Origin of the sequence: Nonomuraea sp. N2-4H (assembly GCF_045291505.1) — a bacterium.
In the GTDB taxonomy this organism is placed as follows: Bacteria; Actinomycetota; Actinomycetes; order Streptosporangiales; family Streptosporangiaceae; genus Nonomuraea; species Nonomuraea fastidiosa.
In genome coordinates this window covers 795,472-1,024,560 of the sequence record NZ_CP147987.1, presented here as the reverse complement: position 1 = coordinate 1,024,560, position 229,089 = coordinate 795,472, and the positions used below count along the sequence as shown (strand labels likewise).

206 protein-coding genes, 3 tRNA genes and 4 pseudogenes (2 of these 213 cut by a window edge) are annotated in these 229,089 nt (G+C 71.1%); 93 read left to right on the top strand and 120 right to left on the bottom strand.

The annotated features are described in order from the left end of the window. Positions 1-172 carry the 3' end of a MarR family transcriptional regulator gene (locus tag WBK31_RS04720; RefSeq protein WP_364066799.1) on the top strand. It extends 260 nt beyond the left edge of the window, so only the last 172 of its 432 coding nucleotides appear in the window; the start codon falls outside the window, past its left edge; its stop codon occupies positions 170-172. A gap of 176 nt (positions 173-348) precedes the next feature. On the opposite strand, the gene ppgK is transcribed toward WBK31_RS04720, so the two are convergent. Next, on the bottom strand, positions 349-1,071 hold the full coding sequence (gene ppgK / locus WBK31_RS04715) for a polyphosphate--glucose phosphotransferase (RefSeq protein ID WP_378784565.1): 723 nt from the start codon (positions 1,069-1,071) through the stop codon (positions 349-351). Between the two features lie 218 nt (positions 1,072-1,289). On the opposite strand from ppgK, the gene WBK31_RS04710 reads away from it, so the two are divergent. Further along, positions 1,290-2,312, top strand: coding sequence for a TIGR03118 family protein (locus tag WBK31_RS04710; protein ID WP_406674370.1), 1,023 nt, complete (start codon positions 1,290-1,292; stop codon positions 2,310-2,312). Positions 2,313-2,589: 277 nt separating this feature from the next. Here the strand turns inward: WBK31_RS04710 and WBK31_RS04705 are convergent, their stop codons facing one another. Further along, positions 2,590-3,168 (bottom strand): HAD-IA family hydrolase, encoded by a 579-nt coding sequence (locus tag WBK31_RS04705; protein WP_364066805.1) that lies wholly within the window; start codon positions 3,166-3,168, stop codon positions 2,590-2,592. A 109-nt stretch (positions 3,169-3,277) separates the two neighbouring features. Between WBK31_RS04705 and WBK31_RS04700 the strand changes: the two genes are divergently transcribed. Beyond that, on the top strand, positions 3,278-4,096 hold the full coding sequence (locus WBK31_RS04700) for a DUF4253 domain-containing protein (protein ID WP_364066807.1): 819 nt from the start codon (positions 3,278-3,280) through the stop codon (positions 4,094-4,096). Positions 4,097-4,189: 93 nt separating this feature from the next. On the opposite strand, the gene WBK31_RS04695 is transcribed toward WBK31_RS04700, so the two are convergent. Together WBK31_RS04695 and WBK31_RS04690 are read right to left on the bottom strand one after the other, a co-directional pair. After that, positions 4,190-5,014 carry an SAM-dependent methyltransferase gene (locus WBK31_RS04695; protein WP_364066809.1) on the bottom strand — a complete coding sequence of 275 codons (825 nt, stop codon included), beginning with the start codon at positions 5,012-5,014 and terminating at the stop codon, positions 4,190-4,192. A 518-nt stretch (positions 5,015-5,532) separates the two neighbouring features. After that, positions 5,533-6,795 (bottom strand): Scr1 family TA system antitoxin-like transcriptional regulator, encoded by a 1,263-nt coding sequence (locus tag WBK31_RS04690; RefSeq protein ID WP_364066811.1) that lies wholly within the window; start codon positions 6,793-6,795, stop codon positions 5,533-5,535. Positions 6,796-7,020: 225 nt separating this feature from the next. Here WBK31_RS04690 and WBK31_RS04685 point away from each other — a divergent pair, with 225 nt between their 5' ends. From WBK31_RS04685 to WBK31_RS04660, 6 genes are all read left to right on the top strand, one after another. After that, the gene (locus WBK31_RS04685; RefSeq protein ID WP_364066813.1) at positions 7,021-7,758 is read left to right on the top strand and encodes a hypothetical protein; all 738 of its coding nucleotides are present in this window, start codon (positions 7,021-7,023) and stop codon (positions 7,756-7,758) included. An 829-nt stretch (positions 7,759-8,587) separates the two neighbouring features. Then, the gene (locus WBK31_RS04680) at positions 8,588-8,794 is read left to right on the top strand and encodes a hypothetical protein (protein ID WP_364066815.1); all 207 of its coding nucleotides are present in this window, start codon (positions 8,588-8,590) and stop codon (positions 8,792-8,794) included. A 56-nt stretch (positions 8,795-8,850) separates the two neighbouring features. Continuing rightward, the gene (locus WBK31_RS04675; protein ID WP_378784572.1) at positions 8,851-9,597 is read left to right on the top strand and encodes a hypothetical protein; all 747 of its coding nucleotides are present in this window, start codon (positions 8,851-8,853) and stop codon (positions 9,595-9,597) included. Further along, complete coding sequence (locus WBK31_RS04670; protein WP_406674369.1) at positions 9,594-10,190, top strand: FAD-dependent oxidoreductase; 597 nt, start codon at positions 9,594-9,596, stop codon at positions 10,188-10,190. The genes WBK31_RS04675 and WBK31_RS04670 overlap by 4 nt, the downstream gene beginning before the upstream one ends. 14 nt (positions 10,191-10,204) lie before the next feature. Next, positions 10,205-10,801, top strand: a complete 597-nt coding sequence (locus WBK31_RS04665; RefSeq protein ID WP_406674368.1) for an FAD-dependent oxidoreductase — start codon at positions 10,205-10,207, stop codon at positions 10,799-10,801. Between the two features lie 48 nt (positions 10,802-10,849). After that, positions 10,850-12,907 carry a hypothetical protein gene (locus WBK31_RS04660; RefSeq protein ID WP_406674367.1) on the top strand — a complete coding sequence of 686 codons (2,058 nt, stop codon included), beginning with the start codon at positions 10,850-10,852 and terminating at the stop codon, positions 12,905-12,907. A 58-nt stretch (positions 12,908-12,965) separates the two neighbouring features. Here WBK31_RS04660 and WBK31_RS04655 read toward each other — a convergent pair whose 3' ends face one another. Continuing rightward, positions 12,966-14,888, bottom strand: a complete 1,923-nt coding sequence (locus WBK31_RS04655) for a Xaa-Pro dipeptidyl-peptidase (protein WP_364066823.1) — start codon at positions 14,886-14,888, stop codon at positions 12,966-12,968. Positions 14,889-14,960: 72 nt separating this feature from the next. Between WBK31_RS04655 and WBK31_RS04650 the strand changes: the two genes are divergently transcribed. Next, positions 14,961-16,118, top strand: coding sequence for an ADP-ribosylglycohydrolase family protein (locus WBK31_RS04650; protein ID WP_378784575.1), 1,158 nt, complete (start codon positions 14,961-14,963; stop codon positions 16,116-16,118). A gap of 62 nt (positions 16,119-16,180) precedes the next feature. Next, on the top strand, positions 16,181-16,840 hold the full coding sequence (locus tag WBK31_RS04645; RefSeq protein ID WP_364066827.1) for an FCD domain-containing protein: 660 nt from the start codon (positions 16,181-16,183) through the stop codon (positions 16,838-16,840). A 179-nt stretch (positions 16,841-17,019) separates the two neighbouring features. Here the strand turns inward: WBK31_RS04645 and WBK31_RS04640 are convergent, their stop codons facing one another. Further along, entirely contained in the window at positions 17,020-17,772 is a 753-nt protein-coding gene (locus tag WBK31_RS04640) for a hypothetical protein (protein WP_364066829.1), read from the bottom strand. A gap of 500 nt (positions 17,773-18,272) precedes the next feature. Between WBK31_RS04640 and WBK31_RS04635 the strand changes: the two genes are divergently transcribed. Then, positions 18,273-18,518, top strand: coding sequence for a hypothetical protein (locus WBK31_RS04635; protein WP_378784578.1), 246 nt, complete (start codon positions 18,273-18,275; stop codon positions 18,516-18,518). A 413-nt stretch (positions 18,519-18,931) separates the two neighbouring features. On the opposite strand, the gene WBK31_RS04630 is transcribed toward WBK31_RS04635, so the two are convergent. From WBK31_RS04630 to WBK31_RS04605, 6 genes are all read right to left on the bottom strand, one after another. Then, complete coding sequence (locus WBK31_RS04630; protein WP_364066832.1) at positions 18,932-19,459, bottom strand: nuclear transport factor 2 family protein; 528 nt, start codon at positions 19,457-19,459, stop codon at positions 18,932-18,934. Positions 19,460-19,761: 302 nt separating this feature from the next. Continuing rightward, positions 19,762-20,172: a nitrite reductase small subunit NirD gene (nirD, locus tag WBK31_RS04625; protein ID WP_378784581.1), complete on the bottom strand. Its 411-nt coding sequence runs from the start codon at positions 20,170-20,172 to the stop codon at positions 19,762-19,764. Further along, positions 20,169-22,592, bottom strand: a complete 2,424-nt coding sequence (nirB, locus tag WBK31_RS04620) for a nitrite reductase large subunit NirB (RefSeq protein WP_406674366.1) — start codon at positions 22,590-22,592, stop codon at positions 20,169-20,171. Before nirB ends, nirD begins: the two co-directional genes overlap by 4 nt. Further along, positions 22,589-23,983 carry an FAD-dependent oxidoreductase gene (locus WBK31_RS04615; protein ID WP_378784583.1) on the bottom strand — a complete coding sequence of 465 codons (1,395 nt, stop codon included), beginning with the start codon at positions 23,981-23,983 and terminating at the stop codon, positions 22,589-22,591. The genes nirB and WBK31_RS04615 overlap by 4 nt, the downstream gene beginning before the upstream one ends. Then, positions 23,980-26,007: a molybdopterin-dependent oxidoreductase gene (locus WBK31_RS04610; protein ID WP_364066840.1), complete on the bottom strand. Its 2,028-nt coding sequence runs from the start codon at positions 26,005-26,007 to the stop codon at positions 23,980-23,982. The genes WBK31_RS04615 and WBK31_RS04610 overlap by 4 nt, the downstream gene beginning before the upstream one ends. Further along, complete coding sequence (locus tag WBK31_RS04605; RefSeq protein WP_364066842.1) at positions 25,994-27,304, bottom strand: MFS transporter; 1,311 nt, start codon at positions 27,302-27,304, stop codon at positions 25,994-25,996. The genes WBK31_RS04610 and WBK31_RS04605 overlap by 14 nt, the downstream gene beginning before the upstream one ends. A gap of 201 nt (positions 27,305-27,505) precedes the next feature. Between WBK31_RS04605 and WBK31_RS04600 the strand changes: the two genes are divergently transcribed. Beyond that, complete coding sequence (locus tag WBK31_RS04600) at positions 27,506-27,796, top strand: hypothetical protein (protein WP_364066844.1); 291 nt, start codon at positions 27,506-27,508, stop codon at positions 27,794-27,796. 65 nt (positions 27,797-27,861) lie between these two features. On the opposite strand, the gene WBK31_RS04595 is transcribed toward WBK31_RS04600, so the two are convergent. Further along, on the bottom strand, positions 27,862-28,347 hold the full coding sequence (locus WBK31_RS04595) for a GNAT family N-acetyltransferase (RefSeq protein ID WP_364066846.1): 486 nt from the start codon (positions 28,345-28,347) through the stop codon (positions 27,862-27,864). 120 nt (positions 28,348-28,467) lie between these two features. Between WBK31_RS04595 and WBK31_RS04590 the strand changes: the two genes are divergently transcribed. Continuing rightward, on the top strand, positions 28,468-29,445 hold the full coding sequence (locus tag WBK31_RS04590) for an aldo/keto reductase (RefSeq protein WP_364066848.1): 978 nt from the start codon (positions 28,468-28,470) through the stop codon (positions 29,443-29,445). A 780-nt stretch (positions 29,446-30,225) separates the two neighbouring features. Here WBK31_RS04590 and WBK31_RS04585 read toward each other — a convergent pair. After that, on the bottom strand, positions 30,226-30,957 hold the full coding sequence (locus WBK31_RS04585) for a hypothetical protein (RefSeq protein ID WP_364066850.1): 732 nt from the start codon (positions 30,955-30,957) through the stop codon (positions 30,226-30,228). A gap of 294 nt (positions 30,958-31,251) precedes the next feature. Between WBK31_RS04585 and WBK31_RS04580 the strand changes: the two genes are divergently transcribed. The 3 genes from WBK31_RS04580 (at position 31,252) to WBK31_RS04570 (ending at position 33,955) form a co-directional block, all read left to right on the top strand. After that, complete coding sequence (locus tag WBK31_RS04580) at positions 31,252-31,548, top strand: hypothetical protein (RefSeq protein ID WP_364066852.1); 297 nt, start codon at positions 31,252-31,254, stop codon at positions 31,546-31,548. A gap of 390 nt (positions 31,549-31,938) precedes the next feature. Further along, positions 31,939-33,228, top strand: a complete 1,290-nt coding sequence (locus WBK31_RS04575; RefSeq protein WP_406675446.1) for a glycoside hydrolase family 28 protein — start codon at positions 31,939-31,941, stop codon at positions 33,226-33,228. 64 nt (positions 33,229-33,292) lie between these two features. Further along, complete coding sequence (locus tag WBK31_RS04570) at positions 33,293-33,955, top strand: maltokinase N-terminal cap-like domain-containing protein (RefSeq protein ID WP_378784588.1); 663 nt, start codon at positions 33,293-33,295, stop codon at positions 33,953-33,955. An 80-nt stretch (positions 33,956-34,035) separates the two neighbouring features. On the opposite strand, the gene WBK31_RS04565 is transcribed toward WBK31_RS04570, so the two are convergent. Further along, positions 34,036-34,455 (bottom strand): DUF5997 family protein, encoded by a 420-nt coding sequence (locus WBK31_RS04565; protein WP_364066858.1) that lies wholly within the window; start codon positions 34,453-34,455, stop codon positions 34,036-34,038. A 54-nt stretch (positions 34,456-34,509) separates the two neighbouring features. Between WBK31_RS04565 and WBK31_RS04560 the strand changes: the two genes are divergently transcribed. Further along, complete coding sequence (locus WBK31_RS04560; RefSeq protein ID WP_364066860.1) at positions 34,510-35,223, top strand: LysR substrate-binding domain-containing protein; 714 nt, start codon at positions 34,510-34,512, stop codon at positions 35,221-35,223. Between the two features lie 263 nt (positions 35,224-35,486). On the opposite strand, the gene WBK31_RS04555 is transcribed toward WBK31_RS04560, so the two are convergent. After that, positions 35,487-35,942, bottom strand: a complete 456-nt coding sequence (locus tag WBK31_RS04555; RefSeq protein WP_364066862.1) for an NUDIX hydrolase — start codon at positions 35,940-35,942, stop codon at positions 35,487-35,489. An 82-nt stretch (positions 35,943-36,024) separates the two neighbouring features. Here WBK31_RS04555 and WBK31_RS04550 point away from each other — a divergent pair, with 82 nt between their 5' ends. Continuing rightward, positions 36,025-36,552 (top strand): GNAT family N-acetyltransferase, encoded by a 528-nt coding sequence (locus WBK31_RS04550; protein ID WP_364066864.1) that lies wholly within the window; start codon positions 36,025-36,027, stop codon positions 36,550-36,552. A 3-nt stretch (positions 36,553-36,555) separates the two neighbouring features. On the opposite strand, the gene WBK31_RS04545 is transcribed toward WBK31_RS04550, so the two are convergent. The 9 genes from WBK31_RS04545 to WBK31_RS04505 all read right to left on the bottom strand — a co-directional run bounded on the left by WBK31_RS04545 (position 36,556) and on the right by WBK31_RS04505 (position 42,962). Further along, complete coding sequence (locus WBK31_RS04545) at positions 36,556-38,148, bottom strand: TROVE domain-containing protein (protein WP_378784592.1); 1,593 nt, start codon at positions 38,146-38,148, stop codon at positions 36,556-36,558. Between the two features lie 550 nt (positions 38,149-38,698). Beyond that, positions 38,699-39,352, bottom strand: coding sequence for a polysaccharide deacetylase family protein (locus WBK31_RS04540; RefSeq protein WP_378784594.1), 654 nt, complete (start codon positions 39,350-39,352; stop codon positions 38,699-38,701). A gap of 341 nt (positions 39,353-39,693) precedes the next feature. After that, positions 39,694-39,765, bottom strand: a tRNA-Val gene (locus tag WBK31_RS04535). A gap of 17 nt (positions 39,766-39,782) precedes the next feature. Next, the gene (locus tag WBK31_RS04530; RefSeq protein ID WP_364066870.1) at positions 39,783-40,724 is read right to left on the bottom strand and encodes an ROK family protein; all 942 of its coding nucleotides are present in this window, start codon (positions 40,722-40,724) and stop codon (positions 39,783-39,785) included. Between the two features lie 244 nt (positions 40,725-40,968). After that, positions 40,969-41,220 (bottom strand): hypothetical protein, encoded by a 252-nt coding sequence (locus WBK31_RS04525; protein WP_364066871.1) that lies wholly within the window; start codon positions 41,218-41,220, stop codon positions 40,969-40,971. A 102-nt stretch (positions 41,221-41,322) separates the two neighbouring features. Beyond that, positions 41,323-41,778 carry a peroxiredoxin gene (locus WBK31_RS04520; RefSeq protein WP_406674365.1) on the bottom strand — a complete coding sequence of 152 codons (456 nt, stop codon included), beginning with the start codon at positions 41,776-41,778 and terminating at the stop codon, positions 41,323-41,325. 35 nt (positions 41,779-41,813) lie between these two features. Beyond that, positions 41,814-42,245 carry a DUF3052 domain-containing protein gene (locus tag WBK31_RS04515; protein ID WP_364066875.1) on the bottom strand — a complete coding sequence of 144 codons (432 nt, stop codon included), beginning with the start codon at positions 42,243-42,245 and terminating at the stop codon, positions 41,814-41,816. Positions 42,246-42,362: 117 nt separating this feature from the next. Next, the gene (locus tag WBK31_RS04510) at positions 42,363-42,770 is read right to left on the bottom strand and encodes a secondary thiamine-phosphate synthase enzyme YjbQ (protein ID WP_378784598.1); all 408 of its coding nucleotides are present in this window, start codon (positions 42,768-42,770) and stop codon (positions 42,363-42,365) included. Between the two features lie 9 nt (positions 42,771-42,779). After that, complete coding sequence (locus tag WBK31_RS04505; protein ID WP_364066879.1) at positions 42,780-42,962, bottom strand: DUF1918 domain-containing protein; 183 nt, start codon at positions 42,960-42,962, stop codon at positions 42,780-42,782. A 1,396-nt stretch (positions 42,963-44,358) separates the two neighbouring features. Here WBK31_RS04505 and aceE point away from each other — a divergent pair. The 3 genes from aceE to WBK31_RS04490 all read left to right on the top strand — a co-directional run bounded on the left by aceE (position 44,359) and on the right by WBK31_RS04490 (position 49,564). Then, complete coding sequence (gene aceE, locus WBK31_RS04500; RefSeq protein WP_364066881.1) at positions 44,359-47,106, top strand: pyruvate dehydrogenase (acetyl-transferring), homodimeric type; 2,748 nt, start codon at positions 44,359-44,361, stop codon at positions 47,104-47,106. A gap of 189 nt (positions 47,107-47,295) precedes the next feature. Then, complete coding sequence (locus WBK31_RS04495; RefSeq protein ID WP_378784601.1) at positions 47,296-48,816, top strand: alpha/beta hydrolase; 1,521 nt, start codon at positions 47,296-47,298, stop codon at positions 48,814-48,816. Positions 48,817-48,826: 10 nt separating this feature from the next. Continuing rightward, the gene (locus WBK31_RS04490) at positions 48,827-49,564 is read left to right on the top strand and encodes a maleylpyruvate isomerase family mycothiol-dependent enzyme (protein ID WP_364066885.1); all 738 of its coding nucleotides are present in this window, start codon (positions 48,827-48,829) and stop codon (positions 49,562-49,564) included. 460 nt (positions 49,565-50,024) lie between these two features. On the opposite strand, the gene WBK31_RS04485 is transcribed toward WBK31_RS04490, so the two are convergent. The 3 genes from WBK31_RS04485 to WBK31_RS04475 all read right to left on the bottom strand — a co-directional run bounded on the left by WBK31_RS04485 (position 50,025) and on the right by WBK31_RS04475 (position 52,079). Then, positions 50,025-50,279 carry a helix-turn-helix transcriptional regulator gene (locus tag WBK31_RS04485; protein WP_406674364.1) on the bottom strand — a complete coding sequence of 85 codons (255 nt, stop codon included), beginning with the start codon at positions 50,277-50,279 and terminating at the stop codon, positions 50,025-50,027. Beyond that, positions 50,240-50,752, bottom strand: a complete 513-nt coding sequence (locus tag WBK31_RS04480) for a helix-turn-helix transcriptional regulator (protein WP_406674363.1) — start codon at positions 50,750-50,752, stop codon at positions 50,240-50,242. The genes WBK31_RS04485 and WBK31_RS04480 overlap by 40 nt, the downstream gene beginning before the upstream one ends. A 304-nt stretch (positions 50,753-51,056) precedes the next feature. After that, entirely contained in the window at positions 51,057-52,079 is a 1,023-nt protein-coding gene (locus tag WBK31_RS04475) for a PHP domain-containing protein (protein WP_364066889.1), read from the bottom strand. A 129-nt stretch (positions 52,080-52,208) separates the two neighbouring features. On the opposite strand from WBK31_RS04475, the gene WBK31_RS04470 reads away from it, so the two are divergent. The 9 genes from WBK31_RS04470 (at position 52,209) to WBK31_RS04430 (ending at position 60,619) form a co-directional block, all read left to right on the top strand. Beyond that, positions 52,209-52,778, top strand: coding sequence for a hypothetical protein (locus WBK31_RS04470; RefSeq protein ID WP_364066891.1), 570 nt, complete (start codon positions 52,209-52,211; stop codon positions 52,776-52,778). Between the two features lie 3 nt (positions 52,779-52,781). Next, complete coding sequence (locus WBK31_RS04465) at positions 52,782-53,927, top strand: glutathionylspermidine synthase family protein (RefSeq protein ID WP_364066893.1); 1,146 nt, start codon at positions 52,782-52,784, stop codon at positions 53,925-53,927. A 39-nt stretch (positions 53,928-53,966) separates the two neighbouring features. Further along, positions 53,967-54,398: a DUF350 domain-containing protein gene (locus tag WBK31_RS04460; protein WP_364066895.1), complete on the top strand. Its 432-nt coding sequence runs from the start codon at positions 53,967-53,969 to the stop codon at positions 54,396-54,398. A gap of 115 nt (positions 54,399-54,513) precedes the next feature. Beyond that, positions 54,514-55,638, top strand: a complete 1,125-nt coding sequence (locus tag WBK31_RS04455) for a helix-turn-helix domain-containing protein (protein ID WP_364067197.1) — start codon at positions 54,514-54,516, stop codon at positions 55,636-55,638. Between the two features lie 103 nt (positions 55,639-55,741). Next, positions 55,742-56,638 carry an ACP S-malonyltransferase gene (locus WBK31_RS04450; RefSeq protein WP_364066897.1) on the top strand — a complete coding sequence of 299 codons (897 nt, stop codon included), beginning with the start codon at positions 55,742-55,744 and terminating at the stop codon, positions 56,636-56,638. Further along, on the top strand, positions 56,635-57,591 hold the full coding sequence (locus WBK31_RS04445; protein ID WP_364066899.1) for a beta-ketoacyl-ACP synthase III: 957 nt from the start codon (positions 56,635-56,637) through the stop codon (positions 57,589-57,591). Before WBK31_RS04450 ends, WBK31_RS04445 begins: the two co-directional genes overlap by 4 nt. 77 nt (positions 57,592-57,668) lie before the next feature. After that, positions 57,669-57,908 carry an acyl carrier protein gene (locus tag WBK31_RS04440; RefSeq protein ID WP_364066901.1) on the top strand — a complete coding sequence of 80 codons (240 nt, stop codon included), beginning with the start codon at positions 57,669-57,671 and terminating at the stop codon, positions 57,906-57,908. A gap of 53 nt (positions 57,909-57,961) precedes the next feature. Next, positions 57,962-59,194, top strand: a complete 1,233-nt coding sequence (gene fabF / locus WBK31_RS04435; protein WP_364066903.1) for a beta-ketoacyl-ACP synthase II — start codon at positions 57,962-57,964, stop codon at positions 59,192-59,194. Next, entirely contained in the window at positions 59,195-60,619 is a 1,425-nt protein-coding gene (locus tag WBK31_RS04430; RefSeq protein ID WP_364066905.1) for a carboxyl transferase domain-containing protein, read from the top strand. A 231-nt stretch (positions 60,620-60,850) separates the two neighbouring features. Here WBK31_RS04430 and WBK31_RS04425 read toward each other — a convergent pair whose 3' ends face one another. Next, positions 60,851-61,345 (bottom strand): DUF3145 domain-containing protein, encoded by a 495-nt coding sequence (locus WBK31_RS04425; protein ID WP_364066907.1) that lies wholly within the window; start codon positions 61,343-61,345, stop codon positions 60,851-60,853. A gap of 174 nt (positions 61,346-61,519) precedes the next feature. Between WBK31_RS04425 and WBK31_RS04420 the strand changes: the two genes are divergently transcribed. The 4 genes from WBK31_RS04420 to WBK31_RS04405 all read left to right on the top strand — a co-directional run bounded on the left by WBK31_RS04420 (position 61,520) and on the right by WBK31_RS04405 (position 66,262). Further along, positions 61,520-62,548: a S8/S53 family peptidase gene (locus WBK31_RS04420; protein ID WP_364066909.1), complete on the top strand. Its 1,029-nt coding sequence runs from the start codon at positions 61,520-61,522 to the stop codon at positions 62,546-62,548. A 72-nt stretch (positions 62,549-62,620) separates the two neighbouring features. Beyond that, complete coding sequence (locus tag WBK31_RS04415) at positions 62,621-63,157, top strand: sigma-70 family RNA polymerase sigma factor (protein WP_364066910.1); 537 nt, start codon at positions 62,621-62,623, stop codon at positions 63,155-63,157. Beyond that, the gene (locus WBK31_RS04410; protein ID WP_364066912.1) at positions 63,154-63,600 is read left to right on the top strand and encodes a hypothetical protein; all 447 of its coding nucleotides are present in this window, start codon (positions 63,154-63,156) and stop codon (positions 63,598-63,600) included. The genes WBK31_RS04415 and WBK31_RS04410 overlap by 4 nt, the downstream gene beginning before the upstream one ends. A gap of 127 nt (positions 63,601-63,727) precedes the next feature. After that, the gene (locus tag WBK31_RS04405) at positions 63,728-66,262 is read left to right on the top strand and encodes a CHAT domain-containing protein (protein ID WP_406674362.1); all 2,535 of its coding nucleotides are present in this window, start codon (positions 63,728-63,730) and stop codon (positions 66,260-66,262) included. Positions 66,263-66,364: 102 nt separating this feature from the next. Here the strand turns inward: WBK31_RS04405 and WBK31_RS04400 are convergent, their stop codons facing one another. The 4 genes from WBK31_RS04400 to WBK31_RS04385 form a co-directional block, all read right to left on the bottom strand. After that, entirely contained in the window at positions 66,365-67,189 is an 825-nt protein-coding gene (locus WBK31_RS04400; RefSeq protein WP_364066916.1) for a sulfurtransferase, read from the bottom strand. Continuing rightward, positions 67,186-68,301 carry a nucleotide pyrophosphatase/phosphodiesterase family protein gene (locus WBK31_RS04395; RefSeq protein ID WP_364066918.1) on the bottom strand — a complete coding sequence of 372 codons (1,116 nt, stop codon included), beginning with the start codon at positions 68,299-68,301 and terminating at the stop codon, positions 67,186-67,188. The genes WBK31_RS04400 and WBK31_RS04395 overlap by 4 nt, the downstream gene beginning before the upstream one ends. A gap of 899 nt (positions 68,302-69,200) precedes the next feature. Beyond that, complete coding sequence (locus tag WBK31_RS04390; protein ID WP_364066920.1) at positions 69,201-69,791, bottom strand: DUF5998 family protein; 591 nt, start codon at positions 69,789-69,791, stop codon at positions 69,201-69,203. A gap of 144 nt (positions 69,792-69,935) precedes the next feature. Further along, complete coding sequence (locus tag WBK31_RS04385) at positions 69,936-72,584, bottom strand: GNAT family N-acetyltransferase (RefSeq protein WP_364066922.1); 2,649 nt, start codon at positions 72,582-72,584, stop codon at positions 69,936-69,938. A 182-nt stretch (positions 72,585-72,766) separates the two neighbouring features. Between WBK31_RS04385 and WBK31_RS04380 the strand changes: the two genes are divergently transcribed. Then, complete coding sequence (locus tag WBK31_RS04380; RefSeq protein WP_364066923.1) at positions 72,767-73,660, top strand: sugar kinase; 894 nt, start codon at positions 72,767-72,769, stop codon at positions 73,658-73,660. A gap of 139 nt (positions 73,661-73,799) precedes the next feature. Here the strand turns inward: WBK31_RS04380 and WBK31_RS04375 are convergent, their stop codons facing one another. Together WBK31_RS04375 and WBK31_RS04370 are read right to left on the bottom strand one after the other, a co-directional pair. After that, on the bottom strand, positions 73,800-75,914 hold the full coding sequence (locus WBK31_RS04375) for a RecQ family ATP-dependent DNA helicase (protein ID WP_406674361.1): 2,115 nt from the start codon (positions 75,912-75,914) through the stop codon (positions 73,800-73,802). Between the two features lie 59 nt (positions 75,915-75,973). Then, positions 75,974-76,168: a hypothetical protein gene (locus WBK31_RS04370; protein ID WP_364066927.1), complete on the bottom strand. Its 195-nt coding sequence runs from the start codon at positions 76,166-76,168 to the stop codon at positions 75,974-75,976. Positions 76,169-76,600: 432 nt separating this feature from the next. Between WBK31_RS04370 and WBK31_RS04365 the strand changes: the two are divergent. Both WBK31_RS04365 and WBK31_RS04360 read left to right on the top strand, forming a co-directional pair. Then, positions 76,601-79,116, top strand: a pseudogene (locus tag WBK31_RS04365) (DNA topoisomerase (ATP-hydrolyzing) subunit A). A gap of 218 nt (positions 79,117-79,334) precedes the next feature. After that, positions 79,335-79,541: a hypothetical protein gene (locus WBK31_RS04360; RefSeq protein WP_378784615.1), complete on the top strand. Its 207-nt coding sequence runs from the start codon at positions 79,335-79,337 to the stop codon at positions 79,539-79,541. 138 nt (positions 79,542-79,679) lie between these two features. On the opposite strand, the gene WBK31_RS04355 is transcribed toward WBK31_RS04360, so the two are convergent. Then, complete coding sequence (locus WBK31_RS04355; RefSeq protein ID WP_364066932.1) at positions 79,680-80,063, bottom strand: VOC family protein; 384 nt, start codon at positions 80,061-80,063, stop codon at positions 79,680-79,682. A gap of 35 nt (positions 80,064-80,098) precedes the next feature. Here WBK31_RS04355 and WBK31_RS04350 point away from each other — a divergent pair, with 35 nt between their 5' ends. Continuing rightward, entirely contained in the window at positions 80,099-80,662 is a 564-nt protein-coding gene (locus WBK31_RS04350; protein ID WP_364066934.1) for a thioredoxin family protein, read from the top strand. Positions 80,663-81,007: 345 nt separating this feature from the next. On the opposite strand, the gene WBK31_RS04345 is transcribed toward WBK31_RS04350, so the two are convergent. Beyond that, on the bottom strand, positions 81,008-81,247 hold the full coding sequence (locus tag WBK31_RS04345) for a hypothetical protein (protein ID WP_378784618.1): 240 nt from the start codon (positions 81,245-81,247) through the stop codon (positions 81,008-81,010). 138 nt (positions 81,248-81,385) lie between these two features. Here WBK31_RS04345 and WBK31_RS04340 point away from each other — a divergent pair, with 138 nt between their 5' ends. After that, positions 81,386-81,880, top strand: a complete 495-nt coding sequence (locus WBK31_RS04340; RefSeq protein WP_364066937.1) for a carbonic anhydrase — start codon at positions 81,386-81,388, stop codon at positions 81,878-81,880. An 830-nt stretch (positions 81,881-82,710) separates the two neighbouring features. Here WBK31_RS04340 and WBK31_RS04335 read toward each other — a convergent pair. Continuing rightward, positions 82,711-84,777, bottom strand: a complete 2,067-nt coding sequence (locus WBK31_RS04335; protein WP_406674360.1) for a type IIA DNA topoisomerase subunit B — start codon at positions 84,775-84,777, stop codon at positions 82,711-82,713. A 247-nt stretch (positions 84,778-85,024) separates the two neighbouring features. Between WBK31_RS04335 and WBK31_RS04330 the strand changes: the two genes are divergently transcribed. Then, positions 85,025-85,255, top strand: a complete 231-nt coding sequence (locus WBK31_RS04330) for a hypothetical protein (protein ID WP_364066941.1) — start codon at positions 85,025-85,027, stop codon at positions 85,253-85,255. A gap of 356 nt (positions 85,256-85,611) precedes the next feature. Here WBK31_RS04330 and WBK31_RS04325 read toward each other — a convergent pair whose 3' ends face one another. The 9 genes and pseudogenes from WBK31_RS04325 to WBK31_RS04285 all read right to left on the bottom strand — a co-directional run bounded on the left by WBK31_RS04325 (position 85,612) and on the right by WBK31_RS04285 (position 96,132). Beyond that, positions 85,612-86,832 (bottom strand): FAD-dependent monooxygenase, encoded by a 1,221-nt coding sequence (locus WBK31_RS04325; protein ID WP_364066943.1) that lies wholly within the window; start codon positions 86,830-86,832, stop codon positions 85,612-85,614. Beyond that, positions 86,829-88,229: an MFS transporter gene (locus WBK31_RS04320; RefSeq protein WP_378784621.1), complete on the bottom strand. Its 1,401-nt coding sequence runs from the start codon at positions 88,227-88,229 to the stop codon at positions 86,829-86,831. The genes WBK31_RS04325 and WBK31_RS04320 overlap by 4 nt, the downstream gene beginning before the upstream one ends. After that, positions 88,226-89,050 (bottom strand): YoaK family protein, encoded by an 825-nt coding sequence (locus WBK31_RS04315; RefSeq protein ID WP_406674359.1) that lies wholly within the window; start codon positions 89,048-89,050, stop codon positions 88,226-88,228. The genes WBK31_RS04320 and WBK31_RS04315 overlap by 4 nt, the downstream gene beginning before the upstream one ends. Continuing rightward, positions 89,047-90,785, bottom strand: a pseudogene (locus WBK31_RS04310) (gamma-glutamyltransferase family protein). The gene WBK31_RS04315 and the pseudogene WBK31_RS04310 overlap by 4 nt, the downstream one beginning before the upstream one ends. A gap of 234 nt (positions 90,786-91,019) precedes the next feature. After that, a complete protein-coding gene (locus tag WBK31_RS04305; RefSeq protein ID WP_364066950.1) occupies positions 91,020-92,132 on the bottom strand; it encodes a DUF3500 domain-containing protein in 1,113 nt (370 codons plus the stop codon). Between the two features lie 48 nt (positions 92,133-92,180). Continuing rightward, positions 92,181-92,984 carry an alpha/beta hydrolase gene (locus tag WBK31_RS04300; RefSeq protein ID WP_364066952.1) on the bottom strand — a complete coding sequence of 268 codons (804 nt, stop codon included), beginning with the start codon at positions 92,982-92,984 and terminating at the stop codon, positions 92,181-92,183. 220 nt (positions 92,985-93,204) lie between these two features. Further along, positions 93,205-93,879 (bottom strand): response regulator transcription factor, encoded by a 675-nt coding sequence (locus WBK31_RS04295; RefSeq protein WP_364066954.1) that lies wholly within the window; start codon positions 93,877-93,879, stop codon positions 93,205-93,207. Next, on the bottom strand, positions 93,876-95,120 hold the full coding sequence (locus WBK31_RS04290; RefSeq protein WP_364066956.1) for a sensor histidine kinase: 1,245 nt from the start codon (positions 95,118-95,120) through the stop codon (positions 93,876-93,878). Before WBK31_RS04290 ends, WBK31_RS04295 begins: the two co-directional genes overlap by 4 nt. Before the next feature lie 310 nt (positions 95,121-95,430). Continuing rightward, a complete protein-coding gene (locus WBK31_RS04285) occupies positions 95,431-96,132 on the bottom strand; it encodes a GNAT family N-acetyltransferase (RefSeq protein ID WP_406674358.1) in 702 nt (233 codons plus the stop codon). 105 nt (positions 96,133-96,237) lie between these two features. On the opposite strand from WBK31_RS04285, the gene WBK31_RS04280 reads away from it, so the two are divergent. Next, complete coding sequence (locus tag WBK31_RS04280; protein WP_364066958.1) at positions 96,238-96,978, top strand: peroxide stress protein YaaA; 741 nt, start codon at positions 96,238-96,240, stop codon at positions 96,976-96,978. 378 nt (positions 96,979-97,356) lie between these two features. Here the strand turns inward: WBK31_RS04280 and WBK31_RS04275 are convergent, their stop codons facing one another. The 3 genes from WBK31_RS04275 to WBK31_RS04265 all read right to left on the bottom strand — a co-directional run bounded on the left by WBK31_RS04275 (position 97,357) and on the right by WBK31_RS04265 (position 102,184). Continuing rightward, the gene (locus tag WBK31_RS04275) at positions 97,357-99,024 is read right to left on the bottom strand and encodes an RNA polymerase sigma factor (protein WP_406674357.1); all 1,668 of its coding nucleotides are present in this window, start codon (positions 99,022-99,024) and stop codon (positions 97,357-97,359) included. A gap of 242 nt (positions 99,025-99,266) precedes the next feature. Then, positions 99,267-101,360: a SpoIIE family protein phosphatase gene (locus WBK31_RS04270; protein WP_364066961.1), complete on the bottom strand. Its 2,094-nt coding sequence runs from the start codon at positions 101,358-101,360 to the stop codon at positions 99,267-99,269. 254 nt (positions 101,361-101,614) lie between these two features. Next, positions 101,615-102,184 carry an HhH-GPD-type base excision DNA repair protein gene (locus tag WBK31_RS04265; RefSeq protein ID WP_364066963.1) on the bottom strand — a complete coding sequence of 190 codons (570 nt, stop codon included), beginning with the start codon at positions 102,182-102,184 and terminating at the stop codon, positions 101,615-101,617. Between the two features lie 154 nt (positions 102,185-102,338). Between WBK31_RS04265 and WBK31_RS04260 the strand changes: the two genes are divergently transcribed. From WBK31_RS04260 to WBK31_RS04235, 6 genes are all read left to right on the top strand, one after another. After that, positions 102,339-102,563 carry a hypothetical protein gene (locus WBK31_RS04260; protein ID WP_364066965.1) on the top strand — a complete coding sequence of 75 codons (225 nt, stop codon included), beginning with the start codon at positions 102,339-102,341 and terminating at the stop codon, positions 102,561-102,563. Between the two features lie 209 nt (positions 102,564-102,772). Further along, entirely contained in the window at positions 102,773-104,263 is a 1,491-nt protein-coding gene (locus WBK31_RS04255; protein WP_406674356.1) for a hypothetical protein, read from the top strand. A gap of 11 nt (positions 104,264-104,274) precedes the next feature. Next, a complete protein-coding gene (locus WBK31_RS04250; RefSeq protein ID WP_364066966.1) occupies positions 104,275-105,039 on the top strand; it encodes a thioesterase family protein in 765 nt (254 codons plus the stop codon). Between the two features lie 83 nt (positions 105,040-105,122). Continuing rightward, positions 105,123-105,878 carry a 5-oxoprolinase subunit PxpA gene (locus WBK31_RS04245; RefSeq protein ID WP_364067200.1) on the top strand — a complete coding sequence of 252 codons (756 nt, stop codon included), beginning with the start codon at positions 105,123-105,125 and terminating at the stop codon, positions 105,876-105,878. Further along, the gene (locus WBK31_RS04240; RefSeq protein ID WP_364066968.1) at positions 105,875-106,492 is read left to right on the top strand and encodes an allophanate hydrolase subunit 1; all 618 of its coding nucleotides are present in this window, start codon (positions 105,875-105,877) and stop codon (positions 106,490-106,492) included. The genes WBK31_RS04245 and WBK31_RS04240 overlap by 4 nt, the downstream gene beginning before the upstream one ends. Further along, positions 106,489-107,355 carry a biotin-dependent carboxyltransferase family protein gene (locus tag WBK31_RS04235; protein WP_364066969.1) on the top strand — a complete coding sequence of 289 codons (867 nt, stop codon included), beginning with the start codon at positions 106,489-106,491 and terminating at the stop codon, positions 107,353-107,355. Before WBK31_RS04240 ends, WBK31_RS04235 begins: the two co-directional genes overlap by 4 nt. Here WBK31_RS04235 and WBK31_RS04230 read toward each other — a convergent pair. After that, on the bottom strand, positions 107,345-108,175 hold the full coding sequence (locus WBK31_RS04230) for a PhzF family phenazine biosynthesis protein (RefSeq protein ID WP_406674355.1): 831 nt from the start codon (positions 108,173-108,175) through the stop codon (positions 107,345-107,347). The two genes, WBK31_RS04235 and WBK31_RS04230, sit on opposite strands and share 11 nt — an antisense overlap. Before the next feature lie 60 nt (positions 108,176-108,235). On the opposite strand from WBK31_RS04230, the gene sthA reads away from it, so the two are divergent. Further along, the gene (gene sthA, locus WBK31_RS04225; protein WP_364066973.1) at positions 108,236-109,645 is read left to right on the top strand and encodes a Si-specific NAD(P)(+) transhydrogenase; all 1,410 of its coding nucleotides are present in this window, start codon (positions 108,236-108,238) and stop codon (positions 109,643-109,645) included. Positions 109,646-109,652: 7 nt separating this feature from the next. Here the strand turns inward: sthA and WBK31_RS04220 are convergent, their stop codons facing one another. From WBK31_RS04220 to WBK31_RS04205, 4 genes are read right to left on the bottom strand one after another with little or no spacing between them, the layout of a single operon-like run. Beyond that, positions 109,653-110,225: an OmpA family protein gene (locus tag WBK31_RS04220; protein ID WP_364066975.1), complete on the bottom strand. Its 573-nt coding sequence runs from the start codon at positions 110,223-110,225 to the stop codon at positions 109,653-109,655. Continuing rightward, a complete protein-coding gene (locus WBK31_RS04215) occupies positions 110,209-110,823 on the bottom strand; it encodes a hypothetical protein (RefSeq protein ID WP_378784632.1) in 615 nt (204 codons plus the stop codon). The genes WBK31_RS04220 and WBK31_RS04215 overlap by 17 nt, the downstream gene beginning before the upstream one ends. Before the next feature lie 49 nt (positions 110,824-110,872). Next, positions 110,873-111,667: a DoxX family protein gene (locus WBK31_RS04210; RefSeq protein WP_406674354.1), complete on the bottom strand. Its 795-nt coding sequence runs from the start codon at positions 111,665-111,667 to the stop codon at positions 110,873-110,875. A 35-nt stretch (positions 111,668-111,702) separates the two neighbouring features. Beyond that, entirely contained in the window at positions 111,703-113,232 is a 1,530-nt protein-coding gene (locus WBK31_RS04205) for an MFS transporter (protein WP_364066981.1), read from the bottom strand. Positions 113,233-113,543: 311 nt separating this feature from the next. Between WBK31_RS04205 and WBK31_RS04200 the strand changes: the two genes are divergently transcribed. From WBK31_RS04200 to WBK31_RS04170, 7 genes are all read left to right on the top strand, one after another. Continuing rightward, positions 113,544-115,205, top strand: a complete 1,662-nt coding sequence (locus tag WBK31_RS04200) for a hypothetical protein (protein WP_364066983.1) — start codon at positions 113,544-113,546, stop codon at positions 115,203-115,205. A 15-nt stretch (positions 115,206-115,220) separates the two neighbouring features. Beyond that, entirely contained in the window at positions 115,221-116,117 is an 897-nt protein-coding gene (locus tag WBK31_RS04195) for a haloalkane dehalogenase (protein ID WP_406674353.1), read from the top strand. 64 nt (positions 116,118-116,181) lie between these two features. Continuing rightward, complete coding sequence (locus WBK31_RS04190; protein ID WP_406674352.1) at positions 116,182-118,533, top strand: AAA family ATPase; 2,352 nt, start codon at positions 116,182-116,184, stop codon at positions 118,531-118,533. Between the two features lie 126 nt (positions 118,534-118,659). Further along, positions 118,660-119,646, top strand: coding sequence for an ABC transporter permease (locus WBK31_RS04185; RefSeq protein ID WP_364066988.1), 987 nt, complete (start codon positions 118,660-118,662; stop codon positions 119,644-119,646). After that, positions 119,643-120,554: an ABC transporter permease gene (locus WBK31_RS04180; RefSeq protein ID WP_364066989.1), complete on the top strand. Its 912-nt coding sequence runs from the start codon at positions 119,643-119,645 to the stop codon at positions 120,552-120,554. Before WBK31_RS04185 ends, WBK31_RS04180 begins: the two co-directional genes overlap by 4 nt. After that, a complete protein-coding gene (locus tag WBK31_RS04175; protein ID WP_364066991.1) occupies positions 120,551-122,581 on the top strand; it encodes an ABC transporter ATP-binding protein in 2,031 nt (676 codons plus the stop codon). Before WBK31_RS04180 ends, WBK31_RS04175 begins: the two co-directional genes overlap by 4 nt. Before the next feature lie 30 nt (positions 122,582-122,611). After that, complete coding sequence (locus tag WBK31_RS04170) at positions 122,612-124,306, top strand: ABC transporter family substrate-binding protein (protein ID WP_406674351.1); 1,695 nt, start codon at positions 122,612-122,614, stop codon at positions 124,304-124,306. A gap of 235 nt (positions 124,307-124,541) precedes the next feature. Here WBK31_RS04170 and WBK31_RS04165 read toward each other — a convergent pair whose 3' ends face one another. After that, complete coding sequence (locus tag WBK31_RS04165; RefSeq protein ID WP_364066995.1) at positions 124,542-124,793, bottom strand: hypothetical protein; 252 nt, start codon at positions 124,791-124,793, stop codon at positions 124,542-124,544. A gap of 195 nt (positions 124,794-124,988) precedes the next feature. On the opposite strand from WBK31_RS04165, the gene WBK31_RS04160 reads away from it, so the two are divergent. After that, positions 124,989-125,438, top strand: coding sequence for a hypothetical protein (locus WBK31_RS04160; RefSeq protein WP_364066997.1), 450 nt, complete (start codon positions 124,989-124,991; stop codon positions 125,436-125,438). Between the two features lie 458 nt (positions 125,439-125,896). Continuing rightward, positions 125,897-126,067 (top strand): hypothetical protein, encoded by a 171-nt coding sequence (locus tag WBK31_RS04155; RefSeq protein ID WP_364066999.1) that lies wholly within the window; start codon positions 125,897-125,899, stop codon positions 126,065-126,067. 149 nt (positions 126,068-126,216) lie between these two features. Here WBK31_RS04155 and WBK31_RS04150 read toward each other — a convergent pair whose 3' ends face one another. Next, positions 126,217-126,837 carry a pyridoxamine 5'-phosphate oxidase family protein gene (locus WBK31_RS04150; RefSeq protein WP_364067001.1) on the bottom strand — a complete coding sequence of 207 codons (621 nt, stop codon included), beginning with the start codon at positions 126,835-126,837 and terminating at the stop codon, positions 126,217-126,219. Next, a complete protein-coding gene (locus WBK31_RS04145) occupies positions 126,806-127,399 on the bottom strand; it encodes a winged helix-turn-helix transcriptional regulator (protein ID WP_406674350.1) in 594 nt (197 codons plus the stop codon). The genes WBK31_RS04150 and WBK31_RS04145 overlap by 32 nt, the downstream gene beginning before the upstream one ends. Positions 127,400-127,445: 46 nt before the next feature. On the opposite strand from WBK31_RS04145, the gene WBK31_RS04140 reads away from it, so the two are divergent. Next, positions 127,446-128,786: an MFS transporter gene (locus WBK31_RS04140; protein ID WP_406674349.1), complete on the top strand. Its 1,341-nt coding sequence runs from the start codon at positions 127,446-127,448 to the stop codon at positions 128,784-128,786. A gap of 100 nt (positions 128,787-128,886) precedes the next feature. Here the strand turns inward: WBK31_RS04140 and WBK31_RS04135 are convergent, their stop codons facing one another. Both WBK31_RS04135 and WBK31_RS04130 read right to left on the bottom strand, forming a co-directional pair. Then, positions 128,887-129,972, bottom strand: a complete 1,086-nt coding sequence (locus tag WBK31_RS04135) for a PrsW family intramembrane metalloprotease (protein ID WP_364067007.1) — start codon at positions 129,970-129,972, stop codon at positions 128,887-128,889. Positions 129,973-130,031: 59 nt separating this feature from the next. After that, the gene (locus tag WBK31_RS04130) at positions 130,032-131,243 is read right to left on the bottom strand and encodes an amidohydrolase (protein ID WP_364067009.1); all 1,212 of its coding nucleotides are present in this window, start codon (positions 131,241-131,243) and stop codon (positions 130,032-130,034) included. A 37-nt stretch (positions 131,244-131,280) separates the two neighbouring features. On the opposite strand from WBK31_RS04130, the gene WBK31_RS04125 reads away from it, so the two are divergent. From WBK31_RS04125 to WBK31_RS04115, 3 genes are all read left to right on the top strand, one after another. Continuing rightward, positions 131,281-131,682 carry an ester cyclase gene (locus WBK31_RS04125; RefSeq protein ID WP_364067011.1) on the top strand — a complete coding sequence of 134 codons (402 nt, stop codon included), beginning with the start codon at positions 131,281-131,283 and terminating at the stop codon, positions 131,680-131,682. A gap of 82 nt (positions 131,683-131,764) precedes the next feature. Beyond that, positions 131,765-132,199 (top strand): TIGR03618 family F420-dependent PPOX class oxidoreductase, encoded by a 435-nt coding sequence (locus WBK31_RS04120; protein ID WP_364067013.1) that lies wholly within the window; start codon positions 131,765-131,767, stop codon positions 132,197-132,199. A 498-nt stretch (positions 132,200-132,697) separates the two neighbouring features. Beyond that, positions 132,698-133,552, top strand: a complete 855-nt coding sequence (locus WBK31_RS04115) for a glycerophosphodiester phosphodiesterase (RefSeq protein ID WP_406674348.1) — start codon at positions 132,698-132,700, stop codon at positions 133,550-133,552. Positions 133,553-133,648: 96 nt separating this feature from the next. Here the strand turns inward: WBK31_RS04115 and WBK31_RS04110 are convergent, their stop codons facing one another. The 3 genes from WBK31_RS04110 to WBK31_RS04100 form a co-directional block, all read right to left on the bottom strand. Next, entirely contained in the window at positions 133,649-136,492 is a 2,844-nt protein-coding gene (locus tag WBK31_RS04110) for a vitamin B12-dependent ribonucleotide reductase (protein WP_364067016.1), read from the bottom strand. Further along, complete coding sequence (gene nrdR, locus WBK31_RS04105; protein WP_043614619.1) at positions 136,489-136,944, bottom strand: transcriptional regulator NrdR; 456 nt, start codon at positions 136,942-136,944, stop codon at positions 136,489-136,491. Before nrdR ends, WBK31_RS04110 begins: the two co-directional genes overlap by 4 nt. Before the next feature lie 874 nt (positions 136,945-137,818). Continuing rightward, a complete protein-coding gene (locus WBK31_RS04100) occupies positions 137,819-138,103 on the bottom strand; it encodes a LysM peptidoglycan-binding domain-containing protein (RefSeq protein ID WP_378784647.1) in 285 nt (94 codons plus the stop codon). Positions 138,104-140,540: 2,437 nt separating this feature from the next. On the opposite strand from WBK31_RS04100, the gene lexA reads away from it, so the two are divergent. Beyond that, a complete protein-coding gene (gene lexA / locus WBK31_RS04095) occupies positions 140,541-141,248 on the top strand; it encodes a transcriptional repressor LexA (RefSeq protein ID WP_364067022.1) in 708 nt (235 codons plus the stop codon). Between the two features lie 923 nt (positions 141,249-142,171). Here lexA and WBK31_RS04090 read toward each other — a convergent pair. Further along, positions 142,172-143,557, bottom strand: coding sequence for a family 43 glycosylhydrolase (locus WBK31_RS04090; RefSeq protein WP_406674347.1), 1,386 nt, complete (start codon positions 143,555-143,557; stop codon positions 142,172-142,174). Between the two features lie 184 nt (positions 143,558-143,741). Continuing rightward, positions 143,742-144,590, bottom strand: coding sequence for an aminoglycoside adenylyltransferase domain-containing protein (locus tag WBK31_RS04085; protein WP_364067026.1), 849 nt, complete (start codon positions 144,588-144,590; stop codon positions 143,742-143,744). A 101-nt stretch (positions 144,591-144,691) separates the two neighbouring features. Here WBK31_RS04085 and WBK31_RS04080 point away from each other — a divergent pair, with 101 nt between their 5' ends. Beyond that, positions 144,692-145,765 carry a MalY/PatB family protein gene (locus tag WBK31_RS04080; RefSeq protein WP_406674346.1) on the top strand — a complete coding sequence of 358 codons (1,074 nt, stop codon included), beginning with the start codon at positions 144,692-144,694 and terminating at the stop codon, positions 145,763-145,765. 160 nt (positions 145,766-145,925) lie between these two features. Here WBK31_RS04080 and WBK31_RS04075 read toward each other — a convergent pair whose 3' ends face one another. After that, positions 145,926-147,311, bottom strand: coding sequence for a PDZ domain-containing protein (locus WBK31_RS04075; protein WP_406674345.1), 1,386 nt, complete (start codon positions 147,309-147,311; stop codon positions 145,926-145,928). A 431-nt stretch (positions 147,312-147,742) separates the two neighbouring features. Between WBK31_RS04075 and WBK31_RS04070 the strand changes: the two genes are divergently transcribed. From WBK31_RS04070 to WBK31_RS04045, 6 genes are all read left to right on the top strand, one after another. Beyond that, on the top strand, positions 147,743-147,928 hold the full coding sequence (locus WBK31_RS04070) for a hypothetical protein (protein ID WP_406674344.1): 186 nt from the start codon (positions 147,743-147,745) through the stop codon (positions 147,926-147,928). After that, positions 147,925-148,404, top strand: a complete 480-nt coding sequence (locus WBK31_RS04065) for a hypothetical protein (RefSeq protein ID WP_406674343.1) — start codon at positions 147,925-147,927, stop codon at positions 148,402-148,404. Before WBK31_RS04070 ends, WBK31_RS04065 begins: the two co-directional genes overlap by 4 nt. A 46-nt stretch (positions 148,405-148,450) precedes the next feature. After that, positions 148,451-148,603, top strand: coding sequence for a hypothetical protein (locus WBK31_RS04060; protein WP_406674342.1), 153 nt, complete (start codon positions 148,451-148,453; stop codon positions 148,601-148,603). 39 nt (positions 148,604-148,642) lie between these two features. After that, positions 148,643-148,837: a hypothetical protein gene (locus WBK31_RS04055; protein ID WP_406674341.1), complete on the top strand. Its 195-nt coding sequence runs from the start codon at positions 148,643-148,645 to the stop codon at positions 148,835-148,837. 398 nt (positions 148,838-149,235) lie between these two features. After that, on the top strand, positions 149,236-149,664 hold the full coding sequence (locus tag WBK31_RS04050) for a hypothetical protein (protein ID WP_364067030.1): 429 nt from the start codon (positions 149,236-149,238) through the stop codon (positions 149,662-149,664). Between the two features lie 49 nt (positions 149,665-149,713). Continuing rightward, positions 149,714-150,682, top strand: coding sequence for a TIGR03557 family F420-dependent LLM class oxidoreductase (locus WBK31_RS04045; protein WP_378784651.1), 969 nt, complete (start codon positions 149,714-149,716; stop codon positions 150,680-150,682). Between the two features lies 1 nt (position 150,683). On the opposite strand, the gene leuS is transcribed toward WBK31_RS04045, so the two are convergent. Next, positions 150,684-153,155, bottom strand: a complete 2,472-nt coding sequence (leuS, locus tag WBK31_RS04040; protein ID WP_364067202.1) for a leucine--tRNA ligase — start codon at positions 153,153-153,155, stop codon at positions 150,684-150,686. A 446-nt stretch (positions 153,156-153,601) separates the two neighbouring features. On the opposite strand from leuS, the gene WBK31_RS04035 reads away from it, so the two are divergent. After that, the gene (locus WBK31_RS04035) at positions 153,602-153,949 is read left to right on the top strand and encodes a hypothetical protein (RefSeq protein WP_378784653.1); all 348 of its coding nucleotides are present in this window, start codon (positions 153,602-153,604) and stop codon (positions 153,947-153,949) included. Between the two features lie 218 nt (positions 153,950-154,167). Then, entirely contained in the window at positions 154,168-155,493 is a 1,326-nt protein-coding gene (locus tag WBK31_RS04030) for a hypothetical protein (protein WP_378784654.1), read from the top strand. 12 nt (positions 155,494-155,505) lie between these two features. Here WBK31_RS04030 and WBK31_RS04025 read toward each other — a convergent pair whose 3' ends face one another. The 3 genes from WBK31_RS04025 to WBK31_RS04015 all read right to left on the bottom strand — a co-directional run bounded on the left by WBK31_RS04025 (position 155,506) and on the right by WBK31_RS04015 (position 159,378). After that, a complete protein-coding gene (locus tag WBK31_RS04025) occupies positions 155,506-156,747 on the bottom strand; it encodes a cytochrome P450 (RefSeq protein WP_364067034.1) in 1,242 nt (413 codons plus the stop codon). A 107-nt stretch (positions 156,748-156,854) separates the two neighbouring features. Continuing rightward, positions 156,855-157,694 carry an alpha/beta hydrolase gene (locus WBK31_RS04020; RefSeq protein WP_364067035.1) on the bottom strand — a complete coding sequence of 280 codons (840 nt, stop codon included), beginning with the start codon at positions 157,692-157,694 and terminating at the stop codon, positions 156,855-156,857. 136 nt (positions 157,695-157,830) lie between these two features. Beyond that, the gene (locus WBK31_RS04015) at positions 157,831-159,378 is read right to left on the bottom strand and encodes a GMC family oxidoreductase (RefSeq protein WP_406674340.1); all 1,548 of its coding nucleotides are present in this window, start codon (positions 159,376-159,378) and stop codon (positions 157,831-157,833) included. Positions 159,379-159,526: 148 nt separating this feature from the next. Between WBK31_RS04015 and WBK31_RS04010 the strand changes: the two genes are divergently transcribed. The 5 genes from WBK31_RS04010 (at position 159,527) to WBK31_RS03990 (ending at position 164,185) form a co-directional block, all read left to right on the top strand. Further along, positions 159,527-161,071: a long-chain fatty acid--CoA ligase gene (locus WBK31_RS04010; RefSeq protein WP_364067037.1), complete on the top strand. Its 1,545-nt coding sequence runs from the start codon at positions 159,527-159,529 to the stop codon at positions 161,069-161,071. A gap of 93 nt (positions 161,072-161,164) precedes the next feature. After that, positions 161,165-161,440 carry a hypothetical protein gene (locus tag WBK31_RS04005; RefSeq protein ID WP_364067039.1) on the top strand — a complete coding sequence of 92 codons (276 nt, stop codon included), beginning with the start codon at positions 161,165-161,167 and terminating at the stop codon, positions 161,438-161,440. A 59-nt stretch (positions 161,441-161,499) separates the two neighbouring features. Then, entirely contained in the window at positions 161,500-162,453 is a 954-nt protein-coding gene (locus WBK31_RS04000) for a phosphotransferase (protein ID WP_364067040.1), read from the top strand. 151 nt (positions 162,454-162,604) lie between these two features. Continuing rightward, positions 162,605-163,882, top strand: coding sequence for a PHB depolymerase family esterase (locus WBK31_RS03995; RefSeq protein ID WP_378784658.1), 1,278 nt, complete (start codon positions 162,605-162,607; stop codon positions 163,880-163,882). Between the two features lie 135 nt (positions 163,883-164,017). Further along, complete coding sequence (locus tag WBK31_RS03990; protein ID WP_364067042.1) at positions 164,018-164,185, top strand: hypothetical protein; 168 nt, start codon at positions 164,018-164,020, stop codon at positions 164,183-164,185. Positions 164,186-164,314: 129 nt separating this feature from the next. Here WBK31_RS03990 and WBK31_RS03985 read toward each other — a convergent pair whose 3' ends face one another. The 4 genes from WBK31_RS03985 to WBK31_RS03970 form a co-directional block, all read right to left on the bottom strand. Beyond that, positions 164,315-165,574, bottom strand: coding sequence for a cyclopropane-fatty-acyl-phospholipid synthase family protein (locus WBK31_RS03985; RefSeq protein ID WP_364067043.1), 1,260 nt, complete (start codon positions 165,572-165,574; stop codon positions 164,315-164,317). A 4-nt stretch (positions 165,575-165,578) separates the two neighbouring features. Then, positions 165,579-166,928, bottom strand: a complete 1,350-nt coding sequence (locus WBK31_RS03980; protein WP_364067204.1) for an FAD-binding oxidoreductase — start codon at positions 166,926-166,928, stop codon at positions 165,579-165,581. Between the two features lie 192 nt (positions 166,929-167,120). Further along, positions 167,121-168,104 carry a 2-hydroxyacid dehydrogenase gene (locus tag WBK31_RS03975; RefSeq protein WP_378784659.1) on the bottom strand — a complete coding sequence of 328 codons (984 nt, stop codon included), beginning with the start codon at positions 168,102-168,104 and terminating at the stop codon, positions 167,121-167,123. After that, entirely contained in the window at positions 168,101-169,639 is a 1,539-nt protein-coding gene (locus WBK31_RS03970) for a serine/threonine-protein kinase (RefSeq protein WP_364067046.1), read from the bottom strand. The genes WBK31_RS03975 and WBK31_RS03970 overlap by 4 nt, the downstream gene beginning before the upstream one ends. Before the next feature lie 190 nt (positions 169,640-169,829). On the opposite strand from WBK31_RS03970, the gene WBK31_RS03965 reads away from it, so the two are divergent. After that, the gene (locus WBK31_RS03965) at positions 169,830-170,960 is read left to right on the top strand and encodes a CaiB/BaiF CoA-transferase family protein (RefSeq protein ID WP_364067047.1); all 1,131 of its coding nucleotides are present in this window, start codon (positions 169,830-169,832) and stop codon (positions 170,958-170,960) included. Between the two features lie 7 nt (positions 170,961-170,967). On the opposite strand, the gene WBK31_RS03960 is transcribed toward WBK31_RS03965, so the two are convergent. Together WBK31_RS03960 and WBK31_RS03955 are read right to left on the bottom strand one after the other, a co-directional pair. Further along, positions 170,968-171,096: a hypothetical protein gene (locus WBK31_RS03960; protein WP_406674339.1), complete on the bottom strand. Its 129-nt coding sequence runs from the start codon at positions 171,094-171,096 to the stop codon at positions 170,968-170,970. Between the two features lie 82 nt (positions 171,097-171,178). After that, positions 171,179-171,631, bottom strand: a complete 453-nt coding sequence (locus WBK31_RS03955; protein WP_364067050.1) for an effector binding domain-containing protein — start codon at positions 171,629-171,631, stop codon at positions 171,179-171,181. Positions 171,632-171,727: 96 nt separating this feature from the next. Between WBK31_RS03955 and WBK31_RS03950 the strand changes: the two genes are divergently transcribed. The 3 genes from WBK31_RS03950 to WBK31_RS03940 all read left to right on the top strand — a co-directional run bounded on the left by WBK31_RS03950 (position 171,728) and on the right by WBK31_RS03940 (position 176,324). After that, positions 171,728-173,164 (top strand): GuaB1 family IMP dehydrogenase-related protein, encoded by a 1,437-nt coding sequence (locus WBK31_RS03950; protein ID WP_406674338.1) that lies wholly within the window; start codon positions 171,728-171,730, stop codon positions 173,162-173,164. 88 nt (positions 173,165-173,252) lie between these two features. Further along, the gene (locus WBK31_RS03945; protein ID WP_364067052.1) at positions 173,253-173,627 is read left to right on the top strand and encodes an FKBP-type peptidyl-prolyl cis-trans isomerase; all 375 of its coding nucleotides are present in this window, start codon (positions 173,253-173,255) and stop codon (positions 173,625-173,627) included. Between the two features lie 1,173 nt (positions 173,628-174,800). Further along, positions 174,801-176,324 (top strand): ATP-dependent DNA ligase, encoded by a 1,524-nt coding sequence (locus WBK31_RS03940; protein WP_364067053.1) that lies wholly within the window; start codon positions 174,801-174,803, stop codon positions 176,322-176,324. 952 nt (positions 176,325-177,276) lie between these two features. On the opposite strand, the gene WBK31_RS03935 is transcribed toward WBK31_RS03940, so the two are convergent. After that, positions 177,277-177,696: a hypothetical protein gene (locus tag WBK31_RS03935; RefSeq protein WP_406675579.1), complete on the bottom strand. Its 420-nt coding sequence runs from the start codon at positions 177,694-177,696 to the stop codon at positions 177,277-177,279. Here WBK31_RS03935 and WBK31_RS03930 point away from each other — a divergent pair. Beyond that, on the top strand, positions 177,683-177,970 hold the full coding sequence (locus WBK31_RS03930) for a septal ring lytic transglycosylase RlpA family protein (protein WP_406675445.1): 288 nt from the start codon (positions 177,683-177,685) through the stop codon (positions 177,968-177,970). The two genes, WBK31_RS03935 and WBK31_RS03930, sit on opposite strands and share 14 nt — an antisense overlap. A gap of 490 nt (positions 177,971-178,460) precedes the next feature. On the opposite strand, the gene WBK31_RS03925 is transcribed toward WBK31_RS03930, so the two are convergent. Then, a complete protein-coding gene (locus WBK31_RS03925) occupies positions 178,461-179,057 on the bottom strand; it encodes a DUF1707 and DUF4870 domain-containing protein (RefSeq protein WP_364067056.1) in 597 nt (198 codons plus the stop codon). 134 nt (positions 179,058-179,191) lie between these two features. Between WBK31_RS03925 and WBK31_RS03920 the strand changes: the two genes are divergently transcribed. Next, on the top strand, positions 179,192-179,536 hold the full coding sequence (locus tag WBK31_RS03920; RefSeq protein ID WP_364067057.1) for a hypothetical protein: 345 nt from the start codon (positions 179,192-179,194) through the stop codon (positions 179,534-179,536). Between the two features lie 1,129 nt (positions 179,537-180,665). On the opposite strand, the gene WBK31_RS03915 is transcribed toward WBK31_RS03920, so the two are convergent. Then, positions 180,666-181,685 carry a DUF4192 domain-containing protein gene (locus WBK31_RS03915; RefSeq protein WP_406675444.1) on the bottom strand — a complete coding sequence of 340 codons (1,020 nt, stop codon included), beginning with the start codon at positions 181,683-181,685 and terminating at the stop codon, positions 180,666-180,668. A gap of 171 nt (positions 181,686-181,856) precedes the next feature. Here WBK31_RS03915 and WBK31_RS03910 point away from each other — a divergent pair, with 171 nt between their 5' ends. After that, the gene (locus tag WBK31_RS03910; protein WP_406674337.1) at positions 181,857-182,390 is read left to right on the top strand and encodes a hypothetical protein; all 534 of its coding nucleotides are present in this window, start codon (positions 181,857-181,859) and stop codon (positions 182,388-182,390) included. A gap of 280 nt (positions 182,391-182,670) precedes the next feature. Here WBK31_RS03910 and WBK31_RS03905 read toward each other — a convergent pair whose 3' ends face one another. From WBK31_RS03905 to WBK31_RS03875, 7 genes are all read right to left on the bottom strand, one after another. Continuing rightward, a complete protein-coding gene (locus WBK31_RS03905) occupies positions 182,671-183,405 on the bottom strand; it encodes an EI24 domain-containing protein (protein ID WP_364067059.1) in 735 nt (244 codons plus the stop codon). 10 nt (positions 183,406-183,415) lie between these two features. Next, positions 183,416-183,997: a nucleoside triphosphate pyrophosphatase gene (locus tag WBK31_RS03900; RefSeq protein WP_364067061.1), complete on the bottom strand. Its 582-nt coding sequence runs from the start codon at positions 183,995-183,997 to the stop codon at positions 183,416-183,418. Positions 183,998-184,990: 993 nt separating this feature from the next. Beyond that, a complete protein-coding gene (locus WBK31_RS03895; protein ID WP_364067062.1) occupies positions 184,991-185,650 on the bottom strand; it encodes a DUF937 domain-containing protein in 660 nt (219 codons plus the stop codon). A 130-nt stretch (positions 185,651-185,780) separates the two neighbouring features. After that, positions 185,781-187,940, bottom strand: coding sequence for an ATP-dependent zinc metalloprotease FtsH (gene ftsH / locus WBK31_RS03890; protein WP_406674336.1), 2,160 nt, complete (start codon positions 187,938-187,940; stop codon positions 185,781-185,783). A gap of 19 nt (positions 187,941-187,959) precedes the next feature. Further along, complete coding sequence (locus tag WBK31_RS03885; RefSeq protein ID WP_406674335.1) at positions 187,960-188,727, bottom strand: hypothetical protein; 768 nt, start codon at positions 188,725-188,727, stop codon at positions 187,960-187,962. 230 nt (positions 188,728-188,957) lie between these two features. Then, the gene (locus WBK31_RS03880; protein ID WP_364067066.1) at positions 188,958-189,617 is read right to left on the bottom strand and encodes a peptidyl-tRNA hydrolase; all 660 of its coding nucleotides are present in this window, start codon (positions 189,615-189,617) and stop codon (positions 188,958-188,960) included. Continuing rightward, positions 189,614-190,882: an MFS transporter gene (locus tag WBK31_RS03875; RefSeq protein WP_406674334.1), complete on the bottom strand. Its 1,269-nt coding sequence runs from the start codon at positions 190,880-190,882 to the stop codon at positions 189,614-189,616. The genes WBK31_RS03880 and WBK31_RS03875 overlap by 4 nt, the downstream gene beginning before the upstream one ends. A gap of 71 nt (positions 190,883-190,953) precedes the next feature. Here WBK31_RS03875 and WBK31_RS03870 point away from each other — a divergent pair, with 71 nt between their 5' ends. Then, positions 190,954-191,940 (top strand): GlxA family transcriptional regulator, encoded by a 987-nt coding sequence (locus WBK31_RS03870; protein ID WP_406674333.1) that lies wholly within the window; start codon positions 190,954-190,956, stop codon positions 191,938-191,940. Between the two features lie 44 nt (positions 191,941-191,984). Here WBK31_RS03870 and WBK31_RS03865 read toward each other — a convergent pair. The 21 genes and pseudogenes from WBK31_RS03865 to WBK31_RS03765 all read right to left on the bottom strand — a co-directional run bounded on the left by WBK31_RS03865 (position 191,985) and on the right by WBK31_RS03765 (position 214,687). Further along, positions 191,985-192,057, bottom strand: a tRNA-Ala gene (locus WBK31_RS03865). After that, positions 192,036-193,631 (bottom strand): von Willebrand factor type A domain-containing protein, encoded by a 1,596-nt coding sequence (locus tag WBK31_RS03860; protein ID WP_406674332.1) that lies wholly within the window; start codon positions 193,629-193,631, stop codon positions 192,036-192,038. Before WBK31_RS03860 ends, WBK31_RS03865 begins: the two co-directional genes overlap by 22 nt. Before the next feature lie 207 nt (positions 193,632-193,838). Continuing rightward, positions 193,839-194,384, bottom strand: coding sequence for a TIGR03086 family metal-binding protein (locus WBK31_RS03855; RefSeq protein WP_364067071.1), 546 nt, complete (start codon positions 194,382-194,384; stop codon positions 193,839-193,841). A gap of 6 nt (positions 194,385-194,390) precedes the next feature. Beyond that, positions 194,391-194,894 (bottom strand): isoprenylcysteine carboxylmethyltransferase family protein, encoded by a 504-nt coding sequence (locus tag WBK31_RS03850; RefSeq protein ID WP_364067072.1) that lies wholly within the window; start codon positions 194,892-194,894, stop codon positions 194,391-194,393. Beyond that, on the bottom strand, positions 194,891-195,910 hold the full coding sequence (locus WBK31_RS03845; protein WP_406674331.1) for a type III polyketide synthase: 1,020 nt from the start codon (positions 195,908-195,910) through the stop codon (positions 194,891-194,893). The genes WBK31_RS03850 and WBK31_RS03845 overlap by 4 nt, the downstream gene beginning before the upstream one ends. Positions 195,911-196,023: 113 nt before the next feature. Then, positions 196,024-197,109, bottom strand: coding sequence for a methyltransferase (locus WBK31_RS03840; protein ID WP_364067075.1), 1,086 nt, complete (start codon positions 197,107-197,109; stop codon positions 196,024-196,026). Between the two features lie 101 nt (positions 197,110-197,210). Continuing rightward, positions 197,211-197,603, bottom strand: coding sequence for a DUF3224 domain-containing protein (locus tag WBK31_RS03835; RefSeq protein WP_364067076.1), 393 nt, complete (start codon positions 197,601-197,603; stop codon positions 197,211-197,213). A gap of 44 nt (positions 197,604-197,647) precedes the next feature. Further along, positions 197,648-198,430 carry an LLM class flavin-dependent oxidoreductase gene (locus tag WBK31_RS03830; RefSeq protein ID WP_364067077.1) on the bottom strand — a complete coding sequence of 261 codons (783 nt, stop codon included), beginning with the start codon at positions 198,428-198,430 and terminating at the stop codon, positions 197,648-197,650. 91 nt (positions 198,431-198,521) lie between these two features. Continuing rightward, positions 198,522-199,730, bottom strand: a complete 1,209-nt coding sequence (locus tag WBK31_RS03825; RefSeq protein ID WP_378784673.1) for an FAD-binding protein — start codon at positions 199,728-199,730, stop codon at positions 198,522-198,524. A 97-nt stretch (positions 199,731-199,827) separates the two neighbouring features. Then, positions 199,828-201,288: an L-arabinose isomerase gene (araA, locus tag WBK31_RS03820; protein ID WP_364067081.1), complete on the bottom strand. Its 1,461-nt coding sequence runs from the start codon at positions 201,286-201,288 to the stop codon at positions 199,828-199,830. Further along, positions 201,285-201,956: an L-ribulose-5-phosphate 4-epimerase gene (locus tag WBK31_RS03815; protein WP_364067083.1), complete on the bottom strand. Its 672-nt coding sequence runs from the start codon at positions 201,954-201,956 to the stop codon at positions 201,285-201,287. The genes araA and WBK31_RS03815 overlap by 4 nt, the downstream gene beginning before the upstream one ends. Beyond that, positions 201,953-203,601, bottom strand: a pseudogene (gene araB / locus WBK31_RS03810) (ribulokinase). The gene WBK31_RS03815 and the pseudogene araB overlap by 4 nt, the downstream one beginning before the upstream one ends. A 25-nt stretch (positions 203,602-203,626) precedes the next feature. Then, on the bottom strand, positions 203,627-204,640 hold the full coding sequence (locus WBK31_RS03805) for a LacI family DNA-binding transcriptional regulator (protein WP_378784674.1): 1,014 nt from the start codon (positions 204,638-204,640) through the stop codon (positions 203,627-203,629). 75 nt (positions 204,641-204,715) lie between these two features. Continuing rightward, positions 204,716-205,984, bottom strand: coding sequence for a multiple monosaccharide ABC transporter permease (mmsB, locus tag WBK31_RS03800; RefSeq protein WP_406674330.1), 1,269 nt, complete (start codon positions 205,982-205,984; stop codon positions 204,716-204,718). A gap of 5 nt (positions 205,985-205,989) precedes the next feature. Continuing rightward, positions 205,990-207,519: a multiple monosaccharide ABC transporter ATP-binding protein gene (gene mmsA, locus WBK31_RS03795; protein ID WP_364067091.1), complete on the bottom strand. Its 1,530-nt coding sequence runs from the start codon at positions 207,517-207,519 to the stop codon at positions 205,990-205,992. 67 nt (positions 207,520-207,586) lie between these two features. Then, positions 207,587-208,696, bottom strand: a complete 1,110-nt coding sequence (gene chvE, locus WBK31_RS03790) for a multiple monosaccharide ABC transporter substrate-binding protein (RefSeq protein ID WP_364067092.1) — start codon at positions 208,694-208,696, stop codon at positions 207,587-207,589. Between the two features lie 272 nt (positions 208,697-208,968). Beyond that, on the bottom strand, positions 208,969-209,955 hold the full coding sequence (yjfF, locus tag WBK31_RS03785) for a galactofuranose ABC transporter, permease protein YjfF (RefSeq protein WP_378790133.1): 987 nt from the start codon (positions 209,953-209,955) through the stop codon (positions 208,969-208,971). A 5-nt stretch (positions 209,956-209,960) separates the two neighbouring features. Then, positions 209,961-211,001: an ABC transporter permease gene (locus tag WBK31_RS03780; RefSeq protein WP_364067096.1), complete on the bottom strand. Its 1,041-nt coding sequence runs from the start codon at positions 210,999-211,001 to the stop codon at positions 209,961-209,963. Further along, positions 210,998-212,509: a sugar ABC transporter ATP-binding protein gene (locus WBK31_RS03775; protein ID WP_364067098.1), complete on the bottom strand. Its 1,512-nt coding sequence runs from the start codon at positions 212,507-212,509 to the stop codon at positions 210,998-211,000. The genes WBK31_RS03780 and WBK31_RS03775 overlap by 4 nt, the downstream gene beginning before the upstream one ends. 98 nt (positions 212,510-212,607) lie before the next feature. Continuing rightward, positions 212,608-213,603, bottom strand: a complete 996-nt coding sequence (locus tag WBK31_RS03770; RefSeq protein WP_378784676.1) for an ABC transporter substrate-binding protein — start codon at positions 213,601-213,603, stop codon at positions 212,608-212,610. Between the two features lie 76 nt (positions 213,604-213,679). Beyond that, positions 213,680-214,687, bottom strand: coding sequence for a LacI family DNA-binding transcriptional regulator (locus WBK31_RS03765; RefSeq protein WP_406675443.1), 1,008 nt, complete (start codon positions 214,685-214,687; stop codon positions 213,680-213,682). 229 nt (positions 214,688-214,916) lie between these two features. Here WBK31_RS03765 and WBK31_RS03760 point away from each other — a divergent pair, with 229 nt between their 5' ends. After that, positions 214,917-218,321, top strand: coding sequence for an alpha-L-arabinofuranosidase C-terminal domain-containing protein (locus WBK31_RS03760; RefSeq protein WP_406674329.1), 3,405 nt, complete (start codon positions 214,917-214,919; stop codon positions 218,319-218,321). A gap of 39 nt (positions 218,322-218,360) precedes the next feature. Here WBK31_RS03760 and WBK31_RS03755 read toward each other — a convergent pair whose 3' ends face one another. After that, positions 218,361-219,119 carry a metallophosphoesterase gene (locus tag WBK31_RS03755; protein ID WP_406674328.1) on the bottom strand — a complete coding sequence of 253 codons (759 nt, stop codon included), beginning with the start codon at positions 219,117-219,119 and terminating at the stop codon, positions 218,361-218,363. Between the two features lie 159 nt (positions 219,120-219,278). Between WBK31_RS03755 and WBK31_RS03750 the strand changes: the two genes are divergently transcribed. Next, positions 219,279-219,482, top strand: coding sequence for a DUF4236 domain-containing protein (locus WBK31_RS03750; RefSeq protein WP_378784679.1), 204 nt, complete (start codon positions 219,279-219,281; stop codon positions 219,480-219,482). Between the two features lie 92 nt (positions 219,483-219,574). Here the strand turns inward: WBK31_RS03750 and WBK31_RS03745 are convergent, their stop codons facing one another. Continuing rightward, positions 219,575-220,228 (bottom strand): hypothetical protein, encoded by a 654-nt coding sequence (locus tag WBK31_RS03745; RefSeq protein WP_406674327.1) that lies wholly within the window; start codon positions 220,226-220,228, stop codon positions 219,575-219,577. A 1-nt stretch (position 220,229) separates the two neighbouring features. Between WBK31_RS03745 and WBK31_RS03740 the strand changes: the two genes are divergently transcribed. Both WBK31_RS03740 and WBK31_RS03735 read left to right on the top strand, forming a co-directional pair. Beyond that, positions 220,230-220,478: a VOC family protein gene (locus tag WBK31_RS03740; RefSeq protein WP_364067110.1), complete on the top strand. Its 249-nt coding sequence runs from the start codon at positions 220,230-220,232 to the stop codon at positions 220,476-220,478. Then, a complete protein-coding gene (locus tag WBK31_RS03735; protein ID WP_364067112.1) occupies positions 220,442-220,630 on the top strand; it encodes a hypothetical protein in 189 nt (62 codons plus the stop codon). The genes WBK31_RS03740 and WBK31_RS03735 overlap by 37 nt, the downstream gene beginning before the upstream one ends. Before the next feature lie 51 nt (positions 220,631-220,681). On the opposite strand, the gene WBK31_RS03730 is transcribed toward WBK31_RS03735, so the two are convergent. Continuing rightward, positions 220,682-220,754: transfer RNA gene (locus WBK31_RS03730), tRNA-Ala, on the bottom strand. A gap of 74 nt (positions 220,755-220,828) precedes the next feature. Between WBK31_RS03730 and WBK31_RS03725 the strand changes: the two genes are divergently transcribed. Further along, positions 220,829-221,722: an RNA polymerase sigma-70 factor gene (locus tag WBK31_RS03725; protein ID WP_378784681.1), complete on the top strand. Its 894-nt coding sequence runs from the start codon at positions 220,829-220,831 to the stop codon at positions 221,720-221,722. Positions 221,723-221,942: 220 nt separating this feature from the next. Here WBK31_RS03725 and WBK31_RS03720 read toward each other — a convergent pair whose 3' ends face one another. From WBK31_RS03720 to WBK31_RS03680, 9 genes and pseudogenes are all read right to left on the bottom strand, one after another. Continuing rightward, positions 221,943-222,476: a Clp protease N-terminal domain-containing protein gene (locus WBK31_RS03720; protein ID WP_406674326.1), complete on the bottom strand. Its 534-nt coding sequence runs from the start codon at positions 222,474-222,476 to the stop codon at positions 221,943-221,945. After that, a complete protein-coding gene (locus WBK31_RS03715; protein ID WP_364067118.1) occupies positions 222,473-222,700 on the bottom strand; it encodes a helix-turn-helix domain-containing protein in 228 nt (75 codons plus the stop codon). Before WBK31_RS03715 ends, WBK31_RS03720 begins: the two co-directional genes overlap by 4 nt. A 32-nt stretch (positions 222,701-222,732) precedes the next feature. Beyond that, complete coding sequence (locus WBK31_RS03710; RefSeq protein ID WP_364067120.1) at positions 222,733-223,563, bottom strand: metal-dependent hydrolase; 831 nt, start codon at positions 223,561-223,563, stop codon at positions 222,733-222,735. Then, positions 223,560-224,795 (bottom strand): MFS transporter, encoded by a 1,236-nt coding sequence (locus tag WBK31_RS03705; RefSeq protein WP_364067122.1) that lies wholly within the window; start codon positions 224,793-224,795, stop codon positions 223,560-223,562. Before WBK31_RS03705 ends, WBK31_RS03710 begins: the two co-directional genes overlap by 4 nt. A gap of 276 nt (positions 224,796-225,071) precedes the next feature. Beyond that, positions 225,072-225,677, bottom strand: coding sequence for an SRPBCC family protein (locus WBK31_RS03700; protein WP_406674325.1), 606 nt, complete (start codon positions 225,675-225,677; stop codon positions 225,072-225,074). A gap of 31 nt (positions 225,678-225,708) precedes the next feature. Beyond that, the gene (locus tag WBK31_RS03695) at positions 225,709-226,086 is read right to left on the bottom strand and encodes a hypothetical protein (RefSeq protein WP_364067125.1); all 378 of its coding nucleotides are present in this window, start codon (positions 226,084-226,086) and stop codon (positions 225,709-225,711) included. Beyond that, positions 226,083-226,445 carry a hypothetical protein gene (locus WBK31_RS03690; protein WP_406674324.1) on the bottom strand — a complete coding sequence of 121 codons (363 nt, stop codon included), beginning with the start codon at positions 226,443-226,445 and terminating at the stop codon, positions 226,083-226,085. Before WBK31_RS03690 ends, WBK31_RS03695 begins: the two co-directional genes overlap by 4 nt. A 106-nt stretch (positions 226,446-226,551) precedes the next feature. Next, positions 226,552-226,857, bottom strand: coding sequence for a TetR/AcrR family transcriptional regulator C-terminal domain-containing protein (locus WBK31_RS03685; RefSeq protein WP_406674323.1), 306 nt, complete (start codon positions 226,855-226,857; stop codon positions 226,552-226,554). Positions 226,858-226,903: 46 nt separating this feature from the next. Next, positions 226,904-227,074 (bottom strand): annotated as a pseudogene (locus WBK31_RS03680) (TetR/AcrR family transcriptional regulator C-terminal domain-containing protein); the annotation flags it as partial. On the opposite strand from WBK31_RS03680, the gene WBK31_RS03675 reads away from it, so the two are divergent. Beyond that, positions 227,045-227,878, top strand: a complete 834-nt coding sequence (locus WBK31_RS03675; protein WP_406674322.1) for a hypothetical protein — start codon at positions 227,045-227,047, stop codon at positions 227,876-227,878. The pseudogene WBK31_RS03680 and the gene WBK31_RS03675 sit on opposite strands and share 30 nt — an antisense overlap. After that, on the top strand, positions 227,848-228,342 hold the full coding sequence (locus tag WBK31_RS03670; protein WP_364067131.1) for a DUF523 domain-containing protein: 495 nt from the start codon (positions 227,848-227,850) through the stop codon (positions 228,340-228,342). The genes WBK31_RS03675 and WBK31_RS03670 overlap by 31 nt, the downstream gene beginning before the upstream one ends. Here the strand turns inward: WBK31_RS03670 and WBK31_RS03665 are convergent, their stop codons facing one another. Further along, positions 228,343-228,738 (bottom strand): hypothetical protein, encoded by a 396-nt coding sequence (locus WBK31_RS03665; protein ID WP_364067132.1) that lies wholly within the window; start codon positions 228,736-228,738, stop codon positions 228,343-228,345. A gap of 246 nt (positions 228,739-228,984) precedes the next feature. Here WBK31_RS03665 and WBK31_RS03660 point away from each other — a divergent pair, with 246 nt between their 5' ends. Then, on the top strand, positions 228,985-229,089 hold the 5' portion of the coding sequence (locus WBK31_RS03660; protein ID WP_406674321.1) for a Dyp-type peroxidase. It continues 1,266 nt past the right edge of the window; 105 of the gene's 1,371 nt are visible here — the first part of the coding sequence; its start codon is at positions 228,985-228,987; its stop codon lies off the right edge, out of view.

Genomic DNA, 229,089 nt, shown 5'->3' with positions numbered 1-229,089 from the left:
GTCGGGCCGGGCGCTGCCCGCCCGGCTCACCGAGGAGGGGCGGCGGCGCCTGGATGCGGCCAGGGCCGATGTGACGGCCGTCGAGCAGCGGATGAACTCCCCCATGACCCCGGAGGAGGCGGAGGCGCTGGCGCGCCGCCTCGCCACCATGGCCGAGGCCCTCGGAGGCTGACGCCGCCGGCGTGAAGTGAAAGGCCCGGCGCGCGCGACGGGCCTGCTCGCGGTGACCGGCTCGGGCACCACGTCCGTGAAAGACCTCGGCGCGCGACGGGCCTGCAGCGGCCGTCACGCGTCCGGGGGCTTGCGGCGGCTATGCGCGGCCGTCGCGCGGCCGGACGCTTGCGGCGGCTATGCGCGTCCGGCGGCGGCGTGGGCGGCGCCGATGATGCCGGCCTGGTTCTGCAGACCGGCGGGCACGATGGGCGTGTCGAGCTTCACGTGCGGCAGGAACTTCTCGGCCTTCCTGCTCACACCGCCGCCGATGATGATCAGCGAGGGCGAGAACAGCATCTCGACGTGCCGCAGGTACTCCTCCACCCGCCCCGCCCACTTCTCCCAGCTCAGGTCGTGCTCCTCGCGCACCCTGGCGGAGGCGCGGTGCTCGGCGTCCTTGCCGCGCAGCTCCAGGTGCCCCAGCTCGGTGTTGGGCACGAGCACCCCGTCGGTGAACAGCGCGCTGCCGATGCCGGTGCCGAACGTGAGCACCAGCACCGTCCCCTGCCGCCCGCGCCCCTCGCCGAAGCGCATCTCGGCCAGGCCCGCCGCGTCGGCGTCGTTGAGCACGGTCGCGCCGCCGAACAGCCGGGCCGCGTCCACGCCGATCCACGAGCGGTCGATGTTGGCCGCCGAGCGCACCACACCGCCCACGACGACGCCGGGAAAGGTCACGCCGACGGGACCGTTCCAGTCGAAATGTTCTTTGATCGCGCTCACCACTCCGGCCACCGGGTCCGGCCCCGACGGCTCAGGCGTGGCAATGCGCAGCCGCTCCTCCACCAATTCACCGGTCTCCGTGTCGACCGGCGCGCCCTTGATGCCGGAACCGCCGATGTCGATGCCCAAGACTTTCATGCTTTTCCTCTCCCCCTCAGGACGGCTGAGAACTCCATTTCCGGTCCGGCTGAACCCGCTACCCGCCGCCCACGTATCTCGCGTCACAAGCGCTCATTAGGAGGCACCGGATGCGGCCACGCATCATCACACTCTGCGCTGTTGCGGTCGTTCTGGGAGCGACTCTCACCACTCCCGCACACGCCACCACCAGGACGCGTTTCGACGTCATCAACCTTGTGTCGGACGTCAAGGGCAAAGCCCCTGTCACCGACCCCAAGGTCGTCAACCCGTGGGGCCTGGCCATGGGCAAGACTCTGTGGGTCTCGAACACCGGGACCAGCACCGCCACCGTCTACTCCGGCACCGGCAAGAAGGAGAAGACGGAGGTGGCGATCCCGGGCGGAGCCCCGACCGGCCAGGTGTTCAATCCCGGCAACGGCTTCACCGTCAAGGGCAAGCCGGCCACGTTCATCTTCTCCAGCCCGAGCGGCGCCATCACCGGCTGGAACGCGGAGGTCGACCCGGCCAACGCGATCATCGCGGCCTTCACCCGCGGCGCCGACTACAAGGGGCTGGAGCTCGTCCAGACCGAGGACGAGGCGTTCCTGCTGGCTGCCGACTTCGCCAGTGGCCGCATCCACGCCTTCGACCAGGACTTCCGGCGCGTCAAGCTGGCCCGCTGGCAGTTCAGGGACTCGGCGCTGCCCAAGGGCTACAAGGCCTACAACGTGGCGGTGGTCAACGGCAACATCTGGGTCGCCTACGCCCTGCGCGACCCGAAGACCGGCAAGCCGGTCTTCGGCGACGGCAAGGGCTTCGTCAGCCGGTTCAACGCCAACGGGCGGCTCACCGGGCGCATCTCCCGGGCCGGGCTCAACGCCCCCTGGGGTCTGACCGCCGCGCCCAAGGGCTGGGGCGAGTACGCGGGCGCGCTGCTCGTCGGCAACTTCGGCGACGGCACCGTGCACGCGTACAAGCGGGGCCGTCACCTCGGCGCGCTGCGCGACTCCGCGGGCAAGCCGATCGTGCTGCCCGGTCTGTGGGACCTGGAGCCCGGCACCGCGGCGACCGGCGGCGAGAAGGCCCTGTGGTTCTCCGCCGGCATCGACGGCACCAAGCACGGCCTGATCGGCGTGATCGCGCCGAAGGGCACGAAGGTCAGCTCGAACGGGGCGGCCGCTGCGCCGAAGCCGTCGGGCCAGAAGACGAGCGCCCCAGCCACCCGGCCCCCCTCCCAGAATCCCTACGGCGGGTACTGACCGGCGCTCAGCCGCCGTTCCTCCAGCCCGGCGAGGAGCGCAGCCCGCCCGCAGGGGCGGGGGACGGCGGCCGGAAGGTCTCCGGCGCGGACGGCGCGAGCCGCGCCGGAGACGCCCGCTCGCTCCTGGCGCCCGATCGCGCGGCGCCCCACCCCACTCATCCCGGCCCGGTTCAATCCGGCGCCGCTCATCCCCGCCCGATGCAACCCGGCCCGATTCAGGCCGGCCCGATTCAGGCCTGCCCGATTCAGGCCGGCCCGGTTCGACCCGGCCCGGTTCAACCCAGCACTGCGGCGAGATCGTCGAACGTGCGGTAGTGGACGCCGGTCATGCCGAGCGCCCTGGCCGCCTCGACGTTCTGCAGCCGGTCGTCCACGAACAGGCAGCGCTCCGGCGCGGCACCCGCCTGCTCGGCGGCGATCTCGTAGATGCGCCGGTCGGGCTTGGCCACGCCGACCCTGGCGCTGCTGACCACGGCGTCGGCGAAGTACGTGAGCCCGAGCATGTCGATGTGCGACTCCAGGGTGTCCATGGCGTTGGTCACGATGACCACGGGCACGTGCGCCTGCACCCGGGCGAGCAGCTCCTTGACCTGCTCGTCCACCCAGAACCTGATCTCGATGAACTCGGCCACCGCCTGCCGGGCGCGCTCGTCGCCGCCCAGGGCCACCGCGATCGACTCGGCCCATTCGGCCTCGGTGCGCCGGCCGAGCGTGGCCGGCATGATCAGCTCGGGGTCGAAGGCCGTCTTGATGAGCGGCAGGCCGTAACGGGCCTCGATCTCGGCCTGGGCAGCGTGGTCGAAGTGGCGCAGCACGCCGTCGAAGTCGGTGAGAACCGCGTCGAAGGGGATCACAGCCCACCATTCTGCCCGGTGCGCGCAACCCCTGCCCCCGCCGCAGGTGCCGAGACGACCGGCCGCACTACCATCTCCGAGACAGCATTCGGTATCGGAACGGTAGGGCATGAGCGATCATCAGCTGCCACGCGAGCTGTGCCAGCTGTTCGCCGACGGCGGCAGGGGGAGGAGACTGCCCATCACGCTGCCTCCCGGCGACGTCGTCTGGCCGGACCCCGGCTACACCGGGCAGGGCAAGGCACCGCGACCGGCGTTCTGGATGAGCGATGACCATGCGACCGGCGCCGACTGGGCGCTGCTGCGCGAATGGCACCCGCACAGTGGTCTGTGGCCGCTGCTGCTGGACGAGTCGGCGCAGCCATGGGGGGTCGGGCAGGTCGTGCCGGACGATCCCCGCCAGATCGACCACTTCACCGCCGAGGGCTTCATGGCCGAGGTGTGGGAGGAGTGGGTGGCGCAGATGCCGCCTGAGGCGCTGTCGGAGTTAGAGCCGTTCGGCGCGATCTGTCCGGGTCCCGCACCGCCCGGCAAGCTGCGGGCCGATCCCGAGGCGGTGGCCGAGTGGCTGGCCGGCGAGCTCGCGGCCAAGGGGATGCCGCTGGGGCTGGTCGCGGCCGGCAGGGGCGCCGACGCGCTGGCCGTCATGGGCTGGCAGGGGGCGCTGCACCACAACGAGTGGATGGTGCCGATGGCCGCGGTCGTGCGGAGCTGGGAGGACCGCTTCGGGGCGCGCGTGGTGAGCGTCGGGTTCAACACGCTCGACCTGAGCGTGGCGGCGCCGCCGGTCGATCCCGATCACGCGCTGCACGTGGCGGCCGAGCACTGGACGTTCTGTCCTGACAACGTGGTGCAGGGGCCGGGCGACCTGCAGGGGTACGCCGAGCAGATCATCGGGGGACACGCCTGGTCGTTCTGGTGGGACTGAGCCCACCGGACCGGGCCGGGCCGGGCCGACCGGGCCCCGCTCGAAGGGGCCGTTCGCGCGGGGGCCGGTTCTTGTCCGGCCCCGCCGTCCGCGTCATGGGATGTGCGCGACGGCCCCGTACGTGCCGGACGCGCCGGGATCGCAGTCCTCCAGGGCGTCGGGCCGCCAGTCCGGGACCCACACCAGCCCCGGCTCGACCAGGTTCAGACCCTCGAGCAGCGCCTTGACCTCTTCCCGGGTGCGTACGGCGTGCCCCGGCAGCGTCATCGCCAGCAGGTCGTGGATGGCCGGCAGCAGCTCGGCGGGTATGGCGTCGAACGTGGTCTGCACCAGCGTCAGGTAGCTCTGCTCGGGGGCCACCTGGCGGATACGTTTGATCACGTAGTGGAAGTACTCGTCGTCGTTGAGGCTGTAGGCCGACAGCAGCAGCACGGCCATGGGCCGGTCCCAGTCGAGGAACGTCTGCAGCACGGGGTCGTCGAGCACCTCGTCGATCTCGCTCAGGTCGCCTTCGACGACGCGGACGCAATCGGTGATGGGCTCGATGGTGGCGCGCGCGCCGGCCAGCACCATCGGGTCGTTCTCGACGTAGACCACGCGAGGCACGGACGCGGCCAGCCCCCTGCGCGCGACGTCGTGCAACTGCCGGCCCGGCGGCAGGCCGCTGGGCACCCCGCTGCCGACGATCACGAACTGGTCCACTCCCTGGAGCGCCAGGTGGTGGACCACCCGGGTCAGGAACCGCAGCACGGCACGGGCGGCCGTGGTGGTGACGGGTGCGGCCTGGTCGTAGCGCCGCACGACGTCACGATCGGCCGAGAAATGGTTCTTCCCGCCGGCCGCGGCGTCGAGAATCCGGGTGACTCTCGCTTGGGTCAGCTCCAGCTTCGCCAGATTTCGGATGGCACGCTGACGCATTGAGTGTTGCCCCTTTCCCCTCGCCCACAATCTCGGAGAAAGTTGTCCTTACGGACCCCACTCGATGACCCAAGCCTTATGATCCCCCGCAGACCGGGAAAAACAACCGGAAAAACTATTGGTTTTGGGTATATGTCAGTTACCCCATCCCCGGCATAAACGATCTCGCAGGCGGGAAGCGGCCCCGCATCAACGACCTCACAGGGCGGGAGTGCGGCCCCGCATCAACGACCTCACGGGGCAGGAGTGCGGTCCTGCGTCAACGACCTCACGGGGCAGGCGCGCGGTCCCGGCACAACGATCTCACGGGACGGGGTACGGCCCCGCATCAACGATCTCGTGGGGCAGGCGCGCGACGCGGCACGAACGATCTCGCAAGGCGGTTACTCCGCCCAACCAGGGCGATCTCGGCAGGGTGGCGCGCGGCCCGGTATTCGACGATTCAACCGGCAGGAAGCGACCTTTCCGGCAGGCGGAAAGCGGCGCGGCGTGAAAGATCTAGTGCGGCGGTAAGCCGCTCATTTCCCGAGCGAACGCGAAAGCCTTTCGCGATGCTGGTTGAGCACCTCGAACGTCTCGTCCCGGGTGGTCGTCGTCACCGACAGCTTGGTGAACGCCTGGTGGTACACCTCCACCGAGGCCGCGTCGCTGATCAGCGTGTCGGACTCGATGCCGTGGACGCAGGCGATGTCGGGCTCGTACGCCTCGGCGAAGCGCCAGATCGTGAACGGCCCGGTGCGCGGCACGTACACGGGATCGTCCATCGGCACCACGTGCAGCGAGACGTTGGGCCGCTTGGCATGCTCAAGGAGCATGTCGAGCTGGCGCAGCTGGACGTGCCGCCCGACGATCGAGCGGGTCAGCACGCTCTCGTCGATCACGGCCCACAGCACCAGCCCGTTGTCGCGGGGCAGCGCCTCCTGGCGGGCCATGACGAGGGCCACGGCCTCGTCGACGGTCTGCTGGCCGTAGGTGGCGGGGCCGGCCACGGTGATGGCGGCCCGCGCGTACTCCTCGGTCTGCAGCAGCGGCGGGACGAACTGGGTGTGGTAGCTGCGGATCACGGTGGCGCGCTGTTCGAGCGCGTAGCCGGTGGCCAGCCAGACCGGCACCGTCTGGGCGTCGTACCAGGCGGCCTCGCGTTCACCCCTGGCCAGGCTCAGGACGTACTCGCGGATGGGCGGCGCGGTGACGCCGTAAAGGGTAAGCAGGCGCTCGACCGTGATGGGCGCGGGCGCGATGCGGCCCTCCTCGATGGCGGGGATCGCCGCGGCGCCCTTGCCGAGCGCGGTCTCGACCTGCTCGGCCGAGAGCCCGGCGGACACGCGCAGGCCGTGCAGCCGCTTGCCGAGCGCCCGGCGCTGCGGGTCGCTCAGCGGCGCGACCGCGTCGGGGATGTCGGCGGTGCGCTCGCGCTCGGGCTCCTCCGGCAGGCCCTCGGCCTTGCGCGCCAGCTCGACCACGCCGCGCAGCACTTCGAGCGAGCTCTCCGACAGCCCGGACGCGGCCAGCCCGAGTGAGGCGGCCCGCAGTTGCAGGTCTTCGACCGAGCCCGATTCGAGGTAGTCGTCACCGACCAGCCAGCCCACGCTCACTTGCAGGCACGAGGCCAGCGCCCTGAGCACCTGGAGCGTCGGGTTGGTCTGCTTGCCGGTGCGCAGCTGGCTGATGTAGGCGCGCGTGATCGGGATGCCGGCCTCCGTCAGGGCGGCGGCGACCTGCGCGCCGGTGTAACCGCGCTTGGTCAGCGCGAGATCGAGCCGCTCGGCGAAGTTCGCCACGGCGCACCTCCTACCGCCCGTGAACTTTTCCAGCGTAAGGGACGCGGGGCCCGGTGTCCCCTGCCATGCGGGCAAGCTCTGCCACGCGAAGGGGTATCAACTTATTCGCAAACTGTGAGTTGACATATCCCACCATATAAGCGGACTATCAGGAGTGCGTGGTAACTGTGGCTTAACAGCCTACGGGTTCTGGAGAGTTCCCCGGGTAAGGAGGTGGCACCGGACATGACCATGGAGCACCGGGATGGTTCCCGGTTCCTGGAGGATCCGGTCTCCGCCGGGCAGGAACAGGCGGTGCGCCGCATCTGCGCCCGCGTGGCCGGGCATGAGGCGGGCGACGAGGTTCATGTCGCCGAGCTGCCTCTGGGCGGCCTCCAGGTCTGGCTGGACAGCCCCCGTCACCGCTGGCGCTACTACCACCGGATGGCCCGCGAGCTGCGGCTGGCCGGCTGGCACACGGAGACGGGACCGGAACGGCTGCTGTTGCTCGGGTGGAGTGCGGTCTGCCTGAGCCACCGCGTCAGGATGCTGGGCGCGGCCCTCAAGGGACGGCTGGCCGACTTCGACAAGACGGCGTTCACCGCCGTCATGCTCGCCACCCGGCTGTGCCACGACGGGCACCCTGCGCGGGACGTGCCCGCCGAGGTCGAGGCCCGCTGCGCCGACGCGCTGCGCTGGCCCGCCAGGCTGGCCGACCTCGAAGGGCTCGAACGCCGGTCGTCGCTGGAGCCGATGCGGCTGAGGCTGGCGCAGGTGGCCGGTCTCGAGGCCAAGGTGGCCCGGCGCTGCGGCGAGCACCTCGTCCTGGCCTCGAAGGTCGCGCGTACGGTCGCCGGTGGTGCGGGACCGGTGCGTACGCGGACGGCCGGGCCCCGCTTGGTGGCACACGGTGCCGGGCTGACGGAGCGCATGGTCTGCGTCAGCGTCCCGAACGTGGCCGCGAGAGCGGTGACGGCCCGATGACGACCACACGAGGCACGGGCGCGACCGCGGTCATCACGGCCGCACCCCGGCCAGGACAGCGGGGAGGGCGGCCCCGTTCGGATGGCTTCCGTCCTGACGGGTTCCGTGGCGACGGCCGGCGTCCTCACGGGTCCCGTCCCGACATCGGCGCCGCGGCGCGGTTCTCCGCCTCGCTCGCGCCGTACACCGGCGCTCACTCGACCGGCCGGCCGCCTTCGGGCGGCGCGCCGGTGCGCACGAGCGCAGGCGCCGGAATGCCGGCGCTGCCATCAGGCGACGGGAGGGTGCGGGCCGCGCGCGGCCTGCCAAGCCCGTACGCCGACAGTGCGGGAACGGTGGCAGCGCACCCAGCGCCGGCCCCGGCGCTTCCCCGCCCCTCCGGCACCGTGCGGCACGTGCCCGACTCAGTCGGCGCGGTGCTGTTGGCCAGCGCGGTAGCGGCTGGCGTGCTGGCCAACTCGAGGGGTAGCGCCTGGGGCCGGCTTCATCTTCGCGGCATCGGCGGGTCGATCGGCAGGGCGGGCGCCACAGAGCCGATCGACCGGCCGTCCCGGCGGGCGGCAGTGCCAGGGCACGGGCCCTCGGCCGTCCCGCCGGCCGCCGTTCTGCTCGCCGCCACGGCGCTGGTGCGGGTCGCCGTGGCGGCGGGACGTGAGACCGGACGACGATCTCAGCGCGCGGCGGAGGAGGGGCCGGCGGTCCCGCGCCGGCTCCTCGCCGCACGGCGCGCCGCCTCCGGCCGGGTACGCGGCACGCGGCCGCGCCCGCCCGCAGGCCCCCGACCTCGCCCGCAACCGATCAGGACCCCCGCTATAGATCAGGAGCGCCCATGCTCACCGACGAAACGCGCAGGTCACAACCGCACGAAGTGCACCCGCGGGGCGTGAGGCCCGGCCCGCCGCCACCCCACGGCGACGAGGACAGGGCGGGCCCGCCTCCGCAGGCGCGCACCGTGCACCGGCTGCGCCGCATCCGGCAGGTGTCCGTCGAGGCCATCACCGAGATCGACCAGGCGCTCCGGCACCGAGCCTCGTGACCGTTTCTCGCCTTCCCGCACAGGAGGAAGACCATGCGCACCGTCCGGGGCACGCTGTGAGCCGCGGCAGGATCGGCGTGATCGTCGCGCCGGAGAACCCCTCCGCCGAGCCGGAACTCACCCGGCTGTTCGGCTCGCGTGCCGACATGTACGTCACCCGCCTCCCCATCAGCCCGCTGCCCGCGCTGACCGACCGCCTGGAGAGCTACAACGCCGCGCTGCCCGCGATGGCGCGCGCCTTCGGCGGCCTGCGGCTGGACGCGCTGGTCATGGCCTGCACGGAGCCCCGCTACCTGCTGGGCCCCGACGAGGACCGCGCCCAGTGCATGGAGCTGACGGCGGCGACGAAGCTGCCGGTCGCCTCGGCGACGATGGCCACCCGCGAAGCGCTCGACCATCTCGGCGTGAGCGAGATCGTGCTGGTCTCGCCGTACGAGCCGTGGGTGACCGAACTCGCCGAACGGTTCTGGAAGACGGCCGGCGTCACCGTCACGCAGGTCGTGCAGATCCGCGCGAGCGACGGCTACTCCTCGTACGCGGTCACCCCCGAGGAGCTGATCGCCCAGGTCGAGTCGGCCGAGCCGCCGGAGGACGCGGCGCTGCTGTTCACCGGCACCGGCCTGCCGACCCTGCCCGTGCTCGGGCCGCTGACCACCGGCAACGAGCGCAGGCTGCTCACCACCAACCTCTGCGTGGCCTGGTGGTCGCTGTCCAGGGCGTTCGGGCGGCAGGTGACGTTCAGCCCCCTCCCCCACCGCAGGACGGTCGTGCGGAGGGTGGCGCACACGGGAGGCAGGGCATGAACGGCGTCATCGTCGCCGGAGCCGGGCCGGCGGGACTGACCGCCGCGCTCTCCCTGGCCAGGGCCGGCATCCCGGTCACCGTGCTGGAGCGGGAGACCGAGCTGCCCAGGCAGCCGCGCGCCTGCACCTTCCACCCCGCCACCCTCGACCTGCTCGCCGACCTCGGCGTGGCCGCCAGGCTGGTCGCCGGCGGCCGGGTGGTGGACCGGGTGCAGTGGCGCGACAGGTCGGGGCTCGTGCTGGCCGAGATGGGCATGAACCGGCTCGACGGCCTGACCAAGCACCCCTTCAGGATTCACGCCGACCAGAGCGCGCTGACGCCGCTGCTGCTGGAGGCGCTCAACGTCTACCCCGGCGTGGACGTGCGCTTCGGCACGCAGGTGGACGGCATCGCCGAGGGCGGCACGGGCATCCGGGTCCGCGTCGGCCACACCTGGACGCGGGCCCGGTACATGATCGCCGCCGACGGCGCGCACAGCACCGTGCGGGCGTCGTCGGCCTGCCGTTCCCCCGCAACACCTGCACGGCCCAGGCGCTGCGGGTCTTCACCGACGCGCCGCTCGACCGGCTGCTGCCGAGCCTGGCGCCGCTGACGTACGTACGCGACGTGCAGCAGTCGTGCACGCTGCTCGCGCTGCCCGACCACTGGCGGATCATCTTCAAGCTGCCGTGCGAGGCGCACGAGCCACTGTCGCCGTCGAACCTGTCGCTGCTGGTCCGCCGGTCTCTGCCGGGCGCCACCGAGCCCATCAGGGTGACGGGGGCCGACAGGTTCCAGCTCTCGCGCGGGGTGCTGACCTCGTACCGGTGCGGACGGGTGCTGTTCGTGGGCGACGCGGCGCACTCGACCTCCACCATCGGCGGGCTCAACATGAACGCGGGCATCCACGACGCCGCCGAGGCCGCCAAGGTGATCGCGGCGGTGATCGGCGGGTACGCCCCCGCGGCCGCGCTGGAGGCGTGGGCGTGGCGGCGGCGCTCGGTGCTCATGCACCGGGTGATCCCGCGCGGCGAGACACGGCCCGCCGGCGTGCGGGAACGTGACAGCGCCAGGCTCGAAGCGGCCATGGCCGGGCTGCGGGCCATCGCCGGCGACCCCGATGCCACCCGCGCCTACCTGGCCCAGGCGTCGCTGCTCGACCCGGTGCCGCATCCCGTGAAGCCGATCCAGAACGCCGTGCCCAAAGCCGTGGGGAGGGCCTGACGCTTGACCGCCACCCGCCCGCGTACCGAATGGAGGAGGTGACACCGGATGTGGCGAACCCTGCCGGACGACGCACGCCAGGCCATCCGTGACCTGTGCGACAAGCACGGCGCCCGCCTTTACGACTACTGCCGCACCGAGCTCGCCGCAGGCGACGCCGAGCAGGCCGTGGCCGGCGCCGCGATCACGGCGCACCTGTACGCGGACCGCGTGGTGGATCCCGCCCTGCGCCGCCCCTGGCTGTACGCGGTGGCCCGCGCGCACCGGGCGTTCGTGGCGACACCGGCGAGCATCGGCTCCTGGTCGCGCCCCGGCCGCATGTCGGAGCTGCTGCCCGAGGCCCTGCTGTCGCTGGAGCGGCCGCAGCGTGAGCTGCTCGACCTCTCGGTACGGCACGGCCTGTCCGACGCCGAGCTGGCCGTGATCTTCGAGCTGCCCGCCGCCGAGGTGCACGGCATCGTCGCCAGGGCCGCATCCGGCCTGGAGGAGTGGTTCGCCGCGATCATCGCGGCCCGCTCCCGCGACGGCTGCCCCGACCTGGCCGCCCGGATGGAGGCGTGGGTCGCCGCGCCCGGCCGCCGGGCCAGGGCCAGGATCGGCCGGCACATCCATTCCTGCGCGTCCTGCCGGGCCGCGCCCAGGACGATGACGGCGGCCGCGCTGCTGCGCCGCCTGCCCATCGCCACATTGCCCGGCACGCTTCCCAACCGGCTGGCGTCCGCGCAGCCGTTGCCCGGCGAGGGACCTCTCTGGCGGGCTGACGGCTTCCCGGTGCAGGCACGCACACTGGTGGAGACGTCGTCGCAGTCTCCGCCGGTCGCCGACGCCATGCCGTCCGCCCGGGTCGCCGGCCCCACGACGGCGACCCCGGGAGAGCCCTGGTCGGCGGCGGGCGCGGCCGCCGCCGACCAGGAGCCCCCGACCATCCCCGCGGCGCGGCTGCCGCTGGAGGGCATCACGAAGCCGCCCGCGCCACGTCAGCCGATGCCGATGCCGCTGGCCGCCCCCACGTACGCCGAGTACGACACGGACACCGGCGCAGGCACCGGCGCTGATATCGGAACCGGCCGCGATGCCGTCGATCAGGCCCCCGGGGAGCCCATCGCGGCGCCGTCGGTGCGCGGGCGGCATCCGTTCACGCCGCCGAGCCGCGCCAGGCCCTTCCGGGGCGGCGTGAACGGCGACAAGCTCGTCTACAGCACCGCGCTCAAGGGCGAGAGCAACGGCGTGCGCCACGAGGCCCCGGTCATCCGGTACGGCGGAATCACGGTGGCGAACTTCGTCCAGCCGCCCGGCGGGGACGGCGGGCAGTGGCAGCAGTACTGGCGCGAGCCGCCCGACGACGACCCCGAGCAGGGCGCCCCGATCAGGACTGTGGTCAGGCTGGCGCTGATCTCCGGCGTGGGCCTGCTGGCCGCCGGGCTGATCTGGGCACTCATGAACGGCCAGGCGGGGCAGCCGGCGCTCAGCAAGGCCGCCGCCCAGTCCAGCGCGACGCCCGGCTCCGCCGGCGGCGGCGGGCGGCTCCGAGAGCAAGGCCGCGACCAGCCCGCAGCCGGAGGCCGGGAGCAGCGCGCGGCCCAGGAGCCGGCGCGCGAGGCGCCAGGCTCCGATACGACGGGACGTGAGGCGGCGGGCAGGGAGTCGAAGGCCGATGAGGCCAGGCCAGAGGCGACCGGGCGAGATGTGCAGGGCCGGGAGCCGTCCGGTGCGGGTGCCGATGAGGCCGCCGGATCGGGCATCAAGGCCGTGCCCAGGAAGAGCGCCCTGCCGAAGCCCGCGGCCCCGGTGGCCGAGCTGTCGCCGTCGTCGGCGTGGCTGGGCGAGCGGCGTACGGGATCGTTCGCGCTGGCGTGCACCGGCGACTGCGAGATCGTCTCCGCGACCGGCAGCGACGGCATCACCGTCTCGGGCACCCGCTTCCGGGTCCCCGACCGGCTGGAGCGCTGCGACGCCTGGCCTGACGTACGGCGCGGGAAGATCACCGTCAAGTGGGCGGGCACCGCGACCGGCGACGGCGAGACCACGGGCGGCACCACCACCGCCGGCGGCACGCTCACCCTGAACGTCGCCTGGACGCCCTCCCCCGACGCGAGCTGCGGATAGCAGCCGGGCAGGAGCCGGGTAGGAGGCCCGGTGCGGGCCCCCTACCCGAGAGGGATCTTTAGAAGAAGTGGAACCCCGGCTCGGGTTCCGGCAGCGCCGGCTCGGCCGGGCCGCGGAACGTCGTCGCGTCCTTCGGCACGTCGGCCAGCGGGGTCCCGAGCACGAACGGCACGCTGACGCTGCTGTTGCGCAGGTCGATGGTGACGTTGGCGCCGGTGGCCTGCTCACCGGTGTAGGTGGAGTCGGTGCCGGCCACGATCAGGCCGATGCGGTGGCCCTTCTTGAACGTGTAGTCCTGCGGCAGCGTCAGCCACTTGACCGTGCCGTACGTGCCCACGGGCAGCGGCTTGGCCTCGCTGAGCGAGTCGCGGTTCTGCACGTCGATCCAGCCGCGGGCGACGATCTCCAGCGGGCGGGTGGCCACGTTCGTGACGACCTTGCGGTAGCAGGCGTCGTCCTCAGCGGTGCTCTCGCCGTAGCAGTCCTCCTCGGTGAGCGTGGTGATGCCCTGGTTGTTGCGCCAGTCGACGCGGGTGTCGGTGCCGAAGTCCACCAGCAGCGCGGTCAGGTTGGCCGCCGGCTTGTCCAGCTTCACCCGCAGGTCGGCGGTCGGCGTGCCGGACAGGCGCAGGTTCAGCGGGAGCGGGCCCGTGGTGAACGCGACCCGGCCGGGCTTGTCCGTGCCCACGTCGGCCACCATGTCGTTCTCGCTCATACGCACGTCGGTGAAGGAGGCGGTGCTGTTGCGCTTGGCGGGCCTCAGCCCGAGCGTGCCGTCGGCCGACGGGCGCAGCGGCACCTTGAGCGCGAGCGGAGCCGGCCAGTCGCGCTGGGTGATCCACTTCGCCGGGGCCACCTCGACGTCCGCGCGGGGCTCGTTCATGATCCCGTTGCGCACGCCGAGCAGCCAGTGGTCGAACCAGCGGTGCAGCGTGTCCACCCACAGGCCCCTGCGGCCCTCGAAGTCGAACGGGTCCACGTGCTGGGTCTGGCCGACCCAGATCTTGCGCGGCACGTTGCGGTCGGCCAGCGCCTTCCACCAGACGGAGAAGTTGTCGGGCTTGACGTTGAGGTCGTTGACGGTGTGGACGACGAAGACGCTCGCCTTGACCTTGGAGGCGTCGCCGAGCAGGCCCTTGATGTAGTCGCGCTCGGCCCAGAACCGGTTGTAGTCTCCGGTGTCGTCGCCGTCCTCGGCGTCCATCCTGTCGCGCACGTGCGCGCACTTCTCCGCCGGGTCGGTGTCGATGTAGCCGGCGAGCCAGGAGGCGTAGTCGTAGTTGTAGATGACGCCGTTCGAGCGCTGGTACTTGTACCAGGAGCTGATCGCCGAGATCGGGACGATGGTCTTCAGGCCGTCCACGCCGGTCGCGGCGACGGCGTTGGCGAGGGTGCCGTCGTACGACTTGCCGATCATGGCGGCCTTGCCGGTCGTCCAGTCGGCCACGGCCGGGGTGCCGTCGGCCCGGTACGCCTTGGCGCGGCCGTTCAGCCAGTCGATGACCGCCTTGCCGCCCAGCACGTCGGCCTTGCCACCGATGTCGGGGCAGCCGTCGGACTTGGTGGTGCCGAGCATGTCGACGTTGAGGACGGCGTAGCCGCGCGGGACGAAGTAGTTGTCGTAGAACAGCGGGAATTTCACGACATTTCCGGCGGCGTCGTACACCTTCCGCTCGCCCTCATTGCCGCGACCCGAGTTGTCGTAGTACGGGCTCTCATCGATGATCACCGGCACCTTGAGCGCCGGGCCGGACTCCTTGGGCCGGATGATGTCCACCCTGACCCTGTCGAGCGCGCCGTCGGAGTCGCTGTCGACGGTGGACTCGACATATACGTGCTCGCGGATCGCGTCCGCGTACGAGAAGACCGGCTGGGTGCGGCCGTCCTTGACGGTGATGGCCGGACCGGTCGCGGCCTGGGCCGGGGTCGCGATCGCGAGGGTGAGGGCGACCGCGAAGAGGGCTGGGCGTAATTGTGACACGCGTGACCTCCGGGACGTTGGTGAACAAGCGCCACCGTCTCAGACGGTCAGGAAGGTGGCAAGATCCGACGTATGGATGTTCTGGATCGGGTGCTGGGCTGTCTCCTGGGCGGTGCGATCGGTGACGCGCTTGGAGCGCCGATCGAGTTCGACTCGCTGCGGGACATCCGCAGGGCTCACGGCGCCGCCGGCATCGGCGGGTACGTCGAGGGCCTGCGGGGCACGACCGGGCTGATCACCGACGACACCCAGATGACGCTCTTCACCGTCGAGGGCCTCCTGACCGCCCGCGCCTCCACATCCGCGGCTCACGGTAACGAAGCGGCGACCAAAGCGCCCGCCGACGCGCGGGGCGTGCGCACGGACACCGGCCCCGTGGACGGGCGCCCGGTGGACGAGAATCCGGTGGACGTGGGCCGGGTGAACAGCGACACGGTGGAGGCGGTGCGGCGGGCGTACCTGCGGTGGCTGGACACCCAGGACTACCGGACCCCGCCCCCTGCCTCGCTGCCGCACCACACGGGTTCGCTGCGCGAGGAGGGCTGGCTGTACTCCAGGCGCGCCCCCGGCAACGCCTGCCTGTCCGGCCTGCACCGGCCCTTCCCGGGACCGGCCCCGTGGGGCGAGCCCGGTCCGGTGAACCGCGACTCCAAGGGCTGCGGCACCGTGATGCGCTCCGCCCCGTTCGGCCTGATCGCACCGCCCGAGGGCGGGGAGCGGGCGGTCAGGGAGGCGTTCGAGCTCTCGGCGGCCTGCGCGCAGATCACCCACGGCCATCCCACCGGCTACCTGGCCGCCGGCGCGTTCGCCGCGATCATCGCGCACCTCATGGCGGGCGAGGCGCTCGAACCCGCCGTACGCCGCACCCTCGGCCTGCTGGCCGGCTACCCGAAGCACGAGGAGACCTCCGCCGCGCTCCAGGCCGCCCTCGACCTGGCCGCGACCGGCACGCCCGGCCCTGAGGCGGTCGAGTCGCTCGGCGGCGCCTGGGTGGCCGAGGAGGCCCTGGCCATCGGCGTCTACTGCGCCCTCGCCGAGCCCGACGTGGAGCGTGCCCTGCTGCTGTCGGTCAACCACTCCGGCGACAGCGACTCGACCGGCTCGGTGTGCGGCAACATCGTCGGCGCGCTGCGCGGGCGCGAGGCACTGCCCGCCGCCTGGCTGCGCCCGCTCGAAGGCCGCGAGACCATCGAACGGCTGGCCGCCGAACTCGCCCGGCCCCAGGGGTGATCGTCCAACCGCCCCTTCCGGCATCTAGGGTGGATGGCGTCAGCCGTTTGAGGAGAACGTGGATGCGTAACGTCGCTCGGACCTCACTCGTGGACGCCGCCATCGCCGAGCTTCGCCGGGAGATCGCCGAAGGGGTGTGGCCGGTCGGCACCAAGATCCCGTCGGAGAGCCGGCTCGCGGAGAGCCTCGGCATGAGCAGGCTGTCCGTACGCGAGGCGGTACGCGTCCTGGCCCACGCCGGGCTGCTGCACACCCGGCAGGGCGACGGCACGTACGTCACCGCCACCGACGAGTCCGAGGTCGCCCTGCGGCGCCGGCTCGACAAGGCGGCGGCGATGGACATCATCGACGTACGGCGCGGCCTCGACCTCGTCGCCGCCCGGCTGGCGGCGCAGCGGCGCACCGACGACGACCTGGCCGCGATGCGTGCGGCCCTGGCCCGCCGAGACGCCGCCGCCGAGGCGAGCGACCTCGACGCGTTCGCCGACGCCGACGTGGACTTCCACGTCAGCGTGGCGATGGCCGCCCACAACGCGCTGCTCGGCGACCTTTACCGCAGCATGAGCGAGGCGCTGCACGACAGCGTCAGGGACCAGGAGGAGGCGGCCTTCGAGCCGGACCCCTGGCACGCCGATCTGCTGGAGGCCATCGAAAACCGCGACTGCGCCAAGGCCGTCGCCGTCTCGATCGCTCTCCTGGACAAGCAGGAACAAGACCTTTGAGGCTCACCGCACGCCGCTGACCGCCGCGGGTGCGGCCGTCACGGTGAAGCGGGAGCGTCAGCTTGGGCACCCCCTCACGGCCAGGGCATCCCGCGCGAATGCGGCCGTCACGGGAAGGCGCGGATGACCGGGCCTGGGCACCGCCCTCACGGCCAGGGCATCCGGCACGGGTGCGGCCGTTACGGGAAGGCGAGGGTGTCCGCTGAGGGGTCCGTCGGCGGGTCCGGCTCCTGCCGCCGTCGCCGTGCCGCCAGCCGGAGCGCCGCCACCGCGAGCCCGGCGCCGGCAACGGCGGCGATCAGCAGGGCGTAGGCGGGCACCCCGGCCTCCGGGGCCGCACTCCGCCCGCCCGCCACACTCGCCGAGCCGGCATCGGCCGCTGTCCCGTTCGTGTCCGCCGTGCCATCCTCGCCCGCCGTGCTGTCACCGGTGGTCGCGTCCGTCACCGGAGGCGTGGTGCCCTGGGCCTGGGCGCCGGGTGCCGGGCTCTTGGCGGGGGCCGCGACCCGATCGAGCGCGGCGGCAGGGGCGGGGACGTAGACCGGGACCTCGCCGGGTTCGACCTCCGGAGGCCGGATCGCTCCCCAGCGCTCCTCGGTACGCCGGCCCGACACCATCTGGGCGGGCACCGGCGCGACGCGCAAGTCACCGGGCACCTTGAGCACCCCCACCTCGTACGGAGGGAACCACCCCTGCAGCGCCTCCACCTTCCACTCCCCCCGCGGCACCGCCACCGACGTCGCGTAGTGCCCGGCCTCGGGCAGGGGCGTCCCCGGGAAGGTCACGCTGCGGCCGTCCGCCCGGGTAAGCCGCAGCCCGACCGGCTCCAGCTCCCCCTCGAACGGGTGGGTGCCGTGCTGCAGCACCCAGAACCCCACCGCGTACGTGTGCCCGCTCTCGAACCGGGTCGGCACGGGATCGAGCAACGTCACCGCCCATCCACCATTCGCCTTCGCGCGCACACCGGCCGCCTCAGAAGCGCCCGCCGCCCCCGCACGAACGCCCACCACCGCAGAAGCCCCCGCCGCCCCCGCACGAACGCCCACCACCGCAGAGGCCCCCGCCGCCCCCGCACGCAGGCCCACCGCCTCAGCAGCGGACGCCACTGCGGACCTCGTCTCAGAAGCGGACGCCGGTAATGCCGCCCCGGAATCAAGGGCCGGTAGCAGGGCCGCCGCGAGCGCCAGCGCGGCCGGTGCGATCATCGTTCTCCGCATGAGAACCACCTCCGGTCCCCATACACCGCAGGCCCGGCAGAGGTTCCCGGTACCCGGAACGATCGGCGGGCCGATTTCTCGATCGGCGGGCCCATTTCTCGATCGGCGGGCCGTTTTCCCTTCGGAGCAGGCGCGAAAATCCCCTCCAGGCGCGCACAATGGGAGGCGAGAAAGGCGAGGGCGAGAATTCGGCGAGGAGCGAGGAGGCTTGCGCCGTGTCCGCCTCGGGACGCGAATATCTATCCGCGATGCTCGACCTGCTCGTCTACGAGAACGTGCTGGTGGCGTGGAAGCCCCTGCCGCTGAACGGATACATGATCGTTTCGCATGAGGGCGAGGAGATCAGCCTGACCGCGCAGCAGGCCGACATGTGGACTCGCGGGGCCTTCGCCGTCTACCTCGCGCTGGTGGACCAGCGGCGTATCAGCCCCCGCATCCCCGGCCGATCCTCGCGTACCTAGCGCCGGACCTGCGAACCCAGCGCCGGGCTCGGCGCCGCCGACGCGCGGCTCCGGCGATGCCCCTTGTGCGATGCCCGCGGCTCTGGCAGCGTCCCCGTCGCGATACCGGCTCTGGCAGCGTCCCCGTCGCGATACCGGCTCTGGCAGCGTCCCCGTCGCGATACCGGCTCCAGCAGCGCCGCCCCCTTCGCGATACACGCGGCCCTGGCAGCGCCCGGCTCGGCCACGTTCGCGGGCCGGTCAGGGCGGCGGCAGGCCCTCTGCGACCCGCCGCCTCCCCCGCTTCCACACCATGACAGCGCCTTGTACAGCGCCTTGACGACGCCCTGCGGCGAGCGCCTGAACGCCGCGAGGCGGTTTCCTCGCGGCGCGCTCGTCAATCCCCCGATCAGGGCGTCACGGATCGGATCTCGTCAGCCCTTGTTGTTCATGAACTGCGAGATCTTCCACTCCTCGCCTTCCCGCGTGAGCACGAACAGCTCGCGCATGTTGTCGTTGCCCTGCTTGCTCGTCGCCCGGACGATGGCGTCGTCCGCGCCGGCGGTGCGGGTCTCGTCGATGGTGTGGGTGGCCTGCTTCATGCCGTTGCCGCCCTGGAGCTGCTTCTCGAACAGCGACTTGATAGCCTCGCTGCCCTCCGCCGTGGGCTGCCCGGCGAGCAGGACCACCGCGTCGTCGGCGAAGGTGTCGGTGACCTGGTCCACGTCGCCCGACTTGAGCGCGTCGAAGAAGCCCTGGACGGCCGTCTCCGCCTGCCCGCCGCCCGCGGTGTCGCCCGGCGAGGCCGAGTCCTCAGGAGAGGTGTCGGCACCTGGGGATTCCATCTCGGTGGGGCTCGCGGCCCCCTTCATGGCCTGGGTGTTGGCGGCGCAGCCCGCAACCATGAGGGCGGGGACGATCGCGGCCAGCAGGAGTGCCCTGCGCTGAAAAATCTTGCTCATGGCCGCTTAGATGCCCCCGCCGCTCAACGGCGAATGCGGGGTTTAGCCACTTCGCACGGCACCTTTACCGGGTGCGGGTATTTCAGACGGTAGCGGTTAACGGGTTCGGGAGAGACAGGTCAGAGGTTCTTTCGTTGCCGTCCTGATACCAGCGGGCCGGGGTGCGCCGATAGCGTGCCTACAGTGCCGCGAATCATGGCGAACCCCGAACCCCTCCCGCAGCGCGAGGACGCCGAACGCTGCGAAAGCGTCGAGTCAGGACGGCGGTGCGTGCTCCCGGTGGCGCATCGCAGCCCCCACGTCTATCCACCGGCCGACGCCGGCACCCTGGAGGCGGACAGCGAGACCGGCGCGTAGCCGGGCATCGCCGGCGCCTCGTGGCCGGGCGCCTCCAGGGTGACCTCGACGACGCCCGCCGCGTTCACGCGTACCGGATAGGTCGGCACCGAGACGCTCTCGTCGTCCAGGCACCGCCCGGTCACCAGCGAGAACACCTGCTTGTGCAGCGGTGAGGCGACCGTCGGCTCGCCCTTCCTGGTGCCGACGATGCCGCGCGAGAGCACGTACGCGCCGCTGAACGGGTCGAGGTTGCCGAGCGCGTGGAGCTCGCCGTCGAAGGTGCGGAAGACCGCGACCTGGACGCCGTCCACGAGGGCGCAGACGCCGGTCTCCGGGAGCAGGGAGTCGTAAGCGCAGATCTCGGTCCAGCTCATCGGGACATCACCGGCTTGATCTGGCCGCGCTCGCTGGCGAACACGATGGACGGGTCGGGAACGCCGGGGGCGTTGACGAAGCTGACGAACCTCTTCAGCTTCTCGGGGTCCTCCAGGGTGGCGGCCCATTCGTCGGCGTACGTGGCGATGTGGTGCTCCATCTGCGCGTCGAGATCGGCGCAGATGCCGAGCGAGTCTTCCATGATCACCTCGCGTAGGTAGTCGAGCCCGCCGTCCAGAGACTCGATCCAGGCGGCGGTGCGCTGCAGCCGGTCGGCGGTGCGGATGTAGAACATCAGGAACCGGTCGATGGTCCTGATCAGCTCGTCGGTGCTGAGGTCTTTGGCGAGCAGGTCGGCGTGGCGGGGCTTGAAGCCGCCGTTGCCGCCGACGTACAGGTTCCAGCCCTGCTCGGTGGCGATGACGCCGAAGTCCTTCGAGCGGGCCTCGGCGCACTCGCGGGCACAGCCGGAGACGGCCGACTTGATCTTGTGGGGCGAGCGCAGGCCGCGGTAGCGCAGCTCCAGCGCGATGGCCATGCCCACGGAGTCCTGCACGCCGTAGCGGCACCAGGTGGAGCCGACACAGGACTTCACCGTACGCAGGGCCTTGCCGTAGGCGTGGCCCGACTCGAACCCGGCGTCCACGAGCCGCCGCCAGATCTCGGGAAGCTGCTCGATGCGGGCGCCGAACAGGTCGATACGCTGCCCACCGGTGATCTTGGTGTAGAGGCCGAAGTCGCGGGCCACCTCGCCGATCACGATGAGCTTCTCGGGCGTGATCTCGCCGCCGGGGATGCGCGGGACGACCGAGTACGTGCCGTTCTTCTGGATGTTGGCGAGGAAGGCGTCGTTGGTGTCCTGCAGGGCGGCCCGCTCGCCCTCCAGCACGTGCCCGTTGTGCAGGGAGGCGAGAATGGAGGCCACGGCGGGCTTGCAGATGTCGCAGCCCCTGCCCTGGCCGTGCTGGGCGATCAGCTCGGAGAAGGTGGTGATGCCGCGCACCCGTACGATGTCGAACAGCTCGGCCCGCGAGTACGCGAAGTGCTCGCACAGCGCCTTGCTGACCTCGACGCCCGACTTCTCCAGCAGCTGCTTGAGCATCGGCACGCAGCTTCCGCAGGTGGTGCCGGCCCGGGTGCACGCCTTGATGGCGGGCACCTCGGTGGCGCCGTCGGCGATGGCGGTGCGGATGTCGCCCGCGCACACGTTGTTGCAGGAGCAGACCTGCGCCTCGTCGGGCAGGTCGAGCGCCGCGCCGGCCCCGGCGAAGAGCAGGTCGGACGGCGATGCGGGCAGCTCCTTGCCGACGAAGGGCCGCAGCGCCGTGTACGGCCCGCCGTCGCCCACGCAGATGCCGCCGAGCAGGGTGCGGGCGTCGTCGCTGATGAACAGCTTCTTGTAGACGCCGGCCACCGGGTCCATATAGGTGACGTCGAGCGCGCCGTCCATGGCGCCGAACTGGGCGACCTCGACGCCGAGCAGCTTGAGTTTCGTGGACATGTCGGCGCCCTCGAACGTGGCCGAGCCGCCCATGATGCGGTCGGCGGCCACCTCGGCCATCGTGTTGCAGGGCCCGACGAGGCCGTAGATCATGCCGCCGGCCAGCGCGCACTCGCCGACGGCGTAGATGGCGGGGTCGGAGGTGCGCATGCCGGAGTCGACCACGATGCCGCCGCGCGGCCCGACCTCCAGCCCGGCCTGCCTGGCGAGCTCGTCGCGCGGCCTGATGCCCGCGGAGAAGACCACGACCTGCGCGTCGATGACGGTGCCGTCGGGCTTGCGCAGGCCGCTCACCTCGCCGTCGTCGTGCACGATCTCCTGGACGCCCGCGCCGGTGTGCACGGTCAGCCCGAGCCCTTCGATGTGCGACTTGAGCACCGAGCCGCCGCCCTCGTCGACCTGGCGCGGCATCAGCCAGGGGCTCATCTCCACGATGTGGGTCTTGAGGCCGAGCCCGCGCAGCGCGTCGGCGGCCTCAAGGCCGAGCAGCCCGCCGCCGACGACCACACCCTGCTCGGCGTCCTTGGCGGCGGCCCTGATGGCGTCGAGGTCCTCGATGGTGCGGTAGACGAAGGCGTGCTCGGCGCCGGGCACCGGCGGCACGAACGGGATCGAGCCGGTGGCCAGCACGAGCACGTCGTACGGCTCGGTCCCGCCGTCGGCCAGCGTCACCCGCCTGGCCTCGCGGTCGATGCCGGTGACCCGGGTGTTCAGCCGGGTGACGACGCCGTCCGGCACCGCGTAGGTGAGGTCGTCCGCCGACGTGCCGGACAGGTAGGAGGTGAGGTGGACGCGGTCGTAGGCCGGTCGCGGCTCCTCCCCGATGACGGTCACGCTGCCGTGGAAGCCCTTGCTCGTGAGCGTCTCGACGAGCCGGTGGGCGGTCGGGCCGTACCCGACGACGACGATCCTGTTCACACTGAGATCCCTTCCTGCTCGCACAGCCAGCCGACGATGCCCTCCACGGCGTCGCGGCAGGTTCCGCATCCGGTGGTGGCCCTGGTGGCGGCCGCCACTCCGTCCACGTCGCGGGCGCCCGCCTCCCAGCACGCCCTGATCTGGCCCTTGGTCACGTTGTTGCAGCGGCAGACGGTCGCCGCGTCCGGCATCAGCGTCGGGCTGTCGGCCACGGGCGCCGCGGCCAGCCCGGGGAACAGCAGCCCGGCCCGGTCGCCCGGCACCGGCCCGCCGCGGTCGAAGAGCTGGGTGAGGGTGCCGACGGCGTCGCTCTCGCCCAGCAGGATCGCGCCGACCAGCCGGCCGTCCTTGATGACGAGCTTGCGGTAGGTGCCGCGGGCGCGGTGGCTGAAGCGCACCACCTCGGCCTGCTCCTCGCCGAGCTGGGTCTCGCCCATCGCGGCCAGCTCGACGCTCTTGGCCTTGAGCCTGGTGACCAGGCGGGAGCCCCGGTAGAGCGCCTTGCCGCCGGTGATGACCTCGGCGGCCACCGTGGCCTGCTCCCAGGCGGGCGCGACCAGGCCGTACACGGTGCCGTCGTGCTCGGCGCACTCGCCGATCGCGAAGATCGACGGGTCGTCGGTGCGCAGCTCGTCGTCCACGACGATGCCGCGCCGCACCTCCAGCCCGGCGTCCGCGGCGAGCCCGGTCACCGGCCGCACGCCGCAGGCCAGCACGACCAGATCGGCGGGGATCAGCTCGCCGTCGTCGAGGCGGACGCCGTCCGCCTCGACCGCGGAGGCGCTGACGCCGGTGCGGATGCCGACGCCGAGCCCGGTCAGTGTCTCGCCGAGCACCTGGCCCGCCTCCACGTCGAGCTGGCGTTCCATGAGGTGGCCCGCCAGGTGCAGCAGCGTGACCGGCAGGCCGCGCCCGGCCAGGCCGCGGGCGGCCTCGATGCCGAGCAGCCCGCCGCCGATCACGACGGCCGCGCGGGCCTGCTCGGCCGCCCGCATGATGCGCTCGCAGTCGTCGAGCGTGCGGAAGGGGACGGCCCGCTCCACGCCGGGGATCGGCGGCACGATCGCGTCGCTGCCGGTCGCGAGGGCCAGCAGGTCGTACGGCTCACGCCGCCCGCCGCGGGTGACGACGTGCCGGGTCTCCCTGTCGATGTGGGCGACCGGGTCGCCGAAGACGGCCTCGACGCCGTGGGCCTCGTACCAGCCCGGGTCGACGAGGCGGACCTGATCGGGCCTGGCGCTGCCGGCCAGGACGTTGGACAGCAGGATCCGGTTGTACGGGCGCCGCTCCTCGGCACCGAACACGGTGATCTTCATGTGCGGGTCACGCGTGCGTACCTCGCTGACCAGGCGTGACCCGGCCATCCCGTTGCCCACGACGACGAGCCTCATGAATCCCTCTCCACCCTGACGGCGCAGACCTTGAACTCCGGCATCCGCGACACCGGGTCCAGGGCCGGGTTGGTCAGCCTGTTGGCGCCCTCCCAGTGGAAGGGCATGAACACGGTGTCGCGCCTGATGGCGTCGCTGATCCTGGCCACGGCCTTGCTCTCGCCCCTTCTGCTGCTGACGCGCACGACGTCACCGGCCGCGATGTCGAGCTGCTCGGCCAGGTCGGGGTGCAGCTCGACGTACGGCTCGGGTGCGGCCTCGACGAGCGGCGCGATCCTGCGGGTCTGCGCGCCGCTCTGGTAGTGGGACAGCACCCGGCCGGTGCTCAGGTAGACGGGGTAGTCGTCGTCGATCTCCTCGGCGGCGGCCCGGTGCTGGACGGGCACGAACCTGGCCCGGCCGTCGGGGTGCGCGAAGCGGTCGAGGAACGGGCGGGGCGTGCCCGGGTGCTCCTCCGACGGGCACGGCCAGAACACGCCGGTCTCGTTCGCGATGCGCTCGTAGGTGATGCCGGAGTAGTCGGCGGGCCCGCCGGCGCTGGCGCGGCGCAGCTCGTCGAACACCTTGGCGGGCTCGGTCTCGAAGGTGTGGCCGAGCCGCGCGGCCAGCGCGGCGATGACGTCGAGGTCGCTGCGCACCCCCGGAGGCGGGGTCAGCGCCCTGCGGCGCAGCAGCACCCGGCCCTCCAGGTTGGTCATCGTGCCCGTCTCCTCGGCCCACTGCGTGACCGGGAAGACCACGTCGGCCAGCGCGGCGGTCTCCGACATGACGAAGTCGCAGGTCACCAGCAGCTCCAGCGAGCCGATGCGCTCGGCGACGTGCTCGGCGGCGGGCGCCGAGATGACCGGGTTCGACCCGAACAGCAGCAGCGCCCTGGGTCCTTCGGGGGTGCCGAGCGCGTCGAGCAGCTCGTACGCCGACCGCCCCGGCCCCGGGATGTCGTCGGGCGAGATCCCCCAGACGCCCGCCACGTGCGCGCGGGCGGCCGGGTCGTCGATCTTGCGGTAGCCGGGGAGCTGGTCGGCCTTCTGGCCGTGCTCCCTGCCGCCCTGGCCGTTGCCCTGCCCGGTCACGCAGCCGTAGCCGGAGCCCTCCGTGCCGGGCAGGCCGAGCGCGAGCGCCAGGTTGATGAACGCGGTGACGGTGTCGGTGCCCTTGGCGTGCTGCTCGGCGCCGCGTCCGGTCAGGATGTACGCCCGCTCCGCCGCCGCGAGCGCCCTGACCGCCTGGCGCATCTTGTGCACCGGCACGCCGGTGATCCGCTCGACCCGCTCCGGCCACCAGGAGGCGAGCGCGGTGCGCACCTCGTCGAAACCGGTGGTGCGGGCGGCCACGTACTCCTCGTCCACGAGCCCGTCGCCGATCGCGATGTGCAGCAGGCCGAGCGCGAGCGCCAGGTCGGTGCCGGGGGTGGGCTGCAGGTGCAGCCAGGCGAGGCGGGCGGTCGGCGAGCGGCGCGGGTCGACGACGATGAGGCGGGGCCCGCTCAGGTGGCGGACGAACGGCGGCATGGTCTCGGCCACGTTCGCCCCGGCCAGCATGACGACGTCGGCCTCGGCCAGGTCGGTGATCGGGAACGGCATGCCCCGGTCCATGCCGAACGCCCTGATGGACGCGGCGGCGGCCGACGACATGCAGAAGCGGCCGTTGTAGTCGACCTGGCTGGTGCCGAGCGCGACCCTGGCGAATTTGCCCAGCGAGTACGCCTTCTCGTTGGTCAGCCCGCCGCCGCCGAACACGGCCACGGCGTCGGGGCCGTGTTCGGCGCGTATGGCGGACAGCCGCTCGGCCACGTAGTCCAGCGCGACGTCCCACTCCACGGGCTCGCCGTGCAGGAGCGGGGTGGTGAGGCGCTCGCCGTTGGTGAGCAGCTCGCCGGCGGTCCACCCTTTCTGGCACAGCGAGCCGGGGGCGTTGGCCGGGATGTCCGTGCGCGGAGTGATGGCCGGCCCAGGCCCGATCTTCATGCCGCACTGCAGCGCGCAGTACGGACAGTGCGTCGCGGTCACGTCAGACCCTGGCATGCGCGAGGCTCGCCACCATGTTGACGCCGACCTTGCGGGTGTAGCACCACCAGGTCAGGGCGAAGCAGGATGCGTAGAACAGGCCGAAGGCGAGGAAGGCGGCGGCGGGGCTGCCCGAGGCGGCGAACGACATCCCGAACGCCCGGTTGATGAGGAACCCGCCGAGCGCGCCGACCGCCGAGATGATGCCGATGGCGGCGCTGGCCTGGCGCTTGCCGTGCAGCAGGGCCTCCTCGCCGGGTCCGCGCTCGGCCACGGCCTTGGCCTGGAAGATCGCCGGGATCATCCGGTACGTGGAGCCGTTGCCGATGCCGGAGGTGACGAACAGCAGCTGGAAGGCGAGGAAGAACAGCCAGAACGAGCCGCCCGCGCCGGCCAGCCACACCAGCAGCACGCCGCCGCCCATCGCGGCGAAGTTCCACAAGGTGACCGGGGCGCCGCCGAGCCTGTCGGCGAGCCAGCCGCCGACCGGCCTGACCAGCGAGCCGAGCAGCGGGCCGACGAAGGCGACCGCCGCGTACGGCGCGTCGGGGAAGAGGCTCTGGCTGAGCAGCGGGAAGGCCGTCGAGTAGCCGATGAACGAGCCGAACGTGCCGATGTAGAGGAACGACATCACCCAGGTCTGCGCCTTGCCCGCCACCGCGAGCTGCTCACGCGGGTTCGCCTTGGCGCTGGTGAGGTTGTCCATGAAGAAGTACGCGCAGATCGAGGCCGCCACGATGAACGGCACCCAGAACCATCCGGCGGCGGCCAGCCCCAGCGAGCCGATGACCAGCGGCATGACGAGCTGCACCGAGCTGACGCCGATGTTGCCGCCCGCCGCGTTCAGCCCGAGCGCGATGCCCTGCTTGCTGCGCGGATAGAAGTAGGTGATGTTGGCCATGCTGGAGGCGAAGTTCCCGCCGCCGAACCCGGCCAGCGCCGCGATCACCAGGAACAGCCAGTACGGCGTCCCCGGGTTGTTGACCGCCACGCCCAGCAGCACCGCCGGGATGAGCAGCAGCAGCGCGCTCGCCACGGTGAAGTTGCGCCCGCCGAACCTGGCGGGACCGAACGTGTAGGGCACCCGCAGCACGGAGCCGATCAAGTTGGGCAGCGCGACCAGCCAGAAAAGCTGGTCGGTGGAGAACTCGTACGACCCGAGCTTGGTCGCCACGATGCTCCACAACGTCCATACGGTGAAGCCGAGATGCTCGGCCGCGATCGAGAAGATCAGGTTACGCCGGGCCACCCGCCGGCCAGTGCTCTCCCAGAAGGCTGGGTCATCGGGGTGCCACTCGGCGATCCAGCGCGCCATCGACCTCTCCTACGCTCGGCGTCCGGGGATGCCCAAGGTAGGAAGGGCTCATTACGCACGATGACCCTGCGTGGCTGTGCGTTCGTTACGTGTGATTCACCTCGGTAACAAGCACCGCACAACCGTCACCCTCGAAACATGGCGTTAATGATCGGTTATCGGCCCCCTGCTGGGGTAACAGCTCTCAGACAAGGGGGAATCATGATCAAACAGCTGCACAAGATGGGCGTGAAGTCCGGCCACATGTACACGTGCGGCCTGGCGTCGATCGCGCTGGCCTTCGCCAGCTGGGCGGTATCGACGAAGGCCGAGAAGGCCGGGCTCGACCGGGCCGACAGGTGGGGGATCTTCGTAGGCGAGTGGGCGCCGACGTTCTTCGCGATCGGCGTCGCGCTGCGGATAGAGGAGACCCACCGCGAGCTCGAGGAGCCCGAGATGGGCATGTTCGATCAGTCCGAGAGCACGCGGAGCAGGACGCACGCCGGCGTCTGATCCGCATTTGTGTCACGCAGGTCACGTCACTGTGCGTGACCTGCGTGGCCGCGTTCACGGCGGGATCACGGTCGGGCGGCCGCCTCGCCGGCCAGGCGGAGCAGCGGCTCGTCGGTCAGCCGGTAGCGGTACCACTCGCTCTGGTTGACCGCGCCCAGCTTCTCGTAGAAGGCGATGGACGGCTCGTTCCAGTCGAGGACCGCCCACTCCAGGCGGGCGTAGCCGCGCTCGGCGCAGATCCTGGCCAGCTCGCGCATCAGCGCCTTGCCGTGGCCGCCGCCCCGGTACTGCGGGCGGACGTACAGGTCCTCCATGTAGATGCCGTGCACGCCGCGCCAGGTGGAGTAGGTCAGGAACCACAGCGTGAACCCCACCACCTCGCCGTCCTGCTCGGCGATGTGCGCGAAGGCCGCGGGGTGGTCGCAGAAGAGGGTGTCGCGGAGCTGCTCCTCGGTCACGCGCACCTCGTGTGCGGCCTTCTCGTACTCGGCGAGCTCGCGGATCATGCTGACGATCTCGGGCACGTCAGCGGGTGTGGCGGGACGAATCATGGCAGTTAGGGTACGTGCCGCGCTCCCCCGCCTCGCGCGCTCCCCTGGCCCCGGCGTGCGCTGAGGGTCCTGGCATCCGGGACACTGGTGCCTGGTCACGTTCGAGAAAGGCAGACACCCATGGAACAGCGCGTGTTGGGACGTACCGGACGCCAGGTCGGTGTGGTCGGCCTCGGAGCCTGGCAGCTCGGCGCCGACTGGGGCCAGGTGACGGAGTCCGACGCGATCGCCACGCTCGAAGCGGCGGTGGACGCGGGCGTCACCTTCATCGACACCGCCGACGTCTACGGCGACGGCCGCAGCGAGCAGATCGTCGGCCGCTTCGCCAAGGAGCACCCGGGCCTGACGGTGGCCACCAAGATGGGCCGCCGGGTGGAGCAGATCCCCGAGAACTACGTGATGGAGAACTTCCGCGCCTGGAACGAGCGCTCCCGCAAGAACCTCGGCGTGGACACCATCGACCTGGTGCAGCTCCACTGCCCGCCGACGCCGGTCTACTCGACGGACGCGGTGTTCGACGCGCTGGACACGCTGGTGGCGGAGAAGAAGATCGCCGCGTACGGCGTGAGCGTGGAGACCTGCGAGGAGGCGCTGACCGCGATCGCCAGGCCCGGCGTGGCGACCGTGCAGATCATCCTGAACGCCTTCCGCCTCAAGCCGCTCGAACAGGTCCTGCCCGCCGCCCGCGCCGCCGGGGTCGGCATCATCGCCCGCGTGCCGCTGGCCAGCGGCCTGCTGTCGGGCAAGTACGACGAGAACACCACGTTCGCGCCCGACGACCACCGCACGTTCAACCGGCATGGGGAGGCGTTCGACGTCGGTGAGACGTTCTCGGGCGTGGACTTCGCCACCGGCCTTGAGGCGGTGCGCCGCCTGGCGCCGCTGGTGCCGCCGGGGGCGACGATGGCGCAGTTCGCGCTGCGCTGGATCCTCGACCAGGAGGGGGTCTCGGTGGTGATCCCGGGCGCCCGCAACCCCGAGCAGGCCAGGGCCAACGCCGCCGCCGACGCCCTGCCCCCGCTCGACGAGGCGGCGCTCGCGACGGTCCGCGACGTCTACGACGAGCTCATCCGCCCGCAGGTCCACCACCGTTGGTAGCGCGCGCTGGGAAGGCTCTGGTCCGGCGCGCCGGGCGAGGGCGCCTGCCGGCGACCCGCGTCCCACCCGGAGCGGCCGAGGTGCCGTCAAGCGGCGGCAGGTCTGGTGGCCTCGCCGGTCACCGCCACCCATCTCGCCGTCCGGGCGGGACTTCCCGCCGGGTAGCAGGCCCCGGCCGGGTCTCTTTCCACCATCGTCCCGCGGCCGCGCCCCGGCAAGGGCCCTAGAGCAGTTTTTCCACGTTGTACGGGCGGTCCGGGGCGTCCGGGGCGTCGGGGGCGCTGACGGGGCGGCGGCTCGGGCGCCCACCACGAGCGCATCCATGTCCTGGATCTGGCCGCCGGCAGGCTGCGCCGCCGCTGATCACACGGCGTGTGAAGAACCTGCGAAAAGGCGGTGGCCCCCCGGTCTACCCATACCGGGGGGCCTGAGTGATGCCGCCATATTCGGCGCCGGAGTCTTTCAAGAGAACGGATCAGTCGTTATGACGTGCGCTCTACCATTGAGCCACCGGGGCAGGAAAGAGCCCCGAACCGGAGTCGAACCGGCATCTCACCATCACAGCCCGTCCTCGGTCACTTCGGCGTCCGGCGGCGAATGCTGAATCTGGAGCGAGAATCTGAGTCTCAGGCGGTTGCCTCTACCATTTGGGCCACCTGGGGCATGTGCCCCCGGGGAGGACTCGAACCCCCAACTCACCGCCGTTCAGCTTCAGCCCTCAGCCTCAGCTTGCGCTCCTGGCGCACCCTCGCCCGAAGGCGAGGGGGTCTAGGGGAGGGTTCACCTGAACAGGTAGGCGAACACCTTGTCTCCGATCTTACGGTCGACGACCTCCGTGCCGTTCGCCTCCTCGCGCGCGTACTTCACCGCGTCCTGCAGCTTCTGTACGCGGGCCAGCAGCTCGTTCACCCGCCGCTGCGGCATCGCGCCGGAGAAGGCGATCTTCGTCCAGTAGCCCACGACGACGTCCTCGTTGTAGACCTGCACCTGCGCCGGGTGCTTGTCGGTCGCCTCGGCGAGCACGTGGTTGCGCGGCACCTTCTTCGTCCTGGTGGTCTTGACGGGTTCGGTGCGCCAGGTGTCGGTGGCCTCGTCGCGCGTCCAGGTCTCGGCCGGGTCGAGGGTGGGCAGCTTGGAGACGAACGCGTAGACCTCGCTGAGCTGCTTCTCCAGGAAGAGCAGGTACGTCACCGGCACGTCCTCGAGCAGCACCTCGCCGTCGACCACCACGTCGGCCTTGGCCTCGCAGTTGGCCCAGTCCTTGGTGGCGGTCACGTCGAAGAGCCGGGTGAGCGCCGTACCGACGTCCTTGAGCACTTCCTCGGCCTGCACCTGCACGCGCGTCGACTCGGGCGGCAGCTGCTCGCCTTCATCGTCGATCGGCTGGTACGTGCGAGAGAGACCGGACAGCAGGGGCGCCTTCTGGATCCGGTTGTAGGCGTCCGTCACCTTGCGCTGGACGTCCGACTTCACACCCTTCTCGACGGCGAGGATCTGATTGAGCTTGGTCACGGATCACACCCTAGAGGTGCAGCGAGTCGCCCTCATCCGATTTTTCGCCATATGAGGGACACAACGGGACCCCGAGACATGGGCGCGGGGCCCCTCCGGGGGCGGGAGGGGCCCCGACGTCTGCGACGTTTGGCGCTCCAGGCGGCCCCCACTGGAGCGATGCCAGGTTAGTAGCTCGATGTCCGTTTTGTATAGATATGCGGACACTTTCCTTATGATCCATGTCGTTGACTTCCTGTAGTCAATCGATTACTACTCGTTGGGTAACTGATGGCATCAGGAAGGACACGTTCCGTGCGCAAGACTCTTACCACCCTCGCCGTCGCGTGCTGCGCCCTCGGCGCGGCCGCCGCTCCCGCCCAGGCCATGGCGCCCGCCGGTAACGCGCCGTCCTGCGTGGTCGTCTGGCAGACCACCGGCACCATCACCAAGACCGGCTACGCCCGCAACGACTGCAGCAGGACCCTGCGCCTGAAGATCGTGTGGGCCCACGGCACCGACGGCAGCTGCCACACGGTCCGTCCCGGCGGCACCATCTGGTCGAAGGTGCCCCGCGGCGTCCGCAACTTCGACGGCGCCAGCACCTGCTGAGCCCGCTCCGCGCCGCGACCGCCCATGCCTGGGCGGTCGCGGCGCCCTGCCGCACAGCCCTGCGGCGCCGCCCTTGACAGCCCTGCGCGCCGCCGTGGCCCCTGCGGCCGTCCCGCGCGCGGCCCCTGCACGAATACTGCAACCGTTTGCACCGCGTTTCCAGCACGAACAGCCGCCTGACCCCTAGATCACCGCAACGGGTCGGCATATGCTCCGGGCCACCCCGAGCGTGACAGGGAGAGTTGCCGTGCTGAGCCGCCGTGCCGCCATGCGTGCCCTGGCGATGTCCGCCGCCGTTCCGATTCTCACCCCCGAGCCGCCCTCGCCCGCGAGTCCTCCGCCGGCGCGTCGACCGCGCACCCGGAAGCACCCTGGGCCCGTGCCAACCGCATCGCCGCCCGCGTCCGCCCGCCGGTCTTCCCGCACCGCCGCTTCGACATCACCCGCTTCGGCGCGCGCGGCGACGGCACGACCGACTGCACCGCCGCCATCCGCGCCGCGATCAGGGCCTGCCACGAGGCGGGCGGCGGCCATGTGGACGTGCCGGGAGGCCGCTACCTCACCGGCCCCATCCACCTGCTCGACCGGGTGGACCTGCACGTCAAGGAGGGTGCGACGCTGCTGTTCAGCACCGACCCGAAGGCGTACCTGCCGCTGGTGCTGACCCGGTTCGAGGGCGTCGAGCTGTTCAACTACTCGCCGCTCATCTACGCCTACGGCCGCAGCGACATCGCGGTGACCGGCTCAGGCACGCTGGACGGTCAGGCCGGCAACGACCACTGGTGGCCGTGGAAGGGGCAGCGCGACCACGGCTGGGACCCGGGCGAACCCGAGCAGTCAGCAGCGCGCGCCGCGCTGTTCGCCCAGGCCGAGGGGGGTGTGCCGGTGGCCCGGCGCCGCTACGGTGAGGGCGGCTATCTGCGGCCGTCCTTCATCGAGCCGTACCGGTGCCGCAACGTGCTCATCGAGGGCGTCACCATCGTCAACTCGCCCATGTGGGAGATCCACCCGACGCTGTCGGAGAACGTCCTCGTCCAGAACGTCACCGTCGTCTCTCACGGCCCCAACAACGACGGCTGCAACCCCGAGTCGAGCCGCATGGTGGTGATCCGCGGCTGCACGTTCGACACGGGCGACGACTGCATCGCGATCAAGTCGGGCCGCAACGCCGACGGCCGCCGGGTCAACGTGCCGAGCGAGCACATCCTGGTCGAGAAGTGCACCATGCGCGACGGGCACGGCGGCATGACGATCGGCAGCGAGATGTCCGGCGGCGTGCGCGAGGTGTTCATCAGGGACTGCGCGATGTCCAGCCCCAACCTCGACATCGCGCTGCGGTTCAAGACGAACTCCGTGCGCGGCGGCTTCATCGAGGGCTTCCACGCCAGGGACCTGGAGATCGGCCAGGTCGGCGGCTCGGTGATCGACGTGAACTTCTTCTACGAGGAGGGGCCCGGGCACGGGTTCAACCCGTCCGTACGCGGGATCGACGTCAGGGACGTCACCGTGGGGACCGCCGAACGCGCGCTCAACCTGCGCGGCTACCCGGACGCGCCCATCCGCGACGTCACGCTCACCGACGTGGACTTCGGCACCACCGCCACCCCGAACGTCATCGAGAACGTCGAGAACCTCGTGCTCAAGAACGTCATCGCCAACGGCGAGCCCATGACGGTCTGACACCGGGGATGCATCCGTACAATCCGGGAGGTCCGTGTCCGCTCGACGAGAGGGATCTCCCGGTATGGCCGTCATCCACCGCACGACGATGAAGCCGACCAAGCTGGAGCTGCTCACGCCCTGGCTGCCCACCCGGCCGTGGTACCGCGGCGGCCCGGCTCGGCCCGAGCTGGTCAGGGCGGGCGGTTTCCGGCTCGACGACCCCGAGGGAGAGGTCGGCATCGAGTTCATGGTGCTCAACGATGTGTCGGGCGGTGCGGCGACGACGTACCTGGTGCCGCTGACGTATCGGGGAGCCGCGCTGGACGGCGCCGAGCACGCGCTGCTCGGTACCGCCGAGCACGGGGTGCTGGGACGGCGCTGGATCTACGACGGCTGCCACGACCCCGTCCTGATCACCCAGCTCACCGCGTTCGTGGCGGGACGCGTCCAGGCCCAGGCCCAGAACGTCAGCGACACCCCCGACCCCACGGTCACCCGCGCCTACACCGCCCCCGCGGCGCAGGGGACGGCGGCGCGCGGCACCGCCGACAGTGCCGATGACGCCGATGACGCCGAGGGCACAACGCTGCCCGGCCCGCCCGGCACGACCCTGCGCCTGCACCGGGTCCTTCAGGTCGCCGCGCCGCTCCCGAAGGACGCGATCGGGCACGTCTCCGGCGTCTGGGACGACCCGGACGGCACCCAGGTGCGCGGCATCTTCGTCACCGTCCACCCGCACACCTGAGCCGCCGGGACTCACGGCCTCAAGCGAGAAGCGCGGCCTGAAGACGGCGGGAGTGGGGGCGGGAGCGCTGGGGCGGCAGGCTAACGCTGCCGCCTTTCCCGCTTCTCCTGATAGTCCTGCTTGTCCTGCTTCTGCTGCTTGAGGCGGGCGGCTTCCTTGCGGGCCTCGGCGTAGACGGAGCGCTCGCGTTCCAGCCACTCCGGCTGCTCCGCCTTGATCTGCTCGATCTCGGCGGTGGTGAGCGGCTCGGTGATGCCGGCCCTGGCCAGGCCCGAGATGGAGACGCCGAGCTTGGCGGCCACGACCTGCTTGGGGTGCGGGCCGTTGCGGCGCAGCTCGGTGAGCCAGGCGGGCGGCTCTTTCTGCATCGCGTTGAGCTCGTCCCTGGAGACGACGCCCGCGCGGAACTCGGCAGGGGTCGCCGAGAAGAGCACGCCCAGCTTCTTGGCCGCCGTCTCGGGCTTCATCGTCTGGATGCTCTTCGGTTTGGACGAGGTCATGTCGCCAAGCGTAGCCAGTCGGGGCGGGTTCGCTGACATCGGTACGCTGTGGCGGTGACCGATGGTGAGACGTTCCGGCTGGCGTACGCGCCCGGCGTGACCCCCGCGAAGTGGGCCAGGGTGTGGACCGAGCGGCAGCCCGACGTGCCGATCACCCTGGTCATGGCGCCCACCCCCGAGGTGCTGTCGCTGTTGCGCGAGGGCGGGGCCGACGCCGGGTTCGTCCGGCTGCCGATCGACCGCGACGGGCTCAACGTCATCCCCCTCTACATCGAGACGACGGTGGTCGTGGTGCCCAAGGACCATGTGGTGACCGCCGCCGACGAGGTGACGCTGGCCGACCTGGCCGACGAGGAGATCTTCCACCCGCTCGACGACGCCCTGGAGTGGACGGAACGTCCCGGCCTGCCCGCCTTCACCCGCCCGGACACCACGGCCGAGACCATCCCGCTGGTGGCCTCCGGCGCGGGGCTCGTGCTCGTCCCCCAGTCACTGGCCCGGCTCTACCACCGCAAGGACCTCACGTACCGGCCGGTGACGGACGCGCCGCAGTCGCAGATCGGGCTCGCCTGGCTCGCCGACGCCACCACGGACCTGATGGAAGATTTCATCGGCATCGTCCGCGGCCGGACCGTCAACAGCCACCGCGGCCGCACCCCCGCCGCCACCGCACCGGCGGAGAAGCCCCGCACATCCAGAAAGCCCGCGCAGAAGAGCACCGCCCGCCGCACCTCTCCCCCACGCAACCGCCGGGGCCGGCGCCGCTAACTCCCGCCGTACGGGACGGCGACGATCTGATGGGGGTCCTCGTAGATCACCCTGCCCGGATCGTCCCTCTGACCCGCACGCACTCCACCCCGTGCCTGGCGAGGATCGCGAGATAACCGGGCACCCGCTCGAGTGAGTGCGTGGCCTCCCGCTTGAACCAGGCCATGGCCTGCAGGTTCAGCTCGCAATCGTAGACGCGGGGATCGACGTCATTCGGGTCGATCAGGTGCGCGTGGAACCACGCGTGGGTCTCCTGCCGCCATCTAGACCGGCCTGCCGTGTTCGAGATAGGCGGTTTCGCCGCGCTCGTACGCGGTGACGGCGGCCTTGAGCCGGAGGGCGAGCCGCTCGATCAGCAGCTCGTCCAGCTCCTCGACGGGGTGGAACGCGTACGCGCTCAGCTCGCCGTCCGCGAACGTGATCCGCCCGAGCAGCTCGTCGCTCAGCACCCCGCCGTCGAACACGAACAGCACCTTGTCGCCGTCCCTGGAGTCCGGCGCCCAGTCGGCCACGAGAAGGCGCCCGATGGCCGGCTGGATGCCCAGCTCCTCCCGTACCTCACGGACGCACGCCTCGTGCGGGGTCTCCCCCGGCTCGACGTACCCGCCCGGAATGTCCAGAGAGGACTTGTACGTAGGCGTGACCAGCAGCAACCGGCCGACGTCGTCGAAGAACAGCGCTCCAGCGGCAGCGTGAGCCTGGGCCCTCTGATCATCCACAACACGACCTTACGGCCCGATGCGGCCCGCCTCCCGGAGGTGAGACTTGGCGTCGCGCCCTGTCGCGGGCACCATGGTCGCCATGCCGAAGCTGATCGACCCGGACCCCGCGTTGCTGCCGTCCTTCCGGGACGCGGTGGCGGAGTTCCGCGCCGACCGCGCCTTTCCCGTGCCGTGGTTCGTCGAGGACGTCGATCCGCAGGCCCTGACGAGCCCGGCGGCCTTCCAGGCGTACGTCACGCGGGTGCTCAACGAGCGCTCCCAGGAGGGGGTGCGGCCGGGCTTCGTACCGATGACCACCCTCTGGTGGGCCGAGGGCGACCGGTTCCTCGGCCGCCTGGCCATCCGCCACCGCCTGACCCCCGCCCTGGAGGAGCAGGGCGGGCACATCGGCTACGACGTCCGCCCCAGCGCCCGCCGCCAGGGCCACGCGACGGCCATGCTGGCCGCCGCGCTGCCGATCGCCCGCTCGCTGGGCATCGACCGGGCCCTGATCATGTGCGACCTGACCAACGTCGCCTCACGCCGGGTCATCGAGGCCAACGGCGGGCGGCTCATCGGCATCACCGAACGCAAGCGCCGCTACTGGGTCCCGACCACGAGCCCGTGAGGCTCAGAACGGCCAGTCGGCGCTCTTCCCGGCCTCCAGCAGCGGGATCAGCCTGAACGCGACGTCGGAGAAGCCGCCGAACTCGTGCCGGTCAGCCCGCCCTGTCGCCATCGCGGCGGTCTTGTAGCCGAGCACGTTGAAGCCGTACATCGGGACGTCGCCCGGCGCCGAGTCCATGACGCCGTCGCTCGCAAACCCGATCATGGCCTGCATGTCCGACAGGATGACGACGCGATCATGCCCCCGGTACGTCGCCCGCACCGCATCGGCGATGCGCGTTCCATGACCGACCTCGCCGATCCGCTCGCAGAACGCCTGCACCTCCTCCAGTACCGAGCCGCCCGGCCGGACCCGGTGCTTGAAGACGCCGTCGGCGAAGCCGTACAGGTCCACCTGGTCGCCCCGGGCGGCGAGGACGGCGCCGAACAGCGCCGCCGTCTGCACCGGCAAGACCGTAGAACGCGCCGATATCCGAAGCCACGTCATGGACCCGGACGTGTCGACGAGGACGAGCGTCCTGCCAGGGAACGACGGCATGCACGAGGTCGCGAGGGCGAGCGCCCGCTCCAGCGCAGGCCGCCACCGGGACGACGCCGCCACGTAAGCGGAGTAGAACCGGAGCGGGAGCTGCCGCGAACTGGCCACCTCGTCCGGGTCCGCGAGCTTGGCCATGACCTTCTCGGCCGCGGCGTCGCCGACGCCCGCCTGGTCGAAGTTGCGCAGGTTCCGCAGCAGGGCCATGTACCCCATGCTCGGGATGACGGCCTCCCACGCCGCGGCGTCCATGGGCCCCTGGAGCCATCCGGCGAGCGCCTCCCAGGTCATGCCCGCCCCGGCGAGCCTCGCCGCCACCTCTTCGGGATCGTCGCCGGTGAGCACGGCGCGCCGCTCGGCGACCGGCAGCGCCATCAGGTGCGCGCGCCGGCGCAGCACCGACAGCCGCTCGGGGATGCCGTTACGGCGTCTGTGGCGCCGGTCGAGCGCGTACTTGAAGAGGTCGCCCTGCCACGGCTTGTCCGGGTGCGGGGACGGGTGGACGAGGTCGATGACGTCGCCGAAGCGGTAGCCCTTGGAGGCGGTGTCGTACTTGAGCAAGCTCCGCTCGTTGTAGAGACGACGGATGGCGTCGGCGATGCCGCGCTTGACCGGTTTCGGGATGGATCGTCCGTACCTGGACGTCCAGTAGGCGAGCGCCTCGCCCGGCTCGTCGGCGCGCTGGAGCACGCCGTCGACGAGCTGCCGGTTCAGTCCGTGCAGCCCCGCGTCGAGCCGCGCCCTGACCGCTTCGAGCGCGGCGACGACCGGAGCGGAACGCATGTTCGCCTCGGTACGCAGCCACGGCAGGAACCTGGCCAGCCACTCGCCGTCCTCGACCGCCACCTGGTGAACGAGCCTCCGGAACCGCCGGTCGCGCTTCCTGGGCCGTTCGTACATGGTGGGCTCGCCGACCATGTGAGTGACCGCGAGGAGGAAGAGCTCGCTCTTGGCGTCGCGTACGTAGCCGGGAGCGCCCTCGTACGTGCGCACGGACGGCGTCCGCTCCGTGACGACCGGAGACGTCGCGGCCGTGCGCGCGGCGTGGTTGAACTTCGCCATGAGACGACGGATCCTCCTCGGACTTAGACCGGGAGGGATCCGTTCAGGAGAACGTGCCCGAGATCCAAGCAGCGAAGGGCTATAAGCCAGGATCCGCCGGCCGAGCCGACGAGACCCGGGTCAGGGAACCGGATTTCTCCGGCACCTTAACGAAGCATTCCTCGCCTTCGCACCGGGCACGTTCTCCGGCATCTTATCCCTCCCGAGAAACTGACGGCGGCGGCTTCATACAGCGAAACCGCATCGATCGTCGCACCGGGAAGGTGCTGTTCAATTGGGGGACGCAAAGACGGAAAGCTGCCGCTGAAGCGGTTTGAAGGTATCTTCGAAGCGCTTTCCGCCTTATGCCACCGTCAGATTAGCGAACGCCCTTCACGAGCGCTTCTCATTTTCGCCGGTGCCTCGCGCCGCGACGCCGGCAGCGCCACCGGTGGTCGCGGCACTGGCGGGAGCAACGCGGAACGTACCGGACGACATGAGTTCCGGACCGGGCGGCGGTACCGGGTTCGAAGCAGCGGCCTAACGCAATGAGACAAGGGCAGGACCCATGTCAACGATCTCGCAAGGCGAGCAGCTCTGAGACCGTGACGAATCGGTATCCGTCCTCACGAAGGCCGGTGATCAGGCCCTTGATGGCTTCGCGAGTGTTCCGCCCGCCGGCGTACCAGGGGTGGAGCAAGATGATCGATCCTGGCTTCGTCTCCTTGCGCACAGCCGTGACGATCTCGGTGGCGGTCGGAGTCTTACCCGAATCCGGCTCCACATCCCACATCACCGTGCGCCTCTGGTTGCCGGCCAGATACAGCGGTAGCACCAGCAATTTCTTGCCGGTCGGCGGGCGGAACAGAATCTCGCCGCGCTGCCCGGCCCTCCGGATGGCCGCATCGGTGCGTTCGATTTCACTCGCCACCGTGGCGGGGGAAACGAAGACCATTCGCCGATGGTTGTAGGTGTGATTGGCGAGCTGGTGGCCTGCGGCGACCAGCGCCCGCGCGTCCTGCGGCCGGGCCTCGACCTGAGAGCCGACGACGAAGAACGTCGCGCGAACGCGCTGCTCGGCGAGGACGTCGATGATCTCGGGGGTGTGCTCGTCAGGGCCGTCGTCGAAGGTCAGGGCGACGACCTTCTCACCGGTCGCCACGCGGTCGGTCAGGTCTCCCGCAAGTTGGAAGGTCCGGGCGTTCATCAGCTCGTACAGGCCCATCGACCCGAGGAGGAGGATGGCGAGAAGGGCCGTGAGAAGCTTGAGCCACCTTCTCCGGACGGTCGTTCGGGCTGCGTTCATGGACGATCATGGAACCAGAAGGCAGGGGAAGTCCGGTAACCGCCCGCTTTCTCCCCTCCGGGGGCACCTCACGCCTGGCGGACCACTCCGCCACAGCCGTCACCGAGACGGTCCACCCCGGCACCGGATCCGGCCCATGATCACGCATGGAGCCGCGAGATGCGATGAACGCGAAGATCACCGGCGACGCCGGAGCCTGATGGCACGCTCATGGCACGAAGCCCCGTTTCCTTAAGTGGAGACGGGGCTGATGTCGCAGGTGGGCGGTACTGGGTTCGAACCAGTGACCCCTCGCTTGTAAGGCGAGTGCTCTACCGCTGAGCTAACCGCCCCTGATCGGCACTACACCTTACGACACCAACGGGCCCGATCGCACATCCACCACCCACCCGGGTCCCAGCTCGGGGCGGCCGGCGGCGCGCCAGCCGAGGAGGGCGGCGCCGAGCATGCCCGCGTCGACGCCGAGCGCGGCGGGTACGAGCGGGGGCGCCTCGCGGAAGGCCAGGCGCTTGACCAGGCGCGTGCGTACGGGATCGAACAGGGCGGGACCGGCCTCGGCGAGACCGCCGCCCAGGATGATGAGGGACGGGTCCAGCAGCAGCGTGTACGTGGCCAGCGCCAGCGACAGCGCTTCCACGGCCTCGTCCCAGACCTCGATGGCGATGGGGTCGTCGGAGGAGACCACCTGCTCGGCCTTGACGCCCTCGACGCCGGCCCGCTGGCTGTAGCGGCGTCCGACGGAGGCCGCCGACGCGTACGTCTCCAGGCAGCCGAACTGCCCGCACGCGCACTGCTCGCCGTCGGGGAAGACGGGGGTGTGGCCGATCTCGCCCGCCCAGCCGGCGGCGCCGCCGTACGCCTCGCCGCGGATGATCGAGGCGCCGGCGATGCCCGTGCCGATGGGAAGGAAGAGGAAGTCCGACACGCCGCGGCCCGCGCCGAGGATGCTCTCCGCCAGGCCCCCGGTGCGGACGTCGTGCCCGAGCATGACCGGGATGTCCAGGGTGGTGAAGTCCGTGGCGGGGACGTCGCGCCACCCGAGGTTCGTCGCGTACACGGCGGTGTCCTCGGTCACCAGCCCGGGTACCGCCAGCCCGACGCCGGCGGGGATGCCGTCGCCCGAGGCGGCCAGGTGGCTGATGAAGTCGGAGATCGCGGCCACGACCGCCTCCGGTCCCTCGCTCCGAGGGGTGGGGCGCCGCTCGCTCAGCAGCACCGCGCCGGACTCGCTGACCAGGCCGCCCTTCATGGACGTGCCACCGACGTCAAGCGCGACGACGAACGAACTCATTGCGGACACGGAAGGAGACGATAGCGCAGCTCAGCAAATGTCTGGAAAGGGTGTCCGGCCCCAGAGACAAGATCGGCGAGATCGGCAGGTGAACGGGGATGCCGATCAGCACTTCGCCAGGCCCTGCCTCCTCGGCTCAACCGCACGTACGTGCCCACGAGGCCCCAAAGCATCACAGAGCCCCGCAAACCGCTGTGAGGAGCGAGGGAGCCGAACGGGCGCCCCGGGGACCGTACAGGGCCCTTCAGGCCCGCCCGAGGACGCGGTTGAGCGCGGCCTCCACCTCAGCCGACAGCCCGGGCGGCGCGGCGACGGCGGCCGGGTCGATCGGGCCCGCGGACGAGCGGGCCATCCACACGGCCCCGCAGCCCCTGCACTCGACCTCGCCCAGCCGGCAGAACAGCGCCGTGGACCCGCACGTCGCGCAGGAGTCGAGGTCGAGGTCGTGCAGCCGCTGACAGTCCGGGCAGATGAGCACCTGGGAATCGTTGCGCACCCCGCGCTGCCACGGGCTCACTCCGCGCACCGGGTCCGTCTGCCGGGCCCCGCACCGGAAGCAGGGCATCGTATCCTCCGAAGTCGGCGATGTCCTTGAACGTCAAGTGATGTCGGCGAGTGCCTTGACATAGTCGGCGATGTCACGCGCCTCGGAGATCGGATTGACCACCGACCACCGGATCACGCCCTCGCCGTCGAGGATGAAGGTCCCCCGGCGGGCGACGCCCTTCTCTTCATCGAACACACCGTACGCCTGAGCGACCTGTCCATGTGGCCAGAAATCAGAGAGCAGGGGGAACGCGTAGCCCTCGCGATCAGCCCACGCGCGGAGTGCGAAGACCGAGTCCACGGACACGGTCAGCAACCGCGCGCCCTCGATGGGCTGATCGCGCAGAGCGGACAGCTCGCTGCCGCATATCCCGCTGAACGCCAGCGGGTAGAAGACCAGCACGACCTTCTCGCCCCGGAACTGTCGCAGGCTCACCGGGGTGCCGTGCTGGTCCTGTAGCTCGAAATCAGGAGCTCGGGCGCCGACCTCGGCAGGATGTGCGTTCACAGGTCCATCCTGCCGTACGGCAGGCGCTGCGGCCCCTATCGGCGGCTGCCCTTCGGCGGGACGAGCCTGGTCCCGGACCAGTCGGCCGCGGCGGAGATGCTGCTGGTCTGCGAGAGACCCGCGGTGGCGGCATCCTCCCCGATGTCGCTCGGCTCCACGTGGCCTTCGCGCCCGGCCTTGGGAGTCAGCAGCCAGATCTGGCCGCCGTCGGCGAGTGCTCGCATGGCGTTGGTCAGAGCGTCGAAGAGGTCGCCGTCACCGTCACGCCACCACAGCAGCACCACGTCGACGACTTCATCAGCGTCCTCATCCAGCAGCTCGTTGCCGGTCAGGTCTTCGATGGATTCGCGAAGCTCGTCGTCGACGTCCTCGTCCCAACCGATCTCCTGCACCACCTGACCCGGCTTGAGGCCGAGCCGTTCGGCCAGGCCGCGCTCGCCCTGCGCCTGACCCGCGGTCGCGCTCACGTTTATCCCTCCTGCTTGAGTGGCCCCGCTTATGCGGTTTATCGCTTCGGCACAGTCCACACGCTGTGACCCTCAGTCGTCAACGGTCGCCACGGGTACGGCCCTAGTCGGCCGGAATCAATCAGACAAAAACGACAGGCGAACCTGGCGTTGCGGGTTGTCGACGTTCAAGTCGATCAAGGCGACCGACTGCCACGTGCCGAGCGCCATTCGCCCGCCCAGCACGGGGATCGTGGCGTACGGCGGGATCAACGCGGGCATGACGTGCGACCGGCCGTGACCTCGCGAGCCGTGGGCATGGCGCCAGCGATCATCGGCGGGCAGCAGATCACGCAGAGCGGCCAGCAGGTCGTCGTCGCTGCCCGAACCCAGCTCGAGCAGTGCGACCCCGGCCGTTGCGTGCGGCACGAACACGTGCAGCAACCCGTCGCCGCCCTGAGCCCGCACGAAATCGGCGCATTGGGCCGTGATGTCGTGCACCGCCTCCCGGGAACCGGTGGCCACAGCGATGATTTCAGATCTCACGCGGGAATCTTACTGATGCAGCACCACGGCATCGGGCCCCGGAAAGACGATCCCGGTGTGGCCGTCGTCGAAGGCCACGATGTACGGGGGCGCCCCGTCCGGCCCCCGGACCTCCGTGATCACGCCGCTCCTGTCCCTTTCACCAACGGTATTGCCATGTACCAGGAGGCGGTCGCCAACCGTCGCATTCATACCTCTCACATTGGTACGCGGAATGCCGGATGAAAAGCGAGATTCCTAAGTTTTGCCGCTTCTGGAGGGCGACGGAAAATCATGACCGAATTGTTACGGAGAAGGGGCGGATGCGTTGGGCCCGCTCGCCGCCGGCGGTGCCCCGCCTGGGTACCGCCGGCCCACACCTTCGAGCACTTCCAGGCCCGGCAGGTTACGCTCCCGGCCGTTTTCAGATCCCGTCGGCGCCAGGTCCGGCCGGTGCCAGGTCCGGTGCCGGGCCAGCTCGATGCCGGGCCGGATTCGTGCCGGGCAGGCTCGATGCCGGGCTTCGAATCCCGCCAGGCCGAATGCCGCCAGACTCGGATAGCCCCGTGTTCAGCCGGTCCCGAGCGCGGCCCCAAGCGACCAGGCCCGCCCCACCGATCACCCGCCGAGGGGGACGCATCACCGACGCATGCCGCCGCCGGCCCCTTGGCAGGAGCGAGGCGACTTGTAAGGAGACCTTCTTATTAAGGAGGCATGCTGAGGAGCGGCGCGGCAAGATGGCGGCGAAGGCGATCGAAGTGACGGCGGAGAGCCCTCGGCCCCTTCAGCGAACCGCGGAGCGCCTCCCCTTAGTAGGCGGAGGCGGAGCGTCTCCCTCGGTAGGCGCGGAGCGTCTCCCCCTTAGTAGCGTCTCCCTTAGTAGCGTCTCCCTTAGTAGCGTCTCCCTTAGTAGCGTCTCCCTTAGTAGCGTCTCCCTTAGTAGCGTCTCCCTTAGTAGTACGCGTACAGCACCTGTAGTAGTACGCGTAGAGCACCCGGCCGCGCCGGCACCGCGTCCGAGACGGCGCCGGGCGTTGCACCAAGAGCCCACGAGCACCCTCGATCGCCCGACCGGGCCGAGGAACGGCCGAGGAACAGGAGTCTGAGGCACGGGACGACGAGCGCGCTCTGTCCGTTATGGACGAATTTGTGGCGCTCCGTTCCCTAAGGTGTCCCCATACCGATAGGTGCCCCCATACCGAGGGGTTCGCCGCGCGAAAGCCAGGGGCGGATTCGTGGCATAGGGGCCGGTCGGGGGTTGTCGTCTTAAAGCCATCCTGGAGCGCCCCGGCGAGCAGGGCGGATAGACTCGCCCGCTCACGCGTGAGAAGCCTCCCCTAGGGGGAGGCTAAGACTACGGAGGAGACATCGCGCAAGCAGCCAGGATTCGAGCGAAATTTCGTGAGTTTTCTGGTCTTGTTAAATTGCTTGCGACATGTAACCTTTGGTGGCGATTCGTCCTACCATCGGTGGTCTAGGCCATCAGGGGCTGCCCTGCCAGCAGGGACACTCTGGTTACTTGCTAGTAGAGATGCGTTTTCTCCGGCTAGCGACCAGGATGGAAGGCGACCCAGACCAGACATCAGTCCATCTCGGAAGGCGAGACCCAGTGGCTTCCGGACGCCAGCGATTCTCGATCATCAGCGACGGCCTACCCAGCCAGCTGCCTGATGTCGATCCCAGCGAGACCAACGAGTGGCTCGAGTCTCTCGACAGCGTCGTCAAGACCGAAGGCCGCACCAGAGCCCGCTATCTCATGCTGCGCATGCTGGAGCGGGCCCGCGAGCACCAGGTCGGCGTGCCGGGCCTGCGCAGCACCGACTACATCAACACGATCCCGCCGGAGCGTGAGCCCTGGTTCCCGGGTGACGAGCACATCGAGCGCCGCATCCGCGCCTACATCCGCTGGAACGCGGCCGTCATGGTGTCCAGGGCCAACGCCCGCACCAACGTCGGCGGCCACATCGCCACGTACGCATCCGCCGCGTCCCTCTATGAGGTGGGCTTCAACCACTTCTTCCGCGGCAAGGACCACGGCGAGTCCGGCGACCAGGTCTTCTTCCAGGGTCACGCGGCCCCGGGCATCTACGCGCGCGCCTTCCTCGAGGGCCGGCTCAACGAGGCCCAGCTCGACGCGTTCCGCCAGGAGCTGTCGCACGGCTTCCACGGGCTGCCTTCCTACCCGCACCCGCGGCTGATGCCCGATTTCTGGGAGTTCCCCACGGTCTCCATGGGTCTTGGCCCGATCGCGGCGATCTACCAGGCGCGGTTCAACCGCTACCTGCTCAACCGCCAGATCAAGGACACCAGCCGCAGCCACGTCTGGGCCTTCCTCGGCGACGGCGAGATGGACGAGCCCGAGTCGCTGGGCGCGATCGGCCTGGCGGCACGCGAGGAGCTCGACAACCTCACGTTCGTGATCAACTGCAACCTGCAGCGGCTGGACGGCCCGGTACGCGGCAACGGCAAGATCATCCAGGAGCTGGAGGCGTTCTTCCGCGGCGCCGGCTGGAACGTGATCAAGGTCGTGTGGGGCCGCGACTGGGACCCGCTGCTCGCGGCCGACGTGGACGGCGTGCTGGTCAACCAGATGAACACCACGCCCGACGGCCAGTTCCAGACGTACTCCGTCGAGTCGGGCGCCTACATCCGCGAGCACTTCTTCGGCTCCGACCCGCGCCTGCGCAAGATGGTCGAGCACCTGTCCGACGACGACATCCGCAAGCTGTCGCGCGGCGGCCACGACTACCGCAAGGTCTACGCCGCGTTCAAGGCGGCCCGCGAGCACGTCGGCCAGCCGACGGTGATCCTCGCCCAGACCATCAAGGGCTGGACGCTGGGCAAGGACTTCGAGGCGCGCAACGCCACCCACCAGATGAAGAAGCTCACCAAGGCCGAGCTGAAGGAGTTCAGGGACCGGCTCTACCTGCCGATCCCCGACTCGGCCCTGGAGGCCGACCTGCCGCCGTACTTCCACCCGGGCGAGAACGACCCCGAGATCCAGTACATGAAGGAGCGCCGCGCGGCGCTCGGCGGCGTGCTGCCCAAGCGGGTGGTCCGCGCCAAGCCGGTCAAGCTGCCCGGCGACGACGTCTACTCCACCTTCCAGAAGGGCTCGGGCAAGCAGCAGGTCGCCACCACGATGGCGTTCGTCCGGCTGCTGAAGGACCTCATGCGCGACAAGGAGATCGGCCACCGGTTCGTGCCGATCATCCCCGACGAGGCCCGCACGTTCGGCATGGACGCCATGTTCCCGACGGCCAAGATCTACTCGCCGCACGGGCAGACGTACGAGGCGGTCGACCGTGAGCTGCTGCTGTCGTACAAGGAGGCCGTGCAGGGCCAGATCCTGCACGAGGGCATCAGCGAGTCGGGCTCGATGGCCTCGGCGATCGCGGCCGGCACCTCCTACGCCACGCACGGCGAGCACATGATCCCGGTCTACATCTTCTATTCGATGTTCGGCTGGCAGCGCACCGGCGACATGATGTGGCAGATGGGCGACCAGATGGGCCGCGGCTTCCTGCTGGGCGCCACCGCAGGCCGCACCACGCTCAACGGCGAGGGCCTGCAGCACGAGGACGGCCACTCGCCACTGCTCGCCTCGACCAACCCGGCGGCCGTCATCTACGACCCGTCATGGGCGTTCGAGCTGGCCCACATCGTCAAGGACGGCCTCAGGAGGATGTACGGCGACCAGCCGGAGGACATCTTCTACTACCTGACCGTCTACAACGAGCCCTACCTGCAGCCGGCCCAGCCGCCGGGCATCGACGTGCAGGGCCTGCTCAAGGGCCTGTACAAGTTCGCCGACGGCCCGCAGACCGAGGGGCCCAAGGCCAACATCCTGGCCTCCGGCGTGGCCGGCCCGTGGGCGATGGAGGCGCAGCGGCTGCTCGCCGAGGACTGGGGCGTGTCGGCCGCGGTGTGGTCGGCGACGTCGTGGTCGGAGCTGCGCCGCGAGGCGCTCAAGTGCGACGAGCACAACCTGCTCAACCCCGACGCCGAGCGCCGCGTCCCCTACGTCACGCAGGCGCTGTCGGAGGCGCAGGGCCCGTTCGTGGGCGTCAGCGACTACATGAAGGCCGTGCCGGACCAGATCGCGCAGTGGGTGCCGGGTGACTGGACCTCGCTGGGCACCGACGGGTTCGGCCTGTCCGACACGCGCTCGGCGCTGCGCCGCCACTTCCACGTCGACGCCGCCTCGATCACGCTGGCCGTGCTGAACAGCCTGGTCAAGCGGGGCGAGCTCGACGGCGAGGTGCTGCGCGAGGCCATCGCCCGCTACCACCTCAAGAACGGCGTCACCGAGGCGGGCGGCGCGGAGAGCAACGACACCCAGTCGATGGGCGTCTGAGCCATCCGTCGTCCGGCGCTCCCGTGGGAAATGATTCGCGGGAGCGCCGTCATATTCTGCCGTCCGCCCCGTCGCGCTGGTGAGGCGGCACGTTCAGGAGGGGTGCGTGCCGCTTCACCGGCCATTGGTGCAGGTTGCCGTATTGTGGGCACTACTTCCCCCTGAAGAGATGTGAGGGGAAGTTTCGTCATGCGTCGCGTTATCGCCGCCGCCCTGGTCCTGGCGGCCGCAGGTTGCTCCACCGCACCGGCCCAGCCGGCCTCCGAGACCCGTGACGGGTCCAGCCCCGCGCCCGCCGCCGGGTCCGGCTCGATCGCCTGGGGTCCGTGCACCGACATCAAGCGTCCCGACGGCGAGCCTCCGGCCGCCCAGGACAAGTCCGTACGGTGCGGCAAGCTCGCGGTGCCCCTCGACTACGCCAAGCCCGACGGCGAGAAGATCGAGCTGGCGCTGATCAAACTGCCCGCCACGGGCAAGAAGAAGCTGGGCTCGATGGTGTTCAACTTCGGCGGGCCTGGGGCGTCCGGCGTGGACACGCTCGACCAGGCCGCCAAGGCGCTCACCACGCTGCGCGCCCACTACGACCTGGTCAGCTTCGACCCGCGCGGCGTCGAGCGCAGCTCGGGCGTGCGCTGCGGCGACGGCGCCGAGATGGACAGGTTCACCTCGCTCGACACGCTTCCCGCGAACGAGGAGACGCGCCGGGAGGCCGACGCGGTCAACAAGGAGTTCGCCTCCCTCTGCCAGCAGCACTCCGGCAAGATCCTGCCCCATATCGGCACCGTGAACGCCGCCCGCGACATGGACCGCATCCGCGAGGCCGTGGGCGACGCCAAGCTCAACTACGTGGGCATGTCGTACGGCACCCAGCTCGGCGGCGTCTACGCCACGCTGTTCCCGAAGAACGTCGGCCGCATGGTGCTGGACGCGCCGCTCGACCCGACGGTCACCTTCGAGCAGCGCACGATCGCCCAGACGCGCGGTTTCCAGAAGGCGTACGAGAGCTTCCTGAAGGCGTGCGTGGCCGAGGGCAACTGCGAGGTCGGCAAGACCCAGGCCGAGGCCGACGCCAACGTCACCCGGCTGATGAACCAGCTCACCACCAAGCCGCTGCAGGTGGGCGGCCGCGCGCTCACCCAGGGCCTGGCCGCCACCGGCGTGGCCGCCGCGCTCTACTCGGAGCTGACCTGGCCGTTCCTGGAGCGGGCGCTGGGCGAGGCGCTCAAGGGGCGGGGCGACGCGCTGCTCTACCTCGCCGACTCCTACACCGGGCGCGATCCGAACGGCAACTACTCCACGCAGATGACCAGCTTCCCCGCCATCACCTGCGTCGACACCGCCGAACGTCCCGACGAGGCGACGCTGCGGCGCACCGAGGCGGCGGCGCTGAAGATCTCGCCGCTGTTCGGCAGCGAGGGCTCGGGCGGGCTGTGCTCGGTCTGGCCGGCCAAGGGCAGCGACGAGGCACGGCACGTGGACGCCACCGGCTCCGCGCCCATCCTGGTGGTGGGCGGCAAGGGCGACCCGGCCACGCCGTACGAGTGGGCGCCCAAGCTGACGGCCCAGCTCAAGACCGCGACGCTGGTGACGTACGAGGGTGAGGGGCACGGGGCGTACCTGTCGGGCAGCAAGTGCGTCCAGGGCCTGGTGGACGCGTACCTGATCGAAGGCAAGATGCCGCAGAAGGGAACGACGTGCCCGGCCGCCTAATGTAGGCACGGTGACTGATTACCTCGCTCGAATCGAGGCCGAGACGGCCAGGCTGGCGACGCTGGCGGACGACCTGACGGTCCCGGTGCCGACCTGCCCGGGCTGGACGGTCGGCGACGTGGTCACCCACGTCGGGCAGATGCACCGCTGGGCGGTGCACGTGCTGCGCAACCAGGTGCAAGAGCGGATCTGGTCGTTTCAGGTGCCCACCGGACTGCCGGAGGGCGCCCACGGCGACGCGGCGTGGCTGACGGCGGGAGCCGCCGAGATGCTGGAGACGCTGCGCGCCACCGACCCGTCGACGACCGTGTGGACGTGGGGCCCGGACAAGCGGGCCTCGTGGTGGCCGCGCCGGATGTTCTTCGAGCTGCTGGTGCACCGGGCGGACGTCGAGATCGCGCTCGGCGTCGAGCCGGAGTTCCCGGCGGAGACCGCGATCGACGGCATCGAGGAGCTCCTGCACAACCTGCCGGAGGCCCGCTGGGTCACCAAACCGCTGGCCGAGCTCGACGTGGAGGGGGCCACGATCCACCTCCACGCGAGCGACGCCGACGGCGAGTGGACCATCACGCAGGGCCCCGCCGGGAAGATCACGTGGGAGCGCGGGCACGCCAAGGGCGACGTGGCCCTGCGGGGCCCGGTCCGCGACCTGCTGCTCGTGCTCTACAACCGCCGCTCCCCCGGCGCGGTCACCGTGCACGGCGACCGCGACCTGCTCGACCGCTGGCTGTCGGCCGCCTCCTTGTAAGACGACCGCCGCCGAACGGCCGCCCAGGGACGGCCGCAGCGGCGGCGGCCTGCCCTTGAGCGATCGCCCAGGGCCGCCCACTTCCGAAGCCCGCGCGGGAAGGGGGGACGTCAGGGAACGCCGGCGCAAGGAGGCCGGCACCGGGTACGCCGGGGGACGCTCGGGAACGCTCGGGGACGCCGGGGGACGCTGGGGGCGCCGGCGCAGGGCCCTGGACGCGCCGCCGCTCGGCGATCGGCGGCGTGTCCAGGGCGATGGGTGACCCGCCCCGTGCCGCGGGGCGGCCCGCTCGCCGTGCCGGGATCTCGCGGGGAAGGCGCTCTCTCCGACCGGCGAGCGGATGATCACCTGAGATGAAGGTTCATGGACGCCGTCGTCTCCTCGGGGGTGCGGACAGATCCACGATGACCGGCGAAGGCGACAACCCTATGTCGGTGTTTTCGAAAGAATTATCGGATTGTCAGTCGAGTACGGTGCCGTGGACGACCATCTCTGGCACATCGGTGGCGAAACCCTCCAAAGGCCGGTCGGGACAGCGCTCGGCGGTGACGGTGGCGGACGCGATGCGGTCGAGGCGGAAGACGCGTACGTCGTCGCGCAGCCGGCACCACCCCACGAGGTACCAGAACCCGCCGCGCCCGCCCAGGAACACCCCAGGCTCGACGTCGCGCGTGGTCAGCGCACCCTTCGCGTCGGCGTATTCGAGCCTGAGCACCCGGCGGCGCAGCAGCGCCTCCTCGATGGCCCTGGAGATGCCCTCGCCGCCCAGCGGCCGGATCTCCTCCCCGGCTCGGACTGCGGCCTGGCGAGCAGCACGCGGCGGGCCAGCTCTCTGGCCAGCTCGCCCTCGGGGCCCGGCATGGCGGCCACCACCTTGCGTAACGCGCTACGGGCCTGGCGGCCGAACGGCTGGTCGCCCGCCTTGCTGAGCGCCACCGCGATGGCGACGGCCTCGGCGGGCGTGAAGTTGAGCGGGGGAAGCGACACCTTCCTGTCGATGGCGTAGCCGCCCTTGCGGCCTGGCTCGGCGTAGATCGGCACGCCCGACTCCTGCAGCGCGGTGATGTCGCGCTCGATCGTGCGTACGCTCACCTCGAACCGCTCGGCCAGCTCGCGGGCCGAGCGGCAGCGGGGCGCGATGGCGCGCAGCTCTTCGACGAGCGCGTAGAGCCGGTCGGTACGGTTCACAGCCGGAACGCTACGCGCCGCCACCGACAATCGCGGGCCTCGCGGCGGCCCCGCGACACCCAGGTAACCCCGCCGCCAGGGAAGTCTCACGCCTCCGCCGGCGGCCGAGCGGAGCGCGGCACCTCACGCGAGTGCAGGTGCGCCTCGCCCGGCTTTCCACCACGTGACGATCGGCGATTCTTCCGCTCACGGGCGCGTCCACTCCAGCGGGCAGGGCCGGCAGGCGGACGCGCGCGGCACGGCAGGCGGACGCGCGCGGCACGGCAGGAGGTCCGTCAGGCGCGGTGACCAGGGGGCGGGCGTGTCAGGCGCGCGTCCACTCCAGCAGCCGGTCGAGCGGCCAGGTGTTGACGATGCGGTCCGCTTCGATCCCGCACCTGGCGGCCCGCTCGCACCCGAAGCGCTGCCAGTCGAGCTGCCCCGGCGCGTGCGCGTCGGAGTCGATCGCGAACAGGCAGCCCATCTCGTACGCCAGCCGCAACAGCCGCTTGGGCGGATCGAGCCGGTCGGGCCGCGAGTTGATCTCGACGGCCACCCCGAACTGACGGCACGCCTCGAAGACCAGCTCGGCCTCGAACTCCGACTCGGGCCGCTTGGCCCCGCGCTTGCCGCCCGCCTGCACGATGCGCCCGGTGCAGTGGCCGAGCACGTCCACACGGGGGTCGGCGATGGCGGTGACCATGCGGCGGGTCATGTCCTCGGATCCCATGCGCAGCTTGGAGTGCACGCCGGCGACCACCACGTCCAGCCGGTCGAGCAGCTCGGGCTCCTGGTCGAGCGAGCCGTCGGGGTTCACGTCCACCTCGATGCCGGTCAGGATCCTGAACGGCGCGAGCCGCTCGTTCAGCGCGGCCACCTCGTCGAGCTGCCGCTCCAGCCGCCCGGCCGTCAGCCCCCGGGCCACGGTCAGGCGCGGCGAGTGGTCGGTCAGCGCCCAGTAGTCGTGCCCGAGCGCCATGGCCGCCCGCGCCATCTCCTCGATCGGCGAACCGCCGTCCGACCAGTCGGAGTGGCTGTGCAGATCGCCCTTGAGCGCCGCCCGCAGCCGCGCGGTCTCCTCGTCGAGCTGGACGTCTACGGTCGCCCGCATTCGCCGCAAATAGGTCGGAACCTGACCTTTAACACTTTCGTTGACCACAAGAGCGGTGACCTTCCCGATCCCGGGGAGATCACCGAGCCCGCCGTCGCGGGTGAGACGGGCGAGCTCTTGCGGGGACAGCTCGTCGATCACCGCGGCGGCGCGGCGAAAGGCACGCACGCGGTACGGGGGCTCACCCGCGCGCTCGAGGAGAAAGGCGATCTCGCGCAGGGCCTCGACGGGATCCATGCGTCCAGTCCTACCCCAGTAGGGCGGCGACCGGGAGCACCAACCCTGAACAGGGCAAATCTGCCAGGGGCCATTGATCGGGGGTAAGGGCCGCCGCTAGTGTGATCGGCTCAGGAAAGCAGGAGTTTCATGCCACAGCCGTCCAAGGCGTCCAAGCAACCGCCACGCAAATCGTCCAAAGTCATCCCACTGACCGTCCTCGGCGTCGTGTCGGTGATGGTCGTGGGTTACTGCGCGGCGGTCGACGACGACGAGCAGGTCACGGCCGACTGCGTCCTGCTGGACGGCGACCTGCCACCCGGCTACGGCGACTTCCCCGCGACACCGACCGCCTCCCCGTCCGCTTCCCTCTCGGCAAGCGACAGCGCCTCCCCGACCCCGACCCCGACTTCAACTCCGACACAGACCCCGACGGACAGCCCGAGCCCGCTCACGGCCACCCCCGGCAGCACGCCGGCTGGCGACGGCTACGTGGTGGTGGACGACTCCTACTGCGACGACGACGGCACCTCGACCCGCCACCACTATTACGGCGGCTCCCACGGCGCGTACGTCTGGTACTACGGCGGCCGCCGGGTCGGCAACCGGGTCATGGACGGCACCACGCTCAAGCCGTCCAACGTGACCATCAGCAGCAGGAGCGGCAAGTCGATCCAGCGAGGCGGCTTCGGCGGCCGCGGCTGGGGCTCCGGGGGCTGAGCGATGCGCCGCGAGCACTCCCCTCCCAGGGACGGCTGGGAGAAGATCATCGAAGGCCACGGCCTGGCCTACCACCGCGCCGCCCACCCGGCCGGGCTGAGCCGCCCGTACTGGGACGAGTCCGTGCACTACGTCTTCTCCATGGACGAGGTCGAAGAGCTGGAGAGCCAGGTCGAGGAGCTGCACCGGATGTGCCTCCAGGCCGCCGACCACGTGGTCGCCACCGGCCGCTTCGCCGACTTCGCCATCCCCGAGTGGGCCTGGGAGGCGGTGGCCCGCTCGTGGGAGCGCCGCGACGACCACCTGTACGCCCGCTTCGACCTGCGCTACGACGGCACCGGCCCGGCCAAGCTGCTGGAGTACAACGCCGACACGCCCACGTCGCTGGTGGAGTCGTCGGTGGTGCAGTGGTTCTGGCTGCAGGACGTCTTCCCCGGCGGCGACCAGTGGAACTCGGTGCACGAGCGGCTCATCGACCGCTGGCGCGAGCTGCGCCTGCCGCCCGGCCCCACCCACTTCGCCTTCACCAACGCCGACGAGACCGGCGAGGAGGCCATGACCGTGGCCTACCTGCAGGAGACGGCCGAGCAGGCGGGCATCGAGACCGTGGCCATCGCCATGGAGGACATCGGCTGGGACCCGCTCAACCGCTGCTTCGTGGACGTCGAGGGGCGCGTGATGCGCTCGACGTTCAAGCTGTACCCGTGGGAGTGGATGCTGGCCGACGAGTTCGGGCGGCACGCCGTACGCTACGGCACGTGGGTCGAGCCGCTGTGGAAGGCGTTGCTGTCCAACAAGGCGCTGCTGGCCGTGCTGTGGGAGCTCAACCCCGGCCATCCCAACCTGCTGCCCGCCTACCTCGACGGGCCGCGCGAGCTGACCTCGTTCATCTCCAAGCCGCTGCTCGGCAGGGAAGGCGCGTCGATGCGCATCGTGACCCCGGGCGGCGTCCGGGAGACGCCCGGCATGTACGGCCGCGAAGGCTACGTGCATCAGGCCTTCGAGCCGCTGCCGGAGTTCGAAGGGCAGCGGCCGGTGCTGGGCGCCTGGGTGGTCGCCGACGAGGCGGCCGGGCTCGGCATCAGGGAGACGACCGGTTACATCACCGACGACACCTCCTCCTTCGTCCCGCACCGCATCGCTGACTGACCTGTCCCGACCCGTGTCCTTCATTCGAATGGAACTGCAGTGACCCTCCTTGAGACCCTCGCCCGTGGCTCGGGCATCATCGCCGCGTACGCCGCCGTCGGCGTCATCCTGATGATCGTCGGCTTCTACGTGATCGACCTGGCCACGCCGGGCAAGCTCAGCCAGGTCATCCGCTCCGAGCGCAACCCCAACGCCACCCTGCTCGCCACCTCCGCCATGATCGCGATCGGCCTCATCGTGGCCGCCTCCATCTGGGCGGCGGGCGGCAGGCTGTCGGAGGGCCTGGCGAGCACGGCGGTGTACGGCCTGGTCGGCATCGTGGTCCAGACGCTGGCGATGCTGCTGTTCGACAAGATCGTCGGCATCTCCGTCCGCGAGCTCATCAAGGAGCAGGAGCTGCAGCCCGGCGCCCGGCTGCTCGCGACCACGCACGTCGCGATCGGCCTGATCACCGCCGTCGCGGTCATCTGAACCGCCCTCCCGGTACGGCGCTGACCGCCGTTCCGGACATCCGGGGGGACCTGGCACTCTAGGAGGCGTGACAGACCGGACCCGGGAGGACACCACACGAAGGCTCGAGCGCGCCATGGGCGCGCTCGGCACCGCGGCGATGGCGCGCATGGACGAGCAACTGCCGTGGTTCCGCGCGCTCAGCGCGGAGGACCGCTCGTGGGTGGGACTGGTGGCCCAGGCCGGCATCGCGGCGTTCGTCGAATGGTTCCAGCACGCCGGCGAGAACCGTCCCACACCCAGCATCGAGTTCTTCGGTACGGCGCCGCGCGAGCTCAAGCGCTCCATCTCGCTCCAGCAGACCGTCGACGTCGTCAGGGTCGTCGTCGAGGTCGTCGAGGCGCGCACCCACGAGCTGGCCGCACCCGGCGGCGAGGACCAGCTCCAGCAGGCGATGCTGCGCTACACCCGCGACGTCGCCTTCGCCGCCGCCCAGGTCTACGCGCGCGAGGCCGAGGCCAGGGGCTCGTGGGACGCCCGGCTCGAAGCGCTGATCGTCGACGCGCTCGTGCGCGGCGAGGTGGACGACGGCCTGCACTCCTGGGCCGCCGCGCTCGGCTGGACCTCCTCCCCCGTGGTGGTCATCGCCGGCAACGCGCCCGACGACGACCCGCGCGCGGTCATCGACGGGCTGCGCGAAAAGGGCAGGCGCATCGGCATGGACCTGCTGGCCGGAGTCCAGGCCGACCGGCTGATCGTGATCGTGGGCGGCGCGAGCAACGCCAACGACGCCGCCAAGCAGGTCGTGTCCAGGTTCGGGGTGGGCCCCATCGTCATCGGCCCCGAGGTGCCCGACCTGCACGCCGCCGCCAGGTCGGCCAGGGCGGCGCTGGCCGGGCTCAAGGCGTCCTGCGGCTGGCCCGACGCGCCCCGGCCGGTGCACGCCGAAGACCTGCTGGCCGAACGGGCGCTCGACGGCGACGCCGACGCCAGGCAGCAGCTCATCGAGAACGTCTATCTGCCGCTGGCCGGCACGCCGCTGCTCGACACGCTGGCGACGTACCTGGAGCAGGGCACCTCGCTGGAGGCGACGGCGCGGCTGTTGTTCGTGCACCCCAACACCGTGCGCTACCGCCTCAAGAAGATCACCGAGCTGACCGGCTACCAGCCGACCGAGGGCCGCTCGGCGTTCACTCTGCAGGTGGGTCTCATCCTCGGCAGGCTGTCCGAAAACGCCGAAACATGGCGATCGCTAACGTAATGCCGCCGAAACTCCCACTGTAGGGAACCTACAAATCACCCCGGACAAAGTTCGTGCGGATCTCTATCCGCGTGTCGAAGTCCTACAGGGCAAGGTGGTTTTTGTGCTTGTACTCGTCGCCCCGGGCCAAGGTGCCCAGACACCGGGCTTCCTGACTCCCTGGCTCGAGCTGCCCGGCCTCGCCGACCGGCTCGGCGCCTGGTCCGAAGTCGTAGAGCTCGACCTGATCGCTTACGGCACCACCGCTGGAGCCGACGAGATCCGCGACACCGCCGTGGCTCAGCCGCTCCTCGTCGCCGCCGCGCTGGCCGCCGCCGAGGCGCTCGGCGCGAGCCCCGACGTGCTGGCCGGCCACAGCGTCGGCGAGTTCGCCGCCGCCGCGCTCGCCGGGGTGCTCACCCCCGAGCAGGCGCTGGGCCTCGTCCGCGAGCGCGCCAGGGCCATGGCCAGGGCGGCCGCCGTCACCGAGACCGGCATGACCGCGGTGCTCGGCGGCGTCGAGGCCGACGTGCTCGCGGCCATCGAAAAGCACGGCCTGACCCCCGCCAACATCAACGGCGCCGGCCAGATCGTGGCGGGCGGCACGCTCGAGCAGCTCGCCGCGTTCAAGGAGGACGCGCCGGCCCGCGCCCGCCTCATTCCGCTGAAGGTGGCGGGAGCGTTCCACACCCACCACATGGCACCGGCGGTCGAGAGCCTGCGCGCCGCGGCCGAGGCCGTCGAGCCCGCCGACCCCAAGGTCACGCTGCTGTCCAACGCCGACGGCCAGGCCGTCGCGAGCGGCGCCGAGTTCCTGCGGAAGCTGGTCAAGCAGGTGAGCAGCCCTGTCAGGTGGGACTCCTGCATGGAGACCATGGCCGCGCTCGGCGTGACCGACATGATCGAGCTGCTGCCCGGCGGCACGCTGACCGGCCTGGCCAAGCGCGGGCTGCGCGGCGTGCGCACCGTGGCGCTGAAGACCCCCGACGACCTCGACGCGGCCAGGGAGCTGATCCCATGAAGATCCCCGACATCGTTCCCGGCGCCAAGGTGCTGGCCTTCGGCCACTACCAGCCGGCCAACGTCGTCACCAACGACGACCTGGCCAAGACCATGGACACCAACGACGAGTGGATCCAGTCCCGGGTCGGCATCAAGGAGCGCAGGATCGCCTCCCCGGCCGAGACCGTCGAGGACATGGCCACCATCGCCGGCGGCAAGGCACTCGCGGCCAGCGGCCTGACGCCCGACGACATCGACCTCGTCATCGTGGCGAGCTGCACGATGGAGACCCAGATCCCCAACGCCTCGGCCGTCGTGGCGCACCGCCTGGGCATCACCGCCCCCGGCGCCTTCGACATCAACGCCGCCTGCGCCGGCTTCTGCTACGCGCTCGGCACCGCCAGCGCCGCCGTGCGCGGGGGCTCGGCCAAGCACGTCCTGGTCATCGGCGCCGAGAAGCTGTCGCAGTGGGTCGACTGGACCGACCGCTCCACTGCCGTGATCTTCGCCGACGGCGCCGGCGCGGCGGTCGTCGGTCCGGCCGAGACGCCCGGCATCGGCCCCGTCGTGTGGGGCAGCGCCGGCGACAAGGCCGACGCCATCTACATCAAGAACCGCAACGAAAGCCTCCACCAGGAGGGCCAGACCGTCTTCCGGTGGGCCACCACCGCCCTGCACCCGGTGGCGCTCGAGGCCTGCCGGCGCGCCGGCGTCGATCCGTCGGAGCTCGCCGCGTTCGTGCCTCACCAGGCCAACCTGCGCATCGTCGAGTCGATCGCCCGTAAGCTGGGCGCCGACAAGGCCGTCATCGCCCGCGACATCGTCCACGCCGGCAACACCTCGGCCGCCTCCATCCCGCTCGCGCTCTCGCGCATGCTGGAGCGCGGCGAAGTGCAGTCGGGTGGCCTGGCGCTGGTGCTCGGCTTCGGCGCGGGTCTGACGTACGCCGGACAGGTGATCGAGATCCCCTGACGGGGTCCCGCTCGCCCTTCCAGACTTGTGCGGCATCGCCCGTACAGAACCCAGGAAATCAAAGGAGAACTAGCGACATGGCTGCCACCGAGCAGGAGATCCTCGAAGGCCTCGGCAAGATCATCAACGAGATCACCGGCATTCCGGCCTCGGAGGTGACCCCCGAGAAGAGCTTCGTGGACGACCTCGACATCGACTCCCTGTCCATGGTCGAGATCGCCGTGGCCGCCCAGGACGAGTTCGGCGTCGAGATTCCCGACGACCAGCTCAAGAACCTGAAGACGGTCAAGGACGTCCTCAACTTCATCCAGGGCTGACCTCGGATTGTTTCACCGATCAACCGATCACTGACCAGCAAGGAGCGCGAAACGTGAGTGCGAACCGGGTACGTGTCGTCGTCACCGGGCTTGGCGCGACGACGCCCGTCGGTGGAGACGTCACCTCGACCTGGTCGGCGCTCCTCGCCGGTCGGTCGGGCGTCAAGACCCTGGAGACCGACTGGGTCGACACCGTCCCCGTGAAGTTCGCGGGGACGGCCGCGGTCGATCCCACCGAGGTGCTGCCGCGGCCCGAGGCCCGGCGGCTCGACCGCAGCGAGCAGTTCGCGCTGGTCGCGGCCCGCGAGGCATGGAAGGACGCCGGCGCCCCCGAGGTGGCGCCCGAGCGGCTGGGCGTCGTGGTCTCCAGCGGCATCGGCGGCATCAACACCACGCTGTCGGCCTACGACACCTACCGCGAGCGCGGCTGGAACCGGCTGTCGCCGTTCACCGTGCCGATGCTCATGCCCAACGGCCCGGCCGCCTGGGTCGGGCTCGACCTGGGCGCCCAGGCCGGCGTGCACGCCACGGTGTCGGCCTGCGCGTCCGGCGCCGAGGCCATCGGCTACGCGCTCGACATGATCAGGGCCGGCCGTGCCGACGTGGTCGTGGCGGGCGGCACCGAGGCCGCCATCCACGGGCTCAACATGGCCGCCTTCGCCGCCGCGCGGGCCATGTCGACCCGCAACGACGACCCCGAGGGCGCCTCCCGCCCGTGGGACCGCGCTCGTGACGGCTTCGTGCTGGGCGAGGGCGCGGGCATCGTCGTGCTGGAGTCGGAGGAGTTCGCCAAGGCGCGCGGCGCGCGCATCTACGCCTACTGCGCGGGCGTCGGCTACTCCGCCGACGCGCACCACATCACCCAGCCGGAGCCCGAGGGCCGCGGCCAGATCATGGCGATGACGATGGCGCTCACCGACGCCGACATCTCCGGCAACGACGTCAAGCACGTCAACGCCCACGCCACCTCGACCCCGGCAGGCGACGTCGGCGAGGTGCAGGCCATCGCCAAGGCCATCGGCAGCCACCCGCTCGTCACCTCCACCAAGTCCATGACGGGACACCTGCTCGGCGGAGCCGGCGGCATCGAGTCGGTCTTCACCATCAAGGCCCTGCACGAGCGGATCGTCCCGCGCACGATCAACATCGACGACCTCGACGACGGCATCGAGGTCGACCTCGTCCACGAGGCGAACCGCGCGCTGCCTGAGGGCGACATCGCCGCGGTCAACAACTCGTTCGGGTTCGGCGGTCACAACGTGGCCGTCGTCTTTAAGGGGGCTTAAATGACCGTGCTCGACAACCGGGTGGTGAGCGAGGGCTCCGATCAGGAGCCCGCTGATCCCCGCGATCCCGTCGTCCGCCTGACCGCGCTGCTCGACGAGGGCTCGCTGCGGCTGATCACTCCGGAGGACAAGAGCGGCGCGCTGGCCGCCACGGGCCGCGTCGAGGGCGTTCCCGTCGTCGCGTTCTGCAGCGACGCCCGCGTCCAGGGCGGCGCCATGAGCGGCGAGGGCTGCGAGCACATCGTGCACGCCTACGACGTCGCCGTACGCGAGCGGGTGCCGATCATCGGCATCTGGCACTCCGGCGGCGCCCGCCTCACCGAGGGCGTCGAGTCGCTCCACGCGGTCGGCCGGGTCTTCGCCGCCATGACCAAGGCGTCCGGCGTCGTGCCGCAGATCTCCGTGGTGGTCGGCCCCGCCGCCGGCGGCGCCGCCTACGGTCCCGCGCTCACCGACCTCGTCATCCTGGCCGACACCGGCCGCATCTTCGTCACCGGCCCCGACGTCGTCCGCAGCGTCACCGGCGAGAACGTCGACGCCGCCGCGCTCGGCGGGCCCGAGCCGCACGCCAAGCGCAGCGGCGTGGCCCACATCGTCACCAAGACCGAGACCGACGCCTTCGTCAAGGCGCGCCGGCTCGCCACGCTGCTCGGCCACCAGGGCCGCATCCGGCTCGGCGAGATCGGCGAGGTCGACTTCTCGTCCCTGCTGCCCGACTCCGCGCGCCGCGCCTACGACGTCAAGCCGCTGGTCAACGGCCTGCTCGACGAGCCCGGCCTGGAGCTGCACCCCAAGTGGGCGCCCAACATCGTCACCTCGCTCGGCCGCATGGGCGGGCGCACGGTCGGCGTGATCGCCAACAACCCGATGCGGCTCGGCGGCTGCCTCGACGCGACCTCCGCCGAGAAGGCCGCCCGGTTCGTCCGCATGTGCGATGCGTTCGGCGTGCCGCTGGTCGTGCTGGTGGACGTGCCCGGCTACCTGCCCGGCGTCGGCCAGGAGCACGACGGCGTGGTCCGGCGCGGAGCCAAGCTGCTGCACGCCTTCGCCGAGGCGTCGGTGCCGCGGGTCACGCTGATCACCAGGAAGGCGTACGGCGGGGCGTACATCGCGATGAACTCCCGCGCGCTGGGCGCCACCAAGGTCTTCGCCTGGCCGACCACCGAGGTGGCGGTCATGGGCGAGGTGGCCGCGGTGCGCGTGCTCAAGCGCCGCGAGCTCGCCGCGGTCCCCGAGGAGGAGCGGGCCGAGCTGGAGCAGCGCCTGGCCGAAGAGCACAAGCAGCTCGCCGGCGGGCTGGTCAGGGCCCAGGAGCTGGGCGTCATCGACGAGGTGATCAAGCCCGCCGAGACGCGCGGCGCGATCGCCAAGGTGCTCTCCCAGGCCACCCCGGCCAGGGGCGCCCACGGCAACATCCCGCTGTAGGACCGCCCCAGGGCGCGGCTGTGCAGCCGCTAGAGCGATACGAACGAGGCCCCGCACCGTCTTTCGGTGCGGGGCCTCGTTCGTCTTTCACAGGCGCTCTCTACGAGCAGCAGGCGCTCTTCAGACTGATCAGGGCTCTACACGTGTCAAAGGCGTTCGTCACGCGCGTCAGGCGGCGGGACGGGCGCACGGGGAGCCTCCCTCGCACCCCGGCGGCCTCGTCCCCGGCGATCACACGGCCGCGTGCAGCCACCTGACGGGCGCGCCGTCCCCGGCGTACCGGAACGGCTCCAGCTCCTCATCCCACGGCCGGCCCAGCAGCTTGTCCAGCTCGTCTTCAAGCACGCACCGCCCCTGCGCGGCCATCATCATCGCGGTGCGCAGCCGGTCTTCGGGGATCATGATGTCGCCGTTCGCGCCGATCACGGCCGTGAACGGGCCGAGCGACGGCGTGTAGGCATGGCGGGAGCCGTCGACCCCGGGTGAGGCATCCTCGGTGATCTCGAACCTGAGACGCTGCCAGCCCATGAGGGAGGAGGCTATGGCCGCCGCGATGCCAGGCCGTCCCTCCCACTCCGCCTGGGCCCGCACGACATTGGGCGCGGCGGGCTGCGGAGTCCACGTCAGGTCTACGGGCACGCCAAGGACACCCGCGACTGCCCATTCGATGTGAGGGCACAGCGCGGGCTGAGCCGAGTGGACGTAAAGAACGCCACGAGCAGACACCGGACCTCCCGTTCGGTACGAGGTGCGCCTTCCCCAACGGCCTCGTCCCGGGATGATCACAAGTGACTAGGGAGAGACTACCGTCGGTCGCTGATCGGCACCAGAGGGGGGCCATACCAAGTTGGTGCTGAAGTGGCGGGTGACAGGTCGCCTCCCAAGGAAAGATACCGGCTCATGGACATCCAATCAGTCGGGGAGGCGTTCGTCCGCCCACGTCAGGTGCTGACCGACCGCACGGCGCTGTCCGCCGCGCGCCGCTGGACCCAGGCGGTCTCCGAGGCCGACGGCGTCTGCGTCGTCCATCTGGCCGACGGCGTCGATCCGTGCGAGCTCACCGCCGAGCTGCGCGACCAGGGCCTGCGGGCCTCTCCCAACCACGTCTTCCGCGGCCAGCCGCTGTTCTTCGGCGGCCCGGCCTCACGGCCCTTCCCCACGCCTCCGATCGGTCACCGGCCGCATCACCGGCCGCGCTCCGACGTCGTCGTGGGGCTGCTCGACACCGGCGTGGCCAAGCACCCGTGGTGGGCGGGCAGCGACTGGTACGCCAGGCTCGGCCCCCAGGAGGCCGACGCCATGGAGGGCCAGCAGGCGGGGCACGGCACGTTCATCGCCGGACTTCTGACCCGGCGGGCCCCGGGCGTGTCGCTGCGCGTGCACCGGGTGCTCGACGGCGACGGCGTGACCGACGAGGCGACCGTCGTACGCGCCCTGCACCGCATGCGCGAGCGGCCGCCCCACGTGCTCAACCTGTCGTTCGGCGGCTACACCTTCGACGGCCGGCCGCCGCCCCTGCTGTCGGACGCCATCGCCGAGCTCGCCGCCACGCCGACCGGCACGGTGACCGTGGCCTGCGCCGGCAACACCGCCTCCGACCACCCGTTCTGGCCCGCGGCGCTGCCCTTCGTGGTCGGCGTGGCCGCCGTGGACGCCTCCCAGCAGTGCCGGGCCCCCTACTCCGGCTACGGCACGTGGGTGGACGCCTGCGCCCGGGGCGACTGGCTGACGAGCAGTTACCTGCACACCGGCGACTTCGAGGGGTACGCGGCGTGGAGCGGCACGTCGTTCGCCACGGCGCTGGTGGCCGGAGCCATCGCCGACGCCGCCAGGAACGAACCCGCACGGCAGTGGATCGACAGGCTCCTCGACTCCGAGGCGACCCCGCAAATTCAGGATCTGGGAGTCCTCTTCCCGGCGAGTCTGTAGAGTTTACGCTCAGTCCCCGGACCATCACGGGGAGGCATGATCGCCTCCCCTGGCCGGGCGGAAGGAGGCCGTATGCGGGATCTGCGTGATCCAGCGGAGCTGCTCGCGGCCGCGGCCAAGGGCGACCGGGCCGCATGGGACGAGCTCGAAGCGAGGTACGGGCCGCGCATGTGGGCGGTGGCCCGCGCCTGCGGCCTGAGCCCGGTCGACGCCGCCGACGCGGTCCAGGGCGCCTGGCTCCGCCTGCTGCAGCATCTGCACGACATCAGGGAACCGGCGAGCGTGGGCGGCTGGCTCGTGACCACCGTTCGTCGCGAGGCCCTTGCCATGCAGCGCAAGGAGCCGCCCCTCGTCTCCGTGACCGATCCGGTCGACGAGCCCGACCCGGCCGCCGCCGTGCTGGAGGCCGACGGGCGGCGCAGGCTCTGGAAGACGGTCTCCACACTGCAAGAACCCTGCCGCTCGATCCTGGAACTTGTCGCGTACGAGGTCGGCAACCAGCAGGTGGCGTCACGGCTCGGGCTGCCCGACGGCAGCATCGGGCCCACCAAGGCACGCTGCCTGGAGAAACTGCGCACTCTGCTCTCACTACAGGAGACAGCGCAATGATCAACGACGAGTACTTCCTGGCGGCCCTCCGGCTGGCCGCCGGGAACGACCCGATCCCGGGTCACGTCTCCGCCGCCGCACGTGACGCCTATCGGCTTCGGGTCCCGATGGCCGTGACCGCCGCCCACACCGAGTCCGCCACGATCCGCAGCGTGCGCGACAACGACAGCTCCCATCTGGTGCGGTTCATCGCCGCCGGCCTCACGTTCGATTTGGAGGTGACGGAGGGCGACGGGCTCATCGACGTCGCCGGTCACATCTCCCCCTATCCCGGCGAGGGCGCGCTCGTCGACGTACGGTCGCCGCACCTGACCCTGACCCGGCGCATCGCCCCCACCGGCCACTTCGTCGCCACGGGCCTGCCGCCCGGGTGGCTGAGCGTGGTGTGCCACAGGCCGGGGCACCCACCCGTACAGACCACGTGGGTGCGCATCCGCCCCTGACCGATACCGACCACGTGAGTGCGCACCCACCCCTGACCCGACACCGGCCACGGGGGTGCGCACCCACCCCTGACCCGGCCGGGAGTCCGCGCGTTGCTCCCGGCCGTCTCCTCCTCCGAGGCCGGTTATGAGCGCAGCGACGGACCAGCAGGTCACGAGGGGCGTCCATCCGCTCGTCCAGGCGGCGGAGTCCGCGCTGATGCGTTCGCTGGTCGAACCCGACCGCGCGCTGCGAGTCGCCGGCGCCATCAGGGAGGCCGCCAGGCGTGACGGGTGCCCCGAGGCCGAAACCGTGGCGCTGCGGTCGATGGCGCTGGCCGCGCGCGAGCTGGGAGACTTGGAGAGCGCCGAGCACCACCTGCTGGAGGCCATCGCCCTGCCGGACGCTCCGCCCGGGCGGGTCGCGCAGGCGCGGCTGTCGCTGGTGACCGTACGCACCGAGCGTGGCCATCCGCTCCAGGCGCTGCGCGTGGCCGCCCTGGCCTGGGCTCATCTGTCGCCGATCGACCGCGCCAAGCTCGACACGCAGCGCGCGGTCGCGCTCGCCCGGCTGGGGCGTCACCAGGAGGCCATCTCGTCCTGCGACCGTGCGATACGGGCCCTCGCGGAGGCGCCGGGCACCATGGACGACCGCAGGTTCCTGGCCGGCGGGCTGCTCAACCGAGGGCTCATCCACTCGTACCGGGGCGACTGGGACGCGGCGCTACGCGACCTCACGGACTGCCTGCGCATCGCCAAGGAGGCCGGGCTGCGGCACCTCGCCCGGCTGTCCGCCGCCAACCTGCCTTTTCTCTCCGTACGTCGCGGCGACCTCGCCGCCGCCTTCAAGCACTACCACGAGGCCGAGGACGCCCTCTTCGGCTTTCCCGAACGGCTGGCCACGATGCGGGCCGACTTCGCCGATGCCCTCCTGGCCGTGAACCAGCCGGGCGAGGCCAGGGCGATGCTGGACCTGGCCGTACCCGACCTGGAGGCGTCCGGGGCGCTGGTGGCGCTGGCCGAGGCGCGGCTGAAGCTCGCCCAGGTGGAACTGCTCACCGGCGACCCGCACCGGGCCCTGCAGGTGGCCGAGCAGGCCGCCGCCGAGCTCGCGGCGCAGCAGCGTACGACGTGGCTGCCGCTGGCCAGGGAGGTGGTGCTGCGCTCACGGCTGGCGCTCGGTCCCGTCACCCGCGAGCTGCTGACCGAGCTGGCCGAGTGCGCCGGAGAGCTGGAGGAGTGCGACGCTCACGTGGCCGTCGCGGCGGCACTGCGGCTGGTCGCGGCCGAGACGGCGCTCTCCTTGGACGACCGCCGCACGGCCTTGGACCAGCTCACCCACCTCACCAGGGCGGCAGAACAGCCTGCTGGACGGCCCGATGAGCGGGTCGGGGAGCGGGCGCCGGACTCCGAGGCGGCGCGGGCCGGACGACCGGTGCGAGCCGCGTTGATCCCGGGAACGGTGCGCCAGCACGCGCTCGCGCTCAAGTCGGCGCTCCTGGACGACCCCGCCGGAGCCTTCACCGCCGTCCGCGACGGGCTGGCCGAGGTGAGCGGGCGCGTGGAGGGCTTCGACGACCCGTCGCTGCGCGCGCACGCGGCCAGGTCGGGCGAGCGGCTGGCGGCGTTCGGGCTGGAGCTGGCCGTACGGGAGGGCAGCGCGAGCACCGTGTTCGAGTGGGCCGAACGCTGGCGGGCCGTCGCCTCGCCCGCCCACGCGAGCGCGCTCCCCGACCCCGAACGCGTGCGGGCGGAGCTGGGAGGCAGCGCCCTGGTCGAGTATGTGGCCGACCGCGGCGCACTGCTCGCCGTCATGATCACCGAGCGGCACCTGCTGCTGCGGCGGGTCGGCGACCTTCAGGAGATCAGCGAGGCGATCCTGCGCCTGCGGTACGCCCTGCGCCGCCCCACCCAGCGCCACGACACCGACGCGGCCGCCGTCGCCCTCGAAGAGCTCGTCCTGCGGCCCCTGCTGGCCGACCTCGATGATCGACCGCTGGTGATCGTGCCGGTGGCCGGCCTGCACAAGCTCCCCTGGGGCGCGCTCCCCGGCCTCCGCGAACGCCCGGTGAGCGTGGCGGCCGGCACCGCCGCCTGGCTGCGGGCGCGTGCCAACGCCGACGCTGCTGCTCGCCGGCCCGGGAGCCCGCCCGTGGTGGTGGCCGCGGCGGGCCCGGAGCTGGAGCACGCTCGTACCGAGGTGGCCCACGTCGTGCGCTGCCACCCCGGTGGACGGCTCACAGAGGGGCGGGTGGGGCCGGTGCGGGAGGCGCTGTCCACGGCCGACGTCGTGCACCTGGCGGCGCACGGGACGTTCCACGCGCGCACCCCGCTGGGGTCGGGCATCACGCTGGAGGACGGCGCGCTCATGGCGTACGACCTGCTGGAACTGCCCCGGACGCCCGGGCTGGTGGTGCTGTCGGCGTGCAACTCCGGGATGTCGCGGACGCCCATGGAGGGCGCGCCGCTCGGGCTGCCGGGGACGTTCCTGGCGAAGGGCTCGTCGTGCGTGATCGCCGGCATGGTGCCGATAGGCGACGAGGAGGCACGGGCGGTGATGAGCACCTTCCACGAGCTCGTGGCGGCCGGGCAGGCACCCGACGCGGCGCTGGCGTGTGCGGCGGCCAAGACCGGCGAGGTGGGCTTCACCTGCTTCGGCGCAGGCGACTTCCCGCTCTACTGAGCCCGGACGCCTGAGCCGAGGTCGCCCAGCCCCGGCCACCTGAGCCGAGTCACCCGACCCTGGCCGCTTGACCCCGGGGCGCCCTGGCGCAGGCGCTGCCGGTCAGCCGGTGGCGACGGGGCGGGACGGGTCGCTGACCCAGTCGGACCAGGAACCGACGTACAGCGCCGCCGGCAGGCCCGCGATCTCCATCGCCAGCACCTCATGTGCGGCCGTCACGCCGGAGCCGCAGTACGCGCCCGCCCGCGTCCCCTCGCCGACGCCCAGCCCGGCGAACCTCGACCGCAGCTCATCGGGCGCCAGGAAGCGCCCGTCGGGGCCGACGTTGTCGGTGGTCGGGGCGCTGACCGCACCGGGGACGTGCCCGGCCACGGGATCGACGGGCTCCACCTCGCCGCGGTAGCGCTCGGCGGCGCGGGCGTCCAGCAGCACGCCGCGCCCGGCCAGCTCGCCCGCCTCGTCGGCCGACAGCATCGGCATGCCGCCCGGCCTGGCGGTGAAGTCGCCCTCGACGGGTGCGGGCACCTCCTTGGTGACGGGGTGACCGGCCGCGATCCAGGCGGGCAGGCCGCCGTCGAGCACGCGGACGTCCTGGTGGCCGAAGTAGCGCAGCGTCCACCAGGCGCGGGCGGCGGTCGTGGCGGCCGCGTCGTCGTACACGACGACAGGGCGGCCGTCGAAGACGCCGAGCCGCCGCATCGCGCTCTGGAACGCCTCCGCACTGGGCAGCGGGTGTCGCCCGCCCGTGCCGGGCGGGCCGGCCAGGTCGGTGTCGAGGTCGCAGTAGACGGCGCCCGGGATGTGGCCCTCGCGGTAGGACTCGATGCCGGGCGGCCCGCCGAGCCGCCAGCGCACGTCGAGCACGGTGACCCCGCCACGATCGGCGAGCTCCGCGAGCGCGGCGGGTGTGATGAGCGGGCTGGTCACGGGCGTACCTCCAGAAGCGGGACGTGCTGTTCTGCCGCCGTCAGCGAGCCGTGGTAACCGACGAACTGCGCCTCGACGGGATGCCTGCTGGGAGCGGTGATGGCCAGGTCGGTACGGGGGACGGCCACGACGTCGCCGATGCGGGCGAGCCACGGCTCGCGTACGCGGGGGCCGAACCAGCCCGACTCGACCGCCTCCTCGCGCGACACCACCCACGCCTTGTCGCCCAGCGTCTCCCGCCAGGCGTCGAGCACCTGCCCTGCGGCCCCCGGACGGGTGTAGACGTGGCGTGCCCTGGCCTCGCCGCCCAGCATCGCCACCCCCTCCGCCAGCTCGGGGACGCTCTCCGCATCGATCTTCTCGGTGGCGTTGACCATGCCGTGGTCGGCGGTGACGTAGAGGGCGGAGCCGGGCGGCATGCCTTCGGCCAGGCGGCTCGCCATGGCGTCGACGATCTCGAGCTGCCGCAGCCACTCGTCGCCGCCCCAGCCGTGCATGTGGCCGGCGGCGTCGAGGTCGCCGTAGTAGACGGTGACGTGGGAACGGCGGCGCTCCCGCAGCACGTCGTGGACCCTCGCCACCCTTTCGTCGACCGAGCCGGCCGCCACGTGCCGGACGCCGCGGAAGGTGGCCCGGCTCAGACCGGTGCCCGCCAGCTCGGCGGGGGCGACGTAGACCGGCTCGATGCCCGCTGCGGCGGCGCGCTGGTAGACGGTGGGGGCCGGCTGCCACACCTCGGGGTCGATCGGCTCGTCGCCCGGGAAGGTCCAGCGCAGGCAGTTGAGCATGCTTCCGGTGCCGGGCACGGCCAGCATCATGCCCACCATGCCGTGCTCACCGGGCGTCAGGCCGGTGCCCAGGGTGCACAGGCTGGTGGCGGTGGTGGCGGGGAACCCGGCGCTGAGCGTCCTGGACGTACGGTGCGCCGCCAGGAACGGGGCCCGCTCGGGGTGGGCGTCGAGCAGCTCCGCTCCGAGACCATCGACCAGGAACAGGCACACACGGTCGGCGGCATCGAGGTCGAGCAGGTTAGGCTCTGGCAGCCCGAGCGCGGCCAGCAGGGAACCCGGCAAGTCGGCCAGCGACGCGCCGCCGTATCCGGGCACCAGCATGCCCCTCAGTCTAGCCCCGCCCCGATCGCCCGCCCGGCGCTCCGCGACACCCTCAGCAGGGGCGGCAGAGCAGCGCGAAAAGCCAGGCGAGCGCCCAGGAACTGCACCGCCGAGACTGCGCCGGCCCCACCACACAGACGCAGGGCGGACGACGCCCAGCAGGCGGACGCGGAGACGACCTGACCACCGACGCGACCAACGCTCCCGGGCCAGGGCGGGGGCGGGCGCAGGCGTAGGTCGACGCGAGCACGCGGCGCGGACGACGCTGGTACGGGTCAGGGCGCAGGCAGTGCTCAAGCGCGCAGGCGCGGGTGGAGTCGCCGGTGGCGTTGCCGGGGGCGGCGCGCGACGCGGACAACACCCCGCAGGCCCACCGCGCAAGCACCGGCACGAGCGGCTCTTGACGGACTGGCGTGCGCACGGCACCGACACGGACGACTCGCCGTGGGTGCGGGGGCGTGAAACGGCGCCCGCTCAGCGGGCCGACACGCTCAGCGACCGACACGCTCAGCGCGGCGCGGGCGAGTGCCCGCAAGCCCAGGCGCCGCATGCGTCAGCACGGGTCGGCGCCCGGCGCGAACGGCACTCCACAGTCCCGCCGCACGAACGCCGGCGCTGAGCGCGCTAGGTGCGCGAGCACGTGCACAGCGGAAGCCGCCCACGCGGACACCGCACGCGAGCCCGAGCACGGGACGGCGCGCGGAGACGCGGCGCGGGCGCGGGCCTGATCCGCGCGGCGACACGGCCCAGGAGCGGGCCTGATCCGCGCGGCGACACGGCCCAGGAGCGGGCCTGATCCGCGTGCGGCGACACGGCGCGGGCACGGGTGATCTGCGCGCGGCGCTCGCAGCCGGGTGGGGTGGCGGTTGGCGGGTGAGAGGTGCGCGGGTGGGCGAGGGTCAGGCGGTGGCGCGGGCGGTGGCTTCGGAGAGGGCCTTGGCGAAGGCGAGCACATGGGAGACCGCCTCGGGCCCGTCGGCGGCCTCGCTGACGCGCAGCGACAGGTCGTCGGCGGTGATGGCGCCGGTGTAGCCGTGGTCGGCCTCGCAGTTTTCGTCGCCGCAGGTGGCGGGCTCGAGATCGACGTGAGAGATGGCGCCCCAGCCGATGGTGAGCGTCACCTCCGTGGGAGGGACGCCGGGCACGTAGGAGGCGGGGTCGGGCACCACACGGGTGACCGCGACCGACTGGACGCGGCTCAGCCGCACCGCCTCGGTGGTGGTGGAGGCGTGGGACGCCGAGACCCCCTCCACCGCGGGGTGCTCGTCGGTGTGGCAGACGAGCAGCCGGGTCGCGGTCAGCACCAGCACGGTGACGTGGCGGCGCACCTCCATCGCGGGATCGAAGGTCGCCTCGTGGTGGACCACGAACGCGGTCACGGCCTCCTTGCCCAGCGCGGATTCGACCGCATCGGTGACGAGGTCGGGGTAGTAGCCGCTGCGCTCGATCGCGTCGCGCAGGCCCGCGGCTGAGACTCGGGTTTCCCTCATGGCTCCATCCTGCCAGGGACGGGCAGTGCACTCACCCGCCGGATATAACGCTCTATAACGTCTTTTGCCGGGTCATCAGCGGGCACTCGGCCCCTCCCCCTTCGCTCAGGGCTGACGCACCCCCGTCAGCGCCCACAGGCCCGGTCACGACAGCCGGCGCGGGCCGCCGTCGAGCCGCGGCCCCGCCGGGGTGCGCAGGGTCGCGCGGGCGCTGAGGATCACCACCGCCGACTCCCCCACGAGCACCTGGTCGAGGTCGAGCCTGGCCACCTCGGGCAGATCGTGGGAGAGCCGCCCGACGCGTACGAGAAGGTCCTCCAGGGCGTCCACCGCGACGGGCGGGTAGCCGTACTGGCCGAAGAGCAGCGGCGCGGCGCGTACGGACCGGATCAGGTCGGAGGCGTCCTCGCGGGTGAGCGGCGCGAGGCGGAAGCTCTGGTCGGCCAGCAGCCGCGCGGTCACCTCGCCCAGCCCGAACGACACCACCGGCCCGAACGCCGGGTCCTCGATCACCCCGACCACGGTCGGCACGGCGGGCTGCGGCGCCATCCGCTGCACGGCCAGCTCCGCGTGCTCGCGCACCAGCTCGGCGTAGGCGTGGCGGACCATCTCGGGGCCGGTCAGCCCGAGGCGTACGGTGCCCGCCCGCCGCGAGGCCGCGGGGTCGGCCGCCTTGACCACCACCGGCCAGCCGAGCCGTTCGGCCGCGGCCACCGCCTCGTCGGGCGAGCGGACGACCTCGGCGGGCCAGACCTCAACGCCGTAGCAGGACAGCAGCTCGGCCGCGTCGATCTCGACGGGCGGCCCCGGCTGGGCGAACCCGCCAGGCGGGGTCTCGGGCGCGGTGCCCGCCAGCGTCTCGCGGACCAGCGTCCGCGCCCGCTGGGTGTCGATGCCGGTCAGCTCGGGCGGCGGGGCCACCGGCTGGGCGCGGCGGCGGGCGTAGCGGACGACGTGGGCGAGTGCGCGTACGGCCTCCTCGGGGGCGGCGTACGACGGGATGGACCCGCGTGCGGGCCCTTCGTCCCCGGGGACGCGCAGCGCCGGGTGCATGCCGAGATGCCCCTCGAACGTGGCGAGCACCGGCTTGCCGGAGCCCTTCGAGACGCGCAGCAGCTCGGCGGCCACCGCGTCGGTGTCGCCCGGGATCGGCGGCATGTAGATGACGACAGCGGCGTCCACCTCGCCGGAGGCCAGCTCGCCGGCGAGCGCGGCCCCGTACTCGCCGGGCCCCGCGGCCGGGCCGAGGTTGACGGGCTCTCGGGGTTCGAGACCCGCGGACAGGCAGGCGTCGGCGGCGAGCAGGCCGAGCGCGTCGGAGTTGGTGACGAGCGCGACCCGCGGGCCGTCGGGCAGCGGCTGGTACGCCAGCAGCTGCCCCACGTCGAAGAGCTGGATGAGGTCGTCCACCCTGATGAGCCCCGCCTGCTCGAACAGCGAGCTGATCGCCGAGTCGGGCAGCCCCAGCTCGGCGGCCGAGTGGCCGGACGGGGTGCCGCCGCTCTTGACCACCACGACGGGCTTGCGCCGGGAGATGCGCCTGGCCAGCCGGGTGAACTTGCGCGGGTTACCGAGCGACTCCAGGTAGAGCAGGATGACCTCGGTGGAGTCGTCCTCCTCCCAGTACTGCAGCAGGTCGTTGCCCGAGACGTCGGCCCGGTTGCCCGCCGAGACGAACGTCGAGATGCCCATGCCGCGCTGGGCGACCCGCTGGAGCAGCGCGGTGCCGAGCGCGCCCGACTGGCTGAAGAAGCCGACGTTGCCCCGGCCGGGGACGGTGGCGGCGAGCGTGGCGTTGAGCTTGACGGCGGGGTCGGTGTTGGCGATGCCGAGGCAGTTGGGGCCGACGACGCGCAGGCCGTAGGAGCGGGCGATGCGGGCCAGCTCGTCCTGCCTGGCCCTGCCCTCGGGGCCGGTCTCGCCGAAGCCGGACGAGACCACGACCAGGCCGTGCACGCCCTTCTCCGCGCACTCCTTGACGATGTCGATGACGCCTTCGGCGGGCACGGCGACCACGGCGAGATCGACCTTGTCGTCGATGGCGGTCACGCTCGGGTACGCGCGCACGCCCGCCACCGCACGCACCTCGCGGTGGACGGGGTAGACGGGGCCGGTGAAGTCGGCGGCCAGCAGGTTGCGCAGCACGGTCTGGCCGACGCCGCCGGGCTCGCGCGAGGCGCCGATCACCGCGACGGAGCCGGGGGTGAGCAGCCGGGCGATCGAGCGGGACTCGGCGCGGTGCTCGCGGGCGGCGGTGACCTCGGCGGAGGTCTCGGTGGGCGTGAGGTCGAGCGTCATGCGTACGACGCCGTCCTCGAACTGGCTCTGCGCCGTGTAACCGGCCTGGCGCAGCAGCCCCATCATGCGCATGTTGGCGGGCAGCACGTCGGCGATGAAGCGTTCGATGCCGCGCTCGCGTGCGGTGGCCGCCAGGTGTTCGAGCAGCACGGACGCCACTCCCCTGCCCTGGTGGGCGTCCTCGACGAGGAAGGCGACCTCGGCCTCGCCGGGTCCTGTGCGGTCGTAGCGGATGACGGCCACCATCTCGGTGCCGATGGTGGCGATCAGCGCGACCCTGTTGACGTAGTCGACGTTGGTGAAGCGCTCGACCTCGCGGTCGGAGAGCCGGGGGCGCGGGCCGAAGAACCGAAAATAGATCGACTCGTCGGACAGGCGGGAGTAGAACGAACGGAGGCGGTCGGCGTCGGCGGGCTTGATGGGCCGCACGTGCGCGGTGCCTCCGTCGGCAAGGACGACATCGGCCTCCCAGTGGGCCGGATATTGTGCCTCCACAGACACGAGCGTAAACCCGGATCCCACATGTCAAGACGCTGGGGCCCCATTGGGCAACGCTTGTGCATCGACTCCTGCCCGGTAATAGGGGTACGCCCCACGAGCAGCTCGGAAGCTGTTAGTTTTGCGGTGGCGTTTTGCCGTGGCCAGGCTCGATCTGTAGGCAGCAAGGTGGTGACATCATGACGCGGGTCGTCGTGGTGGGCGATCTCATGACCGACGCGGTCGCGCGCGCCCGTTATGCGCTCGCCCGGGCGAGCGACACCCCGGCGATCGTGACGATGCACGGCGGAGGCTCGGGGGCGAACATCTCGTCCTGGCTCGCCGTCGAGGGCGCGGAGGTGGCCTTCATCGGCCGCAGAGGCGCCGACATCACAGGTCGCAACCGCGACATGGAACTCATGGGCTACGGCGTCGACGCCCGGCTCGTCATGGACCCCGAGCGTCCCACCGGCACGTGCGTGGTGCTGGTCACCCACAAGGGCGAGCGCACGATGCTGTCCGACCCCGGCGCCAACGCCGCCCTGTCGCCCGAGGACCTGCCGCGCGACCTGTTCACCCAGGGCTCCCACCTGCACCTGTCGGGCTACACGCTGATCAACGAGGGGTCGCGCGAGGCCGGGCTCGCGGCGCTCGACATGGCGCGGCACGCCGGGATGTCGATCTCGGTCGACTGCGCGTCGTCGGCGCCTTTGGAGCGTACGGGAGCCGAGCCGTTCCTCGAGTGGACCAACGGCGCGAAGCTGCTGTTCGCCAACGTCGACCAGGCCAAGGTGCTGACCGGCCGCGACGACGCCGAGGCGGCGGCCAAGGTGCTCACGGCGTGGTTCCCGCAGGTCGTGATCAAGATGGGCGCCGACGGCGCGCTGTGGTTCAGCAACGGCCGCCCCGACCCCGTGCGGGTGGCCGCCGAGCCGGTCGAGAAGGTCGTCGACGGCACGGGGGCCGGTGACGCGTTCTGTGCCGGGTTCCTGCCGCCGTGGCTGGAGGGCAAGCCCCCGGCCGAGGCGCTGGCCTCGGGTTGCAGGCTGGCGTCCAAGGCGATCCTGCACCTGGGCGCCCGCCCGCCGTTCTGACCGGCCGGCCCTTCGAGCCGGGCCCGCCGTTTCTGCCCGGCGGCCCGCCCGAGCCTGGCCCGCCGTTTCGCTCCGGCGGCCCTTCGAGCCCCTGGCCCGCCGTTCCAGCCCTCAGGCCGTTCTCAAAGGAAGCCCTTCCTCAGCTGGTCACGGCGAGCGCCAGCGGCAGCACCGCGGGCGCGCCCGCGTGGCGCACCTGAGCCGCGGCCAGCGTCATGGTCCAGCCGGTGTCGACACGATCGTCCACCAGCAGCACGGGCCCGCCGCACCGCCCGATCGCGGCGCTGAGATCCTTCGGCATGGCGAGGGTGGCCCTGACCGCCTGCACCCGCTGCGCGCTGTTGTACTGCCGCCCCGGCGAGCCCGCGCGGTAGCCCAGCTCCCCCAGATAGGCCAGCCGCCCCACCTGCGCGAGGCGCTCGGCCAGCCCGCGCACGAGCTTCGGCCGGCTCGCCGACGGCACGTTGACCACCGCGACGGGCCGCTCCTTCCACTCCCACGCCGACAGCACCTTGACCACGGCGGCGAACACGTCGTCGGGCACGGGGGCGTCGTCGCCGGCGAGCAGCTCGCGCAGCCGGTTGCCCCAGCCGATGTCGGTGAGCCGCCCGAGCGCCCTGCCGGGCTCGGCGCCCAGCTCGGGCTTGATGCGCCCGGACAGGTCGGGCATGCCGGTGGGCCACTGCCTGCGGGCCTCGATCTCGACGCCCGGCCTGGTAAGGCGTTCGCGCGCGGTCTCGACGGCCTGTGCGGCGATCTCGGTGGAGCGGTGGCTGCCGGTGCAGTTGTCGCAGCGGCCGCAGGGCGTGGCGGTGTCGTCGTCGAGGTGACGGCGCAGGAACTGCTCGCGGCACTCGGTGGTGGTGAGGTAGGCCAGCATGGCCTCCTGCTCGGCGCGGCGCTCCGCCGCGATGCGGGAGTAGCGCTCGGTGTCGTACTCCCACGGCGCGCCGGTGGCCTCCCAGCCGCCCTTGACCCGGCGTACGGCGCCTTCGACGTCGAGCACCTTGAGCATCATCTCCAGCCGGCCCCGGCTGAGATCGACCGCGGACTCCAGTGCCTGGGTGGACATGACGCCGCGCTCTTCGAGCGTCTTGAGCGTGGTACGGACGAGGGGCTCGGGCGGGAAGGCCAGCGAGGCGAAGTACGCCCAGATCTCGCGGTCTTCGGCGCCGGGCAGCAGGATGACCTCGGCCCGCTCGACGCCGCGCCCGGCCCTGCCGACCTGCTGGTAGTAGGCGACCGGCGACTGCGGCGCGCCGACGTGGACCACGAAGCCGAGGTCGGGCTTGTCGAAGCCCATGCCGAGCGCGCTCGTGGCGACCAGCGCCTTGATCTTGTTGCCGAGCAGCGCCTCCTCGGCGGCCAGGCGCTCGGACGGCTCGGTCTGGCCGGAGTAGGCGGTCACCTCGAAGCCCTGGTCGCGCAGGTAGCCGGCGATCTCGTGGGCGGCGGCCACGGTGAGGGTGTAGACGATGCCGGAGCCGGGCAGCTCACGCAGCGTCTGGGCGAGCCAGGCCAGCCGCTGCTCGGCGGTGGGCAGGCGGACGACGCTCAGGTGGAGGCTGTCGCGCTCGAGCGGGCCGCGCAGGACGAGCGTGTCGTCGTCTTCGCCGCGCAGCTCGGGCGGCAGGCGCAGCTGCTCGGCGACGTCGCGGGTGACGCGGGCGTTGGCCGTGGCGGTGGTGGCCAGCACGGGGATGCCGGGCGGGAGCTGCGCGAACAGCGTGGACAGCCGGCGATAGTCGGGCCGGAAGTCGTGTCCCCAGTCGGAGATGCAGTGGGCCTCGTCGACCACGACGAGCCCGGCGCTCTCGGCCAGCTCAGGCAGGACGTTGTCGCGGAAGTCGGGGTTGTTGAGCCGCTCGGGGCTGACCAGCAGCACGTCGACCATGCCGTCGGCGACCTGGCCGTAGATCTCCTCCCACGCCTCGGGATTGGCGGAGTTGATCGTCACGGCTCTGATGCCGGCGCGCTCTGCGGCGGCGATCTGGTTGCGCATGAGCGCGAGCAGCGGCGAGACGATCACGGTGGGGCCCTCGCCCAGCTCGCGCAGCAGCGCGGTGGCCACGAAGTAGACGGCCGACTTGCCCCAGCCGGTGCGCTGCACGACGAGCACCCTGCGGCGGTCGAGCACCAGGGCCTTGATGGCGGCCCACTGGTCGTCACGCAGCCTGGCGTGCTCGCCGGCCAGGGCCTGCAGCCGCTCTTCGGCCTCTTCCCGCAGCATCGCGGCGTCGGGGGCATCAATCATGCCTCCCTTGTTACCAGCTCCGGGCGACGGAATTCGCCGATCCCGCCCCCGGACGCGGCTCACGCCGGGTCGGCGTGCTCGGGGAAGGCGTTGATCGTGACGCGGTGCATGCGGCGGCGCTCGGTGGAGTCGGCGACGGCGTGGTGCTGGGTGGAGCGGATGTCCCAGAAGGCCGGCCTGCCCGGGCGCCGGCGCAGCCCGCACTGGAACCCGGGCGCGCCGATGTGCTCGGTCACGGGATGGAACTCGATCATGACGCCTTCCGGAGACGGATGCGGATCCCTCGCACCGAACGCAAGACCAAGCAATTGATCGGCCAAAGGAGCGCGCGCCGATCGAACAAGTCTGCGATAACTCGTACGGATCGAGTAGGATCGGAGCCTCGGCATGATGGTCGACGCCATCTTCTCCCCGGGCACCCCAAGCGTGAGCGACACCATGGATACGCCACAGACGACCTGGCTCGTGCGATCATCTGCCATAGGCGAAGACGTCCCCACCCCTTCCGGCCGCGTGGCCGCGCCGGCCCGCCGCCCGCGCGCGGCGCCGGGAGACGGGCCGCATCGCCGCCTCGCACGCCGATCTGACGCTTCTCCAGCGAGCTGACGGCTACGGTTAGAGCACAAGAACAGAAGGAGGATGCGCTTCCCCTCGGCGCGACGGCCGAGGCAGCCGCGCAGCATACGATGGCCCGACGCACGACAGCACCCCCGCCCGAGGACTTCGAGGAGCGGATCGTCGACATCGACGTCTCCTCTGAAATGCGCAGGAGCTATCTCGAGTACGCCTACTCGGTGATCTACCAGCGGGCGCTGCCCGACGCTCGCGACGGCCTCAAGCCGGTCCAGCGGCGCATCCTCTACTCGATGAACGAGATGGGCCTGCGGCCCGACCGCGGCCACGTGAAGTCCTCGCGCGTCGTCGGCGACGTCATGGGCAAGCTGCACCCCCACGGCGACAGCGCGATCTACGACGCCCTGGTCCGCCTGGCCCAGCCGTTCTCGATGCGCCTGCCGCTCATCGACGGCCACGGCAACTTCGGCTCGCCCGACGACCTGCCGGCCGCCATGCGTTACACCGAGGCGAGGCTGGCCCCCGCGGCGATGCTGATGGTCGAGTCGATCGACGAGGAGACGGTCGACTTCAAGCCCAACTACGACGGCCAGGAGACCGAGCCGGTCGTGCTGCCGTCGGCCTTCCCCAACCTGCTGGTCAACGGCACCAGCGGCATCGCGGTCGGCATGGCCACCAACATGGCGCCGCACAACCTCGGCGAGGTCGTCGCCGCCGCCCGCCACCTGATCAAGAAGCCCGACGCGACGCTCGACGAGCTGATGAAGTTCGTGCCGGGGCCCGACCTGCCGACCGGCGGCCAGATCATCGGCCTGCAGGGCGTGCGCGACGCGTACGAGACCGGGCGCGGCACGTTCCGCATGCGGGCCAAGTGCTCCATCGAGCAGATCACGCCGCGGCGCAAGGGCATCGTCGTCACCGAGCTGCCGTACAACGTGGGCCCCGAGCGCGTGGTCGCCAAGATCAAGGAGCTGGTGACCAGCAAGAAGCTGCAGGGCATCGCCGACCTGAAGGACCTCACCGACCGCCACAAGGGCCTGCGGCTGGTCATCGAGATCAAGAACGGCTTCATCCCCGAGGCGGTGCTCGAAGAGCTCTACCGCCTCACGCCGATGGAGGAGACGTTCGGCATCAACAACGTCGCGCTGGTCGACGACGAGCCCCGCACGCTCGGGCTGCGCGAGCTGCTGCAAGTCTACGTCGACCACCGGCTCGACGTCGTGCGCCGCCGCTCGGAGTTCCGCCGGCGCAAGCGCGAGGAGCGCCTGCACCTGGTCGACGGCCTCATCATCGCGCTGCTCAACATCGACGAGGTCATCCAGGTCATCCGGTCCAGCGACGACTCCTCCCAGGCGCGCACCCGCCTGATGGAGGTCTTCGACCTCACCGAGATCCAGGCGTCCTACATCCTCGACACGCCGCTGCGCCGCCTGACCCGCTACGACAAGCTGGAGCTGGAGCGGGAGAAGGAGACGCTGACCGACGAGATCGCCAAGCTCAACGAGATCCTCTCCTCCGAGACCAAGCTGCGCCAGGTGGTCTCCAGCGAGCTGGCCGACGTCGCGAAGAAGTACGGCACGCCGCGCCGCACGGAGCTGCTGGAGTCGCCGGGCGTGACCCGCGCCCCGGTGACGGAGCTGCAGGTCGCCGACGACCCATGCCTGGCGCTGCTGTCCTCGACCGGCCTGCTGGCCCGCACCGCCGACGCCTCGCCGCTGCCCGGCGACGGCCAGCGGTCGGCCCACGACGTGCTGGTCAGCGTGGTGCGCACATCCGTACGCGGCGAGGTCGGCGTCATCACCTCACACGGCCGGTTGATCCGCATCCAGGTGGTCGATCTGCCCACGCTGCCGTCGTCGGACGACCCGCCGTCGCTGTCGGGCGGGCATCCGGTCTCCGAGTACGTCTCCCTTGAGCCCGACGAGAAGGTGGTCGGGCTGGGCTCGCTCGATCCCGAGAGTCCCGGCCTGGCGCTCGGCACCGCCCAAGGCGTGGTCAAGCGCGTGGTGCCGGACTATCCGGCCAACCGCGACGACTTCGAAGTGATCACGCTGAAGGAGGGCGACCGCGTCGTGGGCGCGGTCGAGCTGGTGTCGGAGTCGCACGACCTGGTGTTCATCACCTCCAACGCGCAGCTGCTGCGCTACCCAGCCTCGCTCGTACGTCCCCAGGCAGGCCCGCGGGCGGCATCGCCGGCATCCGGCTCGACGAGGGCGCGCGGGTGATCTGGTTCGGCTCCGTCGATCCCCAGCGTCCGGCCCATGTGGTCACCATCGCCGGGTCCTCCACGGCGCTGCCCGGCACCCAGGTGGGCGGCGGCAAGGTCTCCGACTACGCCGAGTTCCCGCCCAAGGGCCGCGCCACCGGCGGCGTCCGCGCCCAGCGGTTCCTCAAGGGCGAAGACGTGCTGCTGCTCGCCTGGGCGGGCCCGGCCCCGGCCAAGGCGGTCTCCGCGGTGGGCAAGCCGGTGCCGCTGCCCGGCGAGCTGGGCCGCCGCGACGGCTCCGGCGTACGCCTGACCCACACCATCGGCGCCATCGGCGGCGCGCTGGCCTCCAGCCCCGAGGCCCTGCCGGGCGGCTCTGACTCGGCCACCGAGCAGACATCGTCCGCCTCCGACGAGGAGTAACGGCGGGCGGGGACGCTCCGGCGTCCCCCGCGCCCGTCTCACTCCGGCCCGGTCGTCGATGAGCCGTACGCGGTGCCGCCGTCGCCGACCTGATCGCCGCGGCCCGCGACCGGCCGGCGCGCGGCGACGTCGCGTCCAAGGCGGCGGCACTCGCGCTCACCCCGGCCCTGTCCTGCCGCCACTGGAACGCTGACGGCTCCGTCCGCGACCGGCGTACGGTGCTCGGCGCGCCGGCGGCCGCCGCGACGCTGCTCGACCGGTCGAAGAGCGATGCGTACGAGGTGGACGACGCCGTGGCGTCGGTCGCCCGCGACGTGGCGCGGCAGGCCGGCAAGCGCCCCGGCCTGCAGGCGCTCGCCGACCATGAGGTGGCCGCAGGGAACGTCCGTAAGGCGGTGGACCTGCTGGTCCAGGCGACCCGCTGACGCTCGGAGGCTCCGGGCTCTGGCCTTCGGGCTGCGCGCTGGGAGTCGGGGCTGACCTCTCGCGATGTGCGGAGGTCAGCCCCTCATCCCGGGCCGGGAGCAGTCCCCATCGCCCGGCCCGGGCTCGTACGCCCCGCGTCAGTCGGTTGCTGAATCGACGCAGAGGCAGAACGGGTGGCCCGCCGGGTCGAGGAACACGCGGAAGGAGTCGTCCTCGCTCGGCTGGTGCTCGTGCTTGCGCGCCCCGAGCGCGAGCACCTGGCGTTCGGCCTCGTCCATGTCGGTGACCGTCACGTCGATGTGCATCTGCTGCGGGCGCGAGCCGCCCGGCCAGTCGGGCGGCCGGTGGTCGGGGGCGAGCTGGAACGCCAGCCGGAAAGGCGACCCGCCGTCGGTGACCACCACCCATTCGTCGTCCGCCGAGGTGATCGGCCAGCCCAGCAGCCGGGAGTAGAACTCCGCCAGCCCCCTAGGGTCGGGGCAATCGAGCACGGTGGTCCTGAACGCGGCGATCCCGCCCATCACTGTCCCGCCTCTCCATGATGACAATGGACGTCATGGCTGCTAACTCGTTCATGGTTCCACTCGGCACTCCCGCGCCCGCCTTCGACCTGACCGCCATCGACGGCGGCAGCGTCTCGCTGAAGGACCTCGAAGGCTCGCCCGCCACGCTCGTCGCCTTCCTGTCGAACCACTGCCCGTACGTGCGGCGCATCGAAGACGGCATCGGCGCGCTGGCCAAGGACTACGGCGCGCGGTTGTCGATGGTCGCCATCTGCAGCAACGACAGTGTGAATTACCCGGATGACGATCCCACACACCTCGCCGAGCAGGCGCGGCGTGCGGGGTTCACGTTCCCGTACCTGCTGGACGAGACCCAGGAGGTGGCCAAGGCGTACCGCGCCGCCTGCACCCCTGACTTCTTCCTGTACGACGGCGACCTGCGGCTCGTCTACCGGGGCGAGTTCGACGGCGCGCGGCCCGGGAACAAGGAGCCGGTGACCGGCGCGTCGCTGCGGGCCGCCATCGACGCCGTGCTGGAGGGCAAGCCGGTGCCGCAGGAGCAGAACCCGTCGATCGGCTGCGGCATCAAGTGGAAGCCGGGCAACGAGCCTGCCTGAGCCCTTCGTCCGGCACCGCCTCGGCAGCCTCGCAAGACCCGTTCGGCGCGGTTCGGCCGGGCGCCGTCGCGGCCGGTGCGTCACGGCACCGGCGTCCACCACGCCGGCATGCGTAGCGCCGCCGGGCCCCCGGTGCGGCCGCCGAGGCGGTCCAGCATGCTCAGCGCCGCCGGGCCCCGGTGCGGCCGCCGAGGCGGTCCAGCATGCGCCCCGGTGCGGCCGCCGAGGCGGTCCGGCGTGCGCGCAACCGGCGAGCCCGGCGGCCCGGCTAGGAAGCGGCGGCGGCGATGGCGGCGGGCAGAGCAAGGAGCAGATCGTGCGGCTCCCCGCCCTCCCAGTGCCGGATCAGCTTGGTGCCGGCCTCCCCGGATCGAACTCCTCGCACCCCAGCGGACCGAAGCAACCGGCCTGGTCGAGCATCTGTATGAGCGGGTCGTCGTCAGGCAGGGTGGCCGCGTAGGCGGCGGCGTCGAGGAGCGCGAGCGCGCACCTGGCGTTCCGCCCCTCATCCCTGGACTCCACGCGGTCGAGGCGACGCCGGGCTTGAGCACGGAGGTACTCGGCGAGCGATTCTGACCTACTCACGACAAACCTTCTTCGGTGACGTACGTACGGCTACGACATCATCACTCAAAGTGAGGCTCTTTCGTGGGACGTTTGCCAAGTACGGCCAGTCGGGCCCCCGCGAACATCACTTATATGAGGTGCGGGATCATTTGAGGCATGAGTGCGTTCGACGACCTTTACGCCGCCAACGCCACGTTCGCCGAAAGCTTCGGCGCCTCTGAGCTGACCGGCCGCGCGGCCCGTGGGCTGGCCGTGGTCACCTGCATGGACTCCCGTATCGACCCGCTCGGCCTGCTCGGGCTCAAGCCCGGCGACGCCAAGATCCTGCGCAACGCCGGCGCTCGCGTCACCGATGACGTCCTGCGCACTCTGGTGCTGGCCGTTTACCTGCTCGGCGTGGAGCGGGTGCTCGTGATGCCGCACACGGACTGCGGCATGACGAAGGTGACGGACGCCGACGTACACGAGCTCACCCTGGCCCAGGGGGTGGACACCCGCAGCCTGGAGTTCCACACCGTCCCCGACCAGGCCGCCGCGCTCCGCCACGACCTCACCCGGATCGCGAGCACACCGTTCCTGCCTTCGGACATGCCGGTGGCCGGCGCCATCTACGACGTACACACCGGCCGGTTGTCGCCGTACACCGGCTGACCGAGCTGAAGGGCTTCGGTACGGCCCTGAGACGCCATCAGCGCAAGGCAAGAGCCGCAGGCGGTCAAAGGTGACCAAGGCACGCCTTAAACGCCTCACAAGCCCATTGAGGCCCGTCGGCCCCTCCCGTCTCTGGCTTCGTCCCGGCCCTACGCAGAAGCCTCTCGGGCCACGCTGAAGGCCGTTTCGGATCAACCTCTGCCCGAGACCCGATAAATCGCCCCGCCGTCGCGGACGCGGGCCGGCAGATCGGGCGCGTCGAGCCGACCGGGCACGTCGAGCCGACCGGGCACGTCAGGCCGACCGGGCACGTCAGGCCGACCGGGCACGTCGGGCGGACCGGCGAACAGGCGTCCAGCGGACCGGTTCAGGCTGGGCGCCCCCGCCGACCGCTCCAGGCCGGGCAGCGCGGCCCGCGCGTGTCGCGCCGAGCAGCTCGACCTCGCGAGTCAAACCGACCGACCCCGCCGGCGGGTCGCGCCGAGCTGCCCGATCTCACGAGTCGAACCGACCAGCCCCGCCGCGTGAGTCGCGCCGAGCGACTCGACCTCGTGAGTCGATCCGACCGGCCTGGTCGCGTCGGCCGGGTCGGCGGGCGAGCTGCGCGCTCCGCCTTGCTCACCGAGAAACCACCCGGCGCGGGATCAGGCGCCCCCGGCCGAGCCGATCGCGACATCGGGCCGAGCCGATCGCGACGTCGGGCCGAGCCGAACGCCGCCCAGCAGACCTCCCCGGACCGCGGCCCGCGTGAGTCAGGCCAGGGCGACCGGCCGGGCCACGCCGCGGCAGCCCGGCCGATCGATGAGACCGGATGACCCGATGGCGCGGGGTCAGGCGTCGATGTGGTCGCGGTCGACCTCGGCCGCGCTGTTGACGATGAACTCGCGGCGCGGCGCGACCTCGCTGCCCATCAGCAGGTTGAAGATGTGCTCGGCCGCCTCGGCGTCCTCGATGCGGACGCGGCGCAGGATGCGGTGGCGCGGGTCCATCGTGGTCTCGGCGAGCTGGTCGGCGTCCATCTCGCCCAGACCCTTGTAGCGCTGCACCGGGTCCTTCCACCGCTTGCCGCGCCGCTCCAGGTCCCGCAGCACCTTCTGCAGCTCGGCGTCGGAGTAGGTGTAGATGTACTTCTCCTTGCCGCGCCCCGGGTTGATCAGCTCGATGCGGTGCAGCGGCGGCACGGCGGCGAAGACGCGCCCGGCCTCGACCATCGGCCGCATGTAGCGGTGGAAGAGGGTGAGCAGCAGGCAGCGGATGTGGGCGCCGTCGACGTCGGCGTCGGCCATGAGGATGACCTTGCCGTAGCGGGCGGAGTCGATGTCGAACGTGCGCCCGGAACCGGCCCCGACGACCTGGATGATGGCCGCGCACTCGGCGTTTTTGAGCATGTCGCTCACGGACGCCTTCTGGACGTTGAGGATCTTGCCGCGGATCGGCAGCAGCGCCTGGAACTCGGAGTCGCGGGCCAGCTTGGCGGTGCCCAGCGCGGAGTCGCCCTCGACGATGAACAGCTCGCTGCGGTCGACGTCGTCGCTGCGGCAGTCGACCAGCTTGGCGGGCAGCGCGGAGTTTTCCAGCGCGCTCTTGCGCCGCTGGTTGTCGCGGTGCTCGCGGGCGGCGATGCGGGCCTTGGCGGCGGCGACGATCTTCTCCAGCACCGACCTGAGCGGCTGCTTGTAGCCGCGCGGCGGGTTGGTGAACAGCTCTTTCAGCTCGCGCAAGACGACGTGGGAGACGATGCGGCTGGCGGCGGAGGTGCCGAGCACCTCCTTGGTCTGCCCCTCGAACTGCGGCTCGGGCACTCTGACCGTGACCACGCCGGTCAGGCCCTCGGAGATGTCGTCCTTGGTGACGGGGTCGTCGCCGTTCTTGAGCAGGCGGGTCTCGCGCAGGACCTCGTTGATCGTACGGACGAGGCCGCGCTCGAAGCCCGTCAGGTGGGTGCCGCCCTTGGGCGTGGCGATGACGTTGACGAACGAGCGCACGGTGGACTCGTAGCCCTTGCCCCAGCGCAGCGCCACGTCGACGCTCAGCTCGCGCTGGACCTCGGTGGGCGTCATGTGGCCCTGCTCGTCGAGCACGGGCACGGTCTCGTGGAAGTGGCCGACGCCCTGCAGGCGCAGCACGTCACAGAGCAGCTCGTCGCGGGCCAGGAACTCGACGAACTCGGCGATGCCGCCGTCGAAGCGGAACTCCTCTTCGGTGCGCTCTTCGTGCCTGCTGTCGTAGACGGCCAGGGTCAGACCGGGGACCAGGAACGCGGTCTGGCGCAGGCGCACGTGGATCTCGTCGAGGGAGATCTCGGCGTCGGGGAGGAAGATCTGCCTGTCGGCCCAGAAGCGGACGCGGGTGCCGGTGACGTTCTTAGGGATCGTGTCGCCGATGCGCAGGCCGGACTTCTTCTTGAACTTGGCCTTGGGGCCTTCGCCGTCGAAGATGCCGGGGACGCCGCGCCTGAAGCTGATCTCGTGGACCCGCCCGTCGCGGTCGACCTCGACGTCGAGGCGCGCCGACAGGGCGTTGACCACGGAGGCGCCCACGCCGTGGAGGCCGCCGGACGCGGCGTAGGAGCCGCCGCCGAACTTGCCGCCCGCGTGGAGCTTGGTGTAGACGAGCTCGACGCCGGCCAGGCCGGTCTTGGGCTCGATGTCGACGGGGATGCCGCGGCCGTTGTCGCGCACCTCGACCGAGCCGTCGGCGTAGAGCTCGACCTCGATGCGGTCGCAGTAGCCGGCCAACGCCTCGTCGACGCCGTTGTCCACGATCTCCCAGAGGCAGTGCATGAGCCCGCGGCTGTCGGTGGACCCGATGTACATGCCCGGGCGCTTGCGGACGGCCTCGAGACCCTCGAGCACCGACAGGTGACGAGCCGTGTAACCCGCCTCCACTAGCGTCACTTCAGCTCCCCTGGCCTAGTCATCGAACACGTGTGCGTAGCCTACCGTTCTTACCGCACGCGCGCGTACAAGCTTGCCATGGCCGCTCGTTTGCCGTTACCAACGGGCTGATCGTCATTACTTTCGGACACATTCCGCTCTGGGCGTAGCGAGGGGGCGGTTGGGAACGTCCACGTCCGGTTAGATGTTGTTCCAAGTGACTGACGCCAGATCCTCGCTCCGGCGAGGGTGACACGAAAGGCGATACGTGACTGGAGCTCTCGCCCCCGTTAAGCCGCTGACGGCCCTCGACCGCTGCGACCGCTGCGGCGCCCAGGCCTACATTCGCGCGACCCTGCCTGTGGGTGGGGAGCTGCTGTTCTGCGCTCACCATGGGCGTCAGCACATCGCAGCGCTGCGCGAAAAGGGCGCCGACATCGTGGACGAGTCGGCCCGGCTCAGCGAAACCCCTGCAACCGCCCGCAACGACGAGCGCTGATACGGCGCTGGTCGTGTAAGACAACCACATAGAGCGAAACGCACGACGGCGACTCCGGGTCCGCTCGGAGTCGCCGTCGTGCTTTCATCGGTCCGCCACCCGGTGCTCTCCGCCACCACGCGATGACCGTCCGGAGCAGGGCCGGTGCGGCCCGGTCCGCGACCGTGTCGTCCGCGTCCGTGCCGAGGAGAGAAGCCGTCCCGGGCGACCGGAGGCCGCCGGTAGGGCCCGGGACGGGGCTTGGGAGGCCCGGGTGGCGGGCGCGGCCGAGGGACGAAGGCGGCGGCGAGCGGTGTCGTCGGCGCCCGCCGGAGGCCCGGCCCCAGACCGCGCCCGGCACCCGGGAGGCGGGTGGCCTACCGGCCGGTGTAAGGCTCGGGAAGGACGAGCGAGGAATGCACCGGGTTGCCCTGCGTGGGCGGCAGCTCGCTGAGGCTGCGCAGTCTGTCGTCGCGCTTCCTCAGCTCCTCGGCGGTGGTCGGCATGAGGGTGGCGCGGCCCGTGCCCACCAGGTCCTGGTTCGCGGTGACGAAGCCGCGGGTGTCGCGCTCGTACGCGGCGAAGGCCGCCACGTGGTCCCCGTTCGCGCGCGCGAGCGAGAGCGCCAGCATGTACGCGCTGACGAGGGCCGTGCTGGTGCCCTGCCCGGTGAGGAACGACGGCGCGTGCGCGGCGTCGCCGACCAGCGCGAGGCGGCCGCTGGTCCAGCGGGGCATGCGGATCTGCGCGACCGCGTCGAAGAAGACGTCGTCCGCCTTCTGCAGGGCGGCCACCATGTCCGGCACCACCCAGCCGGCGCCGGCGTAGACCTCGCTGATCAGGTCGCGCTGAGCCTGCAGGTCGCCGAAGGCGTGGAACGGCGTCTCCGGCTGGGCCCAGGTGAGCATGGCGTTCACCTCGTTCTTCGCCGCGTAGAAGGCGGCGGCCCGGCCGGGATCGTTCCACATCACGATCTCGTCCTTGAGATCGAGGATGTTGTCCATGGTGTAGATGGCGAAGCAGTAGCCGATGTAGCGGTGGAACGGCTGCTCGGGGCCGAAGACCAGCTCGCGGGTGTGCGAGTGCATGCCGTCCGCGGCGATCACCAGGTCGAAGGTGCGGGCGGTCCCCGACTTGAAGGTGACGTCCACCCCGTGGCCGGTCTCGCTCATGCCGACGATGAAGTCGTTGAAGATGAACTCCACGTCGTCGCGGACCGTCGAGATCAGCGCCTCGGTCAGGTCGCCGCGCCGGATCTCCAGGTCCCGGCCCGCGACGCTGCCGGTGACGGCCTGCGGGCGCAGGGTGGCCACCACGTCGCCGTCGTTCTCCACGAAGGTGCTCCGGTTGACATGGACCTGCACCTCCTGCAGCCAGGGCAGCAGGCCCATGCGCTCGATGACGCCCAGGGCGGTGCCGCGGATGTCGATGGCGTAGCCGCCGCCCCGCGGCGCGGGCGCCTTCTCGACGATGGTGACCTCGTAGCCGTAGCGCTTCAGCCAGTACGCCACGGCGGGACCCGCGATGCTCGCTCCGGAGACCAGGACGGTGCGGGCGGGCGAGACGCGGCCGCCGCCGGATGCATCGGTGAGTGTCATGCCTTGACTCCTTTGTTCATGGTGCGGACGACGAACAGGCACAGCGCCGCGGTCATGCCTGCGATGAAGAAGCCGGTGACGAAGCCGGACTCGGCCTGGCACGTGTGAGCCGGGGGAATCTGAGCGGTGAGGAGCGCGCCGCCGAGCATGCCGCCCACGGCCCCGCCCGTGACGCGGGTCACCAGGATGATGCTGGTGGCGATGCCGGTCTCGTTCTCGGCGACGGAGGAGGCGACGCTGGTCATCATGGCCGTGACGCACAGGCCGTTGGCCAGCGCGATCATCGCCTTGCCGAGCGTGACCTGCCAGATCTCGTCGTGCGCGACGGCCAGGCCGAGCAGGGCGACGGCCATCATGACGGTCGAGACGAAGGTCATCGCGCGCGGGCCGAAGCGCCGCTCGCCGATCCCGCCGAGCGGCCCGGCCAGCGTCGAGGCGACGGCGCCGGGCAGGAGGATCAAGCCGATCGCGCTGGGGGACAGCCCGAAGCCGTATCCGTCGCCTGACACGTCGAGCAGCTGAGGCACGAGGTAGGCGCCGTTGGCGGTGCCGAGGCAGATCACGAACGTCACCACGCACGACTTCCAGACCACGGGGCGGGCCAGCATCCGCAGGTCGATCATGGGCGCGGTGGCGCGGCGTTCGACGGCGATCCACCCGGTCACGAAGGCGGCCAGCACGACGAGCATCACGATGAACGGCAGCGGCTGCGAGACCGCGTCGGCCGCCAGGATCAGCGTGAGCATGAGGGTGCACAGCACGCCGCTGAGCAGCAGCAGGCCGGGCCAGTCGAGGCGCGAGCCGTCGGATGCCCCCGGCGCGTCGGCGGGCAGCAGCTTCTTCGTCAGCAGGGTGACCGCGATGATCACGATGGTGGGCAGCGCGAACATCCAGTGCCGGGAGAGCGACTCCGCCACCGGTCCCGCGACCAGCAGCCCCACCATCGAGCCGCCGACCAGCATCCCGCTGATCAGCCCGATGGCGGCCTTGGCCTCGCCCTGCGGCAGGTGCTTGCGCACCACGATGACCGCCAGGGGCAGCGAGCCCACCATCGCGCCTTGCAGGATCTGGCCGACCAGGAGCACCGGCAGGTTGGGCGCGACGGCGGAGGTCAGGCCGCCTGCCGAGACGATGGCCGTCAGCAGCATCAGGACCCGCTTGCCGCCGTAGCGGTCGCCGAACTTGCCGGCGATCGGGGCGACGAGCGCGCCGGTGACGGCGAGCACGATGTTGAGCAGCGCCCCTTCCGTCGGGGTCATGTTCAGCTCGCGCTGCAGGAGCGGCAGCGTCGGCGCCACGACGGACTCCAGCGAGCCCATGGCGATGGCCAGCAGCGCGAGCGCCGCCACGGCGGCCCTGCTCATGCGGACCGGCGGGGCGGTGGGGGGTGTGGTCATGGGCGTCCTTTCCCTTGGTGCCGGGCGAGATGAGGGCCGGTGGCACGCGGGACGCCCTTGTCCGTACGCGCCACCGGCCGCGCGGACGCGGGGGTGTCCGCCGGAGGGGTGGCTTGTCCTGTCGTGGCCGGCACCGGGTGGGAATCGGACCGGGCGGCGAGGTGGCCGAGAGCGCTGACGGCGAGGACGACGAGCGCCGCCACCGCGACCGCGAAGCCCTCGTGCACCTGGCACAGCGCCGCGCCGGCCGCCGCGCCGAGGATGATCCACGCGACGGCGGCGGCCCGCCGCAACGCGCCTTGGGAGCGGGCGGCGCCCAGCCGGGAGTCGGCGGCGAGCCCGGTGAGTGTGGAGGTGACCACGACGGTGGTGACGTCCTTGACCGCCAGGTGGCGGGCCGTGGCCGCCTGCATCCCCATGGCCAGGGCGAGCGAGGCGGCGATCGCGGGGCGCAGGCCCGGGATGGCGTCCGCCCCTGCGACGACCAGGACGAGCGCCGCCAGGCCCAGGATCAGCGCGACGCCGGTCAGCAGGCCCGTGCACCGGACGTCCCAGCCGGATTCCGCGGTGCGCAGCACCCGCCCGCCCAGCGCGGCGCCGGCGAGGAAGAGCACGAGCGCCACGGCGGGGCCGAGCACCGGCAGGTCCGTGGTGCCCGTGGCGGCCATGCCGAGGATGACCACGTTGCCGGTCATGTTGCCCGCGAACACCTGGTCGAGCCGCAGGTATCCGACGGCGTCCACGACGCCCGTCGCGAAGGTGAGCGCGAGCATCAGGCCGGGAAGCGAGACCCGTCGCGCCATCGTCGCCACGCTGCTCATCGACCCACCGCGTAGCCTTGTGCGCCGCGCGGGTTCGCCGCCGCCCCCAGGACGCCGCTGTCCGGGTCGCGGGTGACGACCGAGAGCCTGCCCTGGCTCCACGGCCCTGAGACGGTGACGTCGTGGCCCCGCCGGCGCAGCTCGTCCACGATCGCCAGGTCCACGCGTCCCTCGATCACCAGCCCGCCCGGCGTCCAGGTGCGCGGCCAGAACGAGCTCGGCACCGCGGTGGTGTGGAACGCGGGCGCGTCGATCGCCTGCTGCGGGTCGAAGCCCAGGGCGAGGGTGCGCACCAGGTAGATGAGCTGCCACTGGTCCTGCTGGTCGCCGCCGGGTGTGCCGAGCGCGGCCGCGGGGGCGCCGTCGCGCAGCAGCAGGGTGGGCGTCAGCGTCGTCCGCGGACGGCGGCCGGGCACGAGGCACGAGGGCGCGGCCGGGTCGAGCCACGTCATCTGCAGCCGCGTGCCGAGCGCGAAACCGAGCTCGGGTATGGCCGGGGAGGACTGCAGCCAGCCGCCGGACGGCGTGGCGGAGATCATGTTGCCCCAGCGGTCCACGACGTCGATGTGGCAGGTGTCGCCCCTGGTCTGCCCGGTCTGCTGCACGGTGGGCTCGCCCACGCCGTCGGCCTGCACCTCGGGCCGGCGCGTCTCCAGAGGCGGTACGTACGGCCGCCTGACGCCGATGTCGCCGGGCCGGAACTCGGTGGCGGCGACCGGGCCGATCAGACCGGCGCGTTCCTTGGCGTACTCGGGGACAGCAGCCGGCCCAGCACCTTCTTGGCGTCCGCCGGGTCCAGGTCCCCGTAGTACGCCTCCCGGTCGGCCATGGCCAGCTTCAGCGCCTCGGTGATGGTGTGGACGCCCTCGGCGGTCGACGGGTCGATCCGCGCGTCGTCGAAGTGGTCGAGCATGGTGAGGGCCTGCAGCAGCATGGGCCCCTGGGACCACAGGCCCGCCTTGGCCACCGTGATCCCGCGGAACCTGGCGGTGACGGCGGGTTCGAGCCAGGGCTCGAAGTCGGCGAAGTCGGCGGCGGTGATGACTCCGGCGTGGTCGGTGCCCGAGGAGTGCCGGTGCGGCACGGCGGCGGCCTCCTCCACGGCGGTCGCCACGAACCCGGAGCGCCAGGCGCGGCGCGCGGACTCGATCCGCGCCCTGCGCGTCATGCCGGTGCCCTCGGCGATCAGCCTGCGCAGGGTGCGGGCGTAGACGGGGTTGGTGAGCATGCTGTACGGGTGCGGGACGCGGCCGCCGGGCATCCACAGCTCGTACGAGGTCGGCCAGTGCTCGCGGAAGAGGTCCTCGACCGTGGCCAGGACGCGGGCGAGCTGGGGCACGACGGGCACGCCGTGCTCGGCGTACTCGATGGCGTAGGCGAGGACCTCGTCGAGCTCCCAGGTGCCCAGCTCGGCCAGCAGCCAGAGCCAGGAGTCGACGGCGCCGGGGACGGCGGCGGCCAGGGCGCCCGCTCCCGGGACGTGGTCGAGCCCCTCGGCGTGGAAGTGCTCGATGGTGGCGGCGCGCGGGGCGTGGCCCTGACCTGCCAGCACGCGCGGGGCCGGGTCGTCGGCGGTGGCCAGCACGGCGACGAGGTCGCCGCCGGGCCCGTTGAGGTGGGGCTCGGCGACGTGGAGGACGAACGCGCCCGCCGTGGCGGCGTCGAAGGCGTTGCCGCCGCGTTCCAGCACGGACTGGGCTGTCGCGGAGGCCAGCCAGTGGGTGGATGCGGACATGCCGAAGAGTCCGCGCAGCGTGGGGCGGGTCTGGTGAGGCGGTGCGTCGGTCGGTGCGTGGTGCTGACCGGCCATGGTGACCTTCCGTTCCGGGGGGCACGGGTGGCTTGGGTACACGCCGGCTCGGCCCCGTGGCGTGCGTACGCGTGGGGGCTCGGGCCGTGAGGGGGGTGGACACGCGAGACGGGGTCACGTGCCGGACCGGGGGTGCGGGGGCGCTCGGGACGCCGTGAATCAGGACGCGTGGTGTGCGGCGTGATGTTCGGCCAGCACGTCGCCGCCGAAGTCGGTCTCCGGGTCCCGCCAGACGGCGTGGGAGTGGTTGGCGCCCCGGTGGACCTTGGTCCACTCGATGAGCAGCCGCGGGCCGTGGAGGCGGTAGTAGTGCGGCGCGCCGGGCTCGGTCGAGCCGGCCCAGGCGAAGTGCACGGCGTCGAGCTGCGCCGGGTCGTCGTAGCGCGACAGCGGGGAGATGCCGTCCTGCACCCGGCCGAGGTAGGTGCCGAGCAGGGCGCGCAGCAGCTCACGCTGCCCGGCGTCGAGCTCGGATGCGGGCACGCCCTTGAGCGGCGGCGTGAGCGACACCGCGCGCCGCTCCTCGTCGTCCAGGAGGGTGTGCGGCTGGTCGGGGCGGTCCGGCACGTTCTGCTCGGGACGCCACAGCTCGCGGCGCTTGATCAGGCGGTCGTCGACCCGGGGGCTGTTGCCCGCCACGACGTCGTACGGCGGCCGCGGCAGCAGGATGGCCTGCCTGGCCGCATCGGGCCCCAGGGAGCGGACCAGTTCGCCGGCCAGGTCCTCGGGCGCTCCCAGCGGGCGCAGCAGCGCACCGCCGAGCAGGGGCGAGGCGGCCGGGTCCGCGCCCATGAACAGGGGCGTACTGGCGGCGACCCGCCCGTCGATCACGAGGAAGTTGACCGAGATGTGGTGGCCGCCGAAGCGCCAGCCCCACGGCTCGGTCCCGCCGGGCTCGCCGAAGACGCGCAGGTAGTACATGCCGGGGTCGCGGGAGCGCTCGCGGCCCCAGTACACCGAGAAGTCCTCGACGCGGTCGAGCACGTTCTCCAGGCCGATGACGGTGGCGACCGTGTTGTACCCGGCCTCCGACAGCCCGCTCGCGAGCAGCCGCATCGCCATGCGGTACTGGGCCGGCCGCTGCTGGGAGAACGTCAGCCCGCCGTGGTCGGTGGGCGTGTAGTACCAGCTGGTGCGTTCGGCCTCGGACGCCTCCCCCGCGCCCGGAACCGGTCCGACACCCAGCTTGCGCTGCTCGGCGTCCAGGGAGTCGATCCACTCCCCGGCCGCCTTGGCCATCTGATCCGCAACCTCGCGGGCCGCGTCACTCATGCTGCATCTCCTTGCGTTTCTGAACGTGCCGGGGTGCGGCGGCGGCGCTCACGCGTCCACCCCTATGAACTCGCGCACCCACCGCGCGATCGTGTCGGGGAACTCCGTCGCGATCGCGTGCCGTCCGCCCTCGATGACCCGCATCCGGGCGTTCGGGATCTCCTTCTCCATCAGCTGCGCGTCGGCGAACGGGGCCAGCCGGTCCTCCGAGCCGTGCACGATGAGGGTCGGCACGGTGATCTCCGGCAGCCGGTCACGGACCTCGTGCTGCTGGATGACCTGCTCGCGGCGGGCGTTCTGCTCGGGGCTGCGCTTGACGAGCACCTTCACCCGGTCGCCCTGCGCGGCCTGGCCTTGGGGGGTGAAGAAGAGGTCGAGCGCCTTGCGCTGCCGCTCCTCGTAACTCATGGACAGCAGCTCGTCGGCCACCCCGCTCTGCATGGCCCAGCTGGGTGCGGTGGCGACCAGGATGAGGGAGGCGATCCGCTCGGGGTGCCGCAGGGCGGCGTGCTGCGCGACGGCGCCGCCGAACGACGTGCCCAGCAGGTGCGCCTGAGGCAGGTCCAGTGCGTCCAGCAGGGCCACGACGTCGTCGGCGAGGTCGGCCATCGTGTACGGATGCGGCGGGTTGACGGTGACGCCCGAGTCGCGCTGGTCGTACGAGATGGCCCGGATGCCCGGGCCGAAGTGGGACCGCAGCGCCGTGAACTGGGTGCGGTCGCTCTCTCCGCCGTGCACGAGCACGAGCGGCACGCCGGACCCGCTCTCGATGACCCCGACCTCGAAGTCACCCGCCCGTACGATTTTCGTCTCGGTAGCGGCGGGTGCGGTCGTGTCGTCCTGTGGTGGCACTGCGGAACCTCCTGGGTGATGGCGTCAGGTCGCGTAGGCCGGATGTCGGCCCGGTGTGCGACAGGCGTTCACCTTCGAGCCGAGACCTGGAAGAACCCCGTTCACGTGGGGGATGGGCTCAAAAGGTTGAGTAGGAGTCTGCGGCGGCGGCCGTGTCCGCCGCGTCATACCGGGGAGCCAAAAGCAGGGATACCGCAGTAGGGGGTGGCGTGCGGGCGTGCTACTCGCCCGGGGTCACCAGCCCGGATTCGTAGGCGAAGATCACGGCCTGGGCGCGGTCGCGCAGGTCGAGCTTGGTGAGGATGCGGCTGACGTGGGTCTTGACGGTCTGCTCCGCCAGGATCAGGGTCTGGGCGATCTCCTGGTTCGACTGGCCGCGCGCCACGAGGGTCAGCACCTCGGTCTCGCGTTCTGTCAGCTCTTTCAGCCGCTGCGCGGACTTGCCGCGGGTCAGGGGACGCTGCCTGGCGAACTCCGCGATGAGCCGGCGCGTCACGGACGGGGCGAGCAGCGCGTCTCCCCTGGCGACGATGCGGACCGCCGCGACGAGGTCGCCCGGCTGCGCGTCCTTCAGCAGGAAGCCGCTGGCACCGGCCCGCAGCGCCTCGTAGACGTAGTCGTCGACGTCGAACGTGGTCAGCATGAGCACGCGGGGCCGATGGGTCACCCCCGCCGGGGGCGAGAGCAGCCGGCGGGTGGCCTCCAGGCCGTCCATCACGGGCATCCGCACGTCCATCAGCACGACGTCGGGGCGGGTGCGGCGGCTCAGCTCCACGCCCTGCGCGCCGTCGGACGCCTCGCCCACCACGTCGATGTCGCCCTGCGCGGCCAGCAGTGCCGCGAAACCGGCGCGCACCATGGCCTGGTCGTCGACGATGATGACGCGTGTCGTCACGTGGAGTCCTCTTCGCTCAAGGGCAGCCGAGCGGCCACCCGGAAGCCGCCGTCCGGCAGCGGTCCGAGCTCGAGAGTGCCGCCGACCAGCCGTACCCGCTCGCGCATACCGACCAGCCCGTGCCCGGTGCTGCTCGACTCTAACGGCGCGGCGGGCTGCTGGGGAGGCGGCCCGTTGACGACGAGGACGTTCAGCCGCCCGGCGCCGTCGCCGCCGTCGCCCGGCTCCGGCACCGACAAGGAGACCTGCGTGCGCGCTCCCGGTGCGTGCCGCACGACGTTCGCGAGGGCCTCCTGGACGATCCGGTACGCCGACAGGCCGACGGCGGCGGGCACCTCCACGTCGCAGGGAACGAAGTCCACCGGCACGCCCGCCCGCGCGGTCGCGTCCACGAGCTGCCCGATCTGCGCCAGGCCCGGCTGGGGCGCGAGCTCCTCGTACGTCTCCTCGCTGCTGCGCAGGACGCCGAGGAGGCGCCGCATCTCGCCGAGCGAGTTGCGCGCGGTCGCGGCGATGTTCGTGAACTCCTCCCGCACCTCCGGCGGCAACCGGTCGAGGCGGTATTCGGCGGTGTCGGCCTGGACGGTGATGACGGACATGTGGTGCGCCACCACGTCGTGCAGCTCACGGGCGATCCTGGCCCGCTCCTCCAGCAGCGTCCGCCGGGCGCGCTCGGCCTCGCTGATCGTCTCCTGCTCGACCAGTTTGCGCCGCACCTCGGCGCGTTCCCGCAGCACGCCGCCGATCAGCAGGGCGGCCCCGCCGAGCACGGTGAACAGCAGGTTCCTGGCCTCGACGCCGTGCGGTGTGAAGAACAGCAGCATCACGTTCGCGACCGCCGTGGCCGTCCACACCAGCAGCAGCGTCCGGCCCCGCTCGCTCAGGCCCAGGGCGAGGCAGACCGCGGTGTGGGCGAGGATCACCGTGGACGGGAACGGCCACATCAGCTGCTCAGGGAAGTCCGCGGCGCGCAGGACGAGCGCCCCGGCCACGTCGGCGGTGAACATCATGCCCCAGGCGGGCAGCGGCCGTACGACGGCGAGGAGCAGCGGCGCCACCTGCGTGATGGTCAGCACGGCGCCGACGCCGGCGATCAGGCCGTAGAACTTGGTGAGCAGGATGCCGGTGGCCGGCAGCAGGCAGACGCACAGCGCGAGCGCGGTGACCGCGGGCATCAGCCGTACCCACCGGCGCGACGAGCCCGCGACCACCGCGCGCGGACCGACGACCTTCGAGGTCATGGACACAGCCTAAGACCCGGATTCGGACGGACTCGGGCCGGGACCGGCCTCTCCCCGGTCCGCGGCGGCGCGCGTGCGGCGCAGCGCCCGGCGGCGGGAGCCGACGAGGCCGGTCCCCTCGTGCGGCAGGCCGGGATCGGCGCCCGTGGTCGCCTTCGCGGTGGACGGCGCCGTCTCGTACGGCCGCATGCCTGTCTCCCCCTCGCTCCCGCCTGCCGATCCCTGGGGGGCGAAGGCTAGAGGGGAGGTGGCCGCCGTGTCGTCATACCGGGGAACCTGATCGCGGTGATACCGGGGTAGGGGGTGCGGGTCAGAGAGGGGCCGCGCGGTAGTGGTAGCGGCCCACGGCGGTGAAGCCCTCGCCGCGGTAGAGGGCCTGCGCGCCCGCGTTCCGCGACGTCACCACCAGGTACGCCGGTCCGCCGCCCGCGTGCGCCACCAGCGCTCGCAGCACCGTCCTCGCCAGTCCCCTGCGCCGGGCCTCGGGCAGCGTCGCCATGCAGTAGATGCCGAGCGTGACGCCCTGCGGGACCGCCCGGCCCACGGCCACCGCCCGGCCGTCCTCCTCGTACGCGGCGTACCAGGCCGGCACGCCGGTGCAGATCCGCTCGGCCGCCGCGATCCCGTCGGCGTACCGGCCGTCCACGGCCCACCAGGTCTCCAGCCAGCCCGGCCAGGGCCGCTCCTGGATCCTGACCTCGGGGGCGGGCTCGCCCTTGGGCGTCCCCGACATGATGAGCGTGGGATCGACCACCTCGTACCCCCGGTGTTCGAGCTCGTCGTCCAGCCCCTGCATGGTCCCAGGACCCACCGAGAACACGCACCGCTGCCCGCGCTCGCGGTAGAAGTCCTCGGCCGCCCGGATCGCCCGGTCCAGATCGGCCGGCCGCTCCAGCGCCAGCACGGAATTCGCCCTCTTGGTCACCCCGCCGGAGTGTCGCAGCAGCCAGCCCTCGTACGCCCGCACCTCATAAGCGGGCCAAGCCTCATGAACGAGCAGGTCGAAATTCACCCGCGCAGCCTAGCGACGGACCTTTCACCCGCGCGCCGGAAGCCCTTGCGGAGCCGGGAGCCCCTCCGGAAAGGTGCCCCGGTAAGGGCCATAGGCTAGGTGACCGTGCTGATCCTGTTGCCGCCGTCCGAAGGCAAGGCGTCGGAGGGCGACGGCCCGCCCGTGGGCGAGCTGTCCTTCCCCTCACTCGGCAAGTCACGCAAGCGGGTGATGAACGCGCTCGTACGCGCCTCCAAGCGCCGCGACGCCCTTGAGGTGCTGGGCCTGACGCCGGGCCTCGCGGGCGAGCTGGACAAGAACCTCGCGCTGGCGACCGCGCCCACCCTGCCCGCCGGCGCCCTCTACACCGGCGTCCTGTACGACAACCTCGGCCTGGCGACTCTGGACGGCGAGGCGCGAGCGCGGGCAGAGGAGAGCCTGCTGATCTTCTCCGGCCTGTGGGGTGTGGTGAAAATCACTGACCGCATCCCGCCCTACCGCCTGTCCATGGGCGTCAGCCTGCCGCCGCTCGGCGGTCTTGCCGCCTTCTGGCGTCCGGGGATCTCCAAGGAGCTCGACCGGCTGCCGGGGCTGGTGGTGGACCTGCGTTCGGCCACGTACGCGGGGGCCTGGCAGCCGGGGTCGCGCTCGGTGACGGTACGTGTGTTCAGGGACGGCAAGGTCGTCAGCCACATGGCCAAGGCCACCCGGGGCGAGATCGCCCGCGCCCTCCTCCACCAGCCCACCCAGCCGTCCACCCCCGACGAGCTGGCGAAACTCCTCGACTCCCTCGGCTACATCACCCGCCTCACCGCTCCGGCCCGCGCCACCCGCCCTTGGGTCCTGGACGTGCACCTGTCGGCCTGAACGCGACCAACCCCTCCGACCGACGAAGGACCCCGGGCGACGCGCCCGGACAGCACGACCCGGCACAGCGCCCCCGGACGGCGTGTCCCGGCACAACGCGCCCGGACGGCGTGTCCCGGCACAGCGTGGAAAGGCCCGAGTGCCGCAGACGCAGGGCCACGGGAGAGGACCCACGGAAGCGGGACCACGAACGCAGCGCCGCAGAAGCAGCGCCGCAGAAGCAGCACTGCGTGAATCAGGGGGGCAGCGGCAGCGCCGCGGAAGTAGGCCCGCCAAGCGGCGCAGCGGAACGCCGAAACGCCCCGCCGGAACCACATTCCGGCGGGGCGTCTGGCACACCCAGGCGGGGCCGCCCGCGCGGGGCCCCGAGGGGAAGGATCAGTCCAGGTAGTCGCGGAGGACCTGCGACCTGGACGGGTGACGCAGCTTCGACATGGTCTTGGACTCGATCTGGCGGATGCGCTCACGGGTGACCCCGTAAACCTTGCCGATCTCGTCCAGCGTCTTGGGCTGGCCGTCGGTGAGGCCGAACCGCATCGACACGACACCCGCCTCGCGCTCCGACAACGTGTCGAGAACCGAGTGCAGCTGCTCCTGCAGCAGCGTGAAGCTGACGGCGTCGGCCGGGACGATGGCCTCGGAGTCCTCGATGAGGTCACCGAACTCGCTGTCGCCCTCCTCGCCCAGCGGGGTGTGGAGGGAGATGGGCTCGCGGCCGTACTTCTGGACCTCGACGACCTTCTCGGGCGTCATGTCCAGCTCCTTGGCCAGCTCTTCCGGCGTGGGCTCACGGCCGAGGTCCTGCAGCATCTGCCGCTGGACGCGGGCCAGCTTGTTGATCACTTCGACCATGTGGACCGGGATGCGGATGGTCCGCGCCTGGTCGGCCATGGCACGCGTGATCGCCTGCCGGATCCACCACGTGGCGTACGTGGAGAACTTGTAGCCCTTGGTGTAGTCGAACTTCTCGACCGCCCGGATGAGGCCCAGGTTGCCTTCCTGGATCAGGTCGAGGAACAGCATGCCGCGCCCGGTGTAGCGCTTGGCCAGCGAGACCACGAGCCGGAGGTTGGCCTCCAGCAGGTGGTTCTTGGCGCGGCGGCCGTCTTCGGCGATCCACTCCAGCTCGGCCTTGACGTCGACCGGCAGGTTTTCGGCCTCGGGACTGCCCAGCTGCTCCTCGGCGAACAGGCCGGCCTTGATGCGCTTGGCCAGCTCGACCTCCTGCTCGGCGTTGAGCAGGGGGACCTTGCCGATCTGCTTGAGGTAGTCCTTGACCGGGTCGGCGGTGGCGCCGGCGGCGGCGACCTGGGCGACCGGCGCGTCATCGTCGTCGTCGGAGAGGATGAGGACCTCGTCCTCGTTCTTCTCGTCGGCGGACCCGGCGGCCTTGGGCGCGTCGTCGTCGTCGGCGTCGTCGTCAGCGTCGGCCTCGGCGTCGTCGTCGGTCACGATCTCGTCGTCGACGTCGATGTCCTCGAGGTCGTCGAGCACTACGTCGCCGTCGAGCTCAAGGTCCTCGTCGTCATCGGCGTCGGCGCGCGGGACGTCGGCCGTCTTGGGCGCCTTGGTCGCCTTGGTCTTGCTCTCGGCAGGCCCAGCGTTCTTCTTCGGCTCGGCCTTCTTGGCGGCGGCGGATGCCGCGGCCTTCTTCGCCGCCGGAGCGGCCTTCTTGGCAGGGGCCGCCTTCTTGGCGGCCGGCTCGGCTTCAGCGGTGCCCACGACCGCGGTCACGGTCTCGGGCTGCTGCTCTTTTGCGGCCGCCGCCGTCTTGGTCTTGACGGGGGCGGCGGTGCGGCGCTTTGCTGGACGAGACTTCTTCGGCGCAGCCGAATCCGCGGCGGTCACCACCACGGTCACGCCCTCTTTGCTGAGGTTCCGCAAGAACGCGGCGGCGTGCGACATGGGGATGTCCGCCTCCTCGAAGGCCTGACGGACATCCTCAGACTCGAGGAAACCCTGCGAGCGCCCACGCTCGAGCAGTCGCTGAATGACGGGCTCGTTCAGCTCTTGTGGCTTCGAGCGAGTCGAACTTGCAGGCGACACGAACACCTCTCGAACGAACGCGTGGCGACTATGGACCCAGATGCCCGCTGGGGGGCTGTTGCCTCTCTCGGAGATCGGTGAGGCCGTGCGGACCGCGACGGACCTGCACAGCATTGTGGCACGACCCCGCGATCCATACGGCCACCTCCCGGCGGTTGACCTCCACCCTAGGCCGACCAAGACAGTAGTGCGTACGTAAGCGGGGCACTGATACCCGAAAGCAACCGTTATGACTGTTTCATTCAGTCACTCTTCGTGGCCGGTGGGACGTGAATTGCGAGCGCGGTAACGTCATCATCCTGTTCATATCCAGACAACATCCGGTCAACCAGGAAGTCCAGCAGCATGTGAGGACTGCTCACCACCTCCGGCGGCGCTTCGGTCACAACACTGCAAAGCTCTGCGAGTCCCGCATCCAGCCCCCGCTTCCTGTTCTCGACGAGACCGTCGGAGTAGAGCACGGCGGTGTGGCCGGGCGGCACCACGAACCTGAACTGCCGACGGCTGGTCGGCCAGCCTAGCGGAGTGCCGGGCTCGGCGTCGCAGAGAATCGCCGTGCCCTGCGGCGATACCAGGACGGGTGGCGGATGACCGGCCATGGCGAGCGTGCCCTCGCCGGTGACCGGCTCGACCACCATGTAGGCGAGCGTGGTGACCTGCTCTTCCTCCTCCGTGGCCTCGAAGACGCGGTCGAGACCGGTGAGCACGGCCGCGGGCGGCGGGTTGGTCAGCGCCAGCGCCCGCATGGCGTTGCGGATGCGGCCCATGCCGGCCGCCGCCTTGACGCCCTTGCCCATGACGTCGCCGACGACCGCCGCGACACGCCCGTCCTGCAGCACGAACGCGTCGTACCAGTCGCCGCCGACCTGGACGTGGCGGCTGCCGGAGCGGAAGCGCTGGGCCAGCACCAGGCCCTTGACCACCGGCAGGCGGTCGGGCAGCAGGCTGCGCTGCAGCGTCTCGGCGGTGCGGTGCTCGCGCTCGAACAGCGTGGCCCGCTCGACCGCCAGCGCGCACTGGCCGGCCAGCGCCTCCAGGAAGACGCCGTCCTCCTGGGAGATCTTCTGCGGGCGGGTGAAGGAGAAGCGCAGCGCGCCGAGCGCCCGGCCCGCGGCCAGCAGCGGCAGGCCGACCCACGCCTGCTCGTCGCCCTGGGCGAGGAACTGCTCCAGCATCTCCTCGTCGCCGCCCGCTTCAAGGAGCTGGGCCTTCAGCGACTCGGGGGACTCGGCGAAGACCGGGCGGCGGCTGTTGACCGCCATGGTCATCACGTTGGAGTGCGACAGCGGGATCTCGTCACCGGTGACGCCCGACGCCTCCATGATGCCCTCGCCGTTGATCAGCTTGAGCGCGGCGCGGTCGGTGTCGAGCAGCGCGACGGCGGAGCGGTCGGCGGCCAGGGCGGTGCGGCCGACGTCGATGATGACCTGGACGACCTGCTCGACGGTCAGCGCCTCGGCCAGCATGGCCGTGGCGCCCTGCAGCCGGGCGGTGCGCAGGGCGGCGGCGCCGAGCTGGTCGGTCAGCCTGCCGCGCATCTCCTCGGCCTCGCGCTGCGGCGTGACGTCGGTGTTGGCGCCGACCCATTCCACCACCCTGCCATGGCGGATGATCGGCACGGCCCGCACCTCGAAGTGGCGGTAGCCGCTGGCCCGGGTGCGCACCCGGTAGTTCCACTCGAACATCGTGCGGCCGCGCAGCGCCTCGCGCCAGGCCTCCTCGGTCTGCTGCCGCTCCTCGGGGTGGACGACGTCGAGCCAGCCGTTGGCGAGGTATTCCTCCAGGCCCTGGCCGGTGATGGCGCGCCACTGCGGCGCGTCCTCGACCACGGCGCCGGTGGGCGAGGTGATCCAGACGAGCTGGGACTGCGCCTCGACGAGCGAGCGGTAGCGCTCCTCGCTGCGGCGCAGCGCCTCCTCGGTCTGGCGGCTCTCGGTCACGTCGAGGCCGATCAGGGCGATCGCGCGCAGCTCGCCCGTGTCGTCGTGAACCGGCGAGAACGACAGCGACCAGTGCCGCGTGTCGCCCTCGGCGGTGCGCACGCGGACGCGACCCTCGGTGACCGGCGCGTCACCCTCGATGACCGCCTGCACGGCGTGCGTGATGATCTGGCTGAGGTCGGCGGCCAGCACCTCGACCGGCTGCCGGCCGAGCATGCGGTCCGCAGGCACGTTGACGACGTCGCTGAAGACGTCGTTGACCCGCTGGATGCGGCCCTCGGCGTCGAAGAACGCGAAGGCGAACTCGGCCTCCGACAGCATGCCCTTGAAGAGGGCGGAGTCTGAGATGTCCACATCCGACTCCCGGGGACGGGGAACGGAGGTCTCGGCGCTCATGGTCCGCACCTCCGTCGCGTGCCAGGGTCTCCCACGCGGCACATCTCCATAACTGTGTATCGGCGTAGCGCAGCTCCGGGCGACCGGATCCTGCAGTACATCATCGACGATGGGCATGTACGGACGGAAGCCCCCGCCGCGGCCCTGTCGCCTCTAGGGTCTACGCATCCTGTCAAAGTCGCTCCACATTGCGCAGCAAGATCAGGTTACAGCGCCAGATCGCCGGGGCGGATCCCCGCCACGGCCTCTTGGCCCTACTGGCCCTTGGCCGCGCGCTTGGCCTCCTGTTTGGCCGCCCGCACGCGGGCCAGGCTGTCGGCGTCGACCACGTCGGCCACCGACCGGTACGACCCCTCCTCGCCGTAGAGTCCGGCTGCTTCCCGCCAGCCTGGTGGCTGGATCCCCAACTGCTTGCCCAGCAATGCCGAAAAGATCTGGGCCTTCTGCTTGCCGTATCCCGGCAGGGCCATGAGTCGTTTCACCAACTCTTGACCGTCGGCGGCGTCGGCCCAGATCTTCTCCGGCCTTCCGTCGTAGTGCTCGACGATATAGGCAGCCAGCGCCTGGATGCGGGCCGCCATGGATTTGGGGTAGCGATGCACGGCCGGCTTCTCCGCGAGCAGGGCGGCGAACGCCTCGGGGTCGTAGGAGGCGATCTCCTCGGCGGTCAGGTCGTGCCCGAGCCGCTCGGAGATCGTGTACGGCCCCGTGAACGCCCACTCCATGGGGATCTGCTGGTCGAGCAGCATGCCGACGAGCAGGGCGAGCGGGCTGCGGCCGAGGAGCTCGTCGGCCTCACTCCGCTGGGCGAGCTGGATGCGCATGGAGACAGCTTCGCATGAAAGCCCGCCGGGTGAAGTGAACACAGGCTCTAGGGAGCCTTGACACGCGCCCGAGAAAAGGTGAAATGGGAGCGCAAGTCGCCCTGCAGACATTCCTGGGGGTTTGCCCCTAGGGTTCCAGAGGAATCTCACTCCTATGCTCGCTCTGGCCACACGGTTCCTGCGGGAGCCGGTCAGTCACAGGCTGGCCGAAGAGTTCCTGACCGTGCCCGTGGACACGATCGACCGATGCGTGGCCGACGTGTGCGCGTGCGCGCAGCATCTGGGCATCTCGGCGACACCCGAGATCGTAGAACGCATCGCGCGCGAGCACCTGCTCGCGATCGTCAACTCCGCGCCGCCGCCGCGCGGCCACCGCTGAGGGAGCGGCGAGGCGCGCGGGACGAGGCAGGCGTGGCGCGAAGTGTCCTGATCGGCGTGTGCCGGCGCGCTCGCCATCGCCGATAACATCGAGGTCACCGGGCCGTGTTCTCCGCACTGTCCGCGCCCGGAATACGAGAGAGTGAGGGTGTGCGCCGACACCGACGAGTTCCCGGGGAGAGCACTCCTCCAGATGACGTGTTCAAGGAGATGCTGCAGGCGGCTCGTGAGTTGCTGGCCGTACGCACTCCCCTCGACGCGGAGCTGATGGTCTCCGACATGATCGGCGCCTGGTGGGGCAGGCGCGTCAGGGGCGGTGACGTCGAGCAGGTGCTCGGGGAGGGGCTGGTCGACTACGCCGCCAAGGCCGGCACTCCGGCCTCGCTGACCCTGCTGATCTGCCTGGCCTACCTGGGCACCGCGCGCCAGGGCGCCAAGGCCGAGGGCGCGGCGCTGGCGATGATGGAGTCGGGCGTGGCCCGTCCCGGCTGGGCCGACCGGGTGGGCGCGGTCAAGCCGGCCGGCTGCTACGTCTCGCGCGACGCCTACGGCGACCAGGACACCGTGATCTGCACTTTCGCCTACCGGTGGAACGACAGCGACCAGCCGATCGACCGCCACGCGCTGGTCCTGGTGGTCGACTACAACATGAACGGCATGGCCCGCGACGCCTGGGTCTCCTCGCAGGTCGACAAGCTGCTGGAGCAGGCCAGGGCCGAGGCGGAGGACAACCCGCTGCTGATCTTCGAGGAGATCGAGCCCGACCAGGCCAGGGCGCTGCTGGAGTCGGCGATGAAGGCCACCAGGGAGCCGAAGACGCCGCCGCCGGTCAGCGACAGCTACAGCGCCTACCACGCCTTCGCCAGGGCGAGGCTGAAGGCGCTGCCCCCCGGGCGCAAGCGGCCCGCGCCGCTGCACAGCGAGGCCCCCTACAGCAGGGAGCGGCGGGCCATGCTGGCGGCGGAGTTCCTGGCCTCCGACGACGCCGAGCACCTGTCCGACCCGTCGGCGGCCTTGCGCTGCGCCGACCACATCATCGACTACGGCTGCGAGCAGGACTTCAACCGGCCGCTGCGGGTGAGCCCGATCAAGTGCGAGACGTTCCTGCTCGACTGGCTGCCGCGCAAGGTGATGCTGAGCGAGGCGGAGCAGGAGGCGATGCCGCACGTGCTGGCGGCGTGGGTGCGCTTCGCCGCGCGCCGCACGGGCCTGCCCGAGCAGGGGCTCAAGGCCACGCTCGACGCGGTGTGGGAGGCGATAGGGAAGTTCCCCGAGGCCTACCGCGACCCGACGACGTTCGGGCTCGACCGGGCGCTGCTCGAGCGGCTGCTGCCGGACGGCGACCTGTCGGCGCTGGCCAGGCGGGCCTTCGCCTTCCCCTACCTGCAGGGCACGCACAACGGCATCGACCTCGACCGGCTCGACCCGGCCGACCCCGCGGACCGCCGTACGTTACTCGAGATCGACCACGACGCGGGCATGGACCAGGAGCACCTGGCCTGGCACGAGGAGATCGCGAGCCGGCTGTGGGACGGCGACCCGCCGCAGCTCTGGGAGGCGGCGCAGCGGCTGCTCGATCTCGGCCACGACCGCCACGACGTGCTCCATGTCCTGATCGAGATCGTCGAGCGGATCGGCGGCCATCCCGACGAGCTGGCGGCGGCGCTCGACGACATCGCGGACATCCCGGACGAGTTTTAGAGTCTTCTTCCATGGCGTTCTACCGGCGGCTCGCCCGCGGCCGTTACCTGGCCTCCGAGCACACCCAGGGCCCGTGGGATCCGCGTACGCAGCACATGGGCCCCGTCGCCGCGCTGATCGCGCACGAGCTGGCGCAGACCGCGCCGCGCCCGGGGCTCGAGCCGTCCAGGCTGGCCGCCGACGTGTTCGCTCCGGTGCCGGTGGCCGAGCTCGAGGTGAGCACCGACGTCGTACGCGACGGCAAGCGCGTGCAGTGCCTGTCGGCGAGCGTGTCGTCGGGCGGCCGCGAGTACGTCAGGGCCACCCTGTGGCGGATCCGCGCCGCCGAGACCTCCTCCGTGGGCGCCGCGGACGCGCCCGCCCCGCCCGGCTCGGCGCCGGTCGACGACTCCTGGATCGCCTCCGGCTTCGGCTACGGCCGCGCGATGGAGTGGCGCTTCGTCGCCGGAGGCCCCGCGCAGGCCGGCCCCGCGACGGTATGGGCCAGGCAGCGGGTGCCGCTGGTGGAGGGCGAGGAGCCGGCCCCGTTCGAACGGGTGGCGCTGCTCGCCGACAGCGGCAACGGCATCAGCGCCGCGCTCGGCTTCGACACCCACCTGTTCGTGAACGTCGATCTGACGATCTCACTGTTCCGCGCCGCGACCGGCGAATGGATGTGCATGGACTCCGCGACCGTGCACGGCCCGTCCGGCCGCGGCCTGACCCGGAGCACCCTTTATGACGAGAACGGCGAGATCGGCGCGGCCGGTCAGACGTTGTTCGTCGCGCCGAGATAGCCGTTGCCCCAATGATGGGTGGCATGGTGGATGGCATGGTGGACGGCACGGTGGGTGGCATGGTGGGTGGCATGGTGGGTGGCATGGTGATCGACCTGAACGCCGATCTCGGCGAGGGCTTCGGCATCTGGCGGCTCGGCGACGACCTCGCGCTGCTGGACATCGTCACGAGCGCGAACGTGGCCTGCGGGTTTCACGCGGGCGACCCGGTGACGATCAGGCGCACGTGCGCGGCGGCCGTCGACCGGGGCGTGGCGATCGGGGCTCAGGTGTCCTATCGCGACCTGGCGCACTTCGGGCGCAGGGAGATGGAGGTCGAGCCCGAGGAGCTGTGCGCGGAGGTGCTCTACCAGCTCGCCGCCGTCGACGGCATCGCCAGGGCGATGGGCGGCCGGGTCTCCTACGTCAAGCCGCACGGCGCGCTCTACAACCGGATCTGCCGCGACGAGGCGCAGGCCACGGCGGTGGTGGAGGCGGTGGCCGACTACGACCCCTCGCTGCCGGTGCTGACGCTGCCCGGCTCGGTGGTGCACAAGGTGGCCGCGGCCGAGGGCGTGCCGACGGTGAACGAGGCGTTCGCCGACCGGGCCTACACGCCGAAGGGGACGCTGGTGCCGCGCCGCGAGCCCGGGTCGGTCATCCACGACGCCGAGGCGGTGGCCTCACGTGCCCGCCAGATGGCCCTGGAAGGCTCTGTGACGGCCGTAGACGGCGGTTCGGTGCCGATCTCCGCCCGATCCATCTGCGTCCACGGAGACACGCCTGACGCGGTCCGGCTGGCGCAGGGAGTGCGCGACGCGTTGCTGTCCGCCGGAGTGGTCCTCCAGGCGTTCGCGTGATCAGGACGGCCGGGGAGCACGGGCTGCTCGTGGAGACGGGATCGCTGGAGCTGTCGCACCGCGTGGACGCGGCGCTGCGGGAAGAGCGTCCCGAGGGGGTGGTGGAGATCGTGCCGGGCCCCGAGACGGTGCTGGTGGTGGCGCCTGGGGCCGATCAGGGACGGCTGCGGGCGCGCCTGGAGTCGGTCGTGCGCGAGGAGAGCGGCAGGGCGGCGGCGGGCGACGCGCCCGACCGGCCGCTGGTGACGATCCCCGTGGTCTATGACGGGGCCGACCTCGACTCGGTGGCGAAGCTCGCCGGGATCTCCGCGGACGAGGTGATCGCCCGGCACACCGGGCGCGAGCTGGTGGTGGGCTGGCTGGGGTTCGCCCCCGGCTTCGCCTATCTCACCGGCCTCGATCCGGTGCTGGAGATGCCCAGGCTGGACACGCCGCGCACGTCGGTGCCCGCCGGGTCGGTGGCGATCGCGGGGCCGTACTCCGCGGTCTATCCGACGGCATCGCCCGGCGGGTGGCGGCTGATCGGGCGGACGCCGGTGCGGGTGTGGGACGTGACGGCCGACCCGCCGTCGCTGTTCCGTCCCGGCACCCGGGTGCGATTCGAGGCGGCATGATCGAGGTCGTGGCGCCGGGGCCGTACGCGACGGTCCAGGACCTCGGGCGGCCGGGGTTCGCGCATCTGGGAGTGCCCTGCTCGGGCGCGGCGGACGCGCCCGCGCTGCGGCTGGCCAACCGCCTGGTCGGCAACGCCGAGTGGCTGGCCGGGATCGAGCTGACCTTCGGCGGCGCCCGGCTGCGCTTCGCCGACGCCGCCTGGGTGGCGGTGACCGGCGCGCCGCTGGAGGTGCGGGCGGCGGGCGCGTCCGGGGTGCGGCCCGGCATGGGGGCGCCGTTCTGGGTGCCGGCCGGCGCCGAGCTGCGGTTCGGCCTGCCTGCCGAGGGGCTGCGCACGTACGTGGCGGTGCGCGGCGGCATCGCGGTCGAGCCGGTGCTGGGCAGCAGGTCCACCGACTCGCTGTCCGGGCTGGGGCCGCCGCCGCTGCGGGCGGGCACGGTGCTGCCGGTCGGCGTGCCCGACGGGACGATCACCGTCGATCAGGCGCCACTGCCCGGGCCGCGGCCGCCCGTGCTGCGGGTGGTGCCGGGGCCGCGCGACGACTGGTTCGAGGCCGGCGCGCTGAAGGTGCTGTGCGACCGGCCGTACGAGGTGAGCCAGGACAGCAACCGCGTGGGCGTGCGGCTGCTCGGGGCCGAGCTGGCGCGGGCCAGGCAGGGCGAGCTGCCGAGCGAGGGCATGGTCACGGGGGCGATCCAGGTGCCGCCCAGCGGGCAGCCGATCGTGTTCCTCGCCGACCATCCGCCCACGGGCGGCTACCCGGTGATCGCGGTGGTGCTGAGCGCGGACCTGCCGGTGGCCGCGCAGCTGCGGCCAGGCGACCGGGTGCGGTTCGCGCTCGCGCAGCGGTTCAGCGGGTGAGGCCGCCGGTGACGCAGGTGGTGACCGCGCCGCCCACCCAGACCCGGCCGTCGTCGTCCGCGGAGATGCGGACGCGGCCCCGCCTGCCGATCACGGTGCCCTGGGAGGCGATGTAGGGGGCGCGTGCCCGCCCGCTGCCCAGCAGCCACTGCCCCAGCGACGCGTTCAGGCTGCCGGTGACCGGGTCCTCGATGGTGGCGCCGTGCTGCGGGAAGAACGCCCGCACCTCGAAGGCGCACTCCGAGCCCTCGGGGTACGGCCCGGCCACGCCGACCGCCTGCGGCATCGTGCCGGGCCGCAGGGCGAGCACCCGTTCGGCGTCCGCCAGCAGCACCCCGATCCAGCCGGGGCCGTTGTCGACCCACTCGGCGGCCACGATGTCGCCGCGCTCCACCCCGAGCGCGGCGGCCACCCCGCCGAGCAGCCCCTCGTCCACCGGGCCCGAGCGGACCAGCGGGGGCGCCTCGAAGGCCAGGCCGTCATCGGTGATCCGCAGCGTGACGAGCCCCGCCTCGCACTCCTGCACCACCTGCCCCTTCGTACGGGGCTCGCCGCCCGCCTCCAGCCAGGCGTGGCAGGAGCCCAGCGTGGGGTGCCCGGCGAACGGCAGCTCCTGGTCGGGGGTGAAGATGCGGACCCGGTAGTCGGCCTCAGGGCTGCCCGGCGGCAGCAGGAAGGTGGTCTCGGACAGGTTCGTCCACCTGGCGATGCGCTGCATGTCCTCGGTGCTCAGCCCCTCGCCGTCGATCACGACCGAAAGCGCGTTGCCGAGGTACGGGGTGTCGGAGAAGACGTCCACCTGCGTGAATCTGCGAGCCATAGCCCGGAGTCTTCCAGAAGGGGGTTTTCCGCCGGATGTGCCGCCCGCACACTGGACGGCGTGGCGGACTTCGATGTTGTGGTGCTGGGCTCGGGACCGGGCGGTCAGAAGGCGGCCATCGCGGCCGCGAAACTCGGCAGGCGCGTGGCGGTGGTCGAGAAACGGAACATGATCGGCGGCGTCTGCATCAACACGGGCACGATTCCGTCGAAGACGCTGCGCGAGGCGGTCCTCTATCTGACGGGGCTCAACCAGCGCGAGCTGTACGGCGCGAGCTACCGCGTCAAGGAGGAGATCACGGTCGCCGACCTCGGCATGCGCACCCAGCACGTCATCGGCCGCGAGATCCAGGTGATCCGCAGCCAGCTCGCCCGCAACCACGTGACCGTGCTCCAGGGCACCGGCCGCTTTCTCGACCCGCACACGATCGGCATCACCGGCGAGGGCCAGGAGGAGAAGAAGGTCACCGCCGACAAGATCGTGATCGCGACCGGCACCTCGCCGGCCCGGCCCGACAGCGTCGAGTTCGACGACAAGACGATCATCGACTCGGACGCGATCCTGCGGCTCGACCGCATCCCCGAGACGCTGGTCGTCGTGGGCGCCGGTGTGATCGGCATCGAGTACGCCTCCATGTTCGCCGCGCTCGGCACCAAGGTGACGGTGGTCGAGCGGCGCGACCGCATGCTGGAGTTCTGCGACCTGGAGATCGTCGAGGCGCTGAAGTACCACCTGCGCGACCTCGCGGTCACCTTCAGGTTCGGCGAGAACGTGGCGGCCGTCGAGCGGCGGCCCCGCGGCGCGCTCACCCTGCTGGAGAGCGGCAAGATCATCCCCGCCGACTGCGTCATGTACTCGGCGGGCCGCCAGGGCAAGACCGCCGAGCTGTGCCTGGAGGCCGCCGGGCTGACCGCCGACGACCGGGGCCGGATCAAGGTGGACGAGAACTTCGTCACCGAGGTGCCGCACATCTACGCCGTCGGTGACGTGATCGGCTTCCCCGCCCTGGCCGCCACCTCGATGGAGCAGGGCAGGCTGGCCGCCCAGCACGCCTGCGGCGAACCGGCGGGCGACCTGGCCGAGCTGCCGCCCATCGGCATCTACACCATCCCCGAGATCAGCTTCGTCGGCCGCTCCGAGGACGAGCTGACCCGCGACAAGGTGCCGTTCGAGGTGGGCGTCTCCCGCTACCGGGAGCTGGCCAGAGGGCAGATCATCGGCGACTCGTACGGCATGCTCAAGCTCCTGGTCTCCCCCGAGACCCGGCGGCTGCTCGGCGTGCACGTCTTCGGTACGGGAGCCACCGAGCTGGTGCACATCGGGCAGACCGTGATGGGGTGCGGCGGCACCATCGACTACCTGGTCAACGCGGTGTTCAACTATCCGACGCTGGCGGAGTCGTACAAGGTGGCGGCGCTGGACGCGATGAACAAGATGCGCACGGTCGCCCGCCTCACCGCCGGCATGTGAGCCCCGCTCACTTCGTGAAGGAGATCTCCACGCGGCGGTTCTTGGCGCGCCCCTCCGGGTTGTCCTTGCCGTCCGGCAGGGTGTTCGGCGCGACGGGGTCGGCCTCGCCGTGCCCCGCCACGCTGAACTGGACGCCGGGCACGAGCTCGGCCAGCTTGTCGCGCACCGCCTCGGCCCGCCGCTTGGACAGGTCGAGGTTGTAGGAGTCGGAGCCCTTGGAGTCGGTGTAGCCGTCGATCGAGACGGGTTTGCCCTGCGCCTCCTTCTTCAGTACGTCGGCCGCCTGGTCGAGGCGGCTCTTGGCCTTGCCGGAGAGCGTGGCCTTGTCGAAGGCGAACAGCACGTCGGCGGCGACGATGATCGTCCGCTGCCGGCCGCTGGTCTCGTTCGTCACCGACTCGTCCAGGTTGGAGGTCCGCTCGGTGATGTCGAGCACCTTGCCGCTGACGTCGAGGGTCCTGGGGTCGATGTCGAGGACCGGCGCGTTGACCGGGGTCTCCCCCGCGAGCGGCGGCTGGGTCGGCTCGGCAGCGCCGCCGAGCAGCAGGGCCAGCGCGGCGGCGCTAAGAGATCGGAACATCGGACAGCGTCCCCACGTTCGGGATGTGCACGTCCACGGTCGTCACGTCGGGCGGCGGAGCGGCGAACGTGGCCGAGAGCACCGCGGTGTCGTCCTTCTTGAGGAACAGCGCCTGGATCCGGGAGCACACGCACTTGCCCTCGCTGTCGACCGCCACCAGGTGCTTCTTGGCGTTCTTGACGTCCACCAGGAAGACGCCGTCCACCTTCGGCTGAGCGCTGGGCGAGGCCGAGAAGGCGCTGTGCACACTCCAGCCGGTTACATCGCCGCCATCATCGAGCACCGTGACGGTGAAGGTGAGGTTGACGAAGCGGTCGCGGCGCAGCAACTGCACGATGTCGACCCTGAACTTGGTGTGCTCGAACGAGCCCTCCCTGCTCGCCAGCACCTTGTCGGGCGGTGCGGTGGAGGTCGGGGCGGCCGGCTGCGCCGGCTTCTGGGCGGGCTGCTGTGCCGTCTCCTGTGCCGCCTCCTGGGCCGTGTCGTTCGCGGACCGGGCCGCCGCCGGCTTGGGCTCCTGCGCGAAGAGCCCGCCCGCCTGGCAGCCGGTTAACGAGACGGCGAGCGCGGCCAGGGCGAGGATCTTCATCGGTCTCATGTGTCGGGGAGTCTAACGCCGCGCGGGCTGGAACCCAAGGGATTTCGGATCACCCGGAGGCGGGCCGGCTTTTGCGCGGCGCGGACTTCTTGCGCCCGGCCACGAGCGTGTCGCTGGGGGACGCCGTGCCCTCGCCGCCGTCGCCCTGATCCTCGCCGCCGTCGCCCTGATCCTTGGCGGTGGCGCCCGGCCTGGGGTGCGGCACGGTGTCCTCGTCCGCGGCCGGTGCCTTCGCGGGTGTCTTCGCGGGGGGCTTCGCGGGTGTCTTGGCGGGGGGCTTGGCGGGTGTCTTCGCGGGGGGCTTGGCGGGCGTACGGGCCTGCGCCGGTGTGGCGGCGGGCTCGGCGGGCTTCTCGATCGGATCGGGCGGCTTGGGCGCCTCGGGCCCCTTGAGCGCGGCGATCACGCGGTCGGCCTCGGTGTCGGCGGCGAACTCGTCGGCTGCCTCCGACTCCCTGCGTCTGATGACGACCATGTGATCGACCGACACCCGTCCCGCGCCGACGACGGCGAGCAGCAGCGAGGCCGCGGCGAGCAGGATCAGCTCGTTGAGGGTGATGGGGTTGAGCGGCGGCGCGACCAGGAAGACGGCCAGCGCCTCGGCGAAGAGGACGAGCCCCGTGATGGAGACGGCGAGCCCGGCGATGAGCAGCGCGCCGCCGATGAGCTCGGCGAGCATGGTGACCGTGGCCCAGGCGCCGGGGGCGGGCGCGCCCTGCTCCATGAACTTCGCGCCGGTGATCTTCAGGCCGTCTTCGAGCTTGGCCCAGCCGTTGGAGAAGAAGATCCCGCCCACGCCTAAGCGGGCGACCAGAGCGGCGAGGTCACGGAGGGCCTGTCTCACGGTAGATGTCTGCCCTGATCGGGACATGGCACACCTCAATCACGGCGGAGCAGCATGGCCACCAGCACGGCGGTCAGGCTGAGCAGGACGACGCTCACGACGACAGTCGTGTGCAGGGCGTTGACGAAGGCCCACCGGGCCGCGTCGAGCAGCGCACCACCCGTCTGGCCGCCGATCTGCTCGGCGACGTGGGCGGCCGAGGCCAGCGACTGGCGGGCCTCGTCCATGCCGCTGTCCGGCACGCCGGGGACGGGCGGGAGCCCGGGGGCGTAGACGATGGTGGTGATCGTGCCGAGCACGGCCACGCCGAGCCCGGCGCCCAGCTCGTACGCGGTCTCCTCGATCGCCGCCGCGCCGCCCGCCTGCGACTCGGGCGCCGCCGCCATGATCGTGTCGGACGCGGCGAGCAGCGCCACCTGCACACCGAAGCCGATGCCGATGAAGCAGCACGCGAGCATCACGGGATGGCCCTCGACGCCCCAGGTCAGCGTGGGGGTCAGGGAGAGCGCGACGAGGGCGAGGCCGCCGCTCATGGTGGCCCGCATGCCGATCTTGGGCAGGATGTGGGCGGCGGCGAGCCCGCCGGCGATGGCCGAGGCGACCAGGGGCAGCATGCGCAGCGCCGCGCGTACGGGGCTGTCGCCGAGCACGAGCTGCAGGTATTGGGCGAGCATGAGCTGGAGCCCGACCAGCGCGAACACGCCGAGCAGCACCCCGGCGACGCCGGTGGTGAACGGCCGCCGCTTGAACAGCCCGATCTGCAGGAACGGCTCGCGCAGCCGCGTCTGCCGGTGAACGAACGCCGCGAGCAGCCCCAGCCCGGCCGCGAACACCAGCACCGAGGCCCACAGCGGCATGAGGCTGCCCGACCCGGCCTCCTTCAGCCCGAAGGCCAGCGCCAGGATGCCGAGCACCGACAGGATCGCGCTGGCGGCGTCCCACGGCCGGTCGGGGCGCTCGCGCGACTCGGGCAGCAGGCGTACGGCGGCGGGCAGCAGCACCAGCAGGATCGGCACGTTGATGAGGAAGACCGCGCCCCACCAGATGCCGACGAGCACGCCGCCGATGAGCGGGCCGACGGCGGCGCCGGCCGCGGCGACCGCGCTCCAGACGCCGAGCGCGATGGCCCGCTCGCGCCGGTCGGTGAAGACCTGGCGGATCAGCGACAGCGTGGCCGGCATGATCATCGCGCCGCCCACGCCGAGCAGCGCCCTGGCGAGGATGAGCGTCAGCGGCGTCGGGGCGAGCGCGGCACCCGCCGAGGCCACGCCGAACAGCGCGAACCCCCAGAGGACGAGCCGTTTACGCCCGTACTTGTCGCCGAGCGTGCCGAACATGATCAGCAGCGGCGCGACGACCAGCGAGTAGATGTCGATGATCCACAGGAGCTGCACCGCGGAGGGCTCGAGCGCGGCTGTGAGCGCGGGCACCGCGATGTGCAGGACGGTCGCGTCGACCGTGATGAGCAGCAGGCTCAGACAGAGCAGCACCAGGATGGACCAGCGGCGCTCCTGGGGGTTCCGGTCGGCGACGCGTACGACGGGTGCGGCCTGTGTGACGGTCATGGGCCTCCTTGCAGGCCGATCCGAATCACAGGGCCCGCACGTGCTGTTGATCGACCGGCGGCGAAGCCGCGGTGGGGTGTCGTGGCTCCGGCGCTCGGGCTTGCGTGGCAGCTTAGGCCATGTCAGGCACTTGTCATAGCGGTATCGGACGATCCACGGTCAGGCCGGATCTCTCTAGAGAGATACAGCCATATGTCGGGATCTATCCATCGATCGATTGACAGCCGATCATGGGACCTGTGGGGACCGACGGACGTGACAGCACCACCGAGCCATCCGACCGGTCCTCCCGCGAATGGTGCGAAGAGGCCGTGACCAGGCTGAACGCCGGCCGTCCAGAATCCGCGCTGGACGCCGCGCGCTACGCCGCCGACCGCGAGCCCACGGCCGAGTGGCCGCAGCGGCTCATCAGCCTCGCCCACGAGCGGCTCGGCCGCGACGCCGACGCCCTGCCCGCCGCCCGGCGCGCCGTGGAGCTGTCGCCGGGCTCATGGCCGGCCAGGCTGCGCCTCGCCTCGGTGCTGCGCCGGATCCCCGGCCGCTGGCAGGAGGCCGTCGAGCACGCGGCGCTCGCCGGGAAGTTCGCGCCCGAGCAGCCATCGCCCGCCGTCATGCTGGGCGACCTCGCGCTGCTGCGGGGCGAGCACGTACGCGCCGAGCGCTCGTACCGGGCCGCGCTGGCCATCGACCCCGGCAACCCGCAGGCCCGCGTCAACCTGGGCCTGGCGCTGGTGCGCTGGGACCCGCCGCGCGCGCACCACGATCCGGCGTGGCCGGTCGCGCACCGCGATACGGGGCGGGCCAGGCGGGCGCTGGAGGTGTGGTCGCGCCAGGTCAGGCTGCTGCCGGCGATCGCCACGCTGGCCGTTGCCGCCGCCGCGCTGCTGCTCGACTGGGGCGCGCAGGCGCGGCTCGGCGGGTTCGCGGTGCTGGCGCTGCTGGTGCCGCTCACCGTCAGGCACGCGCGGCGGGTGACGCCGTGGGCGTACGCCAGGGCGATGCTGTGCCGCGATCCCTGGCTGGGGGTGTCGGTGGTGTCGGCGGCGCTGGCGATCCCGGCGTTCGCCGCCTGGCTGCTGCTGGGCGCGGTGCCGGCCCTGCCGCCCGCCTTGGACCCGGTCTGGGCGGGGCTGGCCGGTTATGTGGTGCTGAGCTGGCCGGCACTGGCGGCGGTCAGGGTGCTGGCCGAGACGTGGCGGGGACGTCCGCTCCTGGCGCTGGCCGAGACGCTGCCGGCGCGCGCGGCCGAGCGCACGGCCCGGCGCAACGTGGGCGTGCTGCTGTGGATCGTGCTCGGCAGGACGTGGACGGTGCTGGTGGCGCTGGTGGGCGGCGCGCTGGCGGTGGAGCCGCGGGCGGCGGTGGCCGCGGTGGCGGTACCGTACCCGATGGTGCGGAGCTACCTGCGGGCCCGTCGGCACGGCGACCGTGCGCTGTCCGCGGCCGCGGCGCTGGTGGTGCTGGGCGCGGCGGGCTGCGCGGCGGGCGGCCTGCTGGGGCAGGCGTGGCCGTGGCGGATCGGGCTTGGCGCGCTGCTCGCGACGGCCGTGGTGTACGCGGGGCGCGCGCTGCTCGCCTGGTGGCGCGGCGGTCCCGGCCCGTGGCGCTCGTCGATGCTCATGTGCGACCTGCCGATGGGCGCGGAGCCCTCGGTCCCGCTGGACGCGCAGGTCCGCCAGACCTTCTCCTACGCCCGCAGCATCGTGCTGTCCTACGGCGACGCGCTCGGCCCCCGGGTGGCGGGCGCGGTGGCCGGCGTCACCTCGTCGGGCGAGCTGCGGCTGATCGCCGAGACCGAGGCGTGGCGGGCCATCGAGGAGGACCCCAGGGTGGCGGTGTTCGCCTCCGATCCGACGCAGCGCCGGTATTGGGTGGAGGTGCGCGGGGTGGCGCAGGCGGGCTCGGACGTGCTGTGGGTGACGCCCAAGGAGGTGCTTGTCGGCGAGTTTCCCGGACGGCACCAGCGGCGCTGATGAGAATATTGTTCTATGCGGATTCTGCGCACCCCGGATGAGCGCTTCACCGGACTGCCCGACTTTCCCTACGAGCCGCGCTACGCCGAGGTCGGCGACGGTCTGCGGATGGCGTACGTCGAGGCCGGCCCCGCCGGCGGCGAGCCCGTCGTGCTGCTGCACGGCGAGCCGAGCTGGTCGTTCCTCTACCGGCACGTCATGCCCGAGCTGGCGGCGGCCGGGCTGCGGGCGATCGCGCCCGGCCTCATCGGCTTCGGCCGCTCCGACAAGCCCGCCGACCCGGCCGACCACACCTACGCCCGCCACGTCGAGTGGACCAGGGCGCTGCTGTACGACGCGCTCGGCCTGACCGGCGTGACGATCGTCGGGCAGGACTGGGGTGGCCTCATCGGGCTGCGCCTGGCCGCCGAGCACCCCGGCAGGGTGGCCAGGATCGTGGCGGCCAACACGGGCTTGCCGACCGGTGACATTCCCATGCCCGAGGTCTGGCACCGCTTCAGGGAGACCGTGCGCAAGGCGCGCGTGCTGGACGTCGCCAGGCTGGTCCAGGCGGGCTGCAAGACGACGCTGCCGCCGCGGGTGCGGGCGGCCTACGACGCGCCGTTCCCCGACGAGCCGTACAAGGCGGGGCCGCGCGCCATGCCGGGGCTGGTGCCCACCACGCCCGACGACCCCGCGGCGCCCGCCAACCGCGCTGCCTGGCAGATCCTCACCACGCTCGACCGCCCGGTGCTGGTGGCGTTCTCCGACGGCGATCCGATCACCGGGGGCATGGCGCCCATTCTTCGCAAGTCGCTACGCGGCGCCTCCGGCCTGGAGCATCCCGTGATCAACGGCGCGGGGCACTTCCTGCAAGAGGACGCGGGAGCCGAGCTCGGCCGGCACATCGCCCGTTTCGTGACCTCGACCTAGCGTGTCAGGACCGCCCAACCGTCGGCCCGGTGCGGTATAACCGGGGGCGGACCGGGGAGGCGTGATGCGTGAGTCCGGCAGGACCCAGACCGCGGGGAGGGCCGTGGCGCGGGATCTGTTCGAGAAGGTTCGGCTGCGTTATTTCCAGATTCCCCCGGCCGTGCGCCGGGTCGTCTACGCGGTCGTGCTCGTGGCCGCGATGGGCGTCGGCGCCGCGCTCGGCTGGGACCTCCTGCAGACCTTCCCCCTGGTGCTGCTGCTGCTCGCCTTCGTCGCGCTGACCATGCGCTTTCCCAGGGCCGCCGCCACCGTGCTGGTCGTCGCCGGCTGGGTGGTGCTGGCGCTGCCGGTCTTCGCGACGCTGTTCCCGCCAGGCGCGGGCACCGTGCACCTCATGGTCGCGCTGTCACTGCCCGTCGCGGGGGCCGCCCATCTGATCCGCTGGGTGACGCCGTGGGTGACCACGTTGATGGCGCTCGTGCCCGCCGGGGTGCTCGCCGCCGCCGTCGCCCTCGTCTCCGACACGATCGCGGTCTGGGTGGCGTACGCCGCCGCCGCGGCCGTGCTCGTGCAGCGGTTCCTGCTGGCCCGCCGGGTCAGGGCCGAGACCGCCGCCGCCGAGGAGCAGCAGGTCCGCGTCAGGGCGCGCGAGGGCCGCCTCGAGGCCCCGCAGGACAAGCAGGCCGCTCCCCCGCAGATCTCCGTCGAGGAGGCGCTCGCCGAGCTGGAGAGCATGATCGGCCTCGCGCCGGTCAAAGAGCAGGTGCGCTCCATCGCCGCCTCCATCGAGGCCGGCCGCCTGCGCGCCGAGGCCGGCTACTCCACCGGCCGTCCCACCAGGCACTTCGTCTTCGTCGGCCCGCCGGGCACGGGCAAGACCACCGTCGCCCGCGCGCTCGCCAAGATCTTCTACGCGTTCGGCCTGCTGGAGACCCCCTACGTCGTCGAGGCGCAGCGGGCCGACCTGGTGGGCGAGTTCCTCGGCGCGACCGCGATCAAGACAAACGAGCTCGTCGACAGGGCGCTCGGCGGCGTGCTCTTCATCGACGAGGCGTACGCGCTGATCAACTCATCCGACGGCCAGCCCGACAGGTTCGGCGCCGAGGCCGTGCAGACCCTGCTCAAACGGGCCGAGGACGACCGCGACCGGCTGATCATCATCCTCGCCGGCTACGAGCAGGAGATGAGCGCGTTCCTGTCCAGCAACCCCGGCCTGGCCAGCAGGTTCGCCACCCGGGTGCGCTTCCCCGGCTACTCCCCCGCCGAGCTGGTCGAGGTCACCGAGCTGCTGCAGCGGCGCAGGGGCGACACGATGACGCCCGAGACCCGGCGCGTGCTGCTCGGCCTCTACGAGGACGTCCACCGCCGTGGCCTGGTCGACGAGCTGGGCAACGCCCGCTTCGCGCGCAGCCTGGTGGAGGCCGCCGCGCAGGCCCGCGACGTGCGCGTGGTGGGCGCGGGCGGCACCCCGACCACCGAAGACCTCGTCACCACCACCACGGCCGACGTCACCAAGGCGTTCGAGGAGCTGACCGCCCGTTTCCGCGGCTACGTCGCCACGCCCACGCTGGAGGAGGCGCTGGCCGACCTCGACAGGATGGCCGGCCTCGCCCCGGTCAAGCGGCAGGTGCACGCGATCGCCGCCCAGCTCCAGGTGGCCAGGATGCGCCAGGAGCGCGGCCTGCCCACGCCGCAGCAGATGCGCCACTTCGTCTTCACCGGACCGCCCGGCACCGGCAAGACCACGGTCGCCCGCGTGCTCGGCCGCATCTTCGCCGCGCTCGGCCTGCTGGCCAGGCCCGACGTGGTCGAGGCGCACCGCGCCGACCTGGTCGGCCAGCACCTCGGCGCGACCGCGATCAAGACCAACGAGCTGATCGACAGGGCGCTCGGCGGCGTGCTCTTCATCGACGAGGCCTACAGCCTGGTCAACCCCGGCTACCAGGGCGGCGACGCGTTCGGCGCCGAGGCCGTGCAGACCCTGCTCAAGCGGGCCGAGGACGACCGCGACCGGCTCGTCATCGTGCTGGCCGGCTACGAGCGCGAGATGGACGCCTTCCTCGCCACCAACCCCGGCCTGGCCAGCCGCTTCAACCAGCGCGTGGCCTTCCCCAGCTACACCCCCGCCGAGCTGCGGCAGATCGCGGTGCTGCTCGCCGAGCAGGCCGGCGACACCTTCGACGAGGAGGCGCTGAGCAGGCTCGACGAGGTGTTCGCCTGGGTGTGCGAAGAACGGCTGATCGACGGGCTCGGCAACGGCCGCTTCGCCCGCTCGCTGTTCGAGCGCGCGGCCATGCGCCGCGACGTCCGGCTCGCCGCCCACGCCGCGCGCGGCGGATCGGCCAGCGCCGCCGACCTCACCACGATCACCGGCGAGGACGTCCGCACTGCGGTGGACGAGCTCGCCGGCCGCTGACGCTCCCGGCCCGACTTTCTTCGGCGCATCAGGTGCGCCACCCCCTCACTTCGTGTAGCAATATGGCTACGATGGGCCACATTCGGTGGCGTGTCGGCACGTTCGGCTGCGTAGGAGGGGAGGGCGATGGCGGGGTTCCTGGCCCGCAGGCTGCTCAACTACGCCGTGCTCGTGATCGTGGCCGCCAGTCTCGCCTACCTCCTGGCCGCCATGGCCCTCGACCCGCGCTCCAACTACGCCGACCGCACTCCCAAGCCGCCGCCCGCCGTCGTCGACGCCCAGCTCACGGCGCTCAACCTCAACGACAAGACGCCGCTGCTCGAACGGTACGCGACCTGGGCGGGCGGGGTGCTGCGCGGCGACTTCGGCAAGACGGTCGCGGGCGCGCCGGTCAACGACGACATCAAGCGCCGCATGGGCGTGACGTTCCGGCTGGTCATCCTCGGCCTGGTGTGCGGCAGCCTGCTCGGCGTGGCCACCGGCGCGCTGGCCGCGGTCCGCCAGTACGGCTGGTTCGACCGGCTGTCCACCGGCCTGTCGTTCGTGGTGCTCGCGGTGCCCGTGGTGGTGCTGGCCAACATGCTGATCCTGGTGGCGTCGTGGGCCAACGAAAACGTGTTCGGCCGCCCGCTGCTGCTGGTCAGCGGCGAATACAGCGACGGGCTCACCACCGGCTTCTGGGGCCACGTGGCCGACCGGCTGCAACACCTGGTGCTGCCGACGATCTCGCTGTCGGTCGGGCTGATCGCGGTGTTCAGCCGCTACCAGCGCAACATGATGCTCGACGTGCTGGGCGCCGACTTCGTCCGCACGGCCAGGGCCAAGGGGCTGAGCAGGCGCAAGGCGCTGACCCGCCACGCGCTGCGCACCGCGATGATCCCCGTGGTCACCTACTTCGCGTTCACCTTCGGCGCGCTGCTGACCGGGGCCACGTTCACGGAGAAGATCTTCGGCTGGCACGGCCTGGGCGAGCAGCTCATCAACTCGATCTTCAGCAACGACGTCAACACCGTCGCCGCCATCTCGCTGCTGGCCGCCGTCGCCGTGCTGTGCGCCTCGCTGGCCGCCGACCTGCTGCACGCCGCGCTCGACCCGAGGGTGCGGGCCGGATGACGCTGTCAGACGAGGAGCTCGCGGAAGAGCTGTCCGACGGCACGGTCGTCAGGGCGCCGTCCAGGGCGCGCGTGGTGTCCAGGCGCTTCTTCGCCTCCACGCAGGGGCGCATCGGGTTCGCGGTGCTCGCGCTGATGTTCCTGCTGGCCTTCGCAGGGCCGCTGTTCAGCCCGTGGACGTACACCGACAAAGACTTCACCGCGTTCCTGCAGCCGCCGTCGGCGCGCCACTGGTTCGGAACGCTCCAAACGGGCGCCGACGTCTTCGCCGTCACCATGCGCGGCATGCAGAAGTCGCTGGTGGTGGGGCTGCTGGCGGCGCTGGTGTCCACGGCGCTGGCAGCGATCGTGGGCGCGTTCGCCGGCTACTTCATGGGCTGGACCGACCGGGCGCTGAGCTGGGTGACCGACCTGCTGCTCGTGCTGCCGGCGTTCCTCATCCTCGCGATCCTGTCGCCGCTGTTCGGCGCGGGACAGTGGCCGCTGTTCGTGATCATGCTGGCGCTGTTCCTGTGGATGGTCACCTCGAAGATCGTGCGGGGCATGGCGATCTCGATCAAACAGCGCGAGTACGTGCAGGCCGCGCGCTACATGGGCGTACCGCCGGTGCGGATCATCTTCCGCCACGTCATCCCCAACCTGTCCTCGCTGCTCATCGTGGACGCCACGCTCAACGTCAGCAGCGCCATACTCACCGAGACCTCGCTGTCGTACTTCGGGTTCGGCATCCAGCCGCCCGACGTGTCGTTCGGCACGCTCATCGCCGATGGTTCCAAGACCGCGGTCTACGCGCCGTGGACATTCTGGTTCGTGGCCGGGCTGCTGGTGATCACGGTGCTGGCGGTCAACCTCGTCGGCGACGCGCTGCGGGACGCGTTCGACCCCTCCTCATCGCGGAGGGCGCGATGACGGCCGAGCCGGTGCTGGAGGTACGCGACCTCACGGTGTCGTTCGGCGACGTGCCCGCCGTGCGCGGGGTGAGCTACGCCGTACGCCCCGGCGAGGTGCTCGGCATCGTCGGCGAGTCGGGCTCCGGCAAGTCGGTCACCTCCGCCGCCGTGATGGGGCTGCTGCCGCCGAGCGCGCGGGTCACCGGCTCGGTACGCCTGCACGGCCGCGAGCTGATCGGCGCCCCCGAGCGCACGCTCAACTCCTTCCGCGGCAAGACCATGTCGATGGTCTTCCAGGACCCGCTGTCGGCGCTCACCCCGGTCTACCGCGTGGGCGACCAGATCGCTGAGGCCGTCCGCGTCCACCAGCGGGTCAGCAAGGAGACCGCGCTGGTCAAGGCCGTCGAGCTGCTCGACCTCGTCGGCATCCCTCACCCGTCGGAGCGGGCGCTCGCCTTCCCCCACGAGTTCTCCGGCGGCATGCGGCAGCGCGTGATGATCGCGATGGCCATCGCCAACGACCCCGATGTGATCATCTGCGACGAGCCGACGACGGCGCTCGACGTCACCATCCAGGCGCAGGTGCTGGAGGTACTCAAACGGGCGCAGGCCAAGACCGGTGCCGCGATCATCATGATCACCCACGATCTGGGGGTGGTGGCCGGGTTCGCCGACCGGGTGCTCGTCATGTACGCGGGGCGGCCCGTCGAGGTGGGCGGCGTGGACGACGTCTTCTACCGGACGCGGATGCCGTACACGGTGGGGCTGCTCGGCTCGATCCCGCGCGTGGACGCGGGCGCCCGCCGGCCGCTGACGCCGATCGAGGGCAACCCGCCGTCGCCGAGCGAGCTGCCGTCCGGCTGCCCGTTCGCACCGCGCTGCCCGATGCGCATCGACGAGTGCGAAAAGGCCGAGCCGCCGCTCTTCGACGTCGGCGAGGGCCACCGGGCGGCGTGCATCCGCTGGCAGGAGGTGCACCCCCGGCCGCCCGGCAGGCACGCGGCCCCCGAAAAGGGCACCCATCTGGCGGTGCGCGGCGAGCGTACGGTGCTGGAGGTGCGCCACCTGGTCAAGGACTATCCGCTGCTCAAGGGCGCGATCTTCAAGCGGCGGGTGGGCACCGTGCACGCCGTGGCGGGGGTCAGCTTCGACATCCGCCAGGGCGAGACGTTCGGCCTGGTCGGCGAGTCGGGCAGCGGCAAGACCACCACGCTGACGCAGATACTCGAGCTGGCCGCGCCCCAGGAGGGCGGCATCGTCGTGCTCGGCCACGACACCGCCAAGCTCACCAGGGCCGAACGCAACGAGATCCGCCGCGACATGCAGGTCGTCTTCCAGGACCCGCTGGCCTCGCTCGACCCCCGCATGACCGTCCACGACATCCTGGCCGAGCCGCTGCGGACCCACGGCAGGCCCGACCCGGCGCGCCGGGTCGGTGAGCTGCTCGCGCTCGTCGGCCTCGACCCCTCCCACGCGGCCCGCTACCCGCAGGACTTCTCCGGCGGCCAGCGTCAGCGCATCGCCATCGCCAGGGCGCTCGCGCTGGAGCCCCGGCTGCTGGTGCTGGACGAACCGGTCTCCGCGCTCGACGTGTCGATCCAGGCTGGAGTGATCAACCTGCTCGACTCGCTGCGGACCAGGCTCGGGCTGTCCTACCTGTTCGTGGCGCACGACCTGGCGGTGGTGCGGCACATCGCCGACCGGGTGGCCGTGATGTACCTCGGCAGGATCGCCGAGATCGGGCGGGTGGAGCTGGTCTACGGCACACCGATGCATCCGTACACGCAGGCGCTGCTGTCGGCCATCCCCCTCCCCGACCCCGTACGCGAGCGCTCCCGCGAACGGATCCTCCTCGAAGGAGACCTGCCGAGCCCCGCCCATCCCCCCTCGGGCTGCCGCTTCCGCACCAGGTGCCCCAAGTTCCGCGCCGAGCTGACCGATGCGGAGCGCCGGCTCTGCGTCGAGGTCGAGCCCGAGGTGCGGATGGTGGGCGACGAGGACCAGGGGGCGGCCTGCCACTACGCAGACAGGCGCGAAGTCGTCTAGACCTCGCTCGATCCGGGAGGGATACGCTCGATGAAACGATCACGTCGACTCGTGTCGGCCGCCGTGGCGTGTGCGCTGCTGCTGGCGGGCTGCGGCGACCAGCAGGGCAGCGGCGCGAGTGGCCTTGACAGCGCCGGGGATGAGCGGGAGCTCAAGGCGTACGACATCAACCCGCAGCCGCGCGAGAAGGTCAAGGACGGCGGGACGCTGCGCTGGGGCATCAACGAGTTCCCCACGCAGTGGAACAGGAACCACGTCGACGGCAACCTGGCGATGGCCGCGGTGGTCAGCAACGCGCTGCTGCCGGGGCCGTTCGTCTCCAACGAGAAGGCGGAGATCTCGGTCGACACCGACTACGTGCTCGACGCCCGGGTGACCAGCCAGAAGCCCAAGCAGGTGGTGACGTACCGGCTCAACCCGAAGGCCAAGTGGTCCGACGGCAAGCCGATCACGTGGGCCGACTACCGCGCCCAGTGGCAGGCGCTCAACGGGCGCGACCCCGACTACCGCATCGTCTCCTCCACCGGCTACCAGGACATCGAGAAGGTCGCGCGGGGCAAGGACGACTACGAGGTGGTGGTGACGTTCGAGCGGCCGTTCGGCGACTGGCAGGCGCTGTTCGGGCCGCTGCTGCCGGCCTCGACCAACCGTAACCCCGAGTCGTTCAACACCGCGTGGCTCAACAAGATCCCGGTGACGGCGGGGCCGTTCAAGTTCGGCGGGTTCGACCAGACGGCCAAGACGATCACGCTGGTCCGCGACGACGCCTGGTGGGGCCGGCGGGCCAAGCTCGACCGGATCATCTTCCGGTCCTCCGAGCAGGACTCGCTGATCAGCGCGTTCGGCAACGGTGAGCTGGACATCATCGACATCGGGCCGTCCGCCCCCGACTACGCGCGGGCCAAGGCCACCACGGGCGCGCAGGTGCGCACGGCCGCCGGCCCCGATTTCCGGCACTTCACCTTCAACGGCTCCAGCGACCTGCTCAGGGACGTACGGGTCCGCCAGGCCATCCAGCTCGGCATCAACCGCCAGGCCATCGCGCAGTCCGACCTGCAGGGCCTCGACTGGCCGATCACCGTGCTGAACAACCACTTCTTCATGAACACCCAGGAGGGCTACCAGGACAACGCCGGTGAGCTCGGCGTCTACAACCCCGAGAAGGCCAAGCAGCTCCTCGACGCGGCGGGCTGGAAGCTGAACGGCCAGGTCAGGCAGAAGCAGGGCAGGACGCTCGACCTGCGGTTCGTGGTGCCGTCGGGGGTGCAGATCAGCAAGGCCGAGGGCGAGCTGGCGCAGAGCATGCTCGCGCAGATCGGGGTGAAGCTCACCATCAAGGCGGTGCCGAGCGACGACTTCTTCACCAAGTACGTCATCCCCGGCAACTTCGACATCACGCCGTTCGCCTACATCGGCACGCCGTTCCCGGTCTCCAGCAGCTACGGCATCTACGCCAACGCGACCAACGGCCAGAACTGGAACGCGAACTTCGGGCGTACCGGGTCTGCGGAGATCGACAAGGCGATGAGCCGGGCCGCGCAGAGCCTCGATCCGGTGCAGGCGCGTGCGCTGACCAACGAGGCCGACAAGCTGCTCTGGCCGCTGGTGAACGTGCTGCCGCTCTACCAGCGCCCGCAGATGGTGGCCGTCCGCGAGACGCTGGCCAACGTGGGGGCGCGCGGCTTCTTCGACCTCCAGTACGAGGACATCGGCTTCACCGCCTGACCTAGCCGCGCGCCGCGCTCAGGCTTCGCCGCCTGATCCCGGCCGCGCGCCACGCTCAGGCTTCGCCGCCTGATCCCGGCCGCGCGCCACGCTCAGGCTTCGCCGCCTGGCCCCGGCCTCAGGCTCGTCCACCTTGACCAGGCCGCGATTCGTCGCGCCGCCGCGCTCGGCTCGGGCGCGGCGGCGCGGCACGTCGCGCTTCCTCCTTGGGCGGCGTTGCTACATCGGGGCGGGGTCAGGTGGCGGTGCCGGCCATCACGCGGTCGACGATGCCCTGAGTGCCCTCCTGGCGGGCGCAGTGGGCGCAGCAGTACCAGTGCTCGCCCGACTGCACGCCGTGCCCGATGACCTTGGTGCCGCAGTGCTCGCAGATGGGCGCCATGGCCTCGATCGCGCACTGGAAGCAGTCGAAGGTGTGCACGGCTCCCTGCGCGCGCACTTCGAAGGCCATGTCGTAGTCGTTTCCGCAGGTCTCGCAGACGGCCATGGTGATCCCCTCAATCGGTCGGTCCGCCCGGTCGCATACCCGGTTACGCGGTCCCCCTTCCCCAAGAGCGCTCGATATTCCGGCCTTTCCACCACTAGTCCCGACATGACGGGCATCCGATCGTTTCGGTTGAAATTTCGGTCAAAGCACAGTAAAGATCGTCCTGCTCATGCTCACCTTCCAGAAGGGTTCTTCGTGCTGACCCGAACGATCATCGCGGCCGCGCTCGCCGCCGCCGGGATCGCCGCCGTCCCCGCCCCCGCGTACGCCGCCGCGGCCGCGTACACCCCCGAACGCGTCTGCGGCAAGGGCTTCCACCGCGTCAAGGACGGCCACCGGGCGATGAAGACCCCGCGCGGAGCCGTGTTCGGCCACGTCTACCTGATGTACAACAAGCGCAGCGGCAAGAACTGCGTGGCCGCCATCAAGACCGCCTACGTGGGCGCCCGCACGACCACCGGCGCCTACCTCGAAGTGCGCGGCGGCGGCCGGAGCGAGGACGTCCAGCGCTACCGCTACTACGCCGAGACCGGCCACATCGACGGGGCCTGGAAGTGTGTGCGCTACAGCGGCTGGACGCGCGACCCCGACAACCGCGTCACCGCGTGGGGCGGGCGCAAGTCGTGGGGCAACTGCCAGGGCTGATGACCAGGCCTTATGAGCGGCGCTGATGAGGTGGCGAGTCAGGGGTAGGGTGCGGAAGAGGGGACGCGAGAGACACGCCGGTCCCCGTTCTCAAACGAATCAGCACCCGCCGCGACCATTCACCCGTCACGAGAGACTCCTGCCGTCTTCGTAGAAATACGTTGAGCGAGCAGGCGGCCCGGATTAGGTTGGCGCGCATGGCGGCGGGCAAGGAGCCGTCATCGCGTCGCCGACGCGGCACACGGACGTTAAGGAGAAGGACGCGCTTCGGAAGGGGGAAACACCATGAAACGCGTCAGAGTCACGAAGTCGGCCAAGCGGCGCCCCCGGCCGGCGCTGGAGCTCGACCTGCGGTCGCCGGCGGGTCGCCGGCTTCCCTACTGACTTGCTCCTTACACCGAACTTACGGGGGTATCTGTAGATAACATAGGTAACAGGACTATCACGGGGGGCTCACGATGAAGAGGCTTGTGGTGGTGCCGCCAGCTGTTGCCAGGCACAAGATCCGCGACATCCGGTCGGCGGATCGCCGTCGCAAGCCCCCTGCCGATGCCAAGGTCGTCGACCTGCGTGCCTACACCGGCAGAAACGTCATCCGTTTTCCGGGCGGGCCGACCCCCGCCGCCTGAGACCCCCGTTCGCCGAGCCTCACCGCGGTCCGGGCCGCGACCCGGGCCCGGACCGCGAGGCGGCGAATGCAGCCGCTCAGGCGCTTCAAGCGGTCTTGATCCACCGTGCAGGCGCCTTTCCGATTCAGCCGTTCAGGCGCCCTTTCGACTCAGCCGTACAGGCGCTCCTTGTAAGAGTCGCCGTAGTAACGTTCGAGCTCTTCGAGCGTCTCCTCCACCGGCTGCACGTCCTTGATGATCCGCGCGTGCGACGGCAGCGCGCCGGGGTTCCAGGTGTCCGGCTTCCACAGCGACGAGCGCAGGAACGCCTTGGGGCAGTGGTGGAAGATCTGCTCGATCTCGACGACGAGCGCGAGATGCGGGCGGTGACCCTTGACGATCATCTCGTCGAAGAACGGCGCTTCGCGGACGAGCCGGGCGCGGCCGTTGATGCGGAGGGTCTCGTTCCGCCCCGGAATCAGAAAGATCAGCCCTACGTGCGGATTTTTCAGGATATTGCGGAATCCGTCGGCCCTGCGGTTCCCCGGCCGGTCCGGGATGGCGATCGTGGTGTCGTCGATGACGTGGACGAACCCCGCGGGGTCGCCCTTGGGCGAGACGTCGCAGGCGCCGGTGTCGTCGGACGTCGCGATCAGGCAGAACGGCGAGGCCGCCAGCCACTCGCGGTCGCGCTGGTGCAGGCGGGGCCGGTCCTTCGTGGCGGCCCGGGGCTTGACCTCTCCCAGCAGCTCGCGGAGCTCAGCCTCCGACTCGATCTCCGTCCACGTCATGTGATCTCCCTTCGGGGGTTTCCCCAATCTTTTCAGAAATGGGGGAAAGCATCCGGTGCGGGGTCTGAAGGGCGCGGCTGACCGGATCTTGCCTGGCGTCGTGGCGCAGGCCGGGACCCGGGCGGATCTCGATCTCCTCAAGAGGGACCGTACGATCGCAGGACGGGCAGCGGGACGCGTGATCGAGCCGGATGCCGCAGGCCACGTGGTGGAACAGCCGGCGCGGGCCGCGCTCGGACAGGTGCCGCTCGCCCCATCCGATCAGCGCCAGCACGGGCGGCCACAGCTCGTGACCCATGGGGGTCAGGACGTACTCGTGGCGCGGCGGTGAGTCCTGGTACCGGCGGCGTTCGAGGACGCCGGCGGCGACGAGCGTGGACAGGCGCTGGGACAGCACGGCCTTCGGGATGTCGAGGTGGGCCTGGAAGTCCGCGAAGCGGCGCACGCCGTACAGGGCGTCGCGGACGACGAGCAGCGTCCACCGCTCTCCGATCACTTCGAGCGCGCCGGCCAGCGAGCAGTCCTGGCCTGCGTAGTCCTTTCCGAGCGCCACGCCCCACATGTTAGTTCATTCACCGAACCGTGCTACCGTGCGCGATGTGAGTTCAATGACCGAACCTTCGGTGGCCGTTCCCCGGCGGTGGACGCTTCCCGTGGCGACGTCGGCTCCGTTCCTCGCCATGACGAACTTCTCCTCGCCGATGGTGACGCTGCCGCAGATCGCGCGGTCGCTGGAGGCCGGGCCGACGGGGCCGGTGTGGATCCTCGGCTCGATCGCGCTCGGGCTGTCGTCATCGCTGCTGGTCGCGGGCGGGCTCGCGGACGACTACGGGCGCAGGAGGGTGCTCGTGATCGGCAGCGGCGTGCTCGCCGCGTCGAGCGTGCTGGCCGCGGCGAGTCCGGGCGTGGTGACGTTCGTGCTGGCCAGGCTCGTGCAGGGCGGGGCGAGCGCGGCCATGCTGGCCGCCGGCCTGGGCATCGTGGGACACGCCTTCCCCACCGGCGCCGCCCGGGTGCGCGCGACCGGCCGTTACGGCGCCATGATCGGGCTCGGCACGATGGCGGGCCCGCTGCTGTCCGGCCTGGTGGCGACGGCGGTGAGCTGGCGGGCGGTCTACTGGCTGACCGCCGCCGCCGCGCTGGCCCTGACCGTGGTGTCGGCAAGGGCGCTCGACGAGTCGCGCGCGCCCGCGCCGCGCCGGCCGGACCTGCCGGGCGTGGTGCTGCTCACCCTCGGCCTGGCGGCGCTGGTCGCGGGCGTGACCGAGGGGCGTCTGGGCTGGTCGCGGCCTGTCGTGGTGTGGGCGTTCTGGGCGGCCGCGGTGCTGATCGCCGCGTTCGTGGCCGTCGAGCTGCGCCGGCGCGAGCCGCTGCTCGACATGGCGCTGTTCCGGCGTCCGCTGTTCCTGGTCGCGACCGGCGGTGCGGTGATCGTGGGCACGGCGGTGGTGGGACTGCTCAGCTACCTGCCGACGCTGCTGCAGGCGTCGTACGGGCTGACCGCGCTGGACACCGCCTTGCTGTTCGCGGTCTGGGCGGGGATGTCCTTCGTCACGTCGCTGCTGTCCGCCCGCGTACGCCTGCGCACCGCCGAACGGTTCGCGCTCGGCCTCGCGCTCAGCGCGACCGGCTATCTCTGCCTGCTCAGCCTGGCCACCTCGCTGTCGCTGCCGCTGCTCGTTGCCGGGCTGGCGGTCAGCGGGACGGGCTCAGGGCTGATCAACTCCTCCATCAGCCACCTGGCGATCGAGAGCGTGCCCGCCCACCGGGTCAGCATGGGCTCGGGGGCCAACAACACCGCGAGGTACATCGGCTCGTCGCTGGGCGCGGCCGGCATGGCGGCCGCTGTGGCGGCCTTCGGCCTGTCGCAGGGCACGACGGTCGCGGTGACGGCCGCGATCCTGCTCACCGGCCTGACCGCGCCCGCCGTCCTGCTCGTACGAGCCTGACCCCCGCCGGCCGTCCTGCTCGTACGAGCCTCACCCGCGCCCTTCGTGCCGCCCGTGCGAGCCTCACCCGCGCCCGCCGCGCCGCTCGTACCGGCGCCCCTCACCAGCGGCGCGACCTGGCCATCGCCGCCAGGTACGCGTCGCGCTCGGCCGCGAACCGCGCCGGGTCCATTCCCTTGCGCTCGGCCCTGACGTGCAGCATGGTCAGCTCGGTCGCCGCGTGCTGGTAGTCGCTCATGGCCCGGCCGAGCCCCGCCTTCCTGGCCCACCTGCGGGCCGCCTTGCGGGTGGACAGCGTGGTGAGCATGCGCAGATCGGCGTCGCTGATCAGCCCCGTGGCCTGGTAGGCGGGCAGGTAGTAGGCCATCTTCGCGATGAGGTGGCGGCGCTCGTTGACGGTCACCACGATCAGCACGATCAGCGCCACCATGATCACCAGGTACGCGCCGCCGAGCACGTTCAGCGACCCTGTGCTCGCCGCCCCGTTCCACAGGCCGTGCAGGAAGACCGCGCCCAGGTAGCCGAGCGGGATGGCGGCGTACCTGCCCGCGGTGCCGCGGGTCAGCGCGTATGCGACACCGAGACCGATCATCGAGGTGTAGATCGGATGACCGAGCGGGTCGATCAGGCCGCGCATCACGAAGAGCTGCACGGCCGCGCCGGGGCCGTCCTCGCCGAAGGCCAGCAGGTAGTAGCCGACGTTCTCGACGGTGGCGAAGCCGAGGCCGGTCATGGAGGCGTACACGATGCCGTCGGTCAGCCCGTCGATCTCCGCGCGCCTGCGCAGGAGCAGCAGCAGAGCGGAGCCCTTGAGCGCCTCTTCGATCACCGGGGCCAGCACGATGGAGCCCACGTCGCGGACGGTCGCGGCGGCGTACCCGGCCCTGGTGAACAGCTCCTGGCCGGCGAGCGTCAGCGCGATGCCCGCCACGATCGCCACGCCCGCGCCCCAGGCGAAGGCGAAGGCCAGGTTGAGCTTCGGCTCGGGCTCGAGCCTGTCCAGCGAGAGCACGGCCGCGAGGAGCACCGGAAGGGGTGCAAGGCCCAGCAGCGCGGACAGGCCGAACCCGACGGGACCGCCGGCGTGCAGCATCACCGCGAGCACGATGAGCGCGAGGAGACCGGAGGCGACAAGCCCGATCAGCAGGGCCTTGCTGGGGCGTTGGGCGAGCAGCGGAGCAGTCATGGTGGTGCCCTCTCTTCCCGTCTCCCCGACCGGCTATGCGCCCCGGCCGTCACGCACGCTTAACGGTCGCTCGATTCCCGGTAATAAGGATCTGCCACCACGGATTCGCCGTCTGCGTAGGAATACACTTCCCGGCCCGCGATGAAAACCTGCACCGCGCGGCTCATCACGTCGAGCGGGTCGCCGTCCCAGATGACCACGTCGCCGTCGAGGCCCGGACGCAGCGCGCCCACCCGGTCGTCGATGCCCATGATGCGGGCCGGGTTGACGGTGATCGAGCGCAGCGCGGCGGCCCGGTCGAGCCCCTCCTTGACCGCCAGCGTGGCCTGGTGGACGAGGAAGTGGATGGGCACGACGGGGTGGTCGGTGGTGATCGCCACCTCGACGCCGGCCCGGTCGAGGATGCCGGGGTTGCGCAGCGAGCGCTCCCGCAGCTCGACCTTCGACCGGCTGGTGAACAGCGGGCCGATGATGACCGGGACGTTCCGCTCGGCCAGGATGTCGGCCAGCAGGTGGCCCTCGGTGCCGTGGTTGATCACCAGGCGGTAGCCGAACTCGTCGGCCAGCCGCAGCGCGGTGGCGATGTCGTCGGCGCGGTGGGTGTGCTGGCACCAGGGCAGTTCGCCGTCGAGCACGCGTACCAGGGTCTCCAGCGTCGCGTCGCGGTCGAACGGCTTGCCCTCGTCCGCCGCCGCGGCCTTCCTCGCCTTGTAGTCCTGTGCCTTCATGAACGCGTCGCGGATCACCGCGGCGACCCCCTGGCGGGTGGAGGGCAGCTTCTTCTGCTCGCCGTAGACGCGCTTGGGGTTCTCGCCGAGCGCGCTCTTGACGCTGACCGGCTCCTTGATCAGCATCTCGTCGACCGTCCTGCCCCAGCACTTGACCGCGACCGTCTGGCCGCCGATGGGGTTGCCGGAGCCCGGCTTGATCACGGCGGTGGTCACGCCGCCGGACAGCGCGTCGCCGAAGGCCATGTCGGCCGGGTTGATGGCGTCGAGCGCGCGCAGGCGGGCGCCGTTGGGGTCGGTCATCTCGTTGGTGTCCTGGCCCGCCCAGCCCTCGGCCTCCTCGTACACGCCGAGGTGACCATGGGCCTCCACGAAGCCGGGCAGCACCCAGCGGCCCGCGGCGTCGACGACGCGGGTGCCTTCGGGGATCGCGACGTCCCGGCCGACGGCGGCGATCTTGCCGTCCTGGATGAGGACGGTTCCCCCGTCGATGGGGTCGCCGTCGACGGGCACAACGTATCCACTGGTAATGGCGAGGTTCATGAGTCGTAACCTACAGGTCACCGGGTAGGGGGGACGTATGCCGGCCGACCTCTACCGACGATGGCTCTTCGAGCTGTGGAACGGCGACTTCTCCCTGACCGGCGAGCTGGTCACCCCCGACTTCGTCGGTCACTGGCCCGGCATGGACGTCTCGGGGCCCGAAGGACTCGCCGAGGCGCTGCGGCAGGCGCACGAGCCGTTCGCCGGCGTGCACCTGACCCTCGACGTGGGGCCGATCGTGGACGGCGATCTCGTGGCGGCGCGGTGGACGTTCGCGGGGATCTACCGGGGTGGGCTGCCCGGGGCGACGGCGCCCGAGGGCACCGGGGTCGCCTTCAGCGGGCACGACATTCTGCGGGCCCGGGAGGGGCGATTCGCCGAATACTGGGTGATCTCTGACCTGCAGACCTTCAGCCGCCAGCTCGGCATCTCGATATAAGGTGATATTTCCCCTTATCTAGCCGATGGGTCGGTGAATGGCGGAGAAGTACGGTCCGGGAGCGGGGCCCGCGCCCCAGTCCATGCGGGATGAGCAACTGTCCGGCCTCCTGGCCGCGCAGCGCTTCGGCGCGCTGGCCACCAACCAGAGCAGCGGCCACCCCCATCTGTCGACCGTCGCCTACACCTGGGACCCGCAGCAGCGCGTCGTCCGCATCTCCACGATCGCCGGGCGGCTCAAGGTGCGCCGGCTCCATAAGGACCCGCGCTGCGCGCTGTACGTCGCCAGCGACGACTTCATGGCCTTCGTCGTGGCCGAGGGGGAGGCCGAGCTGTCGCCGGTGAGCACCGAGCCGGGCGACGAGGTGGGCAGGGAGCTGCTGGCGATGCAGCCGCCGTCCGCCGTCTCGGGGCCGGGGCAGGAGGAGGCGTTTCTGCGTCGGATGGTGGCGGACCAGCGCCTCGTGATCAGGATCCGTGTGAGCCGCCTGTACGGAACGTCCCTGCCCATCGGCTGACGCCGCGCCTCGCCGGACGAGCCACCGTTCGCGCAGAGCCGCCCCGCGCGCCACCGTTCACGCGAAACTTCCCGCCTGCGCCCTTTGCGCAGAACCCCCGACACGCCACCGTCCACACAAAACCACCCGCACGCCCCCGTTTGCACAGAACAACCCGCCTGCACCCTTCACACGGAATCGCCCACACGCAACCGTCCACACGAAATCACCCGCACGCCCCCGTTTGCGCGGAACCGCCTGCCTGCGCTGTTCGCACAGAACCACCCGCCTGCGCCGTCCGCGCGGAACGTCCCTCCCCGCCGCCTGCCCCCTTGGCACGGTATGTCGCGTAATGCCGCGCGAACCTCCCCGAGGTCGGCCAACCCGCGGATTTCTTTACCTTCGATCCGCGTGTCTATTGCTCATCCGTGCGGCACCGCTGGGTTACCCTCCCCTCAACTCGAAGTCACAAGATCTTGTCACCGTCGAGTCGTCATCTCTTCCCACCAGAGGAGACTCATGATTCAGCGGCTCGCCGTGCTGACCATTGCCTCACTGTCCCTCATCTTCCCCACCCCTGCCGCCCCCGGTGCGAACGCGACCAGCGCGGTGGAGAGCGCCGCGGCGACGGTCACCGCCGTCGCCCACCGCGGTGCCTCCGCGTACGCGCCGGAGAACACCCTCGCCGCGTTCCGCCTGGCCGCCGACCAAGGCGCCGACATGTTCGAGCTGGACGTTCAGGAGACCAAGGACCACCACCTGGTCCTGATGCACGACACCACGCTGACCCGTACCACCGACGTGGAGAGCCGCTTCCCGGACCTCGCTCCGTGGAACGTCGGCGATCTCACCCTCGCCCAGATCCGCAAGCTCAACGCCGGCTCCTGGAAGTCCGGCAAGTACAAGGGCGAGCCCGTGCCCACGCTGGGCGAGGCGCTGGAGGAGATGCGCGACGAGGGCATCGGCCTGCTGCTCGAGGTCAAGTCCCCGAGCCTCTACCCGGGTATCGAGAGCCGCATCGCCGCCGAGCTGCGCCGGCACTCCTCCTGGCTGGCGCCGGGGCGGCTGGTGGTGCAGTCGTTCGACTGGAACTCCATGCGCCGGTTCGCGCGCCTGATGCCGCAGGTGCCGATCGGCCTGCTGGGCACGCCTTCGACCGGTGAGCTGCCGGGGCTGGCCTCGTTCGCCGACCAGATCAACCCGCCGTACGACGATGTGACGGCCGGGTACGTGCGCCAGGTCCACAAGCTCGGCATGGACGTCCTCACCTGGACGGTGGACGACCCCGACGTCATGCGGCGGATGGTGACGTACCGGGTGGACGGCATCATCACCAACAAACCCGACGTGCTGCGCTCAGTGCTCGACTTCTGACCCACCGCGTAAGCAACGCAGAGGGGGCCCGGATCGGAATCCGGGCCCCCTCGTTCACACGGTCGTCACGCGACCGCCCGTATCAGCGGCGTCAGATCAGCTGCAGCCGCTGGTCGAACCGCAGCCCTCGCAGACGTAGCAGCTGCCCGCCGGGCGCATCTTCGTACCGCAGGTCATGCAGAGCGGCGCGTCGGCCGTGAAGCGCCGGTGGCTCTCCAGCGTCAGCTCCTGCTTGACGGCCGGCAGCTCCTTCTCGGCCTTCGGCTCGGCGGTGGCGGCAGCCGCGGCGGCCGCCGACTCGATCGGAGCCGACTGCGCGAGCGCCTCGCGGTCGACCGCCTCCTGCAGCGCCGCCGGGTCCTCGCCGCGCTGCTGCGCCGCCCGCTCGGCCGCCGAGAAGATGCCGAGCGCCGCCCGCTCCTCGTACGGCAGGTGGTCAAGGGCCAGCCTGCGGAAGATGTAGTCCATCACCGAGGTGGCCATCCGGATGTCCTGGTCGTCGGTCATCCCGGCCGGCTCGAACCGCATGTTGACGAACTTGCTGACGTACGTCTCCAGCGGCACGCCGTACTGGAGGCCGATGGAGATCGCCACCGAGAAGGCGTCCATGACGCCCGCCAGCGTCGAGCCCTGCTTGGACATCTTGAGGAAGACCTCGCCGAGACCGTCGTCCGGGTAGGACGAGGCGGTCATGTAGCCCTTCGCGCCGCCCACCGTGAACCGGGTGGTCGTGCTCGGCCGCTGGTTGGGCATGCGGCGGCGGGTCGGCCGGTTGACCTCGACGACCTTGACCTCCGGCTCGGCCTTCTGCTCCTGCTTCTTCGCGCTGTCGCCGGCCGACAGCGGCTGGCCGACCTTGCAGTTGTCGCGGTAGACGGCGAGGGCCTTCAGTCCGAGCCGCCAGCCCTCGAGGTAGACCTGCTCGATGTCGTCGACCGTGGCCGACTCGGGCAGGTTGACGGTCTTGGAGATGGCGCCGGACAGGAACGGCTGCGTGGCCGCCATCATCCGGACGTGCCCCATGGGAGCGATCGCCCGCTCGCCCATCGCGCAGTCGAACACCTCGTAGTGCTCCTGGCGCAGGCCGGGGGCGTCGACGACGTGGCCGTGCTCGGCGATGTACTCGACGATGGCCTCGATCTGCTCCTGCTGGTAGCCGAGCTGCTTGAGCGCCCGCGGGACCGTCTGGTTGACGATCTGCATCGAGCCGCCGCCGACGAGCTTCTTGAACTTGACCAGCGCCAGGTCCGGCTCGATGCCGGTCGTGTCGCAGTCCATCATCAGGCCGATCGTGCCCGTGGGGGCCAGCAGGCTGGCCTGGGCGTTGCGGTAGCCGTACTTCTCGCCCAGCTTCAGGCACTCCGACCACTGACGCGTCGCCTCGGCGTGGATCTTGGCGTCCATGGTGCCGATGGTGCGCAGGTCGTCGTTGGCCGCCGCGTGCTTGCGCATGACCCGCTTGTGCGGCTCGGCGTTGCGGGCGTAGCCCTCGTACGGGCCCACCACGCTCGCCAGCTCGGCGCTGCGCCGGTAGGACACACCGGTCATCAGCGACGTGATCGCCGCCGCCACCGCCCGGCCGCCGTCGGAGTCGTAGGCGTGGCCGGTCGCCATCAGCAGCGCGCCGAGGTTGGCGTAGCCGATGCCGAGCTGCCGGTACGCCCGCGTCGTCTCACCGATCTTCTCCGTCGGGAAGTCGGCGAAGACGATCGAGATGTCCATCGCGGTGATGATCAGCTCGGTCAGCTTGACGAAGTCGGCGATGTTGAAGGAGCCGTCGTCCTGCAGGAACTTCAGCAGGTTGATGCTGGCCAGGTTGCAGGAGGAGTTGTCGAGGTGGACGTACTCGCTGCAGGGGTTGCTGGCGGTGATGCGGCCGGTCTCGGGGGTGGTGTGCCAGTCGTTGATCGTGTCGTCGTACTGGATGCCGGGGTCGGCGCACTCCCAGGCGGCCTGGGCCATCTTGCGGAACAGCGTCCGCGCGTCGACCTTCTCGATCACCTCGCCGGTCAGGCGGGCGCGCAGGCCGAACTCGCCGCCGTTCTCCACCGCGCGCATGAACTCGTCGGAGACGCGGACGGAGTTGTTGGCGTTCTGGTACTGCACCGAGACGATGTCCTTGCCGCCGAGGTCCATGTCGAACCCGGCGTCGCGCAGCGCGCGGATCTTGTCCTCCTCGCGCGCCTTCGTCTCGATGAACTCCTCGATGTCGGGGTGGTCGACGTCGAGCACGACCATCTTGGCGGCCCGGCGGGTGGCGCCGCCGGACTTGATCGTCCCCGCCGACGCGTCGGCGCCGCGCATGAACGACACCGGCCCGCTGGCCGTGCCGCCGCTCGACAGCAACTCCTTCGAGGAACGGATCCGCGACAGGTTGACACCCGACCCGGAGCCGCCCTTGAAGATCACGCCCTCTTCCTTGTACCACTCCAGGATCGACTCCATCGTGTCGTCCACGGAGAGGATGAAGCACGCGCTCACCTGCTGCGGCGACTGCGTGCCCACGTTGAACCACACCGGCGAGTTGAACGCGAATATCTGGTGCGCCAACGCGTACTTCAACTCATGGTCGAAGATCTCGGCGTCCTCTTCGCTCGCGAAGTAGCCGTGCTCGAGACCCGTCTTCGTGTAGACGCCCACGACCCGGTCGATGAGCTGCTTGAGGCTCCACTCGCGCTGCGGCGTGCCCACGGCGCCACGGAAGTACTTGGTCGTCACGATGTTCGTCGCGTTCACCGACCAGAAGTCGGGGAACTCGACACCTCGCTGCTCAAAGTTGACCGACCCGTCGCGCCAGTTCGTCATGACGACGTCCCGGCGCTCCCACTTGATCTCGTCATACGGGTGCACACCGGGCTTGGTGAAGATCCGCTTCATCTTCAGGCCCTTACGCGGACGCTTGCCCCCGCGCGCCACTGAACCGCTGGCCGTCTCCGTCATGACTCCCCCTTCTCCGCCTTCAACTGTTTGATCTCGGCTTCGAAGTCCGCCAGGCTCTCGAAACCGCGATACACCGATGCGAACCGCAGGTACGCCACCTCATCCAGCTCGCGCAGCGGCCCGAGGATGGCCAGCCCCACTTCGTTGGACGGGATCTCGGCCGCACCCTTCGCCCTGATGGCCTCTTCCACCCGCTGCCCCAGCTGCGCCAGCGAATCCTCACTGACCGGCCTGCCCTGGCAGGCCCGCCGTACGCCCGCGACGACCTTGTCACGCGAGAACGGCTCCGTCACTCCGCTGCGCTTGCTCACCATGAGCAGTACGGTCTCCTGCGTGGTGAACCTGCGTCCGCACTCGGGACAGGTCCGCCTGCGCCGGATGGCCGCACCGTCGTCCGTCGAGCGACTGTCGATGACCCTGGTGTCAGGGTGGCGACAGAACGGACAGTGCACGCTTTTTCGCCTCCAAGACCTGCGGCCACCACACGCCGCAGAAAACCCCGTGACGGGACGCTGAAGCACGCTCCACGGCACCCCATGGAGCGGTCACGGAAACACAAGGTGTGGTGAACTACATCGGTGAAACTACTAGATGTTGTGGTCCAACCGTAGAAGCGCGCCGCCATGAACGCAACTCGAGCCGACTCTTTCCGCCGAAGTCGCTGATCAGCCCACCGGGCTCACGCGTCCCGGGCGTGTCGCGCCGCCGCGGGTGATCTTCTCGCAGGTGAGAGCGTCACATCGGTTGTGTTCGGCCTCGCACGTGAACGAATCTCACAGCGAGACCGACCGACACTCGCCACGCTTCCTCCCGTCGCGATGACCGCCGTTTCATCCGACCAACCAGTCACGCTTGCCAACGCATTCCGCACCCGACTCACGCGCTCCCACCTACACGGGCCCCAAGCTCTCCCCTCCGGCCGCACTGCCCCGCCCTCCGGGTGCTCCCCTGCCAGGCGGGGTGCGGCCTTGCCGGGATCTTCGGGGGTCGGAGTGTCGAGGGATCAGCGTGGCGCACATACCCGGGCGCTGATCATCGCGGCTCGTTCATCCGGAAGCTGATGGGCGTAACGCACCCACCGGTGAGCTGATCGCGGTTGCGCACCCTCACCCGGAAACTGACCGGCGTGGCGCACCCCCTCAGGGGCTGACCGCCGTAGCGCACCCCCTCGGAAACTGACCGGCGTGGCGCACCCCTTCAGAGGCTGACCGCCGTAGCGCACCCCACCCGGAAGTAATCGTCATAGTGCACCCCACCCGAACACCGAACACGGTGGCGGGCTCGCCCGGAATGCTGTTGTCCCGGAGCGATCGCCTTGGGGGTCGATCACCGTAACGCGGCGGCGTTTCTCGGCACGTACAGACGGCTGCCGGGCTGGATAAAGGAGTCGGGCAGGCCGTTCAGCCGCTTGATCTCCTCCACCAGAGCAGCGGGGTCCTCCCCCTCCGCGAGTGCATCAGCGATCTTCCACAACGTATCCCCCTTGTGCACTTCCACCCACGGCAGGCCGGTGTGGTCGGTCACCACCACCTGCACCGCCGCGTAACCAGCGGCCCGCGTGCCGAGCCAGAAGCCGCCCAGCGACAGCAACGCCGCCGCGACGACCAGCACGATCCGTCCGCGCCGCGTCAACCGCACAGAAGCCGCCTGCCGCCTCGCCCCGGCCCTCCCCAGCCCAGGCGCACCGCCTCGCTCCCGCCCGCCCACGCCCACGGGCCTCCCGGCGCTCCCCCGCCCGGCCGAACTCCCCCGCCCGATCGCACTGTCTCGCCCAGACCCACCGTCCCGCCCGGTCCGGTCCTGCCGCCCGATCGCACTCCCCAGCCCCGCCGCACTGCCCTGCCCAGCTCGACCGGGCCGCCAGGTCGCGCCGTCCTGCACGGCAGCGTTCCCGCGCCCGAGGGTGCTCTCCCGCTGAGCCATGCCGCCCCGCCGAGCCGCGCCGCCCCGCTGGACCACGCTGCCCCGGCGGGAAGCGAGAGCCGCCTTTTCGCGCTCGCCCGTCGTCTCGCGCTGCGATCCCGCCTCGGGGTCAGCCTCCGCCTGCCGACCTGCCGCCTTCCCCCGCCTGGTCGCGCTCGCCCCTGGCCTCGCGGCCCCGCTGGTTCGGCCCGATGAAAGCGCGCCGCCGTGTTCCTTGGTGGCCGGCGCAGAGCGTCGCCCGGATCTGCCGGCTCGCTCCGACTCACGCGTCCCGGCCTCTCCCTGAATAAGCGTCAGCCGAGCCCGCTGGGGTACGCCGCCGACCTCACCAGCGTCGGCTCGCTTCCGGAAGCGCCGGAAGAGGGCGATGCCACCAATGGCCTTGCCCTGCACGCTCCGGGAAGCGAGGACACGGCCAAGAGGGGTGTCAAACCTGCCCTCACCACGCCGGAGCGACCCAGAAGACCTGCCCTCATCACGCCGGAACGACTTAGGAGACCTGCCCTCACCACGCCGAGACGGCCCAGAGGGGCCGCCGATTCCAGCGGAGGCCGGTGACGAAACGCGGCCCGTGCCATCACCACGCCGCAGGCGAGCAGGAGCGCCGCCCCCTACTCCGGCCCCCGCCGAGGAGACGCGCCCCCTGCCATCACCGCGCTGGGAACGAGCAGGAGCGTCGTCTTTGCGTCCGGCGGTGGACGGCGACACGGCGTGACCACCACCATCACCGCGCCGAAGAGTTTCGAGAGCACCGCCGTCACCGCGCCGGAGAGCCTCAGGAGCACCGCCGCTCCCACCAGCGGCACTCAACAAGGCGCGCCCCCTGCCACTTCCGCGCCGAGCACGCGTAGGAGCGTCCCCACTCCTACCCGCGGTCCCTGGCAATGCGCGGCCTACGCCATCACCACGCCGCGTAGGACCGCCGGGGCTCCCGGCTCCGTCCTCCGAGGATGCGCGGATCATGCCATCGTCCCACCGGAGACGGGCGGCAGCGTTGCTACGTCCGACGGCGGGCGACGGCAGGGCGTGACCCCTGCCGTCGCCACTACGGAGAGGCGCAGGAGCGTCCCAGCTCCCGGTACCGGCCGCCGAGGACTCGCCGCCCGCGCCGTCACCTCGCTGGAGATCGCCGGGACCCTCGCCGCCTCCGGTGACGGGCGTGGACGCGGTGCGGGCACTGCCCTCGCGAGCCCGGGAGGGGGTGGGGTCGGGGGGTAGGCCGCTGGCGTTCGTCCCGCGTCGGCGTGGTCTGCCGGGCAGAGGCACGTCGTCGCGCAGCCCATCCCCGCCGCGCTGCCACCGGCCTGGCCTGCCGGGCTGGGACACCTCGTCGCGCAGCCCGTCCCCGCCGCGTTGCCACCGGCCTGGCCTGCCGGGCTGGGACGCCTCGTCGCGCAGCCCATCCCCGCCGCGCTGCCACCAGCGCGACCTGCCAGGATTTGCTACGGCCCAGGCCGGCGTGTCGCTCGTCTCCGCGCTACCCGCCGCTGCTTCTCCGCTCCTGGACGGCGCGGAGCCTCCCAGGTCGCCGCTCCCCCGGCTCGCCCCGGCCGGGCGTCTTTCGTTTCGAAGCGCGTCGCCGATGCTGTCGGGCGTGTCGCGACTTCCCGATGCACGGCGCGTTCCCGTAATCCCTATCTCGTCCGGAATCCCGTTGTTTTGTGCCGACTGCTCGACGTCTTCGCCGGTGCGCGGCGGTGGTACGAGGTGCAAATGGGGCCTCCCCCACGACTCCCACGGGGCCCCAACCTCTTGCCGGAATTCACGCGAACACTACCCCCCGCCCGCGTATTGTCTGTCCGTCGATCGTCACTCCGCGTCGCTTCGGCGATCAAGGTGAGCCGGTTGACGTCTCCGCTGGTCGTGTCCGAGTTTGTGGGCGTTCGCATGGATGACCTCCTGCCGTGCGGCCTGAGGAAAAGGCCAAATAAGATCGGCGAATCGAACACGGTGTCGATCGAACTCCCGTACGATGTTGTACACCACACTGGCGACAATTTCGAGGAAGACTCGAACAATTGTTTGAAGATGATCTTCAACAGCGATACGGTCGCTGTGTGCGACATCAGGACCACACACCGGGAGGTCCGCCGGTGAGGCGGGCCGCCAGGCGAGGAGGAAGAGCATGACCGAGCGGGATGGCACAAACGGGGTCAATGACCTCGCGGTGCGCCGACGAGACGCGCTGGGCTTGACACCCAGGCAGCGCAAGATCCTCGAGGTGATCCGCGACTCGGTGCAGCAGCGCGGATATCCGCCCTCCATGCGTGAGATCGGCGAGGCGGTGCAGCTGACCAGCACGTCCAGCGTGTCGCACCAGCTCACCGCCCTTCAGCGCAAGGGTTACCTGCGGCGCGATCCGCACCGCCCGCGCGCCTTGGAGGTCCGCCTCCCGGGCGAGCCGGTGCTGTGGGTCGACCCCGACGCGGGCACCGAGGAGCCCACGGTCAACCGCCCGACCGCCGCCTACGTCCCGCTCGTCGGCCGCATCGCCGCCGGTGGCCCGATCCTCGCCGAAGAGAGCGTCGAAGACGTCTTCGCGCTGCCCAAGCAGCTCGTCGGTGAGGGCACGCTGTTCCTCCTCCAGGTCACCGGTGACTCGATGATCGAGGCCGCTATCGCCGACGGTGACTGGGTGGTCGTACGCCAGCAGCCCGTCGCGGAGAGCGGCGACATCGTGGCCGCGATGATCGACGGCGAGGCCACGGTGAAGACCTTCAAGCGGAAGGACGGCCACGTCTGGCTCGTCCCCCACAACCCCAACTACGAGCCGATCCCCGGTGACGAGGCCAGCGTGCTGGGCAAGGTGGTAGCGGTACTCCGCCGCCTCTGACCTCCTGGTCTCTCCTCACTCGGGTCCCACTCGTATCTGACTCTTCGCGGGAAGGGTCTCGTGGTGTGCGTCTCCTAACGCGGGGCGGTGTCTCCACCTCTCCCTGCGGGCGGTGTCCCAACGTCTCCACGCGGGGGCGGTGTCTCCACCTCTCCGCCGTCGGTGCGTTCCTGACGTCTGCAGGTCGGGCGGCGTCCGGTCCCCGCGGTACATGTCCAGTTCGGGCGGCGGTACGTCTAGGGGCCAGTCCGGGTGGCTGTACGTCCAGTCCGGTCCAGGCGGTGCACGGCCAGTCCGAGCGGCGGCGCGTCCGGTCAAGGCGGTGTACGTCGGGTCCGGGTGTACGTCGGGTCCGGGCGGCGGCGCGTCCGGTCCGGACGGCGATGCTTCCGGTCCGGGCGGCGTCTGCGGTACTGGACGCCTGCGCGTTCGCGGTGTCTGCGCCGTAAGTGCGGCTGCGGCGTTTGGGCGTCGGGACGTTCGTGGTGTCTCTGCGCGCCCAAGCGGTGTCTGCGCACCCGAGCGGTGTCCGTCCGCCCAGGCGGCGGCCGTCCGCCCAGGCGGTGTCCGTCCGCCCAGGCGGTGTCCGTCCGTGCAAGCGATGTCCGCACACCAAGCGGTGCCTGTACGCCCAGGCGGTGTCCGTTCGCGCAGGCGCTCTCGCGTCCGCGCAGGAGGCGTCCGTCCGAGCAGAGGGTGTTCCTCCGCGCGGGCGGCGACGTGCGTCACGAGACCGTTTCCGATCGCTCGCCGAGGTACAGCCGAGGTACATCCTCCTCTCGTGCCTCCGCCTGTCGCACAGCTTCGCGGTCCCGATGTCGCATGGGTGACCGGGCCGGCGGTTCCTCGCGCTTCCTGGTGTCGCTGCTCTTCCGCGCTCTGGTGCCGCCGGCCCTGGCCACCCTTGTCCGCCGCCCCGGCGTTCACTCCAAGATGAAGCTGGCGCTGCTGCGGAACGCGCTCGTCCCGTCGTCCCGCTCCACCCACACCGTCCCCGCCCGGTGCCGCAGGTAGTAGCCGGGATAGTTGACCGACTCGAACGAGACGGTGCCGCTGCCGGCCAGACCGCTGCGCCGGATGAACGAGGCGTCCGCGTCGAACAGGGCGGAGCCGTCCCGCTGGTGCACCCACGTTTCGAAGTTGCGGTGCCGCAGGTAGTAGCCGGGGAAGTTGGCCGACTCCAGAGAGACGGTGCCGCTGCCGGACAGCCCGCTGACGATTCTGAACTGTGAGTCGGCCAGCGGCGTGACGTCGCTCTCCAGGCGGGCACGGAACTCCCAGTGCCGTACGGCCGCCCCGGCCACGTCGTACGCCATGAGCCGCACCGGCGTGACCCCGTCCGTCACGGGGATGCCGAAGTCGGGCGTGCCGTCGGAGCGCCAGTACACCTTCTGTACGCGGGTGCGCCGGTTCGGGTCGTTGAGCGGGTCGCCGGAGATGTCCCGGTAGTTCCGGTCGTGGTAGACGAGGAGGTCGCTCTGCCCGTCCTCGGAGACGGTGAAGGAGTTGTGCCCCGGCCCGTACTGGCTGGTGGCGGCGTTGCTGGCGAAGACGGGCGTCTGGCTCTTGGTCCACGACGACGCCTGCAGCAGGTCGGCGGAGGCGGAGGCGGTGAGCAGGCCGATGCAGTAGTTGGCGTCGGTGGCGCTCGCGGAGTACGTCAGGAAGATCCGCCCGTTGCGCTGCAGCACGGCGGGCCCTTCCGCGACCTTGTAGCCGCGCGTCTCCCACGCCAGCGTGGGCACGGTGAGCCGGGTGACGGGACCGGTGATGGTCCACGGGTCGGCGCCCATCCGCGCGAGGTAGAGGTTGGAGTTGGTGGCGATGCCCGGCTCCTGCTGCGCCCAGAGCAGGTAGCGCACGCCGCCCGCGACGAAAGTGGTGGCGTCGAGCGAGAACGTGTCCCACGGGGTGACGATGCGGCCGCGCTCGGTCCAGCTGCCGGTCAGGGGATTGGCGGCGGCGTTCTCCAGGACGTACATGCGGATGCGCCAGACGTCGTCGGCGCGGCCCGCGGCGAAGTAGACGTACCACTTGCCGTTGATGAAGTGGATCTCGGGTGCCCAGATGTGGGCGCCCATCTCGCCGGTGGTGTGCCGCCGCCAGATGACGGTCTCGGGGGCGGTGGCCAGGCCCTGGATGGTGGTGGCGCGGCGCAGGACGATGCGGTCGTACTCGGGGACGGTGGCGGTGAAGTAGTAGTAGCCGTCGGTGTGCCGGAAGATGTGCGGGTCGGCGCGCTGGGCGGCGATGGGGTTGGTGTACTGCACGGCCGGGGAGGCGTGGGCGGCGCCCGGTGGAAGGATCACGAGGAGCATTGTGGCCAAGAGCAGGCCGAGGGCTGTCCGTAAGAGTGCGGTCATAGGCGTCCTTTCGATCACGCGGCCCGGCCGGGAGCCCCGGGCGTGGAAGGGAGCTGGTGTTAGCGCTAACACTGCGCCACCGGGTTCCGCGTCGTCGGGATCGCATTCGTACCCCGAGCCCGAGGCCCGGTCAATCCCCCCGCGCCTGGTACAGCCGGTGCCCCGCCGTGATCACCTGATCGGCGAACTCCAGTACGTCCCGCCGCCGCTCGAACGGCGAGCCGTACAGCGAGCGGCGCGGCGTCCCGAAGTGCTCGGCCAGCCCCGAGACCAGCCCGGCCAGCGACGGCTGCGCGGAGTCGTCGCGGCGCAGCCGCAGCGCCTCGTTCACCACCCGGTGCCACCGCTCGGGGAACGTCTCCAGCGCGTGCAGCGCGGCGGCCGTCTTGGACGCGATCTCCCCGGTGGCCAGCGTGTAGTGCAGGCGGGAGACGCCGGTGACCACCCAGACCGTGCCGTACCCGCCGAGGCAGGTCAGCCCCCACGGCGAGACGAGGTGGGAGGCGCGGGTGACGAGCCGCCGCCAGTAACGGTCGAGGTTGCCGTCGATCCACGCGGCCAGCACGGCGGGATCGTTCCAGATCTCCAGCTCCTCGGGCTTCGGCCCCCGGCAGGTCAGCCCGTGGCGGGCGAGGGTGTGCCAGGTGACCGGGTTCGGCTCGCCGCGCCGGTTGAGCCTGCTGCCCTCGGCCTGCGGGCGCTCGCCCAGCTCGGCGGGGTCGTGGCCGAGGTCGTCCCAGGTGAGGTAGATGCCTTGGAACGGGTGGGCGCCGAGGCGGGTGTGGATGCGTTCGAGCACGCCGGGCGCGGGCGGCTCGGTGGTGACGGCCACGAAGTCGACGTCGCTGGTCTCGGGCTGGTAGTCGCCGAGCGCCGCCGAGCCTTCGAGGTAGAGCCCTTCCACCAGCCCGGGGGCCTCCGCGTCGGCCACGGAAAGGTACGTCTCGACGATGGCGCCGATCTTCGGGTGGGGAGTCATGGCCGCCCAGCCTGCCATAAGCCGCGCCACCGCCTCATCACATTGAAAGATCCTAGAATGGCCGCGTGGAGGACGCATATCCCCCAATAGACCTTAAATCAGTGCATGATGGGCTGAAGTGGGCGGCGGTGGAACCGGGCGTCATTCCCGCCTGGGTCGCCGACATGGACCTGCCCACGGCCCCCGCCGTCCAGGAGGTCCTCGCCAAGCGTGCGGCCGGCGACCTCGGCTACCCCGCCTGGCTGCTCGACCCGACCGCGGGCCCGCTGGCCGAGGCGTTCGCCGAGCGCATGTCCGCCCGGTACGGCTGGGACGCCGACCCCTCGCTCGTCCGCTCGTTCAACGATCTCAACCAGGCGCTGCAGGTGCTGCTCCAGATCTGGACGCGGCCCGGCGACGGGGTGGCCGTGCACACCCCCGCCTACCACCCGTTCCTGACCACGTTGCAGGTCATGGACCGTCCCCTCCACCCCATCCGCCTCGAACCTGACGGTGACGCCTGGCGCTTCGAGGTGCCCGACCTGTCGGGCTGCCGGGTGCTGTTACTGGTCAACCCGCAGAACCCGACCGGCCGCGCCTTCACCCGCGCCGAGCTTGAGACGCTGGCCGAGTGCGCAGAACGCCACGACCTGCTGGTCATCGCGGACGAGATTCACTCCGACCTCGTGTACGAGCCGCACCGGCACATCCCGTTCGCCACCGTCCTCCCGGAACGCACGGTCACCCTCACCTCGGCGACGAAGGCGTTCAACCTGGGCGGCATCCGCTGCTCGGTCGCCCACCTCGGGCACGCGGGCGTCCGCGCCGCCCTTGAGGCACAGCCGCCCTTCGTGTACGGCTCCCCCAGCGTGTTCGGCGTCGAGGCCACGGTCGCGGCCTGGCGGCACGGGGACGCCTGGCTGGCCCAGACCCTGGCCCTGCTCGACCGCAACCGCCGCACGATCGCCGAACGGCTGCCCGGCACGTTCCGCTACCGGATGCCTGATGCGACGTACCTGGCCTGGCTGGAGGTGGGGCGGCCGGGCATGGCGGAGGTGATCGAGCGCGAGGCCAAGGTCAAGCTGAACGACGGCGCCGGCTTCGGTCCCGGCGGCGAGCACTGCGTACGGCTCAACTTCGCGACCACCGAGGCCATACTCGACGAGATCCTCACCCGCCTGGCCACCGTGCGCTGACCCACCGGCCGGGCCGCCCGCCACAGCGCCCGGCCATGAAGGCGGCCGGGCCATGACGGCGCAGGCCCGAAGGGGCGGCCCGCCGGGAAGAGGCGGGTAGGCCGTACCGGATGCGCGGCGGCCAGGTGGCGGGCGACCGATGGCCCGGCCGGAAGGCGGGTCAGGAGGCGGGCAGCGGCGGCAGCTCGGGCGGCGTGGCGGGCGGGTTCTCCTCCAGCGCCGCCAGCGCCAGCTCGATCGCCTTGTCGAGCTGCGGGTCACGCCCGGCGACCCGGTCCTGCGGCGTGATCACCACTTCGACATCGGGATCGACGCCGTGGTTCTCCACCCCCCAGCCGGGTCCCTCCAGCCAGAACGAGTACCGCGGCTGGGTCACCACGGTGCCGTCCACGAGCGAGTAGCGGGAGTCGATGCCGATCACGCCGCCCCACGTCCGCACGCCGACGAGCGGCCCGATCCCCCGGTTCTTGATGCCCGCGCTGAAGATGTCGCCGTCGGACCCGGCGAACTCGTCGGCGATGGCCACGACGGGCCCGCGCGGCGAGTCCTCGGGATAGCGCATGGGCCGGTAGCCGCGGACCAGCGCCCATCCGGTGACCTTGCGCGACAGCTTCTCCAGGACCAGCTCGGACAGGTGGCCTCCGCCGTTCTCCCGCGCGTCCACGATCAGCCCGTCGCAGGCGATCTCGGTGTGCAGGTCGCGGTGGAACTGCGCCCACCCGGGCGCCTGCATGTCGGGGATGTGCAGGTAGCCGAGCCGCCCGCCGGACGCCTCCTTGACGTACGCGCGGCGACCGGCCACCCAGTCGTGGTAGCGCAGCGGGGTCTCGTCGTCGATCGGGGTGACCACGACCCGGCGCACGTCCCCGCCTGATGCGGGCCGCACGGTCAGCTCGACGGGCTGGTTCGCGGTGCCGGCCAGCAGCGCGAGCGGCCCGCGTACCGGATCGACCGGGCGTCCGCCGACGGCGACGATCGCGTCGCCGGGACGGACCGCGACGCCGGGGGCGAGCAGCGGCGAGCGCGCGGCGTGGTCGGACGTCTCGCCGGGCAGGATGCGGGTGACGCGCCAGACGCCGTCCTCGTCCCTGGTCAGGTCGGCGCCGAGCAGGCCCTGGCGGCGGCGCGGGTCGGAGCCGCCGCCCGAGCCGATGGCGTAGGCGTGGGAGGTGCCCAGCTCGCCCTGCGTCTCCCAGAGCAGGTCGATCAGCTCGGAGTGCGCGCCGATGCGCTCGACGAGCGGCTCGTAGCGGTCGAGCACGCCCTGCCAGTCGATGCCGCCCATGTCGGCGCGCCAGAAGTGGTCGCGCATGAGGCGGCCGGCCTCGCGGAAGCCCTGGCGCCACTCGGCCACCGGGTCGATCTGCACGTTGATCCGGTCGAGGTCGATGGTGACGGCCTCGTCGCCCTCGCTCGCGGCCCTGGTCTGCAGGCCGTTCTTGCCGTTGGTGACGAGCCGGGAGCCGTCGCCGCTGACCTCGAACGAGCGCACCTCCCTGGTCAGCTCCGACTTGGAGCGCTTCTTGAGGTCGTAGCGTTCGAGCACGATCTCGTGGTTCTGCTCGCTGCCGTCGCCGAGGCCAGGCGACCGGGTAGCGCAGCCAGAGCAGCGCGTCCTTGGCGGCGCGCAGGTTGCCGTAGCGGGCGGCCTGCACCGGCACGGGAACCACGCGGTCGAAGATCCCCTCGGCGTCCACCTCGGTGCGCGGCGGCGCGTCGTCGCTCTGCTTGTCGTCGCCCTTGGCGGGCTTGTCGTCCTCGCCGTTGAAGCCGCGCCCCTGGAGCGAGGGGTCGAACGGCGAGGGCGTGGTGGCCTGCAGCGGCAGGATGTACGGCCGGACCCCGTACGGGAAGGACACGTCGAACACGTGCGTGTCGTAGACGGGGTCGAACGTGCGCGCGGACAGGAACGCGAGGTGCTTGCCGTCCTTGGTGAAGACGGGGCTGTAGTCGCTGAACCTGGCGGGGGTGGCCTCGATGACCGAGCTGCCGTCCACGCGGCCCAGCTTGATCTGCGTCAACAGCTCCTCGTGCGGGAACTCCCAGGCCAGCCAGCCGGAGTCGGGCGAGAACGTCAGGCCGGAGATGTCGCCCTGGTCGGTGCGGTCCAGCTCCCTGATGTTCCCGCTCTCCACGTCCACGACGAGCAGCCGCCCGTCGTGACTGGCGACGGCGACGTGCTTGCCGTCGGGTGCGGCGGCCAGCTCCAGCACGCGGCCGAGCTGCCCCGCGGCCAGCGTGCTGATCTCGCCGCCGGGGGTGCCGATCTCCAGGGCGTCCTCGCCGGTGGCGTCGGAGATCCACACGGCCTTGCCGTCGGCGTCGAGCACGCGCGGCAGCCGTACGCGGACGCCGGGCTCGGCGCGCAGCACGCCCGCGGGGCCGTCGCGGTGGGTCACCCAGTGGGCCGTGCCGCGGATCTCGACGGCGCTGGCCCGGCCGGTGGCGTCCGGCGCGTACGAGCCCACCCGCAGCGGCGCGGGCCGCTTGGCGCGCCCGGGCCGGGGACCGCCGAGCCGCACGTCCAGCTTGTACGGCTCGGCGTCCAGGCTCTCCAGCAGCCACAGGTCACCGGCGTGCGAGTAGATCACCCGCTGCCCGTCGCTGGTGGCGTGGCGGGCGTAGAACTCTTCGTGTGAGGTGTGCTTGCGCAGGTCGGAGCCGTCGGGCAGGGACGAGTAGACGTTGCCGACGCCGTCGATGTCGGCCAGGAAGACCAGCCGGTCGCCGACCCAGCTCACCGACCAGTACTGGGCGGTGCTGTCGGCGAACAGCCGGACGAACTCGCCGCTGCCCTCGGCGTCCACCCAGATCTTGCCGGCGGTGCCGCCCCGGTAGCGCTTCCAATGGGAGGGCTCGCGCCACAGCGACGACACGGTGGCGACCCGCGTTCCGTCCACGGCGGCGTCGCTGACCCACCCGTACGGCAACCGCGTGGCCGGCCCGCCGTCAAGCGGCACCGCGTACGCCCAGCGCCGCGAGAACGAGCTTTCCCCGGCCGCGCTGACCGCCAGCACGTCACCACCGGGGGTCCAGCCGCGCACCACAGTGGCGGCCGCCCCGCCCCAGTAGGTGAGCCGCTCGCCCTCCGGCCCGTCGAGCTCGGCGGCGAACACCTCGGCGGCGCCCTCCTTGGTGCTGGTCCACGCGATGCGGCTGCCGTCGGTGGAGAATCGCGGATTGGAGACCGGCACGCGGTCGGCCGTGAAGCGCCAGGCTCTCCCTCCCTCCAGCGGGGCCAGCCAGACGTCGTCGTCGGCGACGAAGGTGACCAGGTCACCGTGCAGGTGCGGGTATCTCAGGTATGCGCCATTTGTCACCCCTGCACATTAATCGCCGACGCCAAGCGAAGCCCAAGAATTCTTCCACCCGAGGGCACGTCACACCCAGGGAAATCCCAAGGTCGGGATGTACGCAGCCCCCAAGGGAAGGGGACGCCTGCCCATTTTTCCCGACCTTGTGAGGCACCGATGAGGATCTTCACCCGCGCCCACCACATGCCCACCCGCCTGGCCGCCGGGGCCGTCATCCTGAACTCGGGGATCGACATGCTCGGGGCCGACGAGGGTGCCGCGGCGGGTCTGCACGGCATGGCGGCCACGACGTACCCGTTCCTGGGGAAGATGGAGCCGGCGAAGTTCGTCCGGCTGCTGGCGCGCGGCGAGATCGCGCTCGGGGCGGCGCTGCTCGCGCCGTTCGTGCCGTCGCTGCTGGCCGGTGCGGCGCTCACCGGCTTCGCGGCAGGGCTGGTCGGCCTCTACCTGCGCACGCCCGGCATGCGCAAGGAGGGCAGCCTGCGCCCGAGCCATGAGGGCATCGGCGTGGTCAAGGACGTGTGGCTGCTGGGCATCGGGCTGAGCCTGGTGATCGAGGAACTGTGCGAGCGCGACCATCATTGATCTCCGCTTCGCCGCCGCTAATGTGAGCAAAGCGGGGTAGCCGGGACGCATGGTACAGATCGGCTACACCTTGATGTCCGAGCAGACGCCGGCCCACGAGCTGGTCGGCTACGCCGCGGCGGCCGAGCGGATCGGCTTCGACTTCGCCGTCATCTCCGACCACTATTTCCCCTGGCTTGAGGAGATGGGGCATTCGCCCTACTGCTGGTCGGTGCTCGGCGCGGCCGCCCAGGTGACCGAGCGGCTGCCGCTCATGACGTACGTGACCTGCCCGATCATGCGCTACCACCCGGCGGTGGTGGCGCAGAAGGCCGCCACGATGGGCGTGCTGAGCAAGGGGCGCTTCACCCTCGGGCTCGGCGCGGGCGAGAACCTCAACGAGCATGTGATCGGCGAGGGCTGGCCGCCGGTGGACACCCGGCACCGCATGTTCGCCGAGGCCGTGCTGATCATCAAGAAGCTGTTCAGCGGCGAGTACGTCACCCACCAGGGCGAGTTCTACGACGTGGACTCCGCCAAGCTGTACGACCTGCCGGACGAGCCCGTCCCCATCGGCATCGCCGCATCAGGCGGCCAGTCGGCCGAGCTGGCCGCCCAGTATGGCGACGTGCTGGTCATCAACGAGCCGATGACCGAGGTGGTGCGGCAGTTCAAGGCCGCGGGCGGGGAGGGCAAGCCGGTCTACGGCCAGCTCGCCATCTCCTACGACACCGACCGCGACGCCGCGATCCAGCGCGCGCACGAGCTGTGGCGCTGGTCGAGCGTCGGCGGCTGGAAGGTCATGGCCGAGCTGCCCGGCCCGGTGAACTTCGCCGCCGCGACGAAAACGGTCCGCCCCGAGGACGTGACCGAGAGCGTGCCGTGCGGCGACGACGTCGAGGCCGTCGTGCGGGGCATCAGGAAGTTCGCCGACGCCGGGTTCACCCACGTGGCGCTCGTGCAGATCGGGCACGACCGGCAGCAGCACTTCTTCGACTGGGCCGAGAAGGAGCTGCTGCCGGCCCTGCGCGAGGTGTGACCTACGGGACGATGTTGACCAGCTTGGGCGCCCGGACGATCACCTTGCGCGGCGCGCCGTTCAGGTAACCGGCGACCTTCTCCGAGGCCAGGGCCAGCTCGCGCAGCTCGGCCTCGGTGATGTCGGGCGAGACCTCCAGCCGGTCGCGTACCTTGCCCGCCACCTGCACCACGCAGGTGACCGACTCCTGCACCAGCAGCGCGGGGTCGGCCTCCGGCCACCCGGCGAACGCCACGAAACCGGTGCGGCCCAGCCGCTCCCAGCCCTCCTCGGCGGTGTAGGGGGTGACCAGCGACAGCATGATCGCCAGCGTCTCGGCGGCCTCGCGCACCGCCGGGTCGGCGGGGCCGGGGCCGGAGTCGATGGCCTTGCGGGTGGCCGAGGTCAGCTCCATCATGCGCGCCACGGCGACGTTGAAGCGCTGAGCCTCGATCAGCTTGGTGACCTCGTCGATCGTGCGGTGGGTCACCTTGCGCAGCTCGGCGTCACCGCCGTCGAACGCGACACCCGGCTCGCTGGTGACGTCGGACATCACGCGCAGCGCCCTGGCCAGGAACTTCTGCGAGGCCGCCGGTGAGACGTCGGCCCAGTCGATGTCGTCCTCCGGCGGACCGGCGAAGATCATCGTCAGGCGTACCGCGTCGACGCCGAACTCGTCGATCTGCTGGCCCAGGTCCACGCCGTTGCCCAGCGACTTCGACATGGCCTTGCCGCCGTTGATCACCTGCCCTTGGTTCAGCATGCGCATGAACGGCTCGGTGAAGTCGACCATGCCCATGTCGTACAGGACCTTGGTGAAGAAGCGGGAGTACAGCAGGTGCAGCACCGCGTGCTCGATGCCGCCGACGTACTGGTCGATCGGCCCCCACTTGCGCACCTGCTCGGGGTCGAACGGGCCTTCGGTGTAGCCCGGCGAGCAGTAGCGCAGGAAGTACCACGACGAGTCGACGAAGGTGTCCATCGTGTCGGTGTCGCGCTTGGCGGGACCCGAGCACTTGGGGCACTCGACGTTGACCCACTCGGTGGCGCTGGCCAGCGGGGAGACGCCCTTGGGCGCCAGCGCCTCGCCGCGCATGTCGGGCAGCGTGACCGGCAGCTGCTCGTCGGGGACGGGCACCTCGCCGCAGTCGGGGCAGTGGATGATCGGGATCGGCGTGCCCCAGAACCGCTGGCGCGACAGCAGCCAGTCGCGCAGCCGGTAGTTGACCGCGCCGCGGCCCTTGCCCTCGGCCTCCAGGATCTCGATGATCTTCCGGATGGCCTCGGATTTCGACAGGCCGTCCAGCGGGCCGGAGTTGACCAGGGTGCCCTCGCCCGGCGTGGCCACGCCGGTCTCGCCGGGGTCGGCCAGGCCGGTGTGGACGACGACCTTCACCGGCAGGTCGAACTTGCGGGCGAAGTCCAGGTCGCGCTGGTCGTGGGCGGGCACCGCCATGATGGCGCCGTGGCCGTAGTCGGACAGCACGTAGTCGGCCGCCCAGACCGGGATGCGCTCGCCGTTGACCGGGTTGATCGCGTACCGGCCCAGGAAGACGCCGGTCTTCTCCTTCTCGGTGGACAGGCGCTCGATGTCGCTCAGCTTGGCCACCTCGGCGCGGTAGGCCTCGAACGCCGGGCGCTGCTCGTCGGTGACGATCTCGTCGGCCAGCGCCGCGTCGGCGGCGACCACGAAGAACGTGGCGCCGTACAGGGTGTCGGGGCGCGTGGTGTAGACCGTGACGGGCTCGTCGCGGCCCTCGATCTCGAACTGCACGTCGGCGCCCTCGGAGCGGCCGATCCAGTTGCGCTGCATGGTCAGCAGCCGCTCGGGCCAGCCGGTCAGCTGGTCCATGTCGTCCAGCAGGCGCTGCGCGTAGTCAGTGATCTTGAAGTACCACTGCGTCAGCTCGCGCCTGATGACGTCGGCGCCGCAGCGCTCGCACTTGCCGCCCACGACCTGCTCGTTGGCCAGCACCGTCTGGTCGTTGGGGCACCAGTTGACCAGGCCGCCCTTGCGGTAGGCCAGCCCGCGCTCGAAGAAGCGGATGAACAGCCACTGGTTCCAGCGGTAGTAGTCGGGGTCGCTGGTGTGCAGGCGGCGCGACCAGTCGAAGGAGACGGCGTAGCGGCGGAACGAGTTGGCCTGCGTCTCGATGTTGGCGTAGGTCCACTCGGCGGGGTGCGCGTTGCGCTTGATCGCGGCGTTCTCGGCGGGCAGGCCGAAGGAGTCCCAGCCGATCGGGTGCAGGACGTTGTAGCCCTTCTGCATCCAATAGCGGGCTACGACATCGCCGATGGCGAACACCTCGCCGTGGCCCATGTGGAGGTCACCCGAGGGGTAGGGGAACATGTCCAGCATGTAGCGGCGCTCGCGGGGGTCCGCGGGGTCTTCGCTGGCACGGTAGGGTTCTTGTTCCTCCCATCGCTGCTGCCACTTGGCCTGCAGCGCCTGCGGGTCATACTCACTCACGGCTACTGCCCTTCTGGACTTGATTCGGACCCATAAGAAAACCCCTCGTGCACACAACGAGGGGTGGAGCCGCGACGGCGAGAACTTCAGGGCCGTCGCGGCCCGCTAAGAAGCAGGGTCGCGGAACGCATGTGTCAAGCCTAGCGCACGTCTTCGGCTGATTGCAGGCACTCGGCAGGGCTCTGCGGGCACAATGGATCCTTCAGGTCCGGCGAGACCTGATGGTGATGTATCCGTTGTGACCTCATTCGTCCCGTAAGAATAGCCTTGTCGCCGTGGTGTACCCAGCTGAGCGAGATAGACCGGAGAACGACCTGCCCCTGCAGGATCCGCCTACCGATCCGCATGGCTTCGCTCGTTTCGCTGCGGAACCACCGGGGTCTCCTGGAAAATCCCATGGGATCATGCGTGACACGTCAAATCCGGATATAACGGGACATCCGGACACGAACTCGGGAGGACCGGCGGCAATGGCAACGGAGAACTCCGGACCTCATATGCCCTCGTCCTGGCCCGAGCCGCCCAGGCGCGAGACGCCTCCCGCGCCCGCCTGGCCCGAGCCGCCCGCGGCCGAGGCGCCCACCTCCTGGCCTGAGCCGCCGCGGCGGACGCCGGAGCCGTCCTGGCCAGAGCCGCCGCGCAAGGACCCCTCGTGGCCCGAGCCGCCCGCCGCGCCGCGCCCCCGGGGCGCGCGCAGGGACGCCGGCGGTTACGAGCCCGCGTCCACGAGCCCCGACAACACGCGGCCCGACCTCATCGAGCCCGTCCGCCCCGAATCCGCCCGCCCCAGCCGGGCCGGCACGACGGCGGGCTCATAGAGCGCCGTTTCGAGGACGGCCGTCCCAGCAGCGGCCCGCACGACGGCGGACGGCATGACGGCGGCCGGCACGAGGGCGGCGGCCGCGCCCCCGAGCCGCCGTCGTGGCCCGAGCAGCCGCGCGGCGGCGGATGGCCGGAGTCGTCCCCGCAGAGCGGCCCCATCACCTCATGGCCCGAGGCGAACCCGCAGGACACGCAGACGTCGTGGCCCGAGCCCGTGCCGCCGCCGCAGAGCCCCGCGGGGCCCGGCGGCTGGCCCGAGGTCTCCTCGAAGGGCACCCCGCCACCGGGGCAGCCCGCCGACCCCGTGCCCGCCTGGGCGCAGCCGCCCGCGCCGTCGCACGACGCGTGGTCCAACCTGTCCAGCCCCGCCCCGTGGCCGCCCGCCGACAAGCCGGCCGACCCGCCACCGGCGGAACGCACGGTGATGTACGACAAGAGCAACACCCCGCGACAGGACCTGCCGCCTCCCCGGCAGTCCCACGACCAGCCGCAGTCCCAGCAGCACCGGTCACATCCGGCCGACGAGCGTACGGTCACCTACGCCCAGCACACCGAGAACCTCCTCAACGAACGCGCGGTCCCCTCCACCTCCATGGATTCGACACACACCGGCTCGCCCGCCGCCGAAGACCAGTCCGCCCGCCCCGGCTCCAACCTGAGCCGCGACCCGTCAGACCCTGAGCACAGGTTCGTCACCGCCGGCCAGATCAGCGGCTCGCGCACGCCGCCGCCGGAGCGCCAGCAGGAGCTCTGGAACACGGTGTTCGGCGACAACTACCAGGCCATGGGCGAGCAGGACGACCTCGACGAGGACTCCGGCAAGCCGGTCTGGGTCTACGCGCTCGGCGGCTCGGTCGTGGTGGCGCTGGTCGCGGCGCTGCTGTGGGCGTTCCTGTGGGGCCCGCTCGCCTCCGACGACGCGGCGAGCGCAGGCGAGACGGCGGCGACGGAGGCCACCGCGTCGAAGAAGCCGACCGCCACCAAGACCGCCACGTCCATCGGCCCGCTGCCGAGGTACCCCGGCAAGGCCAGCCCCGTCACCGGCAGGCTCGCGGTCGCCTCGGCCGGCATCTCGGTGCCGCGCCTGGGCGGTGAATGGCAGCTCGACCAGCGCCCCGCCGCCACCATCAACGGCACCTACAACTTCACCCACCGCCAGTACGTGCAGGTCGCGCCGCAGCGCTACGCCGTGATCATGGCGGGCCCGCTCCAGGAGCGGATGGCCTCCTACTACGAGCAGGACAACCTGGAGCCGGTGATCAAGCAGGTGGTGCTGGACGCGCGCAAGCGGTTCTTCCCCACCGGCAACAAGGTCCGCAAGATCGCCCAGCAGCCGATCAAGGTGGGCGACCAGACCGGGCGGCTGATCGCGTACTCGCTGACCTCCGACACCGAGAAGGCGACGATCGCGACGATCGCCGTGAACACCGGAGCCGCCAAGCCGGCCATCGTGTTCATGTCGATCCCGGCCGACAAGAAGTCGCTGCTGCCCGACATCCGTACGGTGATGAACCAGATCAGGCTCACCGACGCCGGCTAGCACCCGCGCCGGCTAGAACCTGCACTCCATGTGCTTGATCCCGTTGATGAAGCTGGAGTGCAGGCGGTCGGGCTCGCCGCCCTCGATCCGCGGCACCCTGCGCAGCAGCTCGCGGAACATCACCGTGATCTCGCGCCTGGCCAGGTGAGCGCCCAGGCAGAAGTGCGGCCCCGGCCCGCCGAAGCCGACGTGCGGGTTGGGGTTGCGGGTGATGTCGAAGCGCAGCGGGTCGGGGAAGACCGACTCGTCGCGGTTGGCGGACCAGTAGAACAGCACGACCTTCAGTCCCTTGCGGTAGAGGTGGCCGTTCATCTCGTAGTCCCTGGTGAGCTTGCGGCGCATGAAGTTCACCGGGGAGGCGAGCCTGACGATCTCCTCGACCGCGCCGGGCGCGCGGCCGTCGATGTCCTCCAGCCACAGCGCGCGCTGGTCGGGGTTCTCGGTCAGCATGTGCAGGCCGTGGGAGATGGCGTTGCGGGTGGTCTCGTTGCCCGCGACGACCAGCAGGATGAAGAACGAGCCCAGCTCCTGCATGGTCAGCCGCTCGCCGTCGATATTGGCGTTCACCAGTGACGAGGTGAGATCGCCGGTGGGATGCTCGGCGCGGTGCGCGGCGAGGTCCTGGACGAGCTGCTGCAGCTCCATGCCGGCGGTGAGCAGGCGCTCGGCGATCTGGTCGAGGTCGCCGCCGGTGTACTCGGGGTCGAAACCGCCGAGGATGACGTTGGAGCGGTCGAAGACGTACTGGTAGTCCCGCTCGGGGATGCCCATCATGTCGCAGATGATCTTCAGCGGCAGGCGGGCGGCCACCTCGGTCACGAAGTCGCAGCCCGGACCCTTGGCCAGCAGGTCGTCCACGATGCCCGCGGCGGCGGCCTCCACGTCGGCCTCGAACTGCTTGATCATCTTCGGTGTGAAGGCGCGCGAGACGATCCTGCGCAGCCGCGCGTGGCGGGGATCGTCCATGTTGATCATCGAGCCGAAGTACTCGGCGAACTCCGCCGGCATGTCGGGGATGTTCGTCGCGCCTCCGTCGCCCGAGCAGAAGATCTCGGGGTTGCGGCTGGCCTCCAGGATGTCGGCGTGCTTGACCAGGGCGTAGTAGCCGGGACCCTTGGGCGCGTAGGAGATCTCCATCTCCTCGAAGAAGGCGGGGCCGTCCAGGCTGCGCAGCCGCGCGAACGCCTCCTCCCGTTCGCTCATGGGCCGGGCCCAGAAGTCGCGGTCCGACAGATCGAAGTCCAGGACGCTCATGTGGCAATCATGGGAAAAGCATCCACTTACGTCAATGCTTCTTACGTACGGTGTACGTGCGCGGCGGCAGGACCTGGCCGGCCGCGGCGAGCGGCGGCGGAGAGGCGTCAGGAGGCGGGGCCGAGCCAGTCGAGGATGAGGCGGTTGACCTCGGCGGGACGTTCGAGGTGGAGGAAGTGCCCGGCGCCGTCGACCTGCTCGGCCCGCGAGCCATCGGGCAGGTGGTTGACGGCGTCCTTGGCCAGGCCGGCGGCCAGGCAGCCGTCCTGTGCGCCGTGCAGGTAGAGGACGGGGCCGGTGACCGCAGGCTCGACGTCCGGGTAGCGGCCGGACGGCGGCGTGGTGCCGAGCATGGCGCGGTAGTAGCCGATGGCGGCGGACAGGTTGGCGGGCTCGCCGATGCTGCGCCGGACGAAGGCGAGGTCCTCGCTCGCGTCGTAGCCGGGCGACCAGTCGCGCCACAGGTTCTCGAAGAAGCCGGGGACGGCGGCGGCCTGCTCGGCCAGCGGGGTCTGGAAGAGGTAGATGTAGAACGAGCGCTTGAGCTGCTCGTAGTCGAGGAAGGCGGCGCCCATCGCGCCGGGCGGCGGCACGGCGAGCGCGACGGCGCGGCGGAAGCGGCCGGCGGTGGCGTAGACGGGGAAGGCGCCCCAGTCGTGGCCGATGATGACGGCGTCCTCGCCGCCGCCGAGCTCCTCGCGCAGGGCGCGTACGTCGGCCACCAGCGCGGCGGTCTCGTACGCGGCGTCGGCGGGGACCTCCGTGGGCGCGTAGCCGCGCATGAAGGGCGCGACCGCGCGATAGCCGCGCTCGGCCAGCGCGGGCATCAGGTGCCGCCAGGTGTGCGCGGTGTCGGGGAAGCCGTGCAGGCACAGCGCCAGCGGCCCCTCCCCCAGTGTCAGATACGCGAACTCCACACCGTTGGCGTGGATCGTCCTGATCTCCATGAGAGCGAAACCTAGCACGCGCCCTGTCGCCCGGCCCGGGCTTCTCGCCACCTGACCAGCGAGGATGCCCGCCGGTAAACCGCGGCGTCAGAACGCCGGCGGAGCCGGGCTGATGCGCGGCAGCCGGGTGAACGGCTCAAGCCTTGTGGCCTCTGATCAGGTCCGCCGCCTTCTCGCCGATCATGATGGCGGGGGCGTGGGTGTGGCCGCGGTTGAGCGTCGGCATGATCGACACGTCGGCCACCCGCAGCCCCTCCACGCCACGCACGCGCAGCGCCGGGTCCACCACCGAGCCGTCGTCGTCGCCCATCCTGCACGTCCCGACCGGGTGGTAGAGGGTCTCGGCGCGCTCGCGTACCCACCGGGCCAGCTCCTCGTCCGTCTCCGGCCCCCAGTACGGCTCCATCGGCCCGCCCGCGTACGGCTTCATCGCCTCCGTCGCGACCACCTGCTTGGCCCGCTTCAACCCCGCGACCAGCCGCCGGAGGTCGGCCTCGGCCGTCAGGTAGGCGGGGTCTATGACGACGTCGCGGCCGTTCAGCCCGACCCTGCCGCGGCTCTCCGGCTGCAGCAGCACCACGCCGACGGTCAGGCCGTGGCCGGTCGGCGGGGTGAGCCCGTGGTCCTTGAACGGCACCGGCGCGAACACCAGCTCGATGTCCGGCGCGGGCTCGTCCTGCGAGGTCCTGATGAACGCCACCGCCTCGCCCACGTTCGTGGTCAGCATGCCGGAGCGCAGCACGAGGTAGCGCAGCAGGTTGGGCAGCGACTCCGCCTTGGTCAGCGTCACCGGCTTGCGGCACTCGACGTACACGCCGGTCACCAGGTGGTCCTGGAGGTTCTTGCCGACCTCGGGCAGGTCGTGCACGACCGGCACCCCGGCGTCGCGCAGCTCGCCGGCCGCGCCGACGCCCGAACGCATCAGCAGGTACGGCGAGCCGATGGCCCCGGCCGCCAGCACCACCTCCAGCCTGGCCTTGACCTGGCGGCCGCCGCTGAGCTCGACGCCGGTCGCCCGCCTGCCGTCGAACGTCACCCGCGACACGGTGGCGCCGGTGATGACGTGCAGGTTGGGCCGGTTGCCCGCCGAGCGCAGGTAGGCGTCGGCCGAGCTCCACCGCCGGCCCCTGAGCTGGGTGACCGGGGTGGGGCTGTAGCCCTCGTTGGAGCGGCCGTTCAGCTCGGGCAGCCGGATCATGCCCAGCTCCTCGCAGGCCCGCAGGAAGGCGGCCGTGGTCTCGTTGGGGCTGCGCAGCTCGGAGATGTAGAGCGGGCCGGAGGTGCCGTAGACGCCGCCGCGGTTGCTGCCGACGCGGTGCTCGGCCTTGTGGAAGTACGGCAGCACGTCGTCGTAGGCCCAGCCCGGGATGCCCCACTGGTCGTAGTCCTGCTGGCAGCCGCGCACCCACATCTGGGCGTTCAGCGAGGACGATCCGCCCAGCACCCGGCCCCTCGGCCAGTAGAGCTCGCGGCCGGACAGCTCGCCCTGCTTGACCGTGGAGTAGTTCCAGTCGTACTCGGTCTTGAAGAGCTTGAAGAACGCCGCCGGCATGCGGATCTCCAGCTTGTCGTCCTTGCCGCCGGCCTCGATCAGCGCCACCGACAGCCCCGGATCCGCGGAGAGCCGGTTGGCCAGGACGCACCCCGCAGAGCCGGCCCCGACGATGACGTAGTCGTACTCCATTGGTCTCCTCCACGGGGCTCGATCACCTGCCCCTTGCTTACTCCACGGCCGGGGAACGCGTCCATATCCACTTGTGACCCGCGCTACCTACCGGTCGGTATGGGGGTCCTGACAAGATGACCGCGAAGCCGTTCTATAGGGAGGCGTCATGCTCAACCTGTCGATCGTCCTGGAGGACAGCGCCAGGAACACCCCCGACGGCACCGCGATCGTCTTCGGCGACATGCGGCTGCCGTACTCCATGATCGACACAGTGGCCAACCAGGTCGCGAACCTGCTGGTGGCGCGCGGTATCACCAAGGGCGACAAGGTCGCCCTCGCCTGCCCGAACCTGCCGTACTTCCCGTTCGTCTACTTCGGCATCCTCAAGGCCGGCGCCACGGTCGTACCGCTCAATGTGCTGCTGCAGTCGCGCGAGATCGCCTACCACCTCGACGACAGCGACGCCAAGGCGCTGTTCTGCTTCGAAGGCACCCCCGAGCTCCCGCTCGGCGAGCGCGGCAAGGCGGGCTTCGAGGCGGCCGAGCGCTGTGAGCACTTCTTCGTGCTGCCCGCGACCCCGCTCGCCACCGAGTCCGAGTACGGCGAGTCGATCTGGGCGGCGATCGACGGGCTGCCATCCGAGTTCGAGACCGTGCAGACCGCCCCCGACGACACGGCGGTGATCCTCTACACCTCCGGCACCACCGGCCGGCCCAAGGGCGCGGAGCTGAGCCACCAGAACATGGTGATGAACGCCATGGTCAGCGACAAGATGTTCCCCGCCGAGGAAGGCGGCGACGTCTACCTCGCGGTGCTGCCGCTCTTCCACTCCTTCGGCCAGACCGTGGTGATGAACACCGGCTTCCTGCGCGGCGCGACCGTCGTGCTGATGCCGCGCTTCGACCCCGCGGAGGCGCTGGCGACGATGCTGAAGGAGAAGGTGACGTTCTTCGCCGGCGTGCCCACGATGTACTGGGGCATGCTGACGAAGATCCACTCCGAGGGCATGGAGGTGCCGCGCTCGCTGCGGGTCGCCGTCGCGGGCGGCGCGGCCTCCCCCGTCGAGGTGCTCAACGACTTCGAGCGCACCTTCGGCATCGGCATCCTGGAGGGGTACGGGCTCTCCGAGACGTCGCCCGTCGCCAGCTTCAACCAGCCCGGCAGGCCCGCCAAGCCCGGCACCATCGGCACCCCCATCTGGGGCGTGGAGATGAAGCTGGTGGACGGCGACTGGAAGACGATCGAGGGCGAGGGCCCCGGCGAGATCGCCATCCGCGGCCACAACATCATGAAGGGCTACTACGGCAGGCCCGAGGCGACGGCCGAGGTCATGCGGGACGGCTGGTTCCGCACCGGCGACATCGCGACCCGCGACGCCGACGGCTACTACTCCATCGTCGATCGCGCCAAGGACATGATCATCCGGGGCGGCTTCAACGTCTACCCGCGCGAGCTGGAGGAGGTGCTGGTCACGCACCCCGACGTCTCGCTGGCCGCCGTCGTCGGCGTCCCCCACGAGTCGCACGGCGAGGAGATCAAGGCGTACGTCATCCGCAACCCCGGCGCGACGATCACCGAGGACGAGCTGATCGCCTGGTGCAAGGAGAACATGGCGGCCTACAAGTACCCGCGCATCATCGAGTTCCGCGACTCGCTGCCGATGACGGCCACCGGCAAGATCCTCAAGCGCGAGCTGCGCTCGGCGGGCTGAGGCCGTAAGGGCGCTCGACGGGCGCCGCCCCGGTCGTGCGGGCGGCGCCCTGCTCACGACCGGGTTCTTGATCGCGGTTGGTAGCGCGCGGGCATGCCCCTCGCCCTCTTCGACCTGGACAACACGCTGATCGACCGGCACGCCGCGTTCGAGCGCTGGGCCGCGGAGTTCGCCGCCCAGCGGCGCCTGGGCGCGGAGGCGGTGCCGTGGCTGGTGACGTGCCCTGCGGAGGTGCTGGACGGGCTCGCCCGGTTACGCGCCGCCGGATGGACGCTCGGGATCGTGACGAACGGATCGACCACGGGCTCGTGCCCCGCCCGGACGAGGCCGACCACGCCGTCACCGACGTGCTCGCCGCCACCGAGCTGATTGAGCGATCCGATCAATCGGGATGAAGGCGCGGGGCCGGTCCCGGTAGCTTGCTGGGCATGCGGGATCGGCCACAGGACTTCGATGAGGCGATGTTGCGGCCCGCGCTGAAGGCGTGGGGCGTCGATGCGGCGACGCTCGAATACGCACCTGTCGGGTTCGGCGACTACCACTGGGTGGCGGACGGCCGGGGCGGGCGCTGGTTCGTGACCGTGGTCGACGTGCGCCGGCGGGCGTACGACGAGGTGCGGCTCGCCCTGGACACGGCGGCGGAGCTGCGCGAGCAGGCCGGCCTCGACTTCGTGGTGTCACCGCTGCGCGACGACGAGGGCGCCACCCTGCGCAGGCTCGACAGCCGCCGCTACGCGATGAGCGTGTACCCGTACGTGGAGGGACGCTCGGGAGAGTTCGGCGACGAGCAGGACGACGCCGAGCGCGCGGCCGTCATCGACCTGCTCGCCGCGCTGCACGCCACCCCGCCGCCGCTGTCCGCCCCGCTCGCCCCGGTGCAGCCGTCGGGCCGCGCCCTGCTGGAGCGGCTGGCCGCGGAGGAGGACGGCGACCTGCCCTGGCTCGGCGGCCCCTACTCCGAGCCGGCCAGGGAGCTGGTCACGAGCCACGCGGGGACGCTGCGGCGGGCGCTTGAGGAGTTCGACCTGCTGGCGGAGAAGCCGGGCGAGCCGGTGGTGACGCACGGCGAGCCCCATCCCGGCAACCTGCTGCGCTCGCGCGGCCGGCTGCTGCTGGTCGACTGGGACACGGTGGGCGTGGCCGCTGCTGAGCGGGACCTGTGGCTGGTCGCCGAGACCGCCGAGGACCGCGCGCGTTACGCCGAGGCCACCGGGCGCACCCCCGACGAGCGGCTGATGACGCTCTACCGGCTGCGCTGGGCGCTGGACGACGTGGCCGACTTCGTCCGGTGGTTCCGGAGTCCGCACGCCCGCACCCCCGACGCCGCGGTGGCCTGGCAGGGGCTCAAGGACACGCTGGAGGAGCTGGCCGGCGACGCCTGACGGCCGAAAGTTTCATAGAGTTCTCGCTTCCGAGACGCTCTCGCGGCAGCTCACGGCCTCTGAGCCTGGCGGCCCGCGCGAGGCCCATTGCGAGACCGAAATTTTCTGCTCACACTCGCAATATTTCGGCCGCAGTTGCGAGAGGATCTCGATGAAGCTGAGAGCTCGACTGGCCGGCGCCTTGATCGCCCTCGCGGCGCTCGTGGTCACCGGCCTCATCACCGCACCCCCGGCCTCCTCGGCGCAGCTCACCGAGGTGACCGGGTTCGGGACGAACCCCACCAACCTTCGCATGCACCTGTACGTCCCCGACGGCGTCCCCGACCGTCCCGCGCTGCTGGTGGCCGTGCACTACTGCACCGGGTCGGGCCCCGCCTTCTACTCGGGCACGGAGTTCGCCCGGCTCGCCGACCAGCACAAGTTCATCGTCATCTATCCGTCCGCGACGCGGAGCGGCTCCTGCTTCGACGTCTCATCGCCGCAGGCGCTGCGGCACGACGGCGGCAGCGACCCGGTCGGGATCGTCTCCATGGTCAGGTACGTCCAGCAGCGCTACAACACCGACCCGGCGCGCACGTTCGTCACCGGCGCCTCCTCCGGCGCCATGATGACGAACGTCCTGCTGGGCGCCTACCCCGACGTGTTCGCGGCGGGGGCGGCGTTCAGCGGCGTGCCGTTCGGCTGTTTCGCCACCACCGACGGGTCGAGCTGGAACAGCGCCTGCGCCAATGGCCAGATCAGCAAGACCCCGCAGGAGTGGGGCGACCTCGTACGCGCGGCCTACCCCGGCTACAGCGGCCCCCGCCCGCGCATGCAGATCTGGCACGGCACCGAGGACGCCACGTTGCGCTACCCCAACTTCCAGGAGCAGATCAAGCAGTGGACCAACGTCCACGGCCTGAGCCAGACGCCCAGCCTCACCGACCAGCCGCGTTCCGGCTGGACCAGGACGCGCTACGGCGGCACCGGCACGACGGCCCCGGTCGAGGCGATCAGCCTGCAGGGCGTCGGCCACAGCCTGCCGCAGAGCGGGATGGCGGCCATGGTCATCGACTTCTTCGGCCTCGCCGACGACGACCCCGGCCCCAACCCGACGATCACGCCTGAGCCGCCGGGCGACTGCCAGGTCACGTACACGATGAACACCTGGAACACCGGCTTCACCGCCGAGGTGAAGGTGACGAACACCAGTCAGTCGCCGCTGTCGTCCTGGACGCTGGGCTTCACGCTGCCCGCGGGCCAGACGATCACGTCGGTGTGGAACGCCACGATCACGCCGGACAGCGGCCAGGTGACGGCGCGCAACGTCTCCTATAACGGTTCGATAGCGCCGGGCGGCTCGGCGTCGTTCGGCTTCCAGGGCACGCACAACGGCGACACCGGCGAACCGGCCGCTTTCACCCTGAACGGAACCGCCTGTTCTACCTGATCAGCGCGGACGCGCGGATGGCTTGGTCGCTTGTCGGTAACGACTTCTCCTTTACCGGATAACCCCCTTGCCCCGGCGCTGAGGGTAGCCATACGGTCACTTTAAGCAGTTGGGGGACAACGAAGGAGACAGCACGTGGGCAGGCACGCTAAGCCCCACAATCCGAAGGAGCAGCCACAGGAGACGCTGGAGGACGCCCAGAAGGAGCTCCCTCCGAGCCGGGGGCGGCACGCGAAAGAGCGCCATGCCAAAGACCGGCACCGCTGCACGGCGACGACGGGCGAGCAGGCCGCCGTCTCCTGACGTCACGGGGGTGTCACCGCGGCTCCCGGGCCATGTGGTCCGGGAGCCGTGCTGTGTTCCGTGCCATGAACCGGATCAGCGCCGGGCGCGCGGCCGGCACGCCCGGCGCCATGCCGGTTCACATCAGGATCAGGGCCAGTCGCGGGCGGGGCGCAGCGGCACGCCGGAGCGGCCCTTCTCGTCGAGCTTGACCCCGAGCACCTGGTGCAGCTGCACCTTGTTGCGCTCGAAGCCCACGATGCAGCCGGCCATGTAGAGCGCCCACACGCGGGCGGTGCCCATGCCGACCTCCTCGACCGCGTCGTCCCAGTTGGCGTCGAGGTTGTCGCACCAGTGGCGCAGCGTCTTGGCGTAGTGCTCGCGGAGGTTCTCCTGGTGGCGGATCTCGAAGCCGAGGTCCTCCATCTGCCGGATCAGCCAGCCGACCGACTCCAGCTCGCCGTCGGGGAAGACGTAACGGTTGATGAAGCCGCCCTTGTTGAACGTCTTCTCCTTGCCGGTGGGCCGGGTGATGCAGTGGTTGAGCAGGCGGCCGCCGGGCTTGAGCTTGCCGTACAGGAACTCGAAGTAGCGCGGCACGTTGGCCTTGCCGATGTGCTCGGTCAGGCCGATCGAGCTGACCGCGTCGAAGCCCGTCTCCGTGACGTCGCGGTAGTCCATGTGGCGGACCTCGGCGAGGTCCTGCAGCCCCGCGTCGGCGATCGCCTTCTGCGCCCACTCGGCCTGCTGGCGGCTCAGCGTGACGCCGAGCGCCTTGACGCCGTAGTGCTTGGCGGCGTGGATGACCATGCCGCCCCAGCCGCAGCCGACGTCGAGCAGGCGCATGCCCGGCTTGAGCCCGAGCTTGCGCGCCACCAGGTCGAACTTGGCGAACTGGGCCTCCTCCAGCGTGGCGTCCTCGCTGGGGAAGCAGGCGCAGGTGTAGGCCATCGACGGGCCGAGCACCCACTCGTAGAAGCGGTTGGAGACGTCGTAGTGATGGTGGATGACCTCCGCGTCACGCTGCTTGGCGTGCCGGGAGCCGAGCCTGGCCAGCGCGCTCTGCCGCATCTCCTGCGGAGGCGGCGGCACCCGCATGAGCAGCGGCTTGATGCCCAGCGAGCGGACGGCGGCGATCTTCTCGGCGGTCGTCAGGTCGTTGGTGGTGATGTTCCACATCCGGTCCAGCAGCGTGTACATGTCGCCCTGGACATCGATGTGCCCCGAGATGTACGCCCTCGCCAGGCCCAGCTCGCCCGGCGCGTGCGCCAGGTGCGCCACCGCGATCGGCGACTTGACCTCGATGGCCAGGTCGGCGCCGTCGGGCCCCGCCTTGCTGCCGTCGTACGCCGTGAACGCGATGTTCGCCTCAGGGCCGACGATCTTCTCAAAGATGGTTGCCAGAGCCATCTGCTCACCTTCCCCGCACACACTTTTCGTACAGGTCGAGCAGGCGTCCGTTGGGGTCGTATGCCTGCTTGACCGGCCAATAGGCGTCGCCGTTGTACAGCTGCCAGAACTGCTCACGCGCGTAGTACGAGGTCGAGTAGAGCGACTTGTGGCCGTCGAGATCGTGCACGGAACGCTCGATGAGCCGGTTGTAGTAACCGTCGAACTGGCCCTTTGGCAGCGGCACCATTCCCCAGAATCCGAAGTTGACGTAGAGCTTGCCCGGCTCGAGCGGGTAGAGCGGCCACCGAGACCCGGCGCGCAGCGGGCACATCCACACGGGAGTCATGCCCACCTTCTCGTGGAAGAACTCCAGGAATTCGGCCCCGCGCTCGACGGGCGTCTCGACGTCCTGAATGACCGATTCGCTCACCGGCTTGCCACGCCAGCGGTCGATGCGGGCCGTCAGGCCGAACTTCCTGTCCAGCGCGACCAGGCGGCGGTAGACGTCGGAGCGCATCCAGCGGCGCGGCATCAGCGAGCGCACCACCGGCTGCTGCACGCCGAACGCGCGCGAACACCAGAACCAGTCGGTGTCCCAGCGCCACAGGTAGTCGCGGATCGTCAGCCAGTCGCGGCTGCGCTGCCTGATCGACTGGTAGTAGATGCGCATGCCGGTGTAGTCGGAGACGTACGGGGCGCGCTCGGCGAAGCGGCCGAGCGTGATGTACATCTCGCCGGGGCCGAAGAAGACGCCGTCGACGAAGTCGACGCTCTCGCCCTGGTACACCATGCTGTCGCAGATCTCCTGCATGGCCAGCATGCACTTGCCCGCGTCGGTGAACTTGACGTGGGTGAGGTGCACGTACGGCTGCACCTTGCGCAGCTTGATCCTGATGCGCAGCGCGTAGCCCAGCGTCCCGTAGGAGTTGGGGAAGGCGCGGAACAGCTCGTGGTGCTCGTTGTCGTCGCGGGCGACGACGATGCGGCCGTCGCCGGTGAGGATCTCCAGCTCCTCGACCGACTCGTGCGGCAGGCCGTCCCTGAAGCTCGTGGACTCGATGCCGAGCCCGGTCACGGCGCCGCCCAGCGTGATGGTCTTGAGCTGCGGCACCACGTACGGCATGAGCCCGTACGGCAGCGTGGCGTCCACCAGGTGCTCGTAGGTGGTCATGCCCTGCACCTCGGCGGTCATCGTCTCGGGATCGACGCTGATGACCTCGTCGAGATCCTTGGCCGAGAGCTTGGCCGTCCTGCCGCCGTCGCGGAACCTGAAGAGGTTGGACGTGGCCTTGGCCAGCCGGGGAGCCGCGTCGCCCGGGATCTCGGCGTACGACTGCCGAATCTGCTCTACTGCCCGTCGGTGTGTCGACATCGTCGTCGTCACGGCCCCTCCTCCGTCGGTGCCGTGCCGGCGCCGCGCCCTTCAGGTACGCGTCGCTCGTTCACGTAGCACCCCCTTGAGCTGGTAGAGATCGTCCGTAGCACGGTATCTCCACCCGCCCGGCCCGAACAGACCGGGGTGCGTTAAAGACACGAAAACTGTTTATCGTGCCAGGTGAATCGCCTAATTGGTAGGTGATTGCGGAAGTTTTCGGACGATCACCGGCCGAACGCCGTTCAGGACGCCGTCCACCTCGCGGCCCTCGACGGCGGCGGCGAGGTTGTCGAGGGTGACGGTGAGCAGGCGGCCGGTCGACTCGGCGGTCACGCCGGCCACGTGCGGGGAGAGCAGCACGTTCGGCAGCTCGCGCAGCGGGTCACCGGGCGGCAGCGGCTCCACGTCGAACACGTCGAGCGCGGCGCCGCCCAGCCGGCCCTCGCTCAGGGCCGCCACCAGCGCCTTCTGGTCCACCACGCCGCCTCTGGCCGCGTTGACCAGCAGCGCGCCCTGCTTCATGCGGCCGGGGTCGATGAGGCCGCGGGTCTGCGCCGACAGCGCGATCGCGACGACCACGACGTCGGAGGTGGACACGAGCGTGTCGAGGTCGGCGAAGCCGGGGTCCTCGCGCGGCGTGCGGGTCCAGTAGGACACCTCGCAGCCGAGCGCGCGGAACATCGCGGCGCAGCCGGCGCCGATCGGGCCGTAGCCGACCACGCCGACCCGCCGGCCGCGCAGCTCGTGGGGCTGCAGGCTCTGCTGCGGCCACTTGCCCGCGCGTACGGCGGCGTCGGCCTCGGCCAGCTTGCGCAGCAGCGCCAGCGTGGCGGCCAGGCACCACTCGGCGACCGCCACGGCGCTGACGCCCGGCGTGTTGGCCAGCGGCACCCCGGCCGCCGCCAGCGCGTCGAGGTCATGGCCGTCGACTCCGACCGACGGCTGCTGCACGAACGCGAGGCGCGGCGCCGCCTTGACGGCCTCGGCGTCCATGACGAGCTCGCCGGTCCAGTCGCCCAGCACGATCTCCGCCTCCGGCAGCGCGGCGAGCAGCGCCGCGCGGTCGCGGGAGGCGGGCACCCTGACCTCCACCCGGTCGCCGAGCGGCGCGAGCAGGCCGCGGAGCAGCTCTTCGGGAAGCGGAGGCAGGGCCAGCAGGTTCCAGGGGGTCATGCCCTCACAGTAAAGCTGCCGATCACTTGCCGCATCAGTGCCCTGTTACGCAGCCACTGGTCCTCGGTGACCGTCCACGACAGCACGTACGCGGCCTCGTCGGTGGCCAGGGCCCTGCGGATCTCGTGGTAGCGCGTGCCGGGCCGGACCCAGGCGGCGTCGTTCTGCTCGCCCGCGATCCAGGTGAACTCCCACTCCACGGCCTTGATGCCCTTGTGCATGACCGTGCGCTGCCCGCGGTTGACCACCGTGCGCGCGTTCTGCCGGAACGTCTCCTGCGAGTCGCGCATGAGCTGGTGGGGGTCGAGCCGGCTGTAGACGGCCTCCACGCCGAGGTGGGCGTTGCGGTCGCGGCGGGTCCACTCCGTGTACGCCTCGCCGAGCGCGCCCCGCCAGCCGGTCGGCCGCAGGATGGCCCAGCCGTCGCGCGACTTCCACACCCGCACCAGGGGGGCGCGCCTGGCGGCGCTGGGCGTGGGGGTCGGCGTCGCGCTCGTCTGCGTCGCCGTGGGCGTGGCCGTCGGCGTGATGGGCTTGGTCGCGGCGGCCGGCTGCGTGGTGGCGCGCGGCGTGCCCTCGGCGGGCGAGGCCGTCCTGAAGTACGCGACCGCGCCGCCCGTGAGCACCAGCACCACCGTCGCGGCGGCGGCGAGCAGGGCGCGGCCGCCACCGCGCTTGCGATCCGGATCGTCGAAGTCCACGGGCGCCGGCTTGGCCGCGATGATGGCCTGCAGCAGCCGGTCGGCCTCGTCGGCGTCCACCCGGTCCTCGGGCTCCTTCTGCAGCAGGCCCTTCAGGATCGGGTGCATGATCGGCGGGATGCGCCGGTAGTCGGGCTCCTCGGTGAGGAGCGCGTTGAGCGTGGACATCGCGTCGCCGCGGTCGAAGGGCGAGCGGCCGACCATGCACGCGTACAGCGTGGCGCCCAGCGACCACAGGTCGGACGCCGGGCCCGCGTTCTCGGCGCGTACCCGCTCCGGCGCGAGGAAGCTCGGCGAGCCCGTCACCATGCCGGTGCTGGTCAGCGAGACGTCGCCCTCGACGGTCGCGATGCCGAAGTCCATGAGCACCGCGCGGCCGTCCTTCTCCGACCACAGGATGTTGCTGGGCTTGACGTCGCGGTGCAGGATGCCCGCCTCATGGGCGGCGCGCAGCGCCGACAGCACCTGACGGCCCAGGCTCGCCGCCTCCCGCACCGGCAGCGCACCCGTGGTGAGCACGACCTGCTCCACCGACGGGTGGCTGACCAGCTCCATCACGATCCACGGCCGGCCGCCCTCCTCGACCACGTCGTAGATGGCGACGACGTTGGGATGGTTGAGCTTGGCCGCCGTACGGGCCTCGCGAGCGGTCCGCAGGAGCTGGCGTTCCTTGTCGGCCGGCGACAGGCTGTCCGGCAGCAGCACCTCTTTGATGGCCACCTGCCGGTTGAGCAGCGTGTCGCGGCCTTCCCAGACCACACCCATCCCGCCGCGGCCCAGTTCGCGCAGTAACTGGTAGCGCCCTGCGATGAGCCGGTTGCTCTCCGAAACCATGTCCTACCCCTGTAGCGGCGCGTGTGCGCCTGCTGCAGGCAGCCGTCATCGACGGCCACCTGTAGACCACCCGAACAGTGGGCAAGTTTCCCATACCTGCCCGGACTTCGCGGGGAGGTCGGCAAGGCCGCTTGCAGAAGATCACCGAATGTTGTTCTACTTGGTCGGGATCCCAAGCAAGGAGAGGCCGATGCCCGAGACTAGCCGAGGTCCGCTGACCGGCGTGCGCGTGCTGGAGCTCGCCGGGCTCGCCCCAGGACCGTTCGCCGGCATGATGCTCGCCGACCACGGCGCCGACGTGCTGCGCGTCGACCGGGTCGGCGCCGTGCGCGACGCTCCCCGCAGGGACGTCATGGACCGCGGCAAGCACACGATCGGGCTCGATCTGAAGTCGCCCGAGGGCGTGGCCGCGTTCAAGGAGCTGGCCAGGAACGCCGACGTGGTGATCGAGGTCTTCCGCCCCGGCGTGGCGGAACGGCTCGGCATCGGCCCCGACGACCTGCACGCCGTCAACGAGCGGCTGATCTACGGCAGGATGACCGGCTGGGGCCAGGACGGGCCGCTCGCCCCGACCGCCGGGCACGACATCGACTACATCGCGATCTCCGGCGTGCTGTCGATGCTCGGCCGCGCGGGCGGCAAGCCCACCCCGCCGATCAACATACTCGGCGACTTCGCCGGCGGCGGGCTCATGCTGGCCTACGGCGTGCTGCTCGCCCTGTACGAGCGGGAGCGCACCGGCAAGGGCCGGGTGATCGACGCGGCCATGGTGGACGGCGCCGCCGTGCTGTTCGCCATGTTCTACCAGGCCGTCCAGAGCGGCGCCTGGGGCCCGCGCGGCACCAACCTGCTCGACACCGGGGCCCCGCAGTACGACACGTACGAGACCGCCGACGGGCAGTACCTCGCCGTCGGCGCGCTGGAGCCGAAGTTCTGGGCCGAGCTGCTGCGCCGCATGGGTCTGGACGGCGATCCCGGCCTCCCCGACAGGAACGACCCCGCCCAGTGGCCAGCCCTTCGCGACCGGCTGGCCGCGGAGTTCCGCAAGCGCACCCGCGCCGAGTGGGAGGAGGTCTTCGACGGCTCCGACGCCTGCGTCTCGCCCGTGCTGTCGATGGCCGAGGCCGCCGCGCACCCGCACAACGTGGCGCGCGGCTCGTTCACCGACGTCGGCGGCGTCGTCCAGCCGATGCCCGCGCCGCGCCTGCTCGGCGTGCCCGCTCCCGACCTGTCCCCCGCCACCCGCCTTGAGGACCTGTCCGGCTGGGGGCTCCCGGCTGAGCAGGCGGCCAAGCTCCGCGAGCAGGGAGTGCTCGCCTGACCGTCCGTCAGCCGGAGTGCCGGCGGGCGGCGGGCGCGTAGTCCTTGAGCGTGATCGCCTCGTGCAGCCGCGCGCCCTTGCCGCCCGGCCTGGCCGCGGCCGCCGAGCACGGCGGCCGCCGTGCTCGGTCTCTCAACCTTCGGATGCGGTCTGGTCAGACCGCTGCGTACCTCTGAACGCGATCCGTCAGACCGCGATGCACCTTTGCATCCGGTCCGTCAGACCGCGATGTACAGGTCCACGCCCTCGGGGTGATGCACCTCGAGATCCGTGGTGAAGGCGCGCGCCGGAGCACCGCCCGACTCGGTGTGCTTCCACACCTGCTGCCAGGTGTCGGTCAGCGCCTGCGGCATCGGCCCGCGTACCTCGATCTTCATCGCCTGCCCGGCCGGCACGCGGACCGCCACCATCCCCTCCGGCAGGCGCGGCACCGTGCGCACGCCCGTGCCGACGATCTGCGTGAAGGCCCCGTGATGATCGCTCTCGAAGTCGGTGAGCACCGCGTACAGGTTCTCGTCGACACGGCCCGGCACATGGGCGAAAGCTCCAGGAGCGCCCGCCCGCTGCCACACCGCCGGCAGTTTCGCGCGCGCCGGATCCATTTCGTCGGCATTGGTGGTGCGAACGACGTAGCCGACAACGATCAGCTCGGCCCTTTCCGTGACGTTCACAGACCCTCCCTCCCCCAAAAGTGTCCGGGCCGATCATAAGGCCCCCGGAAAGGGGGAAAACCCCTGTTGACCAGTCAGCACATAAGATGGATGAACGTGAGATTTCTCAACGACCTCGAGCCCCATTACGACCTGACCTATAGCGACGTGTTCATGGTGCCGTCGCGTTCCGCGGTCGGTTCGCGGCTCGCTGTCGACCTCTCGACGAACGACGGCACGGGCACCACCATCCCCATCGTCGTGGCCAACATGACCGCGGTCGCCAGGCGCATGGCCGAGACCGTGGCACGGCGGGGCGGCATCGCCGTCATCCCGCAGGACATCCCCCTCGACGTCGTCGCCAACGTGGTCGACTGGGTCAAAAAGCGCGACCTCGTCCACGACACACCGCTCACCCTCACCCCGCACGCCACCGTCGGCGAGGCCCTGCAGCTGCTGCCCAAGCGGGCGCACGGTGCGGTCATCGTGGTCGACTGGGAGAACCGCCCCGTCGGCGTCGTCACCGAGGCCGACTGCCGGGGCGTCGACATGTTCACCCAGCTCTCCCAGGTCATGTCGAGCGAGCTGCTCACCCTGCCCGCCGGGCTCGACCCGCGCGGCGCGTTCGAGCGGCTGCACGAGGGCCGCCACCGCCTCGCACCCATCGTCGACGGCGACGGGCGGCTGGTCGGCATCCTCACCCGTACGGGCGCGCTGCGCGCCACCCTCTACCAGCCAGCCGTCGACGATCAGAACAGGCTGCGCATCGCCGCCGCCGTCGGCGTCAACGGCGACGTGGCCGCCAAGGCCAAGGAGCTTCTCGACGCCGGCATCGACTGCCTGGTCGTCGACACCGCGCACGGCCACCAGGAGAAGATGATCTCCGCTCTGCGCGCCGTCAGAGCCCTCGACCCCGGCGTGCCGGTCGCGGCGGGCAACGTCGTGACCGCCGGCGGCGTACGCGACCTGGTCGACGCCGGAGCCGACATCGTCAAGGTCGGCGTCGGGCCCGGCGCCATGTGCACCACCCGGATGATGACCGGCGTGGGTCGGCCGCAGTTCTCCGCCGTGCTCGAATGCGCCGCCGAGGCCCGCAGGCTCGGGCGGCACGCGTGGGCCGACGGCGGCGTGCGGCACCCGCGCGACGTGGCGCTCGCCCTGGCCGCCGGCGCCTCCAACGTGATGATCGGCTCCTGGTTCGCCGGAACGTACGAGTCGCCCGGCGACACCCACACCGACGCCAACGGCCGCAAGTACAAGGAGAACTTCGGCATGGCGTCCGCGCGCGCCGTCCGGCTGCGGACCGCCGACGACACCCCGTTCGAGCGGGCCAGGAAGGCGCTGTTCGAGGAGGGCATCTCCACCTCGCGCATGTACCTCGACCCCAAGCGGCCAAGCGTCGAAGATCAGATCGACGCCATCGTGGCCGGGCTGCGGTCGGCGTGCACGTACGCGGGGGCGTCCAACCTGGAAGAATTCCACGAGCGGGCCGTCGTCGGGGTCCAGAGCACGTCCGGGTACGCCGAGGGCATGCCGCTGCACCAGAGCTGGTGACATCTGGGGACGGGTGGCTCTGCACGACCGCGCCGCGCCACCGCATAGAGTCGTCGGGTCCGTGTTCAACGACAACAGGAGCCTATTCGTGGCACTCGAAAAGCCCGAGATCGACTTCCCCGGTGGCAACCCGCCCGCCGATCTCGAAATCGAGGACATCACCGTCGGCGACGGCCCCGAGGCGAAGGCCGGCCAGAAGGTACGCGTCCACTACGTGGGCGTCTCGTTCTCGTCCGGAGAGGAGTTCGACGCGTCGTGGAACCGCGGCCAGCCGTTCGAGTTCCCGCTGGGCGCCGGGCACGTCATCAGCGGCTGGGACCGGGGCGTCGTGGGCATGAAGGTGGGCGGCCGGCGCAAGCTGGTCATCCCGCCGCACCTCGGGTACGGCACCCGCGGCGCTCCGCCGCGCATCAAGCCGAACGAGACGCTCATCTTCGTCGTCGACCTGCTCGGCGTGAACTGACGTCCGTTTGAGCCGGGGCGCCCTCAACGAAAGGACGCCCCGGCCCCGCACGGCCCCGGGACCCACCCCTTCCCGCGCACCCGCTAACGGGCCCACGGCGCACCCGCTCTCCCCGCGCACACGGTCCCACCGCGTACCCCCGCTCTCCCCGCGCACACGGGCCTACGGCGCACCCGCTCTCCCCGCGCACACGGTCTCACCGCGACACCGCCCCGAGCAGTTGTTGCTGGCGAACGCTCGGCCCGACGAGCTCGCACGACCGCGAACGCACGCCCCTGCGCGCAGCAGCACCTGTCCCGGCCGCGATCACCCACCGCAGACGTTCGCGGCACCCGTTCCGCCTCCGGCCCACGCCGCGCACCCCGCGTATCAGCGCCCCCACGACCCGGCCACCCACTCACTCCTCGCGCTCGGGGCATCGTCTTCGCCCCGGGCGCTGACCGGGACTTCGCGCACCCGCTTCCGCGCAGACGCTCTCCCCCCACCAGCGTCCGACACCCGTCCCCATCGACCCCTTCGCGCTTGCGCACTCGTTCCCAGCCGCAGGCACCCGCCACGAGGGTCCCCGGCAGCGTTCCCGCCTCGGCAAGCACGCGCGCCATGAACCCCGATTGCCACCCACCCCGTCCCACCGACATCCCGTCCCGCCACCGGCATCCCGTCCCGCCACTGACCCCGCCCCGCCATCGACGCCCCGCCATCGACGCCCAGCCACGGCGGCGCCCACGCCCGCTCGCAACGTTCGCGACCCCGTTCCTACTCCGGGCGTCCCCACCAACGCGCGCCCGGCCGCCCCCTTCCGCCACGGACACCCACCGACGCGCCGCCCCCTTCGACCACGGATACCTACCGACGCGCCGCCCCCCTTCGACCACGTACACCTCCCGACGCGCCGCCCCCTTCGGCCGCGGACATCTACCGACGCACGCCCGCGTACCGCTTCCACTACGGAGACCCGCCCTCGCCTGTCCACCGCCCCGTATCCACCCACTCTCCCCTCGCATTTCCCGCCCGCGCGCGGAGGCGGAGTATTACCGCCACACCAACAGCCGACTAGATCCCCTTTTTCGCCACAGCACCATATCCAGGGCCTTCACCCGCTTTACCGACACACTCTGCAGATATGCCGATATCAGGTGGGGAAATGTCACCCCCGTGAGGCACCATAGGCCTGTGCTTCTGATCGACGTGGTCCGGGTTTCCGAGGCGGTGACGCGCACGTCCGCCAGGCTAGGCAAGATCGGCCACCTGGCGGAGCTGCTGGGCCGGGTCGGCCCGGACGAGGCGGAGATCGCGATCTCCTACCTGTCGGGCGAGCTGCCCCAGCGCCAGGTGGGCGTGGGCTGGCGCACGCTGGAGGAGATCCCGCAGCCCAAGCTGGCCGCCACCGCCACGCTGACGTCGGTCGACGCGCTGCTCAGCCGGATCAAGGCGGTGTCGGGCCAGGGTTCGCAGGCGGCGCGCAAGGCGCTGGTGGCCGAGCTGTTCGCGGGGCTGACGAGCCAGGAGCAGCAGTTCATGCGGCGGCTGCTGTTCGGGGAGCTGCGGCAGGGGGCCCTCGACGGCGTCATGATCGAGGCGGTGGCCAAGGCGTCGGGTGCGCCGTCAGCCGACGTACGCCGGGCGCTGACCCTGCGCGGCTCGCTGCCCGCCGTCGGTGCGGCGGCGCTGAGCGGCGGGGTGGAGGCGCTGCGGGCGTTCCGGCTGGAGGTGGGGCGAGCGGTCGCGCCGATGCTGGCGGGCAGCGCCCCCAACGTCGCCGCCGCCCTGGACAAGGCCGGCGCCCCGGCCGCGCTGGAGTGGAAGCTCGACGGCATCCGCGTGCAGGCCCACCGCTCCGGCGAAGAGGTGCGGGTCTTCACCCGTACGCTCGACGACATCACCCCGCAGGTCCCCGAGCTGGTCGAGGCGGTCCTGGAGATGCCGTCCGGCGACCTCGTACTCGACGGCGAGGTGATCGCCCTGCGCCCGGACGGCCGCCCGCATCCGTTCCAGGTGACCTCGGCGCGCGTCTCCTCCAAGACCAACGTCGCTCAGCTGCGCGAGCGCACGCCGCTGAGCGTGTTCTTCTTCGACGCGCTGCGCGTCGACGGCGCCGACCTGCTCGATCTGCCCTATTCGCAGCGCCAGGAGGTCCTGGCCCGTACGGTGCCGCCGGCCCTGCTGACCCCGCGCCTGGTGACGGGGGACGTGGCGGAGGCGGAGAAGTTCTTCACCGACGTGGTCAAGGCAGGGCATGAGGGGCTCGTGGTCAAGTCGCTCAACTCGCCGTACGCGGCCGGGCGACGCGGCGCGGGCTGGATCAAGGTCAAGCCCCGCCACACGCTCGACCTGGTGGTCCTTGCCGCCGAATGGGGCCACGGCCGCCGCGAAGGCAAGCTCTCCAACCTCCACCTGGGTGCACGCGACCCGGAGGGCGGGTTCGTGATGCTCGGCAAGACGTTCAAGGGGCTCACGGACGAGCTGCTCGCCTGGCAGACCGAGCGCTTCCTGGAGCTGGCCGAGGGGCCCACCGACTCGTGGACCGTACGGCTGCGCCCTGAGCTGGTCGTGGAGATCGCGTTCGACGGCGTGCAGCGCTCGCCTCGCTACCCCGGCGGCATGGCCCTCCGTTTCGCCCGCGTCCTGCGCTACCGCCCGGACAAACGTCCCGAGGAAGCCGACACCGTCGACACGGTCCGCGCCCTCCTCCTCTGAACGCACGCCCGCGCACTGCGGGAATGAACCCTCGCCCGTGCACCGTGGAACCCTCGGCAGCGCCGCGCTCCAGGATCAGGTCGTCGGGTGAGAAGCACGCCAGACCTCCACCGGCTGAGAGCGCCCGCGCCTATGGGCACCCAGGAGACTCTGGCCAAGCCCGACACGCATCCCTGCCTCGGTCTGCCCTGACAGGCGTTGACCTACCCTCGCAGGTCTTGGTTCGCCTTGACAGGTCTGGGCCGCCTTGAAAGGTCTTGGCCCGCCTTGAGGCCCGCCTTGAAAGGTCCCGCCCACCTTGACGGGTCTTGCGCCCTAACAAGTCTTGGCCTGCCTTCACGGGTCTTGGACCGCCCTGACAGGGCTTGCTGGCCTTGGCTTGCCTTGGTAGGTCTCGGCCTGCCTGAGGTGCCGTGCCCTACCCAGAGCGCTTCAGCTCTCCCGGAGCGCTTGGCCTGCCCTTGGCTGAACGGGCCCTCGCCACCACGTTCATCCCTCAACCGGAGCGGTTCAGCCCCCTCCGCTTCACCCACGATCTGCGCTGCGCTCGCGACTCTGCGTCACCGCCCCCGACGAGCGTCCCGAACGAGCCCCACCGCAGCCGACGTGCAGCCCACCGTCCGCGCGAAGAAGCCGACGATGCTCGCGTTCGTGGTTGCGGTCGGCGGGCGACCTCCCGCACCGCCTGGATCAAGATCCACCCTTTGGGACGGACTTAACCACGGTGAGAAACATCACTGGATGTCCCATTAAGTTGCCTTTACCTGCTGTTTGTCGCATATCTTCGTCCCCGACCGCGCGGGCCCCTGCCCCGCCGTCGGATCGGCCGCCGTACGCCATCCACCCCTGCCGGCCCGGCCTTTCCCTGCCCTATCCCCTATCCAGGACCGTGGTTTACCTTGGGCCAGCACTCTCGCAAGCCGTCCCCGCAGACCCGCAAGCTCTCCCCGAGTCAGCGCCGCTGGGCCGCCATCACAGCCGGCGTGGCCATCGCGGCAGCCGCCTCGACCACCGCCTGGGCCATGATCGGCAACGACGACTCCCCCAAGCCCGCAGCGGCCCTCACCCCGCCTTCCCCGACCACGAAGGCATCCCCGTCGCCCGCACCCACCCAGGACCTGGCGAGGGCCACCCAGCCAGACCCCACCACCTCCCCCGACCACCAGAACTCGGCCACCCTCCCCAAAGCCGCGGTTCCCTCGCCATCGGCACCCACCTCCACCGAACGCCCCTCATCCACCCACCGACGTTCTGCGGCCGACCAGAGAGCCTCAAGCGGCACCCGTACCACCTCTACCGAGCAGAGCACCGCAAACCGACCGGCAGCGTCGAAGCCCAAGAAGCCGAAGCTCCGCGTCATCTCCTCGGGCACCTGCGGCGCCTCCTACTACGGCGAGCCCCAGATGACGGCCAGCGGCGAACGCTTCAACCCCAACGCCATGACGGCCGCCCACAAGACCCTCCCGCTGGGCAGTAAGGTCCGCGTCACCAACCCCAGAACCGGCGAGTCGGTGACGGTCCGCATCAACGACCGAGGCCCGTACGTCGGAGGCCGCTGCCTCGACCTCTCCACGGCCGCCTTCGCCGCCATCGGCAACACCAGCGCCGGGGTCATGCAGGTCAAGTACGAGGTCCTCGCCCGCTGACCGCAGGACGCTTACACGCCTCCCGCAGCATTGCGGGGCCGACCACCCACGGCCCCAAACACCGGGACCCTGCCGAACGCTGTGAGCCCTGCCGAACGCCGTGGCCCTGCCGAACGCTATGAGCCTGTGAGCCCATGAGCCCGCACCCGTGAGCCCCAAACGGCCATAAGCCCACGGCCGCCGTAAGCCCGCAAGCGTCGTTAGCCCGTGATCTCGTGAGCCCGCGAGCCCGCGAGTTCTGCCGAGCGGACGACGACCACGCGCTGCGCCGGCAAACACCCGCCCATCGCCACAAACAGAAGACCCTAACCGCAGCCGCCTGAGCAGGACATTCACCGAAATCCACCCTGATTTATATCAGGGACGCGGACTCACTCGACCCCCATATCGCACCAAAAAGCAGTACACCCGCCGAGATGCACGAACCTCGGCGGGACGACGCGACGACGTACAGAAACGCCCCGGAAACTAAGGTGAGACCCCGGCCCGGTCACTTCACCAGGCGGAGCGTCATCGGGTAACGGAAATCGTCCCCCTGCAGGGCCTTGACGCCGCCGACCACGGAAAGCACCACCCCAAAGACCAGGATGAACGGCAAGAGCACGATCCCGACGACGGTGAACGGCAGCAATATCGTGGCCCCGACCACGGTGATCTGGAAATTGAGCGCTTCGAGGGCGTGCTTGCGCATGTAGGGCGAGGTTTTCGCGCCCGTTACCAGCAGGAGCAGCGGGCCGACGATCGGGAACCCGAGGAGCGGGATCAGGTGGGCGAGGGCGCCGCCGAGGCGCTCGTGGCTCTCGGCCGGACCCTCCTGCGCCACCGGAGCGGGCGGCATGGGGGCGAGCTGTGGCACGGCGTTCGGGCCGTAGATCTCATTCATGATGGGCATGAGGTCGCCGTGCGTGCGCGCGGTCATCGCGCGTTCCAAACGCTCGTCGAACTCAAGCTTGTCATAGCGTCCGTCCGCGTAGGCGGCTTTGATGTGCTCCACCACGTGTTCGCGGTCCTGGTTGGTGACGCGCAGATGAGCTGGCGGCATCCGCCCCGGCCCGGGGGTTTTCGGCACCCCAGCCATATTCGCCATGCCTCTCCCTCAGAGTATCGAGCTGATACTGACATACTGCGTCGCCTGAGCGGTTCGTGCATCAGGAGAATCCCGGATGCGTCCCCTAGATCGTCCCCGACGCGCTCGAGCCCGAGACGGTATAAAAAGGATTCATGAGATGGCGAGACCGCTACGGCATTCGTCGACTGCGCGGCCGCAAGATCGCGAAGTTCGACCGCGAGGCGACTGACGCCGACATCGAGGCGCTCATCGCCTTTGCCCGTTCGCGGCGAGGCGTCGAGTTCTACGTCGAACCTGAGACTTTCGCCACCGACACCACCGCCGTGGCGGTGGCCGACGACGGCGAGTGGACCAGGCGCAGGGTCGGCTCCCCCGCCGTGATCCACAAGGTCGCCCGCGATCTCGCCTTGCCGGTGTACGACGTGCAGTTGACGGGGTACCCGCAGCGGATGCGCACCTACAACGAGCGCCGCAAAAGAGAAGAAGGCTCCCTTTAGCCTCCTCTCCGTCGCCGAGCGCTACCCCGACTGTCGTCATGCCCAAAAGTCCCCTGGTGACCTGCTCCGATCAGCGAGGGTTTCCCGAGTTCGCCGGCGACCCACCGGAGTTACGGCCGCGGGGTTCTTTGCAGCCGGAGTTTCCCAAGTTCGTCAGCTGCTCTCCCCCGCCAGCGACCGCATCCTGAGGAACAGAACGTCGGCAATGCACAACCCGGTACGGGCGATGCCGTAGTGGGATGACGGCCCGGCAGCGTCACCCAGCGAACGCGGACACGAGGAGGCCGCCCAGCAAACGCGCCCACCACGATGCCACCCAGCGGCCAGGGAGCGGGGTGCCATCCAGCGGCCGGGGAGGCGGGGTGCCACCCAGCGGCCGGGAAGGCGGGATGCCACCCAGCGGCCAGGGAGGCGGGATGCCACCCAGCGACAGACAGCGAAAGCCACCGCTTGATGAAGGCTGCATGGGGATGCAGCCCAGCGGATGGCGCGGCAGGCGCACAACCCAACCGACGGCGGTACCGGAACGCTTCCCGGCCGATGGCGATGCCGGGACGCCTTCCAGCCAAAGATGACGCCGGGACACACCCCAGCCGAGGGGACCGCGATCAGCCTCTGAGACACAGGAACGTAGCTCTGAGGATGGCGGGTGAGGGGATACCGGCCCAGCCGCAGCAGTGTTTCGGGGGTTGGGGACGATGCCGAACACGGCGGTGCGACGTTCGACCTCCTTGTTCAGGCGGTCCAACGGGTGATCATGCAGACCTTCCTTCCGCATGCGGGCGGGGACGGGGCCGGAAGCGAGCTGTCGTCGGCGACCTGTGCTGTGACAGTCGGACGTCGGCCCTTCTTCCCGCATGCAGGGGTGCGCGGCCGAAGGCCAGCTGTCGTCGGCGACCTCGTGCCGTGACAGTCGGACGTCGGCCCTTCTTCCCGCATGCAGGGGTGCGCGGCCGAAGGCCAGCTGTCGTCGGCGACCTCGTGCCGTGACAGTCGGACGTCGGCGTGGCTGCGTGGTGATGGGTTGCGGGCTCCTAGGCGACCGTGCCTCGCGGTGTGTGTTGAGGGGTGAGCCGGGTGCTGAGGTGGGTGGCTTTGAGCGCGTACCTTCGGCCCCTGGCGAGGTGCGTTACTCCGTGGGGTCTGGACCTTCTTCGTCCAGGAGGTTGATCAGGGGGAGGAGCCAGGCGGGGCTGACGGGGCCCATGGCGGTGTCCAGTTCTGCAGGGGTGGGGAGGCGGTCGCGCAGGATGGACGGGGAGAGCAGGTTGTGAAGTGCGTGCATGAGCAGGTTGGCCATCGAGTAGCCGGGGTCCGTGGTCAGGGCGCGTTCGAGGGCTACCGTGGCCTGGACGCTGTCGCCGGCGCGCCAGGCGGCCATGGCGAGCAGGGACGCGGCCGGGGGTACGAAGCGCGGCTCCAGGCGGCGGGTCAGGTCCCTCCAGAGCGCGGCGTGGGACTCGTGCATGAGGGTCCATGCCTCGTCTCGCACTCTCATGACCGCCAAGGCCAGGCCCAGCTTCGCCGCCTCCTCGTCGTTGAGCCGGCCTCCTCCCGTATGAATCTCCAGGGCCGAGCGGACCCTGGCCAAGCCGTCGGCGACGAAGTCCCGGGCGAAGGTGTCGAGGTCGCGGGCGGCCATGAGGTCCGCTCTGAAGCCGGCGATCGCTTCGGACGTGGCCTTGCGCATGGCCGTCCGCACGGGGCCCGTCACAGGGGCGACGGTACGTTCGAGCGCTTCGCGGTTGGGGAGGGCCACCAGCCCGTGTACGGTCGCCTCGGCCGCGATCGGACTCGTCGAGAGGTCGTAAGGGGTGCCTTCAGCCGGGCAGCAGGTCGGTACGTCGCAGATGTAGGACCAGTAGCGGCCCTCATGTGCCCGCAGGGCCTCCCCCACGTGCACGCCGGTCGCCATCGCGAGGTTCCTGGCCTCGTCGACCGCCGGTGTCACCAGGTCACCCGGGCCGTAGCCGACGATCACGAGGTCGGTGACCTCTTCGCGGTCGATGAGCGGGGCCATCGCGTTGAGGGTGCCGGGCGGGAAGGGCAGGCCCCACCTGGCCACCATCTTGGCGCGCCCGTTCGCCAGGCCGACCACGACGAGGCTCGTGGCGGGGTGGAAGCCCACCAGGTAGGGGACGGCGGCCAGGATGTCGGTGGGGCAGGTGAGCGTCAGGCACGGCTCGGACGAGAACTTGAAGGGGTCGGAGATGTCACCGTCCGGGCTGCCCTCCTCCGTTCCCTTCTTCGCGCTCGTGTCCGTGCCGGCCGTCCTCGTGGCACTCGCGCCGAGCCGGCCGTCCTCGTGGCACTCGCGCCCGTGCCGGCCGTCCTCGTGGCACTCGTGCCCGAGCCGGCCGTCCTCGTGCCGCTCGCGCCCGAGCCGGCCGTCCTCGTGGCACTCGCGTCCGTGCCGGCCGTCTTCATGGCGGTGGTGTCCGTCATCACGGCGTCCCCGCGGTCGGTTTCCTGCCCGTCGGTGTCCGCCCTGTCGGTGCTTGTCCCGTTGATGTCACGGCGGTCGGCATCCAGCCCGTCGGCGTCGGTCCTGTCGGACTCGGCTCTGCGGGTGTCGGTCCTGTTGGGGTACAGGGCAGCAGGACTGAAGGTGTCGGGCTCTGAGGTCTCCGCGGCAGGCCCGTCTTGGACGGTCTTCGCGGTTGCTGCGGTCTTGAGCTCCGAGCTCTCCAGGGCTGAGGGTGTAAAGCCCCACGTGCCGGTGACTTCCGTGGTGGGTGTGGAGGCACGGGTGATGGGCGAGCGTGGCGCCGGGACGAACGCCGATGGTGAGCTGGAGGTGATGGGGGTACGAGAGGCCGGGCGAGGCGAGCGGTTCGTCGTCATGGCCCCATAGGGTGCCGGGCGGCGAAGGCTCTGGATTGGCCGAATGCGGTTCTGTGGACGACGGAAGAGGCGCGAGGCGACCCTGTGGATAGCGGCTTACGGCCTCATCGCCCGCACCGCGGGCATCGCGCCATCAGGTGGTCTCAGACTCTTTGCTGTGGATCACGGGTTGCGGCCTCGTCGCCCGCAGCGCGCAGATAGGCAGAACTCCCGTACGCAGGTGGGCAAGGCCCCAGTACGCAGGTGGGCAAGGCCCCCGTACGCAGGTGGACAAGGCCCCCGTACGCAGGTCAGGCGACAGGCGCCAACCGGTTCCGTACGAGCAGAGCCGCCCCCGCCACCGCCGCCGGCATGGCGATCACCGCCACGAACGGCACCAGGAACAGCACGAAGACCGCCACCCCGAACCCCAGCGCACTGGCCTTATTAGCCCGCAACAACGCGAAACGCTCCTTGCGCGCCATGCCACGACGTTCCAGCGCCAAGGTGGTGAGCTCGACGGTCATGAAGAACCCGGACACGAGCGCACCCAGCACCGGCACCACGGTCTGGCCGACCACGGGCACGAACCCCAGGAAGAACAGCGGGACCGTGAAGAGCAGCATGTAGAAGAGGGTCACCAGGCTGTCGCGGATGGATCGCGGCAGCGTACGCCACCACGGCTGGTCGTCCTCCGACTCCAAGGGATCCGCCTCGGTCGACAGCCGCTCGTAGAACGGGTCGCCGATGGTCAGGGTCACCGCCGTGAACGTCAGCACAGCCACCGCCAGCCCGCCCAGGACCAGCGCGACGGCCACCACCCCGCGGAAGATCTCCCGCCAGCTCCACGTATCGGCGAACGGCGTCAGGAACGTGGCCAGGTCGGAGGCGTTCGTCCCGAGGAGGACTAACGCGATCACGTAGACCGCGAACGCGATCAGCGCCGGAATCAGCCCGAACAGCCACCATCTGCCATGCCTGGCGACCCACCCGAGCCCTTCGAAGAAGAAGCCGACCCCGCCGGTGAAATCACGCACTGCTCGCATGCCCGGCAGGCTAGCGCCAGAACGACGTGATCGAGTAACCGAGTTCGGCGAACAGCTCGCGCAGCAGCGGCAGGGAGATCCCGAGCACGTTGCCGTGGTCGCCTTCGATGCTGTCCACGAACCAGCCACCGCGTCCCTCGATGCTGAACGCCCCGGCCAGGTTGAGCGGCTCGTCGGTTTCGACGTACGCGGCGATCTCCTCCTCGGACGGCTGCGCGAAGCGCACCACCGTGGTGCCGACCTCGGCCGCCTGGCGGCCCGCGGCGACGTCGATGACGCAGTGACCGGTGACGAGACGGCCCGTGCGGCCGCGCAGGAGGCGCCACCGCTCCATGGCCTCCTCGCGGGTCGCGGGCTTGCCGTACGGGCGGCCGTCGAGCTCCAGGATCGAGTCGCAGCCGATGACCAGTCCTTCGTCGAGCCCGCTCGCCACCGCCTCCGCCTTCGCCTTGGCCAGCACCAGGCTGAGCGCGGCGGGAGAATAGGCGGAGTAGGAATCCTCGTCGATGCCGCTGACGATCACTTTCGGGTCGAGCCCGGCACTGCGCAAGAGAGCCAGGCGTGCGGAGGAGGCTGAAGCCAGAACGATCACCACAACAGCCTACCGGCCGCAGGACGGCCCCATGTCACTCCCGGCCCTCGTTGTCAAGCAGCCACCCGGGCGGGTCGTCCATCCCGCAGCGAACCGCCCCAGCACCCACGGCCCAGGACAGACGGTCGCCGACGCCACCGAACGACGAGGCGACCGCACAGATCGGTGAATCAACGTCGGCGTGGCGCGGGCAGGCGAGCGTGCGTGCGGCCAGACGGTGCGGGCGATGAGGCGGGCCGCAGGTGCCAGTTGCGGCGTGATGGCGCCTCGCGTGGTTGCAGGCAACAACGCGAGGCGCGGGCGGCGGCTCCGGGCACCAATACGAGGCGCGGGCGGCGGCTGCGGGCAGGGGCCGCACCGGAACCCGGCTTCCTCGCGCGGTCGGCGAGGCGGTGGTTCGGGAGCGCGCCGCACCGGGAGCCTGCGATGGAGCGGCTTCGGGACGCACCACGCCGGGCCGATGGACGCTGCTTCATAGACGCTGCTTCGAGGCACGCCGCGCTCCGAGCCCGGCGATGGACGCGTTGGAGGCGGCTTCGCGGGGCACCGAGCCCTGCGCCCGGCGATAGAGGCGATGGAAGCGGCCGGGTGCTGGTGGGCTCAACGCGATGAGCGCGGTACGCCGGCCAAATCAAGCGCGGCACGCCAGTCAGAACGAACGCGTCGCACGAGCCGGAACGAGCGCGCGGCACACCGGCCCAGACAAACATGAAGAACGCGGCACTCCCGGCCATCGAAAGTGCCGCGCCGTCAGTCGCTACGAAGCGCCCTCAGGAGCCGCTGACCTCTTCCACCAGGTGGGAGCGCCACGGGCACCACACGTTGCCCGGCAGGAACGCGCCCCCGACCTCGTCCAGGTGGTCCTCCACGTACTGGGTGCCGGCGTCGCAGACCTCCGTCGTGAGGTCGAAGAAGGAGATCGTGTCGGGGTCGAGGTGGAAGCTCCAGTCGGGGTTGTAGGGAGAATCCGGAAAACGAACAGCACGCGAACGATCACCAGTCCGCGTTGTACGTGCTCCCCGGCGTCACTTCCCGTTCCGTCCGATACGCCGGGTACGGCGCGGGCGGCCGCGGCATGCCGCTCCCGTCGAGGACGTCGCCCAGCAGTTCGTCGATGAGCTCTCCGAGCCCGCCCGAGAGAGACGTCCGCTCGCGGTCGAGGTCGTCGGCGAGGGCAGCGGAGTCCATACCGCGTTCGACGGCCCGGTTGGCGAGCAGGGACATGATCATGGGGGCGATCAGGGGCATCAGCTTCATGATGCGCGCGGAGCCGACGCCGGCGAGCTGGGCGAGCCGGGCGGCGGCCCGTTCGGTGGCCTGGGCGCCGAAGATGTGACCGAGGATGCTGTGTCCGTCGCGGGTCAGAGAGGCGACATCGCCGTTGAAGGGGTCGGCGTCCATGTGGTCGTCGAGCGCTCCGCGCAGGGCGTCGGCGCCGTCCGGGTGTGCGGCGTTGTACGCCAGGCCGCCCACGATCGTTCCGGACACGGCTTCGGTGACTTTGCGGGCCGTGAGCTGGTCGGTACCGAGCATCCCCGCGATCTGTTCCAGCCCTGGGGCTCCGAGTCCGGCGAGAAGCTCGTCATTAAGTGTCACGACGGTCCCCCGATCACACTTGTCTCGGGAAACGTTCCCGAGCAGGACTCCAAGCAACGTCCGGAATGTCCTAAATTTTGGAAAGGACACGCCGTCGCTCAGAGCCCTGCGGGAACCGTCTGCAGAGCGTGCGGCGACCGTCAGCAGAGCTCTGAGGCAACCCGTCAGCAGAGCCCTGCGGCAAACGTCAGCGCCCCTCCGCCGCCGTGCGCCGCACCTCCGCGGGCGAGTGCTGCGGCGAGGCCGTCGGGCGCGAAGAGGCGGCCGGCTTCCCGTTCACGTCGGAGGCGGCCGCCGGCTTCCCGTCCCTGTCGGCGGAGGCGGTCTGCTTGCCGTCCCCGTCGGGGGACGCGGGAGACATACCGTCACCGTCCGAGGACGCGGCCGGCTTGTCGCCCTCGCCGCCGGAGGCGTCCGGCTTGCCGTCCTCGTCGGGCCTCGGCAGCCCGGCCGCCGCGTACGCCTCGGTCTCGTCCAGCGTCTCGTGCTCGAGCAGCGCCCCCACGATGGCCTCGAGCTTGTCGCGGTTGTCGGTGAGGATCTGAACGGCGCGCTCGTAGCACTCGTCCACGATCCGCCGCGCCTCCTCGTCGACCATGGCGAGCGTGACGGGCGACGCCTGCGGCTGCTGGCCGTCGTTGGGCAGGATGGTCAGCGGGCCGACCTTCTCCGACATGCCCCACCGGCCCACCATGCCGCGGGCGATCATGGTGACCTGTTCGAGGTCGTTCTCGGCGCCGGTGGTGATGACGCCGAACACCACCTGCTCGGCCGCCATGCCGCCGAGCGCGCCGGTGATGCGCCCGCGCAGGTACTGCTCGTCGTAGGCGTAGCGGTCGGTGTCGGGGGTGGAGAGCGTGACGCCGAGCGCCCGGCCGCGCGGGATGATGGAGATCTTCCTGACCGGGTCGGCGCCGGGCTGGAGCATGCCGAGCAGCGCGTGACCGGCCTCGTGGTAGGCGGTGCGGGTGCGCTCCTCCTCCGGCATGACGATGCTGCGGGCCGCGCCGAGCTGCAGCTTCTCCAGCGCGTCGGCGAAGTCGGACATGGTGACCTTCTCGCGGCCGCGCTTGGCGGCGAGCAGCGCCGCCTCGTTGACCAGGTTGGCCAGGTCGGCGCCGGTCATGCCGGGCGTGGTCTTGGCGATCTGTTCGAGGCTGACCTCGCCGTCGAGCGGCACGCCGCGCGTGTGAACGGCGAGGATCGCGGTGCGACCGGCCGCGTCGGGCAGGCCCACCTGCACCGTACGGTCGAAGCGCCCGGGACGCAGCAGCGCCGGGTCGAGGATCTCGGGACGGTTGGTGGCCCCGATGACGATCACGCCTTCGGCGCCGGAGAAGCCGTCCATCTCGGTGAGGATCTGGTTGAGCGTCTGCTCGCGCTCGTCGTGGCCGCCGATGCCGCCGGCGCCGCCCCTGGCGCGGCCGATGGCGTCGATCTCGTCGATGAACACGATCGACGGCGCCACCTTGCGTGCTTCCTCGAACAGGTCGCGCACCCGCGAGGCGCCCACACCGACGATCATCTCGATGAACTCGGATGCGCTGGCGGAGAAGTACGGCACCTTGGCCTCACCGGCGACCGCCCTGGCCAGCAGCGTCTTGCCGGTGCCGGGAGGGCCGGCGAGCAGCACGCCCTTGGGCAGCTTGGCGCCCAGCCTGCGGTATTTGGCGGGGTCCTTGAGGTAGTCGACGATCTCGACGAGCTCGTTCTCGACCTCGTCGATGCCCGCGACGTCCTCGAACGTGACCCGCACCTGGTTGGCGTCGACGGGCTTGGCCGCCTTCGACTTGCCGAGCCCGCCCAGGCCGCCGCCCATCATGCTGGCGCCGCGCCGCATGATCCAGATCCACAGGCCGGCCAGCAGCAGCACGGGCAGCAGCGACAGCAGCAGGTTGGAGAAGAAGCCGCGGGTGATCGGCTTGGAGGTGATCTCCACCTGGCCGTTGGCGAGCTGCTCGTCGAGCTGGTCGGTGTTGGCGAAGGCAGGGATCTCGGTGGCGAAGCGCGTGTACGTGGCGCCGCCTTCGGGGTTCTTCGCCGGCGTGCGCAGGTCGCCCTCGACCGACAGGCCCTGGGCGTAGATGTCCTTGACGTTCTTGGCGTTCACCTGCTTGGTGAACTCGGTGTACGAGATCGTCTCCACCGAGCCGCTGTCGACGAACGACGACACGACGAAGAAACCCGCGTACACCACGAGCAAGGTGACGATGAAGCGCCACCAATTGATCTTGGGCCGGCCTCCGGGCGTGCCGGGCAGGCCTTCCGAACGCCAGGGCGGTTTACCCTTGCCCTTATTCGGCGCCTGCGGCGGTCCAGAGCGTTCCACGGCGTCACTCCCCAACATCGCCGCTTTCATGATCTTTCTAGCCTAGAACACGCACCCCTGAGGCCACGCGGCCGATGTCGCGCCACTGCTTGCGCTGCGAATCCGGCACTGACACGAACGCCAGTCCCGGCTTGCTCATTCCCCCGTCGACCACGACGACGGCGGCGCGGGAGCTGTGTTTGCCGTACGTGACGCGGTAGGCGAGCATCCATCCGCGCTTGACCGGCTGGGAGGCCAGCCAGGTGATGCGCGAGCCCTTGGGGTGGTGGTTGAGCGTCCAGCGGGCGGCCAGCAGCGCCGTGTCGCGCGGGGACTTCTGCTTCATGATCGGAAGCGGGCAGGTGACGAAGACGCCGCGCAACGCGGTGCCGCGCTGCTTGGGCAGCACCTGCTTGGTGGTGAACGGCGCCGCCCCGTACCTCTTCCACGGCCGGGGCAGCCTCGGCACCAGCCAGGCCCTGCGGTCCTTGATGAAGCGCTTGCCCGGGGAGCGCAGGGGCATGCGCTTGACGGAGCGGGTCAGCCTGGGCACGCGCGGGTCGGCGTACAGGGCCTCCATGGCCGTGTAGCCGGGCGCGAGCGAGGTGCCCGGACGCGGCGTCGCCCGCTCCTTGACGGGAGTGGCCGACGGAGACGCAGTGGGCGGGGGCACAGGTGCGGAGCCGGACGAGGACGGTGCGGCCGGCGGCGCGGTAACCGGCCCCGCCGCGACCTCGTCCGGCTCGGACGGGAGCACCACGGCCAGCGTCGCGGCGACGACCACGACGGCGCCGGCCACGGCCAGCCCCCGGTACACCACCCGCATCCGAATGTCACCGATGCGGGAGCGTTTGGGGGAGAAGCCGGGATCCCGCGACGCACGGGCGGTCTCACTTGGGAACCCTTGACCTCATCTTCCCCATGTGGCACGACGGGAGCGTACGACATATCCCGGCATTGCGCCCATGAAGCTACCGAAGTGCAATCTTGGCGTTTCCGGAAAGGCGCCTTTTCGGTCTGGTCGGGGCAGAAAGCGGCCACCCTCCTCGATCAGCCTCAGGGTCGGGCCACCCGTCCGGCCAGCCACGGCGCGTCGGCCACGAACGTGCACGAGCCCGGCTCGATCTCCGTGAACCCCGCGTCCCGCACCACCGGCAGCCCGGCCGCCGCCATGGCCTCGAACGCGGCCGGGCTCTCCGCCTTGCGCACGGTCACCGGGAACCCCTGCTCCCGCCAGGCCGCCCGCTCGCCCTCGTCACTGGCCCACCAGGCGAGCTGGGCGGCGTGCCCGGCCTGCGCCATGGCCTTGCCCGCGGACATCTCCAGCGCCGGGTTCTCCCACAGGATGGGCGGCTCGGCGGGGCCCGGCGCGACGGTGTCGGTCAGCTCGGTGCCCTTGACCTGGAGCCTGGCCAGGTCGCGGGGCCAGCCGTCGAGCGGCACGGGCGGGTGCACGCGCACCTCGGCGGTGCGGTGCTCGATCGTACGGCCGGGCAGCGCGACGGCGCGGCGCCACTCGGCGCCCCTGGCCCTGCGCACCACCTTGCGGATCTTCCCGGTCGCCTCCCAGGCGTGCACCTCGGCGGCCCACTCCCCCGGGTCGGCCAGCAGGTCCAGCACCGCCTTGGCGGCGGCCTCCAGGGCATCGGTGCGTTCGGGGGGCGTGGCGCGCTCGATCCGCACGACCAGCGGCAACACATAAAGCTCGGCGTTCATCGCCCTCTAGCATGCCCGATGGCCAGTGACATGCCGGCGGCGAGGAGGCACAGGGCGCCCGCGGCGTACCAGGCGAGGTCGTAGGCGCCCAGGTGGTCGCGGGTCAGTCCGGCGCCGACGGCGGCGATCGCGGCGCCCACCTGGTGCGAGCCGAACACCCAGCCGAACACCACGGCGCCGTCGGTGCCGTAGATCTTCCGGCACAGGGCGACGGTCGGCGGCACGGTGGCCACCCAGTCGAGACCGTAGAAGACGATGAAGATGAGCATGCTGGGCTCGGTGGTGGCCGCGAACAGGCCGGGCAGCACCATCAGCGACAGGCCGCGCAGTCCGTAGTAGACGCCGAGCAGCACCTTGGGGTCGATCCTGTCGCTGAGCCAGCCGGATGCGACGGTGCCGACGATGTCGAAGATCCCGATGACGGCGAGCAGGCTCGCGGCGACCGGCTCGGCCATGCCGTGGTCGTGAGCGGCGGGGATGAAGTGGGTGCCGACCAGGCCGTTCGTGCTGGCGCCGCAGATCGCGAAGCCGCCGACGAGCAGCCAGAACGGGCGGGTACGCGCCGCGCTCGCGAACACGCTGACGGCCCTGACCGCCGCATTGACCCCGGTGGGCGGCGCGGGACGCACGGCGCCGGGCTCCGCCCCGAGCGCGGTGGTGCCGACCTCCTCGGGACGGTCGCGCAGCAGCCACCACACGAACGGCACCACGGCCAGCGCCGCCCCTGCCACGGTCAGCGAGGCGACGCGCCACCCGGGCCCCTCGGCGAGGTGCGCGAGCAGGGGCAGGAAGATGAGCTGCCCGGTGGCCCCCGCGGCGGTCAGCACGCCCGTGACGAGCCCCCGGTGGCGGACGAACCAGCGGTCCACCACCGTCGCGGCGAACACCAGCGCCATCGACCCCGTGCCCAGGCCCACCAGCACACCCCAGAACAGCAGGAGCTGCCAGCTCGCCGTCATGAGCACGGTCAGCCCGCTGCCCGCGGCGATCAGCAGCAGCGCGGCGGCGACCACGCGGCGCATGCCGAAGCGGTCCATGAGGGCTGCGGCGAACGGCGCGGTCAGCCCGTAGAGCACCAGGTTGATCGAGACCGCCGACGAGATCGTGCCCGCCGACCAGCCGAACTCCTCCTGCAACGGGGTGATCAGCACCCCGGGGGTGGCGCGGAAGCCGGCCGCGCCCAGGATGGCCACGAACGCGACGGCCGCCACGTACCAGGCCCGATGCACCCTGCGGCGGGTGGCGGGGGTGGTGCGCACAGTCATGCGGACATCCTGGAGGATCACCGCGCATCGCCACGAGTGGCCGGAAAGCCAATATGTGCAAGAATCCGGCCATGGTTCATCGCATCGCCGTGCTGGTGCTCGACCACTTCGCGCCGCTCGACCTCGGGGTGCCCGGCCAGGTCTTCCATGCGGCGCGCACGCCGTCGGGCGAGCGCCTGTACGAGGTGGTGACCTGCTCGGAGGGCCGCATGCCGGTACGCTGCGAGGCCGGCTACACCGTGCTGCCCGACCACGACCTCGACGTGCTCGACACCGCCGACACCGTGGTGGTGCCCGGCGTCCACGGCGGTGCGGTGCTGCGGGATGGCACGATCTCCGGCACGCTCCGCGCCGCGCTGCGGGGGCGGCCCCGCGTCATGTCGATCTGCACGGGCTCGTTCGTGCTGGCGGCGGCCGGGCTGCTGGACGGACGGCCGGCCACCACGCACTGGGCCGAGGCGCCGCGCTTCGCTCGCCTCTTCCCGCGGGTCGCGCTCAACCCCGACGTCTTGTTCGTGGACGACGGCGACGTGCTGACGTCGGCCGGCGTGGCCGCCGGGCTCGACCTCGCCCTGCACGTGATCAGGCGCGACCACGGCAGCGAGGTGGCCAACGCCGCGGCCCGGCGGTGCGTGATGCCGCCGTGGCGCGAGGGCGGCCAGGCGCAGTACATCGACCGGCCGCTGCCCGACGAGGCCGGCGGCGGCACGGCGGCCACCCGTGAGTACATGCTCGCCAACCTCGACGCCCCGCTCGACCTCGCCGCGCTGGCCGAGCACGCCAAGATGAGCATCCGTACGTTCACCCGGCGCTTTCGCGAGGAGACCGGGCAGAGCCCGGCGAAGTGGCTGACCGGCCAGCGGGTCCGCCACGCCAGGCACCTGCTGGAGACGACCGACCTGGGCGTGGAGGAGGTGGCCAGGCGGGCGGGCTTCGGCACGGCGGTCTCGCTGCGCCAGCACCTGCACGCGGCCGTCGGCGTCGCGCCGCTCGCCTACCGCCGCACGTTCCGCGCCGCCGACCACGTACGGGCCGCGGCCGCCGAAGAGAAGGCGTGAAAAAGGCCGCTCCCGAACCCCGGGAGCGGCCTCGTCACGCGCTGTGGAGCTATGGGGATTCGAACCCCAGACCTCCTCCATGCCATGGAGGCGCGCTACCAACTGCGCCATAGCCCCGCGTGCCTGTACGAGTGTATCCGACTTTGAGACCCTCTCTGCACGCCTTTTCCCGGGGCCCCGGCAAGGAGCCGGAACCCCGGGACCGGAATCATGCGATCGACCTGGCCTTCTCGATGAGCGTGGCCAGCTCGGACACCATCGGATCCTCGGTCACGGGCGCGAGGCCAGGCGTGCTTCGCCAGCTCGGGCAAGTCCATGCCGAACGCCTTCCTGTCGCGCAGGTACAGGGCGAACGCCGCCACCACGACGTTCACCTGCAGCCGGGGTGACGCCTCACCCCACAGGTCGCCGGCCAGGTCGCCGGAGGACAGCGTCTCGCTCGCCTCCGACGCCTCCCTGGTGTCGGGGTCCTGCCAGCGCACGGTGGCCTGGGCGACCTGACCGCGCGCGCCGGGCTTGAGCTTGACCGCGTACAGGGCGGTGACGGAGTGGCCGGGGCCGATCTCGCCGCCGTCGCGGGCGTCGTCACGGAACTCCTCGGCCGCGATGGTGCGGTTGTCATAGCCGATGAGGCGGTGGCTCTCCACCACGGAGGGGTTGAAGACGACCTGGGCCTTGGCGTCGCGGGCGCGCAGCTCGATGGTGGCGGGAAGCTGCGTGGTGAAGAGCTTGTCGGCCTCCTCCTGGGTGCTGACGTACACGGCCATGCCGTCGCCATTGTCGGCGAGCTGCTCCATCAGCTCGTCGCCGTACTCGCGGCCGACGCCGACGGTGAGCAGCGTGATCTGCCTGCCCGCGTAGTCCTTGACCCGGTCGAGCAGCGACCGCCACTGCGTGTCGCCCTGGTTGGCCAGGCCGTCGGAGAGCACGATGACGCGGTTGGTGGCGGCCGGCCGGTACGCCTTGGCCGCCTCCTGGTAGCCGGCGACCAGGCCGGACTCCAGGTCGGTGCCGCCGCCGATGGCCAGCTCGCCGACGGCGGCGCGCAGCTCGTCCCTCGCGGTGAGCGGGGTCATCCTGGCCAGCACGTCGGCGTCGTCGCTGAAGGACACGATGGAGACCTGGTCACCGGGCGCGAGCTGGTCGAGCAGCTTGAGCAGCGCCGCCTTCACCAGGTCGAGCCGGCCCGGCTCGGCCATCGAGCCGGACACGTCCACCACGAACGTGAGGTTCGCGGGCCGGCGGGCCGCCGGGTCGGAGGCGCGGGTCTGCAGGCCCACCCGCATCACGGCCTCGTCGCGGCCGGGCAGCATGGCGCCGTCCATGTGCACGGTGAAGCCGTCGTCGGAGGGCTGCGCGTAGTCCTGCCTGAAGGCGTTGACCCACTCCTCTGGCCGGATCTCGGCGGGAGCGGGCCAGCGGCCCTCCTCGAGCGCGCGGCGGGCGTAGCCGTACGAGGCGGTGTCCACGTCCAGCGCGAACGTGGAGATCTGCGCCGTCGTGGTCTCCTGCTCGTCCCGCTCGTTCTGCTCATCGGGTGCGGTCGTGGCGGTCATCCGGCTTTCCGGTACGCCCGGTTGCCGGGCCGGCGCGGGCCTGGTGTCGCCGCTCGTGGCGCCGCCACCGCCACAGGCCGCCAGGCCGAGGAGCGCTACCAGGCCGATGCTCGCCGCTAAAGGCCGAAATTTCATCTCAACACCTCCGAGCCGTACGACGGAATGCCGCACAGCCCGGCCGGGCCGGTGATACAAGCGAGCACAAACCGCGATCAGCACGTGATGCTTTGTGACGGGTGAGATCCCTGAGGCGGCGAGCCCGCGAGAAGGGGACGGCGCCGTGACACGGCGCCGCTCAGCATCGCGGCCCGCGCGCAAGGCGGCCACGGCCCGTTCAGGGCGTCACGGCTTCCAGGCCGGGTCCCGCCCGATGAGGCCGAGGAACCTGTCGAACGCGGGAGCGTCGTCCGGCACCTTCACCTCGGGCCCGAACGCGCCCATCTTCCGCCCCACAGGCGCCTGCTGCGCGACGAACTCCACCAGCAGCTCCACCGCCGCCTGCGACGCCTGGAAGTCGCGGCCGGTCGCCTTGGCGAGGTCCCAGCCGTGGGCGACGAGGTCGGTCAGCGCCATGCGGGCCAGCGTCGTCTTGGGCAGGCCGCCCATGGCCTCGCACGTGCCCTCCCACGTCTCAGGACGCTCCCAGACGGCCAGCATGCGCTCGGCCCGCGCGCGGAAGTCGCCGGTGTACTCCTTCTGCGGCGGGAACCCGCCGCCCTCCCCCACCGACTCGAACAGGGTCATGGCCCATTCCAGGTGGTTGATCAGCCCTTTGACGTCGTACTCGGAGCAGGGCGTGGGTCGCGAGAGCTCGTCGCCGGACACGCTCTCGACGAGGTCGGCGGTACGTCCGGCCGCCTCGCGCATCATGGTCAGCACTTCGTCCATGGCACCTCAGAGTGCCAGAGCCCGCTCCTCGACGCGTATGCGGACGGCGAGCAGCGCGGCGTTGACGGCGGTGAACGCCACGGCGGTCACCCAGGCGGTGTGCACCAGCGGCAGCGCGATGCCCTCGGCGACCACGGCCACGTAATTGGGGTGCCGGAACCACCGGTAGGGCCCGCGATCCACGAGCGGCAGGCCGGGCACCACCACGACGCGGGTGTTCCACTGGTGCCCGAGCGTGCGGATGCACCACCAGCGCAGCCCCTGGGCCAGCACGACGAGGGCCAGCATCGGCCAGCCGAGCGCGGGCAGGAAGGGCCGGTGCAAAGCCCACACCTCGGCGGGCGCGGCGGCCAGCAGCGCCACGTGGAGGAGCACGATGAACGGGTAGTGCCCCCTGCCGTACTCGACGCCGCCCCGCGCGCGGGCCCAGGCGAGGTTGCGCCGGGCCACGACGAGCTCGGCCAGCCGTTCCAGGACGACCAGCCCGACGAGGACGAGATAAGCGCTCACCAGTGCAGCAGCAGCAGCTCGGCGGAGAAGCCGGGGCCGAGGGCCATCAGCACGGCGGGCGTGCCGGGCCGGCCCCGGGTCTCCTGCAGGACGTGGAGCACGGAGACCGACGACAGGTTGCCGTGCTCGCGCAGGGATCGCCAGGTCACGTCGAGCGCCTTCGGCGGCAGGCCGAGCGTGTCCGCGATCTTCTCGATGACCTTGGGCCCGCCGGGGTGGCAGATCCAGTTGGCGACCTGGTCGGTGGTCAGCCCGTAGTCGGCGAGGAACGCCTTGATGTCGGCGGCGAGCACCTCTTCGACGAAGGAGGTGAGGTCGGCGTCCAGCATGATGCGGAAGCCGTGGTCGCCGACGTTCCAGCCCATGAGGTGCTCGGTGTCGGGATACAGGCGGCTGCGGGTGGCGACCACCTCGGGGCCGGGCCCGCGCCCGGTGGCGACGACCGCGGCGGCGGCGTCGCCGAATAGCCCGCTGGCGATCAGGTTCGCGATGGAGGTGTCGTCACGCTGGATGGTCAGGGAGCACAGCTCCACGCAGACCAGCACGGCGACGTGTGCCGGCCAGCCGCGCAGGTAGTCGTGCAGGCGGGACAGCCCGGACGCGCCGGCGGCGCAGCCGAGCCCGAACACCGGCACCCGTTTGACGTCGGGCCGCAGCCCGATCCGCTGGGCGATCTTGGCGTCGAGCGAGGGCGTGGACAGCCCGGTGGTCGAACAGAACAGCAGAAGATCGACCTTCTCAGGAGGGATGTCCGCCTTGCGCAGCGCCCCGGCAAGTGCCTGCTCACCGAGCTCCAGCGCGCGCTCGACGTAGACGTCGTTGGCGCGCGCGAAGGAGTCGAGCTTGGCGTAGTCGGCGAGGGGCAGGGCGAGGTTGCGGCCCTGGACGCCGGTGGCCGCGTGGAACCGGCGAAGCAGCTCCTCGTCGCAGTCGGTCAGCCGGGAGAACGCCTCGGTGATCTCCGCTTGCCCGTAACGATGTTCGGGCAAAACGGTCTGTACTCCCGCAATATGCATACGTCTCCTCTGCCGCGGAGAGGCCCCGGCTAACATGCGGGCGCGCCGGGGCCGGTGTCCGGCCATACCAGGCGGCCGGGCCACGCGTCCGGGACCCGGGCAGACAGCGGCGGTCAGCGGCGCAGCCGCCAGAGCGAGGTCACCTCGGCCGCGCGGGCGGCGTGCAGCGGGTCGTCCGGATCACGGGAACGTCCGTGGCGCGGTGTCACGTCGAGGCGGCCGGCCACCCGCAGGCCCGCCTGCTCGAACGCCGCGAGCAGCTCGCCCCGGCCGCGCAGCCCCAGGTGCTCGGCCAGGTCCGACATGATGAGCCAGCCCTCGCCCCCGGGCTCCAGATGCTCGGCGAGCCCGTCCAGGAAGCCCCGCAGCATGCGGCCGCCCGGGTCGTAGACCGCGTGGTCGAGCGGCGTGACCGGCTTGGCGGGCAGCCACGGTGGGTTGCAGACGATCAGCGGCGCGCGGCCGGGCGGGAACAGGTCCGCCTTCATCACCTCGACCCGGTCGGCCAGCCCCAGCCTGCCGAGGTTGTCGCCGGCGCACGCGACGGCCCGCGCGTCGAGGTCGGTGGCCACCACGCGGCGCACCCCGCGCCTGGCCAGCACGGCCGCGAGCACGCCTGTGCCGGTGCCGATGTCGAAGGCCAGCCGGTCGCCGGGCAGCGGCGCCTGCGCCACCAGGTCGACGTACTCGCTCCTGACCGGGGAGAAGACGCCGTAGTGCGGGTGGACGCGGGCGCCGAGCGCGGGCACGTGCACGCCCTTCACCCGCCACTCGTGCGCGCCGATCAGGCCGAGCAGCTCGCGCAGCGGGCCCACCGCGGGCGGGGCGTGCGGGCCGTGCACGGCGGCGCAGGCCGCCCGTACGTCGGGGGCGCGGCGCAGCGGCACCACGTGACCCGCGTCGTACGGGATGAGCAGCATGCCGAGGGTGCGGGCGCGCTGCGCACGGGCCTGACGGTAGCGGTGGAAGTCGCTGCCAGGGGCGGCGGGCTTGCCGCGCCGCCCCATCGCGGCCAGCAGTTGCCGCGCGTTGTGGAAGTCGCCGCGCCACAGCAGCGCGGTGCCCTCGCAGGCCAGCCGATACGCGGTGGCGGCTCTGGTGCGGTCGTCGGCGACGACCACGCGGGCGGGTGGCGGCGCGCCGAGCACGGATCGCCAGGGCGCCGATCGCTCGTGTCCTGCCTCGTTCCATCGGATCATCAGGACTCGACCGTTTCACGGGCGGCGCCCGAGAGGCCACCGGTTTTACCGCCACTGTTCGGTACGGCGGGGCGGCTCGGAACGTGCGGCCGAAGATGCGCTCAGAGCGTGTGGTCGAAGGTGTACGAGTGGGTGCCGTCGGGGGCGATGGAGATGCCGATCTGGCCTCTGAGCCCGCGCAGCTCGCCGGTCGCCGATTCCGGCACGACCCTGACCAGCGTCGACTGAGCGCCCGCGTCACTCACGCCGTCGTGCTGCACCACGAACGACCCCGACCGGCCGTGCAGGGTGCCCTCGAAGCGTTCCATCGCCACGTACGAGCGCGAATCCTCCACCGGCGTGGTGGCGGTCAGCATGGTGACGACGCTGCTGCCGGTCAGGTCGCCGTGCCAGGTCTTGTTGAGGGTGACGAGCTGGATCGTGACGCCGTCGCGCTCGTGCACCGGCGGCTGCGGCGTCCAGACGGTGATATCGAAAGTCCCTTTGGCTGTCATCCGGGTCATGAGGACAGCCTGGCAGGCTTACCTGTCAACTCCTGTCAGGTTCCGGCCAGGCGTTCCACGACGGGCGCGAACGCCTCCATGCACTGGGCGTTCACCGAGACGTACGACACGCCGAGGCTGTCGCGGCGGCGCAGCAGCGTGTCCGCCATCTGCTGGGGCGTGCCGATGAGCACGCCGGTGCCGGTGAGCCCGAAGCGGCTTGCTACCCAGCCGGGCGGGTCCTCGCCGGCGAAGGCCAGGTTCATGGCCAGCTCCAGGTCGTGGAAACGGTCGCCGGACAGCTCGTACAGCTCGTCCAGCCTGGCCGCCACCTGCTCCTCGGTGTAGTGGACCGGCAGGCCGAGCGCGATCGTGTCGGCCTTCTGCGCGGCCAGGCGCAGCATTTTGGGGCCTGACGCGGCCACCAGGATCCGCGTGTTCCCGACGGCGTCGATGGTCCGCATGACCCGCTCGACGCGCTCGCCCGGGGTGCCGTAGGGCACGCCGAGCGCCGCCGCGTCCTGCTCGGCGTCCGGCCGCCCGGCCCCGAGCCCCAGCTCGAACCGGCCGCCGCTGAGCGTCTGAAGGGTCTCGGTCTCCCACGCGACCGCGCGCGGGGTGCGGTTGGCGACGCTCAGCACGTACGTGCCGAGGCGCAGGGTCGTGGTCGCCGCGGCGGCCGCGGCCAGGGCGGGGAACGGCGAGAACGTGCCGAGCGTGTCGGGCACCAGCAGCGTGCCGTATCCCAGGCTCTCGGCCCTGCGGGCGAGGCCGGTCCACGCGGCGGCATCGGGCGCCCGCCCACCGACGGCGCCGAATCTGAAGGGGTGGTCTGTCATGCACTTCACGATCGCCGACGGGCGGGCGCGGCACATCGTCTCGCGGACCGGTGCGGGGCTACGTCATGCGGCGCAGCCCCGCGCGGATGCGCTACTCCCCCAGCAGTACGCGGGTGAACGCGTTGCCGAACTTGCCCGTGGGATCGAGCCTGCGCGCCAGTTCCTTGAAGCGCGGCGGGCACTCGGGGAAGCGGGTGAACAGCTTGCCCCAGTGCGGCCGCGGGTCGAACGGCGCCAGCGTCCGCTCGACCAGCTCCAGCACGGGCATGACGGTGTCGACGTCCCTGACCCAGGTGAAGTGGATGCCGACGGTGTCGCGGCCGTTGAACGGGCTCAGCCACAGCTCGTCGGCGGCGATGGTGCGGATCTCGGAGATCTGCAGGGCCGGGCGGATGCGGTCGCCGATCGCGAACAGCTCGCGCAGCGCCTTGACCGCGTGCTCCCTGGGCAGCAGCAGCTCCGACTGCAGCTCGTCGCCCGCGCCGCTGGGCGGGGAGTCGGCGCGGAAGTGCGGCAGCCGGTCGTACCAGGGGCCGGGGACGCCGAGCTGGCCGGTGCAGGTGTCCGGCGGCATGGCGGGCAGCGGGTGGCGCGGGCCGTCGGCGGGCGTGGTGCCGTACCAGTCGGGGTCGGTCAGCTCGTCTTCGCGCTTGAGCCACACGCGGGTGTCGCGGAAGTCGGTGAACAGGCTGACGCTGTAGCCGCTCGCCATGATCGCGTCGAAGTCGGCGAGCGCGTCGGGGGTCAGTCCCTCGCGTACGTACTGGCGCAGCTCGAACGCGGGCACCAGGTCGAGCGTGAGCGAGGTGACGATGCCGAGCGCCCCCACCGAGACGACCGCGCCGGGGAAGTCGGCGTCGCCGCGCGAGAGCGTCAGCAGCGAGCCGTCGGCGGTGACCAGGTCGATCGAGGACACGGCGGAGGCCAGGCCCGGCTGGGTGACGCCGGAGCCGTGAGTGCCGGTCGCGACCGAGCCGGCGACGGAGATGTGCGGCAGCGAGGCCATGTTCGCCAGCGCGAACCCGGCCTTGTGCAGCAGCGGCGCGAGCTGGGCGTAGGTGATGCGGGCGCCGACGCGCACCTTGGCGGCGGCGCTGTCGATCTCCACGAGCTCGGGCATGCGGTCCAGCACCACCAGGTCGCCGGTGGTGTCGGCGACGTGGTTGAAGGAGTGGCCGCTGCCCAGCGCCCGTACGCTGCTGCTGCCCGCGACGAGCCGCTGCAGCTCGTCGAGGGACGTCGGATGATGGACTTCTTTCGCGTGGAATGTGGTGTTTCCAGCCCAGTTGGTCAGCGTCACGCGGTTCACCTTCCCACAACATCGCCCGCCGCCCTCCGGCGGGTGCCCGCGAGTCCCCGCGCCGGGCCTGCGAGCCCGGCGCGGGAACCCGCCGGGCTCACAGGCCCTGGGCCAGCCGGTAGTACGCCTGGTTCCAGCGCAGCTCCTTGGCGAACCGCTCGGTCGTGGTGTCGGCGTCGATGATCACCAGCTCCACGCCCAGCATGTCGGCCAGGTCCGTCAGCTCCTCGCGGCCCACCGCCTTCGACAGCACCGTGTGGTGCGGGCCGCCCGCGGTCAGCCACGACTCGGTGGAGGTGCGCAGGTTCGGGCGCGGGCTCCACACCGCGCGCGCCACCGGCAGCTTGGGCAGCGGCTGCGGCGGGGCGACCACGTCGATCTCGTTGGCCACCAGCCGGAACCTGTCGCCCATGTCGGCCAGGCCCACCACGATGGCCGGGCCGGGCTCGGCGTCGAAGACCAGCCGCACCGGGTCCTCGCGGTTGCCGATGCCGAGCGGGTGGATCTCGCACGACGGCGTGTCCGCCGCGATCGACGGGCAGACCTCCAGCATGTGGGCGCCCAGGATCAGCTCCTGGCCCGGCGTCAGGTTGTAGGTGTAGTCCTCCATGAAGGAGGTGCCGCCCTTGCCGCCGGTCATGGCCTTCAGCGTCCGCACCAGCACCGAGGTCTTCCAGTCGCCCTCGCCGCCGAAGCCGTAGCCGTCGGCCATCAGCCGCTGCACGGCCAGGCCGGGGAGCTGGCGCAGCCCGCCGAGGTCCTCGAAGTTCGTGGTGAACGCCTTGTAGCCGCCCGCCTCCAGGAAGCCGCGCAGGCCCAGCTCGATCCTGGCCGCGTAGCGCAGCGACTCGTTGCGCTCGCCGAGCAGCTCCGGCACGACGCGGTACTGCTCCTCGTACTCCTTGACGAGCGCGGTCACCTCGGCGTCGGAGGCGGCGTCCACGGCCTCGACCAGGTCGTTGACGCCGTAGGTGTTGACCGAGACGCCGAAGCGGAGCTGCGCCTCGACCTTGTCGCCCTCGGTCACCGCCACGTCGCGCATGTTGTCGCCGAAGCGGACCAGCTTCAGCGTGCGCAGCTCGGCGAGGCCCGTCGCGGCCCGGTGCCAGGCGAGGATGCGCTCGCCCACCGCAGGGTCGCTGACGTGCCCTGCCACCGTCTTGCGCGGCACGCCGAGGCGCGTCTGGACGAACCCGAACTCACGGTCGCCGTGTGCGGCCTGGTTGAGGTTCATGAAGTCCATGTCGATGGTGGCCCACGGCAGCTCGACGTTGGCCTGCGTGTGCAGGTGCAGCAGCGGCTTGCGCAGCGCGTCCAGCCCGGCGATCCACATCTTCGCCGGGGAGAACGTGTGCATCCACGCGATCACGCCGGCGCAGTCGTCGTCGGCGTTGGCCTCCAGCATCACCCGCCGGATGGCCGCCGCGTCGGTCAGGACGGGCTTCCACTCCACCGGCAGGGGAAGCTGCTCGGCGATGCGCCGGGACTGCTCGGCCACCTGGCGCAGCGTGTCCTCGCCGTACAGCCCCTGGCTGCCGGTCAGAAACCAGATTGTCAACGCGGGCTCCTCTGTCCGTAGACGTTCTGATAGCGGTCGTAGAGGCGGTCGATGTCGTCCTGCGCGATGGGCAGCGGGTCGCCGAGCTGGCGGGCGATGTGCACCGTACGGGCCACGTCCTCGCACATCACGGCGGCCTTCACGGCGGCCTTGGCGTCCTTGCCGATGCTGAACACCCCGTGGTTCTGCATGAGCACGGCCTTGGAGCGGTGGCCCTTGAGCGTCTCGACGATGCCCTTGCCGATGGAGTCGTCGCCGATGAGCGCGAACGGCCCGACCGGGATCTCGCCGCCGAACTCGTCGGCCATCGCGGTCAGCACGCACGGGATGGCCTCGCCGCGGGCGGCCCAGGCCGAGGCGTACGTGGAGTGGGTGTGCACGACGCCGCCCACGTCGGGCATGTTGCGGTAGACGTAGGCGTGCGCGGCGGTGTCGCTGGACGGCGAGTGCTCGCCCTCGACGAGGTTGCCGTCCAGGTCGCACACGACCATGTTGTCCGGGGTCAGCTCGTCGTAGGAAACGCCTGACGGTTTGATGACGAAGAGGTCCTCACCCGGCACGCGGCCCGACACGTTGCCGGCCGTCCACACCACCAGGTTGTAGCGGACCAGCTCGGCGTGCAGGTCCGCGACCGTCTTGCGGAGAGTGGTCACATCGGGGGAAGTCATGCGCTTGCCTCGTTCCTGATCGCGCGCAGCGTGTGCAGCATCCGTCCGTCGGCGAAGAAGTCGTGCAGCCTGCGGTATTCGGCGTAGAGCCGGTCGTAGGCGTCGGCGCGGTCCGGGTCGGGCTCGTAGGCCCGCTCGGTGCGCTTGCCCATCGCCGCGGCGGCCTCCTCGATGGAGGGGTAGGCGCCGGCGGCGACCGCGGCGTGGATGGCCGAGCCGAGCGCGGGGCCCTGGTCGGAGCCGATGACCGACAGGGGGCGGCGCAGCACGTCGGCGTAGACCTGCATGAGGAAGGAGTTCTTCAGCAGCCCGCCGGCCACCACGAACTCCTCGACCGGCACGCCGGACTGCTCGAACGTCTCGACGATCATCCGCGCGCCGTAGGCGGTGGACTCGATGAGCGCCCGGTAGACGTCCTCGGGCTTGGTGGCCAGGGTCTGGCCGACGATCACGCCGGACAGGTTGTGGTCGACCAGCACCGAGCGGTTGCCGCCGAACCAGTCGAGCGCGACCAGCCCGTGCTGGCCGACGGCCTGCTTCTCGGCCAGCGCGGTCAGCTCGTCGTGGCCTTCGGTGCCGAAGTTCTCCACGAACCAGGCGAAGATGTCGCCGACCGCGGACTGCCCGGCCTCATAGCCCCACAGCCCCGGCACGATGCCGTCCTGGACGACACCGCACATGCCGGGCACCTCGGCCAGCCGGTCGCTCGGCATGATGTGGCAGGTGGAGGTGCCCATGATGGCGACCATCTGGCCGGGCCTGACGGCGTCGGCGGCGGCCGCGGTGACGTGGGCGTCCACGTTGCCGACGGCGACGGCCGCGCCCTCGGGGATGCCGGTCCACTCGGCCGCCTGCGCGGTGAGCCGCCGGCCAGGCCGCCCAGCGGGGCCAGCGTGACGCCGTTCACGTCGTCGCCGACCTGGCCAGTGGCGAGCTTGTCGGTGAAGTCGGCGAAGCCCGGGTTCAGCTCGGCCAGGAACTCCCGCGACGGGTAGCTGCCGTCCTGGAAGATGCCCTTGTAGCCGACCGTGCAGATGTTGCGGCTCTCCACGCCGGTGAGCTGCCAGATGATCCAGTCGGCGGCCTCGATCCAGCGCTCGGCCCTGGCGTAGACCTCGGGGGCCTCCTCCAGCACCTGCAGCGCCTTGGCGAACTCCCACTCCGAAGAGATCTTGCCGCCGTAGCGGGGCAGCCAGCTCTCGCCGCGCCGTGCGGCCAGCTCGTTGATGCGGTCGGCGTGCGGCTGCGCGGCGTGGTGCTTCCACAGCTTGGGCCAGGCGTGCGGCACCTCCGGCGTCTCGAAGCACAGCGGCGTGCCGTCCGCCGTGGTCGGCAACACGGTGCAGGCGGTGAAATCGGTGCCGATGCCGATGATGTCGGCGGCCGGCACGCCCGCGGCGGCGATCGCCTGCGGCACCGCGTTCTTGATCACGTCGAGCCAGTCCTGCGGCGACTGCAGCGCCCAGTCGGGGCCGAGGCGCACGTCGGTGCCGGGCAGGGTCTGCTCGATGACGCGGTGCGCGTACTCGTGGACGGCGCTGCCCAGCTCGGCGCCGTCGCTGACGCGTACGACGACGGCACGTCCTGACAACGTGCCGAAGTCCACTCCGACGACGTACTTGTTAGCGTTCACATTGAACTCCAGGGGTTTCCGGGGGCATGCCCATCATCTACCGGACAGGGGCGGTGCTGGCCCGCACCACGAAGCTCGGCCGCACGACCAGCCGCTCGAACGCGGCCGGCCCCGCCTCGATCTGCCGCAGCAGCACCTCGATGCAGTGGCGCCCCACCACGTCGAAGTCCTGCCTGACCGTGGTGAGCGGCGGCGAGAAGAACTCGGACTCGGGGATGTCGTCGAAGCCGACCACGCTCATCTGCTCCGGCACCCGCACTCCCTTCTCGGACAGGGCGCGCAGCACGCCGAGCGCCATCTGGTCGTTGGCCGCGAACACGGCGGTCACGCCGTCCATGCCGGCCAGGCTCTTGCCGGCCTCGTCGCCGGCGCGCGGGCTCCAGTCACCGGCCAGCGGCTCGGGCACCGGGCGGCCCGCCTCCTCCAGCGCCGAGCGCCAGCCCTCGATGCGGCCCTCGGTCTCCAACCAGTCCTGCGGGCCTGCCACGTGCCAGACCGTCTCGTGGCCCAGCTCCAGCAGATGGCGGGTGGCGAGCCTGGCGCCCTCGGCCTGGTCGATGCAGACCACCGACACATCGGTGCTGTGCGTGCCCTCGACCGCGACCGCGGGCATGCCGGCGGGCAGGTTCTCCAGGGCGCGCCCGGCCGAGCGCTGCGGCGCCACCACCACGACGCCGTCCACGCCCTGCTCGGCGAGGTAGTCGATGGCGTCGCCGACGCTCGCGGTGTCGATCGACTTCAGGCTGACGATGCTGACGAAGTAGCCGGCGGTCCTCGCCGCCTGCTCGATGCCGTAGATGGTGCTGGCCGGGCCGTACAGGGTGGTGTCGAAGCTGACCACGCCCAGGGTGCGCGAGCGCTTGGTGACCAGGGCGCGGGCGGCGAGGTTGCGGCGGTAGCCCAGCCGGCTGATCGCCGCCTCCACGCGGGCGCGGGTGTCCGGCCGGACGTTGGGATGGTCGTTGAGCACCCGGGAGACCGTCTGGTGCGACACGCCCGCCTCCCTGGCCACGTCGGCCATGACCGGCACGCGACGCTTGGGGGTCGTCACGGTCTCTCCTTTCGCTCGGGGGGATCTTACTCAGGGGAGCCCGCGTGATCTTGGTGGCGGGCTCCCCATGAGCTCTCAGCGTCCTGCGGCACCCGCCCTGCGCTTGGTCCAGACGTCGAACGCGACGGCCGCGAGCAGCACCGCGCCCTTGACGAGCATGACCCGCTCGCTCGGGGAGCCGATCAGCGACATGCCGTTGTTGATGACCGCCATGATCAGGCCGCCGGTGATGGCGCCGACCACCTTGCCGACGCCGCCTTGCACGGCCGCGCCGCCGATGAACGCCGCGGCGATCGCGTCGAGCTCGAAGCTGTTGCCCGCGGTCGGGCCCGCCTGGTCGAGCCGGCCGGCGAAGATGATGCCGGCGATGGCCGACAGCACGCCCATGTTCACGAAGATCCAGAACACGACGGACTTGACCTTCACGCCGGACATGATCGCGGCCTGGAGGTTGCCGCCGATGGCGTAGATCTGCCGGCCGAAGACCGTGCGGTTGGCCATCAGCGAGTAGCCCAGCACGAGGATCGCCAGCAGCACGAGCACCCACGGCAGGTTCTTGAACCGGGCGAGCTGCACCACCAGGAACAGGATGATCGCGGCGCCCGCCGCCATCTTCAGCACGAACAGCGCCATGGGCTCGACGGCCTGGCCGTAACCCTTGCGCGCGCTCCTGGTGCGCCACTGCGCGGCGACCATGCCGGCGATCGCGACGATGCCGATGAGCAGGCTGAACAGGTCGGCGCCGCCGAGCGGGCCGAGGCCGATGTTGCCGAGGTAGCCGTCGGTGAAGCCGTTGGCCAGCGTACGGACCTGGTCGGGGAACGGCCCGATGCCCTGGTTGCCGAGGACGGTCAGCGTCAGCGCGCGGAACAGCAGCATGCCGGCCAGCGTCACGATGAACGCCGGGATCCCGAAGTACGCGATCCAGTAGCCCTGCCAGGCTCCGATGAGCGCGCCCGCCACCAGCGTGGCGAGCAGGGCCAGCGGCCACGGCCAGCCCATGTTGACCATGAGCACCGCGGCCAGAGCTCCCGTGACCGCCACCACCGAGCCGACCGACAGGTCGATGTGCCCGGCGATGATGATCAGGATCATCCCGATCGCGAGGATCAGGACGTAGGAGTTCTGGACGATGATGTTGGAGATGTTCTGCGGCTGGAGCAGCGCGCCGTCGGTGAGCACCGAGAACAGCACGATGATGAGCGCGAAGGCGATGTAGATGCCGCTCGATCGCAGGTTGAGCGATACGCCGCCGAGCGACACCCGGCCCGGCTGCCTGGGCGCCTTTCCTCCTTCGCCCGCGGCTCCGGCCTCACGCAGGCCGGTGGGCGTGATGCTGCTCATGGGAGCTACTCCTGTCCCTTGGTCATGAGATACATGAGGCTTTCCTGGGTGGCCTCCTGGCGGGGCACCTCTCCGGTGATGCGTCCTTCGGAGAGCGTGTAGATGCGGTCGCACAGGCCGAGCAGCTCGGGCAGCTCAGAGGAGATCACCAGAATGGCCTTGCCCTGGTCGGCCAGCCTGTTGATGATCGTGTAGATCTCGTACTTGGCGCCGACGTCGATGCCCCGGGTGGGCTCGTCGAGGATGAGCACGTCCGGCTCGGTCATGATCCACTTCGACAGCACGACCTTCTGCTGGTTGCCGCCGCTGAGCTGGCCCACGATGCTGTCCACACTCGGGGCCTTGATGTTCATGCTCTTGTGGAACTCCTCGGCGACCCGGTACTCCTCGTTCTCGTTCACCCAGCCGCGCTTGGCCAGGCTCTTGAGCCCGGCGGCGCTGATGTTGGTCTTGATGTCCTGGATGAGGTTGAGCCCGTAGCGCTTGCGGTCCTCGGAGGCGTAGGCGATGCCGTGGCTGATCGCGTCCTGGACGTTGCGGATCTCGACCGGCTTGCCGTCTTTGAAGATCTTGCCGGAGATGTGCACCCCGTACGTGCGGCCGAAGACGCTCATCGCCAGCTCGGTGCGCCCGGCGCCCATGAGCCCCGCGAGCCCGACGATCTCGCCGCGCCGCAGCATGAGCGAGGCGCCGTCGACCACCTTGCGGTCCGGCTGGGCCGGGCTGTAGACCGTCCAGTCCTCGATGCGCAGCGCCTCGTCGCCGATCTTCGGCTCGTGCGGCGGGAAGCGGTTGTCGAGCGCGCGGCCCACCATGCCCGCGATGATGCGGTCCTCGGTGACGTTGTCGGTGGCCATGTCCAGCGTCTCGATCGTGCGCCCGTCGCGGATGATCGTGACGGAGTCGGCGATCGCGATCACCTCGTTGAGCTTGTGCGAGATGATCACGCAGGTGATGCCCTCGTCGCGCAGCCCGCGCAGCAGGTCCAGCAGGTGGGCCGAGTCGTCGTCGTTGAGCGCCGCGGTGGGCTCGTCGAGGATGAGCAGCTTCACCTTCTTCGACAGCGCCTTGGCGATCTCGACGAGCTGCTGCTTGCCCACGCCGATGTCGGAGATCGTCGTGGTCGGGTTCTCGCGCAGGCCGACCCGCTTCATCAGCTCGGCGGCCTCGTAGTTGGTGCGGTTCCAGTCGATGAAGCCGCGGGTGGCGCGCTCGTTGCCGAGGAAGATGTTCTCGGCGATCGACAGCTGCGGGCTGAGCGCCAGCTCCTGGTGGATGATGACGATGCCGGCGTGCTCGCTGTCGCGGATGCCGCCGAACTCGCAGCGCTTGCCCTCGAAGGTGATCTCGCCCTCGTAGGTGCCGTGCGGGTAGACGCCCGACAGCACCTTCATCAGCGTCGACTTGCCGGCGCCGTTCTCGCCGCAGATGGCGTGGATCTCACCCCTGCGCACCGACAGGTTGACGTCCTGGAGCGCTTTGACGCCCGGGAACGTCTTGGTGATCCCGCTCATCTGCAAGATGTGCTCGGTCATATGCCCCTCGCGTTCAGGGATACCGCCCCGGGGACGTCATCGAGACGCCGTCCCGGGGCACGGTCCCTTACTTGAGCTGGTCCTCGGTGTAGTAGCCGCTGCCGACGATGACGTCCTTGTAGTTGCTCTTGTCGACGATCACCGGGTCGAGCAGGTACGAGGGCACGACCTTGTTGCCGTTGTCGTAGTCCTTGGTGTTGTTCACCTCGGGCTGCTGGCCCTTGAGCACGGCGTCGGCCATCTTGACCGTCTGCTCGGCGAGCTTGCGGGTGTCCTTGAAGATCGTGGAGTACTGCTCGTCGGCGATGATCGACTTCACCGACTGCAGCTCGGCGTCCTGGCCGGTCACGATCGGGTACGGCTTGCTGTAGCCGGAGCTCTTCAGCGCCGACAGGATGCCGATGGACAGGCCGTCGTACGGCGAGAGCACGCCGTCGACCTTGGTGCCGCCGGTGTAGGTGCTGGTGATGATGTCCTCCATGCGCTTCTGCGCCGTGGCGGGGTCCCACCGCAGGATGGCGGCCTGCTTGAAGTCGGTCTGGCCGCTCTTGACCACCAGCGTGCCGTCGTCGATCTTCGGCTGGAGCACCGACATCGCGCCGTTCCAGAAGAACGTGGCGTTGTTGTCGTCGGGCGAGCCGGCGAAGAGCTCGACGTTGAACGGGCCCTTCTTGCCGTCCTCGACGCCGAGGCCCTTGAGCAGCGACGTCGCCTGCTGCACGCCGACCTTGAAGTTGTCGAAGGTCGCGTAGTAGTCGACGTTCGGGCTGTTGCGGATCAGCCGGTCGTAGGCGATGACCGGGATGTTGGCGTCGGCCGCCTGCTGGAGCTGCGAAGTGATGGCCGTACCGTCGATCGAGGCGATGATCAGGAGCTTGGCGCCCTTGGTGATCTGGTTCTCGATCTGGTTGGCCTGCGTCGGGATGTCGTTCTCCGCGTACTGGAGGTCGACCTTGTAACCGAGCTGCTCGAGCTGCTTCTTGACGTTGTCACCGTCGTGGATCCAGCGCTCGGATGACTTGGTGGGCATCGTGACGCCGATCAGGGCGCCCGCGTTGCCGGCGGCGGCCGAAGCCGATGTCTCGGCGTCGATGGTCTTCGTGCTCGATCCACACGCCGTCATGGTCGCGGCGAGCGCGATGGCCGACACCACGCCCCCGATTCGTCCCAACCTCATGAGTGTCCCTTTCCATGGGGGTCGCGGCAGCGCTGGAACGCGGCTGCTGCCGGATAAAGTAAGGAGATCCGTCCGTAGAACCGGACGAATCACAACAAAGCACACACCTGCTTCGCCCGATTGTTATCGCTAACAACGACCATGTCAACGCCCGGGCATAACCTGATGGTAACTTTCCAGTCGATTGCGCGAGCCGCCCGCCTCCCCTCTGACCAGGCGTGACACCCGTCGGAGCGGGCAAATGGGCAGGTTTCTTACCGGTTACCAGCGTTTCACCTCCGCGTCCGCACCGAGAACAGCCGCTGCAGGAGGATGAAGACGAAGAGCAGTGCGCCGATGACGATCTTCGTCCACCACGACGACAGCGTCCCTTCGAAGCTCAGAATCGTCTGGATCAGGCCGAGCACGAGCACGCCGAGCACCGTCCCCAGCAGGAACCCGCTGCCGCCCGTCAGCAGCGTGCCGCCGATGACCACCGCCGCGATCGCGTCGAGCTCCATGCCCGCGGCGTGCTGCCCGTAACCGGAGAGCATGTAGAACGTCAGCAGCACCCCGCCCAGGGCCGAGCAGAACCCGCTGATCGTGTAGACCATGATCTTCGTACGGCCCACCGGCAGCCCCATGAGGATCGCCGACTGCTCGTTGCCGCCCGTCGCGTAGACCGACCGGCCGAAGCGGGTGTAGTGCAGCACGTACGCCGCCACCGCGACCACCACGGCAGCGATCACCACGCTCGGCGAGATCCACAGATCGGCGAACAGATCGATCCTGGCCTGCGCGAACGCCGTGAACGTGGCGTCGCGGATGGGGATCGAGTCGGTGCCGATCGTGTAGCACAGGCCCCGCGCCAGGAACATGCCCGCCAGCGTCACGATGAACGGCTGGATGTCGAAGGCCTGCACGATGTACCCCATCACCAGCCCGAGCCCCGAGCCGATGAGCAGCACCAGCGGCACCACCAGGTACGGCGGCCACCCGGGCCCCTCCATGAGGCTGGCCGCGATCATCGTCGACAGCGCCACCACCGAGCCGACCGACAGGTCGATGCCGCCGGTCAGGATCACGAACGTCATCCCGACGGCCACCACCAGCAGGAACGCGTTGTCGATGAAGACGTTCAAGATGACCTGCCCGTGGGCGAAGCCCTCGTAGCGGATGCCGCCCGCCACGAACATCGCCACGAACAGGCAGCCGGTCACCAGGACCGGCAGGTACTTCGACGGCACGGACACCCGCCCGAGCGCCGCCGTCCCGCTCATCGTGCTCATGACCTCACTCCGTCCGGCGCGCTCGTCTCCTCCTGTGCGGCTGGGGCCGGGACCGGGGGCGGCGCCGCACGCCCGCGCCCTCGCCCGCGCAGCACCTTCGCACGGAACGACGGCGACTGGATGAGGCAGACCGCCGTCACCACCAGCGCCTTGAACAGCAGCGTCGTCTCCGGCGGCACGCCGATCGAGTAGATCGTGGTGGTCAGCGACTGGATGATGAGCGCGCCCAGCACGGTGCCGCCGAGCGAGAAGCGCCCGCCGGCCAGCGAGGTGCCGCCGATCACCACGGCCAGGATCGCGTCGAGCTCGATCCACAGGCCGGCGTTGTTGCCGTCGGCGCTGGAGACGTTCGAGCTGATCATCAGGCCGGCGACGCCCGCGCACAGGGCGGCGAAGGCGTAGACCATGACGATGATCCCGCGCGACCTGATGCCGGCGAGCCTGCTCGCCTCGGCGTTGCCGCCCACCGACTCGATGAGCACGCCCAGCGCCAGCCTCCTCGTCAGAAACGCGGTGATGGCCAGCACGACCGCCACGATGATGATGCCGGACGGCAGGGCCAGCCAGTAGCCGGCGCCGATCTCCTTGTACGCCGGGCTGTTGACGGTGATGATCTGCCCGTCGGTGATGAGCTGGGCGAGCCCGCGCCCGGCCACCATGAGGATCAGCGTGGCGATGATCGGCTGGATGCCGATGCCGGCCACCAGGAACCCGTTCCACAGCCCGAGCACCAGGCACAGGCCGAGCGCCAGCGCAACGGCGGTGAACACGCTCGCGTCCCCGCTGATCAGCAGGCAGGCCAGCGCGCCCGAGATCGCCACCACCGAGCCCACCGACAGGTCGATGCCGCCGGTCGCGATGACCAGCGTCATGCCGAGCGCGACCAGGATGAGCGGCGCGCCGAAGCGCAGGATGTCGATGAGGCTGCCGTAGAGGTGGCCGTCCTTGACCTCGATCGAGAAGAAGCCGGGCGTGAAGAACACGTTCAGCGCCAGCAGCGCGATGAGCACCGCGATCGGCCAGATCAGGCGTCTCATGAGGTCCGCCCTCCGCTCGCGATCGTCTCCATCAGCACGTCGGTGGTCAGGCCGGCGTCGTTGGGCAGCTCGGCCACCAGCCGCCGGTCGCGCAGCACCTCGACCTTGTGGCTGAGCCGCAGCACCTCCTCAAGCTCGGCCGAGATGAACAGCACCGCCATCCCGCCGCCGGACAGCTCGGCCACCAGGCGCTGGATCTCGGTCTTCGCGCCGACGTCGATGCCGCGGGTGGGCTCGTCCAGGATGAGCAGCCTGGGCTCCAGGATCAGCCACCTGGCCAGCACCACCTTCTGCTGGTTGCCGCCGCTGAGGTCGCGTACCAGGTGGTCGGGGTTGGGCGGGCTGATCTTGAGCGCCTCGATGTACTTCCTGACCAGCTCGTCCTGCTGGTCGCGGGGCACCGGCCTGGTCCAGCCCCGGGTGGCCTGGAGCGCGAGGATGATGTTCTCGCGCACGGTGAGGTCGGGGATCAGCCCGTCGGCCTTGCGGTTCTCCGAGCAGAAGGCGATCTTGTGGTTCATCGCCGCGCGCGGCGTGCGCAGCGAGGCGGGCCTGCCGCCGATCGCGATCTCGCCGGTGCTCGCGTGGTCCGCGCCGAACAGCAGCCGGGCGATCTCCGTACGGCCGGAGCCGAGCAGCCCGGCCAGCCCCACCACCTCTCCCTCGTGGATGGTCAGGCTGAACGGCTCGATCGCCCCGGTGCGGCCGAGGTCGCGCGCCTCGACCAGCGGCCGCTCCGCCACCTCGGAGGCGCCGTGCAGCCGCTCCAGCGCGGCCAGCTCCTTGCCGATCATCTTCGCGACCAGCTCGACCTGCGGCAGCTCGCGGGTGGCGTACTCGCCGACCAGCCGGCCGTTGCGCAGGATCGTCATGCGGTCGGAGATCTCGTAGATCTGGTCGAGGAAGTGCGAGACGAACAGGATCGCGATGCCCTCGTCCTTCAGCCGCCGCATCACCCTGAACAGCTGCCGCACCTCGTCGGCGTCCAGGCTGGAGGTCGGCTCGTCCAGGATCAGCACCTTCGCGTCGATGTCGATGGCCCGCGCGATCGCCACCATCTGCTGCACGGCCAGCGAGTACGACGACAGCGGCGCGGCCACGTCGAGATCGAGCTCAAGGCGCGCCAGCAGCTCGCCCGCGCGGGCCCGCATGCGCCGCCAGTCGATGCGGCCCAGGCGGCGCGGCTCCCTGCCGAGCAGGATGTTCTCGGCGACGGACAGGTTCGTGCAGAGATTCACCTCCTGGTAGACCGTGCTGATGCCGGCCTGCTGCGCCTCCAGCGGGCTGCCGAACGCCACGGGCCTGCCGTCCAGCTCGATGGTGCCCGCGTCGGCGGCGTACACGCCGGTGAGCACCTTGATCAGGGTGGACTTGCCCGCTCCGTTCTCGCCCATCAGCGCGTGCACCTCGCCGGGCAGCAGCCGCAGGTTCACGCCGTCCAGGGCCGTCACCCCCGGAAACCTCTTGCCGATCCCGCTCATCGTCAGGACCGGCGCGGGTACGGCCATGTGCCTTTCCCCTTCCGTGGATTTTTCCGTGCATGAGGGGCGGCCCGGACGCCTGCGCCGGGCCGCCGCTCCTCGTCGTCACGCCCTGCGGCGCCCGGTCAGTACTGGCGGCTGGGCAGCGCTTCCTTGGCCTGTTCCTGGGTGAAGGTGGTCTCCTCGGTCACCACCCTGGGCGGCACCTGCTCGCCCGCCACGATCTTCTTGGCCAGGTCCATGAGCTGCGGGCCGAGCAGCGGCGAGCACTCGACGATGAAATTGATCTTGCCGTCGGCGAGCGCCTGCATGCCGTCGCGCACCGCGTCCACGGTGATGATCTTGATGTCCTCGCCGGGCTTCTTGCCCGCGCCCTCGATGGCCTCGATGGCGCCGAGCCCCATGTCGTCGTTGTGCGCGTAGAGGACGTCGATGTCCGGGTGGGCCTTCAGGAAGGCCTCCATGACCTCCTTGCCCTTGGCCCGGGTGAAGTCGCCGGTCTGCGAGGCGATGATCTTGAACTTGGGGTCCTTCCCGATGACCTCGGCGAAGCCGGCCTTGCGGTCGTTGGCCGGGGCCGAGCCGGTCGTGCCCTGCAGCTCGACGATGTTGACGGTCTCGTCGGAGTCCTTGTACTCCTCGACCAGCCACTGACCGGCCTTCCTGCCCTCCTCGACGAAGTCCGAGCCGAGGAAGGTCTTGTAGAGCGAGGTGTCCTGGGAGTCCACCGCGCGGTCGGTCAGGATGACCGGGATGTTCGCCCTCTTGGCCTCGTTCAGCACCGGGTCCCAGCCCGACTCCACCACCGGGGAGAAGGCGATGACGTCCACCCGCTGCTGGATGAACGAGCGGATCGCCTTGATCTGGTTCTCCTGTTTCTGCTGGGCGTCGGAGAACTTGAGCTCAATGCCCGCCGCCTGTGCCGCCTCCTGCACGGACTTGGTGTTGGCGGTACGCCAGCCGCTCTCCGCGCCGACCTGGGAGAAGCCCATGACGATCGCGTCGTCCTTCCCGCCACCGGCGCCTGCGTCGCCACCGGTGCCGCCGCCCTCGCTACCGCAGGACGTCACCGCGAGCGCGGTGAGCCCGGCGAGCATCAGCGCCGAGATCCTCTTGAACACGTGGGGGGTTTCCTTCCTGGTGTGAGCGCTAACACCCCGGCTGGGGGGGCAGCGCGTCCTGCCTTGCCGCGGCGGCTCAGGCCACGGGGGCCGTACTGGCCCTGGCCACGAACGAGGGCGGCACCACCAGCCGCTCCCGCCCGTCGTGGCCGTCTTCGAGCTGCCGTATCAGCACCTCGATGCCGTGCCTGCCCACCGCGTCGAAGTCCTGCCTGATGGTCGTGAGCGGCGGCGAGAAGTACGCCGACTCGGGGACGTCGTCGAAGCCGACCACGCTCACCTGCTCGGGCACTCTCACCCCCTGCTCGGTGAACGCCCGCAGCACGCCCAGCGCCATCTGGTCGTTGGCGACGAAGACCGCCGTGACGTTCCTCATGCGCGCCAGGCTGCGGCCCGCCTCGTATCCCGAGCGCGGGCTCCAGTCGCCGGCGAGCGGGCGCGGGACCTCCCGGCCCGCCTCCTCCAGCGCTGCCCGCCACCCGGCCAGGCGCCCCTCGGCCTCCAGCCAGTCGGAGGGGCCGCTGACGTGCCAGACCGTCTCGTGGCCGAGCGACAGCAGGTGCTCGGTGGCGAGCCTGCCGCCCGCGACCTGGTCGACGCAGACGACCGAGACGTCACCGGCCTGTCCGCCGCCGGCCTCGCCCCCGATCGCTCCCTCGACCGCGACGGCGGGCATGCCGGGCGGCAGGTCGGCCAGTGCCTCGGCGGCCGAGCGCTGCGGCGCGACCACCACGGCGCCGTCCACGCCCTGCTCGGCCAGGTAGTCGAGGGCGTCGCGGACGCCGGCCCGGTCGATCGAGGTGAGGCTGACGACGCTGACGAAGTAGCCGGCCGCCCTGGCCGCCTGCTCGATGCCGTAGACGGTGCTGGCCGGGCCGTACAGGGTGGTGTCGAAGCTGACCACGCCGAGCGTCCTCGAGTGCTTGGTGACCAGGGCGCGGGCGACGAGGTTGCGGCGGTAGCCGAGCTTGTCGATGGCCTGGAGCACCCGCGTACGGGTCTCGCTGCGGACGTTCGGATGGCCGTTGAGCACGCGCGAAACCGTCTGATGCGACACGCCGGCCTCCTTGGCCACGTCGGCCATGACCGGCGGGCGGCGCCCCAGGGTGGATCTCACAGCCGTGCTCCTTTCCTGGCTTGGCCCCGACTGTGAACGCTCACAATCACTCCCGTCAAGGGCTCGCCGGATTACGGTCGGGTTACACAGCCGCCTCTTGACGCCCCTGGTCGGACGTCCTTAACTAATCGCCGATCGCAGTTGTTAACGCTCACTTATGTGTTAACGCTAACAACCCATGAGGAGCCCCCCGCTCATGTCGCGCATCGCCCTGTCGGCCCTGCTCGTGGCCGCCTCCCTGGTCGCACCGGCCCGCGCCCCGGCCGATCCCGCCCCCGATCCGATCCCCGACGGCGCGATCGTGGACGAGTTCGACGGCACCACGCTCGGGCCCGACTGGAGCGTGCTCTCCCCCGACGACTCCCGCTGGAGCCTGTCCGGCGGCGCGTTACGCCTCGACACCTCGACCGGCGACACGCACCAGGCCACCAACAACGCCAGGAACCTGTTCCTCGTGGACGTCCCCGACGGCGACTTCGAGGTGGTGACCAAGCTCAGCGCCCCCGTGGCGCTCGACTACCAGAGCGCGGGCCTGCTGGCCTGGCAGGACTGGGACAACTACGTGCGCGCGGGCCTCGCCCACGTGGGCTTCGCGGGCGGCCCGGTGATCGAGACGGCCACCGAGGTCGGGGCGGCCTTCACCGCGCAGTTCGCGGCCAGGCCCGGCTCAAGCGCGGAGATACTCAAGCTGGCCAGGACCGGCGACGAGTTCGTCTCCTCGTACTGGGACGGCTCCGCCTGGGTGCAGGCGGCGAAGATGACCGCCCGGCTGTCGGTCGGGCAGGTCGGGCTGTTCGGGTTCTCGGCCCAGAACGGCACCTCCATGCGGGTGGGCTTCGAATACTTCGCGATCAAGGCGGCTCCCGGCCGGGCGGTGGTGCCGGAGGGGACGTTCACGCTGCGGGCTCCGGCGCTGCCGTACCTGAGCGCGGACCGCTCGGGCACGGTGCGCGCCTCGGCGTCGGCGGACATGACGAGCCTCGCCTTCACCGCCGAGCCGAGCGGCGACGGCGTGAAGCTCAAGGAGTCCGGCGGCACGTATCTGGAGGCCGCGGCCAAGCTGCGGCTGAGCGGGAAGGGCTCGGTCTTCCGGCTCACCGACGCGGGCGGCGGCAAGGTCAGGCTCGCCTCGGGCGATCAGGCCGTCGCCGTCAAGGGCGGCGCGCTCGTGATGGCGGCGCCCGGTGAGGCCGCGAAGTTCCGGATCGAGCGCTACAGCACGGGCGAGCTCACCGTGGACACCCGGGCCAAGGGCACCAAGGTCAGCCCCGACCTGTACGGCGTCTTCTACGAGGACATCAACCACGCCGCCGACGGCGGCCTGTACGCCGAGCTGGTGCAGAACCGCTCGTTCGAGTTCAATTCCATCGACGAGCCCGGCTACACGGGCCTGACCGCCTGGAGCAAGGCAGAGCGCGGCGCCACCGCCACGCTGACCGTCTCCGGCGAAGAGCCGCTCAACTCCAACAACCGCAACTACCTGCGGCTCGACGTGACCGGCGGGGGCACGGCCGGGGTGAGCAACGCCGGGTTCAACCGCGGCGTGCCGCTGAAGGCCGGCGAGCGCTACGACCTGTCGCTGTGGGCCAGGCGGGCCGAGCCCGCCACGCTCACGGTGACGGTCGAGGACGGCACGAAGGTGCTGGGCCGGGCCACTGTGCGCGTCAAGGCGGGCGGCTGGGCCAAGTACCGCGCGTCGTTCACCGCCTCGGCCACCACCGACGCCGGGCGGCTCGTCGTCCAGGCGCCCGCCGGGCGCACCGACCTCGACATGGTCTCGCTGTTCCCGCGCAAGACGTTCAAGGGGCACGGGATGCGCGCCGACCTGGCCGAGCTGATCGCCGATCTCAAGCCGAGCTTCCTGCGCTTCCCCGGCGGCTGTGTGACGAACGTCGGCACCTACGACCCGTACGCGGAGACCGGCGACCGGCGCCGCATCTACCAGTGGAAGGAGACGATCGGCCCGGTCGAGGAGCGGCCCACCAACTTCAACTTCTGGGGCTACAACCAGAGCTACGGCATCGGCTACTACGAGTACTTCCAGTTCGCCGAGGACATCGGGGCCAAGCCGCTGCCGGTGCTGTCGGTGGGCGTGAACGGCTGCGGCGAGAACCGCCCGCTGACCGACGAGGCCAAGCTGGCCCGCTGGGTGCAGGACACGCTCGACCTGATCGAGTTCGCCAACGGCCCCGTCACCTCCACCTGGGGCAAGAAGCGGGCCGAGATGGGGCATCCGAAGCCCTTCGGCCTTGAGTACATCGGGCTCGGCAACGAGGAGATCTACGAGGAGTTCTTCACCAACTATCCGAAGTTCGCCGATGCCATCAGGGCGAAGCATCCGGAAATTAAGATCATCTCGAACGCCGGGCAGACCTCGCAGGGCGCCTGGTTCGACCGGATGTGGCAGTTCGCCCGCGACCAGAAGGCCGACCTGGTCGACGAGCACTACTACAACAACCCCGACTGGTTCCTCGCCAACAACCGCCGCTACGACTCCTACGACCGCGAGGGGCCGAAGGTGTTCGTGGGCGAGTACGCCTCCCGGGGCAACACCTTCTACAACGCGCTCAGCGAGGCGTCGTACCTGACGGGCATCGAGCGCAACTCCGACGTGGTCCGGCTCGCGTCGTACGCGCCGCTGCTCGCCAACGTGGACTATGTGGACTGGACGCCCGACCTCATCTGGTTCGACAACGACGAGGCGTACGGCTCGCCCAGCTACCACGTGCAGCGGCTGTTCTCCACGAACGTCGGTGACCGGATCGTGCCCAGCAGGTTCGAGGGCGAGCCCAGGCCGGTCGAGGACATCAAGGGCGCCGTCGGGCTGGGCGCGTGGAACACCGCCGTCCGCTACGACGACGTCAAGGTCACCGCGGCCGACGGCACCGTGCTGCTGGATGACGACTTCTCGGCGGGCGCGGACCGCTGGTCGCCCGGCCTCGGCACCTGGGCCGTCGAGGACGGCGCGTACGTGCAGACCGCCCAAGTCGAGGACGCCCGCTCCACGGCGGGCTCGGCCGACTGGTCGAACTACACGATCGAGGTGACGGCACGCAAGACCGCCGGGGCCGAGGGCTTCCTGCTCATGTTCGGGGTCCGCGACAGCGGCAACTTCTACTGGTGGAACGTCGGCGGCTGGAACAACACCCAGTCCGCCGTCGAGAAGGCCGTGGGCGGCGGTAAGTCGTCGATCGCCACGTCGCCGACCACCGTCGAGACCGGCCGCGACTACCGGCTGAAGGTGCAGGTCAGCGGGCGCACGATCACGACCTGGCTGGACGGCGAGAAGATCAACGAGTTCGTCGACGACTCCCGGGTCGAGCCGCTGTACCAGGTGGTCTCCAGGGACGGGAAGACGATCACGCTCAAGGTCGTCAACGCCCAGGACGGCGCCGTACGCGCGAGCGTGGACCTCGGCACGGCCCGGCTGCGCCCGTCGGCCACCGTGACGTCGCTGACCGGAGAGCCGTCCGACGTCAACTCGATCTCCGACCCCGATCGCATCTCGCCGCGGCGGCAGCGGGTGAACGGCTTCTCCTCGGCCTTCACCTACGACTTCCCGGCGTACTCGGTGACGTTCATCGAGCTCAGCGAGCGGTGAGACCCGGCGGCGGGCCTCCGCACAGGCCCGCCGCCGCTCTCACGGCACGACGCGGTAGTGGGTGGTCACCCGGCCCGCGTTCTCATCGAAGACGTGGAAGGCGATCAGCGGCGGCAGCGCGTAGTCGATGCAGTCGTCGAAGGTCACCCCGCCCTCCCATGGCCACGTCAGCGTGGAGACCACGCCGCCGCCCACCAGCAGCGGCAGGCCCGCGAACGTGGTGACGGCGGCCGTGTGGGCGTGCCCCACCAGCACGGCGGGCACGTTCGGGTGCTCGGCGAGCAGCGCCTCAAGGCGGCCGGTCTCGTGCAGCCTGATGCCGTCGATGGCCGGGCCGTGCAGCTGGACCGGCGGGTGGTGGAAGGCCACGAACACCGGCAGCCCGCCACTGCCCGCCAGCACGCCGCCGAGCCAGCCGAGCGTCTCGTCGTCCAGGCGGCCCGCGTCCTCGCCGGGGATCGAGGAGTCGCACATCGCGTAGATCGCGTTCGGGGTGCGCAGCACCTGGTTGACCGGCCGGGTGCTCCGTTCCCCCTGATCGCCGAGCAGGACGCGGCGGAACTCGGCGCGCACGTCGTGGTTGCCGGGGCCGATCAGCACGGGGTGGCGGGAGGCGAGCAGCTTGGCGGCGGTCTCGTACTCCTCGGCGCGGCCGTGGTCGGCGATGTCGCCGGTGACGAGCACCGCGTCGAGCTCGCCCGGCAGCGCGTCCAGATACCGCATGACCGCCTCCGTACGGCTGACGGCCTCGGGAGTCGCGCCGATGTGGACGTCGCTCAGATGAGCGATCACGAACATGTCGATGACCCTTCGCCGGAACCTGCTCTCACCGTAGACCCGGGGTGCCGGCCGGGCCGAGGTCCACTTGCGCGCGCGAACGCCCGACCAGTCGGGCCGGGAACCCGGCCGCCGCGCCGGACGTTCTTCTGGCAGAGCGCATGACGGCGGAGGAGGCACATGGGCTGGCACTACAGCAAGTCGGTCAAACTCGGTCCGTTCCGGGTCGACCTCTCGCGACACGGCATCAGCAGCAGCTTCGGCGGGCGCCGCTTCCACGTCTCGGCCACGCCCGACGGCCGCCGCCACGTGTCGGTGCACCTGCCCGGCGGCTTCCACGTCGGCAAGTCGTTCGGCCGGCGCCGCCCGCGCCACTACTCCTGACCCTCGGCGGCCGTCCCGGCCGCTTGACATAGAAAACGGGCCGGAGGCTTCCACCTCCGGCCCTCTGCTTTCCCGCCGCGTTCAGGCCCTGCTCACCGCACGAGGGTTCTCGCCACGCCGGCGAGGTGCGCCACACCGGTCGCCCCGCTCAGGGGGTGTAGTGAGCCACCGGCTCCGCGCCTGCGTTGGCCTCCCCGCTCAGGAGGCGTAGCGGGCGACCAGCTCAGCGCCGATGCGCGCCAGCTCCGCCCTGACCTCATCGGGCCCCACCACCTCGGCCCGGCGCCCCACCCGGCGAGCTGCTCGGCGAGCGACAGGGCCATCGGCGCCGCCACCCGCACCCTGTCCCGCCCATCCTCCTCCTCGCCGAGGACCGTGCAGGTGGCGTCCCGCAGCACCCTGACCAGGCCGGGCGGCTCCTTGCCCACCGCGCCCCACGCGGCGGGATCGGCCACGACGGCGCTCGCCGCCGCCTCCGCCTCCTCCCTGAACGTCTCCGGCAACGCCCGCAGCAGCTTGCGCAGCGCGGACTTCACCTCGGGCGTCGCGTGCGCGGCCGGCCCGGCCAGCAGAAACAGCGCCTGCGCCTCCAAGGAGGACAATCCGCTTAGGTCGGTACGCGCCCCGCCCAGCAACCGCCACCCGCCGCCCCGGCCCGCCTGCGGATAGACGGGGACGCCCGCCGCCGGCAGCGCCTCCAGATCCCGGCGCGCGGTGGCCACCGACACGCTCCGCGGAATCGCCACTTTGACGTTCTGGGCCGCCGACCTGGAGGCGGCGCAGTCCTGGTACACCGAGTTCCTCGGCATCGAGCCGTACTACCACCGGCCCGGATACGTCGAGTTCCGCCTGGGCGACTACCAGCACGAGTTCGGCATCATCGACGCCCGCTACGCCCACCTTGCGCCGCAGGGCCCGGCACGACCGACCGGCCCGCGGACGCCATCGCGTACTGGCACGTGGACGATCTGGAGGCCACGGTGGAGCGGCTGCTGAGCATGGGCGCCAAGGAGCACCGGGCGATCAGAGAGCAGGGCGACGGCTCGGGCTTCGTGACGGCGTCGGTGGTCGACCCGTGGGGCAATGTGCTCGGCGCCATGCGCAACCCGCACTACCTGGCCGTGCTCGACGAGCTCTCCGCACGCTGAACGACCGGGAGATGCGAAAAGCCTCGCCGGACGGCGAGGCTTTCGATCGGGTGGAGCTATGGGGATTCGAACCCCAGACCTCCTCCATGCCATGGAGGCGCGCTACCAACTGCGCTATAGCCCCTTGCGATCCACAACTATAACGGAGGTTCGGAGCCCTCGTGTCACGTCGCGGTTCCGTGATACGTCTTAGGGTTCATGCCGACCTTCGAGGAGCACCGTGGCCTGCTGATGTCCGTCGCCTATCGCATCCTGGGCAGCGTGACGGACGCCGAGGACGTCGTCCAGGAGGCGTGGCTGCGCTGGTCCGGAGCCGATCGGGCGGACATCGCCGACCCCAAGGCGTACCTCGTCACGGTGACCTCGCGGCTGGCCATCGACCGGCTGCGGCAGGCGAAGACGCGGCGGGAGTCGTACGTGGGCCCGTGGCTGCCCGAGCCGATCAGCACCGGACCCGACGCCGCCGAGCACGCCGAGCTGGCCGACTCCGTCGAGCTGGCGCTGCTGGTGGTGCTGGAGACGCTGACACCCCTTGAGCGGGCGGTCTTCGTGCTGCGCGAGGCGTTCGACCTGCCGTTCGCGGAGATCGCGGAGATCGTCGGGCGCAGCGAGCCCGCCGTCAGGCAGCTCGCCCGCAGGGCCCGCGACCACGTACGCGAGCGGCGGCCCCGCTACGACGTCGACCGGGACGAGCGGCGGCGCATCACCGAGCGCTTCTTCGACGCGGCGATGGAGGGCGACCTGGACGGGCTCATCTCGCTGCTGTCGGACCAGGTGGCGATGGTCAGCGACGGCGGCGGCAAGGCCAAGGCGGCGCTGCGGGTCATCACCGGGTCCGGCAACGTCAGCCGTTTCCTGCTGTCCATCAAGACCCCGGCGAACATCGCCAGGTTCATGGCCTCGGTCGGCCAGGCGGCCGGGGCGGAGGTGTCGTACGACATCCAGGCGATCAACGGCGCGCCCGCCCTGGTGATGTCGGCAGGCGGGCGGGTCGTCGGCGTGCTCTCGCTCGTCGTCGTGGACGGCCGGATCGAGACGATCTACGTGATGGCCAACCCCGACAAACTCGCCCACCTCAGCCCCGCCGTCTAACCGCCCGCCGCCCATCATGCGGGCGGCGCTATGAGGGCGTGACCCGACTCCGCCGCACTCGATCAGGCGGCACGCCGGGGCGGCCGGGCGGTAGAGCGCGCGGTCAGCGGCCCGGCGGGCGGTCAGCGGCCCGGCGGGCGGTCAGCGGCCCGGCGGGCGGTCAGGCGGCCCGGCGGGCGGTCAGGCGGCCCGGCGGGCGGTCAGGCGGCGCGGCGGGCGGTCAGGCGGCGCGGCGGGCGGGGATGGCGGCCTCGCGTACCAGCGCCGCCACGTCCACCCCGGCCGCGCGCAGGATCCGGCGCGCGCCGTTGCCGCCGTCGGCGAGCAGCCCCCACAGCAGGCGCTCGCCGGTGACGGGGCCCGGCCGCGACTTGGCCACCTCCACGACCTTCCTGGCCGCCGGGGTGAGAGGCAGCGAGCCGAGCGGCCCGTACAGGGTGACGCGCAGCGGGCGCACGCGCGAGCGGCGCAGGCTCCATCGCCGCGGGTCCTCGGCGCCCGCACGGGTGCGGCGGTGCACCTCGTCGAGGTCGATGCCGAGCGTGGCGAGCAGCGCGCGCGGGTCGGGCAGCCCGGCGAGCCGGCGTACGTCGGCCGGGTCGGCGGTGAAGTGCTTCAGCGCGAACGGCTGTACCTCCGCGAGCCCGAGCAGGATCGGCGCGGCGTCGAGCGCGGGCCGTCCGGCGTCGAGCGCATGGATCCCGGCCGCGACCACGGCCCGGCGAGCACCTTCTGTGAACCTGGTGAACATCATCGACCCCCTGCCTTCCCCGTCCTGCGGGCGTGCTTACGGTGCGCCGTCTGGCGGCGTACGCCCAGCGCGTCGGCGATCTGCTCCCACGACCAGCCCTGCGCGCGGGCGTTGGAGACGTGGGCCGCCTCCAGCTCCTCGAGCAGCGCTCTGAGAGCGGCCACGGCGCGCAGGCCGTCGCCTGGGTCGCGGCCGGCGGCCGTCTCGGCCAGCTCTCTTACGTCCATGGTGTCAGCATGTGCTGACACGGGGCCGGCTGTCAACACATGCTGACAGTCGTCTTCATGGTGAGCGCCGCGTCGTCCAGCGTGAGCGCGATCGAGACGGAGCCGAGCTCCGACGTACGGGTGACGTGGGTGCCGCCGCACGGGATCGACGCCTCGCCGTCGGGCAGCGAGCAGTGCCAGGTGCGCCGGGCGGTCAGCTCGGGCCCCGGCACCTCCACGCGTACGGGGGCGTCCGCCGCCACCCATCCGGCCAGCCGCTCGTTCACTTCATCCGCGACGGCCGACGGGTCGAGGTCGTCGGCGGAGAACCCCTTCTTGCGCAGCGACTTGCCGAGGCGGTAGACGTCCACGCTGCCGTACGGCTCGATGCGGGACGAGGTGATGGCGGCCTGGTCGAAGTCGGGGTGGCCGAGCGAATCCGGCCGGGCCTCCTTGCGCCACCGGCCGGCCAGCGCGGCGTTGAGCGCGAGCGCGGCGAGGTGGCAGGCGGTGTGACCGGCCGACAGCCCCGTACGGTGCTCGCGGTCCACTTCGAGCTCCACCTCCGTGCCCACGGGCAGCGGCGAGTCGGTGACGTGCACGACCAGCCACTCCCAGCCCTCGGCGCCGCGCCGTACGGGGATGTCGGTGCCGAGCAGGATCTCCCCGTCCTCGGGGAGCGCTCCTGTCACGCAGTCGACGACCGGCAGGCCGCCGATCGTGCCCCGGTCCGCGGGCTGGTCGGGCCAGGTGTGGTCGAGCGGATGGAAGGGGGTTTCGGAAACGACGAGACCGTGCCGACCACCTTCGACCGGCACGGTACCGACGATCTGCGAGCGGCCGCTGGTCAGGCCGCTGGGAAAGGTGACGAGCGTGGATTTCACCCGGCCATTGTGGCAGCGGGGCGCTCGTCCTCCAGATAGCGGTTGCGGCCCGCGTACAGGCCGGTGAGGAGCTGGACGGTGAGCACGACGAATATCAGCACGAACGGCACCGTCCAGCCGTCGGTCACATCCCGCAGCACGCCGACCAGCAGCGGACCGGCACCGGCGATCAGGTAGCCGGCGCTCTGGCCGAAGGCCGACAGGGCGGCGGTGCTCTCCGGCGTACGGGTGCGCAGCGCCAGCAGCATCAGCGCCAGCGGGAAGGAGCCCATCCCGATGCCCACGAACACCACCCACACCCAGGCCGCCGAGGGCGCGAACCACAGGCCGAGGAAGCCGACCACGTAGAAGGCGATGAGCCCGACGATGGGCGGCCGCTGGTCGCCGAAGCGCGAGGCGATCATGGGCACGCCGATCGAGACGGGGATGTTCAGCGCGGTGAAGAGGCCGAGGATCAGCCCCGCCTCGGCGGTGCTGAAGCCGTTGTCGGTCAGCATGGTCGCGAGCCAGCCGAACAAGATGTAGGCGATCATCGACTGGCTGCCGAAGTAGATCGCGACCATCCAGGCCAGCTTGCTGCGCGCCAGGCGGCCGATGCCCGCGTGCTTGGCGTTGGCGTCCCGCGCCGGCTCGTTGCGCAGCAGCGCGAGCCACGGAACGGCGGCGATGAGCGCCAGGGCGGCCCACACGCCGAGCGCGACGTGCCAGTCACCCACCGCGCGCTCGATCGGCACGGTCGCGGCGGCGGCCAGCATGGTGCCGACCGCGAGTGCGGTGGTGTACACAGTGGTCATGATCCCGGTACGCGCCGGGAAGTGGCGCTTGACCAGCGTCGGGATCAGCACGTTGCCCACGGCGCCGCCCGACAGCGCGACGGCGCTGCTCACCAGGAACACCGGTGCGGAGTCCACCAGCGACCTGACGAGGAGTCCCGCGCCCAGGGTGACGAGGGCGAGCAGCAGCAGCCGATGCTCCCCGATCCGCCTGGCGAGCGACGGGGTCACGGCGCCTACGCTGGCGAAGGCCAGCACGGGCAGGGTCGTCAACAGGCCGGTGCCGGCGCTGGACATGCCGAGCCCGGCGGCGAGCTGATCGAGCAGCGGACCGACACTGGTGACCCCGGTGCGCAGGTTGAGTGCGGCCAGAACGATTCCCAGAACGAGGAGCCAAGCGAGGCGGGTGCTGCTGCCGCTGCCGCTACCGCCACGGGACTCTTGCGCGAGCACGCTCATGACTGAAGACAATCCTCCACTCATCAAATCATGGGACGAATGCCAACCCTAACAGGGACAAAATCCCCGTTTATTCCGGGCGTTGAAGAACCCTCGGAGGGGTTCCGAGGGTTCCTGTTACTCGCTCCGCGCGCTCTCGGGTCGCACGGCATAGGCCCTGACCTGCGCCAATCCGGGCTTAATAAGGTTATCCGCCGTTAAATGCGAGTTTTGAGTGGGGCGCCGAATGTGATGTACACCGCTCTTGTCGGCCTCGGGGAATAGACGCCGTTTTGGTCAGAGCACCGGCCGGGGCGGGCCTGCGGGCGGCTCGTTCGGGGGAATCGGGCCGGGAGGAGGCAGCGTGCCGCCGGGCTCCCTGCCGTCGCCGCCGACCGTGCCGGGCGGGACCGGCCGGCCGCCGCCACCGTACGTGGAGCCCTCCTGGTGCGGCCCCGGCTCGTCGCCGCGCCACGCGCCGGTCTCTCCGCCGCGCGACTCGATGAACGTCTTGAACCGCTTGAGGTCGCCGATCACGCGCATGCGGACGAGCTGCAGCCAGTCGCCCGCCGTCTCGACGAAGCCCTCGGGGTCGTACTCCATCTGGAGGGTGACCCTGGTCGTGTTGTCGTCGATGCGGTGGAAGGTCACCACACCGGCGTGGTGGGGGCGATCGACGCTGCGCCAGGCGACGCGCTCGTCGGGGTGCCGCTCGGTGATCTCGGCCTCGAACTCGCGCCTCACACCGGCGATGTCGGCCACCCACCGCGTGCGGGTGTCGCTGAGCTGCTTGACCGACTCCACGCCCTCCATGAACTCGGGGAAGCTCTCGAACTGCGTCCACTGGTCGTACGCGACGCGCACGGGGACCTTGACGTCTTCTGAATGCTCGATCATGCTCATGGGCTCTGCCACTGCCCAGGCGATGACGGCGTTAACGCCGGCGCCACAGCCAGTACAGGCCCACCAGAGGCAGCACGAGGGGGATGAACAGGTAACCCTTGCCGTACGCCGACCACACGGTCTCGTCGGGAAAAGCCGCCTGATCGACCAGGCTGAGCGTGCCGATGACGAGCACCCCGGCCAGCTCGATGCCGAGCGAGACGAGCGCCAGCCGCCGCGCGCCGCGCCACAGCGCGACGGTGAGCAGGATGTAGACCGCGGCAGCGAACGCCGACAGCGAGTACGCCAGCGGCGCCTCGGAGAACCTGGTGGCGATCTGCACGCCCGCCCGCGACCCCGCGGCCAGCGCGAACAGCCCGTAGACCGCGATCAGCGCGCGCCCGGGGCCGGTGCTGATCGAGCCGGTCACGCCACGCCCTGCCAGATCTGCAGCAGCCTGGCCGTCATCACGGCGATCGCGAACCCGGCCACGGCCAGGATCGCCGAGCCCCACCTGCTGCGCTCGGCCAGCGCGAGGAACACCGCCGCGGGCGGGATCAGCACCTCCCCGCCGACGTAGCCGAACAGCGTGGCCTTGTCGTCGGGTCCCGCGCCGCCCACCACTCCGGCGATCACGAACCCGGCCTGCACCAGCACCGCCACCTCCAGCAGTGCGAAGCCGACCAGCAGCACCATGCCCATCGGCCGGTTGCGGATCGCGTTGATCAGGCTCATCAGCATGAGCAGCAGCGAGCCCGCGATGACGATCGTGGAGACGGTGGTGTTCATCGGGGGTAAGGCTATCGCCCGGGGGCGCCCCCGCCGACGACCGGCCCTGCGCGATCGGCCGTTGACCGGCTCAGGGCCCGCCTTCAGGACCGGCCCGCAGTCGGCTTCATGAGCGGCCCTCCGGCCCTCCGCGCAGGTGCGCCTCGATGCCGTCGAGCACCCACCCGAGACCGCGCTCGAAATTGTCGTCCGCCCCCTGCACGCCCTCCTCGATCATCGGCCCGAGCCGGGGGAACTCGCCGCCCGCGACCAGCTCCCTGATGTACGGCTCGGCGAGCGCGGCCCGCTCGGCCTCGCTGATCCCCTCCTCGCGGGGCGCACCGCGCTCCTGCGCCTCCCTGATCACGAAGCCGGTCATGTAGTCGTTGAACGCCGCGAGGATCCGCCAGGCCGTCAGCCGGCCGACCGCCACCCCGCCTCGCCGCCAGCCGGTCGATGGCGGCCGGCTTCTGCTCGACGTGCCGCAGCCCGTTGGGACCGACGGGGACGCGCTGGGAGATGAGATCGACCCGCCAGGGATGGCGGCGCACCAGGTCGCGCTCGCGCCGGGCGAGCAGCAGCAGCGCCTCCCGCCAGTCGTCCGGTAGCGGCTCGTCGACGTGGGCCTCGGCGGCGATCTCATCGGCCATCAGCGCGAGAAGGTCCTCTTTGCGCTCGATGTACGAGTACAGCGTCATCGTGCGGGCGCCGAGCTCGGCCGCCACGCGGCCGTCCAGTGGACGGTCACCGCCTACCTGCTCGCCCTGTCCATGACGGTGCCGGTCACCGGCTGGGCGACGGGCAGGTTCGGCGCGCGGCGCGTCTGGCTGGCCGCGCTCGTGCTGCTGCCCGCCGAGCCCGGCGACCGCCCGCAGCCGCTCGACCTGGCCGGTCTGGCGCTGCTCTCCCCCGGGCTCGCGGCCGTCGTCTACGGGCTGTCGGAGCCGGGCGGCGGCGCGCTGCCGGTGCTGCCGGCGGGGCTGGCGCTGGTGGCGGCGTTCGTCGTACGAGCCCTGCGCTCGCCGGGCACGCTGCTGGACCTGCGGCTGTTCGGCGATAGCAAGGGCGGGCGCGGCATCGGCGCGGCGGGCGTGGTCGTGGCGACGGCGGGCATCGTGGCCTTCGCGCTGCTCGGCGGCGGTTTCGCGCCGATGTTCCTGGTCGGGCTCGGGCACGGGCTGGTGTCCACGTCGGTGATGGCGGCGGCGTTCGCGACGCTGGAGCGTTCCGCGATCCCGGCGGCGACCACGCTGAGCACCATCGCCGTCCGCCTGGCCGCGCCGTTCGGCGTCGCCGTGCTCACCATGGCGCTGCAGGCGTTCACCGCGGCGGGCGTCGCCCGGCCGTTCGCGTACGCGTTCTGGGTGGTGGCGGGCCTGACCGCGGTCTCGCTGGTGCCGATCGCGCTCATAGGATCGAAGACGTGGAGAAGATCCTCGTCAGCGCCTGCCTGATGGGCCGCAAGGTGCGTTACGACGGCCGCGCCAAGACCAGCTCGGCCGCCCTGCTCGCCGGGTGGCGGGAGGAGGGGCGGCTGGTGCCGTTCTGCCCCGAGGTGGCGGGCGGGCTGCCGGTCCCGCGCCCCGCATCCGAGATCGAGGGCGGTCTGGGCGGCGCTGCGGTCCTCGCGGGCTCGGCACGCGTGCTGACGAGCGACGGCGCCGACGTGACCGCCGCGTTCGTGGCCGGCGCGCGGGGAGCGCTCGCGGTCGCGCGCGCCAACGGCATCCGGATGGCGGTGCTCAAGGAGGGCAGCCCCTCCTGCGGTGCGCTCTCCGTCTATGACGGGAGTTTTTCCGGGCGGCGTACGCCAGGCCAGGGCGTCACGACGGCGCTGCTGGAGTCCGAGGGCATCCGCGTGTTCGGCGAGGACGACCTCGAAGCGGCAGCCGGCTACCTGCGCACCCTGGAAGGGTGACTACGTGCGCGCCCGGGAGACGTAGAAGGCGCCCACCAGCCCGGCGGTCAGCACGACCGCCATCGTGGCGTGATAGGTCAGCAGCAACGCGCTAGGCGCATCCGCGTCCCCGCCGCCTCCGCGCAGGGTGGTGGCCGCGATGCCGAGCAGCACCCCGCCCAGCGCGGCCGCGTGGCCGTAGAGGAGGCCGTCCCAGGCCCACGCCCGTCCGGCCAGCGCGCCGTACGCGCCTACGGCGAGGGCGGCGGCGCACAGCGTCTCGACGATGACGGCGGGCACGATCACCGGCTCGCGGATGGGGCCGATCGCGACCCCTGCGTGCGCCAGCGCGAACGTCAGGAAGACCAGCACGTACAGCACCGACAGCCGGCCGAGCAGCCGGCGGAGCACATCCATGCCACCACGCTGCCACCGCGCGGCCGCCCGGCCATCGTCCCCAGGGAGGCGGCCCGGATACGCCCGGCGGCGTAGCCCGCATCGGGAAATGCAGCGATCCCGTTGAGCCGGAAACTTTCCCGGGCCGTCGACAGTCGTCATGGTTGGACGCGTTGAATACCGGGGGATTTCCGCCGCCCTTTCCTCCCTCAACGCGCAGGGGGTCCGATTTCATGTGATCGGGTGAACGGGGAAAGGGACAGCGGCATGCCTGTCGACCTTGACAATGAACGACCTCTCGCCTGGGATTCGGCCTCGCTCGACGCCGACACCAAGGCCATGCTGGACAATCTGCAGCCGAACATCCTGCGT

Excerpts from the sequence above, each read along its gene's own strand:
- ppgK (WP_378784565.1), bottom strand. The coding sequence starts at position 1,071 with ATGAAAGTCTTGGGCATCGACATCGGCGGTTCCGGCATCAAGGGCGCG.
- WBK31_RS04700 (WP_364066807.1), top strand. The coding sequence starts at position 3,278 with ATGAGCGATCATCAGCTGCCACGCGAGCTGTGCCAGCTGTTCGCCGAC.
- WBK31_RS04695 (WP_364066809.1), bottom strand. The coding sequence starts at position 5,014 with ATGCGTCAGCGTGCCATCCGAAATCTGGCGAAGCTGGAGCTGACCCAA.
- WBK31_RS04685 (WP_364066813.1), top strand. The coding sequence starts at position 7,021 with ATGACCATGGAGCACCGGGATGGTTCCCGGTTCCTGGAGGATCCGGTC.
- WBK31_RS04680 (WP_364066815.1), top strand. The coding sequence starts at position 8,588 with ATGCTCACCGACGAAACGCGCAGGTCACAACCGCACGAAGTGCACCCG.
- WBK31_RS04670 (WP_406674369.1), top strand. The coding sequence starts at position 9,594 with ATGAACGGCGTCATCGTCGCCGGAGCCGGGCCGGCGGGACTGACCGCC.
- WBK31_RS04660 (WP_406674367.1), top strand. The coding sequence starts at position 10,850 with ATGTGGCGAACCCTGCCGGACGACGCACGCCAGGCCATCCGTGACCTG.
- WBK31_RS04650 (WP_378784575.1), top strand. The coding sequence starts at position 14,961 with ATGGATGTTCTGGATCGGGTGCTGGGCTGTCTCCTGGGCGGTGCGATC.
- WBK31_RS04645 (WP_364066827.1), top strand. The coding sequence starts at position 16,181 with ATGCGTAACGTCGCTCGGACCTCACTCGTGGACGCCGCCATCGCCGAG.
- WBK31_RS04630 (WP_364066832.1), bottom strand. The coding sequence starts at position 19,459 with ATGAGCAAGATTTTTCAGCGCAGGGCACTCCTGCTGGCCGCGATCGTC.
- nirD (WP_378784581.1), bottom strand. The coding sequence starts at position 20,172 with ATGAGCTGGACCGAGATCTGCGCTTACGACTCCCTGCTCCCGGAGACC.
- WBK31_RS04615 (WP_378784583.1), bottom strand. The coding sequence starts at position 23,983 with ATGAGGCTCGTCGTCGTGGGCAACGGGATGGCCGGGTCACGCCTGGTC.
- WBK31_RS04610 (WP_364066840.1), bottom strand. The coding sequence starts at position 26,007 with ATGCCAGGGTCTGACGTGACCGCGACGCACTGTCCGTACTGCGCGCTG.
- WBK31_RS04605 (WP_364066842.1), bottom strand. The coding sequence starts at position 27,304 with ATGGCGCGCTGGATCGCCGAGTGGCACCCCGATGACCCAGCCTTCTGG.
- WBK31_RS04600 (WP_364066844.1), top strand. The coding sequence starts at position 27,506 with ATGATCAAACAGCTGCACAAGATGGGCGTGAAGTCCGGCCACATGTAC.
- WBK31_RS04595 (WP_364066846.1), bottom strand. The coding sequence starts at position 28,347 with ATGATTCGTCCCGCCACACCCGCTGACGTGCCCGAGATCGTCAGCATG.
- WBK31_RS04590 (WP_364066848.1), top strand. The coding sequence starts at position 28,468 with ATGGAACAGCGCGTGTTGGGACGTACCGGACGCCAGGTCGGTGTGGTC.
- WBK31_RS04570 (WP_378784588.1), top strand. The coding sequence starts at position 33,293 with ATGGCCGTCATCCACCGCACGACGATGAAGCCGACCAAGCTGGAGCTG.
- WBK31_RS04565 (WP_364066858.1), bottom strand. The coding sequence starts at position 34,455 with ATGACCTCGTCCAAACCGAAGAGCATCCAGACGATGAAGCCCGAGACG.
- WBK31_RS04550 (WP_364066864.1), top strand. The coding sequence starts at position 36,025 with ATGCCGAAGCTGATCGACCCGGACCCCGCGTTGCTGCCGTCCTTCCGG.
- WBK31_RS04545 (WP_378784592.1), bottom strand. The coding sequence starts at position 38,148 with ATGGCGAAGTTCAACCACGCCGCGCGCACGGCCGCGACGTCTCCGGTC.
- WBK31_RS04540 (WP_378784594.1), bottom strand. The coding sequence starts at position 39,352 with ATGGGCCTGTACGAGCTGATGAACGCCCGGACCTTCCAACTTGCGGGA.
- WBK31_RS04530 (WP_364066870.1), bottom strand. The coding sequence starts at position 40,724 with ATGAGTTCGTTCGTCGTCGCGCTTGACGTCGGTGGCACGTCCATGAAG.
- WBK31_RS04505 (WP_364066879.1), bottom strand. The coding sequence starts at position 42,962 with ATGAATGCGACGGTTGGCGACCGCCTCCTGGTACATGGCAATACCGTT.
- WBK31_RS04495 (WP_378784601.1), top strand. The coding sequence starts at position 47,296 with ATGCGTCGCGTTATCGCCGCCGCCCTGGTCCTGGCGGCCGCAGGTTGC.
- WBK31_RS04475 (WP_364066889.1), bottom strand. The coding sequence starts at position 52,079 with ATGGATCCCGTCGAGGCCCTGCGCGAGATCGCCTTTCTCCTCGAGCGC.
- WBK31_RS04470 (WP_364066891.1), top strand. The coding sequence starts at position 52,209 with ATGCCACAGCCGTCCAAGGCGTCCAAGCAACCGCCACGCAAATCGTCC.
- WBK31_RS04465 (WP_364066893.1), top strand. The coding sequence starts at position 52,782 with ATGCGCCGCGAGCACTCCCCTCCCAGGGACGGCTGGGAGAAGATCATC.
- WBK31_RS04455 (WP_364067197.1), top strand. The coding sequence starts at position 54,514 with ATGGGCGCGCTCGGCACCGCGGCGATGGCGCGCATGGACGAGCAACTG.
- WBK31_RS04445 (WP_364066899.1), top strand. The coding sequence starts at position 56,635 with ATGAAGATCCCCGACATCGTTCCCGGCGCCAAGGTGCTGGCCTTCGGC.
- WBK31_RS04440 (WP_364066901.1), top strand. The coding sequence starts at position 57,669 with ATGGCTGCCACCGAGCAGGAGATCCTCGAAGGCCTCGGCAAGATCATC.
- WBK31_RS04430 (WP_364066905.1), top strand. The coding sequence starts at position 59,195 with ATGACCGTGCTCGACAACCGGGTGGTGAGCGAGGGCTCCGATCAGGAG.
- WBK31_RS04420 (WP_364066909.1), top strand. The coding sequence starts at position 61,520 with ATGGACATCCAATCAGTCGGGGAGGCGTTCGTCCGCCCACGTCAGGTG.
- WBK31_RS04415 (WP_364066910.1), top strand. The coding sequence starts at position 62,621 with ATGCGGGATCTGCGTGATCCAGCGGAGCTGCTCGCGGCCGCGGCCAAG.
- WBK31_RS04410 (WP_364066912.1), top strand. The coding sequence starts at position 63,154 with ATGATCAACGACGAGTACTTCCTGGCGGCCCTCCGGCTGGCCGCCGGG.
- WBK31_RS04405 (WP_406674362.1), top strand. The coding sequence starts at position 63,728 with ATGAGCGCAGCGACGGACCAGCAGGTCACGAGGGGCGTCCATCCGCTC.
- WBK31_RS04395 (WP_364066918.1), bottom strand. The coding sequence starts at position 68,301 with ATGCTGGTGCCCGGATACGGCGGCGCGTCGCTGGCCGACTTGCCGGGT.
- WBK31_RS04390 (WP_364066920.1), bottom strand. The coding sequence starts at position 69,791 with ATGAGGGAAACCCGAGTCTCAGCCGCGGGCCTGCGCGACGCGATCGAG.
- WBK31_RS04380 (WP_364066923.1), top strand. The coding sequence starts at position 72,767 with ATGACGCGGGTCGTCGTGGTGGGCGATCTCATGACCGACGCGGTCGCG.
- WBK31_RS04375 (WP_406674361.1), bottom strand. The coding sequence starts at position 75,914 with ATGATTGATGCCCCCGACGCCGCGATGCTGCGGGAAGAGGCCGAAGAG.
- WBK31_RS04370 (WP_364066927.1), bottom strand. The coding sequence starts at position 76,168 with ATGATCGAGTTCCATCCCGTGACCGAGCACATCGGCGCGCCCGGGTTC.
- WBK31_RS04355 (WP_364066932.1), bottom strand. The coding sequence starts at position 80,063 with ATGGGCGGGATCGCCGCGTTCAGGACCACCGTGCTCGATTGCCCCGAC.
- WBK31_RS04350 (WP_364066934.1), top strand. The coding sequence starts at position 80,099 with ATGGCTGCTAACTCGTTCATGGTTCCACTCGGCACTCCCGCGCCCGCC.
- WBK31_RS04340 (WP_364066937.1), top strand. The coding sequence starts at position 81,386 with ATGAGTGCGTTCGACGACCTTTACGCCGCCAACGCCACGTTCGCCGAA.
- WBK31_RS04325 (WP_364066943.1), bottom strand. The coding sequence starts at position 86,832 with ATGACACTCACCGATGCATCCGGCGGCGGCCGCGTCTCGCCCGCCCGC.
- WBK31_RS04320 (WP_378784621.1), bottom strand. The coding sequence starts at position 88,229 with ATGACCACACCCCCCACCGCCCCGCCGGTCCGCATGAGCAGGGCCGCC.
- WBK31_RS04315 (WP_406674359.1), bottom strand. The coding sequence starts at position 89,050 with ATGAGCAGCGTGGCGACGATGGCGCGACGGGTCTCGCTTCCCGGCCTG.
- WBK31_RS04305 (WP_364066950.1), bottom strand. The coding sequence starts at position 92,132 with ATGAGTGACGCGGCCCGCGAGGTTGCGGATCAGATGGCCAAGGCGGCC.
- WBK31_RS04290 (WP_364066956.1), bottom strand. The coding sequence starts at position 95,120 with ATGACCTCGAAGGTCGTCGGTCCGCGCGCGGTGGTCGCGGGCTCGTCG.
- WBK31_RS04270 (WP_364066961.1), bottom strand. The coding sequence starts at position 101,360 with ATGAGCGCCGAGACCTCCGTTCCCCGTCCCCGGGAGTCGGATGTGGAC.
- WBK31_RS04265 (WP_364066963.1), bottom strand. The coding sequence starts at position 102,184 with ATGCGCATCCAGCTCGCCCAGCGGAGTGAGGCCGACGAGCTCCTCGGC.
- WBK31_RS04260 (WP_364066965.1), top strand. The coding sequence starts at position 102,339 with ATGCTCGCTCTGGCCACACGGTTCCTGCGGGAGCCGGTCAGTCACAGG.
- WBK31_RS04255 (WP_406674356.1), top strand. The coding sequence starts at position 102,773 with ATGCTGCAGGCGGCTCGTGAGTTGCTGGCCGTACGCACTCCCCTCGAC.
- WBK31_RS04250 (WP_364066966.1), top strand. The coding sequence starts at position 104,275 with ATGGCGTTCTACCGGCGGCTCGCCCGCGGCCGTTACCTGGCCTCCGAG.
- WBK31_RS04245 (WP_364067200.1), top strand. The coding sequence starts at position 105,123 with ATGGTGATCGACCTGAACGCCGATCTCGGCGAGGGCTTCGGCATCTGG.
- WBK31_RS04235 (WP_364066969.1), top strand. The coding sequence starts at position 106,489 with ATGATCGAGGTCGTGGCGCCGGGGCCGTACGCGACGGTCCAGGACCTC.
- WBK31_RS04230 (WP_406674355.1), bottom strand. The coding sequence starts at position 108,175 with ATGGCTCGCAGATTCACGCAGGTGGACGTCTTCTCCGACACCCCGTAC.
- WBK31_RS04220 (WP_364066975.1), bottom strand. The coding sequence starts at position 110,225 with ATGTTCCGATCTCTTAGCGCCGCCGCGCTGGCCCTGCTGCTCGGCGGC.
- WBK31_RS04215 (WP_378784632.1), bottom strand. The coding sequence starts at position 110,823 with ATGAGACCGATGAAGATCCTCGCCCTGGCCGCGCTCGCCGTCTCGTTA.
- WBK31_RS04205 (WP_364066981.1), bottom strand. The coding sequence starts at position 113,232 with ATGACCGTCACACAGGCCGCACCCGTCGTACGCGTCGCCGACCGGAAC.
- WBK31_RS04195 (WP_406674353.1), top strand. The coding sequence starts at position 115,221 with ATGCGGATTCTGCGCACCCCGGATGAGCGCTTCACCGGACTGCCCGAC.
- WBK31_RS04190 (WP_406674352.1), top strand. The coding sequence starts at position 116,182 with ATGCGTGAGTCCGGCAGGACCCAGACCGCGGGGAGGGCCGTGGCGCGG.
- WBK31_RS04185 (WP_364066988.1), top strand. The coding sequence starts at position 118,660 with ATGGCGGGGTTCCTGGCCCGCAGGCTGCTCAACTACGCCGTGCTCGTG.
- WBK31_RS04180 (WP_364066989.1), top strand. The coding sequence starts at position 119,643 with ATGACGCTGTCAGACGAGGAGCTCGCGGAAGAGCTGTCCGACGGCACG.
- WBK31_RS04175 (WP_364066991.1), top strand. The coding sequence starts at position 120,551 with ATGACGGCCGAGCCGGTGCTGGAGGTACGCGACCTCACGGTGTCGTTC.
- WBK31_RS04170 (WP_406674351.1), top strand. The coding sequence starts at position 122,612 with ATGAAACGATCACGTCGACTCGTGTCGGCCGCCGTGGCGTGTGCGCTG.
- WBK31_RS04165 (WP_364066995.1), bottom strand. The coding sequence starts at position 124,793 with ATGGCCGTCTGCGAGACCTGCGGAAACGACTACGACATGGCCTTCGAA.
- WBK31_RS04155 (WP_364066999.1), top strand. The coding sequence starts at position 125,897 with ATGAAGAGGCTTGTGGTGGTGCCGCCAGCTGTTGCCAGGCACAAGATC.
- WBK31_RS04150 (WP_364067001.1), bottom strand. The coding sequence starts at position 126,837 with ATGACGTGGACGGAGATCGAGTCGGAGGCTGAGCTCCGCGAGCTGCTG.
- WBK31_RS04145 (WP_406674350.1), bottom strand. The coding sequence starts at position 127,399 with ATGTGGGGCGTGGCGCTCGGAAAGGACTACGCAGGCCAGGACTGCTCG.
- WBK31_RS04140 (WP_406674349.1), top strand. The coding sequence starts at position 127,446 with ATGACCGAACCTTCGGTGGCCGTTCCCCGGCGGTGGACGCTTCCCGTG.
- WBK31_RS04135 (WP_364067007.1), bottom strand. The coding sequence starts at position 129,972 with ATGACTGCTCCGCTGCTCGCCCAACGCCCCAGCAAGGCCCTGCTGATC.
- WBK31_RS04130 (WP_364067009.1), bottom strand. The coding sequence starts at position 131,243 with ATGAACCTCGCCATTACCAGTGGATACGTTGTGCCCGTCGACGGCGAC.
- WBK31_RS04125 (WP_364067011.1), top strand. The coding sequence starts at position 131,281 with ATGCCGGCCGACCTCTACCGACGATGGCTCTTCGAGCTGTGGAACGGC.
- WBK31_RS04120 (WP_364067013.1), top strand. The coding sequence starts at position 131,765 with ATGCGGGATGAGCAACTGTCCGGCCTCCTGGCCGCGCAGCGCTTCGGC.
- WBK31_RS04115 (WP_406674348.1), top strand. The coding sequence starts at position 132,698 with ATGATTCAGCGGCTCGCCGTGCTGACCATTGCCTCACTGTCCCTCATC.
- WBK31_RS04110 (WP_364067016.1), bottom strand. The coding sequence starts at position 136,492 with ATGACGGAGACGGCCAGCGGTTCAGTGGCGCGCGGGGGCAAGCGTCCG.
- lexA (WP_364067022.1), top strand. The coding sequence starts at position 140,541 with ATGACCGAGCGGGATGGCACAAACGGGGTCAATGACCTCGCGGTGCGC.
- WBK31_RS04085 (WP_364067026.1), bottom strand. The coding sequence starts at position 144,590 with ATGACTCCCCACCCGAAGATCGGCGCCATCGTCGAGACGTACCTTTCC.
- WBK31_RS04070 (WP_406674344.1), top strand. The coding sequence starts at position 147,743 with ATGACCGAGCTGCCGTCCACGCGGCCCAGCTTGATCTGCGTCAACAGC.
- WBK31_RS04050 (WP_364067030.1), top strand. The coding sequence starts at position 149,236 with ATGAGGATCTTCACCCGCGCCCACCACATGCCCACCCGCCTGGCCGCC.
- WBK31_RS04045 (WP_378784651.1), top strand. The coding sequence starts at position 149,714 with ATGGTACAGATCGGCTACACCTTGATGTCCGAGCAGACGCCGGCCCAC.
- WBK31_RS04035 (WP_378784653.1), top strand. The coding sequence starts at position 153,602 with ATGGCAACGGAGAACTCCGGACCTCATATGCCCTCGTCCTGGCCCGAG.
- WBK31_RS04025 (WP_364067034.1), bottom strand. The coding sequence starts at position 156,747 with ATGAGCGTCCTGGACTTCGATCTGTCGGACCGCGACTTCTGGGCCCGG.
- WBK31_RS04020 (WP_364067035.1), bottom strand. The coding sequence starts at position 157,694 with ATGGAGATCAGGACGATCCACGCCAACGGTGTGGAGTTCGCGTATCTG.
- WBK31_RS04015 (WP_406674340.1), bottom strand. The coding sequence starts at position 159,378 with ATGGAGTACGACTACGTCATCGTCGGGGCCGGCTCTGCGGGGTGCGTC.
- WBK31_RS04010 (WP_364067037.1), top strand. The coding sequence starts at position 159,527 with ATGCTCAACCTGTCGATCGTCCTGGAGGACAGCGCCAGGAACACCCCC.
- WBK31_RS04005 (WP_364067039.1), top strand. The coding sequence starts at position 161,165 with ATGCCCCTCGCCCTCTTCGACCTGGACAACACGCTGATCGACCGGCAC.
- WBK31_RS04000 (WP_364067040.1), top strand. The coding sequence starts at position 161,500 with ATGCGGGATCGGCCACAGGACTTCGATGAGGCGATGTTGCGGCCCGCG.
- WBK31_RS03995 (WP_378784658.1), top strand. The coding sequence starts at position 162,605 with ATGAAGCTGAGAGCTCGACTGGCCGGCGCCTTGATCGCCCTCGCGGCG.
- WBK31_RS03985 (WP_364067043.1), bottom strand. The coding sequence starts at position 165,574 with ATGGCTCTGGCAACCATCTTTGAGAAGATCGTCGGCCCTGAGGCGAAC.
- WBK31_RS03980 (WP_364067204.1), bottom strand. The coding sequence starts at position 166,928 with ATGTCGACACACCGACGGGCAGTAGAGCAGATTCGGCAGTCGTACGCC.
- WBK31_RS03975 (WP_378784659.1), bottom strand. The coding sequence starts at position 168,104 with ATGACCCCCTGGAACCTGCTGGCCCTGCCTCCGCTTCCCGAAGAGCTG.
- WBK31_RS03970 (WP_364067046.1), bottom strand. The coding sequence starts at position 169,639 with ATGGTTTCGGAGAGCAACCGGCTCATCGCAGGGCGCTACCAGTTACTG.
- WBK31_RS03965 (WP_364067047.1), top strand. The coding sequence starts at position 169,830 with ATGCCCGAGACTAGCCGAGGTCCGCTGACCGGCGTGCGCGTGCTGGAG.
- WBK31_RS03925 (WP_364067056.1), bottom strand. The coding sequence starts at position 179,057 with ATGGCGAATATGGCTGGGGTGCCGAAAACCCCCGGGCCGGGGCGGATG.
- WBK31_RS03920 (WP_364067057.1), top strand. The coding sequence starts at position 179,192 with ATGAGATGGCGAGACCGCTACGGCATTCGTCGACTGCGCGGCCGCAAG.
- WBK31_RS03905 (WP_364067059.1), bottom strand. The coding sequence starts at position 183,405 with ATGCGAGCAGTGCGTGATTTCACCGGCGGGGTCGGCTTCTTCTTCGAA.
- ftsH (WP_406674336.1), bottom strand. The coding sequence starts at position 187,940 with ATGTTGGGGAGTGACGCCGTGGAACGCTCTGGACCGCCGCAGGCGCCG.
- WBK31_RS03885 (WP_406674335.1), bottom strand. The coding sequence starts at position 188,727 with ATGCGGGTGGTGTACCGGGGGCTGGCCGTGGCCGGCGCCGTCGTGGTC.
- WBK31_RS03880 (WP_364067066.1), bottom strand. The coding sequence starts at position 189,617 with ATGAACGCCGAGCTTTATGTGTTGCCGCTGGTCGTGCGGATCGAGCGC.
- WBK31_RS03875 (WP_406674334.1), bottom strand. The coding sequence starts at position 190,882 with ATGACTGTGCGCACCACCCCCGCCACCCGCCGCAGGGTGCATCGGGCC.
- WBK31_RS03870 (WP_406674333.1), top strand. The coding sequence starts at position 190,954 with ATGGTTCATCGCATCGCCGTGCTGGTGCTCGACCACTTCGCGCCGCTC.
- WBK31_RS03860 (WP_406674332.1), bottom strand. The coding sequence starts at position 193,631 with ATGAAATTTCGGCCTTTAGCGGCGAGCATCGGCCTGGTAGCGCTCCTC.
- WBK31_RS03855 (WP_364067071.1), bottom strand. The coding sequence starts at position 194,384 with ATGGACGAAGTGCTGACCATGATGCGCGAGGCGGCCGGACGTACCGCC.
- WBK31_RS03845 (WP_406674331.1), bottom strand. The coding sequence starts at position 195,910 with ATGCATATTGCGGGAGTACAGACCGTTTTGCCCGAACATCGTTACGGG.
- WBK31_RS03840 (WP_364067075.1), bottom strand. The coding sequence starts at position 197,109 with ATGATCCGATGGAACGAGGCAGGACACGAGCGATCGGCGCCCTGGCGA.
- WBK31_RS03835 (WP_364067076.1), bottom strand. The coding sequence starts at position 197,603 with ATGACAGCCAAAGGGACTTTCGATATCACCGTCTGGACGCCGCAGCCG.
- WBK31_RS03830 (WP_364067077.1), bottom strand. The coding sequence starts at position 198,430 with ATGACAGACCACCCCTTCAGATTCGGCGCCGTCGGTGGGCGGGCGCCC.
- WBK31_RS03815 (WP_364067083.1), bottom strand. The coding sequence starts at position 201,956 with ATGACTTCCCCCGATGTGACCACTCTCCGCAAGACGGTCGCGGACCTG.
- mmsB (WP_406674330.1), bottom strand. The coding sequence starts at position 205,984 with ATGAGCAGCATCACGCCCACCGGCCTGCGTGAGGCCGGAGCCGCGGGC.
- mmsA (WP_364067091.1), bottom strand. The coding sequence starts at position 207,519 with ATGACCGAGCACATCTTGCAGATGAGCGGGATCACCAAGACGTTCCCG.
- chvE (WP_364067092.1), bottom strand. The coding sequence starts at position 208,696 with ATGAGGTTGGGACGAATCGGGGGCGTGGTGTCGGCCATCGCGCTCGCC.
- yjfF (WP_378790133.1), bottom strand. The coding sequence starts at position 209,955 with ATGAGCGGGACGGCGGCGCTCGGGCGGGTGTCCGTGCCGTCGAAGTAC.
- WBK31_RS03780 (WP_364067096.1), bottom strand. The coding sequence starts at position 211,001 with ATGAGACGCCTGATCTGGCCGATCGCGGTGCTCATCGCGCTGCTGGCG.
- WBK31_RS03775 (WP_364067098.1), bottom strand. The coding sequence starts at position 212,509 with ATGGCCGTACCCGCGCCGGTCCTGACGATGAGCGGGATCGGCAAGAGG.
- WBK31_RS03765 (WP_406675443.1), bottom strand. The coding sequence starts at position 214,687 with ATGGCCGACGTGGCCAAGGAGGCCGGCGTGTCGCATCAGACGGTTTCG.
- WBK31_RS03760 (WP_406674329.1), top strand. The coding sequence starts at position 214,917 with ATGTCGCGCATCGCCCTGTCGGCCCTGCTCGTGGCCGCCTCCCTGGTC.
- WBK31_RS03755 (WP_406674328.1), bottom strand. The coding sequence starts at position 219,119 with ATGTTCGTGATCGCTCATCTGAGCGACGTCCACATCGGCGCGACTCCC.
- WBK31_RS03750 (WP_378784679.1), top strand. The coding sequence starts at position 219,279 with ATGGGCTGGCACTACAGCAAGTCGGTCAAACTCGGTCCGTTCCGGGTC.
- WBK31_RS03725 (WP_378784681.1), top strand. The coding sequence starts at position 220,829 with ATGCCGACCTTCGAGGAGCACCGTGGCCTGCTGATGTCCGTCGCCTAT.
- WBK31_RS03720 (WP_406674326.1), bottom strand. The coding sequence starts at position 222,476 with ATGATGTTCACCAGGTTCACAGAAGGTGCTCGCCGGGCCGTGGTCGCG.
- WBK31_RS03715 (WP_364067118.1), bottom strand. The coding sequence starts at position 222,700 with ATGGACGTAAGAGAGCTGGCCGAGACGGCCGCCGGCCGCGACCCAGGC.
- WBK31_RS03705 (WP_364067122.1), bottom strand. The coding sequence starts at position 224,795 with ATGAGCGTGCTCGCGCAAGAGTCCCGTGGCGGTAGCGGCAGCGGCAGC.
- WBK31_RS03700 (WP_406674325.1), bottom strand. The coding sequence starts at position 225,677 with ATGAGCATGATCGAGCATTCAGAAGACGTCAAGGTCCCCGTGCGCGTC.
- WBK31_RS03690 (WP_406674324.1), bottom strand. The coding sequence starts at position 226,445 with ATGAACACCACCGTCTCCACGATCGTCATCGCGGGCTCGCTGCTGCTC.
- WBK31_RS03665 (WP_364067132.1), bottom strand. The coding sequence starts at position 228,738 with ATGGATGTGCTCCGCCGGCTGCTCGGCCGGCTGTCGGTGCTGTACGTG.